Source organism: Arthrobacter sp. NPDC080031 (assembly GCF_040702485.1).
Lineage (GTDB): Bacteria > Actinomycetota > Actinomycetes > Actinomycetales > Micrococcaceae > Arthrobacter.
The window spans coordinates 57,445-221,145 of sequence record NZ_JBFBLA010000005.1 but is presented as its reverse complement, the minus strand read 5'-3'; the positions used below and the strand labels follow the sequence as shown (position 1 = coordinate 221,145).

Genomic DNA, 163,701 nt, shown 5'->3' with positions numbered 1-163,701 from the left:
GACAGGCTGCTGTCCCCGAGGGGCTCGGCTCCGGAGGCCAGGCCCAGGAGCGCGGAGCCGGTGCCGGTGTGGGCGGTGGTGGAGGCCACGGGTGCCCGGATGCCGCCGGTGGTCCAGGAGGCCAGCCCGGATTCGAAGCCGCCGTTGGTGATGGCCGTGGTGGTTGTTCCGGTGGGGGTGACAGCGGCAGAAGCGGCCGAGGCCGGGGACGTGCCGATGGCGTTGGTGGCGGTGACGGTGAAGGTGTAGGCGGTGCCGTTGCTCAGCCCGGTGACGGTGGTGCTGGTGGCGGGCGGGTTCCCGGTGACGGTGACCGGGGCCAGGCTGGTGGCGCCTGCGCGCGGGGTGAGCGTGTAGGAGCTGATCGGGGAGCCGCCGTTGGCCGGGGCGGTCCAGGACACGGTTGCCGAGGCGTTGCCGGCGGCCGCGGTCACGGCGGTGGGGGCGGCGGGGGCCGTGGGGGTTGTCTGGGTGTTGGCGAGGGTGACGTCGTCGAGGTACATCCAGGTGTCGTCGGCCGGGCTGGAGCCGTCGAGGTGGACGTTGAACCAGAGCACGATGCTCTGCCCGTTGTAGGCGGAGAGGTTGGTGCTGAGCTGGGTCCAGGTCCCGGAGTTGCTGCTGAGTTTGAACAGGCTGGCCAGGGTGGTGCCGCTCGTGGACCGGACTTGTGCTTCCATCCAGTCGTAGCGGCAGGTGGTGCCGGTGCAGGTGTCGTCCGCGGTGTGGGGCTGGTACCAGAAGGACAAGGTGGTGGTCCCGGCGGCGGGCATCGTGATGGTCTGGGACAGGCTGCTGTCCCCGAGCGGCTCGGCTCCGGAGGCCAGGCCCAGGAGCGCGGAGCCGGTGCCGGTGTGGGCGGTGGTGGAGGCCACCGGTGCCCGGACGCCGCCGGTGGTCCAGGAGGCCAGCCCGGATTCGAACCCGCCGTTGGCGACGCCCGGAGCGGGCGCGGCCGGCGTGACCGGGGCTGACGCGGCCGACCCCGGGGACGTGCCCACGGCGTTGGTCGCGGTGACGGTGAAGGTGTAGGCGGTTCCGTTGCTCAGCCCTGTGACGGTGGTGCTGGTCGCGGGCGGGTTACCGGAGACCGTCACCGGAGCCAGGGCCGTGCCGCCGGATGACGGTGTCACGGCGTAGGAAGTGATCGGGGACCCGCCGTTCGCCGGCGCCGTCCACGACACCACCGCCGAGGCGTTGCCCGCCGTCGCACTCACGCCAGCGGGCGCGGCAGGGGCGGTCGGCGCCGCCGGGGTGACCGGGGCTGACGCGGGAGACGGCGCGGATGTTCCCACGGCGTTCGTCGCGGTCACGGTGAAGGTGTAGGCGGTGCCGTTGCTGAGTCCGGTGACGGTCGCCGTCGTCGCGGGCGGGTTTCCGGAGACCGTGACCGGAGCCAGGGTGGTGGAACCGGCGTGCGGGGTGACCGCGTAGGAGGTGATCGGGGACGCGCCGTTGGCCGGAGCCGTCCACGACACCACCGCCGAGGCGTTGCCCGCCGTCGCGCTCACGCCAGCGGGAGCGGCAGGGGCAGTCGGCGCTGTTGATGCATTGCCCAGGGCCTGGGCGACCGTTTGAACCGACGTGGTTCCGTTGGCCGTTCTCGCAGCCAGCCATGTGACAAAGGTCTTGAAGAGATTGGGATCGATGGTCAACGTGGGATCTGTTCCGACGGCGATGTGGTGGAAGGTCAGCTGGACCCAGCCCCCTCCCGGTTCCGCGTTGGTCACCAGGTCCTCGAGGTTCTGCAGCGTCCACGTGCTGTCCACTTCATCAGGCGCTGCTGTGTTGTATGGATTGGCCGGGGGGAGGGTTTCCGCGAAGGGGCATCCCGAGCAACTCGCGGGCGAACGGATGTCCCCCAAATTGCGCGCACTGGCAAAACCGCAATTCTTCACGATTTGCTCGACGGAAGAGTTCTCGGCGGCGAAGGGGTAGGCGAAATCAGTGGCGTTGAACCCCCAGCTGGCAAGGGTGGTCCGGCCGCCGCAAACCTCATTGGTTGCTGCCGAGGTGGATAGCGTGGTGAGGTCCGGGTGGGTGATGGTGTGGCCGCCGATCTCGTTTCCGTCCGCAGCGATGCTGTTCAGGTTGGCTCGGGTGAGCCATGACGGATTATCGATCCAGCTGGTGGTAATGAAGAAGGTGCCGTGCAATCCGAGCGACTTCAGTAACTGTTCGGCCGGGAGCTGGTCGGCATTGCCGTCGTCGAAGGTCAGGCTGACGATGGTCTTCGGGAGCGCCGCGTGAGCAGGGACGTTGATGTAAACAATGGAGAAGCCAATCAACAATAGCGTTGACGCCAGGGTGCTCCAGCGCAACCACGCGCCATAAGCGCCGGGCTCCTTCCAGCTCCACGGTGAGTTCCGCGCGTTCCGCCTTTGGTGCCGCCACGGAAGTACGCTCAGGAGCCGCATGGGGTCCCCCTTTGTCTGAACAGAACGGGTTAGGTGCCCAGTCCGGATCTTAGGGGGTGGACAATATGCGGCTTAAGAGTGGGTGGTACCTGTTCTTGGACCGGACCGTGCCGTAATTACATGGCTCCCTCACCGGCGGGGGCTAGCCGGAGAAGATGGCCTTCCCTGCCGGGAAGGCCATCTTCTGGTTTCTCAATCTTTGGTCTCCGAATGCGGGCTATGTGGCGACGGTAGCCGCGGGGAGTGCCTCCGCGCTGCTGCGTCGCAGAACGGCTCCCAACGCCACACAGCAGCCCGCGGAAACTACCAGTGGAATCGCAAACAGGTAGAAAATGGTGACCGGCGGCATCCCGGCGTCGATCAGGTATCCCACCATGATCGGGGCGATGATCGAGATCAAGCGTCCAACTCCGATCATCCAGCCGAAGCCGGATGCACGGGCCCTGGCGGAATAAAGGGGCGGCACGATCGTGTAATAACCCGCGACGCCCGAGTTGGTGAGCATGCCAAGAAGCACGGCGACACCAAGTGCCACCCCAATGGTGCCGAAGGAACCGGCGAAAGCAAGGTAGGCGGCGGCGGAGAGCAGCAGGCAGATCGTGTTCAGCCTACGGCTCTTGACCCAGGTGGAGACGATGCCGAATCCGATGGACCCTACGATGCCGCCGGTCCTGACCAGTACTCCCGCGGTGACGCCAACCTGATTGTCTCCCGTGGCGGCCGCCAGGATTTTGGGGGTCCAGGTGTTGGCGAAGTAGAAGGCCGCGATCAGGAAGGCGTATCCCAGCCACATCAACAGGGTCTGGGCCAGCATCCTGCGTCCGAACACTTCCTTGAACACGCTATCCGGGGCTTCGCTTTGTGCGGCTTCCGGCAGTTCCGTCAGCGGTGTGCGGCCCATTTTGACCAGGATGCGGTTCATTTGAGGAAGGGAACCGGCTTGGCGCTTCTCCGCCAGGTATTCCAGGGACTCCGGCAAGGTGAACCAGCAGACGATGAACATGGCAACACTGATGGCGGCGCCGAATGCAAAGGCGGCGCGCCAGCCGTATCCAGCGATAAGGACGCCCGCGATGGCTCCGCCGATGGAGCCGCCGATCGGATAGCCGGCCGAGTAGATGCCCATGGCCAGGCCGCGGCGTTTGTCCGATGAGTACTCGGAGACGATGACGCTGAGGTTGGCGATCATTCCGCCGATGCCAAGACCTGTGAATACGCGGCACGCGATCAGCTGTGCGACGTCCACGGTGACGATCGACAGGATCATGCCTAGGGAAATGATTGCCAGGCACAGCAAGGTCAGCCTGCGCCGGCCGATCCTGTCTGCGAATGGCGTAAGAAAGACGGAGCCGATGGCCATTCCGAACAAGCCGGCGCTGAGCAAATAGCCCAGCTGGATGGGCGGGACGTGCCATTCGGCGGAGAGCGCGGGCGCGGCGAAGGACATCACCAACACATCGAACCCGTCAATCATGATCAGGACCAGGCATACCGCCACGGCCATGATTTGGAACCGGCTCATCGGTGAGTTCCGGATCTCGCTCTTGATATCCATGCAAGGCCTCTCGCGAAAGTAAAACTATCTATATGAGTAGCTAGTTTGTGAGGCAGAGCACTATCTGTCAATAGAGATGTACGCCGGTCTCCCTGGCGACTGATCAGAAGTTGTCGTCGAACGAGTCGATCAGTTTGATCCCGTTACGCGCCCAGTCAATCTCCGTCTGGGCCTTGGCTACCAACCCCTCGTAGGTGAAGATTTTGTAGGCCGTGATGCGCCGGTGGTCCTGCTTGGGCATGGCGGCGAGCCGCTTGTTCAACATGGCGTTGGTGCCGGTCTGCAGCTCGTGGATTTTCTCCTCCCACTGCCCGCGGCACATCGTGTAATAGGCGATATGGGCCAGCATCTGGGCGCGCGCCGCGGCGGGGTCGGCCCACTCCAGGTATGCGGCCTTCAGGTGCGCCGGGTCGCGCTCACGGGAATACTCCAGCGGGCTGTTCATCCACTCCCGGAATGCGGCGGCTCCGGCTTCGGTTATCCGGTATTGCGTCTTCTTGCCGCGCGGACCCCATGGGATCTCTTCCCCTGCGAGGAGCCCGTCCTTCTCCATGCGACGCAGTTCAGGGTAGATCTGGGAATCCGGAGCATGCCAGACGTAGCCAACCGAGGAGCCGAATTGCTTGGAGAGTTCATAACCGGTCATTGGTTCCACTGAAAGCAGTGCCAATAGTGCGTAGCGAAGGCTCAAGGCCGCTCCTTTTTCTTCTTCGACTCTTGCCAAATAACTATATAGATAGGTAGTCTGTGATCCATCGCGCTAGCTACGGCCATAGATGGCTGCAGAGGCGCGCACTTAAGAATTCCACAGACTACCCCGGCGGTGTCATAGTCGACGCCGGTCCGGCGACTGGAAGGAAGAACCGTGGCAGAAGTCCGGACGCAGAGCTCCACCACCAACAAAGTCCTCAGCTACCCGCTCAACGTCTGGTACGTTGCCGCGTGGGACAAGGAGGTCGGCCGCAAGCCGATGCCCCGCACGGTGGCCGGCCGGCCCTTGGCGCTGTATCGCACGGAGGACGGCAAAGCGGTGGCCTTGGCTGATGCTTGCTGGCACCGCTTGGCTCCGTTATCGATGGGCAAGGCCGTCGGGAAGGACGGCATCCAATGTCCTTACCACGGCATCGTCTATAACTCGGCAGGGCGCTGCGTGTCGATGCCGGCGCAGGAGACCCTCAACCCCAGCGCCACGGTGCCGTCCTTCCCCGTGGTGGAGCGGCATCGCTTTGTCTGGGTGTGGCTCGGCGACCCCACCAAGGCGGACCCCGCGCTGGTCCCGGACATGCATCAAATGGACTCGGACCAGTGGGCGGGTGATGGCGAAACCATCTACGCGCCGTGCAACTTCCAGCTGGTGCTGGACAACCTCATGGACCTCACGCACGAGGAATTCGTCCACGCCTCCTCGATCGGCCAGGAAGAGCTCAGTGAGTCGGACTTCACGGTAACGCATGACGACGGCACCGTGACGGTCGCCCGGTGGATGTTCAACATTGACGCGCCGCCGTTCTGGCTCAAGAACATCCGTGACAAGTTTCCCGGCTTCGAGGGAAAAGTGGACCGCTGGCAGATCATCACCTTCCGTTCGCCGTCGGTGATCAACATCGACGTCGGTGTTGCCAAAGCCGGCACGGGTGCGTTTGAAGGTGACCGCAGCCAAGGTGTCAACGGCTTTGTGATGAACGCGATTACGCCGGAGTCCGATACGTCCTGCCACTACTTCTGGGCGTTCATGCGCAACTACCGCCTGGACAGCCAGCTCATCACGACGCAGTTGCGCGACAGCGTGCACGGGGTGTTCGGGGAGGACGAGGCCATGCTCGCGGCGCAACAAGCGGCTATCGATGCAAACCCGGACTACGAGTTCTACAACCTGAACATCGACGCCGGCGGAATGTGGGTGCGCCGCCTGATCGAGCGCCAGCTCGAGTCCGAGGGCCGCCTGGTTCCGGTTGTGCAGTAATGGCAGCGACAAATATCGAGGTTTGGCAGCTGGGCACAGTTGTCGAGGTGCAAACGATCGCCGCCGGCATCCGGCGGGTCGTGCTGGAACCGTCATTGCCAAGGAAGGCCGAACCGGGTTCGCATATCGACGTGATGGTAACGATCGACGGACACAAGGACCGGCGCTCCTATTCGATCGTCGAGTCCAGCGACGACGGCACCCGCCTGGTCATCAGCGTGCTGAAAGCGCCATTGACCAGGGGCGGTTCCCTGTTCATCCACGGGCTGCGGGTGGGGGAGAAGCTGGAAATCACCCAGCCCCTGCAGAACTTTCCGCTCCGGATCGGCGCCCGGCGGTACATCCTCCTCGCCGGTGGCATCGGCATCACGGCGATCATCAACATGGCCCGCGTCCTGCGGAACCTCGCCTCGGACTACACCTTGGTGTACGCCGGACGCAGCCGTGCGGCCATGGCCTACCTGGACGAATTACGGCAGCTTCACGGCGGGAACCTGGTGGTGCACATCGACGACGAAGGCACGCCCCTGGACGTGAATGAGCTCGTAGCTTCGGCAACCGAGGACACGGAACTGTACATGTGCGGTCCTATCCGGCTCATGGACGCGGTACGCCGGACCTGGATGGAACGTGAGCTGAGCTACCCGAACCTCCGCTTTGAGACGTTTGGCAACAGTGGTTGGTACGACCCCGAGGAATTCATCGTCAGGGTCCCGGGGCTCGGGTTGGAGGTTCCGGTGGGTCCGGGCCGCTCGATGTTGGAGGCCCTAGAGGACGCTGGTGCCGACATGATGTTCGATTGCCGCAAAGGCGAGTGCGGGCTCTGCGAGGTCAAGATCCTCGCGCTAGAGGGCGCCGTCGACCATCGCGACGTCTTCTACAGCGCCCGGCAGAAGAAAGCCACGGAGAAAATGGCGTGTTGCGTCTCCCGGGCCGTCACCTCGAAGACCGGGCTGGCAGCCGAAGCCTCAGCTACCGGTCCCGCGGTGGTCACCATCGAGGTTTCCTGACGCGATTGTTCCCGGAGAAGAATGCATAGCCCGCCCCTTATCCAAACGGCGGGTAGTTGCCTTCCGAGACAAGGTCGAGACGGCTGGCCGTCCGCATCATGGAGCCATGGCCCGGCAGGATGACGTCGGCGTTCAGCTTCCACAACAGCTCGACGCTTGCCGGTACCTCTGCCGGCCTGTGGTGGAAGACGGCTGGCAGAAGCTGCGGTCCGCGTACCGGGCTGACCGGGTGGCCTGTAACGAGTGCGTCGCCGGTGACGAGTGCGTTGGCAGCCGGGATCAGGAACGAAGCGTGGCCCGAGGTGTGACCGAAGGATTCGATCATCCGGGGACTTCCAGGGAACATGTCCAAGGTTCCCTGGTTCATCGCGGCAACACCGGCCACCGCCACGTCGGACAAGCCCCCGGCCCGAACGGCATGCGCCGCCCAGGCGCCGATCCTCGGCCGGAGCACCCGCAAGCCGAGGTCCTTCACGGTTACCTGTTCAAGGACTTCGCGCCGGACGTTGGGCAGCTCGGCCTGGCTGGCGAAAACCGGGATGCCCATGGCGGAAATCCTTGGCGCGTTGCCGATGTGGTCGGAATGACCGTGGGTCAACAGCACCGCGGCGGCATTCTCCAGGGCGAGGCCCAAGTAATTCACGCTTGCATTAAGCAGCGGCCAGTTTCCGGGGTATCCCGTATCGATGAGGGTGAATTCTTTTCCGCGGCGGAGGACAGTCCAATTGACGGCTGGTCCTTCGACGAAATAAACGTCCTCGGCCACCTCGTGCACGTTGTCCTTCGCGGACCAATGACTGGACATGCTTCCTTCCGTTCGGGGCACCGGCTTATCGTATCGGCACGAGCCGGCATGAGCCCTTTCGTGAACCCGCATGCCCACGGAATAATCGTCACCATGACTCTCGCTTCGCTCGCTGCCTTCGCCGGGCTCTGCCTCATTCTGTCCTTGACGCCCGGGCCGGACACGTTCCTGGTGCTGCGCATCGCATTGAACCGGCCCAGCGCCGGTATCGCGGCCGCAGCCGGTTCGGCGGTCGCCGCCATAGCATGGGCGGCGCTGGTCGGCGTCGGGCTGGCAGCGATCCTGGAGCAGTCCGCGGAAGTGTTCCGCTGGCTCAAGATCGCAGGTGGCCTGTACCTGCTTTACCTCGGCATTTCCTCGTTCATGAAGACGCGGAAGGCCGCCAAGGCCGGAGCGGAAGGCAGCAACGAAGGTGGTGCGCTTCGTTACACCAAGCTCGGCGGCCTCGGCGCGGGCGCACTGTCGACATTGCTCAATCCAAAGGTGGGCCTGTTCTACTTGGCGATCGTCCCGCAGTTCATCCCTCAGGGCGGGGACACCATGGGTACGGCAATGATCCTGGGCTTGGTGGAGGCGGTCATCGCGTTCACGTACCTGGCCGTCGTCGCGCTCGTCGCTTACAAGGCGATGCGGTGGCTGCGGCGCCCGAAGGTGAGCACCGCCGTCGAACGCGTCAGCAGCGGCATCATCGCTGCCCTCGGTGCCGGCGTCGTTGCCTCCGGCGCGAGCAGCTAGCGCCCGCAGCCTGCCTCGATTTCGCTTGCGGTAAAACCTTTGCTAAAGTCATAACCGCTTCATTCCTCCGTAGCTCAATTGGCAGAGCATTCGACTGTTAATCGAAGGGTTACTGGTTCAAGTCCAGTCGGAGGAGCGCATCAAGCCCCGCACCGATTCAATCGGTGCGGGGCTTTCTTTTTCGCTAAATTCACTATGCACATTCGTAAATCACACGAAGTCCATTTCCACTTGCAGGAACCTCGCTGCCTCGGCCACAGCGGACTGGAAGGCGTCATCTTCGGTGGGCGGCGTCCTCGGCTCCCGCGGGTGCCATTCGTGGGCGGCGGAGTGGACGCGGGTGAACCCGCCGCCAGGGGGAGCGTAGAAGATTCCGAAGCGTTGGACGGGCCACTCCGGAGAGGTCTCCGGAGCCACGAGCAGCGCCGCGCCATTGGTCGGATTGAACCATTGCGCAATCGGGCGGCGGCGGTCCTCCGTGAAGAGCCCGGCCGCGTAAAGGGCCGCGGATTGCGGGCTGGTCACCGTGCACAGACGATCCCACCACAGCGGGAGGATGCCATCATCCCTGCGCTGCCATGGGGCCGGAATAGGCTGTAGTTCCTGCCAACGGGGCACATCTCAACTTTATCGCCGGGCCATGACCGGCAACAGGCCTCGACGCAACGGAAGGCGTGCTTAGTCCCGTTTCCATGGTCCGGGATTGATCCGGTAGAGGATTGCGGAACCGACGACGGCGCCCAGCAGCGCTCCGAACACAGGGTTTCCGATCCCGCGGCCCAGCAAGAAGCCGACGACGGCGCCAAGCATCGCTCCGAGGAAGAGGCCCCTTCCGTTGCGGTGCGGTTTGCGAGTCATGGCTTGAGCCTACTTCTCCCTGCGGACGTCCGAACCCAGCGCATCAGTGGATGGAGGGGACGGACCGGGGCCGCACGACGAGCCAGAGGGCCGACACGGCTCCTGTGAGGCACAGGGCCTGGACTGTCCCCATGGGAACTGCCGAGCCGACGCCCAGCCAGCCAACCACGGGCGGGATGATGCCGGCCATCAGGAAGTTCGAGGCACCCAGCAAGGAAGCCGCGGTTCCGGCCTGCGCGCCATGATTGGCCAGGGCAGTCACCTGGACGCAGGGGAACATGAAGCCGGTGGCAAGGATGTAGAACCACAGCGGGACCATGACGCCCCATAGGCCGAAGCCGAGCAGGTCGAACACCACGATCAAAAGGGCCATCAGTAGCATCCAGGCCGTGGCGAACGCCATGATCCATTGGGGTGCCACCCGCCTGATGACCCTGGAGCTGATTTGGACGCCGGCGACGATGCCCAGGGAATTGACCCCGAACAGCAGGCCGTATTCCTGCGGGGAGAAGTTGTAGACCTGTTGGAACAGGAAAGTGGACGCGGAAAGGTACGCAAACAATCCGCCGAAGTTGAACCCGCCTACCAGCAGCATCCCGACGAAAATCCGGTCGGCGAACACGGCCTTGTAGCGTTGGCCCGCCGTCGACGTCCTCTGCCGGCGGAGATCGGCGGGATACGTTTCCCGGATGAGGAACACCGCAGCAATGATCACGAGGATTCCGTAGCTTGCCAGGAAGTAGAAGATCCCGGGCCATGGCATCACCAACAGCAATTGTGAACCGATGATCGGAGCAAGAATGGGCGCCAGGCCATTCACCAGCGACATGCGGGAGAACATCCGCACCATGGCGTAGCCCGCGAAGAGGTCCCGGACCATCGCCATGGCCACCACGCCACCGCCGGCTGCGCCGACGCCCATGAGGACGCGGAACAAGGCGAGTGTGCTGATGTCCGAGGACAGTGCTGCGCCGAGGGAGGAACCAATGTGCAGGGCCGTCGCCAGAATCAAGGGCATGCGGCGCCCGAACTTGTCACTGAACGGACCCACCACCAATTGGCCAATGGCGAAGCCCACCGTTGTGCCGGTCAGGGTGAGTTGGATCGCAGCCGCCGACACGTCGAAATGATGCTCCAGCGCGGGAAACGCCGGCAGATAGAGATCCACGGTAAATGGACCCAAGGCGGTCAATGCGCCAAGTAGCAGGATGTAGAGGAGTTTTTCGCGTCGGCTGAGGGAATCGCCCGGTACCGGGGGGAGTGTTCACGGTGATCAATCCTATGTGCGACAGATCATATTTATCAGCGATGGCTGGGCGCGCCGCTGGACCGTCCCGGAAGTTGAGGCTGAAGCTGAATGGTAGTTTTGTGGACAGATGCGCGTGGGCGGTGGTAATCGTCTCCGTGCCGGAGCCGGGTAGGAGCAAGATGGAAGCAGTGAGGCGGAACCTATGAGTGGACGTCATAGCGGCCGGGTTGGCCAACGCCCGGGCATTTCGGCGTTGCCGAACACCCTGAAACTTGCAGCCCGGCTAGCGCCGCGGCAGCTCAACGACGAAATCAGCCTGGCCAAGCTTGAACTTAAGGGCAAAGGCAAACAGTTGGGCATCGCCGGCGCTTTCGTTGGCGTCTCGCTGATCTTTGTCTCTTTGCTCGTCATCGCCCTGGTTGTGGCCGCCATCCTGGGCCTGGCCACGGTCATGCCCCCGTGGCTGGCTGCGCTTGTGGTTGCGGCTGCGTTCCTTTTGATCATCCTCATCGGGGCCCTCATCGCTTTCCGCGCGTTCAAGGGGGCCATGCCGCTTGTGCCTGAGAAGACCATCCGCGGCATCAAGCACGATCTCGGCATCGTCAAGGAGGGCACCTCCTTCGACGCCAGCATCCTCGATCCTTCGTCGGAGGCCTACAAGGCTGCGGAGGCAGCGAAAGCCGCCGCAGCTGAGCAAGCCAAAGCCGAAAAAGCCGCCAAGGCAGAAGCACAAAAAGCCGGGCAACCCCCCGCCCCAAGCGAAGCTGAACTGCTCCGACGTCTGGAGCAGCGCCGCGAGCACCTCGCCGACGTTCGCGACCAGCTCGGCGTCGAGCTCGACGTCAAGACCCAGGGAAAGGTCCTGCGCGACGTTGCCGGGCAAAAGCTCGACGACGGACGCCGGTTCGCTGCCGACAAACTCGCGGATTTCAGTGAAAAGGTTCCGGCCGGGCTGCCGGAGCGGCTCGCCGCGCGCTGGAAAGAACTATTTCTCTTCGCCGCTTCCGCCACGGTGGCCGCAGTAGGACTGCGGAAGCTGTTGAAGAAGTAATCGGGACGGCAAGCAGCAGCGTCTGCTGCGGACTAAGGAAAGGGGGACAGGTGAAGTTCATCGGTGCAGGCGCACGCCCGGGCCAGCCACAGACCGACCACGATCTCATCTTCACCGTCCCGAATTTCCTGACTGTGTTGCGCTTCATGGGCGTCCCGCTGTTCGTGTGGCTGGTGCTGTGGCAAAAGGAATACGGTTTCGCCGTGCTGGTTCTCGCCATCATGGGCGGGACCGACTGGGTGGACGGCTACGTCGCGCGGCGTTTCAACCAAACCTCCAAACTGGGCCGCATCCTCGATCCCGTCGCAGACCGCCTGGCACTCATCACGGTCGCTGTCACGCTCGTCATCGCCGGGGTGGTGGACTGGTGGTACCTGGCCGCCTTGGTGGTGCCCGACGTCGTCCTTGCCACAGCGTCGTTTTTCTATTTCCATAGCCACCCCGACCTCCCGGTGAGCCGGATCGGCAAGATCCGGACGGCGTTCCTGCTCCTCGGCACGCCTCTCCTGGTCCTCTCCAAGCTCGCGATTCCCTACACCAATCTCTACTTCGCGATCGCGTGGATCTGCCTGGGCTTGGGTCTGATAGGACACTGGGTAGCTGCGTACAACTATTTCTGGGCAATCCTCCGTAAGGGCAGGGAACTCAGAGCCAACGACGGCGGTCGCAGCTGATGGTCTGGTTGGCGGTCCTTCTTGCGGTGCTTGGTGCGTTCTGCCTTGCCATTGGCGCCCAGCGCCAGGGAAGCGCGGTCAAAGCGGACACCGGTGGCCTTGCCCTGAGTTCCCACGGGTTCCTGAGGCTGCTCCGTAATCCGCGGTGGATGTTCGGCCTGCTGTTGCTTGCCTTGGGTATGGGCATGAACGCCATTGCCTTGGTGTCGGCACCCTTGACCGTGGTGCAGCCCATCGGAGCCATCGCCTTGGTCATCACCACGGTGGTCAACGCCAAGGACCAGGGACTCAGTATCAACCGCGGCACGGTGGTGGCGATCTCTGCTTGCGTGACCGGCTCGGCGATGTTCGTCCTGCTGGCCGTCAACGCCACCCAGGAGAACCACCACGTCAGCGGCGAGGACGAAATAACCATCGTCCTCCTGCTGGCGCTCGCCGTCGGGCTTTTTGGAACATTGGCTGCCATGTTCCGGCATCGCATGAGCGCTTTTGTCTACATCCTGGGCGCCGGAGTGTTGTTCGGGTTCGTCGCGGTCCTGACGCGCATCATCGGCCGGCACCTGCTGGACCCGAACGGGCACTTCCTGCTCAACGTGCAGTGGTACACCGTGGTCGCCATTGCCGCTGCCGGCGGGCTCGGCTCGTGGTTCGTGCAGAGCGCCTATTCAGGCGGGCCGCCGGATCTGGTGATCGCAGGGTTGACTGTGATCGACCCCATTGTTGGAATTGCCATCGGGATCGCAATTTTGGGTGAGCTTCGTCCCGATGTCCACGCCGTGCTGGCAATCGCCATGGCTGTGGCCGCTTCCCTTGCTATCGTTGGGGTTATTGCCCTGAGCCGGCACCATCCCGAGGTCACCAAGAGAAAGCGTGACGCGAAGGCGGCAGCAAGCCGGAAGGCCTAGGGCAGAGTTCGACAACCGTGCCCCGCACACCCGCGGCAGGCGACCGGCGAAGACACCGCAGGGCCAAACGTTTTGCGATGTTCGCACCGTGACCATCAGGAGTTCTCCACGTGACCGTTCCCGAAACCAACAAACCCCTCACCATCCTGATCGCGGCGGAGACTTACCGCCCGCAAGTCAACGGTGCTGCTCAGTTCGGGTACCGGCTTGCCAAAGGCATGAAGGCGCGGGGCCATGATGTCCACGTGCTGGCCTGTCGGGCGGACAACGGCAAGAGCTTCACCGAGTTCGGGGATGAAGGCACCGTGCACCGCTTGAAGTCCCACGGAGTCTTTACGCACGAGTACTTTCGCATCTGCTACCCCTGGGAAATCAAGAACGACATCCGACTGCTCTTCGACAAGGTGCAGCCCGACGTCGTTCACATCCAAAGCCACTACATGATCGGCGAACACGTTCTCTACGAGGCGAAGAAGCGGGGCATCCGGGTCATAGCCACCAACCACTTCATGCCCGAAAACCTGAATCCGTTCCTGCCGTTCCCTCAGTGGTTCAAGGACATCATCGGGCGGGTCTCCTGGAAAGACATGGGTAAGGTCATGGGCCAGGCCGACGTCGTCACCACTCCCACGCCCCTTGCCGCGAAGGCCATGCACCAGCACGCTTTCCTTCGCAAGGTCCTGCCTCTGTCCAACGGTATTGACGCGGCCGCTTACGAAGTGAAGCCGGGGGAAGAGATCGAGCCGCACGCCAACCCCACAGTTCTCTTTGTCGGCCGCCTTGCCGAAGAAAAGCATGTGGACGTCCTGATCGACGCTGTCGCCAAGACGCCCGCCGAACTCAATGTGCACCTTGAAATTATCGGAGGCGGCGAGGTCCGGGCGGCACTGGAAGCCCAAGCCAAGCGCCTGGGCCTGGGCGAGCGGGTCAGGTTCCTGGGCCTCGCGAGCGATGAGGACCTGAGGAAGGCGTACATTCGCGCTGACCTGTTCTGCATGCCCGGAACAGCCGAACTGCAGTCCCTCGTGACGCTCGAGGCGATGTCGGCGTCGACGCCGGTGCTTCTCGCCAATGCGATGGCCCTGCCGCACCTGGTGCGCGAAGGCGAGAACGGGCATCTGTTCACGCCGGGGGACAGCAACGAGCTGGCTGCCAGGATCACCGAGCTCTTCCGTCTGCCGGCGGGCGAACTCGAAGCCATGGGCAAGGCAAGCCGCGCCATGGTGGAGCCGCACAGCATCGAAGGCACCCTTCAGACGTTCGAGGACCTCTACCGCGGGGCGGGCTATGAGGACAAGGTCATCTAGTCATCTGGATCCGGCGCGGTCTCCGGGTTGGCATCGGGAACCGAATTGTTTTGCTAGAGTGTTTTGGCTGGGAAGACGCTGACCAAAGCGGCCGCCCGGCCGACTCGGGGCTATAGCTCAGCTGGTTAGAGCGCGGGACTCATAATCCTAAGGTCCTCGGTTCAAGTCCGAGTAGCCCTACCCGAAAAGTGCCCCTGAGCTGCGGAAACGTCGCGAGGGGGCACTATCGTTTTTGAGTTATGAGGTCACAGTCCACCGGAAACCCACCGGAAACGTTTTGCACTTAGCTACCGAACGCCTCGAGAAGTGAGGTGTTATCCGGTGCTTCGTGCGTCTTCTGGACGTAATGCTTCCTGGTCACGTCTTCGCTCGAGTGGCCGAGCTGGGCGGAAGCGACAGCCACGCCTGATGAGGCTTCCAGCAGTGTTCCAACGGTCTTTCTGAAGGTGTGCGGAGTAACCCATTGGAAACCAAGATCTTCACTCGCTGCACGCCACTGCCTGCGCAAGTTATTCGGATCGCGCAGCGAACCAACTGCGGAGGGGAACACGACGTCCCACGGATTGGCCTCTACCTGACCGATTTGCCGCCTCTGGAGCATTTGCACGGCGAATGACGGTAGGAAGTACCTTTGCCGGGAATTCGCGCTCTTAGGGTGGTCCTGGATGGTCAGGCCTTGCTTGGGCACGTAGACAATCGTTCCTGTCACCGTAACTGTTGGCCTCTCGGATTTTAGGTCCACGTCCTTCCACCGCAGGGCCAGGGCCTCACCAATGCGCGCACCCGTGGCGAGCATGATGTCAATGACATCGAGGATGTCGACGGTCGGGTATCGGCCAGCTTGCGGCTTGTCGGCTTCCCATTTCCTGAGACCGGTACGTAATGCCACAACCTCGGCCACGGTAAGCGCGCGGACCGCCTTGTGTTTTATCGGGATCGTCGCCACGTCCCGCAAAGGGTTCCCGTCGAGGGCGCCGTGGCGCGCTGCGAGGCCGAGCATTCCAGACAGCACCGTTTTACACTGCTTGGCCGTGCTGTAGCCGTGCTTGAGGCGCGTGGTCTTGAGGAACCGATCCAAAGTGGAGACTGTCGCTTCGCGAATCCGCAAGCCACCGAGCCCCGGAGAAACGTAGTGGTCCAGGATGTCCCTGTAGCGGGTGCGCGTATTGATTGCGCGACCAGCGTCCTCAAATTCCGCCCACCAAATCACGGCGAGTTTGTTGATTCGAGTCTCTGACGTGATGTCTTCGCCGGCGGGCATAGCGCGGTCCGTGAGCGCAGCAATCAGCAGCCGTTCGGCCTTTCCGCCTTTGTCGTTCCGTGACGTGGCCGTCGCCCGAGCCTCCACTTTCCTCGTGACGCCATCGAAGTCCCGGAATCTGGCCATTGCACGCCAGACCCCCGGTGACACCTCGTCCCGGCTGATTTTGCCCCAGGTCCCGATCTGTAGCGGTGGTCTAGGCATCGCCAGCGCTCCCTTCTCGCCAGATTGCCCTGTTCGAGCTCAGTTTAAAGCTGCCAACCGACATTTCTAAGGCCTGGGTCTCGGTTGGGTGTGATGTCAAACCAGCTATCGGGCTGCTTGGCGACTGCTGCGCGTGAGACCTCGTCAATGAGGCGCTGAACGCCTGCGGACTGCGCGTGCCGCTCCCTCTCGGAGTCCTCAGGGATGGGTCCGAGCGGGAGCGGCGAGTCCTCGACGCCCCATCTGTCGCGGTAGATAGCAATTGTGCCAATCACCCTTTTTAGGTCATCCGCACGCAGGTCCTGCGGAAGAGCTCCGACAAGGGTTCGCTTCCATTCGGTGTCGAGCATCAGGGCTGCGTTGGTGATGGTGTGGGTCCTGCGTTTGATTCGTTCCACGACTTGGCAGATCATGTTCGCGAGGTCCGGCCGGGCGGTGCGTATGGGCTCGGTTAGAGGGTCTGTCGGGTGTGCGGCAGTCCCGCTGAGAAAGCTGAGAAGCCGGGAGTGGAGCACCGCCGTGGGATCTTGTGCTGACGCGCTTGTTTCCAAAGATTCTAGGAGAATGCGCTGTGCAGTGGGTCGGCTGATACTTGTGGATCGACGCCACGCTGCCACTGTCGCACCCAGCGCCGGGGATCGTTTCAGTTCCCCGAGTCCTTCGGGCGCATGATGACCGACGAACCTTGCAAGGTCCTCCTCTGCCGCGATCTGTGCTAGGTAGTCGTATTCGGCGCTCAGCCGCTCAAGGCTGTCTGCTTTCGCTTCCTCGGCCTCGCGGACTTCGTGAGCCGTCCGTTCGGCCCCTTCGGCTGCGAGCAGTTCTTCCAGGATCTCGCGCCATGACGACTGCAAGGCGGGATCAAGCGGCTCATGGTCAGAGGGGCCGTTCTCGCTGACGTAGGCGTAGTTGCCTCCACGGCCGCGGGTCATGCTCACATAGAAAAGTTCGCGAGTGAGCCGGCCCTCCGTGACGACGGTGTGGCCTTCGTCGACCGTGATCCCTTGGGCGCGGTGGGCCGTCGTCGCATATCCAAGCTCAACTGCCGATTCAACATAGGCCCGGCGCAGCGTGACGGCGGCGCCGGTGTCCCTGCGGACTGCCGTAAGCGAGCCATTGCGCCAACCTGTACGGACGACGTCGAGCATGGTCCCGTTCCGGATGAAGTCGCCACTGCTATCCACGATGGAGCGATCATTCCGACGGGCAACGACGACGTCACCCGTGCCTGCGCGGAGTCCGTCGCTGAGCGGAACTGTCCGTTCACCATCGACCACACCCTGGATGATGCGGTCGGCCTGCGCACGCTGGTTCAGCATGCTGACGGTGTCATTATCGGCTGCAATGAGAATGGACGACTTGCCCTGTTGGATGTCCGCCTCCCAGCTCAGGTAGGCGTCGTCGACCATGTCGAGGTAGGCCCCGTGTCGGATGCGTCCGTGCCGCTCATAATCGGTGATTGCGGCGGAATCGCCTGCCCGCAGCTTCAGGGAGGCGTCCTGCTCCCAACGCTGCTCGAACCGCCAAATGGTGTTGAGCCGTACAGTCTTGTTTTGCCGTTCCAGCCAACCGAGGATGCCGCCGGCGTCGATGGCATCCAACTGCCCGGGATCGCCCACCAGGAGTATCTTGGCGTCGGCATCCCGGGCTTGTTGTACAAGAGCCGACAACTGAAGGGTGGAAACCATGGAAGCCTCGTCGATGACCACCAACTGATTCCGATGAAAGCGCCACCTGTTCTGTTCGGCAGCGAGCCGGGCAGCCGTCTGTGCCAGTTGCGTGGAATGGGGGCTGCGATCAGTTATGTGGTTCTTGAGCTGCTGCTCGGCATCGAAGAAGCGTGCAGCCCGGCTTCCTGCACCCTGGCCGACCGACTCGTAAAGCCATTTCGCGACATTGTCCGTGACCATAGACAGCTCACGCCCAAGGACCTCGGCGCTCGCCGCCGCGGGCGCCAAGCCGACCACAGTTCCGGCGCCGAATTCTGCTTCCCATCCGACCTTAACCGCGCCGAGGGTGGTGGTTTTTCCGGTACCCGCGGGGCCGACGACGGCGTCAAGCCGGTTGCCGCTGAGGAGAACGTTGGCTGCGGCCGCGCGCTGATCCGAGTGCAGATCGTGCTGACCACGATGTTTATAGCTGGCGAGTGACGCCATGGCGACCTCTGGACGCACCGCGGGTCCGCCGTCGTCGTTCCTTGCTTCCACGACGATGTCCTCATGGGCGAGAGTCGCCGCGTCCGTGTAGAGGCGGGCGCCCTGGAAGTCGAAGGCGCTCTGCTCCGCGAAGCCGAGATCGGGCTGCGCGTCGGCAGGAAGGGTGTAGCGGTTCTCGTTGAGTGGCACAGACTGGGTTTCGGCGGCGGAGGCGACGGCGTCGACCATTGCCTTTCGGTCCTGCGGCGTGTTGCAACGGATGTCGGCGCAGACCCGCTCAGCCTCGGCGAGGATGTTCCAGCGATTCCAGGTGGCGCGTTTGGCCGCGACGCGCTCGCGGGTCAGGGACGCGACGGCGTCGATCCAGTTCGTCGTGAAGTCGCCGGCGCGGAAGGGGGTCTTGTGGGAGCGTCGCATGGTGTTTGCCAGCATGAGGCTGGGTGCGAAGCCTTTGGCGACTGCGCGTGCACGCCACTGCGCCGAGAGCTGGGGGAGCGGCGCGATTGTTTCTGCTTTGGGAGTCCGCGTGGACAGGGTTGCTTGTTGGCGGAGTTTGATGGTGGTGGTTGCCGTCGGGGTAGTGCCGTGGTGTGTAGTCCATTCGGCGACGAGTCTGTCGGATTCCAGGTCGATGAGGCGGGATCGGTTGGAGAATTCGCGGATCAGCGCATCATCGACGCCGACGAGCAGCTGAGTTGGGTTGTGGGTGTTTATCGCGGATGGGCGAATTTCTGCCTCGGTGCCGAGGTTCCGGTGGAGGGCGTCGAAGAGGAGGCCGTTGTAGTGCTCGCTCGCAGCGACTGCGGCCTTGTAGAGGGTTCGCGAGTCCAGAGTGACCCAGGCGCCGTCGTTGATCCGTTGGACGCGATTGGCGATGACCATATGGGTGTGCAGCTGTGGATCCCCGGCCCGGGACTCCCAGTGGTCGAAGGCAGCGGCGATGGCGCCGCGTGTGCCGAGGTGGGCGACGCCGCCGTGCCCGGCGCGGGTGTGGATGACCGCTTCTTCGAGCCACTGCAGGGTGGCGCTGACGGCGTTGTGGTGGGTCTGGAGGATTTGGTTTTGTACGGACTGCGGGCTCAGCCCCCAGAGGACGGACACGGATTTGGGAACGCTGAACGTCAGGTCGAATCCGACGACGGCGTGGCGCGTTTCCGTTCGACCCTGCGCCGTTTTTACGAGGGTCGGTTGGCCGTGCGGGCGGCCCAGGGGCGTGCCGGTGTCCGGGTGGACGGCGTGGTCATAGATAGCCTTCGCGTCGGTTTCGGCGACGGCGTTTCCGGTGATCCGGTTGATGCCGGGGAGGCCTGAACCGAGCCAGCGTCCCGGAGGCGTCCCGGCCTTTATGTAGTAACTGGTGGCATCGACCGGAGTGACGGTCCGATCGTCCATCATGGTGGTTTTGAACAGGTATCTCAGGCCGGACTGGGCGGAGAGGCGGGCGATGGACATGGTCATTGCTTTTGTGCTCCGGGGCTGCGGTGGGCGGTAGCCCGACCGCGACTGCGGAACAGCGCCTCCGCGCGGGATCGCTCGAAGCCCTGGCGAGGTTCACTCCCTTTGTTCTCTTCCACGACGCTTCATGGACGTCGAGTCCAACTACGACATGACTTGGCGTGAGCAAACGTCTGTTACTTTTCCGTAGATCGGCGTTGATCGCACCATTGGTGCCAGACGTGTGCGTTTTCGGGACGGCGGTGCGCGTCGGGGGACCCGGCAGGAGGCGAGGAATAGAAACTTGCTCCGCGTGAAGCGGAACTTGGTCGCAGGCCAGAGGTCGAAGGCAAACGCAAATGACGAACGGTTTTCTGCTGTGGGGAAGGTCCTGATGATGATCCATTGCGAGACATTCATCCAGGGTTGATGGTCCGCGGTTCTTCGGCTCAGTGTCTAAAGCTGGCCATAGCAAGGTAACACCTCGGAGAAACCGGGGCCGCCACTCATGTGCGCTGGGACAGTGCGGGGAGCTATCAGGGCGGACGGTGAGACGTCTCGTATCCGTAGGGAATTGTGACGCCCTCCCGAGAGTATGCCGGTATCGCGCCCGCTGAGGCGAACTGCCGTGCCTATGGCACGATATAGTCCGATTGCGGAGGCGTTCGCGTCGTCCGGAACCGTTCATGACATACCGCATGACTCTGCGGCTGCCACCAGGAGGTCGGGTGCACACCCTCACCAGCAAGCGCGTCACCAAGTTCGCCCGCGATTTTGGATTCGATGGTCCGGAGACCGAGCTATTCGAGCGGTACGTCGCGGCAAACTACCTCTTCCAGTACCTACACGACGACGTGCAATCGATCGAGCGTTCCATACTGGGTGGAGGTAACGATGAGGGCATTGATATCGGTGCGGTGGTCGTCAATGGACGGGTCGTATTTGAACCCGAAGAAATCGACGAACTGATCGCCGAGCAGAGCACAAATTCCGCCAAGGTGATCTTCATCCAAGCCAAGACCAGCGAATCCTACGACTCGAAACTAATCGCGAAGTTTCTCCACGGCGTCGAGAGTGTGACGAGATATGCCATGAAGCCAGGGAGCGTCAGCCTTCCCCCGCGACTCGTCGACCTTGCCAACCTGATCGACAGGATCGCAGAGAGCGGCGATAAGTTTCAGGACAGTCGCATCCCCTGCGAACTCTATTACGTGACCACTAGTTCCAACGACGGCAAGGACGCACAGGCTGAGCTTCAAGTCACACAGGCACTTGGCCGCGTTCGTGATATCGGAGCATACTCCGAAGGTCTGAAACTTCGAACGCATGGCCATGAAGAGCTCGCTGCGAAGCAGAAGGAACGTTTCGGCCCACAGAACATTCAGTTCAATTTTGAGAAGCGTCAGACAATCCCTGCAACGGCGCGGGTTGGTGAGGCTTACATCGGGTTGGTTTCCGCGAACGAGGTGATGAAGCTTCTTAGGGACGAGGCAGGCGGCATCCGTCCCGGCATTTTCGACGATAACGTCCGTCTGGATCTAGGTTCTCAGAATCCCGTCAACGGAAGAATTATGGGTACCCTGCAATCGACAGAGCGAGAACACTTTCCATTCCTGAACAACGGACTGACGATCATTGCCACCGAATTGCGCGGCCTTGGGGACCGGTTCTTCATTTCCGGATATCAGATCGTCAACGGCGGGCAGACTAGTCATCAGTTGATTAGGTGGGCCGAGACAGAAGACGTGCTGAACGCCCCCGATCTGCTCACCGACTTATGGATTCCGGTAAAGATAGTTAGTTCCAAGGATCCTGGCGTGCGGACCAGCGTTGCTATCGCGACCAACCTTCAGACAGCCATCAATTCGTCGGATATTCAGGCGAGTTCGCAGATCGCCAAGAATGTAGAGGAGTATTTTACCCAGTCGGGGGCAGATGGCCTCCGCTATGAGCGGCAGAACCGTGGCGCCGCACTTGAGTTTGCGCGGACACGCGTTGTCACCACGCCCGAGCTGAATAGGGCTGTTGCGGCTACGCTGTTCGGCGACTCTTCCCGCGCGATTGCATCGCCGAAGGATCTCGAAGTAGAAGGATCCTTCGTGTGGGACGAGTACCCCGTCGACACCTACTACTACGCGGCATGGATCATTTATCGGATCGATCGCTACTTTGCGCGCACGCCCGAATCAACCATCCTCAAAGCGGCAAAGTATCACATCGCTATGGTCGTATCGGCGTTGGTCAATCCCGATCTCGTGCCAATCTTCGAATCCGCCGACCCTGAGGGTGCGAGGAAAATGCTTAGGAACCCAAGAAAGCTGAAATTTCGCGTAACGGAAAAGACCTTTTCAGAACGAATTGAAGCGGCGATCGTGACCGCCGCTGACCTCGCATCGGACGTGTTCAGGGCGCCTCTCGCGGAAGGGCGAAGCTTGCGCAAAGATGATGTCCGAAGCCGTCGAAGCCAGGAGAGGATGCTGGAAAGGGCCACGACAGTCGTGGTCGGCTAATCGCCTCGGTTAGCAGCGCGTGGGCGTGCAGCGGAAAAGAGGAATATCCGGCCGACTTTCCGACTGGCTGTGGGCACTTCGATGAAGCCTAGATCTGGGCCTCCTGCTGGCCGCGCATCCGTCATTTCGGACCGCCTTGGTGCTTCATATGACGAGTAGACATGGCCGTGGAGTTCGTCCGGAGGCCCCTGCTTCGCCTCAACTGCGGCATCTGCTTCGGGAGGACCCGCAACGCATATCCATGCAAAGCAATCCTCTGAGAGATAACCTGTGAGCGATCTGAGTGAATGCCGAATCCTGATGGGGGAGCTATGACCGAGAACCAGAACACACCGTTTGTGCCGCCCGCATATCCGCAGCAGCCCGCACAATATCCCGTACAACCAGCTCCATTTGGTCAAGCGCCGTATACGGGGCACCCCACGCACGCACAGGGGACCTATCCGCCTCAGGTTCACCCGGCGCAGGCACCCTATCCGCAGCAGTACGCCCAGGCGTCACAGTGGGGATACCCCTTGGCTCCTGCTACGCCGAAGTCCTCAGGCGCCCGAGTCGCATCGGGAGTTGTCGCGCTCGTTCTTGGCGTCTGGCTCGTCATGTCATCAATGATTGGAATATCGCTGGGTACAGCGTTCGCTTCCTTTCTGACGCTGCTCGTTGCGGTCTTCACTATTGCCGCGGGGATCGTTCTTCTTGCGAAGCAACGTGAGCGCCAGCGCTGGGTGCCGATTACCTTGCTAAGTTTGGCCGGAGCCGGGCTCCTGCTGTCGCTAGCCAGTCCGGGCCAGTTCGTCATCACTTTCATTCTGTCTGCCCCAATTTTTATCGTTATGGGTATCGGCCTGTGGCGGGAGACTCAAGGAAGGTAGGTCGTTCTTAAGGGCCTTGCCTCGGCGGAGCCTTAAGGGCGAACAGAGTTACTTTGCCGGATTAAGGCAAAGCGGCGGGAAGAAATCAGCAGGAGACGAGGAGCCAAGCCTTGAGGGAGCAAGAGAAGCCGCCGGTCGACAACCCGATTGCCTCGTCGGCTGATGATGTACTCGATCGAGCTACTGTCGCTCACCAATTCGCTAAAAGCATTCGGCGCCTAGATGCTTCTGATGGCATCGTAGTCGGTGTCTTGGGTGCATGGGGTTATGGCAAGAGCTCCTTTGTAAACCTGATGAGGGAAGAGTTTGCACAGAACCCCGTCATCGCAGTGGTTGACTTCAATCCCTGGATGTTCTCGGGCTCCCAACAACTTGTCGACTTCTTCTTCAAGGAAATCGCCGCAGAACTTCGCCTTAAGGGCAAAGATCAGTTCAAGAGCGTTGCCGACGGACTCGACGCATATGGAGACCTTCTTAGTCCGCTTGCTATTATCCCTGGATTCGGGGCGTGGTGGGACAGGAGCTTCAAGGCAGTCCGGGCCGTAGCTAAGGCATATGGGGACCGTCGTCAGGGTTCGAGGACGCTCAGGGACAAGGTCTCTGAGGCACTCCGCACGCTGGACCAGCCAGTGGTCGTCGTTATCGATGACATTGATCGTCTTAGCACCGCCGAAATCCGTGACATCTTCAAGTTGGTACGACTCACCGCGAGCTTCCCCAATCTCGTCTATCTGCTGGCATTTGACCGGCAGCGCGTAGAGCAGGCACTCGATGAAACGAATGTACCTGGCCGTGCCTATCTGGAGAAAATTGTCCAGCTCAGTTTTGATCTACCTGCAATACCCAAGGAATTATTGCGCACCGAGATACTCAATGAGCTAAACCGCATTCTCGGAGATATCGAAGACCTCAGGCTTGATCATGCCCGATGGCCTGACGTATTTGTTGAAATTATCGATCCTTTGGTGGGCAGCCTACGCGATGTTACAAGGCTTGCCCTGTCTGCACGGCCCACTTTGGAATCACTCGGCAGCGAGGTTGAGGCTGTCGATCTGATCGGACTTGAGGCCCTACGCACTTTCCGCCCCCAGATCTTTGCCCTTCTGCCTCGTTTGCGGACCACCCTCACGAACCCCGGTGGGTCTTTCGGCGGCAGGGAAGATCTGAAGCCAATGACACCCGTAGACGGCCTAATTGCTGAAGCCGGGGAAGAGGCGGACCTCGTTCGAACGGTGATTCGGCGACTCTTTCCCGCAGCGAGGCGCTACATCGAGAACCAGTCCTATGGTGACGGGGCAAGCTCCAAGTGGCGCAGGGAACACAGAGTGGCTCACATCGACTTTGCGAACTTGTACTTCGACAGAGTCGCTCCTTCCGAGTTGATCGCCTTCCGACGGGCTGAGCAGGCATACTCCCTGCTCAGCGATGAAAGCGCTTTCGGGGCATTCCTCGATGCGACGCCGCCCGAAGACCTGGAGGAAACCATCAGGGCCCTCGGCATGTACGAAAATGAGTACCCAATCAGCGGCATCGTTCCAGGATCCATAAATCTCTTGAACCGCCTGACCGAAATTCCCCATCGCGAACCCGCCGGCGTCTTCGACATTTTTCGACCAGACATCACAGTATTCCGAGTGGTGCTGGCAATGTTCAAAATGCTAGACGACGAAAAAGCTCGAGAAGAGGCCGCCGAGGCAGTGCTCGCGAAGGTTCCCTCATACTCAACCAGGTGCCGGCTGATTAGATCCTTCGGTCATATTGAGGACCAAGGCCAGAAACTGGTTAGCGAGAACCTGGCAGAGCAGCTTGAGAAGAATCTCGTCAAGGAAGTTCTCGCTGTACCGTCGAGGGTGCCCACAAAGGAATGGGATCTGCTCAGGGTGTACTCGATTATCGCCGATCGCCTGGGTGTGGACTTTGTTGCGCCAGAACTCTCCGAACCGGACCTCATTCGCAGCCTTTTCCGGTCTGCCCAAAGTACCAACCGAACGCAATCGGTAGAGTCTCGAACCGTAACAAGCGTCGCGGTGCTTGCCTGGGATCCTCTCGTGAAAGTCATTGGATCTGAGGAATCTGTACGACTAGCGGTAGAGAAGCTCCGTGCCGTCGATGGAGATAGTGACCTTGTTCTGCTTTCCGACAGGTATTTGGAAGGTTGGCGCCCCAAGGAGTGGTAGTACCTCCCAACGGGACGAAGTAGGGTCATTCTTATGGTGGATATGAAAGCTTCTAATGAACAAGGGTCTTCAATCTGGAGTCACTCCGGACCAAGCCTTCTTATCGAAGGTGATAATCTAGGCGCTCTCCGCTCGTTGCCTGATAAAACCTTCCGGCTGATCTACATCGACCCTCCCTTTAACACCGGCAAAGCTCAGGTTCGGCAGTCACTAAAAACGAGCCGGTCTGCCACTGGTAGAAGGCTAGGCTTCAAGGGTGAAAGGTATGAAACCGTCTATGGGGCAAAGTTGGCCTACAACGATGTCTTTGATGACTATTGGGCTTTCCTGCACCCACGTTTGATCGAAGCTTGGCGACTGCTGACCGACGACGGAACTTTGTATGTGCACCTCGATTACAGGGAGGTGCATTATGCCAAGGTCTACTTGGATTCAATTTTTGGAAGCCAATGCTTCTTAAATGAGATTATTTGGGCCTATGATTACGGTGCAAGAGCAAGGAAAAAGTGGCCGACAAAGCACGACAACATATTGGTATACGTAAAAAATCCTGAGAAATACCTGTTCAACGCGCAAGACGTGGATAATGAACCGTATAAGACCCCTGGTTTGCACGCCTTGCCGTCCGGCGCCGATGTTCTACCTAGCGATGTCTGGTGGCACACGATTGTCTCCACGATGGGAAAAGAGAAAACTGGGTATCCGACCCAGAAACCAGAAGGCATTCTCCGCCGGATTATCCAAGCAAGCAGTAACCCCGGGGACTGGGTTCTCGACTTCTTCGCGGGAAGTGGGACGACGGGGGCGGTCGCTCAAGCTATCGGAAGGAAATTTGTGATGATCGACCAGAATCCTGAGTCATTAGCAACGATCAAGGCGCGACTGAGCCCCGCTTTGGGAGGTGCCGGTGACAGGGAGGGAAGTGTTCGATTTCTCGCTGCTAGTCGAGCGCAGTTGGGTCACATCGAATGGTTATAGATGACTATCAGATCATGACGGCCGCCTCTGAAAAGCTTCTAGGGAACGTCGTACAAAACGACGCGTGGTCAGGAAGCTCTTTCGAATGGATTCGAGGGGTTCCGTCCGCCACGAAAGGGCGGGTTGGTAAGGCGCTGATAACTGAATGGGCGCGCGAGGTGGGACTTTTTATAGAGGGAGCTCCTGATGGAAAAGGGGATCGTTGGATTAATGGGCATCTAGTCCAGATAAAGATGTCTACCCTATGGGACGCAGGGTTCTACAAGTTTCAACAGATTCGCGACCAGGATTATGCTTACTGTCTTTGCCTTGGGATTTCACCATTCGAAGTCCACGCCTGGCTGCTGCCTAAAAACGTCATCAAAGAGCATGTCATTGGCCACATGGGACAACACACAGGCTCTGGTGCCAGCGAAACGTCTTGGTTGGAGGTCCGCCCTGGGTCGGTCCATGAGTGGATGCGGCCCTACGGGGATACCCTTGAAAGCGTGCGATCCACCCTTGAAAAAGTCCAAAAGTAGCTGATCCAACGTGATGGAAGACACCGATCGGTTCCAGCCTTTGGGTTGGTTTCATACTGTTGACACGCGTGATGCAGTTGCCCAAGCCAGAGATGGATGGCCTTATTTTGAAGCGGTACCGCGGGGCACGGACGTAAAGGGAAGAGCCTTATTTGAAATCCGCTTCGGCGACGGGGAGTGGATGCTCGCGGTCGAAAATGACTTGTTGCCGCGCGATCGGTAGATATCGACTTCCTTGTGGCTCCGCTGGAAAAGCGTTAGCTCACGGCCTGCAGCAGCTGGCTGTCCAGCAGGTCGATTCCGACCTTGGCCGGACGGCTTTTAACGCCGAGAGCATGGGCAATTGAAGTACCGATTGCGCAGGCGACAGGCGGCGGGAAGGCATTGCCTATTTGGCGGTACACCGATGTTTTACGGCCTGCAAATTGCCACTCTGGGGGGAACCCCTGGACACGGGCCACCATTTCGTTAGTCAGCCGCGGTACATGATCATGCGGGGTGTCAGGGCCGGGCACTTCGTTGGCGATCCCCTTACCATCGACGCCCAGCTGTAGCCAGGCGGCTTTGGCGCGCGTGGGACCGAGGTCGGCGCCACCGTGTTTCTTCGAACCTCCGACAACAGTTGGAGCGATGTAGTTAGCCCTTGCTGCCCAAGCCTCTGCGCCTGGCCAGCCGCCGCTCTTCATCAATGGCAGCAAAATCTTTCCCACACTCGGGGGTGTCCCTTGAGCTGAGGGCCAGGCGAACTTTCTGAAGTGCCGCCGCTTCATGGCCACGAGGATGAACCTGGGGCGCAGCTGGGGGACGCCGAACTCGCTGGAATTGAACAACTGCCAGTCAGCGTCGTAGCCAAGCTTGTCGAGGGCCCCCAGGATCGATTGCCGATAAGGGGTAAATCGAGCAGACGCCAACCCTCGAACGTTTTCAAGCAGGACAGCGCTTGGCGAAGCTTCACGGACGAGCCGGAGCGCCTCGGGGAAAAGGTCGCGTTCGTCGTCGGCTCCGAGCTGCTTGCCGGCAATGCTGAATGGCGGGCAGGGGACACCGCCGGCCAAGAGGTCAACCCCTTTGTATCCATTGCCGCTGATCTCTCGCACATCACCCTGATGCACATCCCAGTCCGGACGGTTCAGGCGAAGAGTGGCCGCTGCATCGATATCAATTTCGACGGCAAGAGAATGTCCGAATCCTGCCTTTTCCAGACCTACCGATTGACCTCCTGCTCCGGCGCAGATTTCGAGCACGTTGAGTTGCGAGGAGGTGGCGATCATGTCGTCCATCCTCTCATTTCACCGGCAGTGGTTTGGTCGTCTGACACGCGGGGTCGTCGTCACAACTGATCTCAGCAGTTGGTCCCAACAACCGCTCTGCTTCAGTTGACGGGTTCGAGCCTGGTCAGCAGGTTGTCGCGCTCCCTCCTTGAAAGCAGCCTTATGAGGGACCAGGCCCTATCAATCTGTTGTGGAGTTCTGTGTCCAACCCGTATCCAATCCGCTAGTACCCGCAGCTCATCAGGTGCTAGCGAAGCGGCTGCTTCATATGCAGCATCATTCGGGCTAACTTCTGCGAGGGGATTCCTGCACCGTTTGCACGTGGTCACATAACGTCCTGCTGGTGCAGCGGCCTCGCACCAAGTAACGCTCAGTTGACCTAGAAGCGCAGGATCATCGCTGTACGTTTCCCCGGCGCCTATGCCGCAGAAAGCGCAGGCGAAGTTGTCCCTGGCGAGAGTTTCGCGGCGCTCACGGTCACTGGCTCGTGGAGTTAGATTGGATTTATAGCCAGCTTCCCAGACATGGCCGCCGATTTTGACGAGGCGAAGCTCGTCCACGGCCAATGATCGTTCCTGAGCATACGTAGACAAGATCCATCCGTCTTGCCTTAGGTCCCGCATACGACGGTCAATCTGTTCGACCCCAGGAAAAGCCTCCCTGAGCTGGGCTTTTGTAAAGACGCCCCCTTCACCAATCTGTGAGGCCAACCATAATGCCGCTCGGGTGCGGGTCCCAGCGTTGCTCGTTCTCCAGTCCGGAAGATTCATGTCGCCAATCATCTTTGATTTCCGTCGATATGGACAATGCGAGACATGTTTGGTGCTTAAAACGCTCCGGTGAAACCTTGACCAAGGGCAAGGACATAGGATGCAATCGGGAACTTTACCTTAAAGGGGGCAACTGTGAGCAACGTACCAGGGCGTGCGCAGGACAACAAAGCCATTATTGAGGAGCGGCTTGCGGCCAGCCGCTCTGCAGAGGGAGTCCAGGAGACTGTCTCGATTGAATGGCGCGGAAGCTCCATGCACTTGCCGGTGATTTCCATGCCGGTCGAGATTCTGTATTACAACCCCGCAACTCACCGCATACGGGCGCAGCGGAGCATCGACAGCGCCAAAGACCAAGAGCTGAACAACGATCCATATGGTGACCTGGGCCAGACATACCTTCATCAACTTCTTAAAGGTGACCCTACGAACCCTGAGTCTGTCGACCCGGCTTTTGAGGCACTGAAAGAGGACTTGAAGGTACACGGTCAGAGTGACCCGGGAATCATCACTCGCAGCGGAGTCTTGATAAACGGCAATACTCGCCGTGCCGCGCTCTCGGAACTTAAGCAGGAACACATCCGGGTCGGAGTTCTCCCACCGGATGCAAGCCTGGATGATCTTCGCTCCATAGAACTTGCTCTGCAGCTTCGAAAAGACCACAAACGTGACTACTCCTTCATGAACTTTCTACTGGCTATCGAGGAAAGAATCCTTCAGGGAAGGCCAACCTCAGAGATCACGGCTGATTTCCGGATCAAAACAGCGACTCTCGAACGTCACCTTTGGATCCTGAGCCTCATCCGAGAAGCCATCGACAGAAGCAGAATCGTGGGCTCGGACGGCCAGCACGTCTCCCTGCGCCTCGTTGATTTCGAAGAGCAACAGGGGAAGCTCGAAGAGCTCTACCGAACCTACTCGGCATTAAAAATCAAGGCGCCTGATGAGGCCGAAGCTCTCAGAGAACAGCGACTCTTGGCCATAGCCCTCAACAAGTCCAAGACCGACCTACGGCTGATCGAATCAGATTTCGTGGGTAAATACGCCAAACCGCTTATGCCGAAACAGACGTCCACTGAGGGGACTACTGTCCGTATCCCCGGTACGCACTTGTCGGCGCCGGGCCCGAGCGCAGTAGTCGAAGCACTGAAGGCGTCGACCACCGCCGTACTGCAGGCGAAAGCTGCCACGCAGGCTTATGTCGATGTACCCAGCACCGAGCGCGCAGCGGCCCAGCATTTGCTCGCAAGGACCCACAGCGCCCTTGACGATGGATTGGATCTCGCCGGTCGCCAAGGCAGGGTCCTCAAACGGAAACTAGCAGCAGCAGACCGGTTGTCCGACGCGAACGACGCTCTTGAATTGGTTTTGGAAGCCGTCTCCAGCGCCAAAGCAACAGGAAACTTCAGCGTATCCGATCTCGAAGACGAGATTGGAGCAATGCGTGAGAATCTCCACAAGCTTGCACAGATCGTCAGCCGCGGCCTCAGCGAACCAACAGACGGCGTTCGATGGCTCCAGGCGATAGCCCGTGTAGAAATTGGGGCGGAAAAGTAGAGTGCTCGACCTCCGGTTTTCTCTCACAGCAGGGAGGGTTGATCTTTCGAGCGATGAGGTTAATGCGCCTCATCTTCGAATGCTGGCAACCCGCTTTTCGACAAGTCTGAGTCTGCATAAAACGTCAATCAGCATTGAACTAGATGATTTTCTTGTCAACCTTCGTGAACTAGCGCGATGGCCCGACGAGGACGTCGATGTTCGGTGGGACGACGGCCTTCTCAGGCTCGTCGAAGGCAACGTTCAAGACTCCGCACTCGTAGATGCTCGACTCCAGACCGAAGAAGTCCCTCAGCTACCAGCCCCCGTCTTGCCGCCCGACTGGGTTGCTCCGCTTACCCAGCACCAGACCCGTGACCTATCTAAGCTCATAGCCCTAAACCACGGCGCAAACTTCAGTGTTCCTGGTGCTGGAAAGACTCGGGCAAGCATGGCGGTATATGCGGCTCGTCGTTCCGGCGGATCGATCGAACGCATGCTCGTTGTGTGTCCTAAATCAGCATTCGAAAGCTGGGTTTACGAAGCGAGAGTCTGCTTTAGCGGTAACCCCGTCACCACACATGTATGGACCGGGGGACCTCCTCCCGATGTCAACATTCTTCTGGTCAACTACGAACGCCTGCCAAATTCAATCCCGCCCCTTATTACGTGGATGAAAGCTGCCTCAACCCTTCTGGTCCTCGATGAGGCTCATCGAATGAAACTTGGCAGCGCGGGCGCCTGGGGCAGTGCGTGCCTGACTCTTGGCCCCTACGCGACCAATCGTCTGATCCTGACTGGTACACCGGCCCCGAACGGCTCGAGGGATCTAGAAAGCCTCTTCTCCTTCGTGTGGCCAGGTCAGGGTAGGGCCGCCGTCCAACGGGCAGTGGCACACGAGGATCTGGCGATCGCCAGCCAGGCTCTGAAGCCACTTTTTACGAGGACAACGAAGTCCGAGTTGAACCTACCCCCTGTTGAAGTATCAATCCGCCGAGTGGATCTACCGCCGCTCCACAGAGAAATTTACGACGCCCTTCTTGGACAGGGGAAGCTCGCCTTAGCCTCTGAGTCCGGAGACATGGCTGCACTGGGCAAAATCCTGCTTTATTTGTTGATGGCTGCCACTTCGCCTGCACTTCTTGCCGTTGGCTCGGATAAACACGAAGCATTGCCTTACCGGGTGCCTCCTTACCCGGTCCCCGAGAACACCTCTGCCATGGAGCTTCTTCGAGACCTGCCACTCTACGAGCTCAACCCCAAGTATCAGGCAGTACGCAACATTGTAGAAAATAATGCTGCCAGAGGCAGAAAGACCCTTATCTGGTCGACGTTCATTCGGAACCTTAAGTCGCTAGAAAGGATGTTGGCAGAATTCAATCCGGCCTTGATTCACGGCGGAACGATCGATCGAGACGAGGAGCTCAAACGCTTCCGGGAAGACTCCGACTGCGCCGTACTGCTGTCCAACCCCGCCACGCTGGGCGAAGGCGTCAGCCTTCATCACGATTGCCACGACGCTGTCTATGTCGACCGTGACTTTTCTGCCGGTCGATTCCTGCAAAGTCTGGACCGCATCCATCGGTTGGGCCTGGCTCCATCCACCATAACCAAGATCACAGTCTTGGCCGCCACGGGGACTATAGACGAGATAGTTGAGGATCGGCTGGCGCGGAAGCTGGAATTCATGGGCGGAATTCTTGATGACCCCAACGTGCGTGTACTTGGTGACCTAGAGGAGGAAGTCGATGAATCCATCGGAATGGATATGTCCGACCTCGCGGCCCTTACTACCTATCTCAACCGATGATTCCCGCCGAAGGAGTAATTGTCGCTGCGGCCCGATGGCTTGATTTGCTGGGGCGCTCCACTGAACTCCAAGCTTCTATCCTTATCCGGTCTAACTCCAGATACGCTGATCTGACTCCAACCCAATATTCAACCGCCCTCGAGTGGTTACACTCACTGCCCGGGACCAACCTGCCAGAGGGCATTTTTCGGCAATCACCAGCACTGGAGAAACTGACATCACAAGGCAGAAGAGAGTACCTTCTGGCCAGTCTGTTGGAAGCCGCAGATCCTCCTTGGCTCGATAATGCTGACGTGCTGGTGCAAAACAGCGATGACCTTCCGCAGGACATAGAGAGATGGTCCGATTTGCTGGGTCTCCCGGCCAGTTCAGGGCTACGGGTTGTACGCAGGATAAGCGGAAAGATGGATCTGGCCCGGCGAGCACAGGTAGGCAGCGCAGGAGAAATTGCGCTGTGTGCGCTCCTCGACGCCAGGTGGCCCGGCGCTATCAACCATGTAGCCGAAACTGATGACGGGTTCGGGTATGACATCACAGCGTCAATCCAGGAAGTTGAATGGCATCTTGAAGTTAAGTCCACTACTCGTAAAGGCCGGCTTTCTTTCTTCCTCAGCCGCCACGAGTTCGAAATGGGGTTAGCGGACAGGCACTGGAAGTTGCTTGTTGTTGGCTTAGACGATGACCTTGAAGCGAGCTGCATCGCCGAGGTGGACAAGTCAGCATTGAAGCAGTTTGCCCCAGCAGACCGAACTACGTCAGCAAGGTGGGAAAGCGCGAGATACGACCTGAGAGGAGACCAGCTCATTCCTGGTTTAGCGTTTCTCCCTTGGCGCGAGGCAGATAGGATTGCGCACCGCTTGCTTACCTTGGGGACGCGCAGCCAACGCCCGGATTTCGCTTGGATGCCAAAAGAAGCTGAACGCACGGCTGTTCCGCCGAGTCTAAGCATCTCCTAAGTTCCAAAACTTCAGCCAATGCATGGGCAATGGAGCGCTATACGGCCATCACCGCTTATCGCGCCATCTCCAAGGTCTCACGGGCCAGTCGGGGTCCGCCAGGCCAGCGACATCGACCACAGGCTTCGACCGGACCCGCTCCGGCGCGGACAGGAGATGCAGCTTGTGCGCTAGGTCGATCGGGATACTGTCATATTTGGCACCGATGCAGGCATTGACCTTGATCTCGAAGACCGGGTTCGTCCGGCTGTACGACGCCGTCTTCGATAACTAAGGTCCGGTCCAACGCCTCCGCCTCAATGCACGGCAAAGAAAGTCGGCTGAGTAGAGCCATCGCAGTCTTGCCCTCATCCCGACAAAGGCCCCTCTGTCTGTCCTTGGCGCAGGGTCAAGGGTGGGCCGGAGGCCCATCACGCCAGTGACGCGAACGCGCCCTTGACAGTGTGCCGGCGGACATCGACGATAAAAGGCCCGGGATGGTGGGCAGCGCATACGTACGAGTCCAGCCGACGCCGGGTCGACCTTCGTGCCCTGAGACCCTGTTGACTTTGTCAACGTTGACTCTCCAGAGCGGTTTTTAGGCAGCCGTTCGGTGACAAGATCCTTGATTTTCCGGGGTTTTTGGTGCTCGAAGGAGCTCATTTTGCCCTTAAGAATCGATTTCAATTCCCCGCATCCGGGCAATCGGTGTCCTCCATGTTTCCAGGCGCGAGCACAACCACGCGTTGAAGTCGCTCCGGCTGATCCGTAGATGCCGGCCGATTCGATAAGCGCGGGGGCCGATGTGCTTGACCCGCCATTGATAGAAGGTCTGCTCCGGAATCTGCAGCTGGGTGCAAATCTCTTTCGGGGTTAGCCACTGTTCTTCGGTAGCCCCCGTTTTGCTGTTGGCTTCTGGCCTTGTTGTCATGAGTGTCTCCATCGACTCTGTGCTTGATCGCGCGGCCCGGGAAGGGGAACCGGCTTTATTTCCATTCATGGGAACGGAGCAACCAACCGGCATGACGGTGGGCCCGAGCTTGAACCTCATAACGCGTGTCGTCCACCGCTTAACCACCGGAAACAACGGCGCGTGATGGCAAATGATGACATGTCAGTCACCCGATTTGGGCCGTTCTGCCGCGGAATCTAGGCATTTTTGGCATCCACCGGAAACTGACAAAAAGCGCGAAATCTCTTTCCTAAGGTCCTCGGTTCAAGTCCGAGTAGCCCTACCCGAAAAGAGCCCCTGAGCTACGGAAACGTAGATCAGGGGCTCTTTCATGGAAGGCGGACCCCCGCAAGTAGTCCAGTAGGTGGCTGGTGTGCCAGCCAAGTAGCAAGTCGAGTGTTCACATTCACTATGGATGCGGAGACAATATGACCAGCGCGCCCGGACTGGGAGGTGCGACTGTTCCAGGGGTGGTTGTGGGTAAGCATCATGAGTCTGGCTGGATCGTCCGCGTCGTACTTTCGCGACGCAGTTTCGTCACTGCCACCGTGATCATTGCCGCCGGCGCTGGACAGGGCGAACTTGGTAGGCGTATTACCGGTGGCGCCACTCCCGTAGGGCAGGCGACATCCCCCACAAGTTCGTCGTCGGGACCCGTGCTGGCTGCCGACAACGCCGCCGTGCCGTTTGAGCGCTCTGCCGTCCAGGCCCTGGGCAAGGACGGAACCGGGAACCTCAATGTCGCTTCGACTTCCCTTGACCGGCCTCCCGCCGGCAAACTGTACGCCCCGCTTGAAGTGCTGGTCCGGAGCTCTCCGTTCGGGTTCAGGATCGACCCCTTCACCGGATTGCCGGGGGAGTTCCACTGGGGCCAGGACTTCGCCGCGCCCTGCGGTACCCTCGTCTACGCGGCCGATGCCGGGGTGGTCCGGGCCGTGGGCTGGCACCCGTGGGGTGGCGGCAACCGCGTGGAAATCGACCACGGCAACGGCCTCGTCACCACGTACAACCATCTGCAAGGAATCGCTGTCGTCAACCGGCAACCGATACGGGTGGGTCAGGTCATCGCAAAAGTCGGAACCACAGGGTCCTCCACAGGCTGCCATCTGCACTTCGAGACCCATCTCAACGGCGTCTACACCAACCCGATGAACTGGACGTTCCTGCCAACCAAGCAGGTGGATCCCCTCGGCGACATTCGAATGGTCAGCTACCAACCAGGTTCCGGAACCGCGACCTCACCGGGGTCTGTCTGGTCCGTCCCTGGAGCCGTGCCCACTGACCCGCGGACCGCGCCGCCCACACAGACCGTCACGGGCGGCGTCCAGGAGGGCAAGGTCGCGGCCCAGCCGAGTACATCGCCTCCCGCGTCACCAAGCGCAACGCAGAGCCCCACGGGCACGCCGACGCGAACGCCGACGGCCACCCCCACGGGCACGCCGGCGCCGACGGGGACGGGCTCACCGTCTCCGACGCCGACGGGGACGGGCTCACCGACTCCGACGCCGACGGGGACGCCGACGGGGGCGGGTTCGCCGACGTCGACTCCGACGCCGACGGGGACCGGGTCGGGTTCATCGACGCCGACTCCGACGCCGACGGGGACCGGGTCGGGTTCATCGACGCCGACTCCGACGCCGACGGGGACCGGGTCGGGTTCACCGACGTTGACTCCGACGCCCACCGGGACGCCGACCTTGACTCCGACGCCCACCGGGACGCCGACGCCGACTCCGACGCCGACGCCGACGGGTTCACCGACGCCGACGCCCGGCAATACGAATGCCCCATCCTGAGGCTGGGTGCGGGTCAGCGCAACATAGCCGACCACTGCAGTGGCCTCAGGAGGGTGAGTTTTCCGCTTGGGCGTGGCGCGGCGTCGATGCGGCAGGGGCGGCCACAGCGGGTGGGCAGCAGGAAGAAGTGCAGGAGGGTTCTTGCTCGCGGCGGCGCTCCCGTTCCGCGGCTACCTTGTTTTTTGCTTTCTTACGCACTTTGCTGGCGGGCATGGAGTGGTCTCCTTCTCGTCGTGGCTTGAGGCGGCAGGATTGGCGCCACTGATCGCCGGGGGCCGGGGATCCATGGATTTGTCGAGCAGGGGCTCGCCCGCTAGCCCGGACTGTGGAACCTCGGTCTACGGTATCTTCCGGAGGCCAAATCGGGGCTGGTCCGGCGACGGAGGGCTACCTCGGTGGGCCGGTTTCGCTGAACATTCGGGGCAACACCCGTCGGTTGTGCCGGTGCTGACCCTTGGTTCCACCTGATTGTCCGGTTGAGGAACAACGCAGCAGGCCTCTCCCCGCCAGGCGTCGATGCCTTCGCGGGCGGCGGCCAGGGCGATGACTAGGGCGGCGCCCGCGTCGGCCCACCACCAGCCCAGGGCGCTGTTGAGCACCAGGCCGGCGAGGAGGACAGCGGAGAGATAGGTGCAGAGCAGGGTCTGTTTGGAGTCTGCTACCGCAGTCCGTGAACCGAGTTCGCGGCCGGTGCGGCGTTGCAGCCAGGACAGGACGGGCATGACGACAAGGCTCAGGGCCGCGATGGCGATGCCCGGTGCGGAGCGTTGCGCTTCGCCACCGCCTGCAAGGGAGCGGAACGAGTCCAAGGTGACGAACGCGGCCAGTGCGAAGAAGGAGAGCGCGATGATGCGCAGCGTCAGGTGCTCGCGTCGTTCGGGGTCCCTGGCGGAAAACTGCCACGACAAGGCAACGGCAGAGGCCACTTCAACCACTGAATCGAGTCCGAAGCCGATCAGTGCCGACGAATCCGCCATGCCACCGGCCCAGAGCGCCACAACGGCCTCGATGACGTTGTAGGTGATGGTCGCTGCTGCGAACAGGCGGACGCGGCGGCTCAGCACGGCCCGCCGGAGGACGGAGGGCGAGGAAAGGCTGCTCGACGTCACGCGAGGCACTCGCCGTCGGGGGCGCAGCACGCCGGGTCCACGGCTAGGACGACGCCGAGCAGATCCGTGATCGCGCTGCCCAGCCGGGCGTCGGCGAGCTCATACCGGGTCCGCCGACCGTCAGGAACAGCCACCACCAGCCCACACCCGCGAAGGCACGTCAGATGGTTGGACATGCTTTGCCGCGATACCCCGAGGGAGTCTGCGAGATCGGACGGGTAGCCGGGTTCCGTAGCCAGAGCCAGAAGGATCCGGGCCCTGGTCGGGTCGGAGACAGCGTAGCCGAAGCGAGCCAGCACCGGGGCATGCGTGAGGGTTTCCATGGTGCAAAAGTACATCGGTGGATGTATACACGCAACTATGTATCACCAGGGCAGTTCAACCCCGATGCCAACAGGATCTGAGTGAGGCGCGACGCGATCGTGGCGCACGAGTGGGCAAGTCCACAAGCCGGGAGCGCCCTGCGTCATATTCCGATCAGATGCCCGGCCCGCCGCCATCTTCTCCGGCGGGGTGATACAGTTCCTGTTGTTGAGAATCGTTCTCAACAATAACCAACAGGAAGGACGTCCCCATGAAGGTCGTTACCGTTCAGGAAATTGCATCGAAGGCTCCGCTGAGCGCACCGCAGGGTCCGGGCACCAACGCCCTGGTGCACAACCCGTTCGCGTTTGAGGCTGTGGCTGCGGTGGCACCGCTCAGCGCACCGCAGGGTCCGGGCACCAACGCTCTGGTGCACAACCCGTTCGCGTTCAGCGCGTAACACCTCAGCTCTGGCGGCGCGGAACCGAATCCGTTGGCCGCTGAACTGAAGCTCCAAGCCGCGCCCTCGTCACTGGACACGGGGGCACGAGCACCTGTCTCTTTCACGAAAGATTCCCATGTTTCGACTTGTCCCCGGACACCTCCTCTACCCTGTGGCCCCTGGCGACTGGCGCTGCGTCTCGCCGCAACTGGACTTCCTCCGCATCAGCGGACCGGAAGACGCTTTGCAGGCCGTGCATGCCAGCCTTGTCGGTTCCCGCCAGGATGCAATGCCGCTCGACGGCGATGCCGCGACACTTCTCGGCATGCTCGTTGAGCGCGGGGCTGTGTACCGCGCAGAGGCAGAAGCCCCGGCGGATGGTTCTGAGCATGAAGACGAAGTGAAGGATCTGCCCCAGACCGCCGGGAAGATCGGGATACTGGGCTCCGGCCCGGTTGCCGAAGCACTTGTGCGGATGCTGGGCGATGGGTGCATCGTGATTCCGGGTCCCCTCGATGAGGGCGCGGCGAGCATCGTGTCTGCCCTGGTGGTGTGCTCCCTCCAGACGAAGGATGCCGAGTGGACCGCAATTGACGAGCTGTGCCAGCGCACCGGGACTTCCTGGCACCGCGCATTCGCAGAAGGCGGCTCCCTCATTGTCGGTCCCTTCAGCGCCGGTGGCCGGACGGTGAGCTACCACGACTACCGCGCCCGCCGTCGAGCGGCAGCCGCGACCGTGGAGGAACTGGATCGGCTATGGAACTACCTGGACTCGAACGAGACCGGCTGGAACGTCTGGCCGGATGACGGACTTTCGGCTGTTGCCGCGGGCCTCATCGCCCACGACCTCATCTGTCATGCCAAGGGGCTGGACATCCCGGGCGGCCGTTGCGAGACGGAGATCGATCTTGGCGCGGGCACCATCACCCGCCATACCGTGTTGCCGTTGCCTTCAGGTATCTCGCTGTGAACGCGGTTCCGTGGGCGAACCAGAGGGTCCCGTCCGGCGATGGCACAGACCTCTTTGCTGACTGCCATGTGCCGCCTGAATCGGAATGGCCGGTAACCGCCGTAGTTACGCGCACGCCTTATGGCCGCTCGAAACATCTCGCGGAGGGCAGGGGGTGGCGCCGGCACGGCTACGCCTACGTTGTTGCCGATGTGCGCGGCCGATACGATTCCGACGGCGTGTGGGAACCCTACCGAAATGAGCGCTCCGACGGCGCAGCCCTTGTCGATTGGATCCAGGCACAGCCATGGAGCGACGGCCGCGTCGTCGCCTACGGCGGCTCCTACTCCGGTTACACGGCCTGGGCCATGGCCGTTGAGCGCCCAAGGGCGGTCTCCGCCGTCGTGAGCCTGGGCCCGTCGATGTCGCTGGCCCGCACCAAGTTCTCTCCCTCCGGAGTGCTTCGCCTGGCCGAACATGCTGCGTGGTGGGCCGAGCGAGGCGACGCCAGGACCAGCCGTGACGGATTCGCCGCACTCTTTTTCGCTGAACAGCCTGAGGCTTTGCATAGCCTGCCTGTGGTGGATCTCGACGCCCGCCTGGGTACGGAGATGCCCAGTTGGCGGAACATTGTCCTGGCAGGCCCGGAAGCGGTGAACGGCGAGGAAATCCGGGACCATGAACTGGAGGCCCTGACGATGCCCACCCTCCATGTTGGCGGTTGGCATGACCTCCTGCTCCCGGAAACCCTCGACCATTGGCGTACGGTCGGCGAAGGTGTCCCCGGATCCACGAAGCATCTGCTGATCGGGCCCTGGCTTCACGATCTGCCGTTCTCGACCTCTCCACGCGTCGGAGACCGCGACTACGGTCCGGACGCGATCCGGCCCTGGGGCAAGGAGCTGGTCGAATGGATCGACGCCGCGTTGGCCGGGCGGCTTGCACGCAGGGCCGCCGAAGTGTTTGTCATGGGAGAGAACCGTTGGAGCATTGCGGAGTGCTGGCCGCGGTCAACACGGATACACAGCTGGACCGCCTCCGGTGCCACGCTCGTTGACCGCGAGGAGTACGACGCCGGTGCCGCCCCGGACGCCCGGTCGGCGGAAGAGCACACGGTCAGGTACTCGCCGTCGGACGCGTTTCCGTCCTACCCCGAAGGACGCGACCGCTCGGCTCTCGGGACGCGCCCCGACGTCGTGAGGTTCACCACCCAGGCGCTCACCGCACCGCTGCGGATCGACGGCGCCGGAAAGGTCCGTTTCAGGACCCGCTTCAACACCGACGTCATTGACTGGGTGGCGAGGATCACCGAAATCACCGCGGCAGGAGAGATTTTCGAGCTCACCGCCGGCGAAACGACCATCAGCACGCCGGACCCGGCCGCTGTGGCCACCGTCCCGCTGCTCCCCGTCGCCGTCACGGTCCCGGCCGGTTCCCGACTGGGCTTGGAGCTGACGGGCAGCGACTTCCCGCGCCTGGCCCGCAACCTCGGACGCCCCGGCAGGGAACGCTACCTGGCCGCCTCCGGAGACACCATTATCCAGAGCGTCGTGGTCTCTTCCGAATACCCGCTCCTGCTGGAGCTTCCCATCATCGGCACCACCGAACACACCCCCGAGGGGCTGGGCACATGAACACATCATCGTTGGTCAACCCGAGGACGGGGCTCCTGACGTCCGTCGCCCGATCCCCGCAGGATCCCCGGATGCCCGCCGCCTGGGTCGGCTACGGCGCGACAGTCTCCCGACCCGACCGATTCGCTGGCTGGCGTGCCGACGGCTTCGGCTTCGGCGCTTCCCTGGGCATCGAAGCCGCGGCTCGGGGCGCGGCGATCGGCGAAGCCGTGGAACGATACTGCGGAAACGCCGTTCCGCAGGCACTGCGCCGCGCGAGCTGGAATGAACTCAGGAACGCCGGGGAAGACGCCCTCGATCCCCACACCGTGGCCCTCTATTCGCCCGAGCAGTACGCGCTGCCCGGGTTCCCGTTCGAACCATTCGGCCGGGACCTCACGGTGAACTGGGTCCAGGGCACCGATCTGGCCGAGCAAACACCTCTCTGGGTGCCGGCGTCGCTCGTCTACCTCGATTACATTCATGGTCCCCGCGTCACGGAGCCGAAACTGCACTCCCTGATGTACTCCGGTATCGCGGCCGGTACCTCCCGGGCCAGCGCCGAACGCGGGGCGATTGAGGAACTTATGGAACGTGACGCCTGCACGATCTGGTGGGCCAGCGGCGCCTCCACGAAAGAACTGGACGACGACGGTTTGGTCACCGGGGCACTTGGCCGGCCCGGCGGTAGCAGCGAACTGAGGATCCGGCTCCTGGAGATCCCGAGTGATCTGCCGGCTCCCGTCATCGCCGCTTTCCTGGAAGACGGGTCGCCGGGGGAGGGCGGTGTCGTGGCCTTCGGCAGTGCCTGCCGCTCCACCCCCGAAGCCGCCGCGACCAAGGCACTCGTCGAGGCCCTGGGATTGCTCCAGCTCACCCGGCAGCTGCTCGACCCGGCAGCGGAAGTGTGGCGCGCGGTCGAGGCGGGGCACATCGAAGACCACGTGTTCCTGCCGTACCGCCAGGACCGGTGCTACCTCGACGCCGTGGACCCGGACTACCGGACGCTCACCGACCTGCCGCCTGTCGCGCAACTCTACCTCGACCCCCGGATGAGCGGATCACCACTGGACCGGCTCCGGCCCACAATCTCGGGTCCGCTTGCCGGGATGCGCCAGGTCCCGGGGGAAGACCCGGCCGGGCACTACGTGCGCGCCCTTGCCGAGCGCGGCATCCGGACCGTTTCGGTGGACGTAACCACCAGCGACGTCCGCGACGCCGGATACACGGTGGTCCGGGTCATCGGTGCCGGCCTGGTGGGCAACGCCCCGCCGGCCTTCCCCCTTCGCGGCTCCCATCGTTACTACTCCGTCCCGGAGGAGCTGGGCTGGGACCGTAAGCCCACCAAGGCCACCGAGCTCATCTCCCATCCGATTCCCCTTGCCTAAGGTGACCATGAACAACCCACTGTCGCTCGTCAACGCCAGGACCGGAGTGGTGCGCAGCATCGAAGCACGTGCCATCCCGGCGCATTTTCCCGCGTCCTTCGCGCTCAGCCACGCGGTCCTCGCAGACAGCCGTGCGTTTTCGAAATGGCCCTCCGATGCCAGTGGCGCCGGCTACTCCTTCGCGAACCCCGAGGCTGTGTTGGGGGCAGCCGTCGGGGAAGCCGTAGAGCGGTACTGCGGGAACCTCGTCCCGGCGGGACTCAAGCGCGCGAGCCGCCGGGACGTGCAGGCAAGCGGAGCGGCCGCGATCGGACTGCAGGAATTCTGCCTCTTCTCCCAGGAACAATACGCCCGCCCCGGCTTCCCGGTCCCGGCCCCCGACGCTGACACGGTCATCGACTGGGTCCCCGCGCAGGATCTCGCGGACGGAACAGACGTTTTGGTTCCGGCCAGCATGGTCTGGGTCGCCCATTCGCTCCTCGTCGAGCCCGTCCGCCACCCTGTGATCCAAGCCGGACTGGCCACTGGCCGGACACTCGAGGAGGCCCGCTGGGGCGGGTTGTGCGAGGTGATCGAACGCGACGCGATGACCCTGTCGTGGACGGGCGGGCGCGGCGTGCACGAACTCACCGTCCCGAAGTGGCTCGCGGACTTCTCGCGCGGACAGGAAGGGCGCCTGCGGACCCGCTGGCTGCTGTTCGCCACGGAATTCGGCGTCCCGGTCATCGGGGCCCTAGTGTTCGACGAAACCACTGGATACCTGACCCTGGGCATGGGCGCCGGAGGCGATCCGGTGGCCACGGCACAGAAAGCCTACGGCGAAGCATTGCAGCTGCAGCTTTTCGTCAGCGATTACGACGATCCGCATGGTCCATACATGGCCGCCGCGCAATCACCGTCAAGCCCGCTAAAACCTTGGCGCCAGGACCGGTCTTACTCCAAGGAGTACGCCGCGGACCTCTCGGATGTGGTCGACTACGGCTGCCACCTGCAGCTGCACATGGACCCTGTCATCCAGCGACGTTTCCTGGATGAGCTGGAAACGAGCATCCGCGGGCGGCTAGCCCTCGACGAACTGTCCGACGAATGGACAGGGGAGGACCGGCTGGAGCGTCTTGTTTCCGCCCTTGCATCCCAGGGACACCGCGTCCTCTGCGTCGAGGCAACCACCGAGGACATCGCCCCCACGGGTCTGCGCGTGGTCCGGATGGTTGTGCCGGGCCTGTATTCGAACGCCCCGCATGCCCTGCCGTTCCTGGGCGGCACCCGGCTTCACCCGGTCATCCGCCGATCTGTCCCGCTGCCGCACTGACCACTCCCTGGAAAGGACACCTATGCGCACCACCGCTCACCCGGGCGCCCCGGGCACGGTCCGCCTGACCGCAGCCGGTCCCGGTGCTCAAAGCACTCCACGCGCCCCGCGGGGAGTTTCCTTGCGCTTGGCCTCCGTCCTGCTGGTCATCCTGACACCGGTGGTGGTGGCCCTCGCAGTCGCCCTCGGTCCGGTGACCATCGCCCCTGGCGATGTCTTCTCGATCGTCCTCCACCACCTGTTCGGGGCTGCTCCGACGGCGGCGGCCGTCGACGACCACATCGTGTGGGAATTCCGTGTTCCGCGCGTGCTCCTTTCCCTTCTCGCCGGGGCCGCCCTGGCCGTCGCCGGCGCGGTGCTGCAGACCGTGATCCGCAACCCGCTGGCTGATCCCTATGTGCTGGGGATCGCCTCGGGGGCATCTCTCGGTGCGGTCAGTGTCCTGGTCCTGGGCGCCACGGGTGCCGGGTTCCTTGCCTCCCTGGGCGTCTCGGGTGCCGCGTTCGCGGGGGCCGTCGTGACGCTCGCGATCGTCCTGGCCTTGGGCCGCCGTCACGGCCGGCTGGACCCGCCCCGGCTGATCCTCTCCGGCGTGGCCGTGACCTACCTGTTCCAGGCCGGCACAAGCTTCCTGCAGCTGACGGCTTCCCCGGACAAACTCTCTACCGTGCTGTTCTGGCTCCTCGGTTCCGTGGCAGGGGCCAAATGGTCCGAGCTGGCGGTGCCCGCCGTCGCGGTGGTGCTATGCCTGGGATGGTTGCTGGGCCAGGGCCGCCGGCTGAACGCCCTCATGATGGGTGACGACGTTGCGTCCGCCCTCGGGATCGACCTGGCCCGCTTCCGGACCGTCCTGCTGGTGATCTGCGCGTTGCTGACCGCGCTCGTCGTCGCGGTGGCCGGCGGCGTCGGCTTCGTCGGTCTCATCGCTCCGCACTTCGTCCGGCTGCTCAGCGGCCCCAACCACCTCCGCAGCCTTCCGCTGACCTCCCTGGTGGGCGGCTTGTTCCTGGTCGTTGCGGACCTGGCCGGCCGGACCGTGGCCGCACCGCTCGAACTGCCACTCTCCGTCATCACTGCCGCCGTAGGCGTCCCTGTGTTTCTGTTTGCCTTGCTGCGCCGCCGTCCGGGGGTGCCGGCATGAGAGTCACCTTCGATTCCCTGGGGGTGCGCCTGGCAGGCCGGAACCTGGTCGGTCCCGTCAGTTTCGTCGCGGAAGCCGGCGAGTTCGTTGCCCTTGTCGGACCCAACGGGAGCGGCAAGTCGACGATCCTCAAGACGCTCTACCGGGCGATGCAGGCCACGACAGGAACCGTCCGGCTAGGCCCCGATCTGCTCGCGGAGCTGAGCCCGCGGGCGGCAGCGCAGCGGCTCGCCGTCCTTGCGCAGGAACACGGCAGCGACTTCGACTTCACCGTCCTGGATGTGGTCTCCGCCGGACTGACGCCGCGCAAGCGGATGTTCCAGACCGATACGCGCGAAGACCGTGACCTCATTGCCGCGACTCTTGCCAGAATCGGTATGGCGGAGCATGCACAGCGATCATTTTGCACGCTCTCCGGCGGCGAGAAACAACGGGTCCTGCTTGGGGCAGCCCTCGTCCAACAGCCACGAGTGCTCATCCTGGACGAACCCACCAACCACCTCGACATCGCCACCCAACTGGAGATCCTGGACTTGGTCGCCTCGCTGGGAATCACGGTCCTCGCTGCCCTGCACGACCTCAACTTGGCCGCAGCCTACTGCGACCGGGTCTACGTCATCAAAAACGGCCTCCTGGTCGACGGCGGCACTCCAGCCGAGGTCTTCCGCTCCGAACTGGTGGCTCAGGTCTTCGGGGTGGCCGTCAGTATCGGCGAGAACCCCGCGACCGGCCGACCCCATCTCTTCTTCAGTTCCAACCCCAACTGATCCACCCCAACAATGCGAAAGAGAATCATGCTCACAACCCCTGCCCCTGCCCGCCTCGGCGCGGCTGTCGTCTCCCTGGCTGTGCTGACGAGCCTCGCCCTGGGCGCATGCTCGGCCCCGGGCCCCGTTGCCGCGGCGGCCAAGGAAAGCTCCACGCCACAGCCGGTCAACGAAAAGAACTGTGGACGCCAGCTTCATTTCGACACCCCGCCCCAGCGCATCGTCTCCCTCTGGCCGGCCGTCACCGAAATGCTCATCGCGCTCGGGGTCAAGGACCGCGTCGTCGGCCAGGCCTTCACCGACCAGTCGCCGCCCCTGGCGGAGTACGCGGACGCCTACAAGTCCATTCCAGTGCTTGCGACGAACAGTGTCTCCCGCGAGCCCCTTTTGAATTCGCGTCCGGAACTGATCGTCGCCGACGGCGAATACCACTTCAACGGAACCGAACTTCCCACCATCGATGACCTGAATAAGCTGGGAGTGCAGGTCTACATCATCAGTTCCTTCTGCAACGGGCAAACGACCACCGGGCACGTCGCCGACGCCGCGACCGATCTCGCCGCACTGGGCCGGATCACCGGGGCAGAGGGCACCGCGAAAACGCTCATCGACGCCCAGGCAACCGAACTGGACAAGGTTGCGAAGAAGACCGGCGGAGCCGACCCTGTGCCGCTGGCACTGGTCCAGTTCTATGACAACGCTCTCTACGCCGACGCCCGCGGCATCTACTCGGACGTCGTCGAACGGGCAGGCGGGAAAAACATCTACGACAACGACCTTCCGGCCGGCCAGTATTACGCCCAGATCGCCGTCGAAGACCTTGCCAAAAAGAACCCGGGAACCCTTGTGTACCTGTACAACTCCGAGGAAGACAAGGCTGCCCAGCTCGCGGCGATCCGCGAGAAACTGCCCACCGTGGATGCGGTAAAGAACAACCGCCTCTACCCGCTGCCCTCCACGGATTTCATCGGCTCCCGCGCGGTGGACGGAGTGCGCGAGCTCAGCACACTGCTGCACCCCTGACATGACCAGACTCCTGACCCGGCGGCCAACCGGTCCTTTCAAGTACTTCCTGCTCTCCCGCAGCGTGTCGTGGGCAGGCAACGCCGTGTCAGCGGTCGCGCTGCCGATCCTGATGTTCCAGGAAACCGGCAGCGCGGCCATGTCCGGGCTGCTGGCGGTGTGTGAAGCCGTACCGTACCTGCTGTTCGGACTTCCCGTCGGCGCCCTGGTGGACCGCTGGGACCAGCGCCGGACCATGACCGTGACCAGCTGGCTCAGCGCCGCCGTGACGGCAACCATCCCGCTGGCCGCGGCCGCGGGAATCCTCGTCCCGATGCACCTGCTGGCCGTGGCAACACTGCTCGCCGTGCTCTTCGTCTTCTTCGATGCCGCCAGTTTCGGCACGATCCCGGCGCTTGTCGGCCGGGACGGAATTGCCGGCGCCACGGCACGCATGCTGACAGTGAGCACCGTGATCGGCATCATCGGCCCCGCCGTCGGCGGTGTCCTGACCGCGGCCATCGGCGGCGCCTGGGTCCTGGCGATCGATTCCGCCAGCTACATTGCCGGCGCCCTGATCCTGGCGCGCATCCACTGGCACCAGCCGGAGCGCGACGTCCGCCGGGGAATCGACCTGCGCGCCGAGATCGCAGAGGGGATCAGCTTCATCCGCCGCACCCCTGTCATCCGGGACCTGACCCTGGTCGGAATCGGCAATAGTTTCACGGGCGGCGCCGTCGCTGGACTGGTCGTGGTCATGGCCGCGCAAGGGCTTGGACTCAACGCCGGGGATGGAACCATCGGCCTGCTCTTCGGCGGCGCCGCCGTCGGGAGTCTGGCCGCTGCGCGTATACTGGAACCCGCGCAGACACGGTTGAGCATCGGCGCGATTACGCTCGGCGCCCTCGCCTTGAATGCGGCCTTCGTCGGTGCCTGGGCAGCCAGTACCACCCTCGCAGCAGGAATCCTCGCACTTATGGGCTGGCAGGCAACGAACTCCCTGGTCTCCCTCAATGGAATCGTGGTCCGCCAGAGCCTGACTCCCGCTTCCCTCCAAGGCAGGGTCAACACCACGGCACGCATGATCGCCTGGGGTGGCCAGCCCTTCGGCGCAGGCATCGGAGGGCTCTGCGCCGAACTCTGGGGTGTCCGGGCCGCTCTTCTTATCGCGGGAACCGGGGTGCTGCTCTCGCTGGCAGCAGGCTCACTCTCGAGCCTGCCACGGGCGGGCACGCTAGGACATGTCCGCGCCGCCACTGACATCGGCTGACCAGCGCCGTCGTCTCCGCTGGTTACGACCTGCCCGGAACAATGGCCCCGGAAATGTTCCGGGGCCATTTTCTCATTGGCAGGTCTCAGTGTTCGTCGTAGTGGCCCTCATGCTCGGCGTGCCGGTGGCCGTCATGGACGTAGTCCATATGGTCCCCATGCTGGACAGCTTCATGCGTGCAGTCTGCTCCGCCGTGCTGGTGCTCGGCCGGAGTGTGCTCGGCCGGATCGTCATGTTCGTCGTAGTGGCCTTCGTGCTCGGCGTGCCGGTGGCCGTCGTGGATGTAGTCCACGTGGTCCCCATGCTGGACCGTGACGTGTTCGCAGTCCGCTCCGCCGTGCTGGTGCTCGACGGGTGTATGTTCAGCCTTGACTTCCTCGGTCATGTTGTCCTCCTTCGCATACGCCGGGCGTGGACCGGCGCTAGCGTTCCTGGCTGTGTGTGATGGCGTCTTGGATGACGTGGGCCACGTGATGGTCGGTCAGGGAGTAGATCGTCTCGCGCCCGGACCTCGATGCCGTGACCAGATTGATCCCCCGGAGCAACCGCAGATGCTGGGAGACCAAGGGCTGAGACAGCTTCGTCGTCTCAGTCAGTGCGCTTACGGACGAGGGCTCATGCGCAAGCGCGGACAGGATGAGAAGCCGCGAGGTGGCCGACAGGGCCTTGAATAACTCTGCCGCCCCGATAAGGGACTCCTCTTCAGGATTCACATAAAGATATAAGCATGTACCTATATATCAGGTCAACGGTTTTCCACGCAGGGCTCGAGGAATCTCTGCCTACATCCAAGCACCAAGCGACACGCTACCGGTGCCGGGAACCGGCGGTCGCGCGCGCTCCCTGCCTGGTTTCGGGGTTGGAGGAATCCGGCGACGCCGGGATGCGTGAGCCGCGCGCGAGGATCCACGATGCTGCTGCTGCGGTGGCGTATTCGAGCGACGCTGCACTTGTGATGGTGAAGCTGGAGGGCAGGGTGGGCACCCAGTAGGCGAGGGCCAGCCCGGCCCAGACGGCGGCAACGGCGAGGGCGCCGGAAAGCCAGAAGGCGGTCCATGGTCTGTCAGTCAGCTTGCGGGCTGCCGCCGGGGGTGCGGCGAGTAGCCCGAAGACCAGGAGCGCGCCGACGAGCTGGCTGGCAGTTGCGGCAGTCGCGCCGAGAAGGGCCAGGAAGAAAGGGCCGAGGAACCGCACGGGGATCCCTCGGGCCGAGGCCCCGGCGGGATCCAGGGAGGCGAAGAGCAGGGGCCTGGCGATGGCGAGCAGCACCAGGATCAGGCCTGCCGCTGTCCACGCCTCGGACTGGGCCGCGGCGGAACTGATGCCCAGGATCGAGCCGAAGAGGACCTTCACGTTCGCGGTGCTGTCGCTCGTGCTGCTCCGGGTGGTGTAGATCGAGAGGAAGAACACCCCGAGCCCGAGGATCCAGGCAAAGGTCGTGCCGATGACGACGTCGTCGGATGCTCCGCGGCCGCCGAACAGACCGAGGGCGAACCCGATCCCGACAGTCGCGGTGAACAGCCCGAGGCGTAGGTCCAGGCCTGCGGCGAGGGCGGCGAGGGCTCCGGTGTAGGCGACGTGGGAGAGCGCGTCGCCTGCGAATACCTGTCCGCGGAGGACCACGAAATGCCCGACGAGCCCGGCTAGCAGGGCCACCGCGGTCCCGGCGATGAAGGCGTTCTGCATGAAGGGCTCGGAGAGTATCCACCCTCCGGTGCCGAAGGTCGCGATGCCGGTCATGCCCACACTCCCGAGTTGGGGAGAGCCCGGCGGCGGCCCCGGTGCTCGCGGCCTGCCTGCCAGGCCGTGGCGGCGACGAAGGCCGCGAAGGCCAGGGAGGCAACCCAGAACCCGATGGGGTATGGCGAGAAGTATGCGATCGATTCCCCGGCCCAGGTCGCCGCCAGGGCGATCACGACTGAGAGGACGATCCCCAGAACCGGCCTGGCGGTGAGCCGGGTTGCGGTGGCTGCGGGGGCGACGAGCAGGGAAAACACGAGGAGGCTTCCAGTGACTTGGCTGGTGCCGGCCGTAGCGACTCCCAGGAGGATGAGGAAGGCGGCCGAGATCGCTCGGACGGGGACCCCGCGGGACGCGGCGATGGCTGGGTCGATCGAGGAGAAAAGCAGTGGCCGGGCGATGCATGCCAGGACTGTGAGGCTCACCAGGCCCGCGACAGCGAGCAGGGCCACCTGGCCGGTGGTGACCCCGGTGATGGTTCCGAAGAGGAGGTTGTTCAGGCCGCCCAGGAAGCCCTTGTAGAGGCTGACGAAGAGGAACCCGCAGGCCAGGGCGAAGGCCTGGACTGTGCCGATGGCTGCTGATTCCTCGCTGGCGCCTCCGAGCTCACCCCCGGCCCGGCCGGTGGCGGGAAGCGCAGCGATGGCCAGCGCGCCGCCGATGCAGGCCACGAAGTATCCAAGCGCCGGGCTCAAGCCAAGCAGCGTCGCTCCTGCGGCTCCGGGGAATCCGATGACGGCGAGGGTGTGGCCGGCAAATGATTGCCGCCTCTGGACCATGAACCAGCCGATCGCACCGGCTGCGACTGCCACGATCGTGCCGGCCTGGAAGGCGTTGACCATGAAGGGATAGGCGAAGAGCTCCGCGAGGAAGCCTGCGGGATTCATGCGTGCACCTGAGGACCATGGGGGTGTTCGGGAGGGGCGTCGGGCTGGCCGATGACGACAAGCCTGCCCGCCCGGTCGCGCAGGACGTCTACCGGTGTGCTGTAGAGGGCGGTCAGGGCCTCGGGCGTGATCACTCGCTCCGGGGGACCTGTGATTGCGCTGCCGTGCCCGAGGTAGACCACCTGGTCGAGGTAGGGAAGGATCGGGTTCACATCGTGGGCGACCATCAGCACCGTGACACCCTCGCTTCGGCACACGCCCTGGATGAGGGCGCTCACGGATCTCTGGTTGGTTACGTCCAGGGAGTCGAGTGGCTCGTCCAGGACCAGCAGCTTTGGGCGGCGCACGAGCGCTTGGGCGATGAGCAGCCGCTGCTGCTCGCCGCCGGAACACTGCCCGATCGGCCGGTTGGCATAGTCCTCGGCGCCGACGAGCCGGATGGTTTCCCGCACCCGCGCAGAGGCCGCGCGGCCCTTCCGGCCTAGCAGCCAGCCTGGCAGAGGGGTGCCCCAGCGTTCGCCGTCCAGGCCCAGGCGCACGATATCGGTTCCGCGGATGCGCACAGACGAGCCGAAGGCGTGCCGCTGGGGCAGGTAGCCGATCGTGGACCGGTCATGCCCTGGCTTCCTGCCGAAAACGGCGACGGTCCCGGAGCTGACCGGAACCAGGCCGAGGATGGTCTTCAGCAGAGTCGACTTCCCGGCACCGTTGGGTCCGAGGACGGCCACGAACTGGCCGGCGTCGACGGTGAAATCGACGCCGGCCCAGACGGTTCGGCCCCCGACCGCAGCGGCCGCGCTGCGGAAGCGGACCGCCGGTTCGTTTGTCATTTCCCGGTGGCCTGCGCTAGCGCTTTCTCGAGGGACTTCAGTTGCGTTGTCTGCCAGTCCTGGAAGGTAGCCCCCTTGGGGCTCAAGGTCTCGGTGACTGCGCTGACGGGGATGCCGGCGGCCTTGGCTGCGTCGACCTGCGCGGCGACGTCAGGGGTGGAGTTCTGGCTGTTGAACACGTAGACCTTCAGTTGCTTGCCCGTGATCTGGGACTTGATCGTCGCCAGATCTGCCGGCGACGGGTCGGTCCCCTCGCTGATGGCTTTCAGGAAGCTGGCCGGTGTGATGAGGTTCAGCCCAAGCGCGGTTGCCATCGGGGCAAAGATGCTCTCGCTCGCCCCGACCGGCGTTCCGGCGTACTTTGCCTTGATCTCAGCGATCGTGGCGTGGTAATCCGCCAGTGCCTTTGAATCGAAATCGGCCCGCTGTGCGTCGAAGTAGGCCGCACTCGACGGATCGGCCTTCTTCAGTGCGGCCGTGATCGCGTCCGCGACTTTGCCCACGCTCTCCGGTGCGTACCATTGGTGCGGGTTGCCGTCGTCGGGGGTGCCGGTCACTGCCCCCACTTCCACCACCGACCGGTCCGCGGTCGGGTTCGCGGCCACGGCCTTTGCCGCCCAGCTGTCATAGCCGACCCCGTTCTCAACAAAGACCTTGGAGGCCGCAATGGTGCGGGCGTCTGCGGGGGTGGGCTCGTAGGCGTGCGGGTCCGTGTCCGGGTTGTTGATGATCGAGGTCGCCTGCACGTGTGTCCCTCCAAGCTCCGAAAGGATGCTTCCCCACGCATCCGTGGTGGCAGCCACGGGGATCACCTGGCTCGACGTCGCTGAAGTTCCGGTGGCCGAGGACGAGGGGGATGCACCCGTACCGCAGCCGGCAAGGGCGATCGCCGCGAGGGCGGCAACAAAAACAGCAGAGGGAGATCGACGGGACATCAGGGATCCATTCTTCGTGGCGGGGCGGCCGATGTGTGCCTTACACTTCAAATAATTACATGAGAATGGTTATCATTGTCAATCGAATTGAAGGGCCCTCCGGTTGGCGGGCCGGAGCGCACGGAAGGGGGCGTCGCGGCCGTGAACAGACGAAAGACCCGCAAGCAGGAGGCCGTGCGGGTGGCATTGGAGGGACAGGAAGGTTACCTGAGCGCCCAAGCGTTGCATCGGATCCTCGAGCAGCAAGGCACGCCGATGGGGCTCTCCACTGTCTACCGGAATCTCACCGGACTCTGCGAAGCAGGGGTTGCCGACGTGCTCCGCAGCCCCGACGGCACCGCCCTCTACCACACCTGCCACTCTCCCCAGGGAATCCATCACCACCTGGTATGCCGCTCCTGTGGCCGCACAGTCGAACTGGAACTGACGGAAGCCGACGCAGCCCTCCGCACCGCGGCCGCAGAACGGGGTTTCGTCCAGGCGGACCCCGCCTGGGATGTCTTCGGCCTCTGTGCAGCCTGCAGCACGCAGGACGCCCACCTGTAAGCCGGTCGATCGAACTAGTGCGTCCGGCGGGTGGCGGGAGGGTGGCTGGAAGGGAACCCTTGCCTCCAATTAGTAAGCATGCTTAGCTTAATGCACTCTCGGATTGTCTCACTCCGGAAGGAAGCGGGCCCGGATATCCTGGCCCCGCGCTCCGGGCCGTGCGACGCTGGGGGATAGACAACGACGGCTTTGGGTGCGTGCCAGGGCGCAGGGGGAGCCTGACCCACCATTCTATGGAGGGTAAGAAAATGCGGATAGGACTCGTTGCAGGACCGTGGATTCCAGTTCCCCCGGTGACCTACGGCGGCACCGAACGGGTAGTGGACACTCTGGCACGCGGATTTGCCCGGGCCGGGCACGAAGTGCTTTTGGCAGCGTCCTCGGACAGTCAGTGCCCAGTACCCCGAGTGCCGCAGATGCAGACCTCGGATCCGGCGGAACTTGGCTTTACTATCTCCGAACTCAGCCACGTAGTCCGGGCCTACGAGGGCCTCGGGGACGTGGACATCATCCACGACCACACACTGTCCGGCCCGCTGTACCGCTACGGACCACCCGGGGTGCCGGTAGTGACGACGATCCACGGCCCCCTCACGTCCTCGGCCAAGGACATCTACCGTGCGATCGGAAGAAGTACCTCCATCATCGCGATCTCGCGGGACCAGGCTTCCCAGGCATCCGGGGTGCCGGTCCGTCGCGTGATCCACCACGGCATTGATCTCTCGACCGTTCCCGTGGGCACCGGCCAGGGCGGCTACGTCTGCTTCGTGGGGCGGATGTGCCCGGACAAAGGCGTCCTGGAAGCGATCAGGATCGCCCGTCAGGCGGGTGTCCCACTCCGGATCGCGGCCAAGGTGCGCGAACCTGAGGAGATCCTCTATTTCGAGGAGGTGATCAAACCGATCCTCGGTCCAAACGAGGACTTCACGGGCGAATTGGACGATGCCGAGAAATACCGTCTCATGGGCGAAGCCCTCGCGTTCCTCAATCCGATTCAGTGGTCCGAACCCTTCGGCCTGGTCATGATTGAAGCACTCGCCACCGGCACGCCGGTTTTGGGGACGCCACTGGGAGCCGCGCCGGAAATCGTTTCACATGGGATAACGGGTTACCTCGCTGCCACTAACAATCTCGCAGCCTTGATCCCGGCGGCCGCGGGCCTGAGCCGGGAGCAGTGCCGGGCACGGGCGGAGCAGCAATTCAGTGCCGAGCGTATGGTGGCAGACCACCTCCGCCTGTTCGCCGACCTTATCGAAGAGCAAGGGGCGGCCGGGGTACCGGATTCGGTCGCGTTGAACCAAAATTTATAAGGGAACCGGTTTCCCGGTCCCCTTATCTGTTTTGGCGGTAATTGTCCCTGGCGCCGCCGCCGCGCTGTGAGGTGAGGAGTCCTCCCATGACGGCTTGGAACGCTGACGCCGAAACGACGATTACCGAGGCCGGTTCGGTCATTCTCGTGGAGGGATCCTCTTTCTGCATTTCCTCCCGCAGCGGCGACATCCGCCCGGACGGCGAGACGAATGGTGCGTTCTTTCAGGACACCCGGATCCTGTCACGCTGGGAACTGAACATTAACGGGTTCCCTAGAGAGCCCCTCGCTGCTCAGCGCCCCGATGCTTTCGAGGCCACTTTCGTGGGCCGGGCGAAGTGGCCGGACGGCCGCTTCGACAGTCCCTTGGTGGTCCGGCAGCAACGGCACGTCGGGCCCGGGCTCCAGGATGACATCACACTCGAGAACTTTTCCGCGGAACCGGTTGACTGCAGCATCGAGCTGCTCGTAGACGCTGACCAGGCCGACTTGTTCGACGTCAAAGGGGGCCGCCCCAACAGACATTCTGCACTGACCAGAAGCGTGCGCGGGAATGAACTGGTGGTCGAAGCCGTCAGCGACGGTCAAAGGCGGGGCTCGGCGATTCGGGCGGCAGGCGCCGAAGTCTCCCAGGATGCCCTGCGTTTCCACCCCACCATTCCGGCACGGGGCAAATGGTCCACGAGCGTCATTGTGGTCCCGCTGGTCAATCGCGTGTCTCCGGACGAGACTTTTACGGAGGCGGGGATGCCACGCCTCCGGACAGGGGTCAAGCGGCACCGGGCCTGGGAGAAAAGCGTTCCACCCATCACGCTGGGCGAGAGCAGTGTCGAGGCGACGCTGCGGTGGAGCCAACGCGATCTGGGCTCCCTGCGGATTTTTGATCCCGGCCACCCGGAGCGCGTGGCGGTGGCCGCAGGCGCTCCGTGGTTCATGGCCCTGTTCGGTCGGGATGCACTGCTGTCCTCATACATGGCGCTCCTGATCGACCCGGATCTGGCCTCGGGCACCCTGCAGACCCTGGCGGACATCCAAGGCACTAAAGTTGACCACGACTCCGAGGAGGAACCCGGCCGCATTCCGCATGAAGTCCGGCTCGGGGTCACCCCCGGTCTGTCCCGGAGCGGAAAGGCCTACTACGGCACAGTGGATGCCACGCCATTGTTCGTCGGAGTGCTGGGTGAGCTCAGCCGCTGGGGGCTCTCCGAAGACATTATCGAGGCCCTGCTGCCGCACGCGGACCGGGCCCTGGACTGGATCCAGGACTACGGCGACCGCGACGGCGACGGTTTCGTGGAATACCGCCGAGCCACCGACCACGGGCTGGCCAACCAGGGATGGAAGGACTCGTGGGACGGGATCAATTTCGCCGACGGGACGATAGCCGAGGCGCCCATCGCCCTCTGTGAAGTCCAAGGCTATGTCTACTCCGCCTACCTGGCACGAGCCGGCATAGCCCGGGCGGCAGGGGAAAGGAAAACGGAGCAGCACTGGGCAGCCCGGGCCGCCGTGCTGAAGGAGGAGTTCAACAAAAGGTTCTGGCTACCGGACAAGGGATATTTCGCCATCGCCCTGGACAGGGACAAGAAACCGGTGGACTCCTGCGCGTCGAACATGGGCCACTGCCTCTGGACAGGCATCGTCGACGAGGAAAAAGCGCCATCGGTTGTGCGACGCCTGATGTCACGGGAGATGTTCACCGGCTGGGGGATCCGAACCCTGGCTTCAGACATGGGCGCCTACAACCCCGTCAGCTATCACAACGGCTCGGTCTGGCCGCATGACACCGCCCTGGCCGCTACCGGAATCATGAGATACGGCTTCGTTGACGAAGCGAAGAAGGTGGCGCGCGGTGTTTTGGAAGCGGCCGCGCATTTCGACGGCCAGCTCCCGGAACTGTTTTGCGGTTTCGACCGATCCGAATTCCACGCCCCGGTGTCCTACCCGACAGCGTGCGCACCCCAAGCGTGGGCAGCCGCGACCCCGGTCCAGCTGATGCGGATCCTGCTGAGATTCGATCCTGACCTGACGCGCGATGTGGTCCATCTTGCCCCGATCCTTCCGGAGGAATTCGGGGATTTCAAAGCCGAGGATGTGAAGCTGGCCGGATCCCGTATCACCCTCAGTGCGAAGGGAAGCGAGGGCAGCATCGAGGGCCTGCCAGCGGACCTGAAGCTGCTGAAGGAACCGCGACCCCCGTTGGATACGCAGCTCGGCGGACAGTCCGGGGACTAGAAAAACATGCTGTTCAGGGGTCCGAGCCTGGTTCCTGCTCTGGGTCTTTCCCGGGTTGCTGCCTCGGAGAGTGCCCGTCAGGTCCGAGCTCGTCGGAGTAGGGTGCGTGGCCTTGGGCGAGTGTGTCGATGAGTTCGTTGGCGGCCATGGCCAGGAGGTCGCGTTGGAGGACGGGCAGCGAGAGGAGGCCTTGGAGGTAGGCTTCCACCTCGTACTCGCCCACTTCGCCGCCGAGGCTGAAGTATTTGAGCCACAGTTCGCCGACGTTGATTTGTGCTGATTTCATGGCAGCGGCCAGCATGCGCTGTTGTTGTCGTTCGTGCGGATCGAAGCCCACGGGCCTGCCCTTAGTTCGAGACGGCCGGTATTCCGGCGAGGAGATCGGCGCTGATCTGGCCCAGTGTGCTGTTTTGCCGCCGGGCCCGGCGCATCAGTACGGCAAGGGCCATGTCCGCGGTCAGGCAGTGGCGCTGCATCAGGATGCCGCAGGCCTGGTTGACCAGGTCGCGGCTGTGCAGGGACGCCGCCAGGGCTTCGCTGATGCGGTGCGGTGCTTCGCTGGACTGGATGTTCGCAAGCAGCGTTGCGGCGGGGGCGGCGAAGAGTTCCAGCACCCGCGCGGCGTCCTCACCGAAAGCGCCGGCGTGGTCCGAGTAGATCTTCAGGGCGCCGATGCATTCCTGTCCTGCGAGCAACGGGGTGCTGATAACCGAACGGATGGGCAGGTCTTTCACGGCGGCGGTCCAGTCCGGCCAGCGCGGGTCTGTTGCGATGTCCCGCACGGTCACCGTTTCTTCCGTGGCCCAGGCTGTCAGGCACGGTCCTTGGCCCAGGTCGTACTGGAGGGCATCCGCGCGGGTGACCGTTTGGTCCGTGGACGCGCTGCTGGTCCGCCTGCCTCGGGAATCCAGGATGGAGACCCCTGCGCCGGTGGCCCCGGTCACGGAGTCCTTGATGGCCCGGGCGAGCAACCGCACGGCGCGGTCCACTTTCTCTTCGGTGAGCAGCAGGCCCTGGATCCGGGCAATAACGGTGGATAGCTCATCCAGCGGGAGTTTCCGCGCCATGGTCCTCATTCATCTAGGTCGAGTGCAACGCCCGCAAGGTTCCCGTGAAGGTATTCCCGTCCTGCGCGGTGGTGCGCTGTTCTTAGCTTAGCCCGCCGCTTTCCCCACGATCCGGCTATTCCTCGAAGTGCAGTACTACGTCGGTTTCACCCGAGATGGAGGCAATGACTTGCGCGGCGATGTCGCGGAGCTTCATGTTTCGGTTGTTGGATGCCTGGGTCAGCACTTTGAAGGCAGCGTCCCGGCCGCAACGGTTTTGCGCCATGACAATTCCGACGGCGGTATCGATGGTCGAGCGGGACTGCATGGCCGCGGTAAGGTCGTCCCGTGCATCGCGCAGGTGTGCGATCCTCAGTGCCAGGCGCAGGGATTTCGCGGCGCCCCCGGCCAACGCTTCCGCAGTGCTGATGTCCGGGCCCGAAAAACCGTGGGTGTTGTCCGAGTAAAGGTTCATCACGGCCTCGGCTTCGCCCGCCATTTCAAGCGGCACTGCCAGGATCGAGCCGATGCCGTGCCGCCGAACAACTTCCATGTAGTCGGTCCAGCGGCTATCACGCCGGGTATCGGGCACGAAAATCACTGAACCGTGTCGAAGGGCTGTCAGGCAGGGACCGTTTCCGTACCCGTTCTGCAATTCATCGAGGGTCCGGCCCCGTGCATCGCTGCTGGCAGTGGCAACTCCTCTCTTCCTCCGTATAACGGTGATACTGCAGGTGACTGAGTTGTTCGCGGTCGAGAGCACGTCCGAGGCCACGGTGGCTAATTCGGTCAGGAAGTCCCCGACGTCGATGCTGTCCAGGACCAGGTCCTGGAGGGTGTAGCCAAGATCCTGGTCCGGATGCGGGGCCAGACCCGCCAACGACCTGTGGGTGCGTGTGTGCTCCTGACCATTCACGTCCCTGCCGTCCCTTCGGCGTCCATTTCCTGGATTGCCAAGGCCAGAAGGTTCATTTGGGAGGGTGGGAGGTCGCCAAGTTCGTGAAGGTAGGCATCCAAGGCCATTTCGTCCGCATCCCCGCCGATCCCGTAGAAGTAGGTCCACAACCTGGCCAGGCCCGTGCTGCCGTCGCGGTACCAGACGGCAGCGCATCGCCGTTGCTCGGACGCCCGCTCAGGAATTCCCGGACCCGGTGCGTCCCAGTCATTCATCGGGGGCCCGGGACGAAGTGGAGGAACCGGACGGGGGAGTCGGGCCCGGAGGGGAAGAGGTGTGCAGGATGTCGGTGGCGATCTCGTGAAGGCGGCGGTTGCTGTCCCGCGCCGCGATCTGGAGGAGTTCCATTGCCCGGTCCCGTCCGCACCGGTTATGGAGCATGATCAAGGATATCGCCGCGTCCACCACCGCGCGTGACTGCAGGGCCGAACGCAGGTGTTCCGGATAAGGTTCGGGGACATGGAGGCGCAGGGCCAGCCTCAGCGTCTTGGAAATGGTTTCGGCATGCTCCTCTACGGCGACCGTCATGGCGTCGTCGAAGGTCCCCGGAGCGTAGGCGTAGCAGTTCAGCGCAGCGCGCGATGACGGGTCGGTTTGGATGGGTACCGCGAGGACCGAGCGTATGCCTTCGCCGTGCACCGCCCGTGCGTACCCTGCCCAGCGGCCGTTGCCTTGCAGATCGTCAATGAGCACCCGGTGCCGGTGACGCAATGCGGTAAGGCAAGGGCCGTCGTCGAAAGCGTATTGTTTTTCGTCCAGGCGCCGCGCCTTCTCGGTGCTGCTGGCTACGGTGGAGGGCCCGCCGTCACGCTCGACCGTGATGGCACACAACACGCGCTCCCGTCCGCCCAGCATCGATGCTGAGATGGTGACCAAGCCGAGAAGGAATTCCGTGAAGCCGGGACTTTCGAGCAGGAGGTCCTGCAATTGTTCCGTTGTAGGTGATGCGTCAATGCGGGCCATGCGGCCTCGATTCCAAGGGATGCCCAGGGTCCCAACCCCGGGCCTTGGCCGTGATTGCTTCCGCCGTTCACAGCCCTGGCATTCAAATCCCCGGATCCGACCACCATCCCGAAATCTCTTAAGTCGACACTACGCCTCCGGAGCCGGTTTGGACACCGCACCCAAGACGCCCTCTTGATCTGCCCTCCTTCCAGTGCTATAAAAAATCTATAGCAGCGACTGCACAAGTTGGCTGGAGGATTCGCATCGCTCGTTACGGGAGTGAGGAAAACATGACGATGCGGGGGGGCAAGCGATGGCGCTGTCGGAGTATGAGCGCAGGCGCCTCCAGGCTCTGGAAGCGGATCTGGCTGCCCAGGACCCTGCCCTCGCCCGGGAACTGGCCTCGGGGACGCCTTCCGGACTGTGGCTTCGCAAGTGGGCCGGCGTTTTCGTCGCCCTGGGAGGTATGGGCCTGTTGATTCTGGGCATCGCGGTGCACGTCCCGGTTCTGGGCATCCTGGGCTTCCTGTTGATGATCGGCGGTGCGTGCGGATACCCACGACGCCGGCTGGCCGGTTCCGGGCCGGGACAGGGACAAGAACCAGGACAAGGAGCACCAGGGGAAGGAGCGCCAGGACAAGGGCCAGGGCAAGGAGCGCCGGGAAGATGACGAGGCATGGATCTCAGGGCCGGCCATGAAGAGTTTCTGCCGCACCGATGAGTCGTGAGTGGGCCGGGCAGGGCTCCTCACATCTAGAAAGGTGGTTTCCTATGAAGAAATGGACACGATGGCAGGATTGGGTCACGGTTGCCGCCGGGCTCTATGCTGCGCTATCGGTCATCTGGACCAAGGCGGCCGGTGGTTCGACTGCCTTGATGCTCGTGTTCGGCGCTTTGCTGGTCATTAGCGGTGTCATCAATCTGGCCATGCCCGGAACGCCGGCCATGGAGTGGATCCAGGCAGCCTTCGGCGCCCTGTTGTTCCTTTCCCCGTGGCCGGGTTCCTACGCCATGCAAACCGGGGTGGCCTGGACGTCCTGGATCACCGGCCTGGTGGCGCTCGTCGTCACCGCGACGGCCATCAAGCCCAGCACCGAGGAACACCGGCACCACATGGTCAGCCCTTCGCACTGAGCCGCGAGCCCGGGGCTCGCTGGACAGCCCGAACGGCGAAACGGTGGGAACACGGGCCGGCGGGTACCAACAGGACCTGCCGGCCGCGCCGGCGCACCGGGTGCGTCCTTGGTCCAGCAGGCGATCCGGGCCTGAATATCCCCGGAAGTCCTTCGCCCGCAGGGGATTCGTTCCGATAGATCCAGAGGAGATTGACGATGAACATCGAGCCGGAGGAAATCGGCCCGGAAGTACCCGAAGCCGACGCACTCGAGCAGCACACAGCGGTCCTGCCGCTAATCGAAGAAGAACCGATGGAGGCAAACCGGGCACCCGAGGGGGTGCCGCAGGAGGACTTCATCGACCAGCGCACGGACGTGCAGCCCGGCAGCGCAGACTACGACGGGATAGCCGCCACGGAAGCGGAAGCCGCCGAAGCTGACCTCATCGAGCAGGCAAGGGGGCTCTCCGTCGACAACGAAGACGAATACCCGGAAGCCTACGAAAACGGAGACTGACAGCACAGGTTCAAAGCCGGTCTTTGGCGCAATTTCGGTCGTGCGAAGGTTTACACCGACCGCGCCCTCAAGGCCGGTTTGCATCCGTAGCTCAGTGGTCAGAGCAGGGGACTTTTAATCCTCGGGTCGTGGGTTCGAACCCCACCGGATGCACCGTTGGCGCGACTAAGATTGAGTGGCCGATTCAATTCAATGAAGGATCCACCACGGGATCCGGTACCCGCCCGGTGCGGATCCTTCTTCGTCCCGTGCTGCTCGGCGTTCCGGCAATTGGTGGAAGAGATCCCATGGGCTCGTGGGCTGCTGTCCGTGGGCTTGGCCTGCGGGGGGTTCCCAGCGCACGGGGCCAATGATGAGGGCAGCGCCGGAGGGTCCTTGCGATGAGCGGACGGAGGGTCCTTGTGGGTTTCGCGGGGATGGAACGTTTTCGGGCCGCGGGGATCCCGCCCGCTGCCGGTCGTACGCGGCCCGTTTGACCGGGTCGCGGAGGATCGCGTAGGCGTCCATGATGTCGCGCAGTTCTTGTGCGCCGGTGTCCGGGCCTGCGGCCACGGCTCGGGGGGCGCGGGTGTCTGGATGGTGGGCGCGAACAAGTGCCCGGTAGGCGCGGCTGACTTCACGCGCCGTGGCTGCCGGATCCAGGCGGAGGACCTTGTAGGGGTCCGGGCTGTGTTCTTTCATGGTTCCGCTTTCCGTGCGAACATTCCCTCCAGGACCGCCGGTTTGCTATGGTGGCTGGTATAGATTTTTTATAGCACCGGCGCCCATTTGGTGCAAGGGAGGAATTGGCCGGCATCCGCATGGTCCTTGAGCGTGAAGCGGTGAACCGGCGGCTGGAACGGGAGCTGGCGGCGGCCCGGACCCCGCCGGCGCTTCCGTAGGAGACGAATCCGGCGGCTTTGTTGTTCCATTCCGCGTAGAGGAAGTCCAGGGCGTTTTTCAACACCCCGGGAACCGAGTGGTTGTATTCAGCGGTGACAAAGATGAAGCCGTCGAAGCGGGAGATCGTTTGCGCCCAGGCCTTGGTGTGCTCGTGCTTGTAGTCCCCGAGGGATGGAGGCAGCGGCTCGTCCAGCAGCGGCAGCTTGTGCTCGGCCAGATCCAGGATTTCGAAGTCCGCGCCTCCGCGTGTTGTTGCCCGGGAGAATACCCAGTCCGCCACTTGCCTGCTCCGGCGCCCGGGCCGGGTGCTTCCGACCACCACGGCGACCTTGACCATGCAAACCACTCCTTTTCTTCTCGGTTTTCACGCACAGTGCGCTTTTTGGGTTTGGGTTTGGGCCGGCGACGCGGGGATCGATTTTCCGGCGTCGGAGGCCCTCTTGTTCAGCCGCTGTTTGAGGTGTCTCCCAGCATGGCGTTGAACGTCTTGGTGTCGGTTCCGCGCTGGGCAGTGATGGCGGCCTGCTGGCCGGGTTGGGCCTGCGCAGGGCTGCGAGCAGGTCGGTGACTTCGGCGATCTTCTGCCCGGCGAAGGAGGTGATGATGTCCCCTGTCCGGATGCCGGCCTTGTCGGCCGGGCCTCCGGGTGAAACCTGGATGACCAGTGCTCCAGTGGTGGTTGGCAGGTTGAAGCGCTGGACGATTTCGGGAGTGAGGTCGGCCGGGATCAGCCCAAGGACGGCGTGGGAGGCTTTCCGTTCTTCAGCAGCTGGTCCGCGACGTTCGTGACGGTGGCCGAGGGCGTGACAAAGCCGATGGCCACAGCTCCCGAGCTCGGAGGCAAGTACGCCTCGGACAGCCCGATGATCTGGCCTTTGTTGTCGGCGACGGCTCCACCTGAATTTCCCGGCGAGATAGGAGCGTCGGTCTGGATCAGGTCAAGGGCCCCTTGGGGTTGTTCCCGGGAAGGCGGCATGTTCCGGTGAAGCCCGGAGACAATCCCCGAGGTGACAGTGTCTTCCAGGCCCACAGGGGTACCGATCACCACCGTCAGGTCCCCGGCCTCAGGCGTGGCGGTCGAGAACCGCGCCGCGGGAAGATTCGACCGCTCTGCCCTGATGACTGCTACGTCCGTGGGGTCGTCCACGGCAAGCACCGAGGCGCTGGTCCGGGTGCCATCGGCCAGCTGGACCTGAACGCTCGTGTCGGGCTGTCTCTGCTGGTCCTCGACAACGTGCGCATCGGTCACGATGCTGCCGTCGCTGCGTAGATCAAGCCACTGCCGATCAAGGCCACATTGCCGCTGATGCCCCTGAAACCGGACATCCCTGCTCCCTTCCTTCAGCTGCCCAGCCCGCCGCTGCAGGCCCGTCTCCTTTCGCCGCACGTGGCCGGTGCAGGGAAATTGCACCCTTCTTTCCTTTCGTTTCCGGACAAACGCCAGCCAGACGCAAGGCCGTGCGGAACGCGTCCTTAGGAAGGGGTACCTTCCAGTTCAGGGCGCACCAGCTGACGTAGAGCCCGTAGCAGGCCTCGGCGCGGGGTACTGAGCCGTCTGCCATAACTGCGATGAGGCACTCCTGAAGGAACCGGCGGATCTGTGGAGGCGTCATGGCATTCCCCGGAATGTCACCCAGCGCCCGGACCGCGGCGAGAGTCCTCCGCCCCGCGGTTGATCCGCGGGATGGTGCTGCCGTGCTTGCGGGGTAGTGCATCCGCTTGGTCATTGGCCGGATTTCAGGGCTGGGTTCCATAGATGAATTCCTTGGCGTGCGCGACGGCCTTTCGGAAAGCGTCGTTGCGCAGGGTGGCTTGCTCTTTGTTCCTGGGATCGGTTTCGAGGTAGTTCGTGAAGCCGGGCCGCAGGACCCAGATGTCGCCGGCCGGTGGCAGGTAGAACACTCCGAAGGAGCGGTGCTGGGGGTCCTCGGTCCAGATGGGCACGACAGCGACGGCGGCTCCGGTGTCCGGGTTGATCCATTGGGCGCGCGGCATGGGTTCTTCATGGGTTTCGGGGTCCAGGAACGGAGCTGTTCCTTTGCCCCACCGTTTTTCAAAGCGTTCGTAGAACGCAGGCATCAACTGGCTGTCGTACGGACGCCAGGCACTCATCAGGATCTCCTTCGTGCTTCGAGGTATGCCGCGTGGGCGGGGGACGGGGATGGTCCCCGGTCCGTTCAGCCGGGGACCATCGTTGCGGGAGTTATCCTCGGGCCCCATCTATCTCTGCGCTGGCTGCGCCGGTGCTCAGGCGCTGATCTCCTGGCGCTGTTTTCCGCCGGTTTCGATTTCGATGTGGCGCGGCTTCGCTTTCTCCGCCACCGGGATGCGCAGGGTCAGGACTCCGGCGTCGTAGCTTGCCTTGACGCCGTTGGTGTCCAGCGCGTCGCCGAGGATGAGCTGGCGGCTGAAGACGCCGCGGGGGCGTTCGGAGGCGATCAGTTCCGTGCCCTCGCTGACAGGGTCCGGGCGTTCGGCCTTGACGGTCAGCACGTTGCGTTCGACGTCGATGTCCACCGAGTCCACGTTGACTCCCGGCAGATCGAAGGCGACCACGAAGTCCTCGCCTTCGCGCCAGGCGTCCATCGGCATGGCTGCCGGCCTTGTGGCGGTGCCGAGCACTTGTTCGGCAAGCCGGTCGAATTCACGGAACGGGTCCGTTCGCATCAGCATGGTGTGTCACTCCTTGCAGATCGCAGCTTTTGTTGTCACCCAGCCGATCTATGGTGGCTGGTATATATTTCTTATATCACCGCGGGTGGGTCAGGGCAAGGCTCATTTTGGAAAGATTTGGGCGCGCTCGATGACCGCGCAGAGCACTGCGGACGACGGGCTGAAGCGTGGATCGATCTCCGGCGGGGCCGGGCAAAACTCGTCCGCGTCAGTCGTCACTGAGCCTGAGTCAAGCGACGCCAAGCCTGGATAGCGCACGCAGCACGTCCTCGACGGTGACCGCGAGCAAGGCCGGGTCGGGTGAATCCGCGAAAGGATCGCCCCTGCGTTTCGTGGCATCCGTCAACACGGCGTGGGGGCCCGAAGGTGGCGGCCCCCACCGGCTCGCGGCGGCCGGCCCGAAGATGACTGCCGACGGCGTCGCGAAGGCGCTGGCAAGATGGGCCGCTCCGGTGTCGCCGGATACGAGTAGACGGGCGTTGGCCAGTGTTGCGGCGAATTCTTCGAGGTCCTGCCGTCCCGCGAGGATCTGGCCGTCGTCCAAGCCGGCGAGCCTGGCCACGGCCCGTGCCCGATGCTGATCGGCCTTTCCCCCGGTGAGTGCAACCCGGTGGCCGTGCCCCTCCAGTTCCCGGGCTACTTCAGCAAAGCGATCCACCGGCCAGAGCCTGCTTCCGGATGCCGCTCCGACGTGCAGCACCGACGCCCCAAGCGGGATTATTGCCGAGCCGTGGGCGGCGGGCATTGCCAGCCGGAAGTCCTCAGGGTCGCCCTCGATCCCGTACCAGTCCAGCATCCTGACCCAGCGCTCGCGCTCGTGGAGCTCCTCCATCCACGGGGCTCCCTCCGCCTGGGTTGATCGGCCGAAAGCCGGTCCCGAGCCTGGGCCCTGCACGGCATGGCCCAAATACCGGGACGGCTTGGACGCGAGGACTGCGTCCCGGCTCTGCTGCCCGTTTCCATGCAGGTTGACTGCGACGTCGGGTGGTTCGATTTCGGCCAGGGCGGTCGTTGTGGCCGGCCCCAATCCGGCTACGGGGAGATGCCGGTCGGCAATGCCGGTCATTTTCACGATCGGCGAAAGCCACGGCGCGGTGGCAAGGACCAGGAAGTGTGCGGAGAAATGCCGCCTCAGGGCCCGCAATGCGGGGACTGCCACGAGAAGGTCTCCCAGGCCCAGGGCCCGGAGGATCAGGAGGCCGGGAGCTGTGCTTCCCGGCGGGTCCCCTGGCTTGTTCACATTTCACCCTTCCTAAAAGCTAAGCAAGCTTACTATTATCAATGGTACGGACTGGAATCCGGGGGAGTCATGGAGAGACGCGGCAAAACTACGTCGATTCGAGGCGTACTTTTCGATCGGGACGGGACCTTGATTGTCAACGTTCCATACAATTCGGAGCTAGCACTCGTTCGGCCCATGCCAGGTGCCGAGGCCCTCCTCAGCGAACTGCGCCGGACGGGCGTCAAACTCGGCGTGATCAGCAACCAATCCGGAATCGCCCGTGGGCTTCTCACGAAGGAGCAAGTGCAAGCGGTCAACCGGAAGGTGGACGCGCTGATCGGGCCGTTCGATGTATGGAAGTTCTGTCCCCACGGGCCGGCGGACGGGTGTTCCTGCCGCAAGCCGCGGCCTGGCATGGTCCTCGCTGCCGCGGCCGAGCTGGGGCTCCGGCCGGACGAAGTCGCGGTAGTGGGAGATATCGGTGCAGACATCGCGGCCGCGCATGCCGCAGGCAGCCGGGGGATCCTCGTGCCGACACGGGAGACCCTTGAAGTCGAGGTGAGCCGGGCGTCCCGCGTCGCCCAAGACCTCTGGGCAGTCCTGCCCCTGCTTCAAGCGGAGCAGGAAGGGAACGGCCCCGACGGCCGGGACCGGCGGGTCACGCCATGACGGACGACGCCCTGGTTGTGCGGTTCGACAGCATGGGCGACATGCTGATGACCGGGCCAGCCGTGCGGGCGGTGGCGCATGGTCCCCGGACGGTGACTATGTTGTGCGGTCCGCGCGGGGAAGAGGCTGCCCGCCTCCTTCCCGGCGTCGAACGGGTTATTGTCTGGGATTGTCCCTGGATAGCGAATCCAGCCCCGGCCGCGACCACAACAAGCGTGGTGGAACTGCTGGCTTCGTTGAAAGACCCGCCCGCCGAAGCAGTGATCCTGACTTCTTTCCACCAGTCTCCCCTCCCCACCGCCCTCCTGCTGCGGATGGCAGGCGTCAAACACATCACCGCCATTTCCGAGGACTACCCGGGATCGCTCCTCGACATCCGGCTCCGCCCAGGCACCGACGTCGAGGACCTGCTTCCCGAACCGGAGCGAGGCCTCGCCGTCGTCCGCGCGGCGGGTTTTGAGCTGGCGGCCGACGACGACGGCTCACTCGCTGTGCTGTTGCCGGAACCATGGGTGCCGCCTTCCCAGCTCGCCGCGCTCTGGCAGTCCGAAGCGACGCCCCCTTACATCGTGGTACATCCCGGCGCCGACGCTCCTGCCCGGACCTGGCCCGCCGGGCACTACGCGGAATGCGTTCGGCTGTTGGTCGCTGAAGGCTTGGAGGTCCTGGTGACAGGCGGCCCCGGCGATATCGCCTTATGTGCCGGGATAGCGGGGAACGGGGCGCACAACCTGGCCGGACGGACCGACGTCGCCGGACTCGGCCAGCTCATCTCCGGTGCGGCCCTGATGATCACCGGCAACACGGGGCCGGCGCACCTCGCGGCGGCCGTCCATACTCCGGTGGTTTGCCTTTTCGCCCCGGTGACGGCGGCGGCGAACTGGGCCCCGTACGGGATCCCCCTCGAATTGCTCGGCTACCAGGATGCCCCCTGTGCGATGACCCGGGCCAGGGAATGTCCCGTTCCCGGACATCCCTGCCTCAGTTCGATCACTCCGGAACGGGTAGTGGAGGCAGTTCACCGCCTCGCTTCGCGCACAGGGGCCGCCCTCGGATCACGCGGCATCCCGCGGTCAGGAGCGGGGCGATGAAGATCCTGCTATGGCACGTCCACGGCGGCTGGACAGACTCCTTCGTCAGGGGCGGGCACCAGTATTTGCTGCCCACGACGCCAGATCGCGGCCCTTGGGGACTTGGACGGGCCGGGAGAAATTGGCCGGAGACGGTCCTTGAGGTCTCTCCCGAAGATCTTGCGGGAATGGAAATCGATGCTGTGGTCCTGCAGCGCCCCGAGGAACTGGACTTCGCCAATCGCCTGACAGGCCGGACGCCGGGACGGGATCTGCCTGCCTTCTATGTGGAACACAACACCCCGAAGCCCCACGCTACCAACTCCGTTCACCCGCTCGCCGGCCAGAATCGGATTCCGATAATCCACGTCACCCATTTCAACCGGCTGTACTGGGATAACGGACGGGCACCGACCGTGGTAATCGAACACGGTATTCCCGACCCCGGAGCGCTTTACACCGGGAGCCGCGAAGGCCTCGGCGTCATGATCAACGAACCCGTCCGGCGGTGGCGGATAACAGGCACTGATCTCCTGCCGGCCTTCGCAGGAGTCGCCCCAATAGAGCTCTTCGGCATCGGAGGCCTGGAAACGGCCGCGAGGCTGAACCTCCCCGCCGGGCGGCTCATATGGAAAGGAGACCTGCCGACAGCGGACGTTCATACGAAGCTTGCGGACAATCGCGCATACCTGCACACCGCCAGATGGACTTCCCTGGGCCTGTCCCTCCTGGAAGCGATGTTCATGGCGATGCCGGTCATTGTCGTAGCCGCTACGGAAGCGTGCAGGGCGGTGCCGCCCGATGCGGGCGCCGTCTCGGACGACTTGGGGGAACTGACGGAAGCTGCGGCCCGGTTCATCGCCGAACCGGACCACGCAGCTGCCTGCGGACGGGCGGCCCGCGCGGCCGCCCTGGAGAAGTACGGTCTCGAAATGTTCCTACAGCGTTGGGATCTGGTGCTGGGCCAGTGATCTGCGCTGCAGCCATGCGTGGAAGGAGAGCGGAATGAAGATTTCCCTGATTTCGGAACATGCGAGCCCCTTGGCGACCATCGGGGGAGTGGATGCCGGCGGCCAGAACGTCCACGTGGCCGAACTTGCGAAGGCCCTTGCGGTCCGTGGACACGACGTCACGGTCTACACCCGCAAGGACAACCGGGCATTGCCAGCCCGGGTGACGCTCAGCGAGGGATATGAGGTAGTCAATGTAGCGGCCGGTCCGCCTGAGCCCGTCCCCAAGGACGAACTGCTTCCCTTCATGCCGGCCCTCGCGGAGGGAATCGCTGCGGACTGGAGGGGCGGAGCCCCGGAGGTGGCACACAGCCATTTCTGGATGTCGGGGGTTGCGTGCATCGAGGCCACTCAGCAGCTCGGCTCCGACACCGAAGAGAGTCCGCACATGGCGCAAACCTTCCACGCCCTGGGCAGCGTCAAGCGCCGCCATCAGGGTGCCCAAGACACAAGCCCGAAGGAACGGGAATGGATGGAGCCGTGGGTGGGACAGTCGGTAGACCGGGTGGTGGCGACGTGCACTGATGAGGTCTTCGAGTTGAAAAGGCTCGGGGTTGATCGCACGCGCATCTCCATCGTCCCGTGTGGTGTCGACACGGCGATGTTCACTCCCCACGGACCTGCCGAACCCGGGCCCGAGGGGTATCGGATCCTCACCGTCGGCCGCTTGGTTCCACGCAAGGGCGTGGACACTGTTATTCAGTCGCTCTCCGGCTTGGCACTGCGCGGCATCAGGAATGCCGAGCTCTGGGTGGTGGGGGGCGGTGCAGGAACCGACGCGTTGGACGAGGACCCTGAGGTGCGCAGACTGCGCAATCTCGCCTCCGACGTCGGTGTCTCAACGCAAGTGAAATTCACCGGTCAGGTGCCGCGTGAAAGGATGCCGGCCGTACTGAGGAGCGCAGACGTCGTGGTTTGTGCTCCCTGGTATGAGCCCTTCGGGATTGTTCCGCTCGAAGCGATGGGATGCGGCATCCCGGTCATCGCGACGGCCGTTGGCGGGCTTTCGGACACAATCACCCATGGCGTCACCGGCCTTCAAATTCCTCCCAAGGACCCGGACGCCCTCGCCGAGGCCCTTGCTGAATTGCTCTCCCAGCCGGATATGGCCCGCTCCATGGGGCGTGCAGGCGTGACCCGTGTGCGGGACCGCTATACCTGGAGCCGCGTCGCCGCAGACACGGAACGCGTTTATGAATCCATGCTGGGCGGCGCATCCAGACGGCGCGTCGTGAGATTGGACGGCAGTGGATTCGGAAGGAGCGGGGCGTGATGACGACCGTTGGAAGGCGACTGCCACGCAATCGCCGAATGCCCGTCGCCCACACACCCCAAGGCGTGGACGTCGTCCTTGAACACCTTTTTCAGGTGGGCCCGGCGGTGGCGTCGCTGCGACGCGAGTCCTCCCGCCTGGCCGAATGGGGCGAAGACCTGGCACGCCGCCTCATAGTCGGCCACCGGATCCTTGCAGCGGGCAACGGAGGATCTGCCGCAGAAGTCCAGCATTTCACCGCCGAGCTGCTGGGCCGCTATTCCGGGGAGCGTCCGCCGTTTTCCGCTATCGCCCTGCACGGTGACAGCTCCGCCATGACGGCGATCGGGAACGACTACGGCTACGACTCAGTGTTCGCACGGCAGGTAACAGGGCATATCCGCAGGGGCGACGTGCTTCTCCTCCTGACGACCAGTGGCAGAAGCCCCAACCTCCTGGCGGCGGCACGCGCGGCCAAAGAAGCGGGCGCTACCACCTGGGCCCTGACCGGGCCTGCCCCAAATCCATTGGCCGACGTCGTCGACGAGGCCATCTGTGTCAACGCTCCGGCGCCGAACGTCCAGGAAGCCCACCTGATCGCGCTGCACGCGCTGTGCGGGTGCTTCGACGCCGCTGTGGAAAGGCTGGTGGGGCAATTATGAAAATTGCGGTGGTTGGTGACGTTCTGCTGGACGTCGATATGTTCGGGGACGCCGAGCGGCTGTGCCCGGACGCGCCTGTACCGATCGTGGACATCAAAGAAACCCTCTACCGGGCAGGCGGCGCCGGGCTCGTGGCATCCATGCTGCTGGAGGATGGACATGACGTCCGGCTGCTCACGGCTCTGTCCGCGGACGAGTGGGCCGGGAAGATCCGTGCGGCGCTCGCCGGAGTTGCTATTTCGGAAGCACCCTTGCTGGGGCCAACACCCATCAAAACAAGGGTTAGGGCGGCTGACCAGGCAGTGGTGCGAATCGACACCGGATGCGGAACGGCTCCTGTTCCTGAGCTGGGTGACTATCTGTTGTCTCCGCTGGACGAAATGGACGCCATCGTTGTGGCAGACTACGGCCGCGGACTGACGCGCAATCCGCGGCTCCGATCGCGCCTTGAGGCACTCGCCGAGCGGATACCTATCATCTGGGATCCGCATCCAGCTGGTGCCGAGCCGGTTCCCGGAGTGGCCGCGGTAACGCCGAACGCGGCCGAGGCCGCAGGGTTCAGCGGCATCCCTGCCAACGGCGCCGTGTCCGCGGCCGCTGCCGCGGAACAGCTTCTCGAACGATGGTCCAGCGCCTCCGTCGTGGTGACCCTCGGTGAGCTGGGCGCCCTGTTGTTGGAACATCCGGGCGAACCTGCGGCGTCGAACGGGCCAAGTGTCCCACGGATGATCCCCGCTCCGTCCGTTTCAGTCGTGGATCCGTGCGGTGCCGGTGACAGATTCGCCGCTTCCCTGGGCCTGCAACTGGCAGCTCGGGAGTCCATGCCGGAGGCAGTGCAGGCGGCAGTCACGGAAGCCGCTCAGTTCCTGGACTCCGGAGGGGTCGGCCATGTTGCGAAGGCCAAGGAGGTGGATGACGCAGACAAGTGGGAATCGCGATCTGCCGCCGTCGAACTCGCCCGTCGAGTACGGTCCCGGCACGGGACCGTGGTTGCCACCGGTGGCTGTTTCGATCTTGTCCACGCCGGTCATGTCCGTACCCTCGAAGCCGCCAGGCGGCTTGGTGATTGTTTGATTGTCTGCCTGAACTCGGACGAGTCCGTAAGGCGGCTCAAAGGGCCTGGGCGCCCTGTGATCGGTCTGCGGGACAGGGTCGAGTTGTTGCTCGCACTCAGGTGCGTTGACGCCGTTGCGGTCTTCGAGGAGGACACACCGGAGCAGGTCCTTGCCGAAATCCGCCCCGACTTGTGGATCAAGGGCGGAGATTACGCCGGGACGCGGTTGCCGGAATCGATGTTGTTGGAGCAGTGGGGAGGACGCACGGTGACATTGCCCCATCACCCCGACCGTTCCACGACGCAGCTGGCAGCCGTCCTCGAAAAGATCGGGTAGGGCGGCCAGGGCCAAGATGGTCGACGCGAATAAAGGTGAACATCCAACAGGGAGGCTGGACATGGAGACGGAAACGCAAGGAAAGCTCGCCGGACGGACGGTAATGGTGACGGGTGGTTCGTCCGGACTCGGGGCCGCTGTGGTGCAGGGCGTCCTGTCAGCAGGCGGAAACGCGGTGGTCCTGGATGTCAGCGCGGCGAGTGGCAGCAACGGGAATGGTTCACGGAGGGCCGGATTCGCGCTCGACGTGTCGGACCCACGCGCGGTGCCCGACGTCGTCGCGAGCGCCGCAGATGCCTTCGGCGGCCTCGACGCGGTGGTCACCGCGGCAGGAATCGATCGGTGCGGCCGTCTTGAGGACGTGGCCCCCGGGGACTGGGACAAAGTGATCGGCGTCAACCTTCTCGGAACCGCCTCGGTCGTGCGGGCTGCCATGCCGTGGCTCAAACGGTCAACAAATGGGCGAGTGGTTACCGTTGCGTCGACTTTGGGGCTCCGTGCGCTCCCCGAGGCCACGGCGTATTGCGCGTCCAAGTTCGGCGTCATCGGCTTCAGCCGCGCACTGGCGGCGGAAACCCGCGGACAGATCGGTGTCACTACCCTCATTCCCGGCGGGATGAACACGGCGTTCTTCGATGACCGGGAGGAGAAGTACAAGCCTTCCGATCGGTCCTCGCTGAACGATCCGGCGCAGGTGGCTGATGCAGTGCTTTTCGCCCTCGGGCAGCCAAAAGGCTGCGAAATCCGGGAGCTGCTCATTTGCCCTAGCGGCGAAGACTCGTGGCCGTGAAGCCGTGGGTCACGTGGGCCTGGGAACCGGGGTTACTGGAGGAGGAAACGTGAAAGATCTGCGTATACAGCTTCCGGTGAAACGTCGTCCACATAGGAAACATCATGAGGACAACGCCCGGTTCCCAACGCCGATGCGGCGCCGCACACCGGACACGTCGTTCGCCACCCGAGGTGGATGCCGTGACGGGCACGCGAAAAGGGGGCGGCATTGATCGCGTTCGGACCCCAGAAGATGGCCACGGTAGGACAACCCAAGGCTTGTGCCAGGTGCCTTGGGCCGCTGTCGTTGCCAAGGAAGGCCGTGGCATGAGACAGGAGGGACACGACATCGGCGAGGGCGTAGCGCCCGGCCGTTGCGGTGACCAGGCCGGCACCTCTTGGGGCCGAAGCCGAGCCTTGGAGGAGCACACGCGCGTGGTCGCGGATCTCTTCCGCCGTCGCCGCATCTTCTTCGCCGCCAACGATGGTCACGTCGTAGCCGACGCGGGCCACGGCTGCCACGACCTGTGCGAAAGATCCTGCCGGCCAGCGCCGACGCGGATCGCTTGCGCCAGGGTGGACAACCACTACTTCCCGCCGTCCGACAGGCCGGGGCACGTTTCCACGCAGTCGGGCCGAGGGCCGCGCCTTGGCCTTCAGTACCGGTTCAAGAACAACAGGCTGCGCTCCGGCCAACGAAGCCACCTCGAGCCAGCGGAGTACTTCAGGTTGCGATACCTGATAGGGGAGACTGCGCTCAAGCTTCGCTGCCTCAGGTGTGGCGCATCCGACCGTGTGTTTTGCGCCAAGGCGGTGCACGAACGGATTGGACTGGCGTCCTCCGCCGTGCAACTGCACCAAGAGGTCGAAGCTCCGACCCCGGAGCCGGGCGACCGCGGCTTCCAACCCATCGTTGGCGCGGCCGCCGGATCGCGGGCCCCCCGGCCCGGAGGGCGCGGCGGAGCCGTCCCAGCCGTCGGCAAGCACTTCCACATCCTCAATCTCCGTGTCGCAGGCAGCCACGAGGGAACGGTGGACATCACTGCCCAGCAAAGTGAGGGACGCGCCGGGGTAAGCGGCGGACAATGCGGCGATGGCGGGAAGCGCGAAAATCAGGTCGCCCAGCCCCCCGCCTCGAAGAACACCAATTCGACGCACATCCGGGAAGAGGTCGCCGTAGCCCGCCTGGGGCCAGAACCGACGCGGATCGATCTCTATCGGACGTGTTTCCATGGAAGCCTGCCTCACACCGGGACTTTCACCATAAGGGCCAGGGCGCAGCTGCCGTCAAGGGCCGCCGTCGCTTGCCGCGGCGGCCACACGGGCTATCAACCTTCGGGGGGGTGGGATTCATGAACGCCATTGACACCTTCGACGCCGGCGTTTTCCGCCGCATCGCCGGCCGGCGCTCCCTGGATCCGAGGCTTCCACAGGACATCGCTGCCTGCCGCCCGCATGTGGTGGTGCTTGGAGAACTCATCCTTGATGGTTGGTGGTCCGGGTCCATCGACCGGCTCTGTCGGGAGGCCCCGGTTCCGGTGTTCGATGTCTTGAGCCGCGAATACAGCCCGGGGGGAGGAGCCAATACGGCCGTGAACCTGGCGGCCTTGGGCGCAAAGGTTTCCCTCCTGGGGTTGATCGGGGACGACGACGACGGCCGGCTGCTCCGGCGGCTCCTCACGGAAGCCGGAGTAGGCACACACGGGGTGATCACCGTGCCGGGCCTCAGGACCCAAAGCAAAACACGGTTGTCCAGCGAGGATCAATTGCTCCTCAGGTACGACGACGGTGCACGCCGCCGGGCCGGGACAACGGAGACTCTGCTGCTCGGCCAGGCACAAGGCGAGATGGTCGCCGTCGCCCGGGAAGTGCTCCCCGATTCCCGGGCAGTGGTTGTATGCGATTACGGGCAGGAGCTCTTGCCGCTCGGACTCGCCTCCGAGTTGCGCAGCTGGGCGCCGCAAAATCCACTGTTCGTGGTGGACGCCCATGATGCCTCTCGGTGGGCGCCTTTGGAACCGGACCTGGTTACGCCGAATGCCGCGGAGGCCGCACGGCTGGCGGGACGCGATGTCGAGACGGACCGCCGAGTCGATTGGGCGCGGGAAGTAGCGCCGATCATCTTGTCGAGGACACGGTCGAGGAACGTAGTGGTGACCCTGGACCGCGAGGGAACGGTCCTGGTAGAAAGCGCCGGCGCAGCTGAAGGGCGCGCGCAGGCCCACCGAACGTGGGCCCATCCGGTGCCGAACAAGCAGGCCAGTGGCGGGGGAGACACGTTCGTGGCCGCATTGACCGTGGCCGCGGCCAGCGGGTTACCACTGCGCTTGAGTGCAGACCTGGCGCAAGTGGCCGCAGACGTGGCAGTCCACCGGCCGGGGACCGCAGTGTGTTCACTGGGGGATCTCTCTGACCGCCTGAGTGACATTCCCGGTAAGGTGGTCGACCCCGGAACGTTGTTGCGTGAGGTTTCCGTGGCCCGCGCCCATGGTCTGCGGATCGTCCTGACCAACGGCGTTTTCGATGTGCTGCACCGCGGCCACACGAGTTACCTTGAGCAGGCCAAGGAGCTGGGGGACGTCCTTGTCGTCGCGGTCAACGGGGATGAGTCCACGCGCAGGCTCAAAGGCGAGGGCCGGCCCGTCAACCGGCTGGAGGATAGGACGGCCCTTCTTGCATCGCTCCGCTGCGTGGACTACATCACGGTGTTCCACTCGGATACGCCCATACCCTTGATAGAGGCGCTCCGGCCAGATGTCTATGCGAAAGGCGGCGACTACCAGGCGGGGAGCCTGGAGGAAGCCCCGGTGGTCGAAAGGTGCGGTGGTCGGGTGGTGATCCTGGACTACGTGCCTGACTATTCCACGTCCGCGGTCGTCCGCCGCATCAAAAGTCGCCGCTGACCCCGATCTCGGGAATCAGGGGCCGATGTCATACATCTCGTAGTCGTCGGTGGTGATGGTCCCGTTGGCTTGGATGTTCAGGCCCCAACTGATCCCCGAGGCACCGGCCGGCAGGGGAGGCGTGATCCAGGTGATTTGGGTCCAGTTCGCCGAGGCGAGGACCAAGGGGCTTGCGGTCCAGTACTTCCAATACCCGTTACCGATGCGGTAATAGAGCTCGAACTGGGTTGGCGCAGTGGATTTGAACCAGGCCTTCAGCTGATATCTATGTCCGGTTGTGCCGGTCGGTGAGCAACCACCCAGGTCCAGGGCGGGCAGGAGTTTCGCGTCCCCTGACACCCAGCCTGTGACTGTGAGCTGTTCAGCGTTCGTACCGGCGTGACCTGGCGTGACGATAGAGAAAGCGGGAGTGTTTGTGCCGTACCCGCCTGCGGCCCAGCACTGCGGGATCGTGTTGACCAGGGTCTCCAAGCCGGGGTTTTGAATCATGTTCGTTCCCGGAGGGGGTGGCGGAGGTACAGCAGGGCCCGGAACCGCTGGCTGCTGGGTGCCGCCAATGACCTGGTCCACGGTCTTCACAGCGACCGTACCAGCCGCCTTCTGCTGGGCCAGCCAGGTGGCGAACTGGTTAAACAGGGTCGGGGTGATCGTCAGGGTCGGGTCCGTTCCGACGGCGACGTGGTGGAACGTCAGTTGGACCCACCCGCCGGTTGTTTGAGCGTGGGTGACCTGGTCCTGCAGATTCTGCAGGGTCCACGTGCTGTCCACCTCATCCGGTGCCACAGTCACGTAGGGATTGGCGGGCGGGATCGTGTCCGCCGCCGGAAGCGTCGCCGAGGCCGGGTCCTTGCTCGCCGCGTCGCCCAGGCCGCGGGCACTGTTGAACCCGCACCCTTTCACCAGGGCCTCGGTGGGCGGGTCTTCGGAAGCGAACGGATAGGCGAAACTGGTGACTTTGAAGCCCATGTTCATCAGCGCCACGCGGCCGTTACAGATTTGCCGTGTCGACTCAGCGGGGGTCAAGGACACAAGATCCGGGTGGGTGACGGTGTGGCCGCCGATCTCATTGCCGTCAGCGGCGATTTGCTGCAGGTTTGCAGTGGTCAGGTAAGTGGGCTGGTCGATCCACCCGGTGGTGATGAAAAACGTGCCGACCAAGCCCAGGTTCTTCATCGTGGCTTCGGCCGTCAACTGGTCCGCGTTGCCGTCATCGAACGTCAGTGACACCACCGTGTTCGGGGCAGCATGCGCCGGTGCGGCGAACCCCACCCCGGCCAGCAGGCCAGCAACAATCAGCGCCGTGCTGCCAAAAGCAGTCCAGCGCTTGCGAAAGTGCTTGGCGGGCAGTATCCCTGTGAGGTCCAGCCGTGCACGGCCCTCGAGCCGCGATACAGCTGCCTCCCGTTGCTTATCCGTGGTCCTCATGGTCAACTCCTCCCCAGCCCGGATAACGCACCAGAAGCTGGGTGATCCTTCGTTGATTTTCCAGGAAGGTGCCGCTCGAAAAGGGAGTCCGCTTTGGGTTCCGGCGGGTGGCACCCGGTTGTGATTACTTCACACACGCGTACTTTAGAGCCTACGACTGACCGATCGCCGCAAGAACGAGTGGTCAACACTCGTTCTTTCTGTCACTGCGTTAGGTAGCCGTCCTGATGTAGCTAGTTAGTTGCCGTTGGATCGTTTTCCACGAACGTCCCGGGCGGCATCCAGGCGCCGAACACCGGGCCCGGATCCGGCCGCTTCGCGTGCCGCCCGTCGTCGGAGATTCCTTGTTTGAGGCGTTGCAGGACCCAGGGGAACAAGTGCTCGCGTGCCCAGATAATGTCATCGGTCCTTGCTTCCCGCCAGCTTCGAGCGGGAAGGTCTTTCGGTGTCATCGGTTCCAGGGTGTGGGGGACGTTGAGGGTATTGAGCACCATGATCGCGATGGTGTGCTGCCCCAGGGGCGAGAAGTGCAGCCGGTCCGGATCCCACATCCGGGGGTGGGTGAGCTCACGCAGGGCCCAAAGGTCGGCGATGACCGCATCGTGGCGCGCAGCGATGGTGCGCAGGTTCTCGTTGAAGATGGCCACCTTGGCGCGGGTCCGTCCCAGGACCGGCGTAGCGCCCCAGTCCGGGCCGGCGAAAAGTACGATTGTTGCCCCGGTCGAGGCCAGGAGTTGCACGCCGGCATCCATCCGCACGGCGAGTTTGTCGGGATCGCTCCTGCGGAAGATCAGGTCATTGCCCCCGGCATTGAGAGTGATCAGATCCGGTTTCAGGGCCAGCGCCGGGCCCACCTGCTCATCCAGGATCTGATGGAGCAACCGTCCGCGGACTGCCAGGTTCGCGTACGCGAAATCTTCGTGTCCGGCGCTCAGTTCTTCCGCGACGCGGTCCGCCCAGCCCCGCAGGCCTCCCGGGCTGCGCGGCTCCGGATCTCCCACTCCTTCGGTGAACGAATCACCGAGCGCCACATAGCGGCTCCACGGGTGCAGGCGGGCCCCGGAACCAACAGGGCCCCCCTGCGCCGGACCATCGGCGCCGGTAGCATTCATCCCCCCATACTGCACCTGCCGGGCCGGACGCGCCACGGCGTGCTGCCTTGTTCACGTGCCGGATGCACACCCTAAAGTCATATTGTGAGCTTCAAATTGCCCTCGCTGATCGATCGCGAACTGTGGTCACTCGTCGATGAATCCCGCGCGTTCTACGCCGGCAGGCCTGCCGGCCGCGGTCCGGGCAACCGGGAAGAGCTGCTCGCATTCCGAGCGGGCTCGGCGGCACCTGCAGAGTGTGATCCACGGCCAACCGCAGAAGTGGCAACCGCACTCGGCCGAAGTGTCCCGGTGCGGATCCATGTGCCGGTCAGCACGCCGGTGGCCGGCGTGTTCCTGGAAATCCACGGCGGCGGCTTTTACATGGGCTCGGCGGCCGGAAGCGACGTTCGCAACAGGCGGCTTGCGGATTCGCTGGGTATCGCAGTGGTCAGCGTGGACTACCGGCTCGCTCCCGAACACCCATGGCCATCCGCACCCGACGACTGCGAGACGGCAGCGCTGTGGCTGGTAGAGCACGCCGAAGATCGTTTTGGTACCGCGAACCTCGCTATCGGTGGCTTCTCTGCCGGCGCGACCTTGGCGGTGTCTACGCTTGTGCGCTTGCGCGACCGCCGGGTCACGGCATTCGGTGGCGGCGTGCTGCAGTTCGGCACCTATGACCTCGCCGCGAAGACTCCAGCCGGACGCCTGATCGCCGACGAGTATTTTCTTGACGCCTATGCCGGGACTACTCCGGATCGCACCCACCCCGACATCTCGCCGCTCTTCGCCGAGCTCGCGGAGCTACCGCCCATCCTGATCGTGATCGGCAGCGAGGACATCCTTCTGGAAGACAATCTCGCCATGGCCGCACGGATCTCGGACGCCGGTGTCGATGTCGACCTGCGTATCTATCCGGCCTCCCCTCACGGATTCACCGGACACGCGACGCCGATGGCCCGAGCCGCCAACGGACACATCGACGCATGGCTTCGAGCCCGGCTGGGCACAGCAGGCTGAATCGCTCGGCCCGGGATGCCTGGTTGCTTGTCTAGAGGACTGCCAGTGCGGTAAGTTACTCACCGGTAACTTATGCAAAGGAGCGCCATGTCCAAGGCAGCAATCGACCTCGAGAATCTCCCGTACGCCGACGGCGACTTCTACGGCTTTGAGCAATTGCTCACGGGCAAGGAACAAGACCGGCTGGCTGAGATCCGGGGTTTCCTTGCCCGTGAGGTCAAGCCGATTGCTGTCGATTGCTGGAACCGTGGCGAGTTCCCCATGGGCCTGATCCCCAAGCTGGCCGAGATTGACCTGGTCAGCCCGGTGAGGCGGCAGGGCTATTCCAACCTTTTCGCTGGCTTGGTCCACGCAGAGGCGACCCGCGCCGATGCCTCAATCGCCACGTTCATGGGCGTTCACGATGGCTTGTTCACTGGTTCGATCGAGGCGTTGGCATCTCAAAAGCAACAGGACGCCTGGCTGCCGGACATCTACTCCCTCAGGAAAATCGGCGCCTTCGGGCTGACCGAGCCCTTAGGCGGCTCGGACGTTGCCGGCGGCACCCGGACCACGGCGCGCCGCGACGGCGGCAACTGGATACTCAACGGGGCCAAGCGCTGGATCGGCAACGCCACCTTCTCGGACTGGGTTGTGGTCTTCGCCCGCGACCTCGGCGACAACCAGGTCAAGGGCTTCCTGGTGGACACAAGCCTCCCCGGATTCACGGCCAGCAAGATCGAGAACAAGATCTCGCTGCGGACTGTCCAGAATGCTGATATCACCCTTGAGAACGTGGTGGTCCCGGACTTTTTCAAACTGGCCCATGCCAACAGCTTCAGGGACACCAACAAGGTCCTCAAGGTCACGCGGCTTTCGGTCGCGTGGCAGGCTGTGGGCCAGCAGCTTGCGGCATTCGATGTCGCCCGCCGCTACGCGGTTGAACGCATGCAGTTCGGGAGGCCCCTGGCATCGTTCCAATTGGTGCAGCAACAACTCGTGCAGATCCTGGGCAACGCAGTCAGCTCCATGGGCATGATGGTCCGACTCGCGCAGCTTGAAGATGCCGGTCTGGCCAAGGACGAACAATCCGCTTTGGCGAAAGCCTTCACCACGGCCCGCATGCGCGAAAGCGTTGCGCTGGGCCGGGGAATCCTGGGCGGCAACGGCATCGTCACGGACTACGAGATGGCCAAGATCTTCGCCGACGCCGAGGCTATCTACTCCTACGAAGGCACCCACGAAATCAACACCCTTGTCACGGGGCGGGCCATCACGGGGATTTCCGCCATCGTCTAGGGGCAGCAAATCCTCCAGAGGCAGCAACACGGACGGCCGGAGGTCCGTGACGAAGGCAAGCGGGTTGACGTAGTCCTGTCCATGCCGGACTCCCCAGTGGAGGCACGGCGATCCGGCGCAGTGGCCGATTCCCACTACGCCGATGGCTTGGCCCTTGCTCACGGCGGCACCCGCTGCGAGTTCGCTGTCCACGGGCTCAAAGCTGCTGCGTAGGCCGCCTCCGTGGTCGATGACGATCACGGGCCGGTCCACCACGACACCCACGAAGCTCACGGTGCCTTCGGCGGGGGAGGCGACCGTGGCGCCGTCGTCCGCTGCTTGTAGATCCACGCCGCGGTGCCCGCTCAACCACGGCTTGTCCGGAGGGTCGAAGCCGCGCACGACGGCGGGCTTGGGGGAGAGCGGCCACCCCCACCCCGGGTGGGTGCCGGGCGGGACGGCCATGCCCGGCGGGCCCGATGCAACGGCAGGCGCCGCGCCCAGGGCGATAAGCAAAAGAATGCAGGCCGGAAGATGTGAAGTTCCCATGGAGCAAGCCTTCGCGGGCGCCGCAGGGTGCGAAAGCGGCCAGTTCGGCTATGTGGAAAACGGTCCCGGAAATCTGCCGGAGGACAGAAGCTGAACCCGGGGCTTCTGCGGTCATTAGGCTGAAGGCGCTGTAGTACACTTGGTGGAGCAGTTTGCTGTGCCCTCAAGCTTGTTCAGGAGCGCTTCTCATTCAGTTGCGCGGGGGTCCCAGGCTGACTACGCGTATCCAACCCTCCAATTGCGAATCCCCGTGGATTCAGTGCTGCGGAGGATTGCGCCTCTTGCGGTCCGGCGAGTCATTGGCCGGATGAGAAGTGCAATGGATGCCAGGAGCCAAGGCCCGTTCGGGTCCGGCTAATTAACCGTCAACTATTGGCAGGGTAAGAGCGGCCCGTGTGGCTCTCTCATGAATGACCTGCCGGAAGGAGCGTCGGCATGCCCGTCGTAACTATGCGCCAGCTGCTTGACAGCGGCGTCCACTTTGGACACCAGACCCGTCGTTGGAACCCGAAGATGAAGCGATTTATCTTCACGGAGCGCAACGGCATCTACATCATTGACCTTCAGCAGTCGCTGTCCTACATCGACCGCGCTTTCGAGTTCGTCAAGGCTACTGTCGCCCACGGCGGCACCGTCCTGTTCGTCGGCACCAAGAAGCAGGCCCAGGAAGCAATTGCTGAGCAGGCTACCCGTGTTGGCCAGCCGTACGTCAACCAGCGTTGGTTGGGCGGTATGCTCACCAACTTCCAGACCGTTGCCAAGCGCATCCAGCGCATGAAGGAACTCGAAGAGATCAACTTCGAGGACGTCGCAGGCTCGGGTTACACCAAGAAGGAGCTCCTGCTCCTCAAGCGTGAACTCACCAAGCTGGAAACCAACCTCGGTGGTATCCGCAACCTGACCAAGGCTCCTTCCGTTCTGTGGGTTGTTGACACGAGGAAGGAACACCTGGCTGTTGACGAAGCCAAGAAGCTGAACATCCCGGTTGTTGCCATCCTGGACACCAACTGCGACCCCGATGAAGTTGACTTCCCGATCCCGGGTAACGATGACGCCATCCGCTCCGTAAACCTGCTCACCCGCGTGGTTGCCGACGCCGTTGCTGAGGGCCTCATCGCCCGTAACCAGCGCGCAACCGGTGCTGCAGAGGCCCCGGAAGAGCCGCTGGCTGAGTGGGAGCGCGAGCTCCTCGAAGGCAGCAAGGCCGAGGCCGCTGAAGCTCCGGCCGCCGAAGCTCCGGCTGCGGAAGCTGTCGAAGCCCCGGCCGCCGAGGCCACCGAAGCTGCTGCCGGCGAAGCCGAAGCAGACAAGTAAATCCGGACCTTTCCCGCGCCGATTCCGGTGCGGGGAGCTACTGACAGGATGGCGGCCCACCAGGTGGCTGCCGTCCTGTCAGTCCGTAAACACATAAATTTCTAGACAGAGGGGTTCACATGGCGAACTACACTGCTGCTGACATCAAGGCCCTGCGCGAGCGCACCGGCGCCGGCATGATGGACGTCAAGAAGGCTCTTGACGAGGCCAACGGCGACGCCGAGAAGGCCATCGAGATCATCCGCATCAAGGGCCTCAAGGGCGCTACCAAGCGCGAAGGCCGCTCCACCGCCGAAGGCCTGGTTGCAGCCAAGGTCACCGGCGGCGTTGGCGTAATGATCGAGGTCAACTGCGAGACCGACTTCGTCGCCAAGGCTGACAAGTTCATCCAGCTGGCCGACAAGGTCCTGGCTGTCGCCGTCGAGTCCGGCGCTGCCGACCTCGAGACCCTGCTGGCCATCGACGTCGACGGTAAGCCCCTTTCCGAGGTTGTCGTCGAAGAAGGCGCCGTTCTTGGCGAAAAGGTTGTTGTCCGCCGTATTGCGCGCATTGAAGGCGGCACGGTTGACGCTTACCTGCACAAGACCTCCAAGGACCTCCCGGCCCAGGTCGGCGTCCTGTTCGCCGTTGACGGCGAGGGCGACGCCGCTGCTACCGCAGCCCACGACGTCGCTGTCCACGTTGCAGCCATGGCCCCGAACTACCTGAGCCGCGAAGATGTCCCGGCCGAACTGGTCGAATCCGAGCGCCGCATCGCCGAAGAGACCGCCAAGGCTGAAGGCAAGCCGGAAGCCGCTCTCGCCAAGATCGTCGAAGGACGCGTGACGGGCTTCTACAAGGGCGAAGTTCTCTTGGACCAGGCATTCGCCAAGGACTCCAAGAAGACCGTTGCACAGGTCCTCGAAGAGGCCGGCGTCAAGGCAACTGCTGTTGCCCGTTTCCGCGTCGGAAACTAGTCAGACATACAAAAGGGGTGGTCACTTCGGTGGCCGCCCCTTTTGCATGCAACGGCAGGCCCGCACCGACTGCATCTACAGCCGGCAGCTTTCTGCCCGGCCCCCAGCAAGATAATCTAGCCAGAGTCCACAAACGGGAAGGCACCATGGAAACCGAGAACACTGCACTCCATCCGGAGAAGACCCGTCGTCGTGTACTGCTGAAGCTGTCCGGCGAGGTCATCGGCGGCGGAAAGCTTGGAGTGGACCCGGAAACCGTCCGCGCCATCGCCAAGCAAATCGCCGCCGCTGTTTCCGAGGTCGAGGTGGCAATCGTCGTCGGCGGCGGTAACTTCTTCCGCGGCGCCGAACTGTCCCAGAGCGGCATGGACCGCTCCCGCGCCGACTACATGGGAATGCTCGGCACTGTCATGAACTGCCTGGCCCTCCAGGATTTCCTGGAACAAGCCGGCGTCGAGACCCGCGTGCAGAGCGCCATCACCATGGGCCAGGTAGCCGAGGCCTACATTCCGCGCCGTGCCATCCGCCATATGGAGAAGGGCCGCGTGGTCATCTTCGGTGCGGGCGCAGGCCTTCCGTACTTTTCCACAGACACTGTGGCCGCCCAGCGTGCACTCGAAGTGCACGCCGACGTCGTGCTCATGGCAAAGAGCGGCGTGGACGGTGTATACACCGCGGATCCCAAGAAGGATCCCACCGCTGAGAAGCTCGAACGGCTCAGCTACGACGAGGCCCTGCGCCGCGATATCCGCGTCATGGACCAGACCGCCATGACCATGTGCAAGGACAACGATTTGTCCATGGTCGTCTTCGGCATGGAAGGCGAAGGGAACGTCACCCGGGCCATTCTCGGCGAAAAGCTGGGCACGATGGTCACCCCCTAGCAAGGGCTAGGATATTTCTAGGACTCTTCCGCCCTCAGGGGCGGAAATTTATTGTGCATTGCGGCCCGTGGACCGGGGCGCGACTATTTCTGAGGAGAAACCGTGATCGAAGAAACCTTGCTCGAAGCCGGGGAAAAGATGGACAAGGCGGTCGAGGTAGCCAAGGAGGATTTCGCGACGATCCGTACCGGTCGTGCGAACCCCGGGCTGTACAGCAAGGTGATCGTGGAATACTACGGCACCCCCACACCGCTGCAGCAACTGGCTTCCTTCGCGATTCCGGACGCCAGGACCATCCTCATCACGCCCTATGACAAGACGGCGATGCGCGACATCGAGAGGGCCCTGAGCGACTCCGAGGTCGGCGCCAATCCGTCCAATGACGGCAACGTCATCCGGATCACCATCCCGGAGCTCACCCAGGAACGCCGCAAGGAATACGTCAAGATCGTCAAGGGCAAGGGTGAGGACGCAAAGGTCACCATCCGAAGCATCCGTCGCAAGGCCAAGGATTCGCTGGACAAGCTCGTCAAGGACGGCGAAGCCGGAGAAGACGAAGGCGCCCGCGGCGAGAAGGAGCTCGACGCCATCACCAAGGCACACGTCGATGGTATTGACGAGCTCCTCAAGCGCAAGGAAGCCGAGCTGCTCGAGGTCTGATGAGCGAGGCTGAGCCGGCGCCCTTGCAGGGAATTCCCACACGCGCCAGACGCCAACGAGGCAACCCGACGCCCAAGGCCGGCCGGAATCTTCCGGCCGCCATCGGCGTCGGGCTCGCCATGCTCTTTGCCGTTCTCGGCGGGCTGCTGTTCCTTCCGCTGGGGTTCGTTCTCCTGACCACCGCGTTTGCCGTCCTCGGCGTCTGGGAAATTTTCCGTGCGCTCGAGGCCCAGGGCACCAGGATGCCGATCGTCCCCGTGTTGACCGGTACCGTGGCGATGCCGCTGGCGGCTTACTTCGGTGGCACCGAAAGCCTGCTCTTCGCGATGGTGCTGAGCAGCACCGCCGTCCTGCTCTGGCGTTCCCTTGAAAGCGCTCCCGGAGCTCCGCGCAGTGTCTTCTCCGGAATCTTCACGCTTGCGTGGGTGCCTTTCCTGATCAGCTTTGCCATCCTGCCTCTCCATACAGGCGGGGGAGCGACGACGGCGGGTCCCTGGCCTGATGGGCAGGTTCCGGCGGGTGCCTGGCAGATTGCGGTGATGTTGCTGCTGGTAGTGTCCAACGATACTTTCGGGTACCTCGTCGGGGCGCTCTTCGGCAAGCATCCGATGGCTCCCAAGATCAGCCCCAAAAAGACCTGGGAAGGGTTCGCCGGCTCGGTGGCAGGTGCCATGGTCATCGGGATCCTCGCCAGCATCTTCGTCCTGGGCAGGCCGTGGTGGGTCGGCGTGGTGCTTGCGGTAGGCATGGTGGCCGCCGCTACCGCCGGTGACCTCGCGGAATCCATGGTCAAACGGGAACTTGGCGTCAAAGACATGAGCAGCATCCTGCCCGGTCATGGCGGGGTCATGGACCGCCTCGACTCGATCGTCTTCGCGGCCCCTGCAGCATATATTCTTTTCGCGCTGTTGAGCGGCGCCTGACAACCACCCAGAAGGAAAGCAGTGGCAGTGGACATTCGTCGCCAGATCCCCGCAGCATTTGAGCGCGTGGCGCACAGCAAGTATGGCTACAACGCAAGGCAAGTGGACGAGTTTTTCCAGCGCGCCCGGAAGTCGTTTGAAAACCGGGCCGAGGCATCGGAGAAAATCGGCAGCAGCGATGTCCGCGCGGTTTCGTTTGACCCTGTCAAGGGCGGCTACGACGCCACCGCTGTGGACGCCGCATTGGACCGCCTCGAAGATGCCTTTGCCCGGCGTGAACGCGACGAGCTGATAGCGGCCGAAGGCGAGGAAGCCTGGTTGCTGAAGATCGGCAAACTCTCCGGAGTCTTGCGCGGCCGTTTGCACCGGCCTGACGGCGAACGTTTCCGCCGGCCGGACAAGAAGCGTGCGCGCAGCTACAACATCGCCGAGGTCGACGCCTTGTGCGTCTCCTTGATCGGTTACCTGGAGAACGATAAACCGCTGAGCGTCGACAACGTCCGCCGGGCCACTTTCTCCGAGGCCCGCGGGCGCGACGGCTACGAAGAGGCGCAGGTTGACGCCTTCCTCGACCGGGTCGTCGAGCTCATGGCGGCGATCGACTAGCGGAGCTGGCGCTCCGTGGCCACCGGCCGTTCCGGGACATGAAGCCTGGTCATCAGCCGGGTCACCGTCCCGGGGACACGGTGTTTCGTGGCTCGCGAGACCAGCACCATCACGGCAAAGGCCGCCGGCACCGTCCAGGCCGCGGGCTGGGCAATCCATCCGGGTGCGGCTGAACCGATGATCGTGCTTGATACAAGCGCACCCCCGCACAGGACGGCTCCCGTCAGCATGCCGGCAATCGCTCCCGCGTCGCTCAGGCCGCGCCACCAAATGCCCAGCACCAGGACCGGACAAATGGTGGACGCGGTGAAAGCGAACACCAGCCCGACACTGCCGGCCAAGGCCATGGAATCCGTCGTGAATGCAAAGGCCAGGGGGACGGCGGCAGCCAGGAGGGCGGCCATCCGGAATCCGCGCACGCTGCCACCAAGAAGGTCCTGGCTGATGACGCCGGCCAGCGAAACCACAAGTCCCGACGTCGTCGAGAGGAAGGCCGCAAACGCACCGGCAACGACCAACGCCGACAGCAGATCGCCGGGCACTCCACCCAGCAGCTTTCCCGGGAGCAGCAGGACCAGGGCATCGGGGCGTCCGTTGCGCGCAAGCTCAGGCGCGAAGACCCGCCCGAGGAGGCCGGATGCCGTCGGGAACAAATAGAAGACCGACAACAGGCCCAGCACGATAAGGGTGGTCCGGCGGGCCGATTGGCCGTCCGGATTGGTGTAGAAGCGGACAAGGACGTGGGGCAGTCCCAGTGTTCCGAAAAGCAATGCCACCAGGAGCGAGACAGTCTGGTAAAGGCCGGCCGCGGGGAGGCCCGTGGGATTGCTGGATGCCTCCGCCAGGACGGCTGAGCCGCCGCCCGCCTGGTTCAGCAGCAGGAACACCACAGGAACGGCCAATGCCGTCAATTTGAGCCAGTATTGGAAAGCCTGGACGAAAGTGATGGAGCGCATCCCGCCGGCCACTACCGTCACGCAGACCACCGCGACGACGGCGACGGAGCCCACCCAGGAAGGCAATCCCGTGCTGATCCGGATCGTGAGCCCGGCGCCCTGAAGCTGCGGCACGATGTAGAGCCACCCGACAGCAACCACAACAAGGCTCGTCACCCGGCGGACGGCTTTCGACTCGAGCCTGGCCTCCGTGAAGTCCGGAATCGTGTAGGCACCCGATCGGCGCAAGGGGGCGGCCACGAACAGCAGCAGCATCAGGTAGCCCGCCGTGTAGCCCACGGGGAACCACAGTGCGTCCGTTCCGGTCAACAGGATCAGCCCCGCGACGCCCAGGAAACTCGCGGCCGACAGGTATTCGCCGCCGATCGCCGAGGCATTCCACCACGGGCGGACAGTGCGGGATGCCACGTAAAAGTCGCCCGTGGTGCGCGAAATGCGCAGACCGTAGAAGCCGATCGCCGCCGTCGCGAGCGCCACACCCAGAAAAGCGGCGAGCCCGACGGCGGGATTCATTTCTCCTCCACAAGATCGCGATAGCGGGCTTCGTTCCTTGCCGCGGAGCGGTTGTACAGCCATGCGCTCAGGCCGATCACGGGATAAAGCGCCGCTCCGAGGATGATCCAATTTACCGGGATGCCCAGAATCCGCATTTGCGCGAGCTGGGGCACCAGCGCCACCATGGAGCCGTAGGCGGCGAGCACCAGCAGGAATCCCGAAGCCACAACCACAGCCAGGCGCAGCTGCGAACGGATGAGAGACCGGACGAAGACCTGCCCGACGTCCGAGTCCTCGGCAGCTTCGCGCGAATGGTATGGACGCTTCGGGGCTATCCGGGCAGCTGACTGCGGGGCCGTGACCCTGACGCGGGTCATCCTTGCGGCCGGATCCGGGTGGCCTCGAGCTTGTCCCGCACGGCCGGAAGGTGCCTGCGGCTGATCGGCAGTTCGGCTCCGGCCACCGTGACACTTGGCCGTGCCGCCGCGAGTTTCATGTGCCCCACGTGGTTGAGGGACATCAGATATGAACGGTGGATACGGATGAATCCGGCTCCCGCCCACTGCTGTTCGAGATCGCTCAGGGGTACCCGGATCAGGTAGCTCGCCTCCGCTGTGTGCAGCCGGGCGTAGTCTCCCTGGGCCTGGACGTAGCTGACGTCGTCCCTGCGGATCATCCTGGTTGTTCCGCCTTGGTCAACCGTGATCATCTCCGGCACCTTGCTGCCGTCCTTGATGAGCTCGCTGATGCGGCTGATGGAACGCGCCAGGCGTTCGGCGCGCACCGGCTTGAGCAGGTAGTCGACGGCGGCCAGTTCGAACGCCTCGAGCGCACAGTCTTCGTCGGCGGTGACGAAGACGACGGCGGGAGGGCGGGGGCTGCGCGAGATGGCGCGGGCGATGTCCAACCCGGAAAGTGCGGGCATATGGATGTCCAGGAAGACCGCGTCCACGGATTCCGTTTCGAGGGCGCTGAGGGCCTCGGCGCCCGAGGCTGCACGGTGGATGGCACCGATGCGCTCGTCCCGACCCAGCAGGAAGGCGAGCTCTTCAACGGCGGGGAGCTCGTCGTCGGCGACGAGTACGTTGATCATGGTTATAGATTAGCCTCAGGCATCATGGCTCGGCTGGGACTTGGGCACGCGCATGGTGATCAAGGTGCCTTCGCCCGGCGCGGTCTCGATGACGAGGCCGTGTTCGTCCCCGTAGACCTGCCGCAGGCGGGCATCGACATTCCGCAGTCCAACGTGGTCTCCGTCGGCATGCCCCGCGAGGACCGAGCGCAGGTGTTCCGGATCGATGCCCACGCCGTCGTCCTCGATGGTGACCTCCGCGAAGGCCCCGGAGTCGTTGGCACAGATCGTGATGTGCCCCGGTCCCTCCTTCGCTTCAAGCCCATGGCGCACGGCGTTCTCCACGAGCGGCTGCAGGCTCAGGAAAGGAATCACCGTGCTCAGGACTTCGGGCGCGATCCTGAGGCTCACCTGCACCCGGTCTCCGAAGCGTGCCTTCTCCAACAGCAAGTAGCGGTCGATGCTCCGAAGTTCCTCCGCCAAGGTGGTGAAATTGCCGTGGCGGCGGAAGGAATACCGGGTGAAATCCGCGAACTCGACCACCAACTCCCTTGCCCGGGCGGGGTCGGTGTTGATGAACGAGGCAATGGCGTTGAGCGAGTTGTAGATGAAGTGTGGACTGATTTGTGCGCGCAGGGCCCGGACCTCGGCCTCCATGAGCAAGGTGCGGGAAGCGTCGAGTTCGGCCAACTCCACTTGCACGGCAACCCAGTCGGCCAGCTCGCTTGTCGCCCGGACCAACCCGGCACCGGTTTGCGGGGCGAAGGCCGCGACGGCTCCCACCACGCGGTTTCCGGCCCTGATCGGCGCGACAACGGCGTTCAGCGCGTGCGAAGCCGGGACAACCACGGTCCGGCCGTCGGAGAGAACTCCCGCGGCGAGCTCCATCAGCACGGCTTTGAGTTCTTCTGCTGCGCCGTCCCATGCCAGGACGGACTCGGTGTCCGTGATCGCCAGGGCGTCGCAGCCAAGCAAGGAACGCAATTGCTTGCTCGCCTTGGCCGCTCCCGCCGCGTGGAGCCCGGTGCGCAGGTGCTGTCCCGCGCGCGACGCCGCGTGCAGCGTCTGGTACGTGGCCCTCTCGGCGTCGGTTCCCAACTCGCGGAAGGAACGGATCACCTTGAGGCCGACACCGACGACGACCGCCACGGCAAGCACGATGACCGCGATGGCGGCGGCAGTGACGAGCGGGGAATCCGGCATGGAGCAAGACTAGCGAACCCGCCGTTCGGCGCAGCAATGCGTCCACTGGGCGACGCCTATGCCGGCGAATCTGGAAGTGGCGCAGCAGCCTGGCAGATAGTGATTCCAGTCACATCGACCCGGAGCGCGTGGTCGATGTAGGCACCCCACAACAGGAGGAAGCCATGGGTAACGAGGCCCAGACACCGGACGCAGCGGCGTCCGTGGATTTCCAGGAAGTCCAGCAAACGGGGCAGTTTCAGGAGCTCCGCAAGCGCCACCGTAGTTTTGTCTTTCCAATGGCCATCGCATTCCTGCTTTGGTATTTCGCATATGTCCTGCTGGCCGACTACGCGGTGGGCTTCATGTCCACCAAGCTGTGGGGCAACATCAACGTCGGCCTGGTCCTGGGCCTGCTGCAGTTCGTCTCAACCTTCGGAATTACGGCCTGGTACGTTCACTACTCCAACCGGAAACTGGACCCGATCGCCGCGGAAATCCGTAATGAGATCGAGGGCCATGAGTTCGACAAGGGCAGCACGGTGAGGGGGACTGCGAAATGAGCGCCATGGTCCCGATGGTCAACGTCGCCGCCCTTAAGGACACCACGCTGTTGAACATGGGCATCTTCGCCCTGTTCGTCCTGGTCACCATGGTGATCGTTTTCCGGGCCAGCCGGAACAACAAAACGGCCGCCGACTACTATGCCGCCGGGCGTTCGTTCACCGGTTCGCAGAACGGCACTGCCATTGCCGGAGACTACCTCTCCGCAGCTTCCTTCCTCGGGATCACCGGGGCAATCGCTGTCAACGGCTACGACGGCTTCCTGTACTCCATCGGGTTCCTCGTCGCATGGCTTGTGGCGCTGCTGCTTGTCGCCGAACTGCTGCGCAACACGGGCAAGTTCACCATGGCCGATGTGCTTTCCTTCCGGCTGCGCCAGCGCCCGGTGCGGATCGCCGCGGCCCTCTCCACTTTGGCCGTCTGCTTCTTCTACCTGCTGGCACAGATGGCCGGCGCCGGAAGCCTCATCTCCTTGCTCCTGGGCATCAGCGACTGGGGCGGACAAGCCCTGGTGATCGTCGTCGTCGGCGCCCTCATGATCCTGTACGTGCTGATCGGAGGAATGAAGGGCACCACGTGGGTCCAGATCATCAAAGCGGTGCTGCTCATCTGCGGTGCGGCAGTCATGACACTCTGGGTGCTGTCCATCTACGGCTTCAACCTGTCGAACCTGTTGGGTGCTGCCGCGGACTCAGCAAAGAACCCCAACGTGCTGAACCCCGGCTTGCAGTACGGCAAGACCGAGACCTCCAAGCTGGACTTCCTGTCCCTGGGGTTGGCACTCGTCCTCGGCACGGCCGCCCTGCCGCACGTGCTGATGCGCTTCTACACGGTGCCCACGGCGAAGGAAGCCCGCAAATCGGTGGTCTGGTCCATTTGGCTGATCGGGTTGTTCTACCTGTTCACCCTGGTCCTCGGCTACGGCGCGGCAGCCCTCGTGGGAGCCGACACCATCAAGTCGGCCCCCGGCGGGGTGAACTCCGCTGCACCGCTCCTCGCCTTCCACCTGGGCGGCCCGTTGCTGCTGGGCTTCATCTCGGCAGTCGCATTCGCCACCATCCTTGCGGTGGTCGCCGGCCTGACCATCACGGCTGCGGCGTCGTTCGCACACGATATCTATGCGAACGTCATTTCCAAGGGCAAGGCCGACGCCGGGACCGAGGTCAAGGTGGCCCGGCGCACTGTGGTGGTCATCGGGATTCTTGCGATCCTTGGCGGTATTTTCGCCAATGGCCAGAACGTAGCCTTCCTCGTCGCGCTCGCCTTCGCGGTGGCGGCGTCAGCGAATCTGCCGACCATCGTCTACTCCCTGTTCTGGAAGAAGTTCACCACCCAGGGTGCCATTTGGAGCATGTACGGCGGACTGACGGCTGCCATCGTCCTCATTGCCTTGTCGCCCGTTGTTTCCGGTGCCAAGACGTCAATGATCCCGGGTGCCAACTTCGCGGTCTTCCCGTTGAGCAACCCGGGAATCGTGTCCATTCCATTCGCTTTCCTGCTTGGCTGGCTCGGAACCGTGGTGGACAAGCGGCGCGAAGACACGGCGAAGCAGGCCGAGATGGAAGTCCGTTCCCTGACCGGCGTAGGAGCCGAGAAAGCGGTGAACCACTAAGCGCACCGGTTCAACACAGCGATCCCTCCCGCATCCAGTGCGGGAGGGATCGCTGTTGCCGGGCAGGGAGGTCTCAGTGGTTATGGCCGCCCGGCAGAGAGTGCTCTCCATGCGGGACGGCGTGCGCTCCGGCCACCGAGGCGGCGAGCCCCGGCGTCGTAATTGCCGCGACGACGACGGCGGCGGCGAAGGCAGCCCCCAAAAGCGCACCCGCCCGTGGGGGAGCCGAGGCGGCTCCGCCGTCGTCGCGGTACCTGCGGGCGAGCCAGGCAGAGGATCCCAGGGCCATCAGGACGAGGAAAAGAGCCGCCAGGTGCCCGCCGTCGAGCACTCTTTGGGCCACGCCGGCAACCAGGAATCCAAGGTGGACCAGCACGGCCGCGAGGAGGGCGAGGGTTGTTGGCTTACGGAACCGGAGCCGCCCCCGTTGGAGGCTGGCAATCGAGCTGGCGAGCAGCGCCAGGCCCCAGGCCGCGAAGACGCCGCCCGCCCACATAAGGTTTCCCCGGCCCGAAAGGTAGCTCGATGCGATGGAAAGCTCCACGAGCCCGGCCCCCATTCCGGCGAAACACGAAAACAAGGTCAGGGAGGCCCCGGCGGTTGGTCCCACGGACGTCGCTGCTTGAGCTGACACGGACGGCTCCTTCCGGTTTCGAGGTCTTCTAGACGTGGGCCCTGGCGGTGGTGGCCCGAACCTTGTCCTGCGAGAGACCGATGCCGAGAAGCACCACTGCGCTGGCCAGGTGCAGGACGTTGTCCGCGCCGTTAAGGGCGATGATGTTCAGGGCGGAGCCCACGAGGAACAGTCCGAGGATGCCGACAAGCAAGTAGACGGCGCCGACGGTGGTGTTGACGGTCTTGGACAACGCCGTGCTGTTCATGCCCGAGTAGAGCAGGGCGGCGCCGATGGCGAGGTGGATGATGTTGTGCAGGGGGTTTACCGCAAAGATGATCAGATTGGCACCCTCGGTGGCGAAGAATCCAATTCCCGAGGTGACGAAGAATCCAACGACACCCACGAGCAGGTAGACGGCTCCAAAGATGGTGGCGATCAGGCGGTTGGGCGAAGTGCGCATGGTCCAAACCTTCCGGTATGGCCGGTTTAGTATCCGGCCTGTGGTTGAAACCCCGGACGGGGCTCTCAACCAGATATTCGGACCACCAAGGAGTATGGATGGGTGCGATGGGGCGAATATTTTCCAGCTTGTCCGGCTCAGCCGGTGCGGAGGGCCGTCTTGGTGTTGCGGTTCAACAACGGCTGCACCCGGAAGGGAATCAACTCGCCCATGGACATGGCGGTGTCCGTTCGTTCCACTCCGTCGCACGCAAGGATCTTGCCGTTGATCCGGAACAAATCCTCGGCGTCGAGCGCAACCACCCGCAGCAGCAGGTCAGCTGATCCGGTCAGGCCGTACCCCTCCAGGATTTCCGGGATTTCGGCGAGGTCCAAGGCAAGCTGCCCAAGCTTTTGCTGCTGCACATGCACCGAGATGAACGCCATGAGGGGATAGCCGAGGGCTGCAGGGTTGATGCGCCGTTCGAAGGAGAGAAACGCATGCTTCTTCTCCAGTTGGGCCATCCGCGCCTGGACCGTATTCCGCGATAGTCCCAGCTTCTGCGCCAGGGCGACAACCGTGCCGCGGGGGTCCTTCGCCATGGCTGAAAGCAGGCGCGTGTCGGTGCCATCTAAAGCTTGCATAATGCGCAACGTTAGCACGGTGAAGGCCACCCAGATAGGGCAGAATGCGCAGAATTTTCAACGGTGGTTGTACCCAATGAGCATTGTGAGTAGGGTCACAATTAATCTAGGCGACGACGCCCGGATGCTGGCCCGCGGGTGGATCACAAGTCCCTCCAAGGGCCTGCGAGCACGAGCTGAAAGGTGCGATCAACTGTGTTGACGGACGAACCCGGCCAGGACGCCTACAAGGCTTCGAATCCCGGAATCAGTGCAGCAAGCCCGCGTCGGACCGGCGGGGATCTGGTCCAATTGGTTTCCCCGGAAGGGGAACGCATCAGCCACCCGGAGTTCGATCTCTGGGTCAGCGATGTCACGGACGAGCAACTGTGCTCGCTGTATGAGGACATGATGGTCATCCGCCGTATCGACGCCGAGGCCACCGCCTTGCAGCGTCAGGGCGAGCTCGCCTTGTGGCCGCCGCTGCTAGGCCAGGAAGCATCGCAGATCGGTGCGGGCCGGGCCCTCCGGGACGACGACTTTGTCTTCCCGAGCTACCGGGACAACGGCGTTGCCTACTGCCGCGGTGTGGAACCAACGGACTTGGTCCGGGCCTGGCGCGGCAACGCTTCGTCCGGTTGGGACCCGTACCGTCACAACATTGCCACCCAGCAGATCATCATCGGTTCGCAATCGCTGCACGCAACCGGCTACGCCATGGGCATCCAGCACGACGGAGCAGACTCAGTCGCAGTTGCATTCTTCGGCGACGGCGCCACGAGCGAAGGCGATGTCAACGAGGCAATGGTCTTTGCGGCGAGCTTCCAGGTGCCCGTGGTATTCATCTGCCAGAACAACCACTGGGCCATCTCCGAACCCGTCCGGATTCAGTCCCACATCCAGATCGCCGACCGTGCTTCCGGCTTCGGGATCCCCAGCATGCGGGTGGACGGGAACGACGTCCTGGCTGTTTTGGCCGTCACCCGTATTGCGCTGGACCGGGCCCGCAAGGGCGGCGGACCTACGTTCATTGAAGCGGTGACCTATCGCATGGGCCCGCACACGACGGCGGATGATCCCACACGCTACCGCGACGCCAATGAGCTTGAGGACTGGGCTGCAAAGGACCCGATTGCCCGGCTCAAGGCGCTGCTTCGCACCAAGGGCCTCCTGACGGAAGAGGTCGAAGCCAAGACCCAGGCCAAAGCGGACGAGGTGGCAAGGAGCCTGCGGGCAGGAGTCATCAACATGCCCGATCCCGCGCCGCTTGACCTCTTCAAGCACGTGTACAGCACGCCCAACTCCTGGATCGAACGCCAGAAGGACCACTACTCCCGCTATCTGGAAAGCTTCAGCGGATCAACCCAGGAAGGTGCACTCTGATGAGCAAGCTGACCTTCGCCCGCGCCATCAACGCCGGCCTGCGCAAGTCCCTCGAAAACGATCCCAAAGTTGTCCTCATGGGTGAGGACATTGGAGCGCTCGGCGGCGTCTTCCGGGTCACCGACGGCCTGCAGAAGGACTTCGGCAAACACCGGGTCGTTGACACCCCCTTGGCCGAATCCGCGATTATCGGCACCGCCGTCGGATTGGCCTACCGCGGCTACCGGCCGGTCTGCGAAATCCAATTCGATGGCTTCATCTACCCGGCTTTCGACCAGATCGTCAGCCAGGTAGCCAAGATGCACTACCGGACACAGGGCCGCGTCAAGATGCCCATCACCATCCGGGTTCCCTTCGGCGGCGGAATCGGTTCACCCGAGCACCACTCCGAGTCCCCGGAAGCCTACTTCACCCACACCTCGGGCCTCCGCGTCATCAGCGTCTCCAACCCGCAGGATGCCTACACCATGATCCAGCAGGCCATCGCCTCGGACGATCCGGTGCTGTACTTCGAGCCAAAGCGCCGCTACCACGACAAGGGCGAAGTGGATGAGACGGCAGATCTTTCCACGGCGCTGTCCATGGAGAAGGCCAGGGTGGTCACACCAGGCAGCGACGTCACCTTGGTGGCGTACGGCCCGCTCGTGAAAACCGCGAACGACGCAGCCATGGCCGCCGCCGACGAAGGAGTCTCCGTGGAGGTAATCGACCTGCGCTCGCTGGCCCCGATCGACTTCCAGGCAGTGGAAGCATCCGTCCGCAAGACCGGCAGGCTTGTCGTCACCCATGAGGCTGCGCAGTCCGGCGGACTCGGTGCCGAAATCGCCGCCAGCATCACCGAGCGCTGCTTCAACTACCTCGAATCGGCGCCCGTCCGGATCACGGGATTCGACATCCCGTACCCGTACTCAAAGCTCGAGATGCACCACCTGCCGGATCTGGACAGGATCCTCGACGGCGTGGACCGGGCACTGGGCCGCGGCAACTCCCTGAGCGGGCTGGAAGGATGAGCGCCATCATGATCAAGGAATTCAGGCTGCCCGACCTCGGCGAGGGACTCACTGAGTCGGAAATTCTCAGCTGGAAGGTTGCGGTGGGGGACACCGTGACCTTGAACCAGGTCATTGCCGAGGTCGAGACGGCCAAGGCCGTGGTTGAGTTGCCTTCGCCCTTCGCGGGAACCGTCGCCGCTTTGCACGAACAGGCCGGTTCGGTTGTCGAGGTCGGCAAGCCGATCGTCTCGTTCGAAGTCGACGACGCCGGAGCCCCGCCTTCCGCTGTTGCCGGTTCCGACGAGGTCGCCTCCAGTGAGGTCGCCTCCACGGAAAGCCCGGCGGAGTCAGCGGCAAAACGCGAACCGAACCTCGTAGGCTATGGCGCCGTCGTCGACAAATCCGGACGCCCGGCGCGGCGCCAGCGGATGTTTGCCGGCGCCCCCGGACGCGAACCGGTCCGGGAACCCGTTCCCGCCGTCGAACCCGTTCGCGCTGTCGAAACCATCGCACCGCCCGCGGTTCCAAGCGGTCCGGCAGTGGAGCACGAGCGTCCACGGTCCACGCCTCCGGTCCGCAAACTGGCACGGGATCTTGGAATCGACCTCGAACTGGTCGAGGGAACCGGACCAGGAGGGCTCATCACCCGCTCGGACGTCCAGGAGTTCGCGGCCGGGTCCCAGGCACCGGTCTCCGTTTCCGAGACCGCGCCCGCCGCCGCGCCCGCCGTCGGGGTTTCCGCTGAACGCGAGACGCGCACCCCCATCAAGGGAGTCCGCAAGTTCACGGCCGCTGCCATGGTGCAAAGCGCATTCACGGCGCCGCACGTGACGGAGTTCCTGACCATCGATGTCACGCCCACCATGGAACTGCTGACGCGGCTCAAGGCCAGTCGCGAGTTTGCCGGGTACAAGCTCACGCCGTTGACCATCGCCGCGAAGGCGGTGTTGATAGCCCTGCGCAGGAACCCGACGCTGAACTCCCGCTGGGACGAAGCTGCGCAGGAGATCGTGCAGTTCAACTACGTGAACCTGGGTATCGCGGCAGCCACGCCCCGGGGCCTGACTGTTCCCAACATCAAAGACGCGGACAAGATGACGCTGCTGGAACTGTCCGCGGCTCTGTCCGAACTCACGGACACGGCACGATCAGGCAAGACCTCCCCGGCAGACCTGATGGGCGGGACCATCTCGATTACGAACATCGGCGTGTTCGGGATCGACGCCGGAACCCCCATCCTGAATCCGGGCGAGGCAGCCATCGTGGCGCTGGGATCGGTGCGCAAAGCTCCTTGGGTTCACAACGACGAACTAGCGGTGCGCCAGGTGATGTCCCTGAGCCTGTCCTTCGACCACCGGCTGGTGGACGGCGAACAAGGCTCGAAATTCCTGGCCGATTTGGGCGCGATCCTGTCCGACCCTGCAACCGTCATGACGATGATCTAGAGGGGGCTTTCCGACGACGCTCGCTCACGTATGTCGTGTTTCTGGGGGACGCTCGCTCACGTATGTCGTGTTTCTGGGGGACGCTCGCTCACGTATGTCGTGTTTCTGGGGGACGCTCGCTCACGTATACAAAGGACAGTCCCGGGGGTTGGCCGTGGAGCGCACATTGGTGAGCGGGCGTCGAACTGGCCAGCTAGCGCACCGTCAAGGCCGCCAGTGCCATGCGTTCGAGGATCGGCCGGGCGCTTTTCACGGCCATGCGTCGTCCGTGGTGCCGGACCGAGTGGGGAGTCGAGTTGATGAGGCCGAAGGCTGCGTGGGCGCGGACCCGTAGCTCGGCAGGATCCGTGTCGGGGTGCAGTTCGCTGAGCACTCCCACCCACAGTTCCACGTAGTTGCGCTGCAGGGTGCGGACTTCGGCCTGGTCGGAGTCGCTGAGGTTGCTGAAATCGCGGTCCTGGACCCGGATGACATCGGGATTGCTGAGGGCGAAGTCCACATGGAACTCCACCAGTCCGCGCAAGGCAGCTTCGGCGTCGGGGGCCTCGGACGCCACGGTGCGGCCGCCGTCGAGCAGATTCCGGCTCACGCTCAACAGCAGCTCGGCCAGCACGGCCTGCTTTCCCGGGAAATGCCGGTACACCGCCGGGCCGCTGACTCCCGCCGCGGCGCCCAGGTCCTCAAGGGACACGCGGTTGAAACCGTCCGCGGCGAACAACCCGGCTGCGGCGGTCAGGAGGGCCTTGCGCCGCGTTTCCTTGGCTTGGCTTCTTTGGGTCGGGGCGTCTAGCTTGGGACTCCGCGGGCTTGGGCCGTCCTGCTGGGAGCTCCGCTGGAAGGTGACCACAATTCCTCCTTTTGCACGCGTCCAGTTCAGCGCCGATACCGGGATGGGCCCGGTGCGGAGGTGATGGACAACACAGTTAATAGAGACTAACCTAAATTCCAGTTATGCGGTACTAACTGAGATGGCCTTGGGCCGGGATGGGACACAGTCGATGGAGACACTCGCCAGCCAGCTGGATACCAGCAGCGAGCAGTTCGCGGCCAACGCGGAAGCGCAGCTGTCACTCGTGCACGAGCTGAAGAAGCGCCTTGCCGTGGCGGCCCTGGGCGGCCCGGAAAAGTCCCGTCAGCGCCATCTTGAGCGGGGCAAGTTGTTGCCGCGCGAGCGCATCAACTATTTGCTGGACGAGGGAAGCCCGTTCCTGGAGATCGCCCCGCTGGCGGCCAACGGGATGTACAACGATGACTCGCCGGGTGCCGGGGTGATTGCGGGCATCGGCCTCGTCCATGGCCGCCAGGTGATGGTGGTTTCCAACGACGCCACGGTCAAGGGCGGGACGTATTACCCCATGACGGTGAAGAAGCACCTCCGGGCCCAGGAAATCGCCTTGGAGAACCGGCTGCCGTGCGTCTACCTCGTGGATTCCGGGGGAGCGTTCCTGCCCAAGCAGGACGAAGTGTTCCCGGACAAGGAGCACTTTGGCCGGATCTTCTTCAACCAGGCGAAGATGTCCGCGGCGAAGATCCCGCAGATCGCCTCGGTCATGGGGTCCTGCACGGCCGGCGGGGCCTACGTTCCTGCCATGAGCGATGAGACCGTGATTGTCCGCAACCAGGGCACCATCTTCCTGGGCGGGCCACCCCTGGTGAAGGCGGCCATCGGGGAGATCGTCACGGCCGAGGAACTCGGCGGCGGGGACGTCCACTCAAGGATTTCCGGTGTGACGGACCACTTGGCCGAAAACGACGAGCATGCCCTGCAGATTGTCCGCGATATCGTCTCCACCCTGCCCAAGCCGGCCGCCCCGGCGTGGGACGTGGACACCACCGTCGAGCCCGTAGTGGAGCCGGGCGAGATCTATGGCGCCGTTCCCACGGACGTCAATGCGCAATACGACGTCCGCGAAGTCATCGCCCGGCTCGTGGACGGCTCGAGGTTCCACGAGTTCAAGAAGAACTACGGTTCCACCCTGGTGACCGGGTTCGCGAAGCTGCACGGCCACCCGGTGGGCATCGTGGCCAACAACGGCGTGTTGTTCAGCGAGTCTGCGCTCAAGGGCGCGCACTTCATTGAACTGTGCGACCAGCGCGGCATCCCGCTGGTCTTCCTGCAGAACCTTTCGGGCTTCATGGTCGGGAAGGACTACGAGCACGGCGGCATCGCCAAGAACGGCGCCAAGATGGTCACCGCCGTGGCCACCGCCCGCGTGCCCAAACTGACTGTGGTGATCGGCGGTTCCTTCGGTGCCGGGAACTACTCGATGTGCGGCCGGGCCTACTCCCCGCGCTTCCTGTGGATGTGGCCGGCGTCCCGGATTTCGGTCATGGGCGGGAACCAGGCCTCGAGCGTGCTGGCCACCGTCAAACGGGACCAGTACGAGGCCCGCGGCGAGGAATGGTCCGCCGAGGACGAGGAAGCCTTCAAGGCTCCCATCAAACAGCAGTACGAGGACCAAGGCAGCCCGTATTACTCCACCGCCCGGCTCTGGGACGACGGCATCATCGACCCCGCAGACACCCGGCGCGTGCTGGGCATGGCCCTGGACGTCGTCTCCCGCCAACCCCTGCCGGAAACCTCCTTCGGCCTCTTCCGGATGTGACCCCATGACAATCAACTCCTTCGACACCGTCCTTGTCGCCAACCGCGGCGAAATCGCCTGCCGCGTGATCCGCACCCTCAAGGCCATGGGCATCCGTTCGGTGGCGGTCTATTCAGACGCCGACGCCGGTGCCCGCCACGTGCGCGAAGCCGACGCTGCCGTCCGGATCGGCACAGCCGCGGCGGCGGACAGTTATCTGCGGATTGACGCGATCATCGAAGCTTGCCTGCAAAGCGGCGCCCAAGCCGTCCACCCGGGCTATGGGTTCCTCGCCGAAAACGTGGAGTTCGCCAAGGCCCTGGATGCCGCCGGTATCGCGTTCATCGGCCCGGGCATTGACGCCATCGAGATCATGGGCGACAAGATCCGGTCCAAGAACCACGTCATGTCCTACGGCGTCCCCTGTGTTCCGGGCATCGCCGAACCCGGGTTGAGCGACGAGGCCCTGATCGAGGCGGCGCCAGGCGTCGGCTTCCCGCTGCTCATCAAGCCTTCGGCCGGGGGCGGCGGCAAGGGCATGCACATCGTGGAGCGGCCCGAGGACATGGCGGCCACGCTGCTGACGGCCCGCCGCGTGGCGGCGAGCGCCTTCGGTGATGACACCCTGTTCCTCGAGCGGCTCATCCAGTCGCCCCGGCACATCGAGGTCCAGGTCCTCGCCGACAACCACGGCAACGTCATCCACCTCGGCGAACGCGAATGCTCGCTCCAGCGGCGCCACCAGAAAGTCATCGAGGAAGCACCGTCCCCCTTGCTGGAGTCCCTGGCAAATGGGGCAGAGGTCAGGGCCCGGATAGGCGAGGCCGCCTGCCAGGCTGCCCGGAGCGTCAAGTACAGCGGTGCGGGCACGGTCGAGTTCCTCGTCTCGGACCAGGACCCGGAGCACTTCTTCTTCATGGAGATGAACACCCGCCTCCAGGTGGAGCACCCGGTCACGGAAATGGTGACGGGCGTCGACCTTGTCGAATGGCAAGTGCGCATCGCCGCAGGTGAGGTCCTCACGGTGGCGCAGTCCGACGTCGTGCTTGACGGCCACGCGGTGGAGGCGCGCGTCTACGCGGAGGTGCCCGAACGCGGTTTCATGCCATCCATCGGCGAGATCGTGACGCTCCGGGAACGGGCAAGCAGCGATCCACACGTCCGCGTCGACTCCGCCATGCTTCCCGGACTGTCCGTCACCGGCGACTACGATCCTATGCTCGCGAAGGTCATTGCCTGGGGCCCGGACCGCAAAGCCGCGCTGGACACCCTTGACCACGCACTGGGGGACTACACGCTGCTGGGCGTGCACACGAACGTTGAGTACTTGCGGCTCCTGATCAACGACGACGACGTCCGCGCGGGCCGCCTCGATACCGGCCTGATCGAGCGCAAGCTGCAAGGGATGGAATTCCGTCAAGTGACCGACGTCGAGCTGATCGCCGCAGCGATGTTGAACCGCTCAGAACTGCTCGGACGTTCAGAACCGGCTCCGGCCGGGGCGGCAGCCCCCTGGAACACCGCCGATGGCTGGCGCGTCGGCGCCCCCGCTCCGTGGAAGACCACCATCGGACGTCCCGACGGCGGCCTGGCCACCGTGGGGCTGACTGTTGACGGGCCCGGCTTCACGGCGCGCGTGGATAACGGCGTCGAGCACTCTGCCGCCCTGCGACCGGGATCCGCCGGGCATGCGGTATTGGTGCTCGACGGCGTTGAGCACCAATTCGCGCACGGCTCACCGTCTCCGGGGCGTGAGGTGCGGGAACTTTGGCTGGGCAGCGACGGCTGGTCCTGCAGGCTGGAGATCCTGGACCGTGAGGCCCGGCTCCAACGCATCCTCGCGGGCATCCAGCGCGAAGAAGGCGCGGCGGATCCCGAAGTCCGGTCTCCCATGCCGGGAACCGTCGTTTCCGTTTCGGTGCACAACGGCGATCACGTGGAATCCGGCGACGTCCTCCTCTCCGTGGAGGCAATGAAGATGGAACACCAGCTGGTGGCCTCAGTGTCCGGCACCGTGCACCTCGCCAGCAAGACCGGGGACCTCGTCAAGGCCGACCAAGTCCTCGCCACCATCCATGTGGCGGCAGAACCCGCCCCTGAAGCCACAGCGGAACCGGCCCCTGAAGTTACAGCAGAAAACCAGAAAGACGAGGAAGTCTAGCCATGGCAAGTTTTGAACTCACCGAGGAATACCAGGACCTGAGCGACTCCGTCCGGGAATTCGCCGACGAGGTAGTGGCCCCGGTGTCCACCAAGCACGACGAGGAACACAGCTTCCCGTACGAGGTGGTCAAGCAGATGGGCGAGATGGGCCTCTTCGGACTGCCCTTCCCCGAAGAGTTCGGCGGCATGGGCGGGGACTACTTCGCGCTCGCCCTCGCGCTGGAACAGCTGGGCAGGGTGGACCAGTCGGTGGCGATCACCCTCGAAGCGGGCGTCTCGCTCGGCGCCATGCCGGTGTACCGCTTCGGCACCCAGGAGCAGAAGGAACACTGGCTGCCGCAGCTGACCTCGGCCGAAGCGCTCGCAGGCTTCGGCCTGACCGAGCCGGAAGCCGGCTCGGACGCTGGAGGCACCAAAACGCACGCCCACCTGGAGGGCGTCGGAGACGCAAAAAACTGGGTCATCAACGGCAACAAGGAGTTCATCACCAACTCCGGGACCGACATCACCCGGCTCGTCACCGTTACCGCAGTCACCGGGCAGCACGAACGCAAGGACGGGAGCATCAAGAAGGAAATCTCCACCATCCTGGTTCCCACCGACACGCCCGGTTTCACCGCGGAAAAGGCCTACAACAAGGTGGGCTGGAACGCCTCCGACACCCACCCGCTGACACTGAACAACGTCCGGGTACCCGAAGAGAACCTGCTCGGCGTCCGGGGACGGGGTTACGCGAACTTCCTGTCGATCCTGGACGAAGGCCGGATCGCCATCGCCGCGCTCGCCACCGGTGCGGCCCAGGGCTGCGTCGACTTGTCCGTGAAATACGCCAAGGAACGCATGGCCTTTGGGCAGAACATCGGCAAGTACCAGGCCATCCAGTTCAAGATCGCCCGCATGCAGGCACGGGCCCACACTGCGCGACTGGCCTACTACGACGCTGCCGCGAGGATGCTCGGCGGCAAGCCGTTCAAGACCGAAGCGGCCATCGCTAAGATGGTCGCAGGCGAGGCAGCCATGGACAACGCACGGGACGCCACCCAGGTGTTCGGTGGCTATGGCTTCATCAACGAATTCACGGTGGCACGCCACTACCGCGACTCCAAGATCCTGGAAGTCGGGGAAGGCACCACCGAGGTCCAGTTGATGCTCATCGCCCGCGAGCTGGGCCTTTAACCGTCAGGGAAGGTAAACGATGATTGACAAAGTTGTTGCCAGCGCCGCGGAAGCGGTGAAGGACATCCACGACGGCGCCTCTCTCGCCGTCGGCGGGTTCGGCTTGTGCGGTATCCCGGTGGCGCTGATCGATGCGCTCCACGATCAAGGCACCAAGGACCTTGAAACAGTCAGCAACAACTGCGGCGTGGACGACTGGGGCCTGGGCATCCTGCTGAGGGACGGGCGTATCCGCCGGACCATCAGTTCCTATGTCGGTGAGAACAAGGAGTTCGCACGGCAGTACCTTGCCGGCGAGCTTGAGGTGGTCCTCACCCCGCAAGGCACCCTGGCCGAGAAACTGCGCGCCGGCGGCGCGGGCATTCCCGCGTTCTTCACGGCGGCCGGCGTCGGGACACAGGTCTCGGAAGGCGGCCTTCCGCAAAAGTACGACGGCGACGGCAACGTGGCGATCGCGTCCTCACCCAAGGAAGTGCGCACCTTCAACGGCGCGGACTATGTCCTGGAGGAATCCCTGACACCCGATTTCGGACTGGTCCACGCCTGGAAGGGCGACCGGCACGGGAACCTCGTCTTCCATGCGACGGCCATGAACTTCAATCCGCTGTGTGCCATGGCGGCCCGGATCACCATCGCCGAGGTCGAGGAGCTTGTGGAACCCGGCGAACTCGATCCGCAACATATCCATACTCCGGGCATCTTCGTCCACCGGGTTGTGCTCGCACCGGACACCGAGAAGCGCATCGAAAAGCGGACCGTCGCGTTGACCCCAGCGTCCGCGTTGACCCCGGCGTCTGCGGGCTCAACCGAGCAGGCAGGAGCGTAGCCATGGAATCGAACATCACCCAGGATGTGCCGCCGCGTCCCGAGGCCGTCAGGCACGAGTACCGCCGCGCCGGTGCCGAACACCACGAGGGCAAAGGCTGGACGCGGAACGAACTGGCCGCCCGGGTAGCCCGCGAACTCAGCAACGGGCAATACGTCAACCTCGGGATCGGGATGCCCACCCTGATTCCGAACTACATCCCCGAGGGGGTCGAGGTGATCCTGCATTCCGAGAACGGGATCCTTGGCGTCGGCCCCTACCCGGCCGAGGACGCCGTTGACCCCGATCTGATCAACGCTGGCAAGGAAACTGTCACCGTCAATGCGGGCGCCGCGTTCTTTGACTCGGCTACCTCGTTCGGCATGATCCGCGGCGGACATGTGGACGTCGCAGTGCTTGGCGCGATGGAAGTCGCGGCCAACGGGGACCTGGCCAATTGGATGATCCCGGGCAAGATGGTCAAGGGCATGGGCGGCGCCATGGATCTGGTCTTCGGCGCCAAACGGGTGATCGTCATGATGGAGCACGTGGACCGCAACGGCAAGCCCAAGATCGTCAAGGAATGCTCGTTGCCCGTCACGGGGAAGGGCTGCGTGGACCGGATCATCACCGACCTTGCCGTGATCGATGTCGTCTCCGAGGGCGGAGTCTCCAGGCTCGTCCTGCGCGAGTTGGCACCGAATGTCTCTGCCGAGGACGTGGCCGCCGCGACCGGCGTCGAGCTTTTCGAAGAGGACCAGGAGTTGACTGTATGACCGCGGGCGCCGAGTCCCGGGTCCCCGAGCCGCGCATTATCGAACAGCGCGGGCTGTACTTTGAGGAGCTTGAGGAAGGTGTTGTCTACGCCCACAGGCCCGGGCGGACAGTCACTGAAACGGACAACGTCCTGTTCACTACGCTGACGATGAACACCCAGGCCCTGCACCTGGACGCGGCCTGGAGCGCCACGCAGCCCTTCGGGCAGAGGCTCATGAACTCGATGTTCACCTTGTCCACCATGGTGGGACAGTCCGTGACGCAACTGACCCAAGGCACCATCATCGCCCAGCTGGGCCTTACCGACGTGTCTTTCCCGCACCCGCTCTACCATGGTGACACCCTCTACACGGAGACTGTGGTCGCCGGGAAACGGGAGTCGTCCTCGCGTCCCGGGCAGGGCGTCGTGACCATGAAACACACCGGGCGCAACCAGGACGGCACGGTGGTGGCTTTGGCCACGAGGGCGTGCCTCATGTGGACCCGGACCGCGCATCTGGAGGCGCAACAGAGGACAATCAATACATGACCTTCACCATGGGCCCCGCTTTGCTTTTCTGTCCAGCCGACCGTCCGGAACGGTTCCAAAAGGCCGCCGAGCGTTCCGACGCCGTCATAGTTGACCTTGAGGACGCCGTCGCGCCCGCAGACAAGAAACGGGCCCGGGGCGCCATCCTCGCCCAGCTCGGCTCGGGTGGGGAGACCGCTGAACTCGACCCCAGCCGCACGATTGTGCGCGTCAATCCGGTGGGCACCCCGGACTTCGAGAAGGACCTGCACTGCCTCGCGCACACCCCTTACCGCACTGTCATGCTGGCCAAGGCCGAGACGGTCGAACAGCTGAAGGCACTTGAGGGCTACCACGTGATCGCCCTGTGCGAGACGGCCAAGGGAATTATCAACGCGAGCGAGATCGCCCAGGCACCCAACGTCGTCGCACTAATGTGGGGTGCCGAGGACCTGATTGCCTCCATGGGCGGCGCCTCGAGCCGCAAGGACGACGGCGGCTACCGCGCCGTCGCAACGCACTCCCGTTCCGCGGTGCTGCTCGCCGCCAAAGCCGCGGGCAAGGAGGCCATCGACGCGGTCTACGTCGACATTCCCGACCTCGCCGGTCTGGCTGTGGAATCCGCCGACGCCGTAGCCAGCGGATTCGGTGCCAAGGCCTGCATCCACCCGAGCCAGGCCGCAGTGGTCCGCGAAGCCTATGCACCCTCGCCGGAGGCAGTCGCAGGGGCCCGGGAACTGCTTGATGCTGCCGCTGCGGCTGGAACCGGCGTGTTCCAGCACAAGGGCAAAATGGTGGACGGACCCATCCTGAAACACGCTGAATCCACGCTGCGTAGGGCCCGGCTTTCCTGAAAGTTGTTCCGGCCCGGTCTATTGCCCGCGTCGTCGGGACGTTGGCAGGGACAACGGCGCGATGACCTCGTAGAGCTCCATCCGGATCCAGCGCTGGCCTGTTTCGCGGAACTCGGCCCTCGTGGCGAAGCGGTACAGGAAGCTGCGGGCCCGCACCCAACGCGGCCGTGCGCCGTCGAACGGGTCCCGGCCCAACAAGCGCAAGGTGGGCGGATCGGCGTCGAGCAGCTTGGCGAGGAACGCGTAGAACCATTCCTCGTGCACCGTGCGCAAGGGCAGGAACCACATCAACCAGTCCAGGCGCAGGTGGTACGGCGCCCATTGCCGGGGCAGCTGGTGGACGTCGCCGGGCTTGCCTTTGAAGCCGTATTCGCGCCAGTCGGCCTCATCGACGGGAACGTCGGCCTGGGTGCCTTCCACCACAATTTCCACCCGGTGGCGCGTCACCGTACCGAACGCCCCATAGGTGTTGACCAATTGCCAGCGGTTGAAACTGGCGTTCATGAGCTGTTCCCGCGAGAGCAGGTTGCGGACGGGCCAATAGCTGAGGACCACGAGGAGCACCGTCACCGCGAGTACGACGGCGAGCCACCACACCGGGGTCTGAGCCGTGGCAGGGTACCGCTGTTGCGGTATGAAGGGCAGCACAGCATGGGCCACCGGGTCGCTCACCGCGGCGAAGGCAAGCACGATCGCGGACCAGTTAAGCCATGCGAAGTTACCGGTCCCCACAAGCCAGAGCTGCGTGAAGACCACGATGCCTGCGGCGATGGTGGCCAGTGGCTGCGGAGCGAACAGGAAGAACGGCACCACCAGCTGGGCGAAGTGGTTGCCGAGCACTTCCATGCGGTGCAGTGGCTTAGGCAGGAGGTGCGCCTGGCGGCTCAACGGCCCGGGCATGGGCTGCGTCTCGTGGTGGTAGTACAGGGCGGTTAAATCACGCCACTCGCTTCCGCCATGGATCTTGATCATGCCCGCCCCGAATTCCAGCCTGAACAGCAGCCACACGAGCAGGACCAGGATGGTCTTCGGAGGGGGAGTCTGCTCCGAACCGAGGAAGGCCACAGTGAAGCCCATTTCCAGCAGCAGCATCTCCCAGCCGAAGCTATAGAAGGTCTGGCCGACGTTGACGATGGACATGTAGAGCAACCAGAGCGCCAAGTACGCCAGCATCGGGACCCATGGCGGGCCCAGCTGCGGCAGCCCGCCCACGAGCGCGAGGGAAAGGGCAAGCCCGGCAGCGCAAACGGCGCGGAGCAACGTGTCCGAATACTTCCAGCGGAACAGGCTGGGCCTGCGCAAGACCCTGGGGCCGTCCACGTACCTCGGGACAGGCAGGAGCCCGTGTTCGCCAAGGAGCGCGGGAAACTGGTTGAGGCTGGACAGGAACGCGATGAAATAGAGCGCGGCCGTGCCACGCTGGAGCACCTGCCGGGCGAATTCATAGTCCGGCGCCTCGAACCACGAGACCCAGTCCACAAACCAACGCTACGCCTGGGGTGCGGGATACTTAAGCAATGCAGCCGCGCAAAATCATCCTCCTCGGGTCCACTGGTTCCATCGGTACACAGGCGATTGACGTCGTCGACGCCGCTCCCCACCGGTTCGAGGTCGTGGCACTGAGCGCGGGCGGCGGGAATCTGGAACTCCTCGCCCAGCAGGCCGTCCATACCAAGGCCCAGGCAGTCGGCATCGCCTACGGCGACGCCCACGAACTCCAGAAACTCATCGCCGCCGCCGCCTCCGCCGCCGGTCTACGGAACTACGATCCGGCGATCATCACGGGACCGGATGCGGCCACCAAGATCGCCGCGATCGAAGCGGACGTCGTGCTCAACGGCATCACGGGGTCGATCGGCCTGGCACCGACGCTCGCAGCATTGAAGTCCGGCGCCATCCTGGCCTTGGCGAATAAGGAATCCCTGATCGTGGGCGGTGCGCTGGTGAAGGCCGCCGCGGCCGTTGACCAGATCGTGCCTGTTGATTCCGAGCATTCGGCCATTGCTCAATGCCTTCGCGCGGGAACCGACAATGAAGTTGAGAGGCTTATCCTGACGGCTTCCGGCGGACCTTTCCGGGGCCGCAGTCGGGCACAACTCCGCGGCGTCACCCCGGCCGAGGCCCTTGCGCACCCCACGTGGGACATGGGCCTGATGGTCACCACCAACTCGGCCAGCCTGGTCAACAAGGGCCTGGAGGTCATCGAAGCGCATCTGCTCTTCGACGTCCCGTTGGACAGGATCGACGTCGTGGTCCACCCGCAATCCGTGGTGCACTCCATGGTGGAGTTCGTGGACGGCTCCATCATTGCCCAGGCTTCTCCGCCGGACATGCGGTTGCCTATCGCGCTGGGACTCGGTTGGCCGGACCGCGTGCCCCGCGCCGCCAAGGCCTGCGACTGGAGCCAGGCCACGAGTTGGACGTTCGAGCCCCTTGACTCGGCGGCCTTCCCGGCCGTGGAGCTGGCCAAGGACGCCGCGAAGCAGGGGAGCACCTTTCCGGCGGTTTTCAACGCGGCCAACGAGGAAGCCGTTGAGGCCTTCCATGCCGGCCGGATCCGCTTCACCGACATCGTGGACACGGTGGAGTCCGTCCTCAGCGAACATTCAGGATCCTTGGAGCTGACAGTGGACTCTGTGTTGGATGCTGAGAGGTGGGCACGCACGCGCACCCATGATCGTTTAGCCAACAGCACCCTTTAGGAAGCAGTACTTAAGGCATGAATCCCGTCATTCTGTTCATTCTCGGAGTCGTCTTCGTCGCGATCGGCGTGGCCGTCTCCATTGCGCTGCACGAGGTGGGGCACTTGCTTCCCGCCAAGCTGTTCAAAGTGCGCGTCACGAAATACATGATCGGGTTCGGCCCTACCCTTTGGTCCACCCGGAAAGGCGAGACCGAGTACGGCGTCAAGGCCATCCCGCTGGGCGGCTACGTCGCCATGATCGGCATGTACCCGCCCAACAAGGAAGACGGCAGCGTCAGGCCGTCCAGCACCGGCATGTTCCAGACCCTGGCCACCGAGGCCCGGTCCGCTGCGCACGAGGAAGTTGGCCCGGGCGATGAGAACAGGGTCTTCTACAGGCTGCCGGTCTGGAAGAAGGTCATCATCATGCTGGGTGGACCGGCCATGAACCTGCTCATCGGCCTGGTGTTGACCGCGGTGCTGCTCATGGGTTTCGGCGTGTCCACGGCCACCACCACCATTGCCGAGGTGTCCAAGTGCCAGGTCAAGGCCGGCGAGACCGTCGATCCGAACTCGCCGAACTGCAAACTGACCCCGGCCGCAGTGGCCAAGCTCCAGCCCAACGACGTCGTCACCAGCTTTGACGGCAAGCCCGTGACGAGCTGGGCCGAAATGAGCGGCTGGATCCGGGCGTCCGCCGGCAAGGCCGTCCAGATCACCGTGGACCGCGGTGGCAAGAGCGTCACCACGCAAGTAACTCCCGTGCTCTCTGCGCGCCCCGTCATCGGCGCCAACGGCCTGCAGGCCAAGGGAGCGGACGGCAAGCCGTTGTACGAGGAAGTCGGGTTCCTCGGCATAGGTGCGCAGACCGCCATGGTGCCCCAACCGGCGTCGACCGTTCTTCCGATGGCCGGTGAGAACATCAAGCAGATCGCAGGAGTCATCCTCAACCTCCCCGCCAGGGTAGTCGGCGTGGCGCAAGCGGCTTTCGGCTCCGAACCGCGCGATCCCAACGGGCCCATCAGCGTGGTGGGCGTCGGCCGGGTGGCCGGTGAAGTGGCTGCCATGGATCAGGTTCCGCTGCAATCGCGCCTCAGCGCCCTCGTGGGGCTCCTCGCCGGACTGAATTTCGCCCTCGCCGTGTTCAACCTGGTTCCGCTCTTGCCGCTCGACGGCGGACACGTGGCGGGCGCGCTCTACGAGGGAGCCCGGCGTCGGATCGCCAAGCTGTTCGGCAAGCCGGATCCAGGCGCCTTCGACATCGCCAAGCTCCTGCCGCTCACTTACGTTGTGGCGAGTGTCCTGATGGCCATGAGCGCCTTGCTGATCTACGCGGACATCGTCAAGCCCGTCAACCTCTTCGGCTGATCCGGGTGATTCGGCTGATCCGGGTGCGCAGGAACTCCCGGTGGACGCCCCGGATTGGGCCGGGCCCTGAATTGGGGGGATAGGCTATCCATATGACTGTTTTCGCTGTTGAGTACGTGTACGACGCCGAGTCCGCCGAGGTGCGCGATGCGAACCGCCCTGCCCACCGCGCCTGGCTCGCCAGCCTCGCCGAGCAGGGAACCCTGCTGGCGAGCGGCCCTTACACCGACGGCGCGGGTGCGCTGCTGTTGCTCAAGGCCGCTGACGAGTCCGAGCTGAACGCGACGCTGAAGGAGGATCCGTTCGCCGCCGTCCAGGGGATTGCGGGCATCCGGACGTCGGAATGGAACCCCATTATCGGAATGCTCTCCGCCCACGCTTCCTAGCAGCGTGACCGGCCGGGGTCCTGACCCCGGCCCTACGATCCACCCATTTCAACCCAAGGAGTCCACGTGACCTCGGTCAGCCTGGGAATGCCGTCAGCCCCGCCCCCCGTTCTCGCGCCCCGCCGCAAGACCCGCCAGATCAAGGTGGGTTCGGTCGGCGTCGGCTCCGATTCACCCATCAGCGTGCAATCGATGACCACCACGCCCACCACGGACATCAACGCCACCCTGCAGCAGATCGCGGAGCTGACGGCGTCCGGCTGCGACATCGTGCGTGTCGCTTGCCCTTCAGCGGACGACGCCGAGGCGCTGCCGATCATCGCCCGTAAGTCCCAGATTCCCGTCATCGCAGACATCCACTTCCAGCCGAAGTACGTCTTCGCCGCGATCGAGGCCGGTTGCGCCGCGGTGCGCGTCAATCCGGGCAACATCCGCAAGTTCGACGACCAGGTGAAGGAAATCGCCAAGGCTGCCAAGGACCACGGCACCTCCATCAGGATCGGCGTCAACGCAGGATCCCTGGAGCCCGGCATCCTGAAGAAGTACGGCAAGGCCACGCCGGAAGCGCTCGTCGAGTCGGCCGTGTGGGAAGCTTCGCTGTTCGAGGAACACGGCTTCCACGATTTCAAGATCTCCGTCAAGCACAACGACCCGGTCATCATGGTTGCCGCCTACGAAATGCTTGCAGAAAAGGGCGACTGGCCCCTGCACCTTGGGGTAACCGAGGCCGGACCCGCCTTCCAGGGCACCATCAAGTCCGCAACGGCCTTCGGCGCGCTGCTGTCCCGGGGCATCGGTGACACCATCCGCGTGTCCCTCTCCGCGCCGCCCGTTGAGGAAATCAAGGTCGGCAACCAGATCCTGCAGTCCCTCAACCTGCGCCCCCGCAAGCTCGAAATCGTCTCCTGCCCTTCATGCGGACGCGCCCAGGTGGACGTCTATACGCTCGCCGAGCAGGTCACGGCCGGGCTTGAAGGAATGGAGATCCCGTTGCGCGTCGCCGTCATGGGTTGCGTCGTGAACGGCCCGGGCGAGGCACGTGAAGCCGATCTCGGCGTGGCCTCCGGAAACGGCAAGGGGCAGATCTTCGTGAAGGGCGAAGTCATTAAGACTGTCCCCGAGAGCCAGATTGTTGAGACACTGATCGAAGAGGCCATGCGTATCGCCGAAGAGATGGGGGAGGCCGATGGCGAAGATGCTGTCAAGGGTAGCCCCGTGGTTAGCGTCTCGTAACGAGACTGGCGCCGATGGGATTTCCGTCCGGGTGCTCGGCGCTGCCGACACCCGGGCCCTTCGCGTGCTCGCGATGGAAGACCCGGTAGCGAACGTCTTCATTCTGGCCCACCTCGATTCGTCGGGGAGCGCCGCACCCACTTCCGGGGGCGCGAGCGTCTTTGGAGTGTTCGACGGCGACGCCCTGGTAGGTGCCTGCTGGGCCGGCGCCAACCTGGTTCCGGTGCAATTGGACCCCGTACTGGCTTCCCGCGTTGCGGCGGTTGCACACCGGGCCGGACGGCGCTACGCCTCGATCTTCGGGCCTGCGGAGACCGTGCTGGCGCTCCATTCCCGTTTGGAGCAATTGGGGCATTTCGCCCACGAGGTACGGGCCGACCAGCCGCTTCTGGCGATCTCGGGGCCACCGGCCGTCGAAGCCAATCCGCAGCTCGGCTTCGGAAACATCGCGGATTTCGACCGGATCCTGCCCGCTTGTGCAGCCATGTTCGAAGAGGAAGTGGGTTATTCGCCCTTTCTCGGGAGCGAGGACTTCTACAGCCGCAGGGTGGCCGGACTAATCCGGCAAGGCCATTCCTTGGTGCACATCGACGCAGGCGGGACCGTGAAGTTCAAAGCCGAACTCGGGGCGGTGACGGCGCAGGCCACCCAGGTGCAGGGCGTTTGGATGAACCCGGAGTTCCGCGGCCAGGGACTCAGCGCCGGGTACATGGCGGGAGTGGTTGTCCTCGCCCAGCAGTTCGCGCCGATCACGAGCCTGTACGTCAACGAATACAACACCAGGGCGCGCGCCACCTACGAGCGGGTCGGCTTCCAACGCCTCGGAACCTTCGCTACCGTTCTGTACTGAGTAGCCCAACTGACTCGCATTTGTTGTCGTTTTGACGCCTCACAACGACAACTACTGCGAGCTAGTTGGGCGGAGTGAGCTCGCCCGTGAGGTAGTGCTGGACGTTCGGTGCGACGAGCCGCACCACCTCATCCTGGGAGGCCGAAGCCAAGGGCTCGAGCCGGACCACGTAGCGCATCAGCATGAGCCCCACCATCTGCGTCGCAACAAGGTTAGCGCGCATTTTCGCTTCCTCAGGGGAGCCCGGAAGCCCTGCCGTGATCCTGGAGAGTATGGTCCTCGCCACCATCTCGCGCAACAGGGCGGTCTTGGCCTTGGAACCGATCGTTCCCCTGACGAACGCGACAAGCCCGTGTTGCGCCGGGCTTTCCCACAGACGCACGACGGCGCGGACGATCGCCTCAGAGCGTTGCGACGGATCCAACGATTCGACGCCGGCAAGGACCTCGTTGGGATCCGCCGGGAGTTCGATGCTCTGGGCGAAGAGTTCGTCCTTGCCCTTGAAGAAGTGGTGGACCATGGCCGGGTCCACTTCGGCTTCGCGCGCCACTTGCCGCAGGCTCGTGCCGTCGAAACCGTGCTCGGCGAAGAGCCGGCGCGCTGTGGCCAGGATCAGTTCGCGGGAGTCGCTCCCGCCGCTGCGGCGTCCCCGCCGCAGGGGAGGCAAGGCCCCGCTCATGAGGTCCGCCGTCGGAGGGTGAACGAGGCAAGGACCAATACTCCCACTACGATCGCCGCCATGACCCCGGCATCCTGCCACATGGCCTGCGTCGCCTCGGTGTTGTCGGCGATCTGTTGGAGCGCGTCGACCGAAAACGTCAGCGGCAGCACATTGGAAATGCTCTCCAGGAGGCTGTTCATGTGGTCCCGGGCCACGAAGAGTCCGCACAACAGGATCTGCGGAATGACCACTACCGGCATGAACTGCACCGCTTGGAATTCGGTCCGCGCGAAGGCTGAGCACAAGAGGCCGAGCGCGACACCCAGCACTGCGTTGATGACGGCGATCATCACGACGTAACCCGGGCCACCCTTGATATCCAGATTGAAGATCCAGTAGGCCACGGCCGTGGCTACAAGCGATTGCAGGGCCGCCATGATCGAGAACGCCAACGCGTAGCCGAAGAGGAGATCCGCTTTGTGGATGGGCGTTGTCAGGAGCCGTTCCAGCGTCCCTGAAGTCCGTTCGCGCAACATCGTGATCGACGTGACCAGGAACATCACCACAAACGGGAAAATGGCCAGCATCATGAGTCCCACTCGGTCAAAGGTGCGCGGGAATCCGGGAGGCAGGGTTTCGTTCTCGAACAGATAGTAGACGCCCGTGAGCAGCAGGGCGGGAACCACCATGATGAGCGCGACGCTGCGGTGGTCGTGCCGCAGTTGTTCCAAAACCCGCCTGGTGGTCGCAAACATCATCCTTGGGTTCATGACGCCACCTGGCTTTCATTGGCACCCCTGCGGTTCGAAGTAACGTTCGTTTCCTGGATGACGTGCAGGAAGGCCTGTTCCAGATCGTTGCTGTGTCCCCGCTCGCTGAGTTCCGCCGGACTGAGCTGCGCCAGCAGCAGGCCATCGCGGAGCAGGAGCAACGAGGAACAATGCGAGGCCTCTTCCATGACGTGGCTGGACACCAGCAAGGTGGTGCCCGATACGGCCATCGCGGCGAACCGTTCCCACAGCTCGGCGCGCAGTACCGGATCCAAGCCAACCGTCGGTTCGTCGAGGACCAGCAGCTTCGGATGCGAGACGAGCGCGCAGGCCAGCGAAACCCGGCTGAATTCACCGCCGGAAAGGTCTGCAGTCTTCCGCCGCGCCAGTGATTCGAGCCCGACGGCGGCAATCGCCTCCGCGGTGTCGGCCGCCGAGACGCCGTGCATGGCTCCAAAATACCTGACGTTCGCCTCGACACTGAGGTCCGTGTAGACGCTCGGTGCCTGGGTGACGTATCCGACGTCGTGGCGCAATGACGGCGTGCCCGCCGGACGGCCCAATACTTCCACGCTGCCGGCCGTAAGGCGCTGGACTCCTACGATGCAGCGCATGAGGGTCGTCTTGCCGCTCCCGGAGGGTCCAAGCAAGCCCGTGATGCGCCCGGGCTCCACGGCGAAGTCCAAGCCGCGCAGGATCTTCTTGTGGCCGCGCGTGACGTGCAGGCCCTCCGCTGTGACCGCCGGGGGCGCAGGGGACATGCCTGGTGCGGGACTTCCCGCTGGGCTGTGGGACATCGCGGCCTCCGATTTATTCATCAGGTGATGAATAAAAGGTAAGTCCGATATGCAGGCCCGTCAACTGTGGGCTTCGGGGACGGATCTGTCCCCTTCGTTCTGCAACGCGGGGTCACTTACGGCCCATGTCGGACCTCCGGATGGGCGCTAAGTGACCCCGCGTTGTTCGTGGCCCATGCACCAACAAAATTTGATAAGTCCAAACCCTTGAAAAAAGTGTCCACCATCACATAAATTCAGAACCAGCCGTGTCGCTGGGGCGCGGGCGGTTTCAGAGAGGAAACACAAACCAAATGGCTGTAAGCGTTGATCCTTCGAAGGCATTCGAGAGGTCTGACTAAGCCTCCAGGACAGCGCCCGCGGCCGACCGGCCGCTGAGCCACGCCATGGCAGGATGACCAGCCGCCCAGCGGCCAGGGGCTTCTTCGCACCATGGCGTGGCTCATCTTCGTTTGGTGATGTGACTGCTTTGGGGAGGAACGCGGGGGACGGGCCCCGGCAGGTTCCCCGGCCACAAGCCGGTAGATTGGTACACAGTAGTTTTTGCCAGCTCTTGCCATAGAAACGGATTCTGACCCGTGGTCCTTCGCCTCTCCCAGCTGTTCCTGCGCACCCTGCGTGAAGATCCCGTCGACGCCGAAGTCGCAAGCCACCGACTCCTGGTCCGTGCGGGCTATATCCGCCGTGCAGCACCGGGCATCTACACGTGGCTGCCTTTGGGATTGAGCGTCCTGCGCAAGGTAGAGCAGATCATCCGCGAGGAAATGGCCGCCATCGGCGCCCAGGAAGTCCATTTCCCGGCGCTGCTGCCCCGGGAACCCTACGAGGCCACCAACCGCTGGACCGAATACGGCGAGGGGCTGTTCCGCCTCCAGGACCGCAAGGGTGCCGACTACCTTCTCGCCCCCACGCACGAGGAAATGTTCACCCTCCTGGTCAAGGACCTGTACTCCTCGTACAAGGACCTTCCCGTAAGCCTCTACCAGATCCAGAACAAGTACCGCGACGAAGCACGCCCCCGGGCAGGCCTCCTCCGCGGCCGCGAATTCATCATGAAGGATTCCTACTCGTTCGACGTCGACGACGCCGGCCTGGACGCGAGCTACGCGGCCCACCGCGCCGCGTACCTGAAGATCTTCGAGCGCCTTGGCCTTGAGGTCATCCCCGTAGCGGCCACGGCAGGCGCCATGGGCGGATCCAAGAGCGAGGAATTCCTGCACCCCACCGAGATCGGCGAGGACACCTTCGTGCGCTCGCCAGGCGGCTACGCGGCCAACGTCGAAGCCGTGACCACCGTGGTCCCGGCCGAGATCGACTTCAGCAACGCCCCTCCCGCACGCGTCCTGGACACCCCGGACACGCCCACCATCGAAACACTCGTGGCGGCTGCCAACCAGCTCGCTCCCCGCAGCGATTCCGACGGCGGCGCCTGGACTGCCGCCGACACCCTCAAGAATGTGGTCCTCGCCGTCACGCTGCCCACCGGCGAGCGCCAGATCGTGGTCATCGGCGTTCCCGGTGACCGCGCGGTGGACCTCAAGCGCGTCGAAGCCAACATCGGTGCCTTCCTGCCCATTGCCGGGGAGATCGGGCTGGAAGCGGCCAACGAGGAAGACCTCAAGAAGATCCCGGAACTCGTCAAGGGCTACATCGGCCCCGGCCTGGACCTTGGCGAAGCCGTTCTCGGGCTCGAAGGCACGTCCAAGTTGCTCTTCCTTGTTGACCCCCGGGTTGTTTCGGGCACCAGCTGGGTCACCGGAGCGAACGAAGACGGCAAGCACGTCTTCGGTCTCGTGGCCGGACGCGATTTCGCCTGGGATGGCGTCATTGAATGCACCGAGGTCCGCGCGGGAGACGAATCCCCGGACGGGTCCGGTCCCCTGGAGACTGCCCGCGGCATCGAAATGGGCCACATCTTCCAGCTCGGCCGCAAGTACGCCGAGGCCCTCGACCTGAAGGTCCTTGACCAGAACGGCAAGCAGGTCGTGGTCACCATGGGCTCGTACGGCGTCGGCGTGACCCGCGCCGTGGCCGCCCTGGCCGAGGCCAACAACGACGAGCGCGGCTTGATCTGGCCGCGCTCCGTGGCCCCCGCGGACGTCCACGTGGTCGCCGTCGGACGTGGCGAGGAAATCTTCGCGGCAGCCGAGAAGCTTTCCGCTGAACTCGAGGCCGCCGGCCTCGACGTGATTTACGACGACCGCCCCAAGGTTTCCCCGGGCGTGAAGTTCGGTGACGCCGAGCTCGTGGGCGTCCCCACCATCGTGGCGGTCGGCCGAGGCTTGGTAGACGGCGTTGTGGAGATCAAGGACCGTCGCACCGGTGAGGCCGAAAACGTTGCGGTCGAGAAGGCTGCCGACTTCGTGGTCAACGCCGTACGACAGAAGTGATCTCCGGCTTCGAGTCGGTCCAGCTCACCACGCTCATCATGATCGTGGTGGCTGGATTCGTTGCCGGCTGGATAGACGCTGTGGTGGGCGGCGGGGGACTGATCCAGCTCCCCGCCTTGCTCCTGGTTCCGGGGATCACCCCGGTCCAGGCGCTGGCCACCAACAAAATGGGCTCCATCTTCGGGACAACCACCAGTGCCGCCACCTACTACCGCCGGGTCGGCCCTGACCTCAGGACGGCCGTGCCCATGGCCGTGATTGCCCTCGCGGGCAGTTTCGGCGGAGCCGTGCTGGCCGCCAACCTCCCCGCGAGCGTTTTCAAACCCATCATCGTAGTGGCGCTCATCGCCGTCGCGCTCTTCACCGCGCTGCGGCCCAATGCGGGCGAGCTGACCGCCTTGCGCCACGACGGCCACACGCACTATGTGGTGGCCTGCGCCATCGGTGCGGTGATCGGGTTCTACGACGGCCTGATAGGTCCCGGAACCGGCTCGTTCCTGGTGATCGCCCTCGTCTCCGCCATGGGCTATGCCTTCCTTGAGGCCAGCGCCAAGGCCAAGATCGTCAACATGGCCACGAACGCCGGGGCCCTGTTGTTCTTCCTGCCGCACGGATCACTGCTGTGGGGCGTGGGCGCTGTGCTCGGCCTGTCCAACATGGCCGGCGGCTACCTGGGCGCACGGACAGCCGTGAAACAGGGCAGCGGCTTTGTACGGATCGTGTTCCTGATCGTGGTTGCCGCGTTGATCATCAAACTCGGCCTGGACGTCTGGAACGACTACTTCGCCAAGTAGTGTTCCGATTCCCCCCAGCGATGGCCGGAGGGATCCCGCGGGCGTAGCATGCACTCATGTGGGTCGATTCCGGCGACTATGAGCAGGCACTCGAACGGGCTTGGGAACACACCCGCGAGTGGTTGAGGGCCTTGCCTGGGCGGCCGGTACGGCCGAGTACTGCGGCCGATGACATCACGGCGGTCTTCGGCGGACCCCTCCCGGCCACCGGACTGGACCCGGCCGCGGTCATTGATTTCCTCGCCGAACACGCCGAGCCCGGGCTGATGGCCATGCAATCGGGGCGTTTCTTCGGCTGGGTCATCGGCGGTACGGTGCCGGCAGGCATGGCCGCGGACTGGATGGTTTCCGCGTGGGACCAGAACTCGGGCCTGCGCTTCGCCACACCGGCAACTGCCGGGATCGAAGAGGCTGCCGGTCGATGGCTCCTTGAGCTTCTCGGCCTGCCTGCCGGCTCCGACGTCGGATTCGCGACCGGCGCCAGCATGGCCAACTTCACGGCCCTCGCGGCGGCCCGATGGCGCCAGCTGGAAAGCGTCGGCTGGGATGTCAACGCCGGGGGACTCCAAGGCGCCCCGGAACTGCGTGTCCTCGTCGGAGCCGAGCGGCACGAGAGCCTTGACATGGCACTGCGTTTCCTGGGGTTCGGGGCACCCGAAGTTGTGGAGGCGGACAAACAAGGCAGGATCGATCCAGCCGCGCTGCGGGCCGTGTTGGAAGCCGGCTCCGGTCCGGCAATCGTGTGTCTTCAGGCCGGGAACCTGCATTCCGGAGCTTTCGATCCGTTCCTCGAGGCGATTCCGGCTGCGAAGGATCACGGCGCGTGGGTCCACGTTGACGGGGCCTTCGGCTTATGGGCAGCGGCCGTGCCGGGACTGCGGCATCTGGTCGAAGGCGTCGAGTTGGCCGATTCGTGGGGAACCGATGCCCACAAGACCCTTAACGTTCCATACGACGCCGGAATCGTGGTGGTACGCGACGTTGCCGCCCTGCGGTCCGCCATCGGCATGCACGCCGAATACTTGATGCAGGATGACCACGGCCCCGGCGACCCCATGGAAAAGGTGCCGGAGTTGTCCCGCCGTGCCAGGGGAGTGCCGGTGTGGGCGGCCTTGCGTTCCTTGGGTGGCGACGGCGTGCGGCAGCTCGTCGCAGGACGTGCGGAGTGTGCCGCGGAATTGGCCAGGCGGCTTGCCGGAGTGCCCGGCGTCGAGGTCCTCAACGACGTGGTGTTCACGCAGTTGTCCCTGGCCTTCGGTTCAGACGAGAGGACCCGCGCCGTGACGGACTTCATCATGGCCGACGGGAGGGTCTGGATGTCCGGTTCGCGCTGGCAGGGCAGGGACATCCTGCGTGTTTCGGTGACCAACTGGTCAACGGATTCGGCCGACCTGGACATCGCGGTTCAGGCCGTCAAAGACGCTCTGGAGGCCACCGGCTAAGCCGGCGCCTGGACGACCCGGCGCCCCGGAGCTAAGTCGAGGCGGCCAGTCCCGGTTCGGGTAGATCGTGCGCGGCGGGCAGCCCGTCCAGGGGCCGTCCTGCGAGGGTGCTGGCAACCCACAAGGAGCGTGCCAGATCTCCCTCATGCCGTGGTTTTCCGGCATACCCCTGGGCGTTTTCGACCTCGCGGACCAGGCTCCATTCCCGGGCGGCTTCGCCGTCCAGGCCGGCAGCGCTGCTGAAATCCGCGCAGCGCTCCAGGAGAGCAACTTCCGGAGCGGTCGTGGAGAGATCGCGGATACGGTTCCACAGGATCGGGGCGACGGCGAATTCTGCTTCACCGATCATCGGTTGCGGATCGATCGCTACGTATCCGCGTTGTCCGCTGGCCCGGGCGCCGTTGCGAGGGCCACGGAGGGCGCCATTGAGGTGGGGGAGGATATTCATGAAATGCAGGTCGCAATGCACCAGGACATCCCTGCCCGCCCGGCGCCCGACAGCGCCCCGCGTTTGGCATACCTCCAACGCGGCTTCGAGGAGCCAGCGGGGGAAAGGGCGGCCAAGTCGCTCCCAGTCGGCAGGCAGTTCATCGCTCCAGCGCTCGGCACGGGCCGCTATGTGCTCGAACTCCTTCCATTCCGGCCGATCGTCCGGCTCGATGCTGAGTTCCCTCATGAGCGATCCCCAGACGTCGCGGGCGTCGTCCATCGGGGCGCTCTGCAGCCAGCTGACGGCGTCGAGCCGCTCCAGGAGCATCGCGCAGGAGGCAGCATCGGCGTCGAGCAGCTTGACGGCCCCGGTACCGGCCCACAGGTCCAGCGCATGCCGTTCGACGAGGGCCTCCTCGTGCGGGAACGCAATCTTGAGTACCGCACGGGCGCCCTTGTGGAGGACCGGAATGACGATCCCGCCGTGGCCGTTCCATGGTTCCGCGCCAGGTTCCAGGTCCACGGACAGCTGCCAGCGTTCCAAGCTGGCGTCGATCAGCCCGGGCAGCCCTGAGAGCCACGCCCGCCCCTCCGCTGTGCGGGAGTAGCGTGCCTGGAGGTCGCCAGGGATGGAAACGAAGGTAGTCATCACTGTCAGCCTACCCAAGCCGGTCCGGGAGCGGTTCAGACCACTCCGGAGGAGCCCAGGAGGCTTCCGATGAAGAACGTCGCGGCAAGCGCAAGGGCTCCGCCGATGACGACGCGCAGGGCGGCCCGGGTCTTCGAGCTGCCGCCGATCCATGCTCCTATCGCTCCGGTGATTGCCAGCGCGAGCAGCACGGAAATGAAGGTCAGCGGTACACGCAGCCCCGGGGGCGGGAGCAGGATCGCGAGCATGGGCAGCACCGCGCCGAGGGTGAAGGCAATGGCGGAGGCGAAGGCCGCATGCCACGGGCTGACGATGTCGTCCTCGTCGATGTTCAATTCGGCGGAAAGGTGTGCGGCCAGGGCGTCGTGCTCGGTCAACTCCGCGGCCACCTTCCGCGCGGTTTCAGGCCGCAGGCCCTTGGCCTCGTAGATCGCAGTCAATTCGGCCAGCTCTTCTTCGGGTTCCTCGGCAAGCTCCCGGCGTTCCTTCTCGATGAGCGCCTTCTGGCTATCGCTTTGGCTGCTGACGGATACGTACTCGCCGAGTGCCATGGACACCGCGCCGCCCACGAGTCCGGCTGCTCCGGCAGCGAGGATGGCGCCGGTGTTCGTCGTGGCGCCGGCGACGCCGACCACGATGGCGGCAACGGAGACGATTCCGTCATTGGCGCCAAGGACCCCGGCCCGGAGCCAGTTGAGCCTGTGGGCGAGGTCGTTGGCGTGTGGTTCGTTCTCGTGCAGGGCTGCAGTTTCGATGGAAGCCATGGTACAAGCCAAGCACTTGGAAACTGCTGCCGCCAGCAAAGAAAGGCTTTCCTATGGAGCCGGGGTGGCGGTCGGCAGCGGGGGCAGCGCCGTGTTGTCGATCGAAAGTCCGGCGAAGGGGCCAACCGGAGTTCCCCAGGCCTGGCTGCGTTTTGCGGTGTCGACAAGCCCGTCAATCGCCCATTGGCGCGTCCCGCCCTCCGATAACGCCACGAGATCGGCGTAGGCGGTGAGCGAGCTGGCCTCCATGCTTCCCAGTGCCAGTCCGGGTTTGGCGGCGAAAGTGGCAGGCAGGCGATAGCCGGCCTCCAGCGGAGGCGTGGCGATGCAGTGCAGCCGGCCTTGGGCCTCCGCTCCCCGGAGCAGCTCCTGATGGCGCGCCAACCAGGCGGCCGCCGTCACCGATGCCTTCGCGTCCAGCTTGGTCAGGGCCACTTGGTAGGCGTAGATCGCCTCTTGTTCGGAGCTGACGACGGCGGCAAGGGCTGCGGGCAGATCGGCCTTGGTGGGCGCCGTTCCGGGTGCCGGTGCCGTCGACGTGCCCGCAGGGGCAGGGCAGCCCGGAGGTGGTGTCGGGGCCGTACCCGTCTCAGCCGGAGTCGCCGGTAGCGGCAAGCCCCAGGCCGCGGCCAGCCGCGATGACTCAAGCAGTTGGGCGGTCCCGACGGCGGCAAGCAGCCGGGCCATGCCGCCGTCGGCGTTCGCGGCGTCCGCCAAGCGACGGGAAGCGCTCGAGGCGAGCGCGGAGACAAAGCCGGCCCGCGTTGGGCGGTCCCGGGTGGCGCCGGGACCCGGGGAAGCCGCAGGGGTATTCGACGCCGAAGGGCTGGAAGGTTGCAGCAGCGCCCGTGCCTGGCTTGTCAGCAACATCACAGTGTCCGTGCTCTCCAGGAGGGATGCGCTGGCGAGGAGTGTCTCGGTCGAGGAGAGCGCTTCAAAACGCGCAGTTTCGGAAAAGGGCACCGCCTGGGGCCTTACGGCGTCCCGCGGGACAAGCACGGCGCCGACGCCGAGGACGAGTACTGCGAGGAAAGCCAGCAGGAGGGCCTTCATCCAGCCATGGCTCCGTGGTTTCTCAACAGTCTCGTGGTTCACAACAGACTATGGTGTCACGCTCACGGACAAGTTGCGTCCCTGCGGAGGGGGCCCTGTGCACCATGCCGCCGCAAATGTCGTTAAGCTAGTAGTCACAACATCATCTATCGGGAGGCGGCTGGCCAGTGAGTCATTCGGAAGCCACGACTTCAACAGACCAGGCTGGAACGGATCCGACGAGTCCAGCACAACACGAGGTCCGCAACCCCGAGGAGAGCAGGCTGAAGGCGCTTCTGGAGCCTGCGGTCCTGGCGAGCCGGCTCTATCTCGAGGATGTTGCCATCCACGTTGCCGGTTCGCACCGGGTAGTCCACGTGGTCATCGACCTGCCCCAGGAGGAGACCGGGGGCGTCAGCCTGGACGTCATCGCGGAAATCTCCCGCGCTCTCTCGGACATCCTGGACAACGATCCAGGCACCGACGGCCGCCCCTACGACCTTGAGGTCTCCTCGCCCGGCGTCGGCCGGCCCCTCACGGAGCCCCGCCACTGGCACCGGGCCCGCGGACGCATGGTCAAGGTCAACGTGATCCAGGGAGAGAACCTGACGGGCCGTATCCAGTCCGTCGACGACGACGGCGTCACTCTGGTTCCCGAGCAAGAGGTCAAGAAGGGCATGAAGCCCAAGCAGGGCGAACCCGTGAAAATTCCTTTCGACAGGATCCGCCAAGGAAAAGTCGAGATAGAGTTCAGCCACCTCAACGAGGCCGCGCTGGAAGACGAGTACAACGGACCTTCCGAGGAGGCCTAATGGATATTGACATGAGTGCGCTGAGACTCCTGGAGCGTGAGCGTGAAATCCCGCTGGACCTCCTGATTCCCACCATCGAGCAGGCGCTGCTGGTGGCCTACCACAAGACGCCGGGCGCTTTCGAAAAGGCCCGTGCCGAGCTGGACCGCAAGAGCGGGCACGTGACCATCTGGGCTACGGAAATCGACGACGACGGCGAAGCCATCGGCGAGTTCGAGGACACTCCTGCGGGATTCGGCCGCATCGCGGCGAGCACCGCACGGCAGATCATCCTGCAGCGCCTGCGCGACGTCGAGGACGACAACGTCCTTGGCGAATTCAAGGGCCGTGAAGGTGAACTCGTTGCCGGGCTGATCCAGCAGGGAAACAACCCGCACATGATCCAGGTGAACCTCGGTTCCGTGGAAGCCCTGCTGCCGCCGCCCGAGCAGGTGCCGGGGGAGAAGTACACCCACGGCAACCGCCTGCGCGCGTTCGTGGTGGACGTCCACCGCGGCGCCAAGGGACCCTCCATCACGCTGTCGCGTTCACACCCGGGCCTCGTCCGGAAGCTTTTCGAACTGGAGGTCCCGGAGATCGCGGACCGTTCCGTCGAGATCGTGGCACTGGCACGCGAGGCCGGTCACCGCACCAAGATGGCCGTCAAAGCCAACACCCCCGGCATCAACGCCAAGGGTGCCTGCATTGGTGAAATGGGCTCCCGCGTCCGCGCAGTCATGACCGAACTCAACGACGAAAAGATCGACATTGTCGACTTCAGCGACGATCCGGCGACCTTCATCGCCAACTCCCTGTCGCCGTCGCGCGTGAATTCGGTCACTATCACCGACGAAGCCACGCGCTCCGCCCGGGTGGTTGTTCCCGATTACCAGCTGTCCCTCGCCATCGGCAAGGAAGGCCAGAACGCGCGCCTCGCAGCCAAGCTGACCGGCTGGCGGATCGACATCGTCTCCGACGCCACTCCGGCCAAGGGCAACTGAACACACCAAACCATGCCGGGCCCCGGATCCTCGCACTTTGCGGATTCGGTGGCCGGGCCCTCGGGGGCTTAGAATAGATGGAACCGGGCCTATGCCCGGTATCCGTGCGCTTTGGCGTGCTCGCGGCTTGTGGGGCAACAACCTCCAACAAGGCAAGGGCGCGCGCCGAGCAAAGCAGAACCGCAGAAGACAGGTAAAGACACTGAGGCAGGTTGATACACCCAGTGACTGAACTGCTTCACACCAGGCACCAGCCTGTGCGCACCTGCATCGGATGCCGGAAACAAGGCAAGCGGAGCGAGTTGATCCGGCTTGTCGCCGAAGGCGGCGGGTCACCCGTCGTCCTGGTGGATGAACGAAGCCGGATGGCTGGCCGGGGTGCGTGGCTGCACCCCAGCACCACATGCCTGATGCTGGCAAGCAAACGGCGTGCTTTCGCAAGGGCCCTCGCGGGCGCAAGTGAAATCACCGCCGTCGAAAGCTACCTGGCGGCAGTCATACCCCCTGCGGACACCCCGTGAAAGCAGGAAAACCGTCCAAACCTGAAAGCGGGTCAGAAAACTGATGGAAACCCGATGAGTTCCCAGCGATGAGTGCGCAACGATGACAACTTTGTTGCGCTCTGCACAGGGCCTATCCGCCGCATTCGCGGCAGGGGCCCGCAGTAAGAATTAGACGGTTCGTGCCTGGCTCGGTGCGGACCGAGACAGGAGAAATGTGGCCAAGGTCCGCGTACATGAGCTCGCCAAAGAGCTCGGTATTACTTCCAAAGATGCAGTGACAAAACTGCAGGAATTGGGCGAATTCGTTCGCTCCGCCTCATCAACAATCGAGGCACCCGTCGTGAAGAAGCTTCGCGACGCCTACCCGGGTGCAGGCGCTGCAAAGGCGGCTGCCCCGGCAGCACCTCGCATGGCAGCCCCCGCGGCACCCGCCGCACCCCCAGCATCCCGCCCGGCTCCGGGCCCCGCTGCGCCCAAGGCTCCGGTTCCCGCCCCCAAGGCTGAGACTCCCGCCCCGGCAGCGCCTGCGGCTCCCGCGGCTGCAGCAAGTCCTGTTTTCGCCAAGCCGGGCGCCCGTCCGGCACCCAAGGCCGAAGCCCCTGCCCCGGCACGTCCGGGCAGCCAGGCACCCCGGCCCGGCGGCCCCCGTCCGGGCAACAACCCGTTCGCGACCTCGCAGGGCATGCCCCGCGGCCGTGGCGACGGCGAGCGTCCTCCCCGTCCGGGCAACAACCCCTTCGCAACATCGCAGGGCATGCCCCGTTCCGGTGGCCGCACTGACGGCGAACGTCCCGGCGGTCCGCGTCCCGCGGCCGGCGCAGGCGGTCCCCGTCCCGCAGCCGGTTCCGGTGGTCCGCGTCCGGGCGCCCCGCGCCCCGGTGCTCCCCGTCCGGGCGCTCCGCGCCCCGCAGGTGGCGCCGCTGGAAACCGTCCCAGCCCGGGCATGATGCCCAACCGCACCGAGCGTCCCGCTCCCGGCGGCGCAGGCCGTCCGGGTGGCGCTGGCCGTCCCGGTGGTGGCGGCCCCGGCCGTCCGGGTGGCGCTCCTGGCGCAGGCACCGGTGGCGGAGCTCCCGCCGGCGGAGGCTTCGGCAAGGGTGGCCGCGGACGCGGCGGTACCCAGGGTGCCTTCGGCAAGGGTGGCGCAGGACGCGGCAAGCAGCGCAAGTCGAAGCGTGCAAAGCGTCAGGAACTGGAGCAGATGAGTGCTCCGTCGCTGGGCGGCGTATCCGTACCCCGCGGCGACGGCAACACCGTGGTCCGGCTCCGTCGTGGCTCGTCCATCACGGACTTCGCCGACAAGATCGAGGCGAACCCCGCCGCACTGGTCACCGTTCTGTTCCACCTCGGTGAAATGGCAACGGCTACGCAGTCGCTGGACGAAGACACCTTCGGCCTGCTGGGTGTTGAACTCGGTTACCAGATCCAGGTAGTTTCCCCGGAAGACGAAGAGCGCGAGCTCCTCGACTCCTTCGACATCGACCTTGATGCCGAACTGGAAGCCGAAGGCGACGACGTCCTCGAACCGCGTCCCCCGGTTGTCACTGTCATGGGTCACGTTGACCACGGTAAGACCCGACTGCTCGACGCCATCCGGAAGACCAACGTGGTTGCCGGCGAACACGGCGGCATCACGCAGCACATCGGTGCCTACCAGATCAGCCACATCCACGAAGGCGTTCCGCGCGACATCACCTTCATTGACACCCCCGGTCACGAGGCGTTCACCGCCATGCGTGCACGTGGTGCCAAGGTCACCGACATCGCCATCCTGGTTGTCGCAGCCGACGACGGCGTCATGCCGCAGACGGTGGAAGCACTCAACCACGCACAGGCGGCCAACGTGCCGATCGTCGTCGCGGTCAACAAGATCGACAAGGAAGGTGCGAACCCGGACAAGGTCAAGGGCCAGCTCACCGAGTACGGTCTGGTTCCCGAAGAATACGGTGGCGACACCATGTTCGTTGAGGTCTCTGCCCGCCAGAACATCAACATCGATGAACTGATCGACGCCGTCCTGCTGACCGCAGACGCCGCTTTGGACCTGCGCGCCAACCCGGACAAGGACGCTCGAGGCATTGCCATCGAAGCGAACCTGGACAAGGGCCGCGGTTCCGTGGCCACCGTCCTGGTCCAGTCCGGTACCCTGGCCGTTGGTGACACGATCGTGGCCGGTACGGCCCACGGCCGCGTCCGCGCCATGTTCGACGAAGACGGCAACGCCCTCGACGTCGCGCTTCCGTCCCGTCCGGTCCAGGTCCTGGGTCTGTCCAACGTACCGCGTGCAGGCGACACCTTCCTGGTGACCTCCGACGAGCGTACGGCCCGCCAGATCGCTGAAAAGCGTGAAGCAGCCGACCGCAACGCGGCACTGGCCAAGCGTCGCAAGCGCATCAGCCTGGAAGACTTCGACCAGGCAGTTGCCGCGGGCAAGATCGACACCCTCAACCTCATCCTCAAGGGTGACGTTTCCGGTGCCGTCGAAGCCCTCGAAGACGCACTGCTCAAGATCGACGTCGGCGACGAAGACGTTCAGCTGCGGGTCATCCACCGCGGTGTGGGTGCCATCACGCAGAACGACGTCAACCTCGCCACGGTGGACAACGCCATCATCATCGGCTTCAACGTCAAGCCCGCAGAGCGCGTGGCCGACCTTGCCGATCGCGAAGGCGTGGACATGCGCTTCTACTCCGTCATCTACTCGGCAATCGATGACATCGAGCTGGCCCTCAAGGGCATGCTCAAGCCGGAGTACGAGGAAGTCCAGCTCGGTACCGCCGAGGTCCGCGAAGTCTTCCGTTCTTCCAAGTTCGGAAACATCGCCGGTTCCATCGTGCGCTCGGGCGTCATCCGCCGTAACACCAAGGCACGCGTCAGCCGCGATGGCAAGGTCATCGGCGACAACCTCACCGTTGAGACGCTCAAGCGCTTCAAGGACGACGCCACCGAGGTCCGCACGGACTTCGAGTGTGGTATCGGTCTTGGCTCGTACAACGACATCAACGAAGGTGACATCATCGAGACCTTCGAGATGCGCGAAAAGCCGCGCGTCTAAGGTGTCCTCAGGCCGGTGCTGCTTTCGGGCGGCTCCGGCCCGTTCCGCCGATATGGGGGCCCCGCCCCTTCGCTGGGTGGCAAAGGATCTGCGATCCTTTGCCACCCAGCTTCGGCAGGCCCGATGCCACTCCCGGGCCCCCATATCGGCTCCAGGGGCCTCGGTGGGTATCTCGCCGTTCGCTTCCTGTCTTCTCGACTTGTGGCATCTCTAGACTTAAGTACGCACGTTGCCCTATCGCCGTCGTACGCAATTTTTATTAGGAGTTGAAATGGCTGATCCGGCACGCGCTGCCAAGTTGGCGCAGCGGATTAAGGTTGTTGTTGCTGAGGCACTGGGCCGGCGGATCAAGGATCCGCGGGTTGAGGGCATCACTATTACGGATGCCCGCGTCACCAACGATCTTCAGCACGCCACCGTGTACTACACCGTCTTCGGTGACGAAGCCGCTCATTCGGATGCTGCTCGGGCGTTGGAGAAGGCCAAGGGTGTTTTGCGTCAGGAAGTGGGCCGCAACATCACGGTGCGGCTGACTCCTACCTTGGAATTCGTTGCCGACCTTATTCCGGTCAATGCCTCGAACCTTGAGGAGCTGTTGCGCACCGCCAAGCAGCGCGACGCCGAGGTGGCCGCGCTGGCCGCCGGCGCCAAGCACGCCGGCGATGCAGACCCGTACAAGAGCGATGCCGTGCAAGACGCGGACATCGACGAAGACGACTTTGATGAAGAAGACATCGACCTCCGTGCCGATGAAGACATCGACGAAGACGGCGGCAAGTAGTCCAGCATTTACCGGACGGGACCGGATCAGCAGCCCTTAGGGCTGCAGGATTCGGTCCTTCCTGTTTAACCCCTGTTTAACCCCTGTTTAACCGTGAAAAGCCGCGCCAAATTGACGGGCCGTCGCTAAGATCGGAGCATGTCGGCGCACGATGCAGCTCAGAGTCCCGAAGACTACCTCGAACACGCCCTGCGGCTCGCGGTGCAGAACGTCGCCGACGGCGGCGGCCCTTTCGGCGCCGTCGTGGTTACCCCGGACGGTCGGCTCCATGATGGCGTCAACCGGGTCACCCGCGACAACGACCCCACAGCGCACGCCGAAGTGGTGGCCATCAGGCGGGCTGCGTCGGAACTTGGAAGCTTCAATCTCAGCGGCTCGGTGCTCTACTCAAGCTGCGAGCCGTGCCCTTTGTGCCTCTCGGCAGCCCTATGGGGCCGCGTGAGCCGGGTCTACTTTGCCGCGGATCGGCATGGGGCTGCAGCCGCCGGCTTCGACGATGCGGTGTTCTACGAATATTTCGACGGCAACAGGCCTGAACTGCTGCCCGTCCAACACACGGAGGTCGCCGCGTCGGAGGCTCCTTTCGAGGCCTGGCGCGGGCACAAAAACCGGACCAAATACTGAAACCGGCCGCCGCCAGCCAAACCGCCGCCAGCCAAACGCCGGCCCCTAAACGCGTTCCGGAAGCCGCCCGACGCCGTCGAGCAGCTGCTGGTGATCACCGCACAACGCGATCCTGATCCAGCCCTCGCCGATGGAACCGAACGCGGTGCCCGGCGCGACGGCCACTCCGGAATCCTCGAGGAACCGGTGCACCCAGGTACGCACGTCGCCGCCGCTCACATGCGAGACGTCCGCCCAGAGATAGAAAGCTCCCTGCGCGCCCAGGAAGGGAATACCCTTCTCCGCAAGCACCGCCGAGGCGGCGTCGCGGTTGGAACGGTAATGCTCCCGTGCGGTGTCCACATAGTCCTGCGGGCCGGTCAGCGCAGCGACCGCAGCGTATTGGGAAGGCGAAGCCACGCAGGAAACGATCGCTTCCATGACGTTGTTCATCTTCCGTTCCAGGCCAGGCGGGCAAATGAGCGCGCCGATCCGCAGCCCGGTGAGCCCGTACGTCTTGGACAATGTCAGGGACGTGAAGACGCGTGCCTCTCCGGGAACAGTGCTGTCGAAGCGGGCGGGGCTCGTGTGTGGAACGTCGAAGGTGAAGGCTTCGTAGCATTCATCCGAGATGATCCACAGATCGTGTTTGACGGCCAATTCCACGAGCTGGCGCGTCGTTTCCTCGCAGATCACCGCGCCCAGGGGATTGGACGGCGAATTCAGGACCAGCACCTTCGTGCGGGGCGTGATCAGCGCCTCGATGTCCTCGATGCGGGGTTGGAACTCGTGCTCGGGATAGAGCGGATACCGCACCGGGACGGCGTTCAGCAAATGGCTCGTCATCGCAAAAGTAGGGTAGCCCGGGTTGGGAATCAGGATCTCGTCCCCGGGGGAGAGGAGCAGGCTCATCGCGAAGTGCAGCCCCTGCTGGGCTCCGTCCACGACGTACACGCGCTCCGCCCCCAGATCCACTTTGTTGTGGGCACGGAACCGATCGGCGAAGGCTTCACGCAGCGCAGGGATCCCGGCATTGGGGGTGTAGTTCGTCTCGTCCCTCTCCAGGCATGCGATCCCCGCGTCCAGGATGTGCCGGGGCAGCGCGAAGCCGGGCTCGCCGATGCTGAGGACAATCGCCCCCGGGGTGCCCCACGCGGCCTCGGTGATCTCGCGGATCTGGTTGACGGGCACTTCGCGGACGTGTGCGGCAAGCTCAGGCATGGGAGCCATCTTAGCCGCGGTCCCGGACCGTTCAGGGAAGGGCCGGGCCGCAGGATGCATGCCTCGGCGCGGATATACTGGGAGGCGTGCTTTCTGGACTGGTAATCGTTGACAAGCCGCAAGGATGGACCAGCCACGACGTGGTTGGACGGATGCGGCGACTGGCCGGTACCCGGAAAGTGGGCCATGCGGGGACCCTGGACCCCATGGCAACCGGGGTGCTCGTGCTTGGCATCAACAAGGCGACTCGACTGCTGACGTACATTGTCGGCACCTCCAAGACGTACTCCGCGACCATCCGGCTGGGCGAATCAACCATCACGGACGATGCCGAAGGCGACATCACCGAAAGCCGCAGCGCCGCCGGGGTCACCGAAGAGGCCATCAGGGCCGGCGTCGCGCAGCTCAGCGGCGAGATCCAGCAGGTTCCCAGCAGCGTCAGCGCCATCAAGGTCAACGGCGAACGGTCCTACGCGCGCGTCCGTTCGGGGCAAGAGGTCAAGCTCGCCGCCCGGCCGGTGACCATCCACCGTTTCGAGATCCACGCCATCCGGAGGGTCGACGACGGCAGGGTGGTAGACATCGACGTGACCGTCGAGTGCTCCTCAGGGACCTACATCCGCGCGCTGGCACGCGACCTCGGCGAGGCTCTCGGCGTCGGCGGCCATCTCACGGCGCTTCGCCGCACCCAAGTGGGGCCGTACTCCCTGGAGCAGGCCCGCACCCTCGAACAGCTTGCCGAGGAACTCGAAGTCCTCGACATGTCCGCCGCCGCCCGCGCGCTCATGCCCAACCGGGAGTTGAGCGACGCCGAAACCACCGAGATCTCCTTTGGCCGCAGGATCGCCGCGGGACCCGCAGCCGGCACGGCCGACGCGGCCACCGCCGAGAACCCGGCGGCCGCGTTCTCGCCGGCAGGGGAGCTGGTGGCGTTGTTGGCCGATGCGGGGAGTTTCGCCAAGCCTGTCCTGGTGTTCGCCCCCGACAACGAAAAGCAGGCCAACTAGCCATGGATGGGTACTTTTACGCCGTCCTGGTAGTGGGCCTGCTGTCCACCATCATTTGCGTCGTGGCAGGCATCATGAAAAAGGCCCCCAACGACGTCACCATACTGTCCGTCGCCGCCGTCGAACTCGTCCTGCTGGTCTACCTGGTGGGCTCGATCATCCGCGTCGCGATGGGTGAAAAGATCGCGGGGGAACCCTGGGAATTCTGGGGCTACATCATTACGGCACTGATCCTCCCCGTCGTCGCGGTCTACTGGTCCATCCTGGAACGGACCCGTTGGAGCAATTTCGTCATGGGCGCCGTGGGCGTCACCGCGTTGGTCATGGCGGCCCGCATGAACCAGATCTGGTACTGACATTGGAAGAAGCACAAGAAGTGACTGTTGAAACCACCGGCAAGAAGAACCGGGACACCCGCAACACCGGGCCCGGGAGGCTGCTGATCGCGGTCTACGCGGTTTTCGCGATCTCTGCCACCGCCCGTGCCGGCTACCAGATCCTGACCAAGTTCGCGGATGCTCCCTTGGCCCACATCCTCTCGGCCTTCGCCGCCGTGGTGTACATCGTGGCCACAGTCTCCCTCGCGAAGCCGGGCCGCACATGGTTCAAGGTATCGCTCGCGGCCGTCCTCGTGGAGATGGTCGGAGTGGTGGTGGTTGGTGCCATCAGCCTTTTCGATCCTGTGGCTTTCCCGCACGACACCGTGTGGTCCTTGTTCGGACGCGGATACGGCTTTGTGCCGTTGATCCTGCCGGTCCTGGGCCTGTTGTGGCTCTACCGCCGGCGCCCGGCACGGCTCCCGCACTAGAAATCAGGGCCCTGCCACCCTGGCATGCCAGCCCCGGGATAGCGGGTAACCTTAGAGAATTCCGGCGCCGGACCAGGTCGCCGGGTAGCGAATACCAGCAGTAAAAGGCGAGGTTGATGGTCCACATCTGGAACGATCCCACCGAGGTCCCCGAGGATTTCGGTCCCAGCGTCGTTACCATCGGCAACTTTGACGGGGTCCACCGCGGACACCAGCAGGTGCTGACGCAGCTGTTGCGCACGGCAGGGCAGCACGGTGCGCGGTCCGTCGTCGTGACTTTCGATCCCCACCCGGCCCTGGTCCACCGGCCCGACTCCGCACCGGAGCTCCTCATGGGGCTCCAGGACAAGCTCGATGCCCTGGCCGGCACAGGCGTGGACGCCGTCCTCGTCATGAAGTACAACCTCACGCTGGCGGCCATGACACCTGAGGAGTTCGTCGTCAACGTTCTGCTGGAGGGGCTTCACGCGGCACACGTTGTGGTGGGCCACGATCTCCGTTTCGGGGTGGGAAATTCCGGCGACGTCGGCACCATGCAGGAATTGGGCGAGAAACTCGGATTCGGCGTCCACGTGGTCAATGAGTTCGGCGCGCAAGGCTTTCCAGTCCACGACGACGGCGGCACGGACCGCCGCTGTTCCTCCACCTGGGTGCGCGAGGCCCTTGCCGAAGGCGACGTCGAGACTGCGGCTGCCGTCCTCGGCCGCCCGCACAGGATGCGCGGCGAAGTGGTCCACGGCGCTGCGCGCGGACGCGCCCTGGGCTTTCCCACGGCGAACCTGGACCACGGCGCCACGGGCTACGTCCCCGCGGACGGAATCTACGCCGGCTGGCTCATCGACGAATCCGGAACCCGCTGGCCCGCCGCAATTTCGGTCGGTTCCAACCCCACGTTCGACGGCGTGAGCCGCCAGGTGGAAGCGCATGTGATCGACCGCCCGGAGGAAGCGGTGGAGGACTTCAACCTCTACGGCCAGACTGTCGTTGTGGAATTTACCGCGCGGCTGCGGGGCATGGTGGCCTACCGCGGGCCCGAGGCCCTGGTGGAGCAGATGCGTCTTGACGTCGTCCAGGCCCACGGTCTCCTGCTGGACAAGTAGCCCCGCACCGTGAGCGTTGAGAAGAACACCCGGCCGCTCGACGAAGGCATCGTCAAGGATTTCAGCTCACGCATGAGCTACGGCTCCTACCTGAAGCTGCCCTTGCTGCTCAGCGCCCAGCAACCTGTCAGCCAGCCGGAGCACCATGACGAGCTTTTGTTCATCATCCAGCACCAAACCACCGAGCTTTGGCTGAAGCTGGTCCTCCACGAGCTCCGCAGCGCGTCCGCCTGGTTGCGCGAGGACGATCTTGGTTCCGCGCTCAAAGCCATCGCACGCGTCAAGCACATCCAGAAGACCCTCACAGAACAATGGTCGGTGCTCGCCACGCTCACCCCTACGGAGTATTCCCAGTTCCGCGGCTTCCTGGGCAACGCCTCAGGGTTCCAGTCGGCCCAGTACCGCGCGGTCGAGTTCATCCTCGGCAACAAGAACGCCAAGATGTTGCCGGTGTTCGACTCGGATCCGGAGTCCAGGACCATGCTCGAGGAGCTCCTGCACGCCCCGAGCATCTACGACGAATTCCTGGCCTACCTGGACCGGCACGGCTACGACGTTCCACGGTCAGTCCTGGACCGGGACGTGACCCGTGCCCACGAGTTTGACCCCGGGCTCTTGCCGCTTTTCAAGCACATCTACGAACATGCCGCAGACAACTGGGCGGCCTACGAGGCCTGCGAAGAACTGGTGGACCTGGAAGACAACTTCCAATTGTGGCGCTTCCGGCACCTCCGCACCGTCCAGCGGACCATCGGCATGAAAACGGGAACCGGAGGCTCAAGCGGTGTTTCCTTCCTGAAGAAGGCGCTTGACCTGACGTTCTTCCCGGAACTTTTCGCGGTCCGGACCGAGATCGGGCAGTGAGCGGCGCTCCTCTTTGAGGAGGGTCACACCGCAGCTTTCGACAAGATTGCCGGGCTGCCGGTAAACTGAGGGATGGATCCGGCTGCAGTCCGTGGCGGCTGGACCTGTTTTGTGTGCGGTCATCGGCACAACACAACCCGGCAGCGAGGCGCTGAATCGGGACGCACGGCACAACTCTAGGAGTTCACGTGGCACTTGAAGCCGCTGTTAAGCAGTCCATCATCGAGGCATACGCAACGTCCAAGGGCGACACTGGTTCGCCTGAGGTCCAGATTGCAGTCCTGACTCAGCGGATCAAGGATCTGACTGAGCACATGAAGGAGCACAAGCACGACTTCCACACCCAGCGCGGTCTGCTGGCTATGGTTGGTCGTCGCAAGCGCATGCTGGGCTACCTCAAGAAGACTGACATTGCCCGCTACCGTGCGCTCATCGAGCGCCTCGGCCTGCGCCGCTAGTTTGACTTCGGGCGGCCCGATCCTCCGCGGACCGGGCCGCCTTTTCTCCATAACTAAATCCAACACTTAACAGGAGTTCAACCGCATCGCGCATTCGCGGTCCTCGGTAGTGATCCCCGGGAACAGTCTTCTGTGATGAAGGCGCAGCCCGTGGGTCTCGATCGATGACCGGGTGTCGTACAGGCCAGGAACAGACGCTGGCCTGGGTCGATGCGGGAGGACTTCCGCTAAACAAGAAACGGAGGTGACTCTCAATGGAGGGTCCCGAAATCCAGTTCTCAGAAGCCATCATCGACAACGGCCGCTTCGGCAAGCGTGTTATCCGCTTCGAAACCGGCCGCCTCGCCAAGCAGGCAGCCGGCGCCGCGATGGTCTACATCGACGAAGACACTGCACTGCTGTCCGCAACCACCGCAGGCAAGTCCCCGCGTGAAGGCTTCGACTTCTTCCCGCTGACTGTCGACGTCGAAGAGCGCATGTACGCCGCCGGCCGCATCCCGGGCTCGTTCTTCCGCCGTGAAGGCCGCCCGTCCACCGAAGCCATCCTGGCTTGCCGCCTCATGGACCGCCCCCTGCGCCCTGCGTTCGTCAAGGGCCTGCGCAACGAGGTCCAGATCGTCGTCACCGTATTGGCGATCAACCCGGACGAGCTCTACGACGTCGTGGCCATCAACGCCTCGTCCATGTCCACCCAGCTCTCCGGACTCCCGTTCTCCGGCCCGATCGGTGGCGTCCGCGTCGCCCTCATCGCCGACGAACAGGGCACCGAATGGGTTGCTTTCCCGAAGCACTCCCAGCTTGAGAACGCCGTCTTCAACATGGTTGTTGCCGGCCGGGTTGTGTCGGGTTCCGACGGGGACGACGTCGCCATCATGATGGTCGAAGCCGAAGCCACGGACAACTCCTGGAACCTCATCAAGGAACAGGGCGCCACCGCTCCCACCGAAGAGGTCGTTTCCGAAGGTCTCGAGGCCGCCAAGCCGTTCATCAAGGCCCTCTGCGAGGCCCAGGCCGACCTGGCCGCCCGCGCTGCCAAGCCGACGGTTGAGTTCCCGGTCTTCCTGGACTACCAGGACGATGTTTACGCCGCTGTTGAAGCTGCCGCTGCGGAGAAGCTTGCTGCTGTCTTCCAGATCGCCGACAAGCAGGACCGCGACAACGCTTCCGACGAGCTCAAGGACGAGGTCCTTGGCGCCCTCGCCGGCGAGTTCGAGGGCCGCGAGAAGGAACTCTCCGCAGCCTTCCGCTCCCTGACCAAGCAGGTTGTCCGCCAGCGTATCCTCAAGGACCAGATCCGCATCGACGGCCGTGGCCTGACGGACATCCGCCAGTTGACTGCCGAGGTAGAGGTCCTGCCGCGCGTTCACGGTTCCGCCATCTTCGAGCGCGGCGAAACCCAGATCATGGGTGTCACCACGCTGAACATGCTCAAGATGGAACAGCAGATCGACTCGCTGTCTCCCGTCACGCGCAAGCGGTACATGCACAACTACAACTTCCCGCCGTACTCCACCGGCGAGACCGGCCGCGTCGGTTCCCCGAAGCGCCGCGAGATCGGCCACGGTGCACTCGCCGAGCGCGCCCTGGTTCCGGTCCTGCCGTCCCGTGAGGAATTCCCGTACGCCATCCGCCAGGTGTCCGAGGCCCTCGGTTCCAACGGTTCGACGTCGATGGGTTCCGTCTGCGCCTCCACGCTGTCCCTGCTCAACGCAGGTGTGCCGCTGAAGGCCGCTGTTGCCGGTATCGCCATGGGCCTGGTTTCCGACCAGGTTGACGGCCAGACCCGCTACGCCGCCCTGACCGACATCCTCGGCGCCGAAGACGCTTTCGGCGACATGGACTTCAAGGTTGCCGGTACTTCCGAGTTCGTCACCGCCATCCAGCTCGACACCAAGCTCGACGGCATCCCGGCGTCGGTCTTGGCTGCAGCCCTGAAGCAGGCCCGCGAAGCCCGCCTGCACATCCTGGACGTCATCAATGCAGCCATCGACACTCCGGACGAGCTATCCGAGTTCGCACCGCGCGTGATCGCCGTCAACATTCCCGTTGACAAGATCGGCGAGGTCATTGGCCCCAAGGGCAAGATGATCAACCAGATCCAGGAAGACACCGGCGCCGACATCTCCATCGAGGACGACGGCACCGTCTACATCGGCGCTACCAACGGTCCGTCTGCGGAAGCAGCCCGCGCCGCGATCAACGCCATCGCCAACCCGCAGATCCCGGAAATCGGTGAGCGTTACCTGGGCACGGTCGTCAAGACCACCACCTTCGGCGCGTTCGTTTCCCTGACCCCGGGCAAGGACGGCCTGCTGCACATCTCCGAGCTGCGCAAGCTCGCCAGCGGCAAGCGCGTGGACAACGTCGACGACGTCGTCTCCGTGGGCCAGAAGATCCAGGTCGAGATCACCAAGATCGATGACCGCGGCAAGCTCTCCCTTTCCCCGGTTGTGGCCGAGGAAGAAGGCGCCGCCTCTGAAGAAGCTCCCGCCGAAGAGGCTGAAGTTTCCGCCGAGTAGCCTGAACCGGCAAACACGCGGCAGGACCGGTGGACATGTCCACCGGTCCTGCCCGGTTTTAACAACTAATTCCCGTCCCAGGGGCGATGCGCCCGCTGGTACGATTGCAGCCAGATTTGGCCCCATGATTTCCCGCAGAACTGAAAGGTCTTGATGACTGTCGTACCCCTCCCATTGGCGCAGACCGTGCCCGGCGGCGAATTGATCCATGGTGCCGAGGGCGGCTCCGTTGTCCGGCGTTCAGTGCTTCCGGGAGGCGTCCGGGTCCTGACCGAAGCCATGCCCGGGCAGCGTTCGGCAACCATCGGGTTCTGGGTGGGAGTCGGCTCCCGGGACGAGGCAGACGGTCAGCACGGCTCCACCCATTTCCTCGAGCACCTCTTGTTCAAAGGAACCAAGAAGCGCACCGCCCTGGAAATCGCTTCTGCCTTCGACGAGGTCGGCGGTGAATCGAATGCGGCCACCGCGAAGGAAAGCACATGCTACTTTGCGCGGGTGCTGGACACGGACCTCCCCATGGCCATCGACGTCATTGCCGACATGATCACCGGAGCCGTCCTGGATCCTGCCGAACTTGAACAGGAACGGGACGTGATCCTTGAGGAAATCGCCATGGACAGCGATGACCCCACCGACGTCGCACATGAAAAGTTCGTGGCCGCCGTACTCGGCGTGCATCCGCTGGGACGCCCGATCGGCGGCACCCCTGCCGCCATCAAGGCCGTGTCCCGGGATTCCGTGTGGGCACACTACCAGCGCTACTACCGGCCGGACGAAATCGTCATCACCGCCGCTGGCGGCCTGGACCACGACGTCGTTTGCCGCCTCGTGCTCGATGCCCTGCGGACGGCCGGGTGGGAGCTGAAGGACACCGCAGCCCCCGTCGAGCGCCGCTCCACCGAACGGGCAGATATCACAGGTACTGCAGGGCTGCATGTGATCAAGCGTCCCGTGGAGCAAGCCAATATCATCATGGGTTGCCCCTCGATCGTGGCTACCGACGATCGTCGCTTTGTGATGAGCGTCCTGAACGCGGTCCTTGGCGGTGGCATGTCTTCGCGCCTCTTCCAGGAGATCCGCGAAAAGCGGGGCCTCGTCTACTCCACCTATTCCTTTGCCTCCGCTTACGCGGACGCAGGCTACTTCGGCATGTACGCCGGCTGCACGCCGTCGAAGGTCAAGCAGGTTCTCGAACTTTTAGGCGCCGAACTGGACAAGCTCGCTGCCGACGGAATCACGGAGGAGGAACTACGCAAGGCCGTGGGCCAATTGCGCGGAGGGATCGTCCTGGCCCTTGAAGACACCGGATCCCGGATGTCCCGCCTTGGCCGCGCCGAACTCGTTTCCGGCGAATTCCAGGACATCGACGAAACGCTGGCCCGCATCACGGCCGTCACCGCCGGACAAGTCCAGGAACTCGCCCGGGTGCTCGCCGAAGCCCCCCGCACCGTGACCGTCGTCGGGCCCTTCGAAGAAACAGAGACGTTCGGCCTCTAGGGGACATGCCCCCCGTTTAAGCCTGGGAGTGGACATAACCCTGATATGTCCATTCCTGGGTTGGACCGGGGGGCATGTCCGGCGGCGGGCGTTGGATTCACCAGTGGGACATGCCCCCCGTTTGAGCCTGGGAGTGGACATAACCCTGATATGTCCATTCGTGGTCTGGAACAGGGGACATGTCCGGTGGGGGCGTTGGATTCACCAGTGGGACATGCCCCTGCGTTTGAGCCTGGGAGTGGACATAACCCTGATATGTCCATTCGTGGGTTGGGCCGGGGGGCATGTCCGGCGGGGAAGGCTGGACGCGCCTGCTCGATCGGGAACATGATGGTGACGTATCCATCGTCTTGCGCAGGAGTCGCCATGAACGAGCCATTGAAGAGTCATGCAAACACTGCGCTCGAGGCGTTCCTGGGGCATTGGCGGGGGAGCACCGAACTCGCTGCCTCGCCGTGGGGACCTGCCCGGACCGCCGACGCCGAGGTCACTTTCTCGCGCGCGGCAGGAGGTTACGCCTTGGTGCAGAGCTACCGGCACATTGAGCCGGACGGCACCCACTTCGAGGGGCACGGTGTCTTTACCGTTGACCCGGACCACGGGGACACCCTGTGGTACTACGTGGACAGCATGGGCCGGCCACCGGAAGCCCCGGCCCGGGGACATTGGCAGGACGGCACACTCAGGCTTGAGAGGCATAGCCCCCGCGGGACCGCGAGGCACACTTTCAAGGTGGACGGCGGTGTACTGACCCACATGGCTGAACTAAGGCTTGGAGATGCCGCGACGTTCAGCCCGTTCATGATCTCTGTCTGCAGGCGCGTCTAACTGCAGGCGCCTGAGGCTCACATCCGGCAGGCGGAAATTCAGAGGGTCCTGGCCTCCATCGACTCGACGATCCGCGCATCGGGCATGCCATCGAGCGAGGCCGGCCGTCCAGGTCCGGTCCACACCCTTGTCCGCAAGGTGTTCAGCATTGATTCAGCTTGCTCGCGCCCGGCGAAATCAAGCTCGATCAGGACGCGCTGGGAATCGTCCACGGGCCTGGAGACCCTGTAGGAGACGACGCCGGAGCCGGCGCGATCTGCCGGATCCGAGTCGAACGACCGTTTCCATGCGTCGAAGTCGTTCACAGCGTGTTCGATCAGGAGGGTGTACATGGCTGTTCCTTTGCCGTTGCGCGGATAGGCACAGCGTAGGCCCCTTGGGGCGGGCGAACCACCCTTCGGCTGTGGCCGGCTCAGCCCCCGGCAAACGGCGGGAGGATGTCGACGACGTCGTCCGCACCGAGAGCGGCCGAACGGTCGCGGACTGCCACCTCATTGCGCAGGAAGCTGCTGCGCGAAATGATCCGGGCCAGGGGCGGCGTGCCAGCCGGTGGTTCCGGACGTTCGACAGCGAGCACGGCCGCGATCAGTCCGTCCAGGCCCGTACCTTCCGGAAGATCGTGGTGTTCCTCTTCGACGCCCGCGGCGGCGCGTGCGGCAGCGAAGTATCTTACGAGCAAAGTCTCAGCCTCCGATTGCGCTCATGCTGCGGTCCGGCTGGACGAAGCCGGGTGCGCCGAGCCCGGTGTGGTCCATGCCGTGCGCCTTGGGTTTGATCCACATGGCGTCCTGCCAGCGCTGCGCGAGTTCCTCGTCAGACGCTCCGGAGCGAAGTAGTCCCAACAGGTCGAATTCGTCGCGGGAAAACAAGCAGCTCATGATCTTGCCTTCGGCGGTGATCCTTGTGCGCCGGCAATCGGAACAGAACGGTTCGGTGACGGAGGCGATGATGCCGACGGTGCCCAGAAGCGGACCCGCGGCGTCGGCAGATGCCGGGTCCCGGCGTCGTACATCGAATCGCTCGGCCGGTGCGCCGTCGCGTTCGCGCGGGTCCGGGCTGAGCACGAAGTCCCGGGAGAGCAGTTCACGGATCTCGGCTGCGGTGATCATGTCCCGCCGGGTCCAGCCGTGATCGGCGTCCAGCGGCATTTGCTCGATAAAGCGCAGTTCATAGCCGCGGTCCAAAGCCCAGGCCAGGAGCTCGGGGGACTCAACGTCGTTGATTCCGCGCATGAGGACGGCGTTGATCTTGACCGGCCCCAGGCCTGCAGCCCAGGCGGCATCGACGCCCGCCAACACCTTGCCCAGGAAGGGTCGCCTGGTCAGCTTCGTGAACGTTTCTTCGTGCAGGGAGTCGAGGGACACGTTGATGCGCGTGAGTCCGGCGTCCTTGAGCGCTGCCGCTTTTTTGTCGAGTCCTACGCCGTTGGTGGTCATGGAGATCGGCAGCTCGGGATGCGCGCCGCGGAGGGCCGAGATGATGTCCACGAGGTCGGCACGGACCAGGGGCTCGCCTCCCGTGAGACGGAGTTCGCGGACCCCGAGTTGTTCGACGCCGATCCGCACCAGGCGGACAATCTCGGCGGCGGTCATGACAGCCTGTTTGGACAACCACTCAAGGCCCTCGGCCGGCATGCAATAGGTGCAGCGCAGATTGCATTTGTCGGTCAGGGACAAGCGCATATCGGTGGCCCGGCGTCCGTAACGGTCGAACAGGCCTGGGGGAGTGCCGGCAGGGCGCGTCGGGGGCGCAGACAGGCCGTCGCCCGTGGGGGGCAACGGCATGCCTAGCTGAACACTCATGGATTCAGGCTACGCCAGGGAGGGCCCAAGCGTGATATCGCCCACTGGTCACCTTCGTCTGCCGCCCGCCGTGGAAAGACGCAAGGCCTGAGTTCTTACGGAATGCATACGGTTGGCCCGGCGGTGCCAGGAACACATACCGCGGGCACCGTGCGAATCTATGCTGAAGGTGTGAACATGCAGCCCACCCCGCACGCTGCCGAAGTCGGCAACCGCCGCATTCTGCTGGTCGAAGACGAACAGACCATCGCCGACGTCGTCCGGGACTACCTCGTCCAGGCAGGCTTCCAGGTGGATCTCGCGGGCGACGGCTTCACGGCGCTGAGCCTCGCGGCCGCCAGGCGGCCCGACCTTGTCATCCTGGACCGGATGCTGCCCGGACTCGACGGCGTGGAAGTGTGCCGCAGGCTGCGCCTGGCCATGAGCGTTCCCATCATCATGGTCACCGCACTTGGCACGGAGGACGACCGGATCCTGGGCCTGGAAACCGGCGCCGACGACTACGTCACCAAGCCCTTCTCCCCCCGCGAGCTGGTCCTCCGGGTGAAGTCCGTGTTGCGCCGGAGCATCCGGGAATTCAGCCCGGAACCTCCCGTGGAGCTCGCCGGGTTCGCACTGGATCCGGCCTCGCGCACGGTGCTCCAGGACGGCAAACCCCTGACGCTTACGGTGCGTGAGTTCGATCTGCTGGCGTTCCTGCTCCGTCGGCCCAACCAAGTTTTCAGCCGCGAGGACCTCATCAAAGCAGTTTGGGGCTGGGACTTCGGGGATTTGTCCACCGTGACCGTCCACGTCCGTCGCTTGCGCGAAAAGATCGAGGACAACCCCACCACCCCGGTGCTGCTCAAGACGGTCTGGGGAGTCGGTTATCGCTTTGACGCGAAGGAAGGTGGACATGCAGCCGGCTGAAATGTTCACGATCCTGGGCTGGATGCTGCTGTGGGCCGTCCTCATCGGCGCCTTGACCCTCGCCTTGCTGCGTTTCCTGCGCGGCGCGTCGATCCTCGTGCAGATTTGCCTCGTGGTGGTGGCCACCGTTGCTGTCCTCGTGGCGGGGATGGTGAGCGCCTTCAACGCGATGTTCATTTCCGCCCTGGACCTCGAAGTCATGTGGTACATCCTCGGGGTGGCCTCGGCCGTGGCGATCGCGATTTCCCTGGTCCTCGGGGCCGGGGTGTCCCGCAACGCCATCCGGCTCGTGGCAGCAGCGCGGCGCCTTGGCAGCGGAGAAGCCCTCGATGGCTCGTTCCTGCCGCAATCAGCATCGCGGCGGGCCGGACCGGCGATGAACTCCGAGCTTGCCCAGCTCGCCCAGGAACTCGAAGCGAGCAGCATCAAACTGGAGGAATCCCGGCGACGGGAGGCCGCCGTCGAGACTGCCCGCCGCGAACTGGTCTCCTGGATCTCGCACGACCTCCGGACCCCCTTGGCCAGCATGCGGGCCATGGCCGAAGCGCTGGAAGACGGCATGGCCTCCGACGTCCCCGCGTATTATCGCAAGATCATCGCCCAGACGGACCAGATGGCAGTCATGGTCAACGACCTCCTGGAATTGTCCAAAATCCAGGCCGGAACGCTCCGGCTGAGCGCAGAATCCCTGGACCTCTACGACCTCGTGAGCGACGCCATCGCGGATCTCGCGCCGCTCGCCGCGCAGCGCGGCATCCGGCTCGACGGCGGCGGCGACCGCGAGTGCATGGCCGTCGCTGACGGCCCGAGCCTGGGAAGGGCCGTCCGGAACGTGCTCCTCAATGCGATTATCTACAGCCGGCCCGACGGCGGGGTCCTGGTTCGCGTCGGACGCGACGGAAGCGACGCCGTCGTCGACGTCGTGGACAGCTGCGGCGGCATCGACGACGAGGACCTCGCCCACGTCTTCGAGACCGGCTGGCAAAAGGACCGTTCCCGGGGAGCGGGAAGCACGGTGGAAGGGGGTCCGCCGCGATACAGCGGGGCCGGCGTCGGACTCAGCATGGTGGCGGGCATCGTGAAGGCTCATGGCGGCACTGTCACGGTGGCGAACACGGGGGAGGGCTGCCGTTTCACGCTCCGTCTTCCCTCGGGTTCAGCGGCAACCCCGTCCCGCAACGAGGCATTTCCGATCCAGAGAGTTCCCGCGGACACCGTTCCGGCGGAGAGCACCAAACAGGCAGGCACATCATGAGCAGCACCACATCGAAGAAGGCCACTACCAGGACGGCGGCCCGATGGGCGGCCGCATGCGGAGTGGTGGCCATCGGACTCGGGGTGGCGGCCGGGGAGTTGCTGGCCGGGTTCCTGAGCCCGACGGTCTCGCCGGTCACCGCACTGGGCGGTGTGGTGATCGACGCCGTGCCGGGGTGGGCCAAGGAACTGGCCGTCAACCTCTTCGGCACCGCCGACAAACTTGCCTTGATCGTCAGCATCGCCCTGGTGACCCTGGTCCTCGCCGCGGTCGCCGGCCTCCTGGAGTATCGGCGAAAGGGCGCGGGCCTGGCGCTCGCCTTGCTCGCCGGAGCGGCAGGGCTGGCTGCCGTGCTGACCCGCGCCCAAGCCGCGCCTACTGCGGCAATCGCCCCCGTCGTGGCCACCATTATCACCATGCTTTTCCTCAGGCTCCTGATCCAGCGGCTCGAAACCTGGCGTCCCGTGCCCGAGGCAGCCGACATGCCACTGGCCCGCCGAAGCTTTATGCAGTTGCTGGGTGGAAGCGCGATCGCAGCCGTCGTCGTAGGGATCGCGACGACGGTGCTGCGCAGGGCCGGAACAGTGGCATCCGATTTCCGCCGCGGCGTGGCCCTTCCCGCCCCGGTGGCACCTCCGCAAAAAGTTCCCGACGGCGCTGCGCTCACTTTGGCGGGTCTGCAGCCGCTCGTCACCCCGAACACCGACTTCTACCGGATCGACACGGCGCTCATCCCGCCAGCCGTGAACCCGCCGGACTGGACCCTCAAGGTGACCGGGCTGGTGGAACGCGAAGTCCAGTTGGATTTCGCCACGCTGCTGACCAAGCCGATGATCGAGCGGTACGTGACGATCGCCTGCGTGTCCAACGAAGTCGGCGGAGACCTGATCGGCAACGCCCTCTGGCTGGGCTGGCCGGTCCGCGAGCTCCTCGCCATGGCCGGGCCGAAACCAGGGGCGGACATGGTGCTGTCCCGCAGCACTGACGGCTGGACAGCCGGAACCCCCCTCGAAGCGCTCACCGACAATCGCGACGCGATCCTCGCCGTCGGAATGAACGGCGAACCGTTGCCGCTGGAGCACGGCTTCCCCGTCCGGATGGTCGTCCCGGGCCTCTATGGATATGTTTCGGCCACCAAATGGCTGACGGAACTGAAGGTCACTCGTTTCGCTGACGACCAGGGCTACTGGGTTCCGCGCGGCTGGAGCGACCACGGTCCCATCAAGACGCAGTCCCGCATCGACGTGCCGCGGGACGGCCGCTCGGTCAAGGCCGGAACGGTCCAGTTCGGTGGTGTCGCCTGGGCTCAACACCGCGGCGTTTCCCGCGTGGAGTTGCGGGTCGACCGCGGCAATTGGCAGGAAGCCAAGCTCGCACCGGGGATCTCCTCGGACACGTGGTACCAATGGCAGCTGGGCCTCGAGTTGGGCTCCGGGAACCATGAAATCCAGGTCCGTGCCACCGATGCCACGGGTACCCCGCAGCCCGAAGCCCAAACTCCTGTAGCACCGGACGGCGCCACGGGGTTCCACACCATCCACGTCTCCGCCAACTGACATTAGGCTGTGTAGGTCTGAGCGAAACAACCCGGGAGGAACCCTCGTGGCACGATCCGTCGCAGCCCACCGCCAAGCCGTCCAGGAGCTGCTGTCCGGCCTTGCACGCAAAGAGGGCACCGAAGAGCTGCCGTTGAAAGAGGGCACCGAAGAGCTGCCGTTGATGGGGGCGCTCGGCCGGGTACTCGCCGCCGACGTCCTGGCCCCGCTGAGCCTGCCGCCCTTTGCGAATTCCCAGATGGACGGTTTTGCCGTCCGCGCAGCGGACCTGGCCCCCCACGCAGGAAGCGACGCCGGTGCGGAGCTGAAGGTGGTGGATCCCGTTCCGGCCGGTGCGGCACCGGTCCGGCTCATGCCCGGCACAGCGGCCCCGATCATGACCGGCGCCATGATGCCTGAGGGTGCCGACGCCGTCGTGCCTATCGAACAGGCAGTGCCTGATGTCTTTCCGGCCCCCGGTGTGGCAGCAACCGTCCGTCTTCCCACCACCGAGCCGGGCACGTTCGTCCGCGACGCCGGGAGCGACATCGCCGCGGGAACCGTTGCCTTGCGCGCTGGAACGACGCTCGGTCCCGGGCAATTGGGGCTGCTCGCCGCCTTGGGGATGACCGCCGTCGAGGTCCGGACGCCCGTGCGCGTGCTTCTGGTGACCACCGGCGATGAGGTCGTGGAACCCGGAACCGTGCTGCCGCAAGGCAAGATCTACGATTCCAACGGAACCCTGCTCGAAGCCGCCATGCTGCAGTCCGGCCTCCACGTCACGCGGACTCGAATCAGTGGCGACGATCCCGCCGATCTGCTTGCGCTCCTCCGCAGCCGGAGCGGAACGATCGACCTCATCGTGAGCACCGGTGGCGTCAGCAAGGGCGCCTACGAAGTGGTCCGGCAGGCCATGAACGGCCAGCCGGTCGAGTTCGTGTCGGTGGCCATGCAACCCGGCGGTCCCCAGGGGATCGGAACCTTCGACGGACTGCCTTTCCTGGGATTCCCGGGCAATCCGGTGAGCTGCCTCGTGTCCTTCGAAATGTTCCTTCGCCCGGCGCTCGCCGCAGTCGTGGGAAGCCCTGCATTGCGTCCGAGCCTGCAGGCGCGCCTTGCGGAGTCCCTGACCTCGCCCGCCGGTAAGCACCAGGTCCGCCGGGGCACGCTGCTTCCGGGGGGAACGGTCAGGCTTGAGGGGGGCCCAGGCTCCCATCTGATCCATGCGCTCGCCAACTCGAACGTGCTGGTCCAGGTGCCTGCAGCCGTCACGGAACTCGACGCCGGGGCGGAAGTGGAAGTATGGATGTTGTGAATGACACTCCAGACCCCGCAGGCGTCGGCGGCGCCCTCACGCATTTGCGTCAGGACGGTACAGCCCTCACGCATTTGCGCCAGGACGGTACAGCCCAGATGGTCGATGTTTCCGAGAAGGCCGTGACCACTCGGGAAGCGACCGCCACCGCCACTGTCCACAGCACGTCCGAGGTGCTCACCCTGCTCGGCGCCGGTGAGCTACCGAAAGGCGACGCCCTCGCAGTGGCGCGCGTTGCCGGCATCATGGCAGCAAAGAAGACACCTGAACTCATCCCGCTGTGCCATCCGCTGCCGATTTCGAAGGTTACGGTGGACTTCGAACTCGGCCCGGACACGGTAGTTGTCCTGGCAACGGTGAAGACCAAGGGCGTGACGGGCGTGGAGATGGAAGCTTTGACTGCCGCCTCCGTGGCTGCCTTGAGCGTCTACGACATGATCAAGGCAGTGGATAAGCACGCCGTCATCAGCGACATCCAGGTGCTGGCCAAGAGCGGCGGCAAGAGCGGCGACTGGACCCTTCCCGCCTCCTCTGATGTGCCCGGCTCTGATGTGCCCGGCGACGGAGCGCGGGCATGAATGCGTGCGAACCCCGCCGCGGCCCGCGGAAGGCCGGCGTTGTCATCGCGTCCAACCGCGCCGCGGCAGGAATCTACGAGGACAAGAGCGGCCCCGTGATCCTGGACTGGCTGGTCGAACACGGCTACGAGACCTTCCCCGTCATGGTGGTGCCGGATGGCGAGCCCGTCGGTGCCGCCATCCGTGCGCTGCTGACCCAGGAACCCGCCGTCGTCATTACCAGCGGCGGTACCGGGCTGAGCCCCGATGACCGCACTCCCGAAGTCACCCTGCCTTTGCTGGATCGCGAAATACCAGGGCTCATGGAAGGCATCCGCCGCGCCGGAGCGGCCAAGACCCCCATGGCGATGCTGAGCCGGGGGCATGCCGGTACGGCCGGCAAGACGTTCATTGTGAACCTGCCGGGTTCGCCGAAGGGCGTGATGGACGGCCTTGCCGTCCTTGATCCCGTCATCGCACACCTTTGCGATCAATTGGAGGGTAGCCATGACCACTGAAACCGACTTCGAAGTCGTCAGCGCGATCCTCAGCGCGGAGCCGATTTCCGTGGACCAGGCCATAGCAGCCGTGGAATCGGACACCGCGGGAGCCGTAGTGAGCTTCAGCGGTGTGGTCCGGAACCACGACGGCGGCAAACCTGTCGACAGGCTCAGCTACAGCGCCCACCCCACGGCACACCAGGTCATGGCCGACGTCGTTGCGACGCTCGTGGCCGAGCACTCGGGGGAGGCCGCGCAACCTGTCCGCATCTGGGCCGCCCACAGGATCGGCATGCTTGAGGTTGGCGACCCTGCGCTCGTGTGCGCCGTTGCCGCTGCACACCGCGGGCAAGCCTTCGCGGTGTGCTCGGAGCTTGTGGACAGGATCAAAGCCCAGGTGCCCATCTGGAAGGAACAGTTCTTCAGCGACGGCACGGTCGAGTGGGTCGGGGCCGGGGAGTAGCTGAGCGCATCGAATCGCGGGGGCTATAACGTCACGAGATTTATGCGCACAGCATGGATCAGTACTTGGACGCGGTCGCGCACGTCCCATTTGTTCATGATGCGGCCGAGGTTCGACTTGACCGTCGCCTCTGAGAGGTGGAGAGCCTGTGCTATCTCGGCGTTTGACATGCCCTGCGCGAGAAACTCCACAATCGACAGTTCGCGTTCCGTAAGCGCTTGGGCGCGGGAGAGCGAAACGTGACCATGGGGTTTGGCCGTGTCACGGACGGATGCGATGAGTCCACGGGTTATGCGCGGCGAGAGCACTGACATGTCAGCGTGCACGTCCAAGATGGCCCTGACGATCTCGTCCGGATGTGTGTCCTTCACGAGATAACCGGAGGCTCCGGCCCTGAGCGCGGAGATGACGTGGCTTTCGGAGGAGAAGGTGGTCACCGCAAGCACCCGAGCGTCCGGGTATTCGGCCGTGATCATCTCTGTCGCCTCAATGCCGTTCATCACCGGCATCTGGATGTCCATCAGCACGACGTCGGGTTGCAACCTGCGGTACTGCCCGACGGCTTCCGTTCCATTAACGGCTTCTCCTGCCACAACTGTGGCCGGCGCCGACTCCAGGAAGATGCGCAGTGCGTGGCGCACGAGGGCTTCGTCATCGACGATCAGAACACGCACGCCTTCCATTCCTACAGTTTAGGCGGCGGGAGTCGACTCTCAGATCAGACGAAAGTCGCACAGGGAGTCGACCTTCGTCGGTAGACCTTGCGCCTGCAGGCTGCGACGATCAGGTTGTTGGTACTTTCAGGCAGAAGGGGACTTGATCATGTTCGTAGCGAGCGCAGCGGGCGGCCTCGGGTTCCCTCCGGAACCCGCCCTCTCCGGCTGGCCTGCCTGAGCGTCGGAGCGCTTCATCTGGATAATTGGGGGATGAAGCGAAGCGGTCCGCCAGTGGCTACCCGCAATGACCACGGGTTTTCCGGTTTGCGTGGCTTCTGGGCGTTCACTGCCTTGCCGGCCGGCGCTCGTCTCGCATTGGCGGCGGTTGTCGCGGTGCTGCTGCTCGTGGATGGTGTGCTGGCGTTGCTTGCCCAGACGCCGATGCCCACCTCGATCGTTTACGTCGGCGCGCTGATCGCAATCGGTGCTTTCGCGTGGCGGCCTCCCGTGGCGGCGACGGTGCTCGTGGCATGCGGCCTCGTCGCGACGTTGCTTGGTGCGGGAGGGCCTTACTCCCTGGCTCTTGCCGTCTCGGCCGGCTTGGTCACGAGTACATGCGGTCAGTGGCTGAGCATCTCATACTGCGTCGTCACGGTGGCGTTGGCGATGGTTGCCGAAGGTGTTGGCCAAGGGCTTGTCCAAGGCGGTGGGGTCGGGGGCGTTGCCCTTGGCCTTGCTTCAGGACTGATCGGTTGTGGGTTCCGCGAAGGTCGGGCGAGGGAACATCAGCTTTCTGCTCACATTGATCGGCTCAGAAGAGAATCGGCGGCCGCCGTACAAATGGAGCGGGATCGAATCGCCGATGAGCTGCACAACGTCATTGCCCACGACATTACAACCGTTGTTATGCAGGCCCGGGCCCTCGAACTGGTGGACGACCCCCTGACGAGAGATACATCGAGGCGTGCGATCACCGATGCCGCCACACAAGCGCTCACAGACATCCGTCGGATGCTGCGTTTGGTCCAGGGGACGGACGAAACCGTCGGAGGAGCCGGAGCAGGTACCGTGTCCTTGGCAGCAACGTTGGAATCCTTACGGCTTGGACTCGGCTCGACGGGAGCCTCGGTGGAGCTCTCCTTCCCCGGCAATGAGATTTCAATTTCGAACAGCATCGAGACCACGCTGGTGCACATCGCACGCGAGGCAGCCACCAACGTGATGAAGCACGCTCGCCGGACCCCGTCGATTCGTTTGGCGGTCACCTCTGATCGTGAATGCATCACCTTACAGGTTTGGAATGCCCCGTCCACCGGCAAGTCGGACGGGACCGCTGATGCGACGGGGTACGGGCTGAAGCGGATGAATGATCGCGTGATGTTACTGGGCGGAACGTTCGAGGCGGGCGGTGCTGAAAAGGGGTGGACCGTGACGGCGACCCTGCCCAGGTTCTAGAGGACCAGTCATACGAAAGCAGCTATGCCGATGACGCTTTGGTCGTCGGGAAGTTGGATGTTGAGTTGCATGGCGAGGAGAACGGGCGCATTCGAACGATGTCTAACTCGATACGAATGACGGTGTTTGAGGCGAGAGGTCGGGATGAATCGTAGTCAGTGGCGACAACAAGGTCGCACTGAGAGGAAGGTGGGGTGGGTCGATGCCTGCCATCATTCTGGCTGTCATCCGAGCGGTTATGCACTTGGGGTCCCGCGCGGTCAACTGGGTGACTGCCAACTGGCGCACGGTACTGGACTGGCTCAACGCCGGCCGTACGATCGAGTGGATCGTTCGGCGGGTCCGGGACATCCTCGGGCTGTGAGCAGCGGGAAAGGGCCCGCCCAGCCACACCCTGGGCGGCCCTTTTCCGTCTCACACAACGGTGCATGAGCACCTGACGCGATGATTACGACGAAAGTTCACGACCCGCAAGGATCGTGAGGGGGATGGTAAAGGTGACGGAAGCAGATGATGCTGGCGGGACGTTTTCGGCAGCCGTGAGTCGTCACGCGGTGACAGTGTGGAACATCGCCTCTGTCTGCACCGGATTGATCGCTTGCGTCGTGCTGTTCGGCTTGCGCCTGGTGTTTCAAGAAGGCTGGCTTGCGATCAGCCTCGTTGTCTTGGTGGGGCTAACCGTTGTCTCGACGGCCGCTGAGTGCCTGATCGTCAATGCTCGACGAGCCCTTGCCTTCCGTTATGGAGTGGAGCCGCTGGGCCTGACGATCGGTCAGGGCCGGTGGATTCGACGTGAGACGTTCGTGCCGAGGGCGCAGATTCTCTATGTCCGGATTCGACGCGGTCCCGTGCTGCGCAATTTTCGACTTGCAAGTGTGCACGTAGGCGTACTCGGCAGGGAGTTCATGGTTCCCTGTCTCGACGACCAGGATGCTGAGCGGCTGCGGAGTGCGTTGAAAAACGTCGATAGGGGGCCGAATGATGCGTAACTCACCACTGTTGATGTTTGGCAGATTGCTGAAGACGCTGCCCCAATCCGTACTCATCGTCATCGGGCTCGTCGTTGCGATCTCCGCGTTCCAAGGCGGGATTGCCGTGGCGTTGTGGGTGCTCCTTGCATACTTCGTCTACACGCGCATCTATCTGATCATCTACGATTATTTGGCGACCACGTGGGATGTCCGGCCAGAGGGCTTCCACTATCGACGAGGCCTCTTCTCGCGGGAGACCTTGACCATAGCTCGCGGTGATATCACTGGAGTCCATCTCTCGCAGGGCGGCCTGGACCGGTTGTGGAAGCTGTTCGAAGTGCGGGTGCAGAGTACTGCGGGAGGACGCGCCAGCCCGGTTCTCCACGCGGTCACACGTGACCAAGTCGATGAGATCGCGCGCGTCTACGGTGTTCGTCCGACCCTGAAGGCAAAGGATGTCCATACTGCGGCAGGATCCGCGCGGCAAGGCGCATCTGCGGACGGCGTTATCGAAACGTCCTCCGGGGTGGCGAACGCGGTTTCGCTTCGGAACGCGGACTGTTGGCTTATCTCCGTAACCTACGGCAAGTATCTACTTCTTGTTCCGGTGCTTTGGTCGTTGATCACCCGGATCACGGGCAACAGCGGCTTTGCTCAGCTCGAGTGGGTTGTAGACCAGTGGCGAGCGCATCCGGCCCTTGTGCTGGCTGCGATGCCCTTGCTGCTCGCCGCGAGCGTCGCTTACGGGGCCTTAGTGGCTTATCTGAAATACGCGAAGATGCTTGTCCGCGTCGAACCCGACTCCGACGGCACGCTGAAGATGAGGGTAGCGCACGGGCTGATATCGACCACGGACCAATCCATTCGCGTCGACCGAATCGACGCACTCGAAATGCGGCAGAACGTGGTGATGCGGGTGTTCGGGCGGTACTCGCTGAGAGTAATCCTTCGGGCGCAGGGGGCCGGCAGCGCGAGCCGTACAGTTGTGATCCCGATAGCACGCCAGTCAGACATCGACGGATTCCTCGCACAATACCTTCCGCGATTCCGGATCGTCAGCGGCGATGAGGTCGCCGGCGTCAGCCCGGTCCTGGGATGGTGCGCAGGTTTGATTGCGGGCAGCGTCGCGGCGGGCACGCTTGCGGCTTTGCTCTCAGCGCCGGTTGTCGTCGCGATCACAGCGTCCGCGCTGATCGCCATCGCGGTGGCGCAGCTGGTGGTTAAGCGCGCTGACTTCTCGCGAGACAGCCGACTGTGGCGAGTGAGATCGGGAGTGCTCGGCACTAGGACGTGGGTACTCCCATCAACCAGCCCTACCTTCAGAACCATCGTCGGCAACGGGTCAGGATGGCGATTTTGCGTGCTCGCGTTCCGTGTCGGCGGCACCATCCCGTGGACGATCAGAGCATTCCTCCGGCGCCCGGGTCACGCGACTCTGACGGCGGCGTTCTCAGGTGTCCAGGTGCACGTGCCATGATCGAAGTGATTGGACTCACGAAGTCATACGGCGGACGGACAAGGGTGGATGACGTCACGTTCAGCGTCGGGGACGGCCGCATCGTCGGCTTCATCGGGCCTAACGGCGCTGGCAAGACCACCACCATGCGAACCTCCCTCGGCCTTGAGAAGCCCGATTCGGGACGGGCGTTGTTCGATGGACGCGTGTATGGAGAGCTTCCCAAGCCTCGCCAGAGCGTTGGAGCGGTCCTCGACGCCGGGGCCCTGATCCCTGAGTTACGGGCAATCGAGCTCCTCCGGTACTGCGCACGGGTTCAGGGGGTCGACAACGCGCGGGCCGAAAAGGTGCTGGACATGGTCGACCTTGGTGGGGCCCGCAGACGGCGGGTGCGCGAGCTCTCCCTCGGCATGCGGCAGCGCCTTGCGCTCGCCGCAGCCATCTTGGGCAACCCGGGCAACTACGTCCTTGATGAGCCGCTCAACGGTCTCGACCCGTCGGGGATCCAGTGGCTGCGTCAACTACTCATCCAACTTCGTGATGATGGAGCCGCGATTCTCCTTTCGTCGCACATCATCACCGAGCTCGAACTTGTGGCCGACGACGTCGTACTGATCTGCAACGGAGTGCTCAAACTCCGAAGCAGCCTTGCCGACCTCGCACGAGGGGCCGGGGCACACGTCCACGTCGTCAGCGAGGACGTCACCACTCTCATCGCGCTCGCAAAGGAAAACGGCGCCACCATCGTCGAGGCAGACGGTCGCGCCGCCGTCGTCGCAGACCTCGCCGCGCGTGAGGTGTTCTCCCTTGCAGCTGCGCATGGGCTTGTCCTGGATGAGCTTCGCACCGAGAGAGTCTCTCTTGACGACGTGTATCGACGGATCATGGACACGAAGGCAGAAGGTGAAGCTCGTTGAGGATGCCGCGCCCACCCATCCGAATCGCCTACCGCCACGACACGCAACGGCCGGCCGACCTCGCGTACGCGGAGATGGCACGGATCATCCGGACCCGTGCCTCCCTTGTCGTCCTGATCCTGGGAGCAGCCGTACCGCTCGCGCTCGGCGTGGGACAAGCGATCTATCGAAAGGTGTCTTCGCCGGCATCGGACCCGACGGGATTCGCGACGGCCGGGGTCGACATCTTCGCGTTCGTGGCAGCTCTGGCTGCGGCCATCGGCGTTGGCCGGGACTACCAGACGGGGGCGATCGCTTTCCGGATGTTGCTCGTTCCGCGCCACGGACGGCTGCTTGCTGCAAGTGCACTCGGGTACAGCGGGGTTGCCGCCGCACTCGCGTTGCTCGCCATGTTCGTGGGCGGCGTGTTCGCTGCCGTGTTGGGCGGGACACTCGCGCCCTTCTCTGTTGACTCCGTCGCCGCGGTAGTGCGTTCGATCGCTGCGGTGGTGCTCGCCTCATGCTTCGGCGCAGGGCTCGGGTACGCGGTGCGCTCAGCCACTATCGCCGCGATCGTCATCATCACCGTTTTTTGGCTTGCGCCGATCACGCTCCTCATCGCCGGACTGAGCGGAGTCGCCGGCGCTGCGGCAATTGCGAACATCACCATCGGGATATTGGTTGGGCAAGCGATCAGCGGCACCCCCGAGCCCGGGGACAACCTTGGGCCCTGGGGAGCGCTCCTTCTACTTACGATCTGGTCCGCCGGAGTGCTTCTCCTGGCTGCTCTGCGATTGAAAGGAAAATAATCCGATGTCCAAAAAGACCCAATCGTGGCCCTGGTTCCTTGTGCCCACGCTGGTGTTGGCTGCGGTCGTTATCGCAATCAGCATCCCGGGACTCGAGGCGGCTCGGGAAGAAATCGGTGCTGATTCACTGGCGATTCCCATCGTTGCCATGCTCATTCTTTCAGTCGTCGCTGGCGCGGTCCTGGGACTGATCGTTCTGGGCGTTCGAAAGCTTGTGCGACCGCGATCTGTCTCTCCGACCCGCGACTAGGGGAACCCGTGGGTCGGGGCCGGGGAGTAGGGCCCTTCCCGTCGAAATCGCCGGAACGGTGCCGGTTCGCCGGAGCGTTCGGGCGAACCGGCACCGTTCCGGCGACCCCGCGTTGGGGCAGCCACCAACCGGTAGGGTTAAGGGCATGACCGAACAACTTGCTGTCGCCGTGCTGGGCGCCCAGGGGCGCATGGGTATCGAAGCCGTCAAAGCGGTGGACGCAGCCTCCGATATGAAGCTCGTCGCGGCGCTCGGCCGCGGCGATTCCCTTGATACCCTGCTCGACGCCGGCGCCAAGTATGTCGTTGACCTGACCGTTCCGGACAGCACCGAAGCGAACGTCCGTTTCGCCGTCGAACACGGGATGCATGCTGTTGTCGGGACCACCGGCTGGGACGCCGCGCGGCTTGACGCGTTGCGCGGCCTGCTTGCGGCGAACCCGGAGTCAGGCGTCCTCATCGCCCCCAACTTCGCCCTCGGTTCGGTCCTCGCCTCCGCCTTCGCGGCCAAGGCCGCCAAGTATTTCGAATCGGTGGAAATCATCGAACTGCACCACCCGAACAAAGTGGACGCGCCTTCGGGCACAGCCGTCCGCACGGCCCAGCTCATTGCCGCAGCCCGCGAAGAAGCCAGCGTCCCGGCCAGCCCGGACGCCACGAACAGCGGCCTTGAGGGTGCCCGCGGTTGTGAGGTAGACGGTGTCCGCGTCCACAGCGTCCGCCTGCGCGGACTCGTGGCACATCAGGAAGTGCTCCTCGGTGGCCCGGGAGAGCAACTGACCATCCGCCACGATTCCTTCGACCGGGCATCCTTCATGCCCGGAGTGTTGCTGGGACTTCGCAATGTGGCGTCCCGCCCCGGGCTGACAGTCGGCCTGGACGGCTATCTGGATTTGGGGCTGTAGGCGTGGGCCCGCTCTGGAACGCATTCAAGGAGAACCGCACCAAGATCTGGGTGGGTGCCGTCACCCTGTTGTTGGTTCTCTACCTCGTGGTCACCTTCGAACGCTCGATCCTGCTGCTCAGTGACGCGAACCTGGTCGCCAAGGGAATCGGCGCTGCGTACCTGGTGCTTCCCGTCATCGGAGCGTGGGCATTGATCCGCGAGCTTGTGTTCGGTGCTCGCACCGAGAAGATGGCAAAGGTGCTCGACGCCGAGGGCGGGCTGCCCGTGGACAATTTGCCGCGCACACCGGGAGGGCGCATCGTGCGTGCCGCCGCGGACGCCGAGTTTGAGAAGTACCGCGTGGAGGCCGAGGCTGCCCCCGAGGACTGGCGTTCCTGGTTCCGGCTCAGCTGCGCGTACGACGCCGCCGGCGACCGCAAGCGCGCGAGGGAATCCATGCGCGACGCCGTGCGCCTCTTCCGCGCTGAACCCACCGCAGCGGAGCGGTAGCGGCTGCCCCTCGAAGGGGACTCCTTGTATTCGAATATATGTTCGAATAACATGGCTGCATGAACGAACCTTCGAAGCGGCCGGACGGCTATCCCCAAGGCCTGGACGGGCCCATGAAGGCGATGAGCCCGGGCGTCGTCGATTTCCTCTTCCGGCAGCTAGTGGCGGGCGAGCCTCCGGAAGACGTGCAGTGGCGGCGCGAGGGAACCGTTCTGGCCGACCAGCAGCCGGGTGCCGAACTCGCCAGGCGGCTCGCGGAGACTGACCTTGAATCGTTGACCCCCGTTGAATTGTTCGACTATGTGCGGGCAGCCCAGCGACTCGGGGCTTGGGCGGACCGCTTGCGGGAGTCTGCGGTTGCCCGGTATTGCTCGCCGGAGACGCCAGCGAAGCCCGGACGCCATAGCGACGCTTCAGCCTGAGGCCTTGCTCTCATTTCGCTAAATTTGACGACAATCACGCGGGCCCCATTCTCCTAACCCGCAGCTGACAGGGTAACGTTTTTCATATGTCTGACTCTCGTGCGAACGTTCCTGCTCTCGGTACCCTTCTGACCGCCATGGTCACCCCGTTCACCAAGGACGGCGAAGTCGACTACAAGCAGGCAGCGGAACTGGCAGTCAAACTTGTTGATGACGGCTGCGATGGCTTGGTCGTCACCGGAACCACCGGCGAGACGTCCACCCTCACCGATGAGGAAAACCTCGGCATGTTCCGCGCCGTAAAGGAAGCCGTGGGCGATCGCGCGGCAATCATCGCTGGAACCGGGACGAATGACACCGCGCACTCGGTGCACCTCTCCCAGGAAGCCGCGAAGCTCGGCGTCGACGGACTCCTGATCGTCACCCCGTACTACAACAAGCCGAGCCAGGCCGGAGTCCGGGCCCACTTCGAGGCCATTGCGTCCGCCACCGATCTCCCAGTCATGCTCTATGACATTCCCGGACGCTCCTCCATTCAGATCGCGCCGGAGACCATGATCGGCCTCGCCGCCCACCCCAACATCGTTGCGGTCAAGGACGCCAAAGCCGACTTCGCCGCGGCCACCAGGGTCATGGCGGAAACCGACCTCCTTTTCTACTCGGGGGACGACGGCCTGACCCTCCAGTGGATGGCCATGGGTGCGGTGGGCCTGATTGGCGTCACCACCCACGTCGTCACCCGCCGTTTCCGTGAACTGATCGACGCCATCAACGCGAACGACCTTGGCACGGCACGCAAGATCAACTTCGATCTCGAGCCCGTGATCCGTGCAACCATGACCCGGGTCCAGGGCGCCGTCGCCGCCAAACAAATTCTTAAATGGCAGGGAGTCCTGCCCAACTCGGTTGTCCGTTTGCCCCTCGTGGAGCCGGACGCCGCCGAGATCGCAATCATCCGCGAGGACTTGGCGGAAGCTGGAATGGACTTCACTGTCTAGAAGGATTCCGCCGGAAAGTAGCGCATTATGACCCAAACCGCCCTTCCCGGACTTGTCACCCCGCCCAAACTTCCGCAGGGAACACTCCGGATTGTGCCCCTGGGCGGCCTGGGGGAGATCGGCCGCAACATGGCCGTTTTCGAAATCAACGGCAAGCTGCTGGTGGTTGACTGCGGCGTGCTCTTCCCTGAAGAGACCCAGCCGGGTGTCGACCTGATCCTGCCCGATTTCTCGTATATCGAGGACAGGCTGGACGACGTCGTTGCCATCGTCCTGACGCACGGCCACGAAGACCACATCGGCGCTGTGCCGTACCTGCTGCGCCTGCGTCCGGACCTGCCGTTGGTTGGTTCCCAGCTGACGCTTGCCCTCGTTGAGGCCAAGCTCCAGGAACACCGGATCAAGCCGTACACGCTCACGGTCACCGAAGGACAAGTGGAGCAGTTCGGCCCCTTCGAATGCGAATTCGTTGCCGTCAACCACTCCATTCCGGACGCCTTGGCCGTCTTCATCCGCACCGCCGGCGGCAACGTGCTGCACACGGGCGACTTCAAGATGGACCAGTTGCCCCTCGACGGCCGCATCACGGACCTGCGCCACTTCGCCCGCCTGGGCGAGGAAGGGGTGGACCTGTTCATGGCCGACTCCACCAACGCGGATGTCCCCGGCTTCACCACGGCGGAGAAGGAAATCGGTCCCACCCTGGACCGCTTGTTCAGCCAGGCCAGGAAACGGATCATCGTTGCGTCCTTCTCCTCGCACGTGCACCGGGTCCAGCAGGTGCTCGACGCCGCAGCCAAGCATGGCCGCAATGTCGCCTTCGTGGGCCGTTCCATGGTGCGCAACATGGCTATCGCCGCGAAACTGGGCTACCTTGACGTCCCGCCGGGAATCCTGGTGGACATCAAGAACATCGACGACCTTCCGGACCACCGCGTGGTCCTGATGTCCACGGGATCCCAGGGTGAACCCATGGCGGCCCTGTCGCGGATGGCCAACGGAGACCACCGCGTGGTGGTCGGCCAGGGCGATACCGTCATTCTGGCCTCGAGCCTCATCCCGGGCAACGAGAACGCGGTCTACCGGATCATCAACGGGCTGCTCAAGCTCGGCGCCGACGTCGTCCACAAGGGCAATGCCAAAGTGCACGTCTCCGGCCATGCTGCCGCCGGCGAATTGCTCTACTGCTACAACATACTCAAGCCCCTGAATGCCATGCCCGTGCACGGCGAAACCCGGCACCTCATCGCCAATGGAAACCTGGCGGAAGAGTCCGGCGTGCCCTCGGACCGCGTTATCCTCAGCGACAACGGCACGGTCATCGACGTCAGGGACCATAAAGCCAATGTGGTGGGCCAAGTGGAAGTGGGCTTCGTCTACGTGGACGGCTCCAGCGTGGGCGAAATCACCGACGCCGACCTCAAGGACCGCAGGATCCTCGGCGACGAGGGCTTCATCTCCGTCATCACCGTGATCAACCGGACTACCGGCAAGATAGTCTCGGGTCCGGAAATCCACGCCCGCGGCGTGGCCGAAGACGATTCCGTCTTTGACGAGATCATCCCCAAGATCAACGCGGCCCTGGAAGACGCAGTGCTCCACCACTCGGACCACACCAACCACCAGCTCCAGCAAGTGGTGCGTCGCGTGATCGGCACGTGGGTCAACCGCAAGCTTCGCCGGCGCCCCATGATCATCCCGTTGGTCTTGGAAGCTTAATCCCGAGGCACGACTTCGGCAGGAACGGCCAGTCAGGCTCCGAACGGCCCGGTTCAAGCGAACCGGGCCGTTCGCGTTTCCGGACCGGCCCGGCGCAAAACAGGGTCCGCAGATTGTTCAACAGGGGCAACATGGTTCCTTCGCGCCCCTGAAATCCGCGGGTTTCCGGACGGGTTGGGGTAGCGTGGCCGATATGGCGACTCGTACTACCTCCGCGCCTAGAGGCAGCTCCAATGGCAAATCCGGCGGCTCGGGCAGCGGCCGGACCCCGGCCAGGACCGGCCGGAGCGGCACGGGCACGGCCCGCGGCAAGGCCGCCGTCGTCGAACCCCAACAGCCGTGGATCCTGCGGGCGCTTGCCGGCGTCTGGCTGGGAATCGGGCACGTGGTGGGTGCGGGCATCCGCCGGATCGGCCACGACGTCAGTGACCTTGATCCCCTGGACCGCCGGGACGGCGCCGCGCTTTTCAACCTGGCGCTCGGTGTCTTCATAGCCACCTTCGCCTGGTGGGGCTTCAAAGGCTGGTTCCCGGATGTCGTCTTCAGCATCGTGAATGGAACTTTCGGCTGGGTATCCCTGCTTCTTCCGATCATGCTTTTCGTCTGCGCCGTCCGGCTCTTCCGGCAGCCGTGGGACAGCCGTGGCAACAACCGTGTGGGCATCGGCTTCCTGGTCATGACGTTCGCCGGGACCGGCTTGGCCCACGTTATCGGGGGCCAGCCGACTGTCGCAGATGGCTTCGAGGGCCTCCGGCGCGCGGGCGGGATGCTCGGTTTCCTCGCGGCGTCGCCTCTTGCCGCCATCCACCCCGTGGTCCCCGTCCTGGTCTACGGTGCCTTGGCGTTCGTCTCCCTCCTGATTCTCACGGCCACGCCCTTCGGCGCAATTCCCCGGCGTATCCGTGGCGCCTACGAGCACCTCATGGGCGTCGACCTGGTGGATGCCGACGCGCAACGCGGCGATTCCCATGACCGCAGCTACCTCTACGAAAACGAGGTGGCAGTTGAACCGAGGAAGAAGCGCCGCAAACGCTTCTTCGGCAAGGACCACGACGACGACCCCACGCTCGAAGGCTATGTCGGCGACGAGGCCTTCGAGCACGCAATCGTCGACGACGATGCCCCTCCCGCAAAGGGCGGCCCGTCGGTGCCGCCAGGGGTACGCCGACCGACCCAGGCCGAAATCGCCGTCGAGAAGATCAAGGCCGCGCAGGGACTCGGAAGTCCGAAAGCGGCTGCGGACAATGCCACCGAAGCGATCCCGCTGGTCGCGTCGGCCCCCGCCGTCCCCCCTGTCATCGTGCCTTCGGCACCGGTCGGCCCGCCCCCGCCCCCGACGCCGATCCCGCAGCGCACCGAGCAGCTTTCGCTTGCCGGCGACGTTACCTACACGCTGCCGTCCTCGGACAACCTGACCCCGGGTTCCATTCCGAAGGAGCGCACGGAAGCGAACGACGCCGTCGTGGCCGCCCTCACGGACACCCTGCAACAATTCAACGTGGACGCTACCGTCACCGGCTTCAGCCGGGGCCCCACTGTGACCCGCTACGAGATCGAACTTGCTTCCGGCACCAAGGTGGAGCGCGTCACGGCGTTGTCCAAGAACATCTCCTACGCCGTGGCGTCGAGCGACGTACGTATCCTTAGTCCCATCCCCGGCAAGTCGGCCATCGGCATCGAGATCCCCAACACGGACCGCGAGACCGTGTCCCTTGGCGATGTCCTGCGCAGCCAGAACGCGCGGCGGACCGACCACCCCATGGTGATGGGCGTCGGCAAGGACGTCGAGGGCGGCTACGTCGTCGCGAACCTCGCCAAGATGCCGCACTTGCTCGTGGCCGGTGCTACGGGTGCCGGTAAGTCGTCGTTCGTGAACTCGATGATCACCTCGATCCTGATGCGCGCGACCCCCGATGAGGTCCGCATGGTCATGGTGGACCCCAAGCGCGTCGAGCTGACCGCGTACGAGGGTGTTCCGCACCTCATCACGCCCATCATCACCAACCCCAAGAAGGCGGCCGAAGCCCTTCAGTGGGTGGTGCGTGAAATGGACGCCCGCTACGACGACCTCGCCAACTATGGCTTCAAGCACATCGACGACTTCAACAAGGCCGTCCGCGCCGGCAAGGTTGTTCCGCCGGTTGACTCCAAGCGCGTCATCAAGCCCTACCCTTATTTGCTGGTGATCGTGGACGAGCTCGCCGACCTCATGATGGTGGCCCCGCGCGATGTCGAAGACTCTATTGTCCGGATCACCCAGCTCGCCCGTGCTGCCGGCATCCACCTGGTCCTGGCCACCCAGCGTCCCTCCGTTGACGTCGTCACCGGCCTGATCAAGGCGAATGTCCCCTCGCGCATGGCGTTCGCCACATCCTCTGTCACCGACTCCCGCGTGGTCCTTGACCAACCCGGCGCGGAAAAACTCATTGGCCAGGGTGACGCGCTCTTCCTGCCGATGGGCGCCTCCAAAGCGATGCGCGTGCAGGGCGCCTGGGTCAGCGAGTCTGAAATCCACCGCGTGGTGGAGCACGTCAAGGGCCAGCTCAAGGCCGTCTACCGTGACGACGTCGCGCCCGAGGCGCAGAAGAAGCAGATCGACGACGACATCGGAGACGATCTCGAAGTCCTGCTTCAGGCGACCGAACTCGTGGTCACCACCCAGTTCGGCTCCACGTCGATGCTGCAGCGCAAGCTCCGCGTCGGCTTCGCCAAGGCCGGCCGCCTCATGGACCTGCTGGAGTCGCGCGGCGTCGTGGGTCCGTCCGAGGGCTCCAAGGCCCGCGATGTCCTGGTCAAGCCCGACGACCTCGCTCCCGTGCTGGCGGCAATGAAGGGCCAGGAGGCTCCGGCTGCGCCCGACGCGCACACGGCGGCCCTGAGCGAGAACGCGAACGCGAACATCGCCGTCGGAGGCTACGCAGAGGACCTCGTGGCAGCCGATCTCGAACGCCGCAAGCAGGTCACGGAATACCACGACGGAGCAGATGGGATCGATGACGAGGACGAGGGCGGCGAAGACGCCTGGTCATTGACCGGACGGTAGCCTAGAGGGGTGACTACATCCGACGGCAGCAAAGCCGGTTCCAGCAGCTCCGATATCTGGAACCTGCCCAATATCCTGACGATGCTTCGAATTGTCCTGGTCCCGTTCTTCGTATGGTTCCTCCTGGAGGACAACAGCCGGCACGGCGTCTGGCGCTGGGCCGCCGTCGTGGCCTTCGCCGTGGCGATCTATACGGACAAGCTCGACGGCGACATCGCCCGGAGCCGCAACCTCGTCACCAACTTCGGCAAGATCGCAGACCCCATTGCCGACAAGTTGCTGATCGGATCGGCCCTCGTTCTCCTGTCGGCGCTGGGGGAGCTGCCATGGTGGATCACCATCCTCATCCTCGTGCGCGAATGGGGCGTCACCGCCTTGCGCTTCTTTGTCATCCGCTATGGGGTGATGCCGGCGTCGCGTGGCGGCAAGCTCAAGACCGCCGTCCAGACTGTCGCGATCTTCCTCTACATCCTGCCGCTGAATTCCTTCGCGCCGTGGCTCGTCAGCGTGGCCTTCTGGGTCATGATCGCCGCTCTCGTCATCACCGTGTGGACCGGCGTCGAATACGTGATTGAAGCCGCAAAGCTCCGCTCGGCCGGAAAGCGCGCATGAGCCGCACCGCTGATGAGGTGGCCGCTTCCGCCGTCGCCCTCGCCATCGAGCGGGGCGTCACAGTGGCTACCGCGGAATCCCTGACAGCCGGGATGGTTGCGGCCACCCTCGCTGATACTCCCGGGGCGTCAGGCATGCTCCAGGGCGGGGTCGTCGCCTACCAGAATGCGGTCAAGGCCGGAATCCTGGGGGTATCCGAGGAACTGCTTTCCGCGGTCGGATCCGTCGACGCCGAGGTGGCCGCGGCTATGGCCGACGGCGCGAGGCGCGCGTGCGGGGCCGACGTCGGGGTCTCCACCACAGGGGTGGCGGGGCCATTGCCGCACGACGGGAAGCCGGTTGGCACCGTCTATATTGGCGTCGCCACGTCGGACGGGGCCGCGGCGCATGCATACTCCTTTCTGGGAGATCGGCCAAGTATCCGTGCACAGGCAACGAGGGTCGCGCTGGAGCGCTTGTTTGAGTGCCTTGTCCATGCCGACCTACCGCACGTAAAGTAGCCGGGAACAAAAACAGCAGCCCAATAGTTGTTACATTGTGTCGCCCCGGAATGGCCGGGGCGCCTAGGATGTAGAAAACAACCGGTGCACCTGCAAGGTGAACCGGACTCACGAGGGAGCAAGGCGATACAGATGGTTAAGCAGCCCGTATCCGTAAACGGCGTTGTCCGCTGGAAGGATGTGGGCTTGGCCGAGAAGGCACCGAGCGAACAGAAGGAGCGCAAAATGGTTGTACTGCGTCACGAAATCGGTGATGTCCTGCGCGATGTCCGCCAACGCCAGGGCCGTACGCTCCGCGAAGTCTCGCACAGCGCCCGTGTTTCCCTTGGCTACCTGAGCGAAGTCGAGCGCGGCCAGAAGGAAGCATCCTCAGAGCTGCTGTCCTCGATCTGCTCGGCGCTGGACGTTCCGTTGTCCGGCATGCTCCGCGAGGTCAGTGACCGGGTTGCCGTCGCCGAAGGCGTCGCCGTTCCGGACACCGTCCCGCAGGAATTCGCGCAACGCTACGGCCGCGATCTCGACCGCGAGCTCAGCGCCGAACTGAACGACGATTTCACCCAGGGCATGCTCTCCGGAGCCCGCTAAACGGACCTGGCTCCGGTACTCAGTTGCCGGAGTGTGATCGAGCACGTCGCTTCCGGGCTCCGTTGCGCGAAACGTCGCCGCCTGGCTTCGTTGCGCCGAAACAACGGCACATACTTGAAACAAAGAAGGAGGGCCTCCAGATGGAGGCCCTCCTTCTCGGGTCTTTTGTGGCTTGCCGCGGTCAGTCCTTACCGCTTCCTTCGCCGTAGGCCGCATTGAGCCGTTCAATGTAGTCAGCCAGCGTCTGGATTTCTTCCAGCGGCCACTCGCCCAGGCGTTCCCGGAATACCTGCCTGCGTGCGTCCTGGACCTGGTGCATCTTTTCTTCGCCCTTGGGGGTAAGCCGGATCGATTGCGCGCGGCCATCCTGGGGGTCGGCTTCCTTGTAGACCATGCCGATGCTCTCAAGGAACGCGATCTGCCGGCTCACCGAGGGCTTCCCGACGCCGATGCACGAGGCGAGCTCCGTCAGGCGGATCGGACCCTCCTTGCGGATGATCGACAGCAGTCCGTAAGCGGCTGGTTCCATGTCGGGATGGACCTGGCGGGATAACTGGTGGGACAGCGATCGGGCGCGTCGCCAGAACATGCTCAGCTGGTGTTCCACCTGCTGGAGGGCGGCGTCGACGTTGTCGCCTACCTCCACCATATCTGGGGCGTCGTCGGGAGTGTTGCTCATGACAACCATTCTAGAGTCCGCTCCCATGAGAGACTCTATTGGTGCGGATCAGTGACTTCTGGCGGCTGATGGACGATGAATTCGGGGCTGGCTACTCCCGGGTCCTCAGCAGCTCCCTTGTATTGGCCGGC

General features: G+C 64.0%; 159 protein-coding genes, 3 tRNA genes and 3 pseudogenes (1 of these 165 only partly in view). 109 read left to right on the top strand and 56 right to left on the bottom strand.

Features of this window, described 5'->3' with window-relative positions; translation table 11 throughout:
* The 3 genes from AB0323_RS06415 to AB0323_RS06405 form a co-directional block, all read right to left on the bottom strand.
* Positions 1–2,417: fibronectin type III domain-containing protein (locus AB0323_RS06415; protein ID WP_366176569.1), on the bottom strand; the 2,417-nt coding region annotated here is incomplete at its 3' end.
* A 217-nt stretch (positions 2,418–2,634) separates the two neighbouring features.
* Positions 2,635–3,972 carry an MFS transporter gene (locus AB0323_RS06410; protein ID WP_366176568.1) on the bottom strand — a complete coding sequence of 446 codons (1,338 nt, stop codon included), beginning with the start codon at positions 3,970–3,972 and terminating at the stop codon, positions 2,635–2,637.
* Between the two features lie 103 nt (positions 3,973–4,075).
* A complete protein-coding gene (locus tag AB0323_RS06405) occupies positions 4,076–4,663 on the bottom strand; it encodes a PadR family transcriptional regulator (protein ID WP_306862842.1) in 588 nt (195 codons plus the stop codon).
* Between the two features lie 174 nt (positions 4,664–4,837).
* Here AB0323_RS06405 and AB0323_RS06400 point away from each other — a divergent pair, with 174 nt between their 5' ends.
* Entirely contained in the window at positions 4,838–5,935 is a 1,098-nt protein-coding gene (locus AB0323_RS06400; protein ID WP_366176567.1) for an aromatic ring-hydroxylating dioxygenase subunit alpha, read from the top strand.
* Entirely contained in the window at positions 5,935–6,945 is a 1,011-nt protein-coding gene (locus AB0323_RS06395) for a PDR/VanB family oxidoreductase (protein ID WP_366176566.1), read from the top strand. Before AB0323_RS06400 ends, AB0323_RS06395 begins: the two co-directional genes overlap by 1 nt.
* 37 nt (positions 6,946–6,982) lie before the next feature.
* On the opposite strand, the gene AB0323_RS06390 is transcribed toward AB0323_RS06395, so the two are convergent.
* A complete protein-coding gene (locus AB0323_RS06390) occupies positions 6,983–7,750 on the bottom strand; it encodes an MBL fold metallo-hydrolase (protein WP_366176565.1) in 768 nt (255 codons plus the stop codon).
* Positions 7,751–7,843: 93 nt separating this feature from the next.
* Between AB0323_RS06390 and AB0323_RS06385 the strand changes: the two genes are divergently transcribed.
* Positions 7,844–8,485 carry a LysE family translocator gene (locus AB0323_RS06385; protein ID WP_366176564.1) on the top strand — a complete coding sequence of 214 codons (642 nt, stop codon included), beginning with the start codon at positions 7,844–7,846 and terminating at the stop codon, positions 8,483–8,485.
* A 63-nt stretch (positions 8,486–8,548) separates the two neighbouring features.
* Positions 8,549–8,621 (top strand) — tRNA-Asn (locus AB0323_RS06380).
* A gap of 74 nt (positions 8,622–8,695) precedes the next feature.
* On the opposite strand, the gene AB0323_RS06375 is transcribed toward AB0323_RS06380, so the two are convergent.
* From AB0323_RS06375 to AB0323_RS06365, 3 genes are read right to left on the bottom strand one after another with little or no spacing between them, the layout of a single operon-like run.
* Entirely contained in the window at positions 8,696–9,103 is a 408-nt protein-coding gene (locus tag AB0323_RS06375) for a hypothetical protein (RefSeq protein WP_234750734.1), read from the bottom strand.
* Between the two features lie 60 nt (positions 9,104–9,163).
* Positions 9,164–9,343: a glycine zipper domain-containing protein gene (locus tag AB0323_RS06370; protein ID WP_366176563.1), complete on the bottom strand. Its 180-nt coding sequence runs from the start codon at positions 9,341–9,343 to the stop codon at positions 9,164–9,166.
* 43 nt (positions 9,344–9,386) lie between these two features.
* On the bottom strand, positions 9,387–10,553 hold the full coding sequence (locus AB0323_RS06365) for a multidrug effflux MFS transporter (RefSeq protein ID WP_366176580.1): 1,167 nt from the start codon (positions 10,551–10,553) through the stop codon (positions 9,387–9,389).
* A gap of 241 nt (positions 10,554–10,794) precedes the next feature.
* Between AB0323_RS06365 and AB0323_RS06360 the strand changes: the two genes are divergently transcribed.
* From AB0323_RS06360 to AB0323_RS06340, 5 genes are all read left to right on the top strand, one after another.
* Positions 10,795–11,643: a phage holin family protein gene (locus AB0323_RS06360; protein WP_366176562.1), complete on the top strand. Its 849-nt coding sequence runs from the start codon at positions 10,795–10,797 to the stop codon at positions 11,641–11,643.
* A gap of 50 nt (positions 11,644–11,693) precedes the next feature.
* The gene (locus AB0323_RS06355; RefSeq protein ID WP_366176561.1) at positions 11,694–12,317 is read left to right on the top strand and encodes a CDP-alcohol phosphatidyltransferase family protein; all 624 of its coding nucleotides are present in this window, start codon (positions 11,694–11,696) and stop codon (positions 12,315–12,317) included.
* A complete protein-coding gene (locus AB0323_RS06350) occupies positions 12,317–13,222 on the top strand; it encodes a DMT family transporter (protein WP_284984022.1) in 906 nt (301 codons plus the stop codon). The genes AB0323_RS06355 and AB0323_RS06350 overlap by 1 nt, the downstream gene beginning before the upstream one ends.
* Positions 13,223–13,332: 110 nt before the next feature.
* On the top strand, positions 13,333–14,529 hold the full coding sequence (locus tag AB0323_RS06345) for a glycosyltransferase (protein ID WP_366176560.1): 1,197 nt from the start codon (positions 13,333–13,335) through the stop codon (positions 14,527–14,529).
* Positions 14,530–14,635: 106 nt separating this feature from the next.
* Positions 14,636–14,709, top strand: a tRNA-Ile gene (locus AB0323_RS06340).
* 103 nt (positions 14,710–14,812) lie between these two features.
* Here the strand turns inward: AB0323_RS06340 and AB0323_RS06335 are convergent.
* Positions 14,813–15,994, bottom strand: a complete 1,182-nt coding sequence (locus AB0323_RS06335) for a site-specific integrase (protein ID WP_366176559.1) — start codon at positions 15,992–15,994, stop codon at positions 14,813–14,815.
* A gap of 44 nt (positions 15,995–16,038) precedes the next feature.
* The gene (gene mobF, locus AB0323_RS06330; protein WP_366176558.1) at positions 16,039–19,602 is read right to left on the bottom strand and encodes a MobF family relaxase; all 3,564 of its coding nucleotides are present in this window, start codon (positions 19,600–19,602) and stop codon (positions 16,039–16,041) included.
* Positions 19,603–20,312: 710 nt separating this feature from the next.
* Here mobF and AB0323_RS06325 point away from each other — a divergent pair.
* From AB0323_RS06325 to AB0323_RS06310, 4 genes are all read left to right on the top strand, one after another.
* On the top strand, positions 20,313–22,094 hold the full coding sequence (locus tag AB0323_RS06325) for an AIPR family protein (protein ID WP_366176557.1): 1,782 nt from the start codon (positions 20,313–20,315) through the stop codon (positions 22,092–22,094).
* Positions 22,095–22,405: 311 nt separating this feature from the next.
* Positions 22,406–22,963 carry a hypothetical protein gene (locus AB0323_RS06320; RefSeq protein ID WP_366176556.1) on the top strand — a complete coding sequence of 186 codons (558 nt, stop codon included), beginning with the start codon at positions 22,406–22,408 and terminating at the stop codon, positions 22,961–22,963.
* Between the two features lie 110 nt (positions 22,964–23,073).
* On the top strand, positions 23,074–25,140 hold the full coding sequence (locus AB0323_RS06315) for a P-loop NTPase fold protein (protein WP_366176555.1): 2,067 nt from the start codon (positions 23,074–23,076) through the stop codon (positions 25,138–25,140).
* A gap of 42 nt (positions 25,141–25,182) precedes the next feature.
* The gene (locus AB0323_RS06310; RefSeq protein WP_366176579.1) at positions 25,183–26,118 is read left to right on the top strand and encodes a site-specific DNA-methyltransferase; all 936 of its coding nucleotides are present in this window, start codon (positions 25,183–25,185) and stop codon (positions 26,116–26,118) included.
* A 778-nt stretch (positions 26,119–26,896) separates the two neighbouring features.
* Here the strand turns inward: AB0323_RS06310 and AB0323_RS06305 are convergent.
* Positions 26,897–27,919, bottom strand: coding sequence for a DNA cytosine methyltransferase (locus AB0323_RS06305; protein ID WP_366176554.1), 1,023 nt, complete (start codon positions 27,917–27,919; stop codon positions 26,897–26,899).
* Positions 27,920–28,815: 896 nt separating this feature from the next.
* On the opposite strand from AB0323_RS06305, the gene AB0323_RS06300 reads away from it, so the two are divergent.
* The 3 genes from AB0323_RS06300 to AB0323_RS06290 all read left to right on the top strand — a co-directional run bounded on the left by AB0323_RS06300 (position 28,816) and on the right by AB0323_RS06290 (position 32,982).
* Positions 28,816–30,237 (top strand): transcriptional regulator, encoded by a 1,422-nt coding sequence (locus AB0323_RS06300; protein ID WP_366176553.1) that lies wholly within the window; start codon positions 28,816–28,818, stop codon positions 30,235–30,237.
* Between the two features lies 1 nt (position 30,238).
* On the top strand, positions 30,239–32,026 hold the full coding sequence (locus AB0323_RS06295) for a DEAD/DEAH box helicase (RefSeq protein WP_366176552.1): 1,788 nt from the start codon (positions 30,239–30,241) through the stop codon (positions 32,024–32,026).
* A 254-nt stretch (positions 32,027–32,280) separates the two neighbouring features.
* On the top strand, positions 32,281–32,982 hold the full coding sequence (locus AB0323_RS06290; RefSeq protein WP_366176551.1) for a DUF3883 domain-containing protein: 702 nt from the start codon (positions 32,281–32,283) through the stop codon (positions 32,980–32,982).
* A gap of 649 nt (positions 32,983–33,631) precedes the next feature.
* Here AB0323_RS06290 and AB0323_RS06285 read toward each other — a convergent pair.
* Positions 33,632–33,892, bottom strand: coding sequence for a helix-turn-helix domain-containing protein (locus AB0323_RS06285; protein WP_366176550.1), 261 nt, complete (start codon positions 33,890–33,892; stop codon positions 33,632–33,634).
* Positions 33,893–34,341: 449 nt separating this feature from the next.
* On the opposite strand from AB0323_RS06285, the pseudogene AB0323_RS06280 reads away from it, so the two are divergent.
* Positions 34,342–35,049: pseudogene (locus tag AB0323_RS06280) on the top strand (M23 family metallopeptidase); the annotation flags it as partial.
* 74 nt (positions 35,050–35,123) lie between these two features.
* On the opposite strand, the gene AB0323_RS06275 reads toward AB0323_RS06280, so the two are convergent.
* From AB0323_RS06275 to AB0323_RS06265, 3 genes are all read right to left on the bottom strand, one after another.
* A complete protein-coding gene (locus AB0323_RS06275) occupies positions 35,124–35,744 on the bottom strand; it encodes a hypothetical protein (protein WP_366176582.1) in 621 nt (206 codons plus the stop codon).
* A gap of 303 nt (positions 35,745–36,047) precedes the next feature.
* The gene (locus tag AB0323_RS06270) at positions 36,048–36,827 is read right to left on the bottom strand and encodes a cation transporter (RefSeq protein ID WP_366176578.1); all 780 of its coding nucleotides are present in this window, start codon (positions 36,825–36,827) and stop codon (positions 36,048–36,050) included.
* Positions 36,815–37,141, bottom strand: coding sequence for a winged helix-turn-helix domain-containing protein (locus AB0323_RS06265; RefSeq protein ID WP_364532044.1), 327 nt, complete (start codon positions 37,139–37,141; stop codon positions 36,815–36,817). Before AB0323_RS06265 ends, AB0323_RS06270 begins: the two co-directional genes overlap by 13 nt.
* Positions 37,142–37,392: 251 nt before the next feature.
* Here AB0323_RS06265 and AB0323_RS06260 point away from each other — a divergent pair, with 251 nt between their 5' ends.
* The 9 genes from AB0323_RS06260 to AB0323_RS06220 all read left to right on the top strand — a co-directional run bounded on the left by AB0323_RS06260 (position 37,393) and on the right by AB0323_RS06220 (position 47,005).
* The gene (locus AB0323_RS06260; RefSeq protein WP_366176549.1) at positions 37,393–37,581 is read left to right on the top strand and encodes a streptamidine-related RiPP repeat protein; all 189 of its coding nucleotides are present in this window, start codon (positions 37,393–37,395) and stop codon (positions 37,579–37,581) included.
* A 118-nt stretch (positions 37,582–37,699) separates the two neighbouring features.
* Positions 37,700–38,533 carry a hypothetical protein gene (locus tag AB0323_RS06255; protein WP_366176548.1) on the top strand — a complete coding sequence of 278 codons (834 nt, stop codon included), beginning with the start codon at positions 37,700–37,702 and terminating at the stop codon, positions 38,531–38,533.
* Positions 38,530–40,146 carry a CocE/NonD family hydrolase gene (locus AB0323_RS06250; protein ID WP_366176547.1) on the top strand — a complete coding sequence of 539 codons (1,617 nt, stop codon included), beginning with the start codon at positions 38,530–38,532 and terminating at the stop codon, positions 40,144–40,146. Before AB0323_RS06255 ends, AB0323_RS06250 begins: the two co-directional genes overlap by 4 nt.
* Positions 40,143–41,513: a YcaO-like family protein gene (locus AB0323_RS06245; protein WP_366176546.1), complete on the top strand. Its 1,371-nt coding sequence runs from the start codon at positions 40,143–40,145 to the stop codon at positions 41,511–41,513. The genes AB0323_RS06250 and AB0323_RS06245 overlap by 4 nt, the downstream gene beginning before the upstream one ends.
* 7 nt (positions 41,514–41,520) lie before the next feature.
* Positions 41,521–42,825, top strand: coding sequence for a YcaO-like family protein (locus AB0323_RS06240; protein ID WP_366176545.1), 1,305 nt, complete (start codon positions 41,521–41,523; stop codon positions 42,823–42,825).
* A gap of 22 nt (positions 42,826–42,847) precedes the next feature.
* Complete coding sequence (locus AB0323_RS06235; protein WP_366176544.1) at positions 42,848–43,966, top strand: iron ABC transporter permease; 1,119 nt, start codon at positions 42,848–42,850, stop codon at positions 43,964–43,966.
* Positions 43,963–44,733, top strand: coding sequence for an ABC transporter ATP-binding protein (locus AB0323_RS06230; protein ID WP_366176543.1), 771 nt, complete (start codon positions 43,963–43,965; stop codon positions 44,731–44,733). The genes AB0323_RS06235 and AB0323_RS06230 overlap by 4 nt, the downstream gene beginning before the upstream one ends.
* Before the next feature lie 27 nt (positions 44,734–44,760).
* Positions 44,761–45,756, top strand: coding sequence for an ABC transporter substrate-binding protein (locus AB0323_RS06225; protein WP_366176542.1), 996 nt, complete (start codon positions 44,761–44,763; stop codon positions 45,754–45,756).
* A 1-nt stretch (position 45,757) separates the two neighbouring features.
* Positions 45,758–47,005: an MFS transporter gene (locus AB0323_RS06220; protein ID WP_366176541.1), complete on the top strand. Its 1,248-nt coding sequence runs from the start codon at positions 45,758–45,760 to the stop codon at positions 47,003–47,005.
* Between the two features lie 85 nt (positions 47,006–47,090).
* Here the strand turns inward: AB0323_RS06220 and AB0323_RS06215 are convergent, their stop codons facing one another.
* The 6 genes from AB0323_RS06215 to AB0323_RS06190 all read right to left on the bottom strand — a co-directional run bounded on the left by AB0323_RS06215 (position 47,091) and on the right by AB0323_RS06190 (position 51,397).
* Complete coding sequence (locus AB0323_RS06215; protein WP_364532014.1) at positions 47,091–47,390, bottom strand: hypothetical protein; 300 nt, start codon at positions 47,388–47,390, stop codon at positions 47,091–47,093.
* Between the two features lie 37 nt (positions 47,391–47,427).
* Positions 47,428–47,718, bottom strand: coding sequence for a metalloregulator ArsR/SmtB family transcription factor (locus AB0323_RS06210; protein WP_366176540.1), 291 nt, complete (start codon positions 47,716–47,718; stop codon positions 47,428–47,430).
* 94 nt (positions 47,719–47,812) lie between these two features.
* Positions 47,813–48,745 (bottom strand): metal ABC transporter permease, encoded by a 933-nt coding sequence (locus AB0323_RS06205; protein ID WP_366176539.1) that lies wholly within the window; start codon positions 48,743–48,745, stop codon positions 47,813–47,815.
* Positions 48,742–49,632, bottom strand: a complete 891-nt coding sequence (locus tag AB0323_RS06200; RefSeq protein ID WP_366176538.1) for a metal ABC transporter permease — start codon at positions 49,630–49,632, stop codon at positions 48,742–48,744. Before AB0323_RS06200 ends, AB0323_RS06205 begins: the two co-directional genes overlap by 4 nt.
* Entirely contained in the window at positions 49,629–50,462 is an 834-nt protein-coding gene (locus AB0323_RS06195; protein ID WP_366176537.1) for an ABC transporter ATP-binding protein, read from the bottom strand. The genes AB0323_RS06200 and AB0323_RS06195 overlap by 4 nt, the downstream gene beginning before the upstream one ends.
* A complete protein-coding gene (locus AB0323_RS06190) occupies positions 50,459–51,397 on the bottom strand; it encodes a zinc ABC transporter substrate-binding protein (RefSeq protein WP_366176536.1) in 939 nt (312 codons plus the stop codon). The genes AB0323_RS06195 and AB0323_RS06190 overlap by 4 nt, the downstream gene beginning before the upstream one ends.
* Before the next feature lie 141 nt (positions 51,398–51,538).
* Between AB0323_RS06190 and AB0323_RS06185 the strand changes: the two genes are divergently transcribed.
* The 3 genes from AB0323_RS06185 (at position 51,539) to AB0323_RS06175 (ending at position 55,487) form a co-directional block, all read left to right on the top strand.
* Entirely contained in the window at positions 51,539–51,943 is a 405-nt protein-coding gene (locus AB0323_RS06185) for a Fur family transcriptional regulator (RefSeq protein WP_366176535.1), read from the top strand.
* Between the two features lie 248 nt (positions 51,944–52,191).
* Entirely contained in the window at positions 52,192–53,253 is a 1,062-nt protein-coding gene (locus AB0323_RS06180) for a glycosyltransferase family 4 protein (protein WP_366176534.1), read from the top strand.
* A gap of 86 nt (positions 53,254–53,339) precedes the next feature.
* Positions 53,340–55,487: a glycogen debranching N-terminal domain-containing protein gene (locus AB0323_RS06175; RefSeq protein ID WP_366176533.1), complete on the top strand. Its 2,148-nt coding sequence runs from the start codon at positions 53,340–53,342 to the stop codon at positions 55,485–55,487.
* Positions 55,488–55,500: 13 nt separating this feature from the next.
* On the opposite strand, the gene AB0323_RS06170 is transcribed toward AB0323_RS06175, so the two are convergent.
* The 5 genes from AB0323_RS06170 to AB0323_RS06150 form a co-directional block, all read right to left on the bottom strand.
* Positions 55,501–55,824, bottom strand: a complete 324-nt coding sequence (locus tag AB0323_RS06170; protein ID WP_366176532.1) for a hypothetical protein — start codon at positions 55,822–55,824, stop codon at positions 55,501–55,503.
* Positions 55,825–55,834: 10 nt separating this feature from the next.
* On the bottom strand, positions 55,835–56,554 hold the full coding sequence (locus tag AB0323_RS06165) for a GAF and ANTAR domain-containing protein (protein WP_366176531.1): 720 nt from the start codon (positions 56,552–56,554) through the stop codon (positions 55,835–55,837).
* Positions 56,555–56,669: 115 nt separating this feature from the next.
* Positions 56,670–57,449: a GAF and ANTAR domain-containing protein gene (locus AB0323_RS06160; RefSeq protein ID WP_366176530.1), complete on the bottom strand. Its 780-nt coding sequence runs from the start codon at positions 57,447–57,449 to the stop codon at positions 56,670–56,672.
* Positions 57,446–57,703, bottom strand: a complete 258-nt coding sequence (locus AB0323_RS06155) for a hypothetical protein (RefSeq protein WP_366176529.1) — start codon at positions 57,701–57,703, stop codon at positions 57,446–57,448. Before AB0323_RS06155 ends, AB0323_RS06160 begins: the two co-directional genes overlap by 4 nt.
* Entirely contained in the window at positions 57,696–58,451 is a 756-nt protein-coding gene (locus tag AB0323_RS06150) for a GAF and ANTAR domain-containing protein (protein ID WP_366176528.1), read from the bottom strand. Before AB0323_RS06150 ends, AB0323_RS06155 begins: the two co-directional genes overlap by 8 nt.
* A gap of 295 nt (positions 58,452–58,746) precedes the next feature.
* Between AB0323_RS06150 and AB0323_RS06145 the strand changes: the two are divergent.
* From AB0323_RS06145 to AB0323_RS06125, 5 genes and pseudogenes are all read left to right on the top strand, one after another.
* Positions 58,747–58,923, top strand: a pseudogene (locus AB0323_RS06145) (DUF3040 domain-containing protein); the annotation flags it as partial.
* A 52-nt stretch (positions 58,924–58,975) separates the two neighbouring features.
* The gene (locus AB0323_RS06140; RefSeq protein WP_366176581.1) at positions 58,976–59,161 is read left to right on the top strand and encodes a hypothetical protein; all 186 of its coding nucleotides are present in this window, start codon (positions 58,976–58,978) and stop codon (positions 59,159–59,161) included.
* A 43-nt stretch (positions 59,162–59,204) separates the two neighbouring features.
* Positions 59,205–59,567, top strand: coding sequence for an SPW repeat protein (locus AB0323_RS06135; RefSeq protein WP_366176527.1), 363 nt, complete (start codon positions 59,205–59,207; stop codon positions 59,565–59,567).
* A 197-nt stretch (positions 59,568–59,764) separates the two neighbouring features.
* Positions 59,765–60,064: a hypothetical protein gene (locus AB0323_RS06130; RefSeq protein ID WP_366176526.1), complete on the top strand. Its 300-nt coding sequence runs from the start codon at positions 59,765–59,767 to the stop codon at positions 60,062–60,064.
* 80 nt (positions 60,065–60,144) lie between these two features.
* A tRNA-Lys gene (locus AB0323_RS06125) sits at positions 60,145–60,217 on the top strand.
* A 36-nt stretch (positions 60,218–60,253) separates the two neighbouring features.
* Here the strand turns inward: AB0323_RS06125 and AB0323_RS06120 are convergent.
* The 6 genes from AB0323_RS06120 to AB0323_RS06095 all read right to left on the bottom strand — a co-directional run bounded on the left by AB0323_RS06120 (position 60,254) and on the right by AB0323_RS06095 (position 64,859).
* Positions 60,254–60,745, bottom strand: coding sequence for a DnaJ domain-containing protein (locus AB0323_RS06120; RefSeq protein WP_366176525.1), 492 nt, complete (start codon positions 60,743–60,745; stop codon positions 60,254–60,256).
* Complete coding sequence (locus AB0323_RS06115; RefSeq protein WP_366176524.1) at positions 60,681–61,283, bottom strand: NAD(P)H-dependent oxidoreductase; 603 nt, start codon at positions 61,281–61,283, stop codon at positions 60,681–60,683. The genes AB0323_RS06120 and AB0323_RS06115 overlap by 65 nt, the downstream gene beginning before the upstream one ends.
* Positions 61,284–61,673: 390 nt before the next feature.
* Complete coding sequence (locus AB0323_RS06110; protein ID WP_366176523.1) at positions 61,674–62,195, bottom strand: trypsin-like peptidase domain-containing protein; 522 nt, start codon at positions 62,193–62,195, stop codon at positions 61,674–61,676.
* A gap of 488 nt (positions 62,196–62,683) precedes the next feature.
* Complete coding sequence (locus AB0323_RS06105) at positions 62,684–63,058, bottom strand: hypothetical protein (RefSeq protein WP_364531945.1); 375 nt, start codon at positions 63,056–63,058, stop codon at positions 62,684–62,686.
* Between the two features lie 135 nt (positions 63,059–63,193).
* A complete protein-coding gene (locus AB0323_RS06100) occupies positions 63,194–63,619 on the bottom strand; it encodes an Hsp20/alpha crystallin family protein (RefSeq protein WP_366176522.1) in 426 nt (141 codons plus the stop codon).
* Between the two features lie 229 nt (positions 63,620–63,848).
* On the bottom strand, positions 63,849–64,859 hold the full coding sequence (locus tag AB0323_RS06095; protein ID WP_366176521.1) for a glycosyltransferase family 9 protein: 1,011 nt from the start codon (positions 64,857–64,859) through the stop codon (positions 63,849–63,851).
* A gap of 69 nt (positions 64,860–64,928) precedes the next feature.
* On the opposite strand from AB0323_RS06095, the gene AB0323_RS06090 reads away from it, so the two are divergent.
* From AB0323_RS06090 to AB0323_RS06060, 7 genes are all read left to right on the top strand, one after another.
* Positions 64,929–65,510 carry an HAD-IIIA family hydrolase gene (locus AB0323_RS06090; RefSeq protein ID WP_366176520.1) on the top strand — a complete coding sequence of 194 codons (582 nt, stop codon included), beginning with the start codon at positions 64,929–64,931 and terminating at the stop codon, positions 65,508–65,510.
* The gene (locus tag AB0323_RS06085; RefSeq protein WP_366176519.1) at positions 65,507–66,601 is read left to right on the top strand and encodes a glycosyltransferase family 9 protein; all 1,095 of its coding nucleotides are present in this window, start codon (positions 65,507–65,509) and stop codon (positions 66,599–66,601) included. Before AB0323_RS06090 ends, AB0323_RS06085 begins: the two co-directional genes overlap by 4 nt.
* Entirely contained in the window at positions 66,598–67,551 is a 954-nt protein-coding gene (locus tag AB0323_RS06080; protein ID WP_366176518.1) for a glycosyltransferase, read from the top strand. The genes AB0323_RS06085 and AB0323_RS06080 overlap by 4 nt, the downstream gene beginning before the upstream one ends.
* Before the next feature lie 34 nt (positions 67,552–67,585).
* Positions 67,586–68,863 (top strand): glycosyltransferase, encoded by a 1,278-nt coding sequence (locus tag AB0323_RS06075; RefSeq protein WP_366176517.1) that lies wholly within the window; start codon positions 67,586–67,588, stop codon positions 68,861–68,863.
* A 38-nt stretch (positions 68,864–68,901) separates the two neighbouring features.
* Positions 68,902–69,504, top strand: coding sequence for an SIS domain-containing protein (locus tag AB0323_RS06070; RefSeq protein ID WP_366176516.1), 603 nt, complete (start codon positions 68,902–68,904; stop codon positions 69,502–69,504).
* Entirely contained in the window at positions 69,501–70,895 is a 1,395-nt protein-coding gene (locus AB0323_RS06065; protein ID WP_366176515.1) for a PfkB family carbohydrate kinase, read from the top strand. The genes AB0323_RS06070 and AB0323_RS06065 overlap by 4 nt, the downstream gene beginning before the upstream one ends.
* Before the next feature lie 61 nt (positions 70,896–70,956).
* Positions 70,957–71,685, top strand: a complete 729-nt coding sequence (locus tag AB0323_RS06060; protein ID WP_366176514.1) for an SDR family oxidoreductase — start codon at positions 70,957–70,959, stop codon at positions 71,683–71,685.
* Positions 71,686–71,717: 32 nt separating this feature from the next.
* Here AB0323_RS06060 and AB0323_RS06055 read toward each other — a convergent pair whose 3' ends face one another.
* The gene (locus AB0323_RS06055; RefSeq protein ID WP_366176513.1) at positions 71,718–72,899 is read right to left on the bottom strand and encodes a glycosyltransferase family 9 protein; all 1,182 of its coding nucleotides are present in this window, start codon (positions 72,897–72,899) and stop codon (positions 71,718–71,720) included.
* A 119-nt stretch (positions 72,900–73,018) separates the two neighbouring features.
* On the opposite strand from AB0323_RS06055, the gene rfaE2 reads away from it, so the two are divergent.
* Positions 73,019–74,569, top strand: coding sequence for a D-glycero-beta-D-manno-heptose 1-phosphate adenylyltransferase (gene rfaE2 / locus AB0323_RS06050; protein ID WP_366176512.1), 1,551 nt, complete (start codon positions 73,019–73,021; stop codon positions 74,567–74,569).
* A gap of 15 nt (positions 74,570–74,584) precedes the next feature.
* Here the strand turns inward: rfaE2 and AB0323_RS06045 are convergent, their stop codons facing one another.
* Positions 74,585–75,994 (bottom strand): polysaccharide deacetylase family protein, encoded by a 1,410-nt coding sequence (locus AB0323_RS06045; RefSeq protein ID WP_366176511.1) that lies wholly within the window; start codon positions 75,992–75,994, stop codon positions 74,585–74,587.
* A 233-nt stretch (positions 75,995–76,227) separates the two neighbouring features.
* Entirely contained in the window at positions 76,228–77,106 is an 879-nt protein-coding gene (locus AB0323_RS06040; RefSeq protein WP_366176510.1) for an SGNH/GDSL hydrolase family protein, read from the bottom strand.
* Positions 77,107–77,190: 84 nt separating this feature from the next.
* On the opposite strand from AB0323_RS06040, the gene AB0323_RS06035 reads away from it, so the two are divergent.
* Positions 77,191–78,108, top strand: a complete 918-nt coding sequence (locus AB0323_RS06035; RefSeq protein WP_366176509.1) for an alpha/beta hydrolase — start codon at positions 77,191–77,193, stop codon at positions 78,106–78,108.
* Between the two features lie 87 nt (positions 78,109–78,195).
* Positions 78,196–79,386, top strand: coding sequence for an acyl-CoA dehydrogenase family protein (locus tag AB0323_RS06030; protein ID WP_366176508.1), 1,191 nt, complete (start codon positions 78,196–78,198; stop codon positions 79,384–79,386).
* Between the two features lie 15 nt (positions 79,387–79,401).
* Here AB0323_RS06030 and AB0323_RS06025 read toward each other — a convergent pair.
* Positions 79,402–79,914 (bottom strand): annotated as a pseudogene (locus AB0323_RS06025) (M23 family metallopeptidase); the annotation flags it as partial.
* Between the two features lie 435 nt (positions 79,915–80,349).
* Here AB0323_RS06025 and rpsB point away from each other — a divergent pair.
* The 6 genes from rpsB to AB0323_RS05995 all read left to right on the top strand — a co-directional run bounded on the left by rpsB (position 80,350) and on the right by AB0323_RS05995 (position 85,257).
* Positions 80,350–81,228, top strand: a complete 879-nt coding sequence (rpsB, locus tag AB0323_RS06020) for a 30S ribosomal protein S2 (RefSeq protein WP_366176507.1) — start codon at positions 80,350–80,352, stop codon at positions 81,226–81,228.
* 119 nt (positions 81,229–81,347) lie between these two features.
* The gene (gene tsf / locus AB0323_RS06015; protein WP_364531898.1) at positions 81,348–82,184 is read left to right on the top strand and encodes a translation elongation factor Ts; all 837 of its coding nucleotides are present in this window, start codon (positions 81,348–81,350) and stop codon (positions 82,182–82,184) included.
* Positions 82,185–82,330: 146 nt separating this feature from the next.
* Entirely contained in the window at positions 82,331–83,068 is a 738-nt protein-coding gene (pyrH, locus tag AB0323_RS06010; RefSeq protein WP_364531895.1) for a UMP kinase, read from the top strand.
* 102 nt (positions 83,069–83,170) lie between these two features.
* The gene (frr, locus tag AB0323_RS06005) at positions 83,171–83,728 is read left to right on the top strand and encodes a ribosome recycling factor (protein WP_364531892.1); all 558 of its coding nucleotides are present in this window, start codon (positions 83,171–83,173) and stop codon (positions 83,726–83,728) included.
* Entirely contained in the window at positions 83,728–84,651 is a 924-nt protein-coding gene (locus AB0323_RS06000; protein WP_366176506.1) for a phosphatidate cytidylyltransferase, read from the top strand. The genes frr and AB0323_RS06000 overlap by 1 nt, the downstream gene beginning before the upstream one ends.
* A 21-nt stretch (positions 84,652–84,672) precedes the next feature.
* Positions 84,673–85,257 carry a DivIVA domain-containing protein gene (locus AB0323_RS05995; protein ID WP_364531886.1) on the top strand — a complete coding sequence of 195 codons (585 nt, stop codon included), beginning with the start codon at positions 84,673–84,675 and terminating at the stop codon, positions 85,255–85,257.
* Here the strand turns inward: AB0323_RS05995 and AB0323_RS05990 are convergent.
* From AB0323_RS05990 to AB0323_RS05975, 4 genes are read right to left on the bottom strand one after another with little or no spacing between them, the layout of a single operon-like run.
* On the bottom strand, positions 85,254–86,726 hold the full coding sequence (locus AB0323_RS05990; protein ID WP_366176505.1) for a cation acetate symporter: 1,473 nt from the start codon (positions 86,724–86,726) through the stop codon (positions 85,254–85,256). The genes AB0323_RS05995 and AB0323_RS05990 overlap by 4 nt on opposite strands.
* Complete coding sequence (locus AB0323_RS05985) at positions 86,723–87,085, bottom strand: hypothetical protein (protein WP_234753064.1); 363 nt, start codon at positions 87,083–87,085, stop codon at positions 86,723–86,725. The genes AB0323_RS05990 and AB0323_RS05985 overlap by 4 nt, the downstream gene beginning before the upstream one ends.
* Positions 87,082–87,801 carry a LytTR family DNA-binding domain-containing protein gene (locus tag AB0323_RS05980; RefSeq protein ID WP_284983986.1) on the bottom strand — a complete coding sequence of 240 codons (720 nt, stop codon included), beginning with the start codon at positions 87,799–87,801 and terminating at the stop codon, positions 87,082–87,084. The genes AB0323_RS05985 and AB0323_RS05980 overlap by 4 nt, the downstream gene beginning before the upstream one ends.
* Before the next feature lie 15 nt (positions 87,802–87,816).
* Entirely contained in the window at positions 87,817–88,983 is a 1,167-nt protein-coding gene (locus AB0323_RS05975) for a histidine kinase (protein WP_366176504.1), read from the bottom strand.
* A gap of 164 nt (positions 88,984–89,147) precedes the next feature.
* Here AB0323_RS05975 and AB0323_RS05970 point away from each other — a divergent pair, with 164 nt between their 5' ends.
* Positions 89,148–89,525, top strand: a complete 378-nt coding sequence (locus AB0323_RS05970) for a DUF485 domain-containing protein (protein WP_366176503.1) — start codon at positions 89,148–89,150, stop codon at positions 89,523–89,525.
* Entirely contained in the window at positions 89,522–91,138 is a 1,617-nt protein-coding gene (locus tag AB0323_RS05965) for a cation acetate symporter (protein ID WP_366176502.1), read from the top strand. The genes AB0323_RS05970 and AB0323_RS05965 overlap by 4 nt, the downstream gene beginning before the upstream one ends.
* A 73-nt stretch (positions 91,139–91,211) precedes the next feature.
* On the opposite strand, the gene AB0323_RS05960 is transcribed toward AB0323_RS05965, so the two are convergent.
* The 3 genes from AB0323_RS05960 to AB0323_RS05950 form a co-directional block, all read right to left on the bottom strand.
* A complete protein-coding gene (locus AB0323_RS05960) occupies positions 91,212–91,772 on the bottom strand; it encodes a hypothetical protein (protein WP_366176501.1) in 561 nt (186 codons plus the stop codon).
* Between the two features lie 28 nt (positions 91,773–91,800).
* The gene (locus AB0323_RS05955) at positions 91,801–92,214 is read right to left on the bottom strand and encodes a DUF4383 domain-containing protein (RefSeq protein WP_366176500.1); all 414 of its coding nucleotides are present in this window, start codon (positions 92,212–92,214) and stop codon (positions 91,801–91,803) included.
* A 137-nt stretch (positions 92,215–92,351) separates the two neighbouring features.
* Entirely contained in the window at positions 92,352–92,837 is a 486-nt protein-coding gene (locus tag AB0323_RS05950; protein WP_234753072.1) for an Lrp/AsnC family transcriptional regulator, read from the bottom strand.
* A gap of 246 nt (positions 92,838–93,083) precedes the next feature.
* On the opposite strand from AB0323_RS05950, the gene pdhA reads away from it, so the two are divergent.
* From pdhA to AB0323_RS05935, 3 genes are read left to right on the top strand one after another with little or no spacing between them, the layout of a single operon-like run.
* Positions 93,084–94,199 carry a pyruvate dehydrogenase (acetyl-transferring) E1 component subunit alpha gene (gene pdhA / locus AB0323_RS05945; RefSeq protein WP_366176577.1) on the top strand — a complete coding sequence of 372 codons (1,116 nt, stop codon included), beginning with the start codon at positions 93,084–93,086 and terminating at the stop codon, positions 94,197–94,199.
* Positions 94,199–95,209, top strand: coding sequence for an alpha-ketoacid dehydrogenase subunit beta (locus AB0323_RS05940; RefSeq protein WP_366176499.1), 1,011 nt, complete (start codon positions 94,199–94,201; stop codon positions 95,207–95,209). Before pdhA ends, AB0323_RS05940 begins: the two co-directional genes overlap by 1 nt.
* Positions 95,206–96,636: a dihydrolipoamide acetyltransferase family protein gene (locus tag AB0323_RS05935; protein ID WP_366176498.1), complete on the top strand. Its 1,431-nt coding sequence runs from the start codon at positions 95,206–95,208 to the stop codon at positions 96,634–96,636. The genes AB0323_RS05940 and AB0323_RS05935 overlap by 4 nt, the downstream gene beginning before the upstream one ends.
* 193 nt (positions 96,637–96,829) lie before the next feature.
* On the opposite strand, the gene AB0323_RS05930 is transcribed toward AB0323_RS05935, so the two are convergent.
* Positions 96,830–97,483 carry a TetR/AcrR family transcriptional regulator gene (locus tag AB0323_RS05930; protein ID WP_366176497.1) on the bottom strand — a complete coding sequence of 218 codons (654 nt, stop codon included), beginning with the start codon at positions 97,481–97,483 and terminating at the stop codon, positions 96,830–96,832.
* Between the two features lie 151 nt (positions 97,484–97,634).
* On the opposite strand from AB0323_RS05930, the gene AB0323_RS05925 reads away from it, so the two are divergent.
* Genes AB0323_RS05925 through AB0323_RS05895 form a run of 7 tightly spaced genes read left to right on the top strand, consistent with a single transcriptional unit; the run spans position 97,635 to position 105,504 of the window.
* Entirely contained in the window at positions 97,635–99,242 is a 1,608-nt protein-coding gene (locus AB0323_RS05925) for a carboxyl transferase domain-containing protein (RefSeq protein ID WP_366176496.1), read from the top strand.
* A 4-nt stretch (positions 99,243–99,246) separates the two neighbouring features.
* Complete coding sequence (locus AB0323_RS05920; RefSeq protein WP_366176495.1) at positions 99,247–101,382, top strand: biotin carboxylase N-terminal domain-containing protein; 2,136 nt, start codon at positions 99,247–99,249, stop codon at positions 101,380–101,382.
* A 2-nt stretch (positions 101,383–101,384) separates the two neighbouring features.
* Positions 101,385–102,560 carry an acyl-CoA dehydrogenase family protein gene (locus tag AB0323_RS05915; RefSeq protein ID WP_366176494.1) on the top strand — a complete coding sequence of 392 codons (1,176 nt, stop codon included), beginning with the start codon at positions 101,385–101,387 and terminating at the stop codon, positions 102,558–102,560.
* A 19-nt stretch (positions 102,561–102,579) separates the two neighbouring features.
* Positions 102,580–103,386 carry a CoA transferase subunit A gene (locus tag AB0323_RS05910; RefSeq protein WP_366176493.1) on the top strand — a complete coding sequence of 269 codons (807 nt, stop codon included), beginning with the start codon at positions 102,580–102,582 and terminating at the stop codon, positions 103,384–103,386.
* A gap of 2 nt (positions 103,387–103,388) precedes the next feature.
* Complete coding sequence (locus tag AB0323_RS05905) at positions 103,389–104,141, top strand: CoA transferase subunit B (RefSeq protein WP_366176492.1); 753 nt, start codon at positions 103,389–103,391, stop codon at positions 104,139–104,141.
* A complete protein-coding gene (locus tag AB0323_RS05900; protein ID WP_366176491.1) occupies positions 104,138–104,671 on the top strand; it encodes a MaoC family dehydratase in 534 nt (177 codons plus the stop codon). The genes AB0323_RS05905 and AB0323_RS05900 overlap by 4 nt, the downstream gene beginning before the upstream one ends.
* Complete coding sequence (locus AB0323_RS05895; protein ID WP_366176490.1) at positions 104,668–105,504, top strand: CoA ester lyase; 837 nt, start codon at positions 104,668–104,670, stop codon at positions 105,502–105,504. Before AB0323_RS05900 ends, AB0323_RS05895 begins: the two co-directional genes overlap by 4 nt.
* 18 nt (positions 105,505–105,522) lie before the next feature.
* On the opposite strand, the gene AB0323_RS05890 is transcribed toward AB0323_RS05895, so the two are convergent.
* Positions 105,523–106,983, bottom strand: coding sequence for a lipase maturation factor family protein (locus AB0323_RS05890; protein ID WP_366176489.1), 1,461 nt, complete (start codon positions 106,981–106,983; stop codon positions 105,523–105,525).
* A 38-nt stretch (positions 106,984–107,021) separates the two neighbouring features.
* On the opposite strand from AB0323_RS05890, the gene dxr reads away from it, so the two are divergent.
* From dxr to AB0323_RS05865, 5 genes are all read left to right on the top strand, one after another.
* Entirely contained in the window at positions 107,022–108,206 is a 1,185-nt protein-coding gene (gene dxr / locus AB0323_RS05885) for a 1-deoxy-D-xylulose-5-phosphate reductoisomerase (RefSeq protein ID WP_366176488.1), read from the top strand.
* A 17-nt stretch (positions 108,207–108,223) separates the two neighbouring features.
* Positions 108,224–109,555: a site-2 protease family protein gene (locus AB0323_RS05880; RefSeq protein ID WP_366176487.1), complete on the top strand. Its 1,332-nt coding sequence runs from the start codon at positions 108,224–108,226 to the stop codon at positions 109,553–109,555.
* 92 nt (positions 109,556–109,647) lie between these two features.
* Entirely contained in the window at positions 109,648–109,941 is a 294-nt protein-coding gene (locus tag AB0323_RS05875) for a YciI family protein (protein WP_364531823.1), read from the top strand.
* A gap of 66 nt (positions 109,942–110,007) precedes the next feature.
* A complete protein-coding gene (gene ispG, locus AB0323_RS05870) occupies positions 110,008–111,174 on the top strand; it encodes a flavodoxin-dependent (E)-4-hydroxy-3-methylbut-2-enyl-diphosphate synthase (RefSeq protein WP_078105708.1) in 1,167 nt (388 codons plus the stop codon).
* Positions 111,137–112,024, top strand: a complete 888-nt coding sequence (locus AB0323_RS05865; protein ID WP_366176576.1) for a GNAT family N-acetyltransferase — start codon at positions 111,137–111,139, stop codon at positions 112,022–112,024. Before ispG ends, AB0323_RS05865 begins: the two co-directional genes overlap by 38 nt.
* 61 nt (positions 112,025–112,085) lie before the next feature.
* On the opposite strand, the gene AB0323_RS05860 is transcribed toward AB0323_RS05865, so the two are convergent.
* Genes AB0323_RS05860 through AB0323_RS05850 form a run of 3 tightly spaced genes read right to left on the bottom strand, consistent with a single transcriptional unit; the run spans position 112,086 to position 114,216 of the window.
* Positions 112,086–112,703 carry a TetR family transcriptional regulator gene (locus AB0323_RS05860; protein ID WP_366176486.1) on the bottom strand — a complete coding sequence of 206 codons (618 nt, stop codon included), beginning with the start codon at positions 112,701–112,703 and terminating at the stop codon, positions 112,086–112,088.
* Positions 112,700–113,443 carry an ABC transporter permease gene (locus AB0323_RS05855; RefSeq protein ID WP_366176575.1) on the bottom strand — a complete coding sequence of 248 codons (744 nt, stop codon included), beginning with the start codon at positions 113,441–113,443 and terminating at the stop codon, positions 112,700–112,702. Before AB0323_RS05855 ends, AB0323_RS05860 begins: the two co-directional genes overlap by 4 nt.
* Before the next feature lie 8 nt (positions 113,444–113,451).
* A complete protein-coding gene (locus AB0323_RS05850; protein ID WP_366176574.1) occupies positions 113,452–114,216 on the bottom strand; it encodes an ABC transporter ATP-binding protein in 765 nt (254 codons plus the stop codon).
* Between the two features lie 614 nt (positions 114,217–114,830).
* On the opposite strand from AB0323_RS05850, the gene AB0323_RS05845 reads away from it, so the two are divergent.
* From AB0323_RS05845 to AB0323_RS05835, 3 genes are read left to right on the top strand one after another with little or no spacing between them, the layout of a single operon-like run.
* Positions 114,831–116,642 carry a proline--tRNA ligase gene (locus AB0323_RS05845; protein ID WP_366176485.1) on the top strand — a complete coding sequence of 604 codons (1,812 nt, stop codon included), beginning with the start codon at positions 114,831–114,833 and terminating at the stop codon, positions 116,640–116,642.
* Entirely contained in the window at positions 116,639–117,436 is a 798-nt protein-coding gene (locus tag AB0323_RS05840) for a TSUP family transporter (protein WP_366176484.1), read from the top strand. Before AB0323_RS05845 ends, AB0323_RS05840 begins: the two co-directional genes overlap by 4 nt.
* 56 nt (positions 117,437–117,492) lie before the next feature.
* A complete protein-coding gene (locus AB0323_RS05835) occupies positions 117,493–118,878 on the top strand; it encodes a pyridoxal-dependent decarboxylase (RefSeq protein ID WP_366176483.1) in 1,386 nt (461 codons plus the stop codon).
* 31 nt (positions 118,879–118,909) lie between these two features.
* Here the strand turns inward: AB0323_RS05835 and AB0323_RS05830 are convergent, their stop codons facing one another.
* The 3 genes from AB0323_RS05830 to AB0323_RS05820 are packed head-to-tail and all read right to left on the bottom strand — an operon-like array spanning position 118,910 to position 121,815.
* Positions 118,910–119,956 carry an aminoglycoside phosphotransferase family protein gene (locus tag AB0323_RS05830; RefSeq protein WP_366176482.1) on the bottom strand — a complete coding sequence of 349 codons (1,047 nt, stop codon included), beginning with the start codon at positions 119,954–119,956 and terminating at the stop codon, positions 118,910–118,912.
* Between the two features lie 35 nt (positions 119,957–119,991).
* Complete coding sequence (locus AB0323_RS05825; RefSeq protein WP_364531801.1) at positions 119,992–120,720, bottom strand: VIT family protein; 729 nt, start codon at positions 120,718–120,720, stop codon at positions 119,992–119,994.
* 51 nt (positions 120,721–120,771) lie between these two features.
* Positions 120,772–121,815, bottom strand: a complete 1,044-nt coding sequence (locus AB0323_RS05820; RefSeq protein ID WP_366176481.1) for a DUF4439 domain-containing protein — start codon at positions 121,813–121,815, stop codon at positions 120,772–120,774.
* A gap of 125 nt (positions 121,816–121,940) precedes the next feature.
* Between AB0323_RS05820 and rimP the strand changes: the two genes are divergently transcribed.
* The 6 genes from rimP (at position 121,941) to AB0323_RS05790 (ending at position 128,507) form a co-directional block, all read left to right on the top strand.
* Complete coding sequence (gene rimP / locus AB0323_RS05815) at positions 121,941–122,564, top strand: ribosome maturation factor RimP (protein WP_364531795.1); 624 nt, start codon at positions 121,941–121,943, stop codon at positions 122,562–122,564.
* On the top strand, positions 122,564–123,544 hold the full coding sequence (gene nusA / locus AB0323_RS05810) for a transcription termination factor NusA (RefSeq protein WP_059387823.1): 981 nt from the start codon (positions 122,564–122,566) through the stop codon (positions 123,542–123,544). The genes rimP and nusA overlap by 1 nt, the downstream gene beginning before the upstream one ends.
* A 224-nt stretch (positions 123,545–123,768) precedes the next feature.
* Positions 123,769–124,065 (top strand): YlxR family protein, encoded by a 297-nt coding sequence (locus AB0323_RS05805; protein ID WP_366176480.1) that lies wholly within the window; start codon positions 123,769–123,771, stop codon positions 124,063–124,065.
* Positions 124,066–124,261: 196 nt separating this feature from the next.
* Complete coding sequence (gene infB, locus AB0323_RS05800; RefSeq protein ID WP_366176479.1) at positions 124,262–127,102, top strand: translation initiation factor IF-2; 2,841 nt, start codon at positions 124,262–124,264, stop codon at positions 127,100–127,102.
* 271 nt (positions 127,103–127,373) lie between these two features.
* Positions 127,374–127,883 (top strand): 30S ribosome-binding factor RbfA, encoded by a 510-nt coding sequence (rbfA, locus tag AB0323_RS05795; RefSeq protein ID WP_366176478.1) that lies wholly within the window; start codon positions 127,374–127,376, stop codon positions 127,881–127,883.
* A 138-nt stretch (positions 127,884–128,021) separates the two neighbouring features.
* Positions 128,022–128,507 carry a nucleoside deaminase gene (locus tag AB0323_RS05790; protein ID WP_366176477.1) on the top strand — a complete coding sequence of 162 codons (486 nt, stop codon included), beginning with the start codon at positions 128,022–128,024 and terminating at the stop codon, positions 128,505–128,507.
* 45 nt (positions 128,508–128,552) lie between these two features.
* On the opposite strand, the gene AB0323_RS05785 is transcribed toward AB0323_RS05790, so the two are convergent.
* Positions 128,553–129,707: a pyridoxal phosphate-dependent aminotransferase gene (locus AB0323_RS05785; RefSeq protein ID WP_366176476.1), complete on the bottom strand. Its 1,155-nt coding sequence runs from the start codon at positions 129,705–129,707 to the stop codon at positions 128,553–128,555.
* Positions 129,708–129,793: 86 nt separating this feature from the next.
* Between AB0323_RS05785 and truB the strand changes: the two genes are divergently transcribed.
* The 9 genes from truB (at position 129,794) to AB0323_RS05740 (ending at position 138,788) form a co-directional block, all read left to right on the top strand.
* The gene (gene truB / locus AB0323_RS05780; RefSeq protein WP_366176475.1) at positions 129,794–130,714 is read left to right on the top strand and encodes a tRNA pseudouridine(55) synthase TruB; all 921 of its coding nucleotides are present in this window, start codon (positions 129,794–129,796) and stop codon (positions 130,712–130,714) included.
* 2 nt (positions 130,715–130,716) lie between these two features.
* Positions 130,717–131,070, top strand: a complete 354-nt coding sequence (locus tag AB0323_RS05775) for a hypothetical protein (protein WP_234753100.1) — start codon at positions 130,717–130,719, stop codon at positions 131,068–131,070.
* 20 nt (positions 131,071–131,090) lie between these two features.
* Complete coding sequence (locus tag AB0323_RS05770; RefSeq protein WP_364531771.1) at positions 131,091–131,522, top strand: hypothetical protein; 432 nt, start codon at positions 131,091–131,093, stop codon at positions 131,520–131,522.
* A 116-nt stretch (positions 131,523–131,638) separates the two neighbouring features.
* Positions 131,639–132,622: a bifunctional riboflavin kinase/FAD synthetase gene (locus AB0323_RS05765; RefSeq protein ID WP_364531768.1), complete on the top strand. Its 984-nt coding sequence runs from the start codon at positions 131,639–131,641 to the stop codon at positions 132,620–132,622.
* Positions 132,623–132,631: 9 nt separating this feature from the next.
* A complete protein-coding gene (kynA, locus tag AB0323_RS05760; RefSeq protein WP_366176474.1) occupies positions 132,632–133,486 on the top strand; it encodes a tryptophan 2,3-dioxygenase in 855 nt (284 codons plus the stop codon).
* 188 nt (positions 133,487–133,674) lie between these two features.
* Positions 133,675–133,944, top strand: a complete 270-nt coding sequence (gene rpsO, locus AB0323_RS05755; protein WP_028266602.1) for a 30S ribosomal protein S15 — start codon at positions 133,675–133,677, stop codon at positions 133,942–133,944.
* A 254-nt stretch (positions 133,945–134,198) separates the two neighbouring features.
* Complete coding sequence (locus AB0323_RS05750) at positions 134,199–136,463, top strand: polyribonucleotide nucleotidyltransferase (protein ID WP_364531761.1); 2,265 nt, start codon at positions 134,199–134,201, stop codon at positions 136,461–136,463.
* Positions 136,464–136,616: 153 nt separating this feature from the next.
* Positions 136,617–137,960 carry a pitrilysin family protein gene (locus tag AB0323_RS05745; RefSeq protein WP_366176473.1) on the top strand — a complete coding sequence of 448 codons (1,344 nt, stop codon included), beginning with the start codon at positions 136,617–136,619 and terminating at the stop codon, positions 137,958–137,960.
* A 366-nt stretch (positions 137,961–138,326) separates the two neighbouring features.
* The gene (locus AB0323_RS05740; protein ID WP_364531755.1) at positions 138,327–138,788 is read left to right on the top strand and encodes a DUF1579 family protein; all 462 of its coding nucleotides are present in this window, start codon (positions 138,327–138,329) and stop codon (positions 138,786–138,788) included.
* Between the two features lie 38 nt (positions 138,789–138,826).
* Here AB0323_RS05740 and AB0323_RS05735 read toward each other — a convergent pair whose 3' ends face one another.
* The 3 genes from AB0323_RS05735 to moaA all read right to left on the bottom strand — a co-directional run bounded on the left by AB0323_RS05735 (position 138,827) and on the right by moaA (position 140,590).
* Positions 138,827–139,120: a hypothetical protein gene (locus AB0323_RS05735; RefSeq protein WP_366176472.1), complete on the bottom strand. Its 294-nt coding sequence runs from the start codon at positions 139,118–139,120 to the stop codon at positions 138,827–138,829.
* An 80-nt stretch (positions 139,121–139,200) separates the two neighbouring features.
* Positions 139,201–139,467 carry a MoaD/ThiS family protein gene (locus AB0323_RS05730; RefSeq protein ID WP_366176471.1) on the bottom strand — a complete coding sequence of 89 codons (267 nt, stop codon included), beginning with the start codon at positions 139,465–139,467 and terminating at the stop codon, positions 139,201–139,203.
* A gap of 4 nt (positions 139,468–139,471) precedes the next feature.
* A complete protein-coding gene (moaA, locus tag AB0323_RS05725) occupies positions 139,472–140,590 on the bottom strand; it encodes a GTP 3',8-cyclase MoaA (RefSeq protein ID WP_366176470.1) in 1,119 nt (372 codons plus the stop codon).
* 177 nt (positions 140,591–140,767) lie between these two features.
* On the opposite strand from moaA, the gene AB0323_RS05720 reads away from it, so the two are divergent.
* From AB0323_RS05720 to AB0323_RS05690, 7 genes are read left to right on the top strand one after another with little or no spacing between them, the layout of a single operon-like run.
* Complete coding sequence (locus AB0323_RS05720) at positions 140,768–141,499, top strand: response regulator transcription factor (RefSeq protein WP_366176469.1); 732 nt, start codon at positions 140,768–140,770, stop codon at positions 141,497–141,499.
* Complete coding sequence (locus tag AB0323_RS05715) at positions 141,486–142,754, top strand: HAMP domain-containing sensor histidine kinase (protein ID WP_366176468.1); 1,269 nt, start codon at positions 141,486–141,488, stop codon at positions 142,752–142,754. The genes AB0323_RS05720 and AB0323_RS05715 overlap by 14 nt, the downstream gene beginning before the upstream one ends.
* Positions 142,751–144,310, top strand: coding sequence for a molybdopterin-dependent oxidoreductase (locus tag AB0323_RS05710; protein ID WP_366176467.1), 1,560 nt, complete (start codon positions 142,751–142,753; stop codon positions 144,308–144,310). Before AB0323_RS05715 ends, AB0323_RS05710 begins: the two co-directional genes overlap by 4 nt.
* A 46-nt stretch (positions 144,311–144,356) precedes the next feature.
* Positions 144,357–145,604, top strand: a complete 1,248-nt coding sequence (glp, locus tag AB0323_RS05705) for a gephyrin-like molybdotransferase Glp (protein ID WP_366176466.1) — start codon at positions 144,357–144,359, stop codon at positions 145,602–145,604.
* Positions 145,592–146,182 carry a cyclic pyranopterin monophosphate synthase MoaC gene (moaC, locus tag AB0323_RS05700; RefSeq protein WP_366176465.1) on the top strand — a complete coding sequence of 197 codons (591 nt, stop codon included), beginning with the start codon at positions 145,592–145,594 and terminating at the stop codon, positions 146,180–146,182. Before glp ends, moaC begins: the two co-directional genes overlap by 13 nt.
* Complete coding sequence (locus AB0323_RS05695; RefSeq protein WP_234753113.1) at positions 146,179–146,679, top strand: MogA/MoaB family molybdenum cofactor biosynthesis protein; 501 nt, start codon at positions 146,179–146,181, stop codon at positions 146,677–146,679. Before moaC ends, AB0323_RS05695 begins: the two co-directional genes overlap by 4 nt.
* A complete protein-coding gene (locus AB0323_RS05690; RefSeq protein ID WP_364531733.1) occupies positions 146,669–147,124 on the top strand; it encodes a molybdenum cofactor biosynthesis protein MoaE in 456 nt (151 codons plus the stop codon). Before AB0323_RS05695 ends, AB0323_RS05690 begins: the two co-directional genes overlap by 11 nt.
* A 23-nt stretch (positions 147,125–147,147) precedes the next feature.
* On the opposite strand, the gene AB0323_RS05685 is transcribed toward AB0323_RS05690, so the two are convergent.
* Positions 147,148–147,807, bottom strand: a complete 660-nt coding sequence (locus AB0323_RS05685; protein ID WP_366176464.1) for a response regulator transcription factor — start codon at positions 147,805–147,807, stop codon at positions 147,148–147,150.
* 243 nt (positions 147,808–148,050) lie between these two features.
* Here AB0323_RS05685 and AB0323_RS05680 point away from each other — a divergent pair, with 243 nt between their 5' ends.
* The 16 genes from AB0323_RS05680 to AB0323_RS05605 all read left to right on the top strand — a co-directional run bounded on the left by AB0323_RS05680 (position 148,051) and on the right by AB0323_RS05605 (position 162,891).
* On the top strand, positions 148,051–149,235 hold the full coding sequence (locus AB0323_RS05680) for a histidine kinase (RefSeq protein WP_366176463.1): 1,185 nt from the start codon (positions 148,051–148,053) through the stop codon (positions 149,233–149,235).
* Positions 149,236–149,437: 202 nt separating this feature from the next.
* Positions 149,438–149,599, top strand: a complete 162-nt coding sequence (locus AB0323_RS05675; protein ID WP_366176462.1) for an aureocin A53 family class IId bacteriocin — start codon at positions 149,438–149,440, stop codon at positions 149,597–149,599.
* A gap of 124 nt (positions 149,600–149,723) precedes the next feature.
* On the top strand, positions 149,724–150,224 hold the full coding sequence (locus AB0323_RS05670) for a PH domain-containing protein (protein ID WP_366176461.1): 501 nt from the start codon (positions 149,724–149,726) through the stop codon (positions 150,222–150,224).
* Positions 150,225–150,237: 13 nt separating this feature from the next.
* Entirely contained in the window at positions 150,238–151,683 is a 1,446-nt protein-coding gene (locus tag AB0323_RS05665) for a PH domain-containing protein (RefSeq protein WP_366176460.1), read from the top strand.
* On the top strand, positions 151,680–152,579 hold the full coding sequence (locus AB0323_RS05660) for an ATP-binding cassette domain-containing protein (protein WP_366176459.1): 900 nt from the start codon (positions 151,680–151,682) through the stop codon (positions 152,577–152,579). Before AB0323_RS05665 ends, AB0323_RS05660 begins: the two co-directional genes overlap by 4 nt.
* Positions 152,580–152,581: 2 nt before the next feature.
* Positions 152,582–153,367, top strand: a complete 786-nt coding sequence (locus AB0323_RS05655) for a hypothetical protein (RefSeq protein WP_366176458.1) — start codon at positions 152,582–152,584, stop codon at positions 153,365–153,367.
* A 4-nt stretch (positions 153,368–153,371) separates the two neighbouring features.
* Positions 153,372–153,617 carry a hypothetical protein gene (locus AB0323_RS05650; protein ID WP_366176457.1) on the top strand — a complete coding sequence of 82 codons (246 nt, stop codon included), beginning with the start codon at positions 153,372–153,374 and terminating at the stop codon, positions 153,615–153,617.
* A 145-nt stretch (positions 153,618–153,762) separates the two neighbouring features.
* A complete protein-coding gene (dapB, locus tag AB0323_RS05645) occupies positions 153,763–154,521 on the top strand; it encodes a 4-hydroxy-tetrahydrodipicolinate reductase (protein WP_366176456.1) in 759 nt (252 codons plus the stop codon).
* 2 nt (positions 154,522–154,523) lie between these two features.
* A complete protein-coding gene (locus AB0323_RS05640) occupies positions 154,524–155,012 on the top strand; it encodes a hypothetical protein (protein WP_366176455.1) in 489 nt (162 codons plus the stop codon).
* Positions 155,013–155,071: 59 nt separating this feature from the next.
* Positions 155,072–155,434: a hypothetical protein gene (locus AB0323_RS05635; RefSeq protein WP_366176454.1), complete on the top strand. Its 363-nt coding sequence runs from the start codon at positions 155,072–155,074 to the stop codon at positions 155,432–155,434.
* An 86-nt stretch (positions 155,435–155,520) separates the two neighbouring features.
* Complete coding sequence (dapA, locus tag AB0323_RS05630; protein ID WP_364531703.1) at positions 155,521–156,432, top strand: 4-hydroxy-tetrahydrodipicolinate synthase; 912 nt, start codon at positions 155,521–155,523, stop codon at positions 156,430–156,432.
* A 27-nt stretch (positions 156,433–156,459) separates the two neighbouring features.
* Positions 156,460–158,151, top strand: coding sequence for a ribonuclease J (locus tag AB0323_RS05625; RefSeq protein ID WP_366176453.1), 1,692 nt, complete (start codon positions 156,460–156,462; stop codon positions 158,149–158,151).
* A gap of 193 nt (positions 158,152–158,344) precedes the next feature.
* On the top strand, positions 158,345–161,194 hold the full coding sequence (locus AB0323_RS05620) for a DNA translocase FtsK (protein WP_366176452.1): 2,850 nt from the start codon (positions 158,345–158,347) through the stop codon (positions 161,192–161,194).
* 9 nt (positions 161,195–161,203) lie between these two features.
* Positions 161,204–161,806: a CDP-diacylglycerol--glycerol-3-phosphate 3-phosphatidyltransferase gene (gene pgsA, locus AB0323_RS05615; RefSeq protein ID WP_366176451.1), complete on the top strand. Its 603-nt coding sequence runs from the start codon at positions 161,204–161,206 to the stop codon at positions 161,804–161,806.
* Complete coding sequence (locus AB0323_RS05610) at positions 161,803–162,306, top strand: nicotinamide-nucleotide amidohydrolase family protein (RefSeq protein WP_366176450.1); 504 nt, start codon at positions 161,803–161,805, stop codon at positions 162,304–162,306. Before pgsA ends, AB0323_RS05610 begins: the two co-directional genes overlap by 4 nt.
* Positions 162,307–162,438: 132 nt before the next feature.
* Positions 162,439–162,891: a helix-turn-helix transcriptional regulator gene (locus AB0323_RS05605; protein ID WP_078105673.1), complete on the top strand. Its 453-nt coding sequence runs from the start codon at positions 162,439–162,441 to the stop codon at positions 162,889–162,891.
* A 181-nt stretch (positions 162,892–163,072) separates the two neighbouring features.
* Here the strand turns inward: AB0323_RS05605 and AB0323_RS05600 are convergent, their stop codons facing one another.
* Complete coding sequence (locus AB0323_RS05600; RefSeq protein WP_366176449.1) at positions 163,073–163,570, bottom strand: MarR family transcriptional regulator; 498 nt, start codon at positions 163,568–163,570, stop codon at positions 163,073–163,075.
* A 41-nt stretch (positions 163,571–163,611) separates the two neighbouring features.
* Between AB0323_RS05600 and AB0323_RS05595 the strand changes: the two genes are divergently transcribed.
* On the top strand, positions 163,612–163,701 hold the 5' portion of the coding sequence (locus AB0323_RS05595) for a DUF3046 domain-containing protein (protein WP_306863265.1). The gene runs 150 nt beyond the window's last position; the window shows 90 of its 240 coding nt (coding positions 1–90); the start codon lies at positions 163,612–163,614; its stop codon lies beyond the right edge, outside the window.

Coding starts and splice junctions, on each gene's coding strand:
- AB0323_RS06410 (WP_366176568.1), bottom strand. CDS start 3,972: ATGGATATCAAGAGCGAGATCCGGAACTCACCGATGAGCCGGTTCCAA.
- AB0323_RS06395 (WP_366176566.1), top strand. CDS start 5,935: ATGGCAGCGACAAATATCGAGGTTTGGCAGCTGGGCACAGTTGTCGAG.
- AB0323_RS06390 (WP_366176565.1), bottom strand. CDS start 7,750: ATGTCCAGTCATTGGTCCGCGAAGGACAACGTGCACGAGGTGGCCGAG.
- AB0323_RS06385 (WP_366176564.1), top strand. CDS start 7,844: ATGACTCTCGCTTCGCTCGCTGCCTTCGCCGGGCTCTGCCTCATTCTG.
- AB0323_RS06370 (WP_366176563.1), bottom strand. CDS start 9,343: ATGACTCGCAAACCGCACCGCAACGGAAGGGGCCTCTTCCTCGGAGCG.
- AB0323_RS06360 (WP_366176562.1), top strand. CDS start 10,795: ATGAGTGGACGTCATAGCGGCCGGGTTGGCCAACGCCCGGGCATTTCG.
- AB0323_RS06350 (WP_284984022.1), top strand. CDS start 12,317: ATGGTCTGGTTGGCGGTCCTTCTTGCGGTGCTTGGTGCGTTCTGCCTT.
- AB0323_RS06335 (WP_366176559.1), bottom strand. CDS start 15,994: ATGCCTAGACCACCGCTACAGATCGGGACCTGGGGCAAAATCAGCCGG.
- mobF (WP_366176558.1), bottom strand. CDS start 19,602: ATGTCCATCGCCCGCCTCTCCGCCCAGTCCGGCCTGAGATACCTGTTC.
- AB0323_RS06320 (WP_366176556.1), top strand. CDS start 22,406: ATGACCGAGAACCAGAACACACCGTTTGTGCCGCCCGCATATCCGCAG.
- AB0323_RS06310 (WP_366176579.1), top strand. CDS start 25,183: ATGAAAGCTTCTAATGAACAAGGGTCTTCAATCTGGAGTCACTCCGGA.
- AB0323_RS06305 (WP_366176554.1), bottom strand. CDS start 27,919: ATGGACGACATGATCGCCACCTCCTCGCAACTCAACGTGCTCGAAATC.
- AB0323_RS06285 (WP_366176550.1), bottom strand. CDS start 33,892: ATGACAACAAGGCCAGAAGCCAACAGCAAAACGGGGGCTACCGAAGAA.
- AB0323_RS06265 (WP_364532044.1), bottom strand. CDS start 37,141: ATGGAAACCCTCACGCATGCCCCGGTGCTGGCTCGCTTCGGCTACGCT.
- AB0323_RS06260 (WP_366176549.1), top strand. CDS start 37,393: ATGAAGGTCGTTACCGTTCAGGAAATTGCATCGAAGGCTCCGCTGAGC.
- AB0323_RS06255 (WP_366176548.1), top strand. CDS start 37,700: ATGTTTCGACTTGTCCCCGGACACCTCCTCTACCCTGTGGCCCCTGGC.
- AB0323_RS06245 (WP_366176546.1), top strand. CDS start 40,143: ATGAACACATCATCGTTGGTCAACCCGAGGACGGGGCTCCTGACGTCC.
- AB0323_RS06240 (WP_366176545.1), top strand. CDS start 41,521: ATGAACAACCCACTGTCGCTCGTCAACGCCAGGACCGGAGTGGTGCGC.
- AB0323_RS06235 (WP_366176544.1), top strand. CDS start 42,848: ATGCGCACCACCGCTCACCCGGGCGCCCCGGGCACGGTCCGCCTGACC.
- AB0323_RS06230 (WP_366176543.1), top strand. CDS start 43,963: ATGAGAGTCACCTTCGATTCCCTGGGGGTGCGCCTGGCAGGCCGGAAC.
- AB0323_RS06225 (WP_366176542.1), top strand. CDS start 44,761: ATGCTCACAACCCCTGCCCCTGCCCGCCTCGGCGCGGCTGTCGTCTCC.
- AB0323_RS06220 (WP_366176541.1), top strand. CDS start 45,758: ATGACCAGACTCCTGACCCGGCGGCCAACCGGTCCTTTCAAGTACTTC.
- AB0323_RS06215 (WP_364532014.1), bottom strand. CDS start 47,390: ATGACCGAGGAAGTCAAGGCTGAACATACACCCGTCGAGCACCAGCAC.
- AB0323_RS06205 (WP_366176539.1), bottom strand. CDS start 48,745: ATGACCGGCATCGCGACCTTCGGCACCGGAGGGTGGATACTCTCCGAG.
- AB0323_RS06200 (WP_366176538.1), bottom strand. CDS start 49,632: ATGAATCCCGCAGGCTTCCTCGCGGAGCTCTTCGCCTATCCCTTCATG.
- AB0323_RS06195 (WP_366176537.1), bottom strand. CDS start 50,462: ATGACAAACGAACCGGCGGTCCGCTTCCGCAGCGCGGCCGCTGCGGTC.
- AB0323_RS06190 (WP_366176536.1), bottom strand. CDS start 51,397: ATGTCCCGTCGATCTCCCTCTGCTGTTTTTGTTGCCGCCCTCGCGGCG.
- AB0323_RS06180 (WP_366176534.1), top strand. CDS start 52,192: ATGCGGATAGGACTCGTTGCAGGACCGTGGATTCCAGTTCCCCCGGTG.
- AB0323_RS06175 (WP_366176533.1), top strand. CDS start 53,340: ATGACGGCTTGGAACGCTGACGCCGAAACGACGATTACCGAGGCCGGT.
- AB0323_RS06165 (WP_366176531.1), bottom strand. CDS start 56,554: ATGGCGCGGAAACTCCCGCTGGATGAGCTATCCACCGTTATTGCCCGG.
- AB0323_RS06155 (WP_366176529.1), bottom strand. CDS start 57,703: ATGAATGACTGGGACGCACCGGGTCCGGGAATTCCTGAGCGGGCGTCC.
- AB0323_RS06150 (WP_366176528.1), bottom strand. CDS start 58,451: ATGGCCCGCATTGACGCATCACCTACAACGGAACAATTGCAGGACCTC.
- AB0323_RS06135 (WP_366176527.1), top strand. CDS start 59,205: ATGAAGAAATGGACACGATGGCAGGATTGGGTCACGGTTGCCGCCGGG.
- AB0323_RS06130 (WP_366176526.1), top strand. CDS start 59,765: ATGAACATCGAGCCGGAGGAAATCGGCCCGGAAGTACCCGAAGCCGAC.
- AB0323_RS06120 (WP_366176525.1), bottom strand. CDS start 60,745: ATGAAAGAACACAGCCCGGACCCCTACAAGGTCCTCCGCCTGGATCCG.
- AB0323_RS06115 (WP_366176524.1), bottom strand. CDS start 61,283: ATGGTCAAGGTCGCCGTGGTGGTCGGAAGCACCCGGCCCGGGCGCCGG.
- AB0323_RS06105 (WP_364531945.1), bottom strand. CDS start 63,058: ATGAGTGCCTGGCGTCCGTACGACAGCCAGTTGATGCCTGCGTTCTAC.
- AB0323_RS06100 (WP_366176522.1), bottom strand. CDS start 63,619: ATGCTGATGCGAACGGACCCGTTCCGTGAATTCGACCGGCTTGCCGAA.
- AB0323_RS06090 (WP_366176520.1), top strand. CDS start 64,929: ATGGAGAGACGCGGCAAAACTACGTCGATTCGAGGCGTACTTTTCGAT.
- AB0323_RS06085 (WP_366176519.1), top strand. CDS start 65,507: ATGACGGACGACGCCCTGGTTGTGCGGTTCGACAGCATGGGCGACATG.
- AB0323_RS06080 (WP_366176518.1), top strand. CDS start 66,598: ATGAAGATCCTGCTATGGCACGTCCACGGCGGCTGGACAGACTCCTTC.
- AB0323_RS06075 (WP_366176517.1), top strand. CDS start 67,586: ATGAAGATTTCCCTGATTTCGGAACATGCGAGCCCCTTGGCGACCATC.
- AB0323_RS06070 (WP_366176516.1), top strand. CDS start 68,902: ATGCCCGTCGCCCACACACCCCAAGGCGTGGACGTCGTCCTTGAACAC.
- AB0323_RS06065 (WP_366176515.1), top strand. CDS start 69,501: ATGAAAATTGCGGTGGTTGGTGACGTTCTGCTGGACGTCGATATGTTC.
- AB0323_RS06060 (WP_366176514.1), top strand. CDS start 70,957: ATGGAGACGGAAACGCAAGGAAAGCTCGCCGGACGGACGGTAATGGTG.
- AB0323_RS06055 (WP_366176513.1), bottom strand. CDS start 72,899: ATGGAAACACGTCCGATAGAGATCGATCCGCGTCGGTTCTGGCCCCAG.
- rfaE2 (WP_366176512.1), top strand. CDS start 73,019: ATGAACGCCATTGACACCTTCGACGCCGGCGTTTTCCGCCGCATCGCC.
- AB0323_RS06045 (WP_366176511.1), bottom strand. CDS start 75,994: ATGAGGACCACGGATAAGCAACGGGAGGCAGCTGTATCGCGGCTCGAG.
- AB0323_RS06040 (WP_366176510.1), bottom strand. CDS start 77,106: ATGAATGCTACCGGCGCCGATGGTCCGGCGCAGGGGGGCCCTGTTGGT.
- AB0323_RS06030 (WP_366176508.1), top strand. CDS start 78,196: ATGTCCAAGGCAGCAATCGACCTCGAGAATCTCCCGTACGCCGACGGC.
- rpsB (WP_366176507.1), top strand. CDS start 80,350: ATGCCCGTCGTAACTATGCGCCAGCTGCTTGACAGCGGCGTCCACTTT.
- tsf (WP_364531898.1), top strand. CDS start 81,348: ATGGCGAACTACACTGCTGCTGACATCAAGGCCCTGCGCGAGCGCACC.
- pyrH (WP_364531895.1), top strand. CDS start 82,331: ATGGAAACCGAGAACACTGCACTCCATCCGGAGAAGACCCGTCGTCGT.
- AB0323_RS06000 (WP_366176506.1), top strand. CDS start 83,728: ATGAGCGAGGCTGAGCCGGCGCCCTTGCAGGGAATTCCCACACGCGCC.
- AB0323_RS05990 (WP_366176505.1), bottom strand. CDS start 86,726: ATGAATCCCGCCGTCGGGCTCGCCGCTTTTCTGGGTGTGGCGCTCGCG.
- AB0323_RS05985 (WP_234753064.1), bottom strand. CDS start 87,085: ATGACCCGCGTCAGGGTCACGGCCCCGCAGTCAGCTGCCCGGATAGCC.
- AB0323_RS05980 (WP_284983986.1), bottom strand. CDS start 87,801: ATGATCAACGTACTCGTCGCCGACGACGAGCTCCCCGCCGTTGAAGAG.
- AB0323_RS05975 (WP_366176504.1), bottom strand. CDS start 88,983: ATGCCGGATTCCCCGCTCGTCACTGCCGCCGCCATCGCGGTCATCGTG.
- AB0323_RS05970 (WP_366176503.1), top strand. CDS start 89,148: ATGGGTAACGAGGCCCAGACACCGGACGCAGCGGCGTCCGTGGATTTC.
- AB0323_RS05965 (WP_366176502.1), top strand. CDS start 89,522: ATGAGCGCCATGGTCCCGATGGTCAACGTCGCCGCCCTTAAGGACACC.
- AB0323_RS05955 (WP_366176500.1), bottom strand. CDS start 92,214: ATGCGCACTTCGCCCAACCGCCTGATCGCCACCATCTTTGGAGCCGTC.
- AB0323_RS05950 (WP_234753072.1), bottom strand. CDS start 92,837: ATGCAAGCTTTAGATGGCACCGACACGCGCCTGCTTTCAGCCATGGCG.
- AB0323_RS05940 (WP_366176499.1), top strand. CDS start 94,199: ATGAGCAAGCTGACCTTCGCCCGCGCCATCAACGCCGGCCTGCGCAAG.
- AB0323_RS05935 (WP_366176498.1), top strand. CDS start 95,206: ATGAGCGCCATCATGATCAAGGAATTCAGGCTGCCCGACCTCGGCGAG.
- AB0323_RS05925 (WP_366176496.1), top strand. CDS start 97,635: ATGGAGACACTCGCCAGCCAGCTGGATACCAGCAGCGAGCAGTTCGCG.
- AB0323_RS05920 (WP_366176495.1), top strand. CDS start 99,247: ATGACAATCAACTCCTTCGACACCGTCCTTGTCGCCAACCGCGGCGAA.
- AB0323_RS05915 (WP_366176494.1), top strand. CDS start 101,385: ATGGCAAGTTTTGAACTCACCGAGGAATACCAGGACCTGAGCGACTCC.
- AB0323_RS05910 (WP_366176493.1), top strand. CDS start 102,580: ATGATTGACAAAGTTGTTGCCAGCGCCGCGGAAGCGGTGAAGGACATC.
- AB0323_RS05905 (WP_366176492.1), top strand. CDS start 103,389: ATGGAATCGAACATCACCCAGGATGTGCCGCCGCGTCCCGAGGCCGTC.
- AB0323_RS05900 (WP_366176491.1), top strand. CDS start 104,138: ATGACCGCGGGCGCCGAGTCCCGGGTCCCCGAGCCGCGCATTATCGAA.
- AB0323_RS05895 (WP_366176490.1), top strand. CDS start 104,668: ATGACCTTCACCATGGGCCCCGCTTTGCTTTTCTGTCCAGCCGACCGT.
- dxr (WP_366176488.1), top strand. CDS start 107,022: ATGCAGCCGCGCAAAATCATCCTCCTCGGGTCCACTGGTTCCATCGGT.
- AB0323_RS05880 (WP_366176487.1), top strand. CDS start 108,224: ATGAATCCCGTCATTCTGTTCATTCTCGGAGTCGTCTTCGTCGCGATC.
- AB0323_RS05875 (WP_364531823.1), top strand. CDS start 109,648: ATGACTGTTTTCGCTGTTGAGTACGTGTACGACGCCGAGTCCGCCGAG.
- AB0323_RS05865 (WP_366176576.1), top strand. CDS start 111,137: ATGCTGTCAAGGGTAGCCCCGTGGTTAGCGTCTCGTAACGAGACTGGC.
- AB0323_RS05860 (WP_366176486.1), bottom strand. CDS start 112,703: ATGAGCGGGGCCTTGCCTCCCCTGCGGCGGGGACGCCGCAGCGGCGGG.
- AB0323_RS05855 (WP_366176575.1), bottom strand. CDS start 113,443: ATGATGTTTGCGACCACCAGGCGGGTTTTGGAACAACTGCGGCACGAC.
- AB0323_RS05850 (WP_366176574.1), bottom strand. CDS start 114,216: ATGTCCCCTGCGCCCCCGGCGGTCACAGCGGAGGGCCTGCACGTCACG.
- AB0323_RS05835 (WP_366176483.1), top strand. CDS start 117,493: ATGTGGGTCGATTCCGGCGACTATGAGCAGGCACTCGAACGGGCTTGG.
- AB0323_RS05830 (WP_366176482.1), bottom strand. CDS start 119,956: ATGACTACCTTCGTTTCCATCCCTGGCGACCTCCAGGCACGCTACTCC.
- AB0323_RS05825 (WP_364531801.1), bottom strand. CDS start 120,720: ATGGCTTCCATCGAAACTGCAGCCCTGCACGAGAACGAACCACACGCC.
- nusA (WP_059387823.1), top strand. CDS start 122,564: ATGGATATTGACATGAGTGCGCTGAGACTCCTGGAGCGTGAGCGTGAA.
- rbfA (WP_366176478.1), top strand. CDS start 127,374: ATGGCTGATCCGGCACGCGCTGCCAAGTTGGCGCAGCGGATTAAGGTT.
- AB0323_RS05790 (WP_366176477.1), top strand. CDS start 128,022: ATGTCGGCGCACGATGCAGCTCAGAGTCCCGAAGACTACCTCGAACAC.
- AB0323_RS05785 (WP_366176476.1), bottom strand. CDS start 129,707: ATGCCTGAGCTTGCCGCACACGTCCGCGAAGTGCCCGTCAACCAGATC.
- AB0323_RS05775 (WP_234753100.1), top strand. CDS start 130,717: ATGGATGGGTACTTTTACGCCGTCCTGGTAGTGGGCCTGCTGTCCACC.
- AB0323_RS05765 (WP_364531768.1), top strand. CDS start 131,639: ATGGTCCACATCTGGAACGATCCCACCGAGGTCCCCGAGGATTTCGGT.
- AB0323_RS05750 (WP_364531761.1), top strand. CDS start 134,199: ATGGAGGGTCCCGAAATCCAGTTCTCAGAAGCCATCATCGACAACGGC.
- AB0323_RS05745 (WP_366176473.1), top strand. CDS start 136,617: ATGACTGTCGTACCCCTCCCATTGGCGCAGACCGTGCCCGGCGGCGAA.
- AB0323_RS05740 (WP_364531755.1), top strand. CDS start 138,327: ATGAACGAGCCATTGAAGAGTCATGCAAACACTGCGCTCGAGGCGTTC.
- AB0323_RS05735 (WP_366176472.1), bottom strand. CDS start 139,120: ATGTACACCCTCCTGATCGAACACGCTGTGAACGACTTCGACGCATGG.
- moaA (WP_366176470.1), bottom strand. CDS start 140,590: ATGAGTGTTCAGCTAGGCATGCCGTTGCCCCCCACGGGCGACGGCCTG.
- AB0323_RS05720 (WP_366176469.1), top strand. CDS start 140,768: ATGCAGCCCACCCCGCACGCTGCCGAAGTCGGCAACCGCCGCATTCTG.
- AB0323_RS05715 (WP_366176468.1), top strand. CDS start 141,486: ATGCAGCCGGCTGAAATGTTCACGATCCTGGGCTGGATGCTGCTGTGG.
- AB0323_RS05710 (WP_366176467.1), top strand. CDS start 142,751: ATGAGCAGCACCACATCGAAGAAGGCCACTACCAGGACGGCGGCCCGA.
- moaC (WP_366176465.1), top strand. CDS start 145,592: ATGGATGTTGTGAATGACACTCCAGACCCCGCAGGCGTCGGCGGCGCC.
- AB0323_RS05695 (WP_234753113.1), top strand. CDS start 146,179: ATGAATGCGTGCGAACCCCGCCGCGGCCCGCGGAAGGCCGGCGTTGTC.
- AB0323_RS05690 (WP_364531733.1), top strand. CDS start 146,669: ATGACCACTGAAACCGACTTCGAAGTCGTCAGCGCGATCCTCAGCGCG.
- AB0323_RS05685 (WP_366176464.1), bottom strand. CDS start 147,807: ATGGAAGGCGTGCGTGTTCTGATCGTCGATGACGAAGCCCTCGTGCGC.
- AB0323_RS05680 (WP_366176463.1), top strand. CDS start 148,051: ATGAAGCGAAGCGGTCCGCCAGTGGCTACCCGCAATGACCACGGGTTT.
- AB0323_RS05675 (WP_366176462.1), top strand. CDS start 149,438: ATGCCTGCCATCATTCTGGCTGTCATCCGAGCGGTTATGCACTTGGGG.
- AB0323_RS05670 (WP_366176461.1), top strand. CDS start 149,724: ATGGTAAAGGTGACGGAAGCAGATGATGCTGGCGGGACGTTTTCGGCA.
- AB0323_RS05665 (WP_366176460.1), top strand. CDS start 150,238: ATGTTTGGCAGATTGCTGAAGACGCTGCCCCAATCCGTACTCATCGTC.
- AB0323_RS05660 (WP_366176459.1), top strand. CDS start 151,680: ATGATCGAAGTGATTGGACTCACGAAGTCATACGGCGGACGGACAAGG.
- AB0323_RS05655 (WP_366176458.1), top strand. CDS start 152,582: ATGCCGCGCCCACCCATCCGAATCGCCTACCGCCACGACACGCAACGG.
- AB0323_RS05650 (WP_366176457.1), top strand. CDS start 153,372: ATGTCCAAAAAGACCCAATCGTGGCCCTGGTTCCTTGTGCCCACGCTG.
- dapB (WP_366176456.1), top strand. CDS start 153,763: ATGACCGAACAACTTGCTGTCGCCGTGCTGGGCGCCCAGGGGCGCATG.
- AB0323_RS05635 (WP_366176454.1), top strand. CDS start 155,072: ATGAACGAACCTTCGAAGCGGCCGGACGGCTATCCCCAAGGCCTGGAC.
- dapA (WP_364531703.1), top strand. CDS start 155,521: ATGTCTGACTCTCGTGCGAACGTTCCTGCTCTCGGTACCCTTCTGACC.
- AB0323_RS05625 (WP_366176453.1), top strand. CDS start 156,460: ATGACCCAAACCGCCCTTCCCGGACTTGTCACCCCGCCCAAACTTCCG.
- AB0323_RS05620 (WP_366176452.1), top strand. CDS start 158,345: ATGGCGACTCGTACTACCTCCGCGCCTAGAGGCAGCTCCAATGGCAAA.
- AB0323_RS05610 (WP_366176450.1), top strand. CDS start 161,803: ATGAGCCGCACCGCTGATGAGGTGGCCGCTTCCGCCGTCGCCCTCGCC.
- AB0323_RS05605 (WP_078105673.1), top strand. CDS start 162,439: ATGGTTAAGCAGCCCGTATCCGTAAACGGCGTTGTCCGCTGGAAGGAT.
- AB0323_RS05600 (WP_366176449.1), bottom strand. CDS start 163,570: ATGAGCAACACTCCCGACGACGCCCCAGATATGGTGGAGGTAGGCGAC.